The organism is Microbacterium oxydans (genome assembly GCF_006540085.1).
Taxonomy (GTDB): Bacteria; Actinomycetota; Actinomycetes; order Actinomycetales; family Microbacteriaceae; genus Microbacterium; species Microbacterium oxydans.
This window is the reverse complement of record NZ_BJOG01000004.1, coordinates 452,227-641,505: the sequence shown is the minus strand read 5'-3', so window position 1 is coordinate 641,505 and position 189,279 is coordinate 452,227. Positions and strand designations below refer to the sequence as shown.

Annotated in this window: 195 protein-coding genes and 9 tRNA genes (1 of these 204 only partly in view); 99 read left to right on the top strand and 105 right to left on the bottom strand. The window is 67.6% G+C overall.

All coding sequences use genetic code 11. From position 1 onward, the window contains the following. The 12 genes from MOX01_RS19155 to MOX01_RS11070 all read left to right on the top strand — a co-directional run. A partial coding sequence (locus MOX01_RS19155; protein ID WP_176589902.1) for a hypothetical protein occupies positions 1–241 on the top strand: 241 nt, incomplete at its 5' end. Between the two features lie 18 nt (positions 242–259). After that, a complete protein-coding gene (locus MOX01_RS11120) occupies positions 260–679 on the top strand; it encodes a Gp19/Gp15/Gp42 family protein (protein ID WP_141369635.1) in 420 nt (139 codons plus the stop codon). Continuing rightward, positions 676–1,005: a head-tail adaptor protein gene (locus tag MOX01_RS11115; protein ID WP_170224196.1), complete on the top strand. Its 330-nt coding sequence runs from the start codon at positions 676–678 to the stop codon at positions 1,003–1,005. Before MOX01_RS11120 ends, MOX01_RS11115 begins: the two co-directional genes overlap by 4 nt. Beyond that, the gene (locus MOX01_RS11110) at positions 1,005–1,301 is read left to right on the top strand and encodes a hypothetical protein (RefSeq protein WP_141369631.1); all 297 of its coding nucleotides are present in this window, start codon (positions 1,005–1,007) and stop codon (positions 1,299–1,301) included. Before MOX01_RS11115 ends, MOX01_RS11110 begins: the two co-directional genes overlap by 1 nt. Positions 1,302–1,310: 9 nt before the next feature. Beyond that, entirely contained in the window at positions 1,311–1,703 is a 393-nt protein-coding gene (locus tag MOX01_RS11105) for a hypothetical protein (RefSeq protein WP_141369629.1), read from the top strand. Between the two features lie 64 nt (positions 1,704–1,767). After that, the gene (locus MOX01_RS19315; RefSeq protein ID WP_211368741.1) at positions 1,768–2,604 is read left to right on the top strand and encodes an IPT/TIG domain-containing protein; all 837 of its coding nucleotides are present in this window, start codon (positions 1,768–1,770) and stop codon (positions 2,602–2,604) included. Positions 2,605–2,689: 85 nt separating this feature from the next. Further along, positions 2,690–3,010 carry a hypothetical protein gene (locus MOX01_RS11095; RefSeq protein ID WP_141369627.1) on the top strand — a complete coding sequence of 107 codons (321 nt, stop codon included), beginning with the start codon at positions 2,690–2,692 and terminating at the stop codon, positions 3,008–3,010. Continuing rightward, complete coding sequence (locus MOX01_RS11090) at positions 3,007–3,387, top strand: hypothetical protein (protein ID WP_141369625.1); 381 nt, start codon at positions 3,007–3,009, stop codon at positions 3,385–3,387. Before MOX01_RS11095 ends, MOX01_RS11090 begins: the two co-directional genes overlap by 4 nt. Positions 3,388–3,429: 42 nt before the next feature. Beyond that, positions 3,430–5,817: a tape measure protein gene (locus tag MOX01_RS11085; RefSeq protein WP_141369623.1), complete on the top strand. Its 2,388-nt coding sequence runs from the start codon at positions 3,430–3,432 to the stop codon at positions 5,815–5,817. Further along, positions 5,814–6,575, top strand: a complete 762-nt coding sequence (locus MOX01_RS11080) for a hypothetical protein (protein ID WP_141369621.1) — start codon at positions 5,814–5,816, stop codon at positions 6,573–6,575. Before MOX01_RS11085 ends, MOX01_RS11080 begins: the two co-directional genes overlap by 4 nt. 8 nt (positions 6,576–6,583) lie before the next feature. After that, positions 6,584–7,654 carry a hypothetical protein gene (locus tag MOX01_RS11075; RefSeq protein WP_141369619.1) on the top strand — a complete coding sequence of 357 codons (1,071 nt, stop codon included), beginning with the start codon at positions 6,584–6,586 and terminating at the stop codon, positions 7,652–7,654. Between the two features lie 127 nt (positions 7,655–7,781). Continuing rightward, positions 7,782–8,312: a hypothetical protein gene (locus MOX01_RS11070; protein WP_141369617.1), complete on the top strand. Its 531-nt coding sequence runs from the start codon at positions 7,782–7,784 to the stop codon at positions 8,310–8,312. Here the strand turns inward: MOX01_RS11070 and MOX01_RS11065 are convergent. Beyond that, on the bottom strand, positions 8,309–8,734 hold the full coding sequence (locus tag MOX01_RS11065) for a DUF732 domain-containing protein (protein ID WP_141369615.1): 426 nt from the start codon (positions 8,732–8,734) through the stop codon (positions 8,309–8,311). The genes MOX01_RS11070 and MOX01_RS11065 overlap by 4 nt on opposite strands. A gap of 123 nt (positions 8,735–8,857) precedes the next feature. Between MOX01_RS11065 and MOX01_RS11060 the strand changes: the two genes are divergently transcribed. The 10 genes from MOX01_RS11060 (at position 8,858) to MOX01_RS11015 (ending at position 16,946) form a co-directional block, all read left to right on the top strand. Then, positions 8,858–9,313 (top strand): hypothetical protein, encoded by a 456-nt coding sequence (locus MOX01_RS11060; protein ID WP_141369613.1) that lies wholly within the window; start codon positions 8,858–8,860, stop codon positions 9,311–9,313. A 9-nt stretch (positions 9,314–9,322) separates the two neighbouring features. After that, positions 9,323–10,996, top strand: a complete 1,674-nt coding sequence (locus MOX01_RS11055; protein ID WP_141369611.1) for a right-handed parallel beta-helix repeat-containing protein — start codon at positions 9,323–9,325, stop codon at positions 10,994–10,996. Positions 10,997–11,084: 88 nt separating this feature from the next. After that, positions 11,085–12,320 carry an O-antigen ligase family protein gene (locus MOX01_RS11050; protein ID WP_141369610.1) on the top strand — a complete coding sequence of 412 codons (1,236 nt, stop codon included), beginning with the start codon at positions 11,085–11,087 and terminating at the stop codon, positions 12,318–12,320. Positions 12,321–12,396: 76 nt separating this feature from the next. Further along, positions 12,397–13,221, top strand: a complete 825-nt coding sequence (locus tag MOX01_RS11045) for a M15 family metallopeptidase domain-containing protein (RefSeq protein WP_141369608.1) — start codon at positions 12,397–12,399, stop codon at positions 13,219–13,221. Further along, positions 13,218–13,673 carry a hypothetical protein gene (locus MOX01_RS11040; protein WP_141369606.1) on the top strand — a complete coding sequence of 152 codons (456 nt, stop codon included), beginning with the start codon at positions 13,218–13,220 and terminating at the stop codon, positions 13,671–13,673. Before MOX01_RS11045 ends, MOX01_RS11040 begins: the two co-directional genes overlap by 4 nt. Further along, the gene (locus tag MOX01_RS11035; protein WP_141369605.1) at positions 13,673–14,056 is read left to right on the top strand and encodes a hypothetical protein; all 384 of its coding nucleotides are present in this window, start codon (positions 13,673–13,675) and stop codon (positions 14,054–14,056) included. The genes MOX01_RS11040 and MOX01_RS11035 overlap by 1 nt, the downstream gene beginning before the upstream one ends. Next, positions 14,053–14,397 (top strand): hypothetical protein, encoded by a 345-nt coding sequence (locus MOX01_RS11030; protein WP_141369603.1) that lies wholly within the window; start codon positions 14,053–14,055, stop codon positions 14,395–14,397. The genes MOX01_RS11035 and MOX01_RS11030 overlap by 4 nt, the downstream gene beginning before the upstream one ends. A gap of 2 nt (positions 14,398–14,399) precedes the next feature. Then, positions 14,400–14,759 carry a phage tail fiber protein gene (locus tag MOX01_RS11025; protein WP_174799776.1) on the top strand — a complete coding sequence of 120 codons (360 nt, stop codon included), beginning with the start codon at positions 14,400–14,402 and terminating at the stop codon, positions 14,757–14,759. A 28-nt stretch (positions 14,760–14,787) separates the two neighbouring features. Next, complete coding sequence (locus MOX01_RS11020; protein WP_141369601.1) at positions 14,788–16,662, top strand: glycerophosphodiester phosphodiesterase family protein; 1,875 nt, start codon at positions 14,788–14,790, stop codon at positions 16,660–16,662. Then, a complete protein-coding gene (locus MOX01_RS11015; RefSeq protein WP_141369599.1) occupies positions 16,656–16,946 on the top strand; it encodes a hypothetical protein in 291 nt (96 codons plus the stop codon). The genes MOX01_RS11020 and MOX01_RS11015 overlap by 7 nt, the downstream gene beginning before the upstream one ends. Before the next feature lie 304 nt (positions 16,947–17,250). On the opposite strand, the gene MOX01_RS11010 is transcribed toward MOX01_RS11015, so the two are convergent. The 4 genes from MOX01_RS11010 to orn form a co-directional block, all read right to left on the bottom strand. After that, positions 17,251–18,471 (bottom strand): tyrosine-type recombinase/integrase, encoded by a 1,221-nt coding sequence (locus MOX01_RS11010; RefSeq protein WP_141369597.1) that lies wholly within the window; start codon positions 18,469–18,471, stop codon positions 17,251–17,253. 212 nt (positions 18,472–18,683) lie between these two features. Then, positions 18,684–19,106: a hypothetical protein gene (locus tag MOX01_RS11005; protein WP_141369595.1), complete on the bottom strand. Its 423-nt coding sequence runs from the start codon at positions 19,104–19,106 to the stop codon at positions 18,684–18,686. A gap of 91 nt (positions 19,107–19,197) precedes the next feature. After that, positions 19,198–19,273: transfer RNA gene (locus MOX01_RS11000), tRNA-His, on the bottom strand. Between the two features lie 36 nt (positions 19,274–19,309). Further along, a complete protein-coding gene (gene orn, locus MOX01_RS10995) occupies positions 19,310–19,936 on the bottom strand; it encodes an oligoribonuclease (protein WP_046747041.1) in 627 nt (208 codons plus the stop codon). A gap of 87 nt (positions 19,937–20,023) precedes the next feature. Between orn and MOX01_RS10990 the strand changes: the two genes are divergently transcribed. After that, positions 20,024–20,099 (top strand) — tRNA-Arg (locus tag MOX01_RS10990). 55 nt (positions 20,100–20,154) lie between these two features. Here the strand turns inward: MOX01_RS10990 and MOX01_RS10985 are convergent. Beyond that, a complete protein-coding gene (locus MOX01_RS10985) occupies positions 20,155–20,424 on the bottom strand; it encodes a hypothetical protein (protein ID WP_052748636.1) in 270 nt (89 codons plus the stop codon). A 205-nt stretch (positions 20,425–20,629) separates the two neighbouring features. On the opposite strand from MOX01_RS10985, the gene MOX01_RS10980 reads away from it, so the two are divergent. The 4 genes from MOX01_RS10980 to MOX01_RS10965 all read left to right on the top strand — a co-directional run bounded on the left by MOX01_RS10980 (position 20,630) and on the right by MOX01_RS10965 (position 23,963). Further along, positions 20,630–21,136 carry a single-stranded DNA-binding protein gene (locus MOX01_RS10980; protein ID WP_141369593.1) on the top strand — a complete coding sequence of 169 codons (507 nt, stop codon included), beginning with the start codon at positions 20,630–20,632 and terminating at the stop codon, positions 21,134–21,136. 93 nt (positions 21,137–21,229) lie between these two features. Beyond that, positions 21,230–21,727, top strand: coding sequence for a DUF6993 domain-containing protein (locus MOX01_RS10975; protein ID WP_046747039.1), 498 nt, complete (start codon positions 21,230–21,232; stop codon positions 21,725–21,727). Between the two features lie 63 nt (positions 21,728–21,790). Continuing rightward, a complete protein-coding gene (gene ettA / locus MOX01_RS10970) occupies positions 21,791–23,470 on the top strand; it encodes an energy-dependent translational throttle protein EttA (RefSeq protein ID WP_046747038.1) in 1,680 nt (559 codons plus the stop codon). A gap of 7 nt (positions 23,471–23,477) precedes the next feature. Next, positions 23,478–23,963: an acyl-CoA thioesterase gene (locus tag MOX01_RS10965; protein WP_046747037.1), complete on the top strand. Its 486-nt coding sequence runs from the start codon at positions 23,478–23,480 to the stop codon at positions 23,961–23,963. A gap of 113 nt (positions 23,964–24,076) precedes the next feature. Here the strand turns inward: MOX01_RS10965 and MOX01_RS10960 are convergent, their stop codons facing one another. After that, a complete protein-coding gene (locus MOX01_RS10960) occupies positions 24,077–24,967 on the bottom strand; it encodes an acyl-CoA thioesterase (RefSeq protein WP_058631142.1) in 891 nt (296 codons plus the stop codon). A gap of 50 nt (positions 24,968–25,017) precedes the next feature. Between MOX01_RS10960 and MOX01_RS10955 the strand changes: the two genes are divergently transcribed. Continuing rightward, positions 25,018–25,683, top strand: coding sequence for a DUF8185 domain-containing protein (locus MOX01_RS10955; RefSeq protein WP_046747035.1), 666 nt, complete (start codon positions 25,018–25,020; stop codon positions 25,681–25,683). Here the strand turns inward: MOX01_RS10955 and MOX01_RS10950 are convergent. From MOX01_RS10950 to pepN, 5 genes are all read right to left on the bottom strand, one after another. After that, positions 25,614–27,113, bottom strand: coding sequence for a serine hydrolase domain-containing protein (locus MOX01_RS10950; RefSeq protein ID WP_211368743.1), 1,500 nt, complete (start codon positions 27,111–27,113; stop codon positions 25,614–25,616). The two genes, MOX01_RS10955 and MOX01_RS10950, sit on opposite strands and share 70 nt — an antisense overlap. 119 nt (positions 27,114–27,232) lie before the next feature. Then, complete coding sequence (locus MOX01_RS10945; protein WP_141369591.1) at positions 27,233–28,897, bottom strand: FAD-binding dehydrogenase; 1,665 nt, start codon at positions 28,895–28,897, stop codon at positions 27,233–27,235. Next, complete coding sequence (locus MOX01_RS10940; protein ID WP_141369589.1) at positions 28,894–29,343, bottom strand: globin; 450 nt, start codon at positions 29,341–29,343, stop codon at positions 28,894–28,896. Before MOX01_RS10940 ends, MOX01_RS10945 begins: the two co-directional genes overlap by 4 nt. Continuing rightward, positions 29,340–30,413 carry a mechanosensitive ion channel family protein gene (locus MOX01_RS10935; RefSeq protein ID WP_058631146.1) on the bottom strand — a complete coding sequence of 358 codons (1,074 nt, stop codon included), beginning with the start codon at positions 30,411–30,413 and terminating at the stop codon, positions 29,340–29,342. Before MOX01_RS10935 ends, MOX01_RS10940 begins: the two co-directional genes overlap by 4 nt. 147 nt (positions 30,414–30,560) lie before the next feature. Then, positions 30,561–33,113 (bottom strand): aminopeptidase N, encoded by a 2,553-nt coding sequence (gene pepN, locus MOX01_RS10930; protein ID WP_061016724.1) that lies wholly within the window; start codon positions 33,111–33,113, stop codon positions 30,561–30,563. A gap of 179 nt (positions 33,114–33,292) precedes the next feature. On the opposite strand from pepN, the gene MOX01_RS10925 reads away from it, so the two are divergent. The 5 genes from MOX01_RS10925 to MOX01_RS10905 are packed head-to-tail and all read left to right on the top strand — an operon-like array spanning position 33,293 to position 38,180. Next, positions 33,293–34,477 carry a ferrochelatase gene (locus MOX01_RS10925; protein ID WP_061016723.1) on the top strand — a complete coding sequence of 395 codons (1,185 nt, stop codon included), beginning with the start codon at positions 33,293–33,295 and terminating at the stop codon, positions 34,475–34,477. Positions 34,478–34,515: 38 nt separating this feature from the next. Next, positions 34,516–35,001: a ribose-5-phosphate isomerase gene (locus tag MOX01_RS10920; RefSeq protein WP_061016721.1), complete on the top strand. Its 486-nt coding sequence runs from the start codon at positions 34,516–34,518 to the stop codon at positions 34,999–35,001. A gap of 1 nt (position 35,002) precedes the next feature. Next, positions 35,003–36,001, top strand: coding sequence for an Fpg/Nei family DNA glycosylase (locus tag MOX01_RS10915; protein WP_058631149.1), 999 nt, complete (start codon positions 35,003–35,005; stop codon positions 35,999–36,001). Positions 36,002–36,039: 38 nt separating this feature from the next. After that, entirely contained in the window at positions 36,040–36,687 is a 648-nt protein-coding gene (locus tag MOX01_RS10910) for an FMN-binding negative transcriptional regulator (protein ID WP_141369587.1), read from the top strand. Beyond that, positions 36,684–38,180 carry an amidohydrolase gene (locus MOX01_RS10905; protein WP_174799775.1) on the top strand — a complete coding sequence of 499 codons (1,497 nt, stop codon included), beginning with the start codon at positions 36,684–36,686 and terminating at the stop codon, positions 38,178–38,180. Before MOX01_RS10910 ends, MOX01_RS10905 begins: the two co-directional genes overlap by 4 nt. A gap of 75 nt (positions 38,181–38,255) precedes the next feature. On the opposite strand, the gene MOX01_RS10900 is transcribed toward MOX01_RS10905, so the two are convergent. Continuing rightward, positions 38,256–38,741 (bottom strand): Dps family protein, encoded by a 486-nt coding sequence (locus tag MOX01_RS10900; protein ID WP_141369585.1) that lies wholly within the window; start codon positions 38,739–38,741, stop codon positions 38,256–38,258. Positions 38,742–38,871: 130 nt separating this feature from the next. Between MOX01_RS10900 and MOX01_RS10895 the strand changes: the two genes are divergently transcribed. Further along, positions 38,872–39,408, top strand: coding sequence for a gamma carbonic anhydrase family protein (locus tag MOX01_RS10895; protein ID WP_141369583.1), 537 nt, complete (start codon positions 38,872–38,874; stop codon positions 39,406–39,408). A 30-nt stretch (positions 39,409–39,438) separates the two neighbouring features. Next, positions 39,439–39,512 (top strand) — tRNA-Ile (locus MOX01_RS10890). Here MOX01_RS10890 and MOX01_RS10885 read toward each other — a convergent pair. Next, on the bottom strand, positions 39,510–40,139 hold the full coding sequence (locus MOX01_RS10885) for a helix-turn-helix domain-containing protein (RefSeq protein ID WP_170224194.1): 630 nt from the start codon (positions 40,137–40,139) through the stop codon (positions 39,510–39,512). The two genes, MOX01_RS10890 and MOX01_RS10885, sit on opposite strands and share 3 nt — an antisense overlap. A gap of 106 nt (positions 40,140–40,245) precedes the next feature. Between MOX01_RS10885 and MOX01_RS10880 the strand changes: the two genes are divergently transcribed. Then, complete coding sequence (locus tag MOX01_RS10880; RefSeq protein WP_269140009.1) at positions 40,246–41,490, top strand: globin domain-containing protein; 1,245 nt, start codon at positions 40,246–40,248, stop codon at positions 41,488–41,490. A gap of 114 nt (positions 41,491–41,604) precedes the next feature. Then, positions 41,605–41,865, top strand: a complete 261-nt coding sequence (locus tag MOX01_RS10875) for a DUF6458 family protein (RefSeq protein ID WP_046747022.1) — start codon at positions 41,605–41,607, stop codon at positions 41,863–41,865. A 111-nt stretch (positions 41,866–41,976) separates the two neighbouring features. On the opposite strand, the gene MOX01_RS10870 is transcribed toward MOX01_RS10875, so the two are convergent. After that, positions 41,977–42,294 carry a DUF7882 family protein gene (locus MOX01_RS10870; protein ID WP_046747021.1) on the bottom strand — a complete coding sequence of 106 codons (318 nt, stop codon included), beginning with the start codon at positions 42,292–42,294 and terminating at the stop codon, positions 41,977–41,979. Between the two features lie 197 nt (positions 42,295–42,491). Continuing rightward, positions 42,492–43,403 carry a helix-turn-helix transcriptional regulator gene (locus MOX01_RS10865; RefSeq protein WP_046747020.1) on the bottom strand — a complete coding sequence of 304 codons (912 nt, stop codon included), beginning with the start codon at positions 43,401–43,403 and terminating at the stop codon, positions 42,492–42,494. A gap of 138 nt (positions 43,404–43,541) precedes the next feature. Between MOX01_RS10865 and MOX01_RS10860 the strand changes: the two genes are divergently transcribed. Next, entirely contained in the window at positions 43,542–44,441 is a 900-nt protein-coding gene (locus MOX01_RS10860) for an alpha/beta fold hydrolase (protein ID WP_058631156.1), read from the top strand. Here MOX01_RS10860 and MOX01_RS10855 read toward each other — a convergent pair. Beyond that, a complete protein-coding gene (locus MOX01_RS10855) occupies positions 44,413–44,886 on the bottom strand; it encodes an Lrp/AsnC family transcriptional regulator (RefSeq protein WP_045265266.1) in 474 nt (157 codons plus the stop codon). The genes MOX01_RS10860 and MOX01_RS10855 overlap by 29 nt on opposite strands. 171 nt (positions 44,887–45,057) lie before the next feature. Here MOX01_RS10855 and pdhA point away from each other — a divergent pair, with 171 nt between their 5' ends. From pdhA to MOX01_RS10840, 3 genes are read left to right on the top strand one after another with little or no spacing between them, the layout of a single operon-like run. Beyond that, entirely contained in the window at positions 45,058–46,173 is a 1,116-nt protein-coding gene (gene pdhA, locus MOX01_RS10850; RefSeq protein WP_058631157.1) for a pyruvate dehydrogenase (acetyl-transferring) E1 component subunit alpha, read from the top strand. 2 nt (positions 46,174–46,175) lie between these two features. Continuing rightward, positions 46,176–47,186, top strand: a complete 1,011-nt coding sequence (locus tag MOX01_RS10845) for an alpha-ketoacid dehydrogenase subunit beta (protein WP_045265268.1) — start codon at positions 46,176–46,178, stop codon at positions 47,184–47,186. Continuing rightward, on the top strand, positions 47,183–48,547 hold the full coding sequence (locus tag MOX01_RS10840) for a dihydrolipoamide acetyltransferase family protein (RefSeq protein WP_141369577.1): 1,365 nt from the start codon (positions 47,183–47,185) through the stop codon (positions 48,545–48,547). Before MOX01_RS10845 ends, MOX01_RS10840 begins: the two co-directional genes overlap by 4 nt. Here the strand turns inward: MOX01_RS10840 and MOX01_RS10835 are convergent. Beyond that, complete coding sequence (locus MOX01_RS10835) at positions 48,540–49,148, bottom strand: TetR/AcrR family transcriptional regulator (RefSeq protein ID WP_058631159.1); 609 nt, start codon at positions 49,146–49,148, stop codon at positions 48,540–48,542. The two genes, MOX01_RS10840 and MOX01_RS10835, sit on opposite strands and share 8 nt — an antisense overlap. Positions 49,149–49,260: 112 nt before the next feature. Here MOX01_RS10835 and MOX01_RS10830 point away from each other — a divergent pair, with 112 nt between their 5' ends. The 5 genes from MOX01_RS10830 to MOX01_RS10810 are packed head-to-tail and all read left to right on the top strand — an operon-like array spanning position 49,261 to position 55,209. Continuing rightward, the gene (locus MOX01_RS10830; protein ID WP_141369575.1) at positions 49,261–50,814 is read left to right on the top strand and encodes a carboxyl transferase domain-containing protein; all 1,554 of its coding nucleotides are present in this window, start codon (positions 49,261–49,263) and stop codon (positions 50,812–50,814) included. Positions 50,815–50,825: 11 nt separating this feature from the next. Continuing rightward, positions 50,826–52,757: an ATP-binding protein gene (locus MOX01_RS10825; protein ID WP_058631161.1), complete on the top strand. Its 1,932-nt coding sequence runs from the start codon at positions 50,826–50,828 to the stop codon at positions 52,755–52,757. Positions 52,758–52,759: 2 nt separating this feature from the next. Beyond that, entirely contained in the window at positions 52,760–53,908 is a 1,149-nt protein-coding gene (locus tag MOX01_RS10820) for an acyl-CoA dehydrogenase family protein (protein ID WP_058631162.1), read from the top strand. A 9-nt stretch (positions 53,909–53,917) separates the two neighbouring features. Continuing rightward, on the top strand, positions 53,918–54,406 hold the full coding sequence (locus MOX01_RS10815) for a MaoC family dehydratase (protein ID WP_061015221.1): 489 nt from the start codon (positions 53,918–53,920) through the stop codon (positions 54,404–54,406). Continuing rightward, the gene (locus MOX01_RS10810) at positions 54,403–55,209 is read left to right on the top strand and encodes an HpcH/HpaI aldolase/citrate lyase family protein (RefSeq protein ID WP_061015222.1); all 807 of its coding nucleotides are present in this window, start codon (positions 54,403–54,405) and stop codon (positions 55,207–55,209) included. Before MOX01_RS10815 ends, MOX01_RS10810 begins: the two co-directional genes overlap by 4 nt. Here the strand turns inward: MOX01_RS10810 and MOX01_RS10805 are convergent, their stop codons facing one another. After that, positions 55,210–55,797: a histidine phosphatase family protein gene (locus MOX01_RS10805; RefSeq protein ID WP_046747010.1), complete on the bottom strand. Its 588-nt coding sequence runs from the start codon at positions 55,795–55,797 to the stop codon at positions 55,210–55,212. After that, the gene (locus MOX01_RS10800) at positions 55,794–56,627 is read right to left on the bottom strand and encodes a Sir2 family NAD-dependent protein deacetylase (RefSeq protein ID WP_230977930.1); all 834 of its coding nucleotides are present in this window, start codon (positions 56,625–56,627) and stop codon (positions 55,794–55,796) included. The genes MOX01_RS10805 and MOX01_RS10800 overlap by 4 nt, the downstream gene beginning before the upstream one ends. Before the next feature lie 120 nt (positions 56,628–56,747). On the opposite strand from MOX01_RS10800, the gene MOX01_RS10795 reads away from it, so the two are divergent. After that, entirely contained in the window at positions 56,748–57,548 is an 801-nt protein-coding gene (locus MOX01_RS10795) for a TrmH family RNA methyltransferase (RefSeq protein WP_058631213.1), read from the top strand. Positions 57,549–57,551: 3 nt separating this feature from the next. Here the strand turns inward: MOX01_RS10795 and MOX01_RS10790 are convergent, their stop codons facing one another. Then, positions 57,552–58,379: an SGNH/GDSL hydrolase family protein gene (locus tag MOX01_RS10790; RefSeq protein ID WP_058631166.1), complete on the bottom strand. Its 828-nt coding sequence runs from the start codon at positions 58,377–58,379 to the stop codon at positions 57,552–57,554. A 147-nt stretch (positions 58,380–58,526) separates the two neighbouring features. Between MOX01_RS10790 and MOX01_RS10785 the strand changes: the two genes are divergently transcribed. Both MOX01_RS10785 and MOX01_RS10780 read left to right on the top strand, forming a co-directional pair. Beyond that, a complete protein-coding gene (locus tag MOX01_RS10785; RefSeq protein ID WP_058631214.1) occupies positions 58,527–60,269 on the top strand; it encodes a DEAD/DEAH box helicase in 1,743 nt (580 codons plus the stop codon). A gap of 145 nt (positions 60,270–60,414) precedes the next feature. Further along, positions 60,415–61,512 (top strand): VIT1/CCC1 transporter family protein, encoded by a 1,098-nt coding sequence (locus MOX01_RS10780; RefSeq protein WP_058631167.1) that lies wholly within the window; start codon positions 60,415–60,417, stop codon positions 61,510–61,512. Positions 61,513–61,624: 112 nt separating this feature from the next. On the opposite strand, the gene MOX01_RS10775 is transcribed toward MOX01_RS10780, so the two are convergent. After that, a tRNA-Leu gene (locus MOX01_RS10775) sits at positions 61,625–61,707 on the bottom strand. A 111-nt stretch (positions 61,708–61,818) separates the two neighbouring features. Between MOX01_RS10775 and MOX01_RS10770 the strand changes: the two genes are divergently transcribed. Beyond that, positions 61,819–63,114 (top strand): M20/M25/M40 family metallo-hydrolase, encoded by a 1,296-nt coding sequence (locus MOX01_RS10770; protein WP_141369573.1) that lies wholly within the window; start codon positions 61,819–61,821, stop codon positions 63,112–63,114. Positions 63,115–63,155: 41 nt separating this feature from the next. Next, entirely contained in the window at positions 63,156–63,980 is an 825-nt protein-coding gene (locus MOX01_RS10765; RefSeq protein WP_017830635.1) for an undecaprenyl-diphosphate phosphatase, read from the top strand. A 7-nt stretch (positions 63,981–63,987) separates the two neighbouring features. On the opposite strand, the gene MOX01_RS10760 is transcribed toward MOX01_RS10765, so the two are convergent. Continuing rightward, positions 63,988–64,836 (bottom strand): PAC2 family protein, encoded by an 849-nt coding sequence (locus MOX01_RS10760; protein ID WP_046747004.1) that lies wholly within the window; start codon positions 64,834–64,836, stop codon positions 63,988–63,990. An 80-nt stretch (positions 64,837–64,916) separates the two neighbouring features. Here MOX01_RS10760 and MOX01_RS10755 point away from each other — a divergent pair, with 80 nt between their 5' ends. From MOX01_RS10755 to lnt, 9 genes are read left to right on the top strand one after another with little or no spacing between them, the layout of a single operon-like run. Beyond that, positions 64,917–65,609 (top strand): HAD family hydrolase, encoded by a 693-nt coding sequence (locus MOX01_RS10755; RefSeq protein WP_371861856.1) that lies wholly within the window; start codon positions 64,917–64,919, stop codon positions 65,607–65,609. Further along, a complete protein-coding gene (locus MOX01_RS10750; RefSeq protein WP_058631169.1) occupies positions 65,606–66,625 on the top strand; it encodes a tRNA (adenine-N1)-methyltransferase in 1,020 nt (339 codons plus the stop codon). Before MOX01_RS10755 ends, MOX01_RS10750 begins: the two co-directional genes overlap by 4 nt. Positions 66,626–66,635: 10 nt before the next feature. Beyond that, on the top strand, positions 66,636–67,547 hold the full coding sequence (locus MOX01_RS10745) for an FKBP-type peptidyl-prolyl cis-trans isomerase (protein ID WP_058631170.1): 912 nt from the start codon (positions 66,636–66,638) through the stop codon (positions 67,545–67,547). Then, positions 67,547–68,539: a helix-turn-helix transcriptional regulator gene (locus MOX01_RS10740; RefSeq protein ID WP_058631171.1), complete on the top strand. Its 993-nt coding sequence runs from the start codon at positions 67,547–67,549 to the stop codon at positions 68,537–68,539. The genes MOX01_RS10745 and MOX01_RS10740 overlap by 1 nt, the downstream gene beginning before the upstream one ends. Continuing rightward, positions 68,536–69,519, top strand: coding sequence for a helix-turn-helix transcriptional regulator (locus tag MOX01_RS10735; RefSeq protein WP_141369571.1), 984 nt, complete (start codon positions 68,536–68,538; stop codon positions 69,517–69,519). Before MOX01_RS10740 ends, MOX01_RS10735 begins: the two co-directional genes overlap by 4 nt. A 44-nt stretch (positions 69,520–69,563) precedes the next feature. Continuing rightward, positions 69,564–69,800 carry a Sec-independent protein translocase subunit TatA gene (tatA, locus tag MOX01_RS10730; RefSeq protein ID WP_021200561.1) on the top strand — a complete coding sequence of 79 codons (237 nt, stop codon included), beginning with the start codon at positions 69,564–69,566 and terminating at the stop codon, positions 69,798–69,800. A gap of 57 nt (positions 69,801–69,857) precedes the next feature. Then, complete coding sequence (tatC, locus tag MOX01_RS10725; protein ID WP_045265395.1) at positions 69,858–70,616, top strand: twin-arginine translocase subunit TatC; 759 nt, start codon at positions 69,858–69,860, stop codon at positions 70,614–70,616. Further along, on the top strand, positions 70,613–73,087 hold the full coding sequence (locus MOX01_RS10720; RefSeq protein WP_141369569.1) for a DEAD/DEAH box helicase: 2,475 nt from the start codon (positions 70,613–70,615) through the stop codon (positions 73,085–73,087). Before tatC ends, MOX01_RS10720 begins: the two co-directional genes overlap by 4 nt. 1 nt (position 73,088) lies before the next feature. Further along, entirely contained in the window at positions 73,089–74,621 is a 1,533-nt protein-coding gene (lnt, locus tag MOX01_RS10715; RefSeq protein ID WP_141369567.1) for an apolipoprotein N-acyltransferase, read from the top strand. On the opposite strand, the gene MOX01_RS10710 is transcribed toward lnt, so the two are convergent. From MOX01_RS10710 to MOX01_RS10695, 4 genes are all read right to left on the bottom strand, one after another. Beyond that, positions 74,618–75,001: an RNA polymerase-binding protein RbpA gene (locus MOX01_RS10710; protein WP_021200565.1), complete on the bottom strand. Its 384-nt coding sequence runs from the start codon at positions 74,999–75,001 to the stop codon at positions 74,618–74,620. The genes lnt and MOX01_RS10710 overlap by 4 nt on opposite strands. Positions 75,002–75,124: 123 nt before the next feature. Next, positions 75,125–75,901 carry a glycerophosphodiester phosphodiesterase family protein gene (locus MOX01_RS10705; protein ID WP_046746997.1) on the bottom strand — a complete coding sequence of 259 codons (777 nt, stop codon included), beginning with the start codon at positions 75,899–75,901 and terminating at the stop codon, positions 75,125–75,127. After that, positions 75,898–76,827 (bottom strand): SPFH domain-containing protein, encoded by a 930-nt coding sequence (locus MOX01_RS10700; RefSeq protein WP_046746996.1) that lies wholly within the window; start codon positions 76,825–76,827, stop codon positions 75,898–75,900. The genes MOX01_RS10705 and MOX01_RS10700 overlap by 4 nt, the downstream gene beginning before the upstream one ends. Positions 76,828–76,836: 9 nt before the next feature. Next, the gene (locus MOX01_RS10695; protein ID WP_046746995.1) at positions 76,837–77,310 is read right to left on the bottom strand and encodes an NfeD family protein; all 474 of its coding nucleotides are present in this window, start codon (positions 77,308–77,310) and stop codon (positions 76,837–76,839) included. A gap of 123 nt (positions 77,311–77,433) precedes the next feature. Here MOX01_RS10695 and MOX01_RS10690 point away from each other — a divergent pair, with 123 nt between their 5' ends. Further along, positions 77,434–78,198 (top strand): SDR family oxidoreductase, encoded by a 765-nt coding sequence (locus MOX01_RS10690; RefSeq protein ID WP_046746994.1) that lies wholly within the window; start codon positions 77,434–77,436, stop codon positions 78,196–78,198. A 67-nt stretch (positions 78,199–78,265) separates the two neighbouring features. Here MOX01_RS10690 and MOX01_RS10685 read toward each other — a convergent pair whose 3' ends face one another. Continuing rightward, positions 78,266–78,862, bottom strand: coding sequence for an HdeD family acid-resistance protein (locus tag MOX01_RS10685; RefSeq protein WP_046746993.1), 597 nt, complete (start codon positions 78,860–78,862; stop codon positions 78,266–78,268). Positions 78,863–79,057: 195 nt separating this feature from the next. Between MOX01_RS10685 and MOX01_RS10680 the strand changes: the two genes are divergently transcribed. Genes MOX01_RS10680 through MOX01_RS10665 form a run of 4 tightly spaced genes read left to right on the top strand, consistent with a single transcriptional unit; the run spans position 79,058 to position 82,748 of the window. After that, a complete protein-coding gene (locus MOX01_RS10680) occupies positions 79,058–79,456 on the top strand; it encodes a helix-turn-helix transcriptional regulator (protein WP_058631215.1) in 399 nt (132 codons plus the stop codon). A gap of 5 nt (positions 79,457–79,461) precedes the next feature. After that, entirely contained in the window at positions 79,462–79,872 is a 411-nt protein-coding gene (locus MOX01_RS10675) for a VOC family protein (RefSeq protein WP_061015930.1), read from the top strand. Positions 79,873–79,915: 43 nt separating this feature from the next. Next, positions 79,916–82,273: an ATP-binding cassette domain-containing protein gene (locus MOX01_RS10670; RefSeq protein WP_141369565.1), complete on the top strand. Its 2,358-nt coding sequence runs from the start codon at positions 79,916–79,918 to the stop codon at positions 82,271–82,273. 4 nt (positions 82,274–82,277) lie between these two features. Next, on the top strand, positions 82,278–82,748 hold the full coding sequence (locus tag MOX01_RS10665) for an NUDIX domain-containing protein (RefSeq protein ID WP_141369563.1): 471 nt from the start codon (positions 82,278–82,280) through the stop codon (positions 82,746–82,748). Between the two features lie 104 nt (positions 82,749–82,852). On the opposite strand, the gene MOX01_RS10660 is transcribed toward MOX01_RS10665, so the two are convergent. Beyond that, positions 82,853–83,392 (bottom strand): MOSC domain-containing protein, encoded by a 540-nt coding sequence (locus MOX01_RS10660; protein WP_141369561.1) that lies wholly within the window; start codon positions 83,390–83,392, stop codon positions 82,853–82,855. A 64-nt stretch (positions 83,393–83,456) separates the two neighbouring features. Here MOX01_RS10660 and MOX01_RS10655 point away from each other — a divergent pair, with 64 nt between their 5' ends. Together MOX01_RS10655 and MOX01_RS10650 are read left to right on the top strand one after the other, a co-directional pair. Beyond that, complete coding sequence (locus MOX01_RS10655) at positions 83,457–83,927, top strand: HIT family protein (RefSeq protein ID WP_141369696.1); 471 nt, start codon at positions 83,457–83,459, stop codon at positions 83,925–83,927. Positions 83,928–83,964: 37 nt separating this feature from the next. Beyond that, the gene (locus MOX01_RS10650; protein WP_141369559.1) at positions 83,965–84,513 is read left to right on the top strand and encodes an AAA family ATPase; all 549 of its coding nucleotides are present in this window, start codon (positions 83,965–83,967) and stop codon (positions 84,511–84,513) included. Between the two features lie 72 nt (positions 84,514–84,585). On the opposite strand, the gene MOX01_RS10645 is transcribed toward MOX01_RS10650, so the two are convergent. Next, positions 84,586–85,041, bottom strand: a complete 456-nt coding sequence (locus MOX01_RS10645; protein WP_170224192.1) for a GNAT family N-acetyltransferase — start codon at positions 85,039–85,041, stop codon at positions 84,586–84,588. 46 nt (positions 85,042–85,087) lie between these two features. Continuing rightward, entirely contained in the window at positions 85,088–85,456 is a 369-nt protein-coding gene (locus MOX01_RS10640; protein ID WP_046747108.1) for a VOC family protein, read from the bottom strand. A gap of 72 nt (positions 85,457–85,528) precedes the next feature. Here MOX01_RS10640 and MOX01_RS10635 point away from each other — a divergent pair, with 72 nt between their 5' ends. Then, entirely contained in the window at positions 85,529–86,854 is a 1,326-nt protein-coding gene (locus tag MOX01_RS10635; protein ID WP_058631184.1) for an MFS transporter, read from the top strand. 34 nt (positions 86,855–86,888) lie between these two features. On the opposite strand, the gene MOX01_RS10630 is transcribed toward MOX01_RS10635, so the two are convergent. The 7 genes from MOX01_RS10630 to polA form a co-directional block, all read right to left on the bottom strand. Next, on the bottom strand, positions 86,889–87,701 hold the full coding sequence (locus tag MOX01_RS10630) for an arginase family protein (RefSeq protein ID WP_141369555.1): 813 nt from the start codon (positions 87,699–87,701) through the stop codon (positions 86,889–86,891). Between the two features lie 81 nt (positions 87,702–87,782). Further along, positions 87,783–88,529 carry a formylglycine-generating enzyme family protein gene (locus tag MOX01_RS10625; protein WP_058631186.1) on the bottom strand — a complete coding sequence of 249 codons (747 nt, stop codon included), beginning with the start codon at positions 88,527–88,529 and terminating at the stop codon, positions 87,783–87,785. 25 nt (positions 88,530–88,554) lie between these two features. Further along, positions 88,555–89,310 (bottom strand): SGNH/GDSL hydrolase family protein, encoded by a 756-nt coding sequence (locus MOX01_RS10620; RefSeq protein WP_174799774.1) that lies wholly within the window; start codon positions 89,308–89,310, stop codon positions 88,555–88,557. 61 nt (positions 89,311–89,371) lie between these two features. Next, positions 89,372–90,724, bottom strand: coding sequence for an MFS transporter (locus tag MOX01_RS10615; protein ID WP_061015916.1), 1,353 nt, complete (start codon positions 90,722–90,724; stop codon positions 89,372–89,374). 47 nt (positions 90,725–90,771) lie between these two features. Next, on the bottom strand, positions 90,772–91,806 hold the full coding sequence (locus tag MOX01_RS10610; protein ID WP_058631189.1) for an LLM class flavin-dependent oxidoreductase: 1,035 nt from the start codon (positions 91,804–91,806) through the stop codon (positions 90,772–90,774). 54 nt (positions 91,807–91,860) lie between these two features. Further along, entirely contained in the window at positions 91,861–93,537 is a 1,677-nt protein-coding gene (locus MOX01_RS10605) for a DUF885 domain-containing protein (RefSeq protein ID WP_046747115.1), read from the bottom strand. A gap of 41 nt (positions 93,538–93,578) precedes the next feature. Next, entirely contained in the window at positions 93,579–96,212 is a 2,634-nt protein-coding gene (gene polA / locus MOX01_RS10600; protein WP_174799773.1) for a DNA polymerase I, read from the bottom strand. Positions 96,213–96,257: 45 nt separating this feature from the next. Here polA and MOX01_RS10595 point away from each other — a divergent pair, with 45 nt between their 5' ends. Further along, positions 96,258–96,686, top strand: a complete 429-nt coding sequence (locus tag MOX01_RS10595; RefSeq protein ID WP_046747117.1) for a hotdog fold thioesterase — start codon at positions 96,258–96,260, stop codon at positions 96,684–96,686. Here the strand turns inward: MOX01_RS10595 and MOX01_RS10590 are convergent. Both MOX01_RS10590 and MOX01_RS10585 read right to left on the bottom strand, forming a co-directional pair. Next, a complete protein-coding gene (locus tag MOX01_RS10590) occupies positions 96,661–97,236 on the bottom strand; it encodes a GNAT family N-acetyltransferase (protein WP_058631192.1) in 576 nt (191 codons plus the stop codon). The two genes, MOX01_RS10595 and MOX01_RS10590, sit on opposite strands and share 26 nt — an antisense overlap. A gap of 2 nt (positions 97,237–97,238) precedes the next feature. Beyond that, complete coding sequence (locus MOX01_RS10585) at positions 97,239–97,859, bottom strand: ANTAR domain-containing response regulator (RefSeq protein WP_017830602.1); 621 nt, start codon at positions 97,857–97,859, stop codon at positions 97,239–97,241. A gap of 101 nt (positions 97,860–97,960) precedes the next feature. On the opposite strand from MOX01_RS10585, the gene MOX01_RS10580 reads away from it, so the two are divergent. Beyond that, positions 97,961–98,043, top strand: a tRNA-Leu gene (locus MOX01_RS10580). A gap of 51 nt (positions 98,044–98,094) precedes the next feature. On the opposite strand, the gene MOX01_RS10575 is transcribed toward MOX01_RS10580, so the two are convergent. The 44 genes from MOX01_RS10575 to MOX01_RS19310 form a co-directional block, all read right to left on the bottom strand. After that, on the bottom strand, positions 98,095–98,751 hold the full coding sequence (locus MOX01_RS10575) for a lipase family protein (RefSeq protein WP_230977890.1): 657 nt from the start codon (positions 98,749–98,751) through the stop codon (positions 98,095–98,097). Positions 98,752–98,860: 109 nt separating this feature from the next. Then, positions 98,861–100,309 (bottom strand): pyruvate kinase, encoded by a 1,449-nt coding sequence (gene pyk / locus MOX01_RS10570; RefSeq protein ID WP_061015909.1) that lies wholly within the window; start codon positions 100,307–100,309, stop codon positions 98,861–98,863. Between the two features lie 58 nt (positions 100,310–100,367). Then, positions 100,368–101,834, bottom strand: a complete 1,467-nt coding sequence (locus MOX01_RS10565; protein WP_046747120.1) for a glutamate synthase subunit beta — start codon at positions 101,832–101,834, stop codon at positions 100,368–100,370. Continuing rightward, positions 101,827–106,350: a glutamate synthase large subunit gene (gene gltB, locus MOX01_RS10560; RefSeq protein ID WP_141369691.1), complete on the bottom strand. Its 4,524-nt coding sequence runs from the start codon at positions 106,348–106,350 to the stop codon at positions 101,827–101,829. Before gltB ends, MOX01_RS10565 begins: the two co-directional genes overlap by 8 nt. A 143-nt stretch (positions 106,351–106,493) precedes the next feature. Next, positions 106,494–107,519: a prolipoprotein diacylglyceryl transferase gene (lgt, locus tag MOX01_RS10555; RefSeq protein WP_046747122.1), complete on the bottom strand. Its 1,026-nt coding sequence runs from the start codon at positions 107,517–107,519 to the stop codon at positions 106,494–106,496. A gap of 10 nt (positions 107,520–107,529) precedes the next feature. Further along, positions 107,530–108,333, bottom strand: a complete 804-nt coding sequence (gene trpA, locus MOX01_RS10550) for a tryptophan synthase subunit alpha (RefSeq protein ID WP_046747123.1) — start codon at positions 108,331–108,333, stop codon at positions 107,530–107,532. Next, positions 108,330–109,598 carry a tryptophan synthase subunit beta gene (gene trpB / locus MOX01_RS10545; RefSeq protein ID WP_141369690.1) on the bottom strand — a complete coding sequence of 423 codons (1,269 nt, stop codon included), beginning with the start codon at positions 109,596–109,598 and terminating at the stop codon, positions 108,330–108,332. The genes trpA and trpB overlap by 4 nt, the downstream gene beginning before the upstream one ends. After that, positions 109,598–110,368: an indole-3-glycerol phosphate synthase TrpC gene (trpC, locus tag MOX01_RS10540; protein ID WP_171010952.1), complete on the bottom strand. Its 771-nt coding sequence runs from the start codon at positions 110,366–110,368 to the stop codon at positions 109,598–109,600. Before trpC ends, trpB begins: the two co-directional genes overlap by 1 nt. Positions 110,369–110,370: 2 nt before the next feature. Further along, entirely contained in the window at positions 110,371–110,601 is a 231-nt protein-coding gene (locus MOX01_RS10535) for an HGxxPAAW family protein (protein ID WP_046747126.1), read from the bottom strand. Between the two features lie 47 nt (positions 110,602–110,648). Further along, entirely contained in the window at positions 110,649–111,236 is a 588-nt protein-coding gene (locus MOX01_RS10530; RefSeq protein WP_058631196.1) for a Trp biosynthesis-associated membrane protein, read from the bottom strand. After that, positions 111,233–111,613 carry a phosphoribosyl-AMP cyclohydrolase gene (hisI, locus tag MOX01_RS10525; protein WP_046747128.1) on the bottom strand — a complete coding sequence of 127 codons (381 nt, stop codon included), beginning with the start codon at positions 111,611–111,613 and terminating at the stop codon, positions 111,233–111,235. Before hisI ends, MOX01_RS10530 begins: the two co-directional genes overlap by 4 nt. Continuing rightward, positions 111,610–112,371, bottom strand: coding sequence for an imidazole glycerol phosphate synthase subunit HisF (gene hisF, locus MOX01_RS10520; RefSeq protein ID WP_058631197.1), 762 nt, complete (start codon positions 112,369–112,371; stop codon positions 111,610–111,612). Before hisF ends, hisI begins: the two co-directional genes overlap by 4 nt. Then, entirely contained in the window at positions 112,371–113,213 is an 843-nt protein-coding gene (hisG, locus tag MOX01_RS10515; protein ID WP_046747130.1) for an ATP phosphoribosyltransferase, read from the bottom strand. Before hisG ends, hisF begins: the two co-directional genes overlap by 1 nt. A gap of 38 nt (positions 113,214–113,251) precedes the next feature. Beyond that, positions 113,252–113,515 carry a phosphoribosyl-ATP diphosphatase gene (locus MOX01_RS10510; RefSeq protein ID WP_045265324.1) on the bottom strand — a complete coding sequence of 88 codons (264 nt, stop codon included), beginning with the start codon at positions 113,513–113,515 and terminating at the stop codon, positions 113,252–113,254. Further along, complete coding sequence (gene rpe, locus MOX01_RS10505) at positions 113,512–114,192, bottom strand: ribulose-phosphate 3-epimerase (protein ID WP_046747131.1); 681 nt, start codon at positions 114,190–114,192, stop codon at positions 113,512–113,514. Before rpe ends, MOX01_RS10510 begins: the two co-directional genes overlap by 4 nt. Before the next feature lie 4 nt (positions 114,193–114,196). Then, on the bottom strand, positions 114,197–115,696 hold the full coding sequence (locus MOX01_RS10500; protein WP_230977891.1) for an RsmB/NOP family class I SAM-dependent RNA methyltransferase: 1,500 nt from the start codon (positions 115,694–115,696) through the stop codon (positions 114,197–114,199). After that, positions 115,693–116,613 (bottom strand): methionyl-tRNA formyltransferase, encoded by a 921-nt coding sequence (gene fmt, locus MOX01_RS10495; protein ID WP_058631198.1) that lies wholly within the window; start codon positions 116,611–116,613, stop codon positions 115,693–115,695. The genes MOX01_RS10500 and fmt overlap by 4 nt, the downstream gene beginning before the upstream one ends. A gap of 18 nt (positions 116,614–116,631) precedes the next feature. Further along, on the bottom strand, positions 116,632–118,590 hold the full coding sequence (locus tag MOX01_RS10490) for a primosomal protein N' family DNA-binding protein (RefSeq protein WP_141369553.1): 1,959 nt from the start codon (positions 118,588–118,590) through the stop codon (positions 116,632–116,634). Between the two features lie 16 nt (positions 118,591–118,606). Next, positions 118,607–119,800: a methionine adenosyltransferase gene (gene metK / locus MOX01_RS10485; protein ID WP_046747134.1), complete on the bottom strand. Its 1,194-nt coding sequence runs from the start codon at positions 119,798–119,800 to the stop codon at positions 118,607–118,609. An 88-nt stretch (positions 119,801–119,888) separates the two neighbouring features. Then, positions 119,889–120,143: a DNA-directed RNA polymerase subunit omega gene (gene rpoZ, locus MOX01_RS10480; RefSeq protein WP_017204385.1), complete on the bottom strand. Its 255-nt coding sequence runs from the start codon at positions 120,141–120,143 to the stop codon at positions 119,889–119,891. Positions 120,144–120,208: 65 nt separating this feature from the next. Further along, positions 120,209–121,120, bottom strand: a complete 912-nt coding sequence (gene gmk / locus MOX01_RS10475) for a guanylate kinase (RefSeq protein ID WP_058631200.1) — start codon at positions 121,118–121,120, stop codon at positions 120,209–120,211. Beyond that, a complete protein-coding gene (gene pyrF, locus MOX01_RS10470) occupies positions 121,113–121,958 on the bottom strand; it encodes an orotidine-5'-phosphate decarboxylase (protein WP_141369551.1) in 846 nt (281 codons plus the stop codon). Before pyrF ends, gmk begins: the two co-directional genes overlap by 8 nt. After that, positions 121,955–125,242, bottom strand: coding sequence for a carbamoyl-phosphate synthase large subunit (gene carB, locus MOX01_RS10465; RefSeq protein WP_141369549.1), 3,288 nt, complete (start codon positions 125,240–125,242; stop codon positions 121,955–121,957). Before carB ends, pyrF begins: the two co-directional genes overlap by 4 nt. Beyond that, complete coding sequence (gene carA / locus MOX01_RS10460) at positions 125,242–126,420, bottom strand: glutamine-hydrolyzing carbamoyl-phosphate synthase small subunit (protein WP_046747138.1); 1,179 nt, start codon at positions 126,418–126,420, stop codon at positions 125,242–125,244. Before carA ends, carB begins: the two co-directional genes overlap by 1 nt. Then, entirely contained in the window at positions 126,417–126,929 is a 513-nt protein-coding gene (locus MOX01_RS10455; RefSeq protein ID WP_141369547.1) for a PH-like domain-containing protein, read from the bottom strand. The genes carA and MOX01_RS10455 overlap by 4 nt, the downstream gene beginning before the upstream one ends. Then, positions 126,926–128,230 carry a dihydroorotase gene (locus tag MOX01_RS10450; protein WP_058631202.1) on the bottom strand — a complete coding sequence of 435 codons (1,305 nt, stop codon included), beginning with the start codon at positions 128,228–128,230 and terminating at the stop codon, positions 126,926–126,928. The genes MOX01_RS10455 and MOX01_RS10450 overlap by 4 nt, the downstream gene beginning before the upstream one ends. Next, positions 128,227–129,192 (bottom strand): aspartate carbamoyltransferase catalytic subunit, encoded by a 966-nt coding sequence (locus tag MOX01_RS10445; protein WP_046747141.1) that lies wholly within the window; start codon positions 129,190–129,192, stop codon positions 128,227–128,229. The genes MOX01_RS10450 and MOX01_RS10445 overlap by 4 nt, the downstream gene beginning before the upstream one ends. Next, positions 129,189–129,719: a bifunctional pyr operon transcriptional regulator/uracil phosphoribosyltransferase PyrR gene (gene pyrR / locus MOX01_RS10440; protein WP_046747142.1), complete on the bottom strand. Its 531-nt coding sequence runs from the start codon at positions 129,717–129,719 to the stop codon at positions 129,189–129,191. Before pyrR ends, MOX01_RS10445 begins: the two co-directional genes overlap by 4 nt. A gap of 84 nt (positions 129,720–129,803) precedes the next feature. Next, positions 129,804–131,381 (bottom strand): Rieske 2Fe-2S domain-containing protein, encoded by a 1,578-nt coding sequence (locus tag MOX01_RS10435; RefSeq protein ID WP_141369545.1) that lies wholly within the window; start codon positions 131,379–131,381, stop codon positions 129,804–129,806. 81 nt (positions 131,382–131,462) lie between these two features. Beyond that, entirely contained in the window at positions 131,463–134,423 is a 2,961-nt protein-coding gene (locus tag MOX01_RS10430; RefSeq protein WP_141369543.1) for a DEAD/DEAH box helicase, read from the bottom strand. 78 nt (positions 134,424–134,501) lie between these two features. Continuing rightward, positions 134,502–134,912: a transcription antitermination factor NusB gene (nusB, locus tag MOX01_RS10425; RefSeq protein ID WP_045265339.1), complete on the bottom strand. Its 411-nt coding sequence runs from the start codon at positions 134,910–134,912 to the stop codon at positions 134,502–134,504. Between the two features lie 3 nt (positions 134,913–134,915). Beyond that, complete coding sequence (gene efp, locus MOX01_RS10420) at positions 134,916–135,476, bottom strand: elongation factor P (RefSeq protein WP_046747145.1); 561 nt, start codon at positions 135,474–135,476, stop codon at positions 134,916–134,918. A gap of 55 nt (positions 135,477–135,531) precedes the next feature. After that, positions 135,532–135,969, bottom strand: a complete 438-nt coding sequence (locus tag MOX01_RS10415; RefSeq protein ID WP_046747146.1) for a type II 3-dehydroquinate dehydratase — start codon at positions 135,967–135,969, stop codon at positions 135,532–135,534. Next, positions 135,966–137,054 carry a 3-dehydroquinate synthase gene (gene aroB, locus MOX01_RS10410; protein WP_058631205.1) on the bottom strand — a complete coding sequence of 363 codons (1,089 nt, stop codon included), beginning with the start codon at positions 137,052–137,054 and terminating at the stop codon, positions 135,966–135,968. The genes MOX01_RS10415 and aroB overlap by 4 nt, the downstream gene beginning before the upstream one ends. Then, positions 137,051–137,569, bottom strand: coding sequence for a shikimate kinase (locus MOX01_RS10405; RefSeq protein WP_058631206.1), 519 nt, complete (start codon positions 137,567–137,569; stop codon positions 137,051–137,053). Before MOX01_RS10405 ends, aroB begins: the two co-directional genes overlap by 4 nt. Then, positions 137,553–138,782 (bottom strand): chorismate synthase, encoded by a 1,230-nt coding sequence (aroC, locus tag MOX01_RS10400; protein WP_058631207.1) that lies wholly within the window; start codon positions 138,780–138,782, stop codon positions 137,553–137,555. Before aroC ends, MOX01_RS10405 begins: the two co-directional genes overlap by 17 nt. A gap of 63 nt (positions 138,783–138,845) precedes the next feature. After that, entirely contained in the window at positions 138,846–139,658 is an 813-nt protein-coding gene (locus MOX01_RS10395; protein WP_061018707.1) for a shikimate dehydrogenase family protein, read from the bottom strand. A 4-nt stretch (positions 139,659–139,662) separates the two neighbouring features. Further along, positions 139,663–141,174: an endolytic transglycosylase MltG gene (gene mltG, locus MOX01_RS10390; protein WP_046747151.1), complete on the bottom strand. Its 1,512-nt coding sequence runs from the start codon at positions 141,172–141,174 to the stop codon at positions 139,663–139,665. 2 nt (positions 141,175–141,176) lie between these two features. Beyond that, positions 141,177–141,650, bottom strand: a complete 474-nt coding sequence (ruvX, locus tag MOX01_RS10385) for a Holliday junction resolvase RuvX (RefSeq protein WP_046747152.1) — start codon at positions 141,648–141,650, stop codon at positions 141,177–141,179. Then, on the bottom strand, positions 141,647–144,307 hold the full coding sequence (alaS, locus tag MOX01_RS10380; RefSeq protein ID WP_141369541.1) for an alanine--tRNA ligase: 2,661 nt from the start codon (positions 144,305–144,307) through the stop codon (positions 141,647–141,649). The genes ruvX and alaS overlap by 4 nt, the downstream gene beginning before the upstream one ends. Before the next feature lie 75 nt (positions 144,308–144,382). Continuing rightward, the gene (locus MOX01_RS10375) at positions 144,383–144,571 is read right to left on the bottom strand and encodes a hypothetical protein (protein ID WP_046747154.1); all 189 of its coding nucleotides are present in this window, start codon (positions 144,569–144,571) and stop codon (positions 144,383–144,385) included. A 104-nt stretch (positions 144,572–144,675) separates the two neighbouring features. Beyond that, a complete protein-coding gene (rpsD, locus tag MOX01_RS10370; RefSeq protein ID WP_052748643.1) occupies positions 144,676–145,305 on the bottom strand; it encodes a 30S ribosomal protein S4 in 630 nt (209 codons plus the stop codon). Between the two features lie 181 nt (positions 145,306–145,486). Continuing rightward, on the bottom strand, positions 145,487–146,812 hold the full coding sequence (locus MOX01_RS10365) for a replication-associated recombination protein A (protein ID WP_371861857.1): 1,326 nt from the start codon (positions 146,810–146,812) through the stop codon (positions 145,487–145,489). Positions 146,813–146,913: 101 nt separating this feature from the next. Further along, the gene (locus MOX01_RS19310; protein ID WP_052748644.1) at positions 146,914–147,774 is read right to left on the bottom strand and encodes a CAP domain-containing protein; all 861 of its coding nucleotides are present in this window, start codon (positions 147,772–147,774) and stop codon (positions 146,914–146,916) included. Positions 147,775–147,958: 184 nt separating this feature from the next. On the opposite strand from MOX01_RS19310, the gene MOX01_RS10355 reads away from it, so the two are divergent. After that, a complete protein-coding gene (locus tag MOX01_RS10355) occupies positions 147,959–148,267 on the top strand; it encodes a hypothetical protein (RefSeq protein WP_046747155.1) in 309 nt (102 codons plus the stop codon). A 28-nt stretch (positions 148,268–148,295) separates the two neighbouring features. On the opposite strand, the gene MOX01_RS10350 is transcribed toward MOX01_RS10355, so the two are convergent. Then, positions 148,296–149,060, bottom strand: a complete 765-nt coding sequence (locus MOX01_RS10350; RefSeq protein ID WP_141369537.1) for a winged helix-turn-helix domain-containing protein — start codon at positions 149,058–149,060, stop codon at positions 148,296–148,298. Beyond that, positions 149,057–150,943 carry an NAD(P)/FAD-dependent oxidoreductase gene (locus tag MOX01_RS10345; protein ID WP_141369535.1) on the bottom strand — a complete coding sequence of 629 codons (1,887 nt, stop codon included), beginning with the start codon at positions 150,941–150,943 and terminating at the stop codon, positions 149,057–149,059. The genes MOX01_RS10350 and MOX01_RS10345 overlap by 4 nt, the downstream gene beginning before the upstream one ends. A 214-nt stretch (positions 150,944–151,157) precedes the next feature. On the opposite strand from MOX01_RS10345, the gene MOX01_RS10340 reads away from it, so the two are divergent. Together MOX01_RS10340 and MOX01_RS10335 are read left to right on the top strand one after the other, a co-directional pair. Then, the gene (locus MOX01_RS10340; protein WP_174799772.1) at positions 151,158–152,510 is read left to right on the top strand and encodes a DUF349 domain-containing protein; all 1,353 of its coding nucleotides are present in this window, start codon (positions 151,158–151,160) and stop codon (positions 152,508–152,510) included. A 64-nt stretch (positions 152,511–152,574) separates the two neighbouring features. Then, entirely contained in the window at positions 152,575–153,126 is a 552-nt protein-coding gene (locus tag MOX01_RS10335; RefSeq protein WP_058633073.1) for a type IV toxin-antitoxin system AbiEi family antitoxin, read from the top strand. Here MOX01_RS10335 and MOX01_RS10330 read toward each other — a convergent pair. From MOX01_RS10330 to MOX01_RS10295, 8 genes are all read right to left on the bottom strand, one after another. Further along, positions 153,113–155,365 (bottom strand): RelA/SpoT family protein, encoded by a 2,253-nt coding sequence (locus MOX01_RS10330; protein WP_046747156.1) that lies wholly within the window; start codon positions 155,363–155,365, stop codon positions 153,113–153,115. The genes MOX01_RS10335 and MOX01_RS10330 overlap by 14 nt on opposite strands. A gap of 65 nt (positions 155,366–155,430) precedes the next feature. After that, complete coding sequence (gene secF / locus MOX01_RS10325) at positions 155,431–156,420, bottom strand: protein translocase subunit SecF (RefSeq protein ID WP_046747157.1); 990 nt, start codon at positions 156,418–156,420, stop codon at positions 155,431–155,433. Then, positions 156,420–158,168, bottom strand: a complete 1,749-nt coding sequence (gene secD / locus MOX01_RS10320) for a protein translocase subunit SecD (protein ID WP_046747158.1) — start codon at positions 158,166–158,168, stop codon at positions 156,420–156,422. The genes secF and secD overlap by 1 nt, the downstream gene beginning before the upstream one ends. 55 nt (positions 158,169–158,223) lie before the next feature. Continuing rightward, a complete protein-coding gene (locus MOX01_RS10315; protein ID WP_371861855.1) occupies positions 158,224–158,643 on the bottom strand; it encodes a preprotein translocase subunit YajC in 420 nt (139 codons plus the stop codon). Positions 158,644–158,715: 72 nt separating this feature from the next. Next, complete coding sequence (gene ruvB / locus MOX01_RS10310) at positions 158,716–159,741, bottom strand: Holliday junction branch migration DNA helicase RuvB (protein ID WP_141369533.1); 1,026 nt, start codon at positions 159,739–159,741, stop codon at positions 158,716–158,718. Next, a complete protein-coding gene (gene ruvA / locus MOX01_RS10305; protein ID WP_046747161.1) occupies positions 159,734–160,354 on the bottom strand; it encodes a Holliday junction branch migration protein RuvA in 621 nt (206 codons plus the stop codon). The genes ruvB and ruvA overlap by 8 nt, the downstream gene beginning before the upstream one ends. Positions 160,355–160,363: 9 nt before the next feature. Next, complete coding sequence (gene ruvC, locus MOX01_RS10300; RefSeq protein ID WP_141369531.1) at positions 160,364–160,948, bottom strand: crossover junction endodeoxyribonuclease RuvC; 585 nt, start codon at positions 160,946–160,948, stop codon at positions 160,364–160,366. A gap of 45 nt (positions 160,949–160,993) precedes the next feature. Continuing rightward, complete coding sequence (locus MOX01_RS10295; RefSeq protein WP_046747163.1) at positions 160,994–161,755, bottom strand: YebC/PmpR family DNA-binding transcriptional regulator; 762 nt, start codon at positions 161,753–161,755, stop codon at positions 160,994–160,996. Positions 161,756–161,841: 86 nt separating this feature from the next. Here MOX01_RS10295 and MOX01_RS10290 point away from each other — a divergent pair, with 86 nt between their 5' ends. Together MOX01_RS10290 and MOX01_RS10285 are read left to right on the top strand one after the other, a co-directional pair. After that, the gene (locus MOX01_RS10290; protein WP_082682737.1) at positions 161,842–162,564 is read left to right on the top strand and encodes a carboxylesterase family protein; all 723 of its coding nucleotides are present in this window, start codon (positions 161,842–161,844) and stop codon (positions 162,562–162,564) included. Between the two features lie 44 nt (positions 162,565–162,608). Beyond that, positions 162,609–163,484 carry an aminoglycoside phosphotransferase family protein gene (locus tag MOX01_RS10285; RefSeq protein WP_230977892.1) on the top strand — a complete coding sequence of 292 codons (876 nt, stop codon included), beginning with the start codon at positions 162,609–162,611 and terminating at the stop codon, positions 163,482–163,484. A gap of 9 nt (positions 163,485–163,493) precedes the next feature. Here MOX01_RS10285 and pdxT read toward each other — a convergent pair whose 3' ends face one another. Together pdxT and pdxS are read right to left on the bottom strand one after the other, a co-directional pair. Then, positions 163,494–164,105 carry a pyridoxal 5'-phosphate synthase glutaminase subunit PdxT gene (gene pdxT, locus MOX01_RS10280; protein WP_046747165.1) on the bottom strand — a complete coding sequence of 204 codons (612 nt, stop codon included), beginning with the start codon at positions 164,103–164,105 and terminating at the stop codon, positions 163,494–163,496. Next, on the bottom strand, positions 164,095–164,988 hold the full coding sequence (gene pdxS / locus MOX01_RS10275; RefSeq protein WP_046747166.1) for a pyridoxal 5'-phosphate synthase lyase subunit PdxS: 894 nt from the start codon (positions 164,986–164,988) through the stop codon (positions 164,095–164,097). Before pdxS ends, pdxT begins: the two co-directional genes overlap by 11 nt. Positions 164,989–165,077: 89 nt before the next feature. Between pdxS and MOX01_RS10270 the strand changes: the two genes are divergently transcribed. Both MOX01_RS10270 and pdxY read left to right on the top strand, forming a co-directional pair. Continuing rightward, complete coding sequence (locus tag MOX01_RS10270; RefSeq protein ID WP_058633079.1) at positions 165,078–166,385, top strand: aminotransferase class I/II-fold pyridoxal phosphate-dependent enzyme; 1,308 nt, start codon at positions 165,078–165,080, stop codon at positions 166,383–166,385. 46 nt (positions 166,386–166,431) lie between these two features. Beyond that, the gene (gene pdxY / locus MOX01_RS10265) at positions 166,432–167,283 is read left to right on the top strand and encodes a pyridoxal kinase PdxY (RefSeq protein WP_141369527.1); all 852 of its coding nucleotides are present in this window, start codon (positions 166,432–166,434) and stop codon (positions 167,281–167,283) included. 15 nt (positions 167,284–167,298) lie between these two features. Here pdxY and MOX01_RS10260 read toward each other — a convergent pair whose 3' ends face one another. From MOX01_RS10260 to MOX01_RS10240, 5 genes are all read right to left on the bottom strand, one after another. Continuing rightward, complete coding sequence (locus tag MOX01_RS10260; RefSeq protein ID WP_141369525.1) at positions 167,299–167,826, bottom strand: hypothetical protein; 528 nt, start codon at positions 167,824–167,826, stop codon at positions 167,299–167,301. Between the two features lie 20 nt (positions 167,827–167,846). Then, positions 167,847–168,401: an HIT family protein gene (locus MOX01_RS10255; protein WP_046747170.1), complete on the bottom strand. Its 555-nt coding sequence runs from the start codon at positions 168,399–168,401 to the stop codon at positions 167,847–167,849. After that, positions 168,398–170,404 carry a threonine--tRNA ligase gene (gene thrS / locus MOX01_RS10250; RefSeq protein WP_141369523.1) on the bottom strand — a complete coding sequence of 669 codons (2,007 nt, stop codon included), beginning with the start codon at positions 170,402–170,404 and terminating at the stop codon, positions 168,398–168,400. The genes MOX01_RS10255 and thrS overlap by 4 nt, the downstream gene beginning before the upstream one ends. Positions 170,405–170,490: 86 nt before the next feature. Further along, entirely contained in the window at positions 170,491–171,156 is a 666-nt protein-coding gene (locus tag MOX01_RS10245) for a response regulator transcription factor (RefSeq protein WP_141369521.1), read from the bottom strand. Next, positions 171,153–172,310: a histidine kinase gene (locus tag MOX01_RS10240; RefSeq protein WP_058633084.1), complete on the bottom strand. Its 1,158-nt coding sequence runs from the start codon at positions 172,308–172,310 to the stop codon at positions 171,153–171,155. The genes MOX01_RS10245 and MOX01_RS10240 overlap by 4 nt, the downstream gene beginning before the upstream one ends. A gap of 165 nt (positions 172,311–172,475) precedes the next feature. Between MOX01_RS10240 and MOX01_RS10235 the strand changes: the two genes are divergently transcribed. The 8 genes from MOX01_RS10235 to MOX01_RS10200 all read left to right on the top strand — a co-directional run bounded on the left by MOX01_RS10235 (position 172,476) and on the right by MOX01_RS10200 (position 180,071). After that, positions 172,476–173,426 (top strand): alpha/beta fold hydrolase, encoded by a 951-nt coding sequence (locus tag MOX01_RS10235; RefSeq protein ID WP_058633044.1) that lies wholly within the window; start codon positions 172,476–172,478, stop codon positions 173,424–173,426. Between the two features lie 58 nt (positions 173,427–173,484). Continuing rightward, positions 173,485–173,904: a DoxX family protein gene (locus MOX01_RS10230; RefSeq protein WP_058633045.1), complete on the top strand. Its 420-nt coding sequence runs from the start codon at positions 173,485–173,487 to the stop codon at positions 173,902–173,904. A gap of 32 nt (positions 173,905–173,936) precedes the next feature. Next, entirely contained in the window at positions 173,937–175,289 is a 1,353-nt protein-coding gene (locus MOX01_RS10225) for a cryptochrome/photolyase family protein (RefSeq protein ID WP_061018761.1), read from the top strand. Positions 175,290–175,356: 67 nt separating this feature from the next. Continuing rightward, positions 175,357–175,962 carry a hypothetical protein gene (locus MOX01_RS10220; RefSeq protein WP_052748648.1) on the top strand — a complete coding sequence of 202 codons (606 nt, stop codon included), beginning with the start codon at positions 175,357–175,359 and terminating at the stop codon, positions 175,960–175,962. Between the two features lie 116 nt (positions 175,963–176,078). Continuing rightward, positions 176,079–176,696, top strand: coding sequence for a copper resistance CopC family protein (locus tag MOX01_RS10215; protein WP_141369519.1), 618 nt, complete (start codon positions 176,079–176,081; stop codon positions 176,694–176,696). An 11-nt stretch (positions 176,697–176,707) separates the two neighbouring features. Then, positions 176,708–177,241 (top strand): copper chaperone PCu(A)C, encoded by a 534-nt coding sequence (locus MOX01_RS10210; RefSeq protein ID WP_046747239.1) that lies wholly within the window; start codon positions 176,708–176,710, stop codon positions 177,239–177,241. Beyond that, positions 177,241–178,467 (top strand): Dyp-type peroxidase, encoded by a 1,227-nt coding sequence (locus tag MOX01_RS10205; protein WP_141369517.1) that lies wholly within the window; start codon positions 177,241–177,243, stop codon positions 178,465–178,467. The genes MOX01_RS10210 and MOX01_RS10205 overlap by 1 nt, the downstream gene beginning before the upstream one ends. A 416-nt stretch (positions 178,468–178,883) precedes the next feature. Then, positions 178,884–180,071: a tyrosine-type recombinase/integrase gene (locus MOX01_RS10200; RefSeq protein ID WP_141369515.1), complete on the top strand. Its 1,188-nt coding sequence runs from the start codon at positions 178,884–178,886 to the stop codon at positions 180,069–180,071. A 54-nt stretch (positions 180,072–180,125) separates the two neighbouring features. Here the strand turns inward: MOX01_RS10200 and MOX01_RS19395 are convergent, their stop codons facing one another. Then, complete coding sequence (locus tag MOX01_RS19395; RefSeq protein ID WP_141369513.1) at positions 180,126–180,794, bottom strand: SHOCT domain-containing protein; 669 nt, start codon at positions 180,792–180,794, stop codon at positions 180,126–180,128. A gap of 279 nt (positions 180,795–181,073) precedes the next feature. Here MOX01_RS19395 and MOX01_RS10190 point away from each other — a divergent pair, with 279 nt between their 5' ends. The 12 genes from MOX01_RS10190 (at position 181,074) to MOX01_RS19305 (ending at position 187,887) form a co-directional block, all read left to right on the top strand. Beyond that, entirely contained in the window at positions 181,074–181,277 is a 204-nt protein-coding gene (locus tag MOX01_RS10190; protein ID WP_141369511.1) for a helix-turn-helix domain-containing protein, read from the top strand. Positions 181,278–181,286: 9 nt separating this feature from the next. Next, positions 181,287–181,481, top strand: coding sequence for a hypothetical protein (locus MOX01_RS10185; RefSeq protein ID WP_170224190.1), 195 nt, complete (start codon positions 181,287–181,289; stop codon positions 181,479–181,481). Between the two features lie 3 nt (positions 181,482–181,484). Further along, positions 181,485–181,979: a hypothetical protein gene (locus tag MOX01_RS10180; RefSeq protein ID WP_141369507.1), complete on the top strand. Its 495-nt coding sequence runs from the start codon at positions 181,485–181,487 to the stop codon at positions 181,977–181,979. Positions 181,980–182,352: 373 nt separating this feature from the next. Continuing rightward, complete coding sequence (locus tag MOX01_RS10175) at positions 182,353–183,312, top strand: arsenate reductase/protein-tyrosine-phosphatase family protein (protein ID WP_141369505.1); 960 nt, start codon at positions 182,353–182,355, stop codon at positions 183,310–183,312. A gap of 269 nt (positions 183,313–183,581) precedes the next feature. Then, positions 183,582–183,998, top strand: a complete 417-nt coding sequence (locus MOX01_RS10170; protein WP_141369503.1) for a hypothetical protein — start codon at positions 183,582–183,584, stop codon at positions 183,996–183,998. Positions 183,999–184,257: 259 nt separating this feature from the next. Continuing rightward, positions 184,258–184,608 (top strand): hypothetical protein, encoded by a 351-nt coding sequence (locus tag MOX01_RS10165; RefSeq protein WP_141369501.1) that lies wholly within the window; start codon positions 184,258–184,260, stop codon positions 184,606–184,608. Positions 184,609–184,622: 14 nt separating this feature from the next. After that, a complete protein-coding gene (locus MOX01_RS10160; protein WP_141369499.1) occupies positions 184,623–184,865 on the top strand; it encodes a hypothetical protein in 243 nt (80 codons plus the stop codon). Beyond that, a complete protein-coding gene (locus tag MOX01_RS10155; RefSeq protein ID WP_141369497.1) occupies positions 184,862–185,206 on the top strand; it encodes a hypothetical protein in 345 nt (114 codons plus the stop codon). The genes MOX01_RS10160 and MOX01_RS10155 overlap by 4 nt, the downstream gene beginning before the upstream one ends. Next, complete coding sequence (locus tag MOX01_RS10150) at positions 185,203–185,553, top strand: hypothetical protein (protein ID WP_141369495.1); 351 nt, start codon at positions 185,203–185,205, stop codon at positions 185,551–185,553. Before MOX01_RS10155 ends, MOX01_RS10150 begins: the two co-directional genes overlap by 4 nt. 265 nt (positions 185,554–185,818) lie before the next feature. Further along, positions 185,819–186,748 carry a hypothetical protein gene (locus tag MOX01_RS10145; protein ID WP_141369493.1) on the top strand — a complete coding sequence of 310 codons (930 nt, stop codon included), beginning with the start codon at positions 185,819–185,821 and terminating at the stop codon, positions 186,746–186,748. A gap of 4 nt (positions 186,749–186,752) precedes the next feature. Then, positions 186,753–187,001, top strand: a complete 249-nt coding sequence (locus tag MOX01_RS10140; protein ID WP_141369491.1) for a hypothetical protein — start codon at positions 186,753–186,755, stop codon at positions 186,999–187,001. Between the two features lie 10 nt (positions 187,002–187,011). After that, a complete protein-coding gene (locus tag MOX01_RS19305) occupies positions 187,012–187,887 on the top strand; it encodes a translation initiation factor IF-2 N-terminal domain-containing protein (RefSeq protein ID WP_211368747.1) in 876 nt (291 codons plus the stop codon). Between the two features lie 91 nt (positions 187,888–187,978). Here the strand turns inward: MOX01_RS19305 and MOX01_RS10130 are convergent. From MOX01_RS10130 to MOX01_RS10120, 3 genes are all read right to left on the bottom strand, one after another. Next, positions 187,979–188,050 (bottom strand) — tRNA-Val (locus tag MOX01_RS10130). A gap of 27 nt (positions 188,051–188,077) precedes the next feature. Continuing rightward, positions 188,078–188,148, bottom strand: a tRNA-Cys gene (locus MOX01_RS10125). A gap of 54 nt (positions 188,149–188,202) precedes the next feature. Beyond that, positions 188,203–188,275, bottom strand: a tRNA-Gly gene (locus MOX01_RS10120). Between the two features lie 151 nt (positions 188,276–188,426). On the opposite strand from MOX01_RS10120, the gene MOX01_RS10115 reads away from it, so the two are divergent. Together MOX01_RS10115 and MOX01_RS10110 are read left to right on the top strand one after the other, a co-directional pair. After that, a tRNA-Val gene (locus MOX01_RS10115) sits at positions 188,427–188,502 on the top strand. Between the two features lie 463 nt (positions 188,503–188,965). Beyond that, positions 188,966–189,279, top strand: partial view of a sodium:solute symporter family protein gene (locus MOX01_RS10110; RefSeq protein ID WP_141369686.1) — the beginning only. Its footprint extends 1,333 nt past the window's final position; 314 of the gene's 1,647 nt are visible here — the first part of the coding sequence; it begins with the start codon at positions 188,966–188,968; its stop codon lies off the right edge, out of view.

Here is a 189,279-nt window from a genome sequence, read left to right as displayed (position 1 = left end):
CGAAGACGAGTCCGAAGACGAGTCCGAAGACGAGTCCGAAGACGAGTCCGAAGACGAGTCCGAAGACGAGTCCGAAGACGAGTCCGAAGACGAGGTGGGCGTCCCTCCCGTCAAGGGCCCGGGATCGTCCGCCAAGGCGTGGGCCGCGTACGCGCTCACGAAGGGTTTCGAGGTCGAGACGGACGCGAAGGCATCCGAGATCCGCGACGCGCTGGCTGAGGCCGGCATCCCCGTCGAGTAAGCAGAGAGGACCCTCCACATGGCGCTCACACCATTCGCCACCGCTGATGATGTCATCGCCGTGTGGGGGGAACTCACCACCGCAGAAGAAGACCGAGTTGAAGCCTGGCTCGTCATCGCTTCCAACAACCTCCGACTGATCGGACGCAAACGCGGCATCGACATCGACCAGTACATCGCTGGCGACGAGCTGCTGACCGAGGCCGCGAGGAACGCGGTCGTCGCGTCGATCCGCCGCGTGCTGCTGAACCCGAAGGGACTCCGGCAGCGCTCCACCACGACCACCGACGGTCCTTTCTCCGACACAGGGTCTGAGACCGTCGACTCCTCGTTGTCGTCGAGCGAGTTCTACTTCTCTGACAACGACCTCTCATGGCTTCCCGGAGCCCCCATGAACAAGCTCCGTTCGTTCTCCGTCCGGTCAGGGTTCCGGGCATGACGGCCCGATACGAACCCATCGTCATCCGGCGCGCCGTCGAGGTCTTCAACCCCGACGGCGACCCGGTAGGAACGGACTGGGCGGATCACCTCACTCTGTCCGGCAAGTTCGCACCCTCGAACCCTTCGGAGGCGCTGGAGGTCGGCAAGAACACCGTCATCACCGGGGGCACCGTCTACGCCCGGGATCTTCCCGCGCGGCCGGACATCACCTCCAACGACCGGGCCCGCGTGCGCGGCGTCGAGTACCCGATCGACGGTGAAGTCGGCGCGTGGCTCCGGCAGTCAACGTGGGCGGTACAGTTCGCGATCAAGGCGGCGATCTGATGCGCATCAAGGTGCACTTCCCGATGCTTCAGAGCCCCGGCGGGCAGCCAGGCGCCGCGAGGGACAACCACAAAGCGATCCGCGAGAACCTGCTCCTGGACACCACCGGTTCCGGGGTTGAAGACGCCCTCGTATCGGCGGCCGAACGCGCGGCGGGACCGGATCAGAACGTCTACGTCACCCGCGGCTATGGGCCTTCGGGGCGACTGTCTGTCTGGATCGTCGATGAGTCGACCAAGGGCCGGCGCGACCGCAAGAAGGACCTGCGGGCCGCGCTCGCTCGCGTGCAGATCTAGGAGTCGTCCATGGCCGAGTTCGCCAGCAAATGGCCCAACGTCCGACGATGGGCGATCGAACGAGTCCGCGGCGCGGTCACCGCAGACCGGGTGTCCGCTGAGCGCGACGAGAAGCTCAAACGACAGGTGGTGCTGAGCATCGCGCCCTCCCGGCTCGAGACGAGCGTGTCGAGGCAGTACCTCGTCACCGTCGAGTGCTGGGCGCACGACAACGCTGCCACCGCCAAGGACGACGCTTTCGAGCTCTGCACCGACGCTGCGTACTCGATCGAGTCCGCGCCACGAAGCGGTTCCCCCGTCGTGCGGGCTGAGCTCAACGCTGGCCCCGCGGAAGACCGTGACGAGGCCGGGAACTACTTCTACACGGCGACGATCCTCGTCGTCGTCCATCGACTCCCGTAGACGCGGGAACCACCACCAGTTGCCGGGTGGGTCCGAAAACGACACACAGGAAGGTAGCTGGCACATGACCGCTGCACTCATCGAAAATGGCCGGACCATCAACCCGGCCGACGTGCGCCTGGTGCAGGATGGTCGAATCCTGCTCGGCGCTTACGGAACCGCCGCCCCGACCGGCCCCGATTGGGACCCCACGGCGGACCTCGTCGCGAAGGTCCGCGCGGACCTCGGCTACTACGGCGAGGACGGTTTCTCCCTCACCGCAGAGCCCGGCGACAACAAGCGCTTCGTTGCACACAACGAGGACGTGGTCATCGACCAGGACGGCCCCGGCACGTGGGCGGTCGCGTTCTCCGGAATCCAGCGATCGCGCACGCTCACCGAGGCGTACTTCGACACCGTGGTCGACCCGGCCACCGGATCGTTCACCCTCACGAAGGCCTCCGTGAATACCTTCCGGGACCTCGTCACCGTCGGCATCTCCGGCGATGACGTGATCATCACGCACTACCCGCGCGTGAAGGTCGCCGATCGCGAGGCAGTCCAGTTCGGCGCCAACGCGATCAACGCCCTCGGGATGACGCTCCGCGCGTTCCGTGACCCGGTCCTCGGGTACCAGGTGAAGCAGTGGGATACCACGCTGATCGAGATTCCGCCGGCGGTGCCCACGATCACCACGACCGTTCCCGCCACCGAGCAGGCGGCGGCTGGCAACGTCATCCTCACCGGAACCGGGTTCACCGGCGCTACCTCGGTCAAGTTCGGGACTGCGGAGGCATCGTTCCAGATCCTCTCCGACACGTCCATCGTCGCTGTCATGCCCGGCGGTGCCGCGGGTGCAGCGAACATCACCGTCACGACCTCGGGTGGGACCTCCACCGCGAAGAACTTCGCCCGGTCGTGAACAAGCCCCGGGGGTGGTGGAGCGGCAACCCCGCCACCCCCGGACACATCCTCAGGTTGCCGAACCACTGAAAGGTTGCCGAACCATGGTCAATATCAAGCCCGCCTCCACCGACGCTCTCCCGCTGATCGAGTTCAACATCGAGGGTGTGGGCAAGTTCCAGCTCCCTGTTCTCGGCCAGCCTGGAGTTCCGTTCGGCATCACCTCCGCATTCGGCGTGTTCGAGAGCACCCGCGAAGGCGGCACCGACCAGCAGAAGCTTGCCGCATGGTCGCTGATGATCCAGACGCTCACCGACACGTTCCCGACCGCTGTGCGCGTCCTGTCGCGGCTCGACGGCGACGACGTCGCGGCCGTCTTCACTGCATGGGGCAAGGAGTCGAAGGACTACGACCCAAAAGCGTGATCATCCCGGCGCTGCTCCGTCACCACAAGGGGCAGCTCCGGCACGACCTTGCTCGCGTCGGCGTCAACCTCGACGACATCATCAGAGAGAAGACCTGTTGGAACACCGCGTGGGACCACATCCGCGAGATCCTCCATGACCCTTCGAGCCACACCGTTGCAGCCGTTCACGGGCACCGCTACGTACCGTCGCCCGCGGAGATCGCGGCGTGGGACATCCACGAGCGTGAGATGAACGCTCAACGGGGAAAGAACGCGCAGTACAAGCGATTCCCTCGCCCGTGGGCAGGAAAGCCTCCTACCTATGAGGTCCCTTCCGAACTGGAAATGACGCCCGATCGGGAAGCTCGTCGCGCACGACTCAGCGCCATGTTCTAACGACCCTGTTGCCGCGGGGACGATCCGAAAGGAGTAGTCCTCGTGGCAGAAGCAGTCCTGTTTGTCGAGCTCGTCCCCACGACCAGCGGCATGAAGCGCGGTATTGAGAAGGACCTCAACGGCACCTTCGATCAGGCGGAGAAGCGCGGCTCATCGGTCTTCTCGAAGATCGGAGGGCTTGCGAAGGGCGCTGCGCTTGCTGCGGCCGGTGCGGCTGCCGTTCTGACCGGAATTGCGGTCAAGGGCGGTTTCGACCGCATGCTCAAGATCGAGGACGCTCAGGCGAAGCTCGAGGGGCTCGGACACTCGGTCTCGGTCGTCGACCAGATCATGAGCTCGGCTCTCGCTGCGGTCAAGGGTACGGCCTTCGGTCTAGACACTGCGGCGACGGTTGCGGCTTCCGCTGTGGCAGCAGGAATCAAGCCGGGCCAGGAACTCGAAAAGTACCTTCGTCTCACAGCGGACGCCGCGACGATCGCGGGCATCTCGATGGACGAGATGGGTTCCATCATGAACAAGGTCCAGGCCAGCGGCCGGGCCATGACCGAGAACCTGAACCAGCTCCAAGACCGTGGTATCCCGATCCTCCAGTGGCTCGCGGAGGAGTACGGCGTCACGGCCGCCGAGATGTCGAAGATGGTGTCTCAGGGCAAAGTCGATGCGGAGACTTTCAACCGGGTGTTGCAGGAGAACATCGGCGGCGCCGCCCTCAAATCGGGCGAGACGACCCGCGGCGCGTGGGCGAACATGCTCGCTGCGATGTCGCGTGTTGGCGTCGCGCTCCTCGAGAACGTCTTCCCGTACTTCAAGCAGACCTTCAACGGGATTACCGAGTTCCTTGACGATCTGACGTCGAGGATCGGTCCATTCGCGGCCATCGCATCGGAGAAATTCGCCGTCGTCGGCGGCGCCATCAAGGGGCTGTACGACCTTCTCATTCGAGGGGACTTCACCTCTCTTATGAGCGATGTCTTCGGGTGGGAGGAAGACTCCCCGATCGTCGACTTCCTTCTCAGCGCCCGAGAAGCAGTTCTTGCGCTCGGCCCAGAGATCATGAGCCTCGCAGGCTACTTCACGCCACTCGGGGCAGTGCTGAACGTACTCGTTCCCCTGTTACCGCTGCTGCTGCCTCCGATGTTGGAGCTCGCACGGGTCGTTTCGGACTTCGCCTCGGTCATCCTTCCCGTCTTCGTCGAGTTCCTCTCCCAGGCCGCAACCGTCATCGCCGGCGCGCTTGTCGCAGCGCTCCCGGTCCTCGCATCGGCTCTGAGCGCCGTCGCAGGTGTGCTCAGCGGTGTCGTGGGATGGCTCTCGGACGTGTCTGGCATCCTCGGCCCGCTCGCGGTGTCCGTGCTGGCAGGGGCTGCGACATTCAAGGTGTGGCAAGGAGCCATCGTCGCTTGGAGCGCGATCACGAAGGCAGCGGCTGGAGTGCAGCTCGCGTTCAACGCGGTGATGAGCGCCAACCCCATCATGCTCATTGTCACAGCGATCGCCGCGCTGGTCGGTGGGCTCGTGTGGTTCTTTACGCAGACGGAACTCGGGCAGGAGATTTGGGCGAACTTCACCGGCGCCATCGGCGCAGCCGCGACTTGGCTGTGGGAATCAGTGTTGCAGCCTGTCTTCAATGCCATCGGCGAGATCTTCTCGTGGATCTACGAGCAGATAATCATGCCAGTCGTGACGGGGATCATGCTCTACATCGGCCTCTGGGCCGCGATCGCGCAGTGGCTGTGGGAGACCGTGCTCTCTCCCGTCTTCAACGCGATCGGACAGATCTTCACCTGGATCTACGAGAACGTGATCGTCCCGATCATTGACGGCATCATCGTCTACTTCCAAGCATGGGGCGCGATTTTCACATGGCTCTACGAGACGATCATCCAGCCTGTCTTCGCTGCGATCGGTGCCGCCTTCGTCTGGATCTACGAGAACATCATCGCGCCCGTCGGCGCGGCGATAGCCGGCGCGATCCAATTCATCGGCGATACGATCCACGCCGTCTTCTCCGGGATCGCAGATTTCGTAGGGTCTGCCTTCCAAGCGGTGCTGTCCGTGGTGCGAGGCCCGGTGAACGCCCTGATCGGGCTGATCAACGGAATCATCGATGGTCTGAACTCGATCAGCGTCGACATTCCCGACTGGGTGCCGATGGTCGGCGGGCAGACCTTCGGTCTGAACATCCCGAAGATCCCTCAGCTCGAGGACGGCGCACTCGTCAAGGCGCGCACAGGCGGCATCATCGCCAACATCGGTGAGGGCCGATACGACGAGGTCGTTCTCCCGCTGTCGCCGGAGGTGCTCTCGCGGGTCGGTGGCGGACGCGGCGGTGGCGACATCAACGTCTACCCGCAGCCGGGACAGTCCGAGGAAGAGATCGGCCGTGCTGCGGCCCGCTATCAGGCTCAGGCCGCGAGGAGGTTCGGATGACCGATCTCATCGTGCGTATCGGCGGGATCGAGTTTCGCGGATTCGCTGACCGTGACGACTACGGGTTCTGGATCGGCAAGGACGGTTGGCGGGGGTGGGACACCGCCCCCGCCGCCCGTGCTGATGTTCTGGAACGGCCGAACTCGCACGGAACCACGGACAGCCCTCAGTACCTGGGTGCGCGCGAGGTTGTGCAGAGCGGATTCTTCAGAGCTCGCGATGGCGCTGAACTCGCTCATATGGCCCGCCGGCTCTCTGGGATGCTCGCAGATGGCGGGTCGCGGAAGATCATGGTCGAACAAGCGGGGTCGACGAACTGGGCGAATGCGCGGAGGGGGCTCGGGCAGCCAGACATCGTGACCCACAACGACGGGAACCTCTTCGTGGGCGAGTACGAGGTTACGTACCGATGCCCTGACCCGCGCATCTATGGGGTCACGCATCTCGTCCCGCCCGCGGGAACCGCCACGAGCGTCGCGGTCTTCCACCGCGGCAACTTCCCGGCTCACTCCGTGGTGGAGATTCCATCCGCGCCGTCGAGCTATTCAGTGACATCGCCCTTCGGCACCTTCACAGTGACCGGTGCGACGGCGGGTGGCACTCATCAGATCGATATGCGAACGGGGCTCGTGACCAGGAACGGCGTGATCATGTCCGGCGTAGGACGTGGAGCCCTCTGGGCCACACCTCCAGGCAGATCAACCGCGTGGACGATCAGCGTCCCCGGCCGTGTGATCACGACCGACACATACGTTTAGGGGTGGCTGTGGACGAGTGGGAAGCCTGGATTCATGAAGCCATCACCGGCGCCCCCGTCGAACGCGTCTTTCCCGAAGCGTTTCCCTGGTCGACATCGCTTCTAGGTGACGGGAAAGCGACCACGACTTTCAAGGTTGATGACGTCCAGAAGCGGCTGACGCGAGATCGAATCTGGTCGTTGTTCGTCCCGAACGCGCGGATGCTCGTGCTTCGGCGCGGGTCATTTGTCGCGTACGCGGGCAAGATCGACGACTGGGACTATGACCGCGACTCCCAGGTCCTCATGGTCGCTTCGGTCGAGCTTGAGAACGAGTGGAGCTGGCGGCTCACCTATGGGGTGAGCGGATACACCGACGGCACTCTCACGGTGGTGAACCGTACACACTCCGGCGCAGTCCGAGCGATCCTTGCTCGTGCGACCCAACGCTCGGTCGAATGGAACTACCCGATCGACCTGCCATCGGATGCGGCGGGGACGTTCTCTGCGCAGTGGGACTTCTTCAAAAAGTTCAAGATCTCCGACCTCCTCGATCAGATTCGTGCGGAGGGCTATGAGATCTACTTGCGGCCGTACATCGACGCGAACGGGAATGTCAGGTTTCAGGCCAGAGTCGAGCAGAAGATTCTGATCGGGGCATCGACGTTCATCCTCCAAGCCGCAGAGTCGCCGCTCAGCGGCGTCAACTACAAGCTCGACGGTTCTAGGCAGCTCACCGGTCTGCAAGGCGTTGGCAACGGCACGGGGCAGGATCAGGAAGTTGCGTGGGCCGGTAGCGGCCCGTACACGATCCCCATTCGCGACGCGAAGAGAGACTTCCCCGACCTGGCCGGCCCGCGGCTGCAGGCCGCGACGAACCAGACGTTGGCCGATGAGCGGGTGCCGCTCGTGCAGTGGTCGGTTGGGCAGTTCACGATCAGCGAGAAGTGGTCTGCCGAGCAAGCCGCGGTTGGCAGGGCTTGGCAGATCGACTCCACCGGAGACAACGTCATCCCAGACGGAACTCATGCGCTTCGCGTCATCGCCCTAAGCGGGGATCTGTCAGACACCATGAAGGTAGAGGTGCAGAGTGCTTCGTAACCTCGAAGACGCATGGGGCTGGATCAAGAACCTCAACGCGAAGGTCGATCGCATCTTCTCCGGAGCTTTTCTGGAGAACGCCTCTATCACGAACGGGCGTCTTCGGATCATCGGGGGAACGCTCCGGGTGGACTCGGGCGGATCCGTCGTCATCGTCGGCACTCTCTCGATTGACGGCACCACCACTGTCACGGGAAGCTTCAAGGTAACGGGGCCATGGCGGCTCGAGGGCGACGGCACGATCACCGGCAATGTCGTCGGGACCGGAACGCTCACCTGGAACGGACCCTGGAATTTCAATGGCGCCGGAAACATCACCGGAAACGTCGAGATGACCGGAAACCTGAACGTCCAAGGCGCTGGACGCGTGAAGGTCGGCGGCATGACGTTGGACCCGACCATCTCAGGGGGCGCAGTCACCTTTCCTAACGGTGCGCAGGTGTTCACGAACGGATCGACCATTCAGGTATATCTGGGCAACGGCGTCGTCCAGGTGAGTGACGCTGAGGTGAAGATGCAACTCGGGGGCACCGCGCTGCGGCTGACGTCGGGGCACATCTACGGTGCGGGCATGGCGACAAAGGCGGTGGGGACCGTGCCAGGCGGATTCGTCGGCGCGATCGTGTACGACGCCGGCGAATGGAAGCGGCTGATCTAGGCGAAGGCCGGGCAGTACGAGAGGATCGCTCCACTGAGGATCGCGCTGGTGTCGTAGAACGCTCCGGTGGACGGGTGAGCCGTCTCGCCCTTGACAACACGGACGTCCTCGAGCGCAACGCCCGCCTCAAGCTGTCGGCAGGCCTCATGGCCAGCGTCGATCAGTTGCTGATCGGTGGCGTTCGGGATCTGTGTGTCCGGGAGCAGCGCCTTCCGGACGTACGCGAGTAACGCCGAGTCCGCATCGCTGATCTCAGGGGCCGCAGTCTCCGCGCTGAGCGGCACGGCGCTTTCCACCGGCAGGGCAGATTCGGTCGCCGCAGGCGCTGCGCGCTCGTCTCCCACCCCTGGTGCCGTTCCGGCGCATCCTGTCAGGGCTACCGCTACTAGTGCCGCCAGAACGGCGGCTGTTACCTTGGGCATGTCGATCCTCCAATGATCGGCGTCTGGCCCTCATCAGTGTCCGCTGATGGGGGCCTTCTTAATGCCCTGAATCGTACATCGATACTCCCGACCCCACTAGGGGCGATTCGGTTTGGAGGGGCTATGGCTCTCATCACTGGCGTGCTCTCGGACCTCAGCCGCTCCGCATTGGCGAACTCGGCGCGCAACCTTCAGCCGGTGATCGAGTTTCACCCCTCGGGGCCGGGCGTCCGCACTTCAGCATCCGTCATCTACGTGTCACGAGTGATTCCGACGACCCCGGAGGTTTCAACCGGAGCTTGGTCGGTCGACCTGGAACTTACGACGATCATCAACCCCGAGATCTGGTACGAGATCGTCATCCAGTGGCTCGACGAGGCGGGCAACTTCGTCAGCGTGGATCGATTGCCCGGACGGCTCTACGTGGATGGTGCCGGTCTGTTCTCGGATAAGTACCGAGCAGCTCCGAATCCACTTCAAGTCTGGGTCGAACCCAACATCGTCACACCGCCAGCGGGCTCTTCGCTTGGCGATCTCGTTCTCGATTCTGTTTCCGGTGACCTCTCGAGGGTCAGTTAGGGGTCTCCAATGGCTGCTGAGCTTGTTCCGATCGCAAACCTGAAGGGGCCGAAGGGCGACAAGGGCTTGCAGGGAATCCCTGGGGTGAACGGTGTCGAGAATGACGGCGCAATCGCGGGGTACGTCTCGACGGAGGGCTCTTCGGAGACCCAGACCGCTCTCGATCACCGCTTCGGGGCGGTGTTCAATGTCCGGCGCTATGGAGCTGTCGGTGACGGCACTGCGAACGACACGGCCGCGATCCAGGCGGCTATCGATGCCGCCGCGGCGGTGCGAGGAAAGGTCGTCTTCGCGTTCGGAGGCGTCTACTCAATCACGAAGGTGCTGCTAAAGACTGGGGTCACCCTCGATGTCACTGGCGCTACCCTCAAGGCGCGGTCGGCGGCAGGAGTGACGGCCCTCGTTGAGTCTCCCGCTTGGCTCGGTTCTGGTCATATCGAGGACGCGAGCGTCCTAGGTGGAACCTTCGATGTCAACGGTCTCATTTACGGGGCCGTGGTGCTTCGCGACGCTGACCGTATCCGTGTCGAGGGAATTACCGCATTCGGCTTCCCGACGACGAGCGCTACGGCGATCCGACTCGACTGGGACACGAACGACTGCCGCGTGCTCAACAACACGATCACTCATACCATCGACGACCCGTATGGAACGGTCTCGTCCGGGGTGGGGATCTCCTGCGTTTCCAACACGGTCGATGACCAGTCCGGTGGGCAGAACAACACGCTCACGTTCACGAACCCCACGAACCTGTCTCGGGGGCACATTATCTCTGGGAACCGCGTCAAGGGCGGCACCCACGGCATCGCCCTGGTCGGCGGCGCACAGTGTGTCGTGACCGGAAACGTGCTTGAGAACTTCGGTCACCGCGGCATCCTGCTCTCCCCGCGAGCGTGCGACAACGTCATCTCCGACAACGTCGTCCGGGACTTCAACTCCACCGGCATTCACATGGCATGGGGGTGCGAACGGAACACGATCACCGGCAACACGCTTCGCACCACCCGCTCGGGTGGTGAGGGTGACGGCATCAAGGGCTACTTCGGATGCTCGAACAACATCGTCGAGGGGAACTTCATCGACGGGGTGGTCGGCTCAGCGACTGGTGCCTCCATCAGGTTCGCTGTTGGGTGTCTCGGGAACGTGATCGCGAACAACCGCATCACCGGAGCCCTGAATGGGGTTCGAATCCAGTCGAAGCTACCGTCGCCGTACTACCAGCCGAACACGCCGCCGGCGGTGGTGGGGACGACTATCGCAGGGAACATGATGACGGTGTCCGGTACGGGCTCGGCGGGCATTCGTCTTGTCGAGGTCGACGGCATCCAGATCCAACGTGTTTCGCTGCTCGGGAATATCGTTATCGGCGGAACGGTCGGATTCGAGATCGTGGAAGCGACAGCGTTCGCGGTCAACTCGCTGACCGCGATCGGGAACTCGTTCGCTCCCACTACGAAGGCGACGCTCCCGCGCGGGGCTGCACACTTCCTGTCGATGTTCGGCAACGAGGGGCTCTACGAGGTCTCTCGCGGGGCTTACGTGCAGATGGCGAAGGGTTCAACCCCCTCCTCGCCCGCAAGCAGCGACGTTCGGCTGTACGCCGACGACAATGGCGCGGGCAAGACGCGACTGATGGCGCTCTTCCCGACAGGCGCGGCGCAGCAGGTGGCAATTCAGCCGTAGGGTGAGCAGCCATGGCGATATGTTGGTCATCGTGACTTCAACGACGCTGACATCGCCAGGGCTGCTCGCGCCTAGCGGGAAACTCGCTATGGCCGCCCACTGGGGCATCCTCGGTACCTTCGCATACCTGCTGATGATTCCGGTCGGGCACACCCCTGTTCTGTTGGTCGCTCTTCTGGTCATGGCCGCCTCGTCTGTGTTCCTCATCGCATCCGAGCGCCGCCCTCTCGTGCGAGAACTCCGAGTGCCGGCAATCCTGTCCGCTGCCGTGATCGTGCTCGGCGTCGTCGTGGGATTCGGCAATGAGGGATGGGCGCACTCGCTCATTGCCTGGGCTGCCGCTCCAATCCTGTTCTGGACTTGGGCGTCCGCGCTCACTGAGGAGCTCATTCGCAAGTTGCTCTGGGTGTCTGTGTGGGTCACGGTCGCACTGAGCGCGATCACGCTCCTCATCGCATTCACCATCCCGACAGGGTTTCCTGCGTCGGTCCTTCATCCGATCTTCGGAGGCAATTCGCGCGGCTTCGCTTTCGGCGCGACTATTGCCATCTACGGAACCAGCACCCTCATGGCGACCGCGCCCATGTGGGTCGTCGGGGCGATCCTTCCGCGCACGAGCGCTCTCCCCGATCGTCGATGGATGATCGCCGCAGCAGTGGCCTCCCTGGTCGCGACGGTTGTGTCGTCGCGGCGGGCAACGGTCGTGCTCGCGATCCTGATTCCCATCATCATCCTGATCGCCTATTGGCTCACGCGGGATCGATCTAAGCGCGTCACCATGAGCAAGCGGACGCGGTGGTTCATCGCCGGAGGCGCAGTAGTGCTGGTCCTTGCAGCGATCGGAGCCTCATTCACGGTAGTCGTGAGGCGCACCTTCCTCGGTGTCGTCGGCCTCGCCACGGGGCAAGCGCAGACTCTCGACGAGCGGCTACGGTTCGAGCAGCTACCTCGGCTGTGGGACGAGTTCATCGCCTCCCCGATCTGGGGTCAGGGCATCGGCATGACAATCGATGGCTACACCCGCCACCCCACTCGGGCGTGGGTGTTCGAAATGCAGTACCACATGCTCCTCGCGCACATAGGCGTGCTTGGCGCGGCGATGCTCATCGCAACCGTGGTTCTGATCATCATCGCGCTCTGGAAGGCGATGAAGGCTCGCCCGGACATGCGACCCGTCTTCGCGGTCGTTGCTGCTGCGGCGCTCTCCATTCTGGTCGGCAACGCGCTCAACCCGCTGTTGCAGGCTCCCGGGCACTTCTGGTCAGTGTTCCTCCTCATCGCCTGCATCAACGTCGCGCTGCGTCCCAAACGGCAGACCGACTGATCTAGTCCGAGCTCTCTGACGAAACCCTCACCATCCGGTGGGGGTTTCGTCGTTAACGCAGAAGGGCGGTGACCGCATGGGCGGCACGCTGATCAAGACAGACCTTGGCCACGGTCGAGGGTGGGCGTCCCCGAGCGCTGCGGCATCGATCCGACGCATCGATGCGCAGCTGGGTCGTCTGGCCGACATCAACGAGGCGGGCCGCTCCCCGGAGCAGGCGAACAAGAACCGCGCCGCATGGCTCGCCTACGAGCGATACCTCAAAGGCGGGCCGTGGGCGCCGAAGGCGCCCTACGCGCTCGGTGCCGACCAGTCGGTGCACTGCTGGGGTGGCGCCGCCGACTCGGACGACTGGTACGACCCGCGCGCCGCAGCCGTCTGGCGCGACAACGGGTGGAGGCAGACCGCCCGGTACTTCGACAGCAAGGGCCGCCCGACCGCGAAGGACGAGCCGTGGCACGGCGAGCACTTCGATCACCTCGACAACCACCGCAACGACCCGGCTGCCGGCGCGACGACCGCACCGGCCACTACGACCCTGGAGGACTCCCCCATGCGCACTATCCGCTGGAACGAGAAGCACGTCTTCACGCTGGGGGAGGAGAAGGTGTCCCACCAGGACGTCCCCTTGGATGCGATCAACGCCGCGATTATCCACAACCCCGATCAGAAGTACCTCGAGCTCGACGACGCGGGGCTGACGACCGCCTTGAAGACCTTCGGGGTGCCGTGGTCGGCGCTCGACGCGTGCATGCGCGGTCTCGCCTACGACATCTCGGGCTCGGTCGGGGGCCGGTACTGGTCGCGGGCCGTGGAACAGAAGATCGACACATCCCAGCTCGCTCAGACCATCGCTGGCCTACAGAAGACTGCCGCCTCCGTGCCGGCCGTCGAGGGATGATGCGGAGGGTATGGCTCGCGTCGATCTGGCACCCCGACGCGATTCCACCAGATGAGTGGAAGTACCGGTCACTGAAGCGTGTCTGGTTGCCGGTGTACGACCTGATCGCGATCGGTGCGGGGATCTGGGCGGCGCTCTTCGGCTCTCCCGTGTTGCACGAGCTCTTCGATGAACCGGTGATCGACACCATGGGGACGCTGCTAGCGATCGTTGCCACGACCTGCTTGCTTGGTGTCGCTTTTCCGCATTTGTGGAGGTGGGAGATCTGCGGCAAGGCGCTGCTGGTCGCGCTCCTCGCCGCCTACGCCGCCGCCGTGGTGCTGTTCCGAGCCAACCCCGCCGCATCTGCCGGTTTCGTCGCGTTCATCATCGTCCTTGCCCTGCCGCTCCCGATCTTCCGACTCACCCTGCTCGGTGAGGAGATCAAGGAACGGCGAGAGGAGGACGCCTGATGGACCCGCAAACGATCATCACCATCATCGGCGCTGGCGTGGGCGGGATGGGCGTCGTTCTCACCTTTCTCGCCACGCGAGGCAAGACCAAGACTGATGCGAAGACCGCGCTCGATGCGCGAATCGACAAGAGGGTCAGCGAGCAGCTCGAGGGCGCTTGGACAGAGATCACCGCACTCAAGACTGATGTCGCGACGCTCACCGAGAAAGACCGGCTCAAGTCGTCCGCGTTCGCCCGCATCCTGCGCGCGATCGCCCGCCAGTGGCCGACAGACCACGGGCCCGACCTTGATCCGTCCGACATCGCCCTGATCGAAGACACCATCCCTCCCACGTGGCTACGCAAGCATCACCCCCGACCCGAAGGAGATTCAATCTCATGACTGACCCCATCATCCCCGCTGCGACGAAGCTCGCCGCGAAGCGCGGTTTCATCCGCACCGCTACCCAGTCGCTCGCATCGGTGATCCCGATCGCAGCGATCGCGATCCCCACGACTGGTGACGCGCTTCTCGGCATCAGTCTCGCCGCGGCCGGCGCGGTCGCCACAGCGGTTCTCGCTGGTGCCGCGTCCGCGCTCTCGATCGTGTCGAACGGGATCCCGAAGGACTACGCCGACGTGACGCTGGTGCGCCAGGCCGTGCTGGACGCGCCCGAAGCTGAGGCCTCCGTCGAGATGGCCGTCCAGCGGGTCACGCTCCGCCGCGACCGGAAGCGAGGTTGATCATGGCGTTCACGAACGACTCGAAGGAAGCGGCGGCCCTCGCCGTCACTGCGCGCGGCAACTGGATCAGCCTGCACACGGCTGACCCGGGCGTCACGGGCGCATCGGAGGCCATCGGGGGCACTCCCGCGTACGCGCGGAAGCAGACCGCATGGGCTGGCGGTGCGGTCGACGGTGTGGTGTCCGGCTCCAGCGTGGCCGTGGATGTCGCCAGCGGCAACTACTCGCATGGGGGCATTTGGACGGCTGCTACCGGTGGCACGTTCGTTGGCGGCTTCGCGCTCTTGTCCCCGACCGGGCCGCTTCCCGGTCAGACGGTGGTGAACGTGGTTCCCACGGTCAACGTCACCTCGGTCGTCTGATCGATCTTCCTGGGCATCGGAGGTAGTCATGGCTGATGCCGCAGTGCTGGGAACCGCGTACACCCGTGTGAATGACTCTCTGAGTCCCGTGGTGAACATCGCTGACGTGCCGGTGGGGGCATGGGTGATCGTGTCGCTCATGTCCGCATCGTCCACGGCGACGTTCACCGCACCTGCCGGGTGGGAGGTGTTGAAGGCTGTTGAGACGACGGGCACGCGCCGCAACCAGATGTGGGGGCGTGTGAAGCAACTCGGCGACGGCAGCATGGCCACGTTCACCACGTCGGTGTCGAACGCGATGACGTTCGGTGTGGTGTGGGGGACTGGCGACTGGGCGAATCGTGTGGTCGGTGCCTCACGCACCCGATCCACGGTTGGCGCGTCGCCACGCAGCCAGAACATCGCCCCGTCACTTACGGCGCCGGCGAGCTCGGTTGTCGTCGCGGTCACGCAAGAGGCGACGAGCGCGCAGGTCGCCTCTGATGAGATCACCGCAGCCTCCCCTGCAGGGTGGACGCGGGCACGGTGGGTGGAGCAGATCCCCAACTACCTCGAGACCATTGGTATCTACCAGAAGTCGATGTCGGCGGCGGGTGCATCGGGTGACCTGACGGTCACCTACTCGTCGGCTCAGGACTCGAACGGGTGGGCGGTGCAGGTTGCGATCCCGAGCGCGGCACCGGTGGTCACGCCTCCGGGGTTCTCGTCGGTGTCGCAGATGCTCGCCACGCCGGGAGCAACCTGGGCGCACCGCGGCGGGTCGACCAACTGGCCCGAGATGAGCAAGTACGCGTACGAACAGGCCGCGCTGGCTGGTTACGGGGCGTTGGAGTTCTCCGCGAACCGGACCAGTGATGGTGTGTGGGTGGGGTGCCATGACGCATCCTTGAACCGCACCTCGCAGACCACCGGCTTGCCGGATATCTCGGCGATGACGTGGGCTCAGGTGCAGACGTACCAGAACTCGTTGAACGCGGCTGGGACTCCCCGACCGTACTACCGGCTTGACCAGTTCCTGGACGATTTCACCGGCACACACGTCGCGATCGTCGACCCGAAGCACGCGATCGGTACGTACAACACCGAGTTCCTGAACCTGCTCGACGCGCACGGTGGCAACACGAAGATCGTCGTCAAGTTCTACGGTGTCGGCGCAGGTGCTACAGGACTCGCCGATGCAGCCACTGCCCGCGGGTATCAGACGTGGGGCTACTTCTACGACACGGACGTGACGAGCGGTGGGCTCGCGGCGGATCAGTCCCATTGGTCGATCCTCGGCATGAACTACGACGCCGCACAGTCCGCGTGGGATGCGGTCCTCGCCTACGGGAAACCCGTGGTCGGGCACATCGCAGCATCGCAAGCGAACTACAACACGGCGATCAGTCGTGGTGCCCGGATGGTGCAGTGTGCCAACGTGGCAGGGATCGCTGCTGTCGGCGCGTCCACGCTCACCGGCACGGGCACCCTGCAGCTCTCCGGAACGGCTACCCGCACTCTGTCCATCACGCGGACAGGAGTGGGAACCCTCGGTCTCGACGGCGCAGCCGCCCGCACTGTCTCTGTGGCGCGTGCAGGTACTGGCGAGCTCGCAGTCACCGGAACGGCGGTCGTTGGTCTTGAGGTCAACGCGCACGGGGCGGGGGAGTTGGGCCTATCCGGCTCGGCCACGACGGTAGTCGAGGTGCAGCGAACCGGGGCAGGTGTCTTGGAGCTCGACGGCGCTGCGTCGGTGTCGGCAGAGATCACGCGAACGGGCGTCGGGGAACTCACCCTCACCGGGCAGGGCATCATCGACGCCCCGGCCGTTGAGTGGCCTGCTCGCCTGACTTTGGAAGCGTCGATCGACGCGCTCAACCTGACGGCCACCGTGCCGGAACTCACATTGGAGGCCACATGGTGAAGCAGGGCGACAAGTTCCCGGTGACGTTCGCCGTGAACCACGACATCACTGGGGCGACCGTGCGGCTCATCGTCCGCCACCTCTCCCGTGAAGGTGCGTTCGAGGAACTCGACCACACGGTGACCGACGCGACGGCTGGTGAGCTGACGCACACCCTCGACGGGACGTGGGCCGTGGGGAAGCACTACCTCGAGCTCGAGATCACCCAGTCCGGCGAGACGCGCACCGCGCCGACCACAGGTCAGTGTGTGATCCGCATCGACCGCGACCTCGACCAGCACTGACAGAAGCCCCCACTCGGCCACGTGCCGGGTGGGGGCTCTTTGTCGTTGGTTCACCGCACCCAACGGGCGACCTCGCCTGTGACGTCAAACCAGAGAAGCCCCCGCCACGATGGCGGGGGCTTCTTCTGCGTATACGGGAGACCTCGTTGTCTCGGTTCAGCGGGTACTGCGCGTCTTGCCGTTGGCGGGGTCACCGTTGACCCCCAAGGATCTTCTGGCGGTCATCACTACCCGCCGGCCCGAGTCGTTCATCCTGTGCATGACATCATTATGTGTCCGTAATTACAGACTTGTCAAGTCGATTTTACGTTTCGTCGTTCTGGGTGATCGCGAGAGGCGATTGCGCGCCAGACAGGGTGAGCGCGATCGCACTTGCCATCTGGTCGTGCGCGTCCGCGACGAGGTGCCCGTACACGCCTACAGTCGTAGTGATCGACTCGTGCCCCATGCGCGCCTGAATGTAGGGGAGTGGGATGCCCTGAGCGATCAACCACGAGGCGTGCGTGTGTCGCATGTCGTGGACGGTCGGCTCGCGACGCAGCGGCTCGAGGTCCAGAGCTCGGCACGTCTCGGCATCCGACGCCTTGATCACGGCCGTACGCCAGATGCGCGTGTAGAACGCACCGTGCCACATGTGCCCGCCTTGAGGCGCAGGGAACACCCATTCGTCGGATGCGCCCGGTTCGCCCATGATCGCCACGAGGTCGGGGAACAGCGAAACCGAGCGCCTCGACTTCGACGACTTCGGGTAGCTGAGGATCGGCGCGCCCTTCGCCTTCTTCCACGCGCGCGTCACTCGCACTGTCGGGGGATTGCCGTGGAGGTTCACGTCTGCCCATGTCAGAGCGCTCATCTCGCCCCACCTGAGCCCTGTGCCGGCGAGGAACAGCACCATACGTCGGTAGCGCTCGGGGATGAAGTGCAGCAGGGTGGCGAACTCTGCGGGCGTGAGGAACACGTTCTCGCGCTTCACTCCACGCGTCATACGCATCTTGTAGGCGGGATTATCGGTGCGAAACCCTTCGTCGACCGCGGACTTGAGCACGGCCGAGAGTAGGGCGTGGTAGTTCTTGATCGTCTTCGAGGACACGTGCTTCTGCTGAGCTCGCGGCTTGTGTCGATCACGCCAGACGGGTTGCTTTTCCTGCCACGCCAACCACGCGCCCACGTCAGGCTTCGTGATGAGGTCGATGGGAACGTCACCGAGAGTCTGCAGCCAGGATCGTTCAGCCTCAGCCTCGTATCCCTCGCGTGTGCCCTTTTCCACGCCCGTCAGCAGCCCGGATTCGGGGGAGAGGTAACGGTGGGTGTACTCGCGGAGTGTGGGTGTGGCATCGTCTCGTTGTCCACGCGACTGGCGAACCTGATCCGCGGCATCCCACCCGACACGATCCACGAGTGCCGCGAACTGATCGGCGCCCTTCTTCTCCAGGAACGTCGTCTGCTTCATCTGCCCCTTGACGCGCACCTGGACACGCCAACGCACCTCACCGGATGCGAGAGTGCGGGGAGAGACGCTAGCCATGATCGATCACGCTAGTTGCGGCCACAGACATCACTCGCCCCACTTCTTGCCCACTCGCGAGACTGGACTCCGATACTTGGAGGCTTCGACGCCGAGAGGTGAATCAGCGCCAAAAACGCATGTCGTGGGGAGACCTAGTGCGCGGATGTGTCCATACCCAAAGAACACGCGGGGTCGTGCGGACTCCTGCCTGCTTTTCGCTCGTTCGCGCATCACTCGATCACGCGTCCATCAGCGGCGAACGTCCGATCATATCGGAGCGCAGCCGGGTTGGGAAAGATATCCTCGGTATCGACCGAGAGCACCGCGTCGATAACTTCGTCGATCTGGTCGAGGCTCACAATCTGGCGCGCGCGGATCGCTTCGAACAATAGAGAGCGATAGGTGGGGCGATCAGGCTCGCCGTTGTGCCCGCCTCCAAGACCTACGCTGGAAGCCAGAGCGCCCGCGATGCGGTTCTCGAACGACAGGTCGGGGCTGTTCACCTCAATCGATATGTCGCCGTCATTCACTGCGGCGACGATCTCTTTGTTGATAGTCAGCGCGGCCCGCATCAAACGCGTCTGCTCGGATGCATCCCTCGCCCTGTTTCCATAGCGAGCTTCTCGTACCAGTTCTTGGCGACTCTTAGCCATGATCACTTCCTCGATTGAGGCGTGATCCGAAGCGATGTAGGCGGGGATGTAGGCGGCGGGGGTTTTATCCCCCGCCCGCCCTACTCCTTATTGGGGTGAGTAACGGGACTCGAACCCGCGACATCCGGCACCACAAGCCAGCGCTCTACCAGCTGAGCTATACCCACCATGTGCCCACCGGAGCGGGCAACCATACGAGTCTATTACATGTTCGGAGTGAACTCTGACACCGTACGGGAAGCGATCTCGCGAGCCTCGTCGCTGGACGGACCCGGCTCATCGACGAACACGGCCTCCCGGTAGTAGCGGAGCTCCCTGATCGACTCCAGGATGTCAGCAAGGGCGCGGTGACCGCCGTCCTTCGAGGGAGCCTGGAAGAACACCCGCGGATACCAGCGGCGCGACAGCTCTTTGATGCTCGACACGTCGACGTTGCGGTAATGCAGCCACTGATCGACCTGGGGCATGTACTTTGCCAGGAACATCCTGTCCGTGCCGATCGTGTTGCCTGCCAGAGGAGCCTTCCGCTCGAGCGGAACGAAGCGCTTGATATAGGCGAGAGTCTGCGCCTCCGCCTCTTCGAGCGAGAGACCGCCTGCGATCTCGTCGATGAGCCCCGAGGTCTCGTGCATGTTCGTGACGAAGTCATTCATGTGGTCGAGGGCCGCTTCGCTGGCTCTGATCACCACTTGGAACCCCGCATCGACGGGGTTGAGTTCGAAGTCGGTGATCACGACCGCGATCTCCACGAGTTCGTCGACTGCGAGATCGAGGCCCGTCATCTCGCAGTCGATCCATACGAGACGGTCGTTCTCGGACGCAGATACCATGTCGCCATCCTATCGACGGTCCCGACATCCCCGACCGGAACCGGCGTCATGATCGTTCGGCAGGAGCGCGATACTCTAGACGCGTGCGCCTCCGTAGCTCAGGGGATAGAGCAGGAGCCTTCTAATCTCTTGGTCGCAGGTTCGAATCCTGCCGGGGGCACCACGCAGGATCGAATCCCGGTGAGAGACGCGGAACGGGACCGGGCTCCTGGCCGTCGTCAGGAAGCACGCAGAGCCGCGACCGCGTCGTCCACACGCCAGAACTCGCCGACGACGCGGAACACGCCCGTCGCGAGGTGCAGCCGTTCGGCGCGGTACCGAAGCCCCAGCGGATCGGCGACGATCCGGAGATGACCCAGGATGTGCTCCCGGCGATCCTGCACCCTCCAGAGGTGATCGGCAGCGCGGACCAGATGCTCGCGCGCAGAGGAGAGTCGAGGCGTGGCGAACGGGACGTCGGGTAGGGAGGTGGTCAGGTGGTCGGACATCGGTACTCCTTTCATGATTCGAAGATATGACCGACCACCGACATTCGCCGTCGCAGGTTCCGTCGCTGTCATCGGGGCTTTCTCTCCACCGTCCGCGCGATCTGCAATCTGTCCACCGGTAGCGTCTTCACCGCATCCGCGGCCCGATGCTCCCGCGCAAGCTGGAGAAAGCCGGAAGAGACCCGGCGATCGAGAGGATACGAACATGATCGACACCCTGACCATCGTGGGACGAGTCGCCACCGACCCGACGCAGACACAGACAGGCGGAGGGGTCCCTGTCACCAACTTCCGCCTTGCCACCACGCACCGTCGCTTCGATGCCGCGACGCAGACGTGGACGGATTCGGGCACCAACTGGTACTCGGTGGCGGCGTTCCGCCACCTCGGAGAGAACGCCAAGGCGTCGCTGCGCACGGGAGACAGCGTCATCGTGACGGGGCGTCTCAAGATCCGCAACTGGGAGAGCAATGGGAAGCACGGCACCAGTGTCGACATCGAGGCAGACGCGATCGGCCATGATCTGCGGTGGGGAACCACGGCGTATCGCCCGCAGCCGCGTCCGCAGACGAGTATTCCCGACACGTCGACCGAATCACCGGATACGCGTGTCTCCGAGGATGACGTCGATGCGCTGGGCTCGGGGAGCGATTCATCCGCGTTCGCACTCTCCTGGTCGGCACCGGACGTAGAGGTGGCCGGGAGCGCGTGACGGGCGTTGCCTCGGCGACGGCGCACGGCTGCGCGCGTGAACGGGGCACGAGGACAGCGCAGGTGTGATGAGAAGGCGACGTAGACTCGGCACGTGCTTCGTCGATCGGTCCTTCCTCCGCCGCGCACAGCCGGTGCACTAGCCGCCGCCGCTGTCGTCGCCATGCTCCTGTCCGGCTGCACGCCGACCGCCGCACCGTCTCCCTCCGCCACGGCCTCCGCCTCACCGGACGCGGAATCGACGGCACCCGTCGGGCCCGTTCTCGTGCCGGATGGCAGCGCAGACGACAATCTGCCGCTGTTCACCGCTACCGCGGAGGGCGTTTGGGCGACCGAGCAGCGCGGCGAAGGTCGGGCGTACATCGACGCGCTGATCGGCGCAGGATTCGATCGCGATTCGATGCAGGTGACCCAGGACCTGACCACGGTGGGCAACCCGGCGGAGAGTCTGCAGTTCTCGGTCCGCTGGGGCAATGACGAGTGCCTCGTCGGCCAGGTCGGTCCTTCCACCGGTCAGGTCGTCACGGCGGTTCTCCCGCAGCTCGCGGAGGGGCGCTGTCTCGTCGGCACCACACGTCCGATCGACTGGTGAGATGCCAGGGGGCCGGTAGGCTGGAGTGTCGATCTTCGACGCCAACAGAAGGAGCGGTTTTCGGTGGCTGAGTACATCTACTCGATGGTTCGTGCGCGCAAGGCGGTGGGCGAGAAGCTCATCCTCGACGACGTGACCATGGCGTTCCTCCCCGGGGCCAAGATCGGCATGGTCGGTCCGAACGGCGCGGGTAAGTCGACCATCCTCAAGATCATGGCAGGACTCGACACCCCGTCGAACGGCGAGGCGAAGCTCTCCCCGGGCTTCACGGTCGGCATCCTGATGCAGGAACCTGAACTCGACGAGACCAAGACCGTTCTGGAGAACATCCAGGACGGGATCGCGATCAAGGCCAAGCTCGACCGGTTCAACGAGATCTCCGCTCTGATGGCGGATCCCGATGCCGACTTCGACGCTCTCCTCGCCGAGATGGGCTCGCTTCAGGAGGAGATCGACGCGGCAGACGGTTGGGACCTCGACTCGCAGCTCGAGCAGGCCATGGACGCCCTCCGCACCCCTCCGGGAGACGCGGCCATCGCACCGCTGTCGGGTGGAGAGAAGCGTCGCGTGGCGCTGGCGAAGCTGCTCCTCCAGAAGCCCGATCTGCTGCTGCTGGACGAGCCGACCAACCACCTCGACGCCGAGAGCGTGCTCTGGCTCGAGCAGCACCTCCAGGCATACAAGGGCGCCGTCATCGCGATCACCCACGACCGGTACTTCCTCGACCACGTGGCCGAGTGGATCGCCGAGGTCGACCGCGGCCGCCTGATCGGTTACGAGGGCAACTACTCGACGTACCTGGAGAAGAAGGGCGAACGCCTCGAGATCCAGGGCAAGAAGGACGCCAAGCTCGCCAAGCGCCTCAAGGAGGAGCTGGAGTGGGTGCGTTCCAGCGCGAAGGGTCGCCAGACCAAGTCGAAGGCGCGTCTCGCCCGATACGAGGAGATGGCTTCCGAGGCGGAGCGGACCAGGAAGCTCGACTTCGAGGAGATCCAGATTCCGGCGGGCCCGCGTCTCGGAAGCGTGGTCATCGAGGCCAAGAACCTGAAGAAGGGCTTCGACGGGCGCTCGCTCATCGATGGACTCAGCTTCAGCCTCCCGCCGAACGGCATCGTCGGCGTCATCGGGCCGAACGGTGTGGGAAAGACCACCCTGTTCAAGACCATCGTCGGGCTCGAGCCGCTCGACGGCGGAGACCTGAAGATCGGTGAGACGGTCAAGATCAGCTATGTCGACCAGTCCCGCTCCAACATCGACCCGAACAAGACGCTGTGGGAGGTCGTCTCCGACGGCCTCGACTACATCACGGTCGGCAAGACCGAGATCCCGTCGCGCGCCTACGTGTCGAAGTTCGGCTTCAAGGGCCCCGATCAGCAGAAGAAGGCCGGCGTGCTCTCCGGTGGTGAGCGCAACCGCCTCAACCTGGCGCTGACCCTCAAGGAGGGTGGCAACCTGCTTCTTCTCGACGAGCCCACGAACGACCTCGACGTCGAGACCCTGAGCTCGCTGGAGAACGCGCTGCTCGAGTTCCCCGGCTGCGCCGTGGTGATCACCCACGACCGGTGGTTCCTCGACCGCATCGCCACGCACATCCTCGCCTACGAGGGAACCGACGAGAAGCCGGACCAGTGGTATTGGTTCGAGGGCAACTTCGAGGCGTACGAGGAGAACAAGATCGAGCGTCTCGGCGCAGATGCCGCCAAGCCGCACCGCTCGACCCACCGCAAGCTGACGCGCGACTGACTCCGTCATGACCGCGACGCCGGGGCCCCGCCTGCACATCCCGATCCAGCTCCGCTGGGGCGATCTGGATGCGTTCAACCACGTCAACAACACCTCGATGCTGAAACTGCTCGAGGAGGCTCGCGTGCGAGCGTTCTGGCGTGCGGGCCCCGGCGAGGAGGCTCCATCGACGGCGGTGCTCGATTCGGGCATCGAAGAGGGGATCCTCACGCTGATCGCCCGCCAGGAGATCGAATACCTCGCGCCGGTGCCGTATCAGCGGCGACCGCTCGAGGTGCAGATGTGGTTCGGCAAGCTCGGCGGATCCAGCGTCGAGGTCTGCTACGAGGTACACAACGATCCGACGGCGGAACCTCGTCAGATCTACGCGCGCTCGACGGCGATCATCGTCCTGGTCGACGCGCAGACCGGTCGCCCGACCCGCCTGACCCAGGAGATGCGCGACGTCTGGGAGCCGTACGTCGGCGAATCGATCGAGTACACACACCGCTGACACCGGCCGCGGTCCCGGTCGCAGCGCGCCTCGACCGAAGCTGCCAGCTCTTCAAGCCGGTCGGGCCAGTCAAACCCGGCAGACGCTTCAGCGCTGCTGGTCAGTGCTGCTCGTCAGTCCTGATCGTCAGGGACGCGGATCATGATCTCCTGCGCGACGCTCGCCACGAACTCGCCGTCACGGGTGAAGATCCGGCCGGTGGCGAGTCCCCGTCCGCCGCGCGCGTTCGGGGACTCCTGCACGTACAGGAGCCACTCGTCCACCCGCGCGGGCCGGTGCCACCACATCGCGTGATCGAGGCTCGCGACTTTGAGACCGGGAAGCGCCCAGTACACGCCGTGCGCCCGAAGGATGGACTCCTGGATCGTCATGTCGCTGAGGTAGGCGAGGGCTGCGCGATGCAGACGCGGGTCGTCGGGGAGCGGAGCCCGCAGGCGCATCCACACGGCCTGCTGCGGTATGCGCTCGTCGTCACTGGGCAGATACAACGGCGAGTCGACGTGACGGATGTCCGCTGCTCGCTCGCTCAGCATCCGGGCCGTCCCGCCGGGGAGCCCCTGCACGCGGGCCTCGTCCGGAGCCAGGTCTTCCGGTGCGGGAATGCCCTCCGGCATCGATGCCGCATGTTCGACACCGGGGTCCGCGTCCTGGAAGGAAGCGATCATCGAGAAGATCGGCACACCGTTCTGGTACGCCTGGGCACGGCGCGTCGAGAAGGAACGTCCGTCGTGGATGCGGTCCACAGAGATCGTGATGCCCTGGCTCGCGTCGCCGGGGCGCAGGAAGTAGCCGTGCATCGAGTGCGCAGCCCGATCCTCGGGGAGCGTGCGTTCGGCAGCCAGGAGCGCCTGAGCGAGGACCTGGCCACCGTAGATCCGCCCGCTCGGCATCGGGTGCGAAGAACCCGTGAAGATGTCCTCCGTGGTCCGTGCCTGCGTCGAATCGAGATCGAGCACCTCGAGCAGTCGCTCGACGGTCCGGGTGGCGTGCTCGTCCGTGCTCATCTGTTCCTCTCCGCGCCCCGAGGCGCCGCTCCGTTGGTAGTTTAGAACGCGTGCCGCATCACCTCCTCCTCGCCGACCCGGACACAGCGAAGGACGTCCTCACGTTCGTGGGACGCGCGTCACGGATCACGGACGAGGGAGTACGGTTGCAGGCGGGGAACGGTGTGCTCGCCCTCACGACCGCGGCGCTCGCTCCCCATGGACTCTTCGACCAGACACCGACGATCCTCGCGATGCGGATCGTGCACGCCGACCCCGAGCTCGAGTGCGACATCGTGGTCGACCAGCTCTCGCAGACCGATGAGCCGCAGCGGCTCGGTCTCCCGGAGACCGGGATGTCGCCCGCCTGGGCCGGGGTGGCTCCGCCCCGTGGCTCTTGGGAGCCCGTAGGGGAGCTCGACGCATCTGTGATCGCGCAGCGCGCGCAGTGGGGAATCTCCGCCGTCGCCCGCGGCGCAGCCCCGGGATCCGGCGAAGAGGCCGTACGCGCCCTGCGTGCGGCGATCTGGGGCGAACCCGACGAGGACCTCGACGGCCTCCCTCGGGGAATCGCCTTCGCTGCCGACGCGATGGGGTTCATCTCCGGTGAGGAGCAGGTCCGCGTGTCGAAGTCGGGGCGGTGGACACGTCTCGCCTTCCGACGTGGTCACGTGCTCTCGCGCGGTCCCGTCGCATCGGGTCTCACGAGCGTCCGGGACACCGGCTCCGCGGGCTGAGATCCTCCGGGCGCCCGCGAGTCCAGCCGCAGTGCCACGATCCTGCTCACCAGCGCGCTTGTGCCACCCAGTACGAGCACGAGTCCCAGAGCGTCCAAGAGCGGGAACAGCCAGAGGTCGATCACCCAGTACTGCCAGTTCACGGATCCCCCGAGCAGCCCTGGCACCAGGGGGACGAAGAACCCCGCCACGATGACGAGCGCGAACGGAACGAGCCGGACACCGGCACGCGACCTCCCCTCTCCGCGCATCCGCCTCGCCCACCGCGGAGCCCTCAGCGTCGTGACGAGCAGAACGATCGACGCGAACGCTGTGACACCCAGGAGGATCCTGTTCGCGATATCCAGCGGATTCTCGTACGTCGCCGCGGACGCGTCGCCTTCGATCAGGTGACGCACCAGCTCGCCGGGGGAGCCCACCCCGTTCGTCAGCACCACGGCTGCGGTACCGGTGGTGGTGTCGAAGGCCATCGACCCGCCGAACGTCGCGAGAGTACCCGCGTGCGACAGGACGCCGGGCGCTGGTGCTCCGTCCGGACCGAGGTTCTGCCATCCCAGGGCATACGACACGGCGCCCGGTTGCACAGAATGCAGTTCCTCCCGCAGCACCGGATCCAGGATGTCCGCACCGACGTCACCCTGGTTGAAACCCAGCCATTGCACCATGTCGGAAAGCGTCGAGACCACACCACCGTTGCCGCCGCACCGGCCCGGCATCTCCGGCATGACATAGGCGACCCCGAGCACCACGGAGTAGCCGGGTGTGAGCCCGTCGACGCTCTGATCACAGGCGTCGACGCTTCGAGAGTCGAGCATCCCGAGCGGGGCGAAAAGCCGCTGACGGAGGAACTCGTCGAGGCTCTGCCCGGAGACGACCTCGACGATGCGGGCCGCGAGCGAGTAGTTCGTGTTGTGGTATTCGAAACGAGCACCCGGATCCGCGACGAGTCGTCGTCCTGTGAGTTCAGTCACCACCGCCCGCGTGTTGCGCGGCGCCGGCAGCGAGAACTCGTCGTTCGTCTGCAGCGAGAGCCCCGACGTATGAGACAAGAGCTGTCTGATCGTGATGTCCCGATGCCTGGGGTCGGCCATCGTGAATTCAGGGAGCCGCTCGACGACGAGGTCGTCGAGCGCCAGCGCTCCATCCTGCACGAGGAGCATGATCGCGGTCGCCGTGATCGACTTGCTCATCGACGCGATCCGGAACGGCGTCTGCGGAGTGATCGGGTCGCCCGCTCCATCACGGCCGTGCACGATCAGGTCGACGTCACCATTCGAGATGACCGCTGCCGCGACCCCGGGAGTCGCGAACGCCTCGGCGTAGCTCCTGACCGCGCTTTCATGCGCCGTCGACGCCTCGGCGGCGGCAGCGGAGAGCGTACCGCCGAGGATCGATGCCGAGACGAGACCGAGGATGCAGAGGATGCGCACGAGTCCACGGTAGGGAGCAGGACGCGACGACTCGAGACCCGCCGCCGCCGCTTCGGGTTACCCCGAACAAGCAGGATGGATCCCCCGAAGAGGTTCACCCGGAAAGCCCGGGACCGAGATCATCCGGCCAGAGCCGCAGCCCGTCCGGCGATGCGGCCGGAGAACAGACACCCGCCGAGGAACGTCCCCTCGAGCGCACGGTAGCCGTGCACTCCGCCACCGCCGAAACCGCTCGCCTCGCCAGCGGCGTACAACCCGGGGATCGGCTCGCCGACCGCGTTCAGCGCGCGCCCTTGGAGGTCGGTGTTGATGCCGCCGAGCGACTTGCGGGTGAGCACGTGCAGCTTCACCGCGACGAGCGGCCCCGCGGCCGGATCCTGAAGGCGATGCGGAGCCGCCGTTCGGATGAGCTTGTCGCCTCGATAGCTGCGCATGGAACGGAGCATGCCGATCTGCGCGTCCTTCGTGAAGTCGTTCTCCATCTCCCGATCGCGGGCGAGCACCTCGCGCCGCACGTTGTCGATGTCCAGCACCTCGCCGCCGGCGTGCCTCTGCATCTGCTCCAGCAGCGAATCGAGGTCGTTCTCCACGATGAAGTCCTCACCCTCGTCGAGGAACGCCTGCACCGGCCCTGTGGGCCCCTTCGCCAGGCGGGACTTCAACAGGAGGCCCACGTCCTTCCCGGTGAGGTCGGGGTTCTGCTCGCTTCCGGAGAGGGCGAACTCCTTCTCGACGATCTGGCGCGACGTGACGAACCAGGAGTGGTCGTGCCCGGTCGTGCGCAGATGAGCGAGAGTTCCGAGAGTGTCGAATCCGGGGAACAGCGGCACGGGCAGGCGAGTGCCGGTCGCGTCGAACCACAGCGAAGACGGCCCGGGGAGGATGCGGATCCCGTGCGACGGCCACACCGGATCCCAGTTGGCGATGCCTTCGACGTAGTGCCACATGCGATCGCCGTTGATCAGCCGGGCACCGGCGGCCTCGCTCACACCGTGCATCGAGCCGTCGACATACGCGGGCACCCCGGTGAGCATGTGGTCCGGTGCAGTGCCGAGGCGCGCGGGCCAAGCGGCGCGTACAAGGTCGTGGTTTCCACCGATGCCGCCCGACGAGACGATGGTCGCTGTCGCCGTGATCTCGAAATCGTCGACGACGTCGCGCGATGAAGGCTCACCGCGCTTCGACCCGCTCGTCGCGAGGATCTGCCCGCGTGCCCCGGTGACGGTTCCGTCGGTCACCAGCAGCTCGGAGACGCGGTGGCGGGGGAGCACGGTCAGGCGCCCCTCTCGCTCCCCTTGCTCGACAGCTGCGGCGAATGGCGCGACGATTCCCGGGCCGGTGCCCCACGTGATGTGGAAGCGGGGCACGGAGTTGCCAGGTCCGATAGCGCCGTAGCCGCCGCGCTCCGCCCAGCCGACGACGGGGAAGAAGCCGACCCCACGTTCACGGAGCCACGCGCGCTTCTCGCCGGCGGCGAACTGCAGGTACGCCTCGGCCCATCGCCGGGGCCACTCGTCTTCCGGGCGATCGAATCCGGCGTTGCCCAACCAGTCCTGGGTCGCCAGTTCCAACGAGTCCTTGATGCCGAGGCGCCGCTGCTCGGGGGAGTCGATGAAGAACAGCCCTCCGAACGACCACCAGGCCTGCCCACCGAGGTTCGTGCGCGGTTCCTGATCCACCAGGATGACACGCCGCCCGGCATCGAGCGCCTCGGCGGCGGCGACCAGGCCCGCCAACCCCCATCCGATCACCAGGACGTCTGCGGACAGGGGCGTTGTCGTCATGGGGTCTCCGTTGATTCCTGACGTGAGCGGGTCTCGAGCGTGGGCCGGCCGCCGGGTCCGGCGCCGATCCCGGAAGGTTCGCGTGTGTTCACCATGGCATAGGCCGCGCGCTCCAGGTAGTCCCACAGCGTGGTTTCGTGCAGGGGAGACAACTGCGCCTCGTCGAGCGCGGTGCGCATGTGACGAAGCCAACGGTCTCGCGCATCCGCATCGACGTGGAACGGCATGTGCCTCATGCGCAGACGCGGATGCCCGCGGGTCTCACCGTACGTCGTGGGGCCGCCCCAGTACTGCTCGAGGAACATCCGAAGACGGTCTTCGGCAGGGCCGAGGTCTTCCTCCGGGTACATCGGCTTCATGACGGGGTCCAGCGCGACCTCGCGGTAGAACACGGAGACGATCTTCCGGAAGGTCTCGTGCCCGCCGATCTCGTCGTAGAAGGTCACTTCTGGGTGCTCCCGTCGTCGTTCGGCTTCTTCCGCCGCCAGATACCTCGGTCGGGGACCACCGGCACGCCGGTTACCGCGTTCGGGCGCGTTCTCGGCGGGTTCGCACCGCGGACCCGCCGTGCACCGTCGAGCCCCGTCGGCACCACGTCGACCATTCGGGGCACGCCGATCTCCTTCTCGAGGAGGGCAGCGCGCAGGCGGCGACGCAGCTCCTGGGCCACGTCGTCCTTGGCATTGGCCCTGGCCTTGATGACGATACGCACCACGAGCGCGTCCCCGTCGATGGACTCCAAGCCCCACAGCTCGGGCTTCTCGATGATGCGCGTACGCCACTTCGGATCCTTCGACAGTCCCTGCGCGGTCTCGAGCATGATGTGCTCGACCTGTTCGAGGTCGGAGTCGGCCGGCACGCCGATGTCGATGATGGAGCGCGCCCACCCCTGCGACATGTTGCCGATCCGGGTCACCTCACCGTTGCGCACGTACCACAGCGTGCCGTTGACGTCGCGCACCTGGGTGATGCGCACACTCACGTATTCGACCACACCGCTCGCGAGACCGAGATCCACCACATCGCCGATGCCGATCTGGTCCTCGGCCACGAGGAACATGCCGTTGAGCACGTCCTTGACGATGTTCTGGGCGCCGAAACCGAGACCAGCGCCGACCGCAGCGGTCAGGAGGGTCAGCGAGCCGAGCAGACTCGAATCGAGCGCGTTCACGATCAGCACGATCGCGATCACGACCAGCATCACGTTCACGATGTTCTGCAGGATGGTGCCGAGCGTGCGTGTGCGCTGCACCAGGCGCATATCCGCGAGCGGAGAGCGCTCGAGTGCCTGAGTGTCGTCGACCGACGCCTTGTTCTTCGCGCTGTCGACGATGCGGTGCACCACACGTCGGATGACGAGCCGCAGGACGAGCCCGATCACGATGCAGCTGACGATGATGATGGCGACCGTCAGGGCATTCATGCCGACCTGGCCGAGCCAGGCGAGCAGCGCCTTCACCCAGTCGGGGAGGGGGATCTCCGCAGGTGGTTCGGTGACAGTGGAGGGAAGAATCATCACCTCCGATCCTAGCGAGCGGGCCTCTGTGCGGGCTGGGTGGAACCCCGCGTCAAAACGGAGACCATCCGGCCCGACCGCAGCGTGTCATTGGTGGACACACAGGGATCAGAGCGGATGGTCTCCGTTTTCGCTGGTGTTCGGGTATCAGTCCTCGGCGTCGCGGGCCTGCGCGGCCAGGGCGCGCTCGACATCGGCGAGGTTCTCGAGCACGAGGCGTCGCAGAGCAGGGGCGACATCCTGGTGCTCCGAGAGCCAGCCGCGGGTCGCGTCGCGCAGGGCGATGTCCGCCAGTGCGGTCGGGAACAGCCCCACGATCAGGTACTGCGCGATCTGGTAGGTCCGCGACTCCCAGATCGGCAGCAGCATGTCGAAGTACGCCGGGACGAACTCCTCGAGCACCGCAGCCCCCGCCGGGTGGGTGAACCCGAGTGCTGCGGAGCGCACGATCGTGTTCGGAGCATCATCGCGCTCGATCAACGACGCCCACGCGGCCTTCTTGGAGGCGGAGTCCGGCAGGGACGCGCGTGCCTGAGCCGCGAACTCCCCGCCCTTCGCGGTGTTGTCCGCGGCGAGAGCGGCATCGATCGTGGCGGCGTCCGTCGCGCCGATCGTGGCGAGCCCGGCGAGCAGCTGCCAGTTCAGGTCAGCGTCGATCTCCAGCCCGGGGAGCGTGTCCTCACCGGAGCGCAGACGTCCGACGATGCCCGCGTGCTCAGGAGTGACCAGAGCGTTGGCGAAGGCCGTGACGAACTGCAGCTGGCTGTCGCTGCCGGGGTCCGCCGACTCTGCCAGGCTCCACAGACCATCCGCCACCTTGAGGCGCGCGGCCTCGCGGTCGGCCGGTGCGACGTAGAGGTTCGCCGCGGTGCGCAGTTGCGCGAGCGTGGTGCGCACCGTCGTCGACTCGGTCTCACGCCCGATGTTGCCGAGCACGAGGTCGATGTACTCGGAAGCGCCGGTCTCGGCGTCGCGGGTCTGATCCCATGCCGCGCCCCAGACGAGCGAACGGGCGAGCGGGTCGTGGATGTCGGCGAGGTGTGCGATCGCGGTGGCCAGAGACTTCTCGTCGAGGCGGATCTTCGCGTAGGCGAGGTCGTTGTCGTTGAGGAGCACGAGGTCGGGGCGGGTGAGGCCCTGCAGCTCGGGGATTTCGGTGCGGTCGCCGTCGACGTCCACTTCGAGGTAGTGCGTGCGGGTGAGCGAGCCGTCCGTGAGGGTGTAGAAGCCGATGCCGAGACGGTGCGGACGGATGGTCGGGTAGTCGGCCGGAGCGGTCTGCGTGATCGCGAAGCGCGAGATCGTGCCGTCGTGGCCCTCGGCGATGACCGGCTCCAGCGTGTTCACGCCGGCGGTCTCAAGCCACTTCTTGGACCACGTGCCGAGGTCGCGGCCGCTGGTGGCTTCGAGCTCGGTGAGCAGGTCGCTGAGCTCCGTGTTGCCCCAGGAGTGCTTCTGGAAGTACTGCGAGACGCCCGAGAAGAACGCCTCGATACCGACCCAGGCGGCCAGCTGCTTCAGGACGGAGCCGCCCTTGGCATAGGTGATCCCATCGAAGTTCACCTGCACGTCTTCGAGGTCGTTGATCTCGGCGACGATCGGGTGGGTCGAGGGGAGCTGGTCCTGGCGGTAGGCCCAGGTCTTCTCCATGGCGTTGAACGTGGTCCATGCCTCGGTCCACTCGGTGGCCTCCGCCGTGGCGATGGTCGAGGCCCACTCGGCGAACGACTCGTTCAGCCAGAGGTCGTTCCACCACTTCATGGTGACGAGGTCGCCGAACCACATGTGAGCGAGCTCGTGCAGGATCGTGACGACGCGACGTTCCTTGACGGCGTCCGTCACCTTGCTGCGGAAGACGTAGGTCTCGGTGAAGGTGACGGCTCCCGCGTTCTCCATGGCGCCGGCGTTGAACTCCGGCACGAAGAGCTGGTCGTACTTGGCGAACGGGTACGGCACGCCGAACTTCGACTCGAAGTAGGCGAAGCCCTCGCGGGTCTTGTCGAAGATGTAGTCGGCGTCGAGGTGCTGCCACAGGCTCTTGCGGCCGTACACGCCGAGGGGGATGACGCGGCCGGAGGCGCTCGTCAGCTCCGAGAAGGTCGACTCGTAGGGACCGGCGACCAACGCCGTGATGTACGAGGAGATGCGCGGCGTCGGCTCGAAGCCCCACGTGGCGGTGACGTCATCGTCGTGCACGATGGGCTCGGGGGTGGGCGAGTTGGAGACGACCTTCCATGCGGCCGGTGCGGTCACGGTGAACTGGAACGTCGCTTTGAGGTCGGGCTGCTCGAAGACCGCGAACACCCGACGCGAGTCGGGCACCTCGAACTGCGAGTAGAGGTAGACCTCGCCATCGACGGGATCGACGAAACGGTGCAGGCCCTCGCCGGTGTTCGTGTACTCGCAGTCGGCGTCCACGACGAGGACGTTCTCCGCCTGCAGTCCCTCGAGCGTGATGCGCGAGTCGGCGAAGACCTCGTTGGGGTCGAGCTGCTCCCCGTTGAGGGAGATCTCACGGACCTCCCGCGCGATCAGATCGATGAAGGTGAAGCTCTCGGGCGTGGCGGTGAAGCGGACGACGCTCCGAGAGCCGAAGACCTCGGCGCCCTTGGTCAGATCGAGGGCGACTTCGTAGGACTGCGTGTCGACGACGTCGCGGCGCTCCTGCGCTTCGATACGGGTGAGGTTCTCTCCAGGCACAGCTGTACTCCCAGGGGTGAGGGGATGTCACCGGGGCTGGGCGCAGTTGGCGCCGACGGCAACCCTGACAGCCTACGCCAGTGCGGGGAATGCCCGATCTCCATCGCGGTGCAGGGGAATCGGATAGAAACGGTGCTCGCGCGCACTCCGGCACTCCGTAGAAGTGGGAGGATGGAGGGGTGACTGCGATCGAGCCGAATGTCGTCCCCTTTGCCTCGCCTGCTGCCTCCGGTGGTGCACCTTTCGTGACCGCACCGGTCGCCTATGACGCGATCCTGCTCGCCGGATTCGGCGGGCCCGAGGGCCAGGAGGATGTGATCCCGTTCCTCAGGAACGTGACGCGCGGCCGCGGCATCCCCGACGAGCGGCTCGAGGAAGTCGCGCACCACTACCGCCACTTCGGCGGGGTGAGTCCGATCAACGGTCAGAACCGCGTGCTCAAGGAGGCGCTGCAGAACGCTCTCGCCGAGCGGGGCATCACGCTCCCGGTCTACTGGGGCAACCGCAACTGGGCGCCGTACCTGGAAGAGGTCGTGACCGAGGCATCGGGCAACGGGCACAACACCCTGCTCGCCTTCGCCACGAGTGCGTACAGCTCGTTCTCCAGCTGCCGCCAGTACCGGGAGGACTTCGCCCGCATCCTGGAGGAGACCGGCCTGGGCGAGACCGTCACGATCGACAAGATCCGCCCGTTCTACGATCACCCCGGCTTCGTCGAGGCGTTCGAGACCGGTGTCCGTGAGGCCATCGAGAACTTCCTCGCCGAAGGCATCGCAGCCGCGGACATCCAGATCCTCTTCTCGACGCACAGCATCCCCACCGCCGACGCCGAGCGCTCGGGTGCCCGCGACATCGAGTGGGGTGAGGGCGGCGCCTATGCCGCGCAGCACCTCGCCGTCGCCGCATGGGTCATGGATCGCGTCCGCCAGACCGTCCCGGCGGCCGCCGATGTGTCGTGGGAGCTCGTCTACCAGTCCCGCTCCGGTCCCGCCTCGCAGCCGTGGCTCGAGCCCGATGTCTGCGACGTGATCGGCGAGCTGCCCGAGCGCGGACGCAAGGCCGTCGCCGTCGTGCCGGTGGGATTCATGAGCGACCACATGGAGGTCCTGTGGGACCTCGACACCGAGGCGGCGGAGGCCGCGGAGGAAGCGGGACTCTCCTTCACCCGTACTCCGACCCCCGGCGTATCGCCGGCATTCGTCGCGGGCATCGTCGATCTGATCGAGGAGCGCCTCCAGGGGCGTCCCAACGAGGAACGCGCTCACGTCACTTCCCTTCCCGGCGGGTTCGACGTGTGCCGCCCCGGTTGTTGCGAGAACATCCGGGCGGGCTTCAAGCCGGCTGCCGCAGGCGTCGCTCCGTGACCTCTCGGTGACCGGCGCGCGCTTCTAGGATGGGACACATGCGCATCCATATCGCCACCGACCACGCGGGCCTCGACTTCTCCACGCAGCTGCAGGACCATCTGCGCGCCGCCGGGCACGAGGTCGTCGATCACGGCCCCGTCGAGTACGACGCGGTCGACGACTACCCGGCGTTCTGCATCCGCGCGGCGCAGGCCGTCATCGCCGATCGGCGTGCGGGCGTCGAGGCGCTCGGCGTCGTCTTCGGCGGCTCCGGAAACGGCGAGCAGATCGCCGCGAACAAGGTCGAGGGCGTACGTGCGGCGCTCGTCTGGAACCTCTCGACCGCGGAGCTGGCCCGCGAGCACAACGATGCGAACGTGATCTCCATCGGCGCGCGTCAGCACACGTACGACGAGGTCACCTCGTTCATCGACCGCTTCATCACGACCCCGTTCTCGGGCGACGAGCGCCACGTGCGGCGCATCGGACAGATCGCCGACTTCGAACGCGACGGCTCACTGCTCCCGGACCCGCGGGCCTGACATGCCCGAGGGTCATTCCGTCCACCGGATCGCTCGGCAGTTCGACCGCAACTTCGTCGGCAAGACGCTGAGCGCTTCCAGCCCGCAGGGTCGGTTCGCCGAGGGAGCATCCCTGCTCGACGGCCGTGCCGCGGTGAGCGTGCAGGCGGTCGGCAAGCAGATGTTCCTGGAGACGGAAGGCGACCTGTGGCTCCGGGTGCATCTCGGCCTGTATGGAGCGTGGGACTTCGCCGGTGAGATCGTCGTCGACCCGACCATCGCCTCCGCCAACGGACGCATGGGCCAGACCAATCAGCGGGGCACGATCCTCGAGGACCCGATCCTCGATGATGCGGGGGAGAACTCGCTGTCCTCGATCGGTGCGCCCCGACGCACGCGGGTGCACGTGCGCATGTCCGAGCAGACGAAGGGGCTCGCTGATGAGGGCATGGAGTGGCCGCCGCCCGTGGTCGGCCAGGTTCGACTGCGTCTGATGACCGACATCACCGCGGCCGACCTCCGAGGGCCGACCGCGTGCGTCCTGCAGACGCCTGAGGAGATGCTCGCGACCGTCGCAAAACTGGGCCCTGACCCCCTGGTCGGCGATCCGGTCGAGAACGAGGAGCGTTTCGTCCGCGCTGTCAGGAAGAAGCCGACGGTGATCGCACTCCTGCTCATGGACCAGTCGGTCGTGAGCGGCATCGGGAACGTCTACCGCGCCGAGATGCTGTTCCGGCAGAGGCTGAACCCGCACACGCCGGGTCGCGACGTTCCCGAAGACGTCGTGCGCGCGCTCTGGCACGACTGGGTGCGTCTGCTCGCCATCGGTGTGGAGACGGGGCAGATGATGACGATGGACGGTCTGACCGGCGCGGACTACCGCGCCGCCATGGCCAACCGGGACGATCGTCACTGGGTCTATCACCGCGCTGGTCTGCCCTGCCGTATCTGCGGGACCGAGATCGCGCTGGAGGAGATCGGCGCTCGGAAGCTCTACTGGTGCCCGCGTTGCCAGGCGTGATCCGCCCGCGCCGCCACCACCGGATCTAGGCTGATCGAATGCGACAGAATCCCAGCTTCACGCTGGCCGATGTGCCCGAGATCCGCCGCGTGATCGAGGCGAACCCCTGGGCGACGATCATGAGCTCTGGCGGGGAGGGGCTCGTGGCCTCGCACTACGCCGTCCTGCTCGACGACGCCCACGACGACCTCACCGTCGTGGGGCACGTGGGTCGTCCTGACGACCTCATCCACGGGCTGGGGGAGGACCGAGAGATGCTGGGGGCCTTCCAGGGCCCACACGGCTACATCTCGCCCGGATGGTACGGCGATGTGCCCGCGGTACCGACCTGGAACTACACCGCTGTCCATCTGTCCGGCGTTCCCGAGATCCTGAGCGCCGAGGAGAACCTCGTCGTGCTCGACCGCCTCGTCGCGCACTTCGAATCCCTGATGCCGGAACCGCGACGCATGTGGGAGCGCCCCAACGACGCGGCCTACGTGGAGCGGCTGGCCGCGGGAACGGTGGGTTTCCGGTTGACACCGACACGAGTCGTCGCCAAGAGGAAGCTCAGCCAGAACAAGGCGCCGGAGACGGTCGAGACGGTGATCGAGGAGCTCTCCGGCGACGGACCCTATGCGAACCCGGCCCTCGCCGCGGAGATGCGGCGCGCGCAGGACGCACGCCGAGGAGGGGTGCAGCAGTGACCGAACGCGGCGCCGCCATCGACACCATCACAGCTGTGCGGATCGCCGGACCAGGACGCGAGTTCCTGATGGACGACGAACCGGTCGACATCTTCATCGCCGATGGACGCATAGTCGACATCGCCCCGACCGGTGCTCTGTCCGCCCGTGGCCGCGTCCTCGCCGCCGACGGCGCCTGGGCGGTTCCCGGTCTCTGGGACAACCACGTCCACACCGTCCAATGGGCGCTGACATCGGAGCGCGCGCCGCTCGGACACGCGGAATCCGCAGCGGCCGCCGCGGGTGCGATGAGTGGTGTTCCCCCGCTGGCGGACGGTCGACGCGTCGGGACCGGTTTCCGAGATGCGCTGTGGCCGGATCGTCCGTCACTCGAACTCCTGGACACAGCCACCGGCGGCGTTCCCACCTACCTCATCAACGCCGACGTCCACAGCGTCTGGTTGAACAGCGCTGCACTCGCTCGTGAGGGCTTCCGCAGCGAGGACGGCGTGCTGCGCGAGACCGATGCTTTCGAGATCTCGCGGCGCCTCAATGCCGTCGACGCCGCTCATGGTGACCGTGCGATGGTGCGGGCAGGGAAGCAGGCCGCGGCACGAGGTGTCACCGGCCTCGTCGACTTCGACATGGCGTGGAGTGCGGAAGCGTGGCCGCGACGGGTGCAGGCGGGCTTCGCCTCCCATCGCGTCGAGTTCGCGGTGTACCCGTTCGACCTCGAACGCGCCATCGACGCCGGGCTCCGCACGGGTGAACTGCATGAACAGACCGAGACTCCGGCCCGCGGGGCGGGGCTCGTGCGCGTCGGGCCGCTGAAGATCATCACAGACGGTTCCCTGGGCACTCGGACAGCCGCGTGCTCGCACGCCTACCCGGGAGATCCCGGCAACTTCGGCATGCTCACGGTGCCCTCCGACGAGTTGGTCGACCTCCTCACCCGCGCGACCGGCGCAGGACTGGGGGTGGCGGTCCACGCGATCGGCGACAGGGCCATCACCTCGGCGCTGGATGCCTTCACCACCACGGGCGCAGCCGGATCGATAGAGCATGTCCAGCTCGTGCGACACACCGACCTCGCGCGGTTCGCTCGCCTCGGTGTGATCGCCAGCGTTCAGCCGCAGCACGCCGTCGATGATCGCGATCTGGTGGACCGGCACTGGTCGGAGCAGACCTCGATCGGCTATCCCCTCGCATCACTGCGCGCATCAGGGGCACAGTTGCGCTTCGGTTCCGACGCCCCGGTGGCCCCGCTCGATCCGTGGCAGGCCATCTCCGCAGCGGTGTCCCGGACGGCCGACGCGCGAGCAGCATGGCATCCGGAAGAGCGGATCACGGTCGACCAGGCACTGGAAGCGAGCGTGCGTACTTCGCTGCGGCCGGGTGAGCCCGCCGACATCGTCCTGTGTGCGGCGGACCCGCTGACGTCGACGGGGCCGGCTCTGCGCTCGATGAGCGTGCTCTCCACCGTCTTGGGGGGATACGTCACACACGCGCACTGATGGGTTACTCGTGCAGCAAGGGCGGCCCTCGGAGAACCGAGGACCGCCCTTGCCACGTTCAGACGATGTCTGCGATCAGGCCGCGATGTGCGAGACGAGGAACCAACGGTCCTTCTCGAGGCCGCGCTGGATCTCGATCGCGACGTCCTGGCTGGTGAGGTCGACCTCGTCGAGGCCGTCCACAGCGGCCTTGACGTCGACGAGGATGGCGTCGATGTCGGAGATCACCGCGCGGATCAGCTCGTCGGACTGTGCGAAGCCGGCCGCGACCGACGTCGAGCCCGCCTTCTCCGCGACGGCGCTCACGCGTGCATCGATCGGCAGACCGAGGGCGACGATACGCTCAGCGGCGGTGTCGGCGAAGTCGCCGGCGTGGGCGACGATCGTGTCGAGCAGCTCGTGCACGCCGACGAAGTTCGCGCCGCGGACATGCCAGTGGGCCTGCTTGCCGTTGATGGTCAGTGCCTGGAGACCGAGGACGACAGGGGAGAGGAACTGGGCCGCCCCTGCAGCCACGGTCGGGTCGATGGCGGTGGTGGAAACGGTCTGTGCCTTGCTCATCTTGTGCTCCTCCGGAACGGTTTCTCGTATCTGATGAAGACAACGCTACTCAGCGTCAGACATTCCGCAAGCAAGCTGAGGCTCGGCTCACTTCCGCGTGATTCCGCGGAAGTGAGGGTAGTCTCGCCTCATGAGCATCGCGTCCGGAGCCTCCATCCTCGCCCTGCCGAACAGTACGCCGTCGATCGACGCGACGGCATTCGTCGCCGACGGCGCTCGCATCGTCGGCGACGTCAGCCTCGCGGCGGGCTCCAGCGTCTGGTACAACGCCGTCCTTCGCGGGGATTCGGCGCAGATCGTCATCGGCCCCGGCTCCAATCTCCAGGACAACATCTCCGTCCACGTCGATGCAGCGCATCCTGTGGTGATCGGCTCCAAGGTCTCGGTCGGACACAACGCGGTCGTGCACGGCTGCACGATCGGCGACGGAAGCCTGGTGGGAATGGGGGCGGTGATCCTCAGCGGTGCCGTCATCGGCGAAGGATGTCTCATCGCCGGAGGAGCGGTCGTCCTCGGGGGGACAGAGATCCCCGCAGGCTCTCTCGTCGCCGGCGTGCCGGCGAAGGTGCGTCGAGCGCTCAGCGAAGAGGAGCGAGCGGATCTCCTGGCCAACGCCGACATCTATCTCGGACACTCGCAGACGCACTCGGCGGCGACACGGGTGTGAGCGCCCCGGCCGCTAGGCTGGGACCCGTACGGGGCGGTGGCCAAGCTGGTTAAGGCAGTGGGCTCATAACCCAACGATCGTCGGTTCAAGTCCGACCCGCCCTACTCACGATCCTCAGCGGATCCCTGCTCACTCGACGACAGCAGCAGCGTGCAGCGATGCGGCGTCACGAACGGATCGAGTCGCCGCATCTCCAGAGGACCATCGCCCAGTCGGAGCACATCGCGCACGAGTTGCGCATGCACGGCGCATACGAGCGCCTGATCCTCGGCGAGCAGGCCGCGGTAGCGGCAGGGAGCAAGATCGAATCGGAGCGTTTCCTCGTCGACGACGGGGTTCAGACCGGCATCGTCGAAGTGCTCGTACAGGACGTCAACCTGCCGGAGGGCCTGCTCGCCGAGGCGCGGACTCTCCGACGTCACGGCGCGGAGCATGCGGCCCCTCACATCGGCGCCTTCGACCCGTGACCGTGCTCTCTGGCTCGAGGATGTCTCACGCACAGGATGGAAGACGAGGGGTGGACGACCGCGATGGCCGGTGTTGACGGGCTCACTGCGAATCAGGCCTTCGTCTTCGAGCACCCGCAGGTGGTCACGTGCGGTGTTCAACGGGATCCCGCTCTCCTCGGCGAGCGCGCCGGCGTCCCGGCCGGGCGTCTCCTGGATGGCGCGGAGCAGGCGCAGGCGCCGCGGTTGGGTCAGACCTCGGAAGTCATGGGCTCGACGGGGCATGGGGCGAGGATAAGCACGCAGGCAGAGAGGAGGGCGCGTTTCGGCCGGAAATAACCCGGTGAAAGGGCGCGCGCACTCGGTCCGGTCCGGCGATGGTGGAACGACCATGACGCTGAAGAGAAGGGAAGTCATGAAGCTCTCAACGGAGTCCGAGGCGGTCGTACGTGCGACCTCAGGAGTCGTAGCCGCGCACGCGGATGAGATCACCACGCTGTTCTACCGGGAGATGTTCACCGCGCACCCCGAACTGCTGCGAGTGTTCAACCGTGCGAACCAGGCTATCGGCGAGCAGCCGCGAGCTCTGGCCGCGTCGGTCGTCGCCTTCGCCGTGCACCTCATCGACCCGGACGCCCCCGACTTCACGCCGATCATGAGTCGGATCGCCCACAAACACGTCTCGCTGGGTGTCCAGGCACGCCAGTACACGATCGTCGGCCACTACCTCCTCGATGCGGTGCAGACGGTGCTCGGCGATGCGGTGACCACAGAGGTCAGAGCCGCCTGGGACGAGGTCTACTGGCTCTTCGGGTGCTCCCTCATCGCCGAAGAGGCGAAGCTGTACGCGCAGGGCGGCACCGATCCCGCCCATCCGTGGCGCAAGCATCGGGTGGTGGAGCGCGTCGTCGAGTCGGACGACGTCATCTCGCTCCTCCTCGCGCCTGTCGACGGCGTCGTCGCGTCACATCGGACGGGGCAGTATGTCGCCATCGCGGTGGACCTGCCGGACGGGTCCAGACAGCCCCGCCAGTACACGATCTCCTCCGGTCCGCGAGGCGATGCGCTGCGCGTGACCGTCAAGCGCGTCCGCGGCAGTGCAGGCGTCCCCGACGGTCAGGTCTCGACCTGGCTCCACGAGCACGCCCACCCCGGCACCGTGCTCGATGTGTCCCAACCGGCAGGTGACGTCGTGCTCGATGACACCGGGCATCCCCTCGTCCTCGTCTCCGCAGGCATCGGCATCACACCGATCACCGCAATCGTCGAGGATCTGTCCCGTCGCGCCCCGGACCGCACCATCCGACTCTTCCATGCCGACCGGAACCACGACGCCCATGTGCTGTATCCCTCCTTGCGGCGACAGGTGCTCGCGATGAAGGATGCCAAGGCGCAGAACTGGTACGCGGACGGGGCGGACGCGGCCCCGACCCTCCACCCCGCGCTCCCTGGGCGGATGGACCTCTCGAATGTCGAGCTCCCGGACGACGCGGTCGTCTTCATGTGCGGCCCTCTCGAGTTCATGCGCTCTGTCAGGGCGACTCTGATCGGCCGGGGGATACCTGCGGAGCGGATTGCCTACGAGGTCTTCGGCCCCGACCTCTGGCTGCAGCAGCCGACCGTCGACGCCGCCTGACGCGCGGAGCCGCGGAGGAGAAGGGTTCGCGCCGATGTCAAGCCCCTCCTCGGCGCCGCGACCCCACGCCATGCTTCCGGAGTGCGGCACCGCGCCGCAGAGACAGGAGGAACAATGAGCATCGGCAGCGGAATCGCGCTCTTCGTGATCGGGGCGATCCTCGTCTTCGCGATCAACGTCGACGTTCCCTGGGTCGACCTCGACATGGTCGGCTACATCCTGATGGGAGCAGGAGTCATCATCTTCCTCATCGGCATCGTGCTGCTCGCGCGTCGCCGGCGAACGGAGACGGTCTCGCGCACATACGTCGACCCTGCCACGGGGGAGCCGACCACTCGTCGCTCCGTGAGCTCCAGCGGCGACGAGGCCCTGTGAGTTGCGCCGCCCTGTGAGTTGCGCCGCCCTGTGAGCGACACCGGCTTCTGAATACACGCAGTGACGGCGTCGGTCACCACGGTGTCCGACGCCGTCAGTGCGAAGCGGTGATCAGTCCGGCGCGATGGTCTCGAGGTGCTCCTCGACCAGGACGATGCCGCCGCTCGAACTCGCCGAGTGCGCGAGCTCCTCGATCCACCTCCGGCTCAGATCGGGAGACTCCGGTTCCTGGAAGACGAACCTCAGAGGAATCGACGGGTGGAGCCAGAGGGTCGATCGCCCAGGGGCCTCACCCTCGGGGTGACGCCAGGAGAGGGTGAAGCTCTCGTTCCGGCGGAGCTTGGTGGCGATGACCACCTTGAGGTGCGCCAAGGCGCGATCCTCGATGTAGATCGGCGTCGATGTGTCGCCGTAGTACAGGCTGCCCATCAGCAGTGGCGGCGGGACACGACGGTCAGGGGGCGGGCCATGGTTCTCCTCGATGGCATGCTCGACGGACCGGGAAGTGGTCCGGGAATTCGAACTCTAGCCAACAAATCGACGCCCACCCTGCGCCTGACGCCCCACATTGCACTGAGCGAACAATCTGTTCGCTCAGTGTCACGTTCACAAGGCGAGCGTCACGATCACGAGGCGAGGACGGGCGCTGCGCCGTAGGCGTCACGATACGCCGCAGTGAAGCGAGACGAGTTGCTGAAGCCCCAGCGGCGCGCGATCTCGGCGACCGATCGGCCCTCGCCGTTGCGGAGATCCCGGTGCGCCCCGTCGAGGCGCGCCCGCCGCAGAGCGTCGGCGGGCGTCATGTCCAACGCTCGTCGAAAGGCGTACTGCAGTCCTCGTGTGGAGATGTACGACGCGGCGGCGACGTCATCGATGGTGATCGCCAGGTGCGCATTCGCGTCGATGTAGGCGAGCGCACGACGGACCGAGGCCGGCGCTCCGGCTCGCTGTGCCGGCCGCCTGAGGGAGTCGGTAAATGTGGTCGGGAACGCCGAAAGCGTCATCGCCAGGGCGTGCCGTTCGAGTTCGGCGAGGAGCAGATGATCTGTCGGCCCCGCGTTCACGGACTGATCCACGTACTCGAACATCCGCTCCCAGCGCCGAGCGTCGGCAGGGGAGTGCGGCACGAACCCCGTCGTGCGCAACTCCCGTCGGTCATCACCCGTGATCTGCCTCGCGCGCGCCTGGGCGGCGCGATGATCGAACACGAACGCCCGTACGCGCGCTGTCCGGTCCCATCGGGCTTCGACCTCGGTGCCGTCGGACATCCAGGCCGAGCCTGCATCCAGGGACTCGCGTCCCGACCAGACACGCGCATCGGGGGCGTCGACCCGACAGACCAGCAGCTGCTCCTGAGGTTCTGCCCGAGAGTGCACCTTGGCGGTGAGTCGGTAGTCGATCAGGGACGCGGTGCCGAGTTCCTCGGATCGCCAGTCGAAGCGGAAGCTGCGCGGATCCGCATCCTGCAGCGACGACGACGGAACGTACTGCTGCCATGTGGACTCCACCTGGGCCAGATCGGTGGACGTGAACTGCATGGGCTACTCCTCGTGCTACGCGCGTCGATCCCACTCGAAAGCGCACGATCAGGAGCGTATCCCACGATGCCTGAGCCTCCGCCGTGCAGGTATCCGGGATGCACCAGAACCCGCGAGGCCGCTCGTAGACTCGGGAGTATGAGCGTGCCTTCCCCGTATGCGGACCGTCTTCGTCGCCTTCCCGTGCAGCGTCGCGAGGTCGAGGTGCATGGGGGGACCACGGCCTACTGGGCGTACGGCCCCGACGACGCAGACACCACCGTCGTCGCGGTGCACGGTTTCCGAGGGGAGCACCACGGCCTCGAACCGGTGCTCGCGTTCCTGCCCGAGGTGCGGGTGATCGCGCCGGATCTTCCCGGTTTCGGCGAGTCTGCCCCTGTGCCACGACGCACGCATGATCTCGACGAGTATGCGGAGTGGCTCACCGACTTCGTCGCCGAAGTCGCCCCAGGTGCCGTGATCCTCGGCCACTCCTTCGGTTCGATCGTGGCCTCAGCCGCCGTGGCACGCGGACTGCAGACCCCGCGCCTGATCCTGCTGAACCCCATCGGTGCGCCGGCGCTCGAGGGGCCGAAGGGACTGATGACACGACTTGCGGTCCTCTACTACGCTCTCGGCGCCAGGCTCCCCGAGAAGGTCGGGACGGCCCTGCTGCGCAACCGGATCATCGTCCGCGTGATGAGCATCACGATGGCCAAGACGAGGGATCCGGAACTCCGCCGGTTCATCCACGACCAGCACGACACCTATTTCTCCCGATTCTCGGATCGGGATGTACTCCGGGACGCCTTCGTCACGAGCGTTTCGCACGACGTACGCGAGTTCGCCCCCGAGATCGACGTTCCGACACTGCTCGTCGCAGCAGAGCGGGACGACATCACACCCATCGAAGCGGAGCGGAGGCTGGCGACGATGTTCCCGGACGCCCGCCTCGTCGAGATCGCGCACGTCGGACACCTGATCCACTACGAGACCCCGGCCGAAGCTGCGGGAGCCGTTCGCCGCTTCCTCAGGATTCCCGTCGCGCGAGGCCGATGAGGCCGGCCACACGGAACGGGATGACCTCACCCATCGCCAACGACGTCTCCGTGCGTTCGACGCCCTCGATGGACAGGATGCGCGCGTCCGTGTCGAAGAGGTGTCGCGCATCGCGGCAGGCCACGCGCGCGAGCAGATCGATCGATCCGCTGAGGCCGTGCGCCTGCACGACCTCAGGGATCCGGGAAAGCTCGTTGATGATGCGGGGCAGTTCCGTCTGACGGACCCCGATGCTCACGAAGGCCTGCAAGGGGAAACCGAGCACATCGGGCGAGAAGGACCGCTCGTAGGACAGGAAGATCCCGCTCTGCTCCAACCGCGCCATCCGCGCCTGGATCGTGTTGCGCGAGAGCCCCAGGTTCTCCGCGAGCGCGACGATCGTCGTGCGCGGGTCGTCGGCGAGCGCGGCGAGAAGCTCGAGATCTATGCGGTCCAGTCCTGGCATAGTGCCAAACCTTAGCAGCACTCTCTCGAGCGAAATTGAGCAACATGCTCAAGCGCTCTTGGAATGCTTGAGCGAGGTGTTGACCGGACGTACTCTCAGACCATGCCGGTGATGACGCTGGCATCAGTGCGCGGAGCCTCACGAGGGCCGCCGAGGACGAGGAGGACGACGATGTCACCGCAGGCCACGCCCATCGCAGACACGGCACAGGATCTGGAGCTCTCGGAGCGCCTCCTGAACCCCGACGGAAGCCGCATCCCGAACCCCCGGCTGGACCCGTTCGTCGCCGACGTCGATGCCGAGCAGCTGCGTTCTCTGCTCCGGGACATGGTCATCCTCCGCCGCATCGATGCCGAGGGTGTCGCGCTTCAGCGCCAGGGACAGCTCGGACTCTGGGCGCCCTGCCAGGGACAGGAAGCGACGCAGATCGGGACGGCCCGTGCCCTCGCTCCCGAGGACTTCGTGTTCCCCAGCTACCGGGAGACCGGAGTCATCTATGCGCGGGGCGCGGAGCCCGGAGACTACGTGCGCATGTGGCGCGGTGAGGAAGGTGCGGCTCACGATCCCGCCGACCTCGGTGTCGCTCCCTTGCAGATCATCATCGGAGCGCAGACACTGCACGCGGTCGGCTACGCGCTCGGCATCCAGCACGACGGCGCTGACGAGGTGGCGGTGACCTACTTCGGTGACGGAGCCACCAGCCAGGGTGACGTGAACGAGGCGATGATCTTCGCCGCGTCGTACCAGGCGCCGGTCGTCTTCGTATGCCAGAACAACCACTGGGCGATCTCCGAGCCGGTCGCCGTGCAGTCGCAGTATCCGATCGCGGGAAGGGCGCCAGGATTCGGCATCCCCAGCCTGCGGGTGGACGGCAACGACGTGCTCGCCTGCATGGCGGCCATGCGCTGGGCTCTCGACCACGCGCGGTCCGGCAAGGGCCCCGCCTACATCGAAGCCGTCACTTATCGCATGGGTCCGCACACCACGGCCGACGATCCGACCCGCTACCGCGACCAGGAGGAACTGGATTCCTGGCGCCGCCGCGATCCGATCGCGCGGTTGGAGGCACACCTGCGCGCCAGCGGGGAGCTCGCCGAAGAGCACGTCGCCGAGACCCAGTCCGCAGCCGATCTCGTCGCCAAGGAGATGCGTGCCGCGTGCCTCGGCATGGTCACACGGCCGGCACTCGCCGTGTTCGACGGCGTCTACGCGGAGCCGCACACCGGACTCGAGCGACAGCGCGATGAGTACGCCTCGTACCTCGCCACCTTCGAGAGCGAGGTGTGACCATGACCGAGCTGACTCTCGGGAAGGCCCTCGGAGCCGGTCTCCGCCAGGCGATGCGCGATGACGACAAGGTCGTGCTGCTCGGGGAGGACATCGGCAAGCTGGGAGGCGTCTTCCGCATCACCGACGGACTGCTCGACGAGTTCGGCGCTGCGCGCGTGATCGACACGCCGCTCGCCGAGTCCGGAATCGTCGGCACGGCGGTGGGCCTCGCATTCCGCGGCTACCGACCCGTCGTCGAGATCCAGTTCGACGGCTTCGTGTATCCCGCCTTCGATCAGATCGTCGCTCAGGTCGCGAAGCTGCACTACCGCACTCAGGGCCGGGTGAAGATGCCCATCACCATCCGGATCCCGTGGGCGGGCGGCATCGGCGCTGCCGAGCATCACTCGGAGTCTCCGGAGGCCTACTTCGTGCACACGGCAGGACTGCGCGTGATCGCGGTCTCGAACCCGGAGGACGCGTATCGAAGCCTGCGACAGGCCATCGCCTCCGACGACCCCGTGATCTTCTTCGAGCCGAAGCGGCTGTACCACCACAAGGGCGAGGTCGACCTCGAAGCCCCGCTGGCCGACGCGCCGCCGATGGGTCTCGCGCGCGTGGTGCGGACCGGGACGGATGCGACCCTCATCACGTACGGCGCCATGGTGTCCACCGCGCTGCAGGCAGCGGACGCCGCGGCGGATGAGGGAACGTCGCTCGAGGTCATCGATCTCCGTTCCCTCTCGCCCGTCGACTATGACTCCGTCGCGGCTTCGGTGCGGAAGACGGGCCGCGTCGTGGTCGCTCACGAGGCGTCGCGGGAAGCGGGAGTGGCCGCGGAAGTGATCGCGAGCATCACGGAGCGCTGTTTCGAGTACCTTGAGTCGGCTCCACTGCGGGTCACCGGCCACGACATCCCCTACCCGCCCGCGAAGCTCGAGAAGTACCACCTCCCGGACCTGGATCGACTGCTCGACGCCGTCGACCGGGTATTGGACCGGCCGAACAGCCTGACGGGAGCAGAGGCATGATCGCGGAGTTCCGCCTTCCCGACCTCGGGGAAGGACTGACAGAAGCCGAGGTCGTGACCTGGCTCGTCGCTCCCGGCGACAGCGTCACTCTCAACCAGACGCTCGCAGAAGTCGAGACCGCGAAAGCGGTCGTCGAGCTGCCCTCGCCCTACGAGGGCATCGTCTCGACGTTGCACGCGGAAGCAGGACAGACCATCGCCGTCGGTGCTCCTCTGATCGCCTTCGATGTCGTGGGGGAGGAGCCGGCGGCCCCGTCGCCCTCCTCGGAGCCTGGGGAGAAGGCCGAGCCGAACCTGGTGGGGTACGGCGCCGCGCCCACGAGCTCAGGGCGACCAGCGCGGCGGGCACGGAGGATCGGCGCGTCCGCTCCGGCCACCATCGACACGGCCGTTCTCGAGGCGGCACCGCACGACGCTGCTCCGTCAGCCGTCGACGCCGTGATCGAGCGCCCACGCTCGACGCCCCCGGTGCGCGCCCACGCGAAGAGGCTCGGCATCGATCTCGTGCTGGTTGCGGCAGAAGTGGGCGACCGCCTCATCACCCGCAACGATGTCGACGCCTATGCGGAACGCGTCGGCGTGCACGATCGCGCCGGCGGCGGCGTGCATTCCACGTCGTCCGCTGCACTTCCGGCCAGCCCTGCCGCACTCGCCGGCGAGGAGCGCGAGACCCGGATCCCCATCCGCGGAGTGCGCAAGCATACGGCGGCGGCGATGGTCCAGAGCGCCTTCACGGCCCCGCACGTCACCGTCTTCCATACCGTCGACGTGACCGCGACCATGGATCTGCTGTCGAGTCTCCGCGAAGATCGATCGCTGAGCGCACATCGGATCGGGCCGCTCGCCGTGGTGGCGAAGGCGGTCTGCCTCGCTCTCGGGAGGACTCCTGGCCTCAACTCGCGTTGGGATGAGGCCGCCGGCGAGATCGTCCAGCACAACTACGTCGATCTCGGGATCGCGGCGGCGACGGAGCGCGGACTGATCGTCCCCATGATCAGAGATGCCGAGCGGCTGACACTCACCGAACTCGCGGACGCCGTGAAGTCCCTCGCCGAGGTCGCGCGTTCGGGGAAGACCTCGCCGGCAGTGCTCGCGGGCGGCACCTTCTCGATCTCCAACATCGGCGTGTTCGGTGTCGATGCCGGTACGCCGATCCTTCCCCCCGGTCAGTCCGGGATCCTGGCCGTGGGCGCGGTACGCCGTCAGCCCTGGGAACACCGGGGCGAGATCGCGCTGCGGCAGCTGATGACCCTCAGTCTCTCTTTCGACCACCGGATGGTCGACGGCGCGGAGGGCGCCCGGTTCCTGAAGGATGTGGCCGACCTCCTCGAGGAGCCGGGGCGGGCGATGCTCCTCAGCTAGTCGCGCGCACGGCAGCATCCGCCATCGCGATCAACACGGTCGCGGTGGCGGAGTGCCGTCTGGCCGCCGCACGCGTGCTGTGCGGCGTGGAGTTGATGAGTCCGAAGCAGGCCTGCACGCGCAGACGCAGCTCGTCCGGATCGGCGCCGTCCGTGCCGCCTCGATGCAACGGAGCCAGGGCCGCCATCCACAATTCGATGTAGGCGCGTTGCAGGCGGCGTACCTCGGCGCGGTCGGCATCGGACAGGAACGCGACATCGCGGTCCTGCACCTGGATCACCTCGGCGTTACCCAGGGCGAAGTCCACGTGGAACTCGATCAGGGCACGCATCCGCGCGTCGGGCGTCGGGGCTTCGTCAGCGACGCGGCGTCCGCCGTGGATGAGGTCCTGACTGACTTTGACGAGGACCGCTCCCAGCAGAGCCTGCTTACCGGCGAAATGACGATAGACGGCCGGGCCGGACACACCGACGGCAGCGCCGATGTCCTCCAGGCTCACGCCGCTGTACCCGCGCGCGGCGAACAGTCGCGCTGCGGCGTGCAGGATCGCATCGGACCGTTCGGCCTTGGCGCGGTCTCGGGCGGTGACCGGGCTTGTCATCTCAGTTAATCCTCGCTAACCTGAATCAACGGGTTAGTGAACACTAACCGAAAGTGCATGCACCGCGCCAGGGTTCGGCCCAGGGCGGACGTGGGTCGAGGAGGACATCACGATGCCGACATCCCAGGAGTCGCTCGCGCACGAACTGCGAGACCGCCTCGCCGCCGCCGCGCGCGGAGGACCGGACGCTTCTCGCGAGCGTCACCTGGCGCGAGGGAAGCTGCTCCCTCGCGATCGCGTCACCCGTGTGCTCGATGAGGGCAGCCCCTTCCTCGAGGTCGCGCCCCTCGCGGCTGACGGCCTGTACGGGGGAGAGGCGCCGGGCGCGGGCGTGATCGCCGGTATCGGTCTCGTGCACGGGCGGCACGTCATGGTGGTCTGCAACGACGCGACGGTCAAGGGCGGCACGTATTTCCCCCTCACCGTCAAGAAGCATCTTCGCGCGCAGGAGATCGCGCTGGAGAATCGCCTTCCCTGTCTCTACCTCGTCGATTCGGGGGGCGCGTTCCTCCCCAAGCAGGACGAGGTCTTCCCGGACCGCGAGCACTTCGGGCGGATCTTCTTCAATCAGGCGCGCATGTCCGCGGAGGGCATCCCGCAACTCGCCGCCGTTCTCGGCTCGTGCACCGCCGGCGGCGCCTACGTACCGGCGATGAGCGACGAGACCGTCATCGTGCGCGGCCAGGGGACCATCTTCCTCGGTGGCCCCCCGCTCGTGAAGGCCGCCATCGGGGAGATCGTCACGGCGGAGGAACTCGGCGGCGGCGAGCTGCACGCACGACGCAGCGGCGTCGTCGACCATCTCGCCGAAGACGACGAGCACGCCCTCGAGATCCTGCGCGACATCGTGGCCACGCTCCCTCCTCCCGCCGCCCCGGCCTGGGAGGTGCTCGGCAGCCGCGCTCCCTCCGAGCTGTCCAGCCTCTACGACGCCGTCCCTGTCGACGTCAATGCCGCGTACGACGTGCACGAGGTCATCTCGCGGTTGGTCGACGGCGACTCGTTCCTCGAGTTCAAGCCCGAGTACGGCACGACCCTGGTCACCGGCTTCGCCCGTCTCCACGGTCACCCCGTCGGCATCGTCGCGAACAACGGCGTACTCTTCAGCGAGTCGGCGCTCAAGGGCGCCCACTTCATCGAGCTCTGCGACCAGCGGGGGATCCCTCTGCTCTTCCTGCAGAACATCACCGGTTTCATGGTCGGCTCCGACGCGGAGGCCGGCGGCATCGCCAAGGACGGCGCCAAGATGGTCACGGCCGTCGCCAGCACCCGTGTACCGAAGCTCACCGTCATCATCGGGGGATCCTTCGGAGCCGGGAACTATTCGATGTGCGGGCGCGCGTACTCGCCGCGGTTCCTGTGGACCTGGCCCGCCAGCCGCATCTCCGTGATGGGGGGCGCGCAGGCCGCGTCGGTGCTCGCCACTGTCAAGGAGGACCAGCTCTCCGCACGCGGCGGCTCCTGGACGGCGGAGGAGCGAGCAGCCTTCGAGGCCCCGGTCCGGGAACAGTACGAGCACCAGGGCGAGCCGTACTACGCGACCGCGCGGCTCTGGGACGACGGCATCGTCGACCCCGCCCAGACCCGCGACCTCCTCGGCCTCGCCCTCGACGTCGTCTCCCGCAGCCCGCTGCCCGAACCGCGCTTCGGCGTCTTCCGGATGTGAGTGCTTTGTCCATGAATCCGACACCGACGTCGTCCGACGTCCTTTTCCACACCGTCCTCGTCGCCAACCGCGGGGAGATCGCCCGTAGGGTGATCCGCACGCTGCGGGCGCTCGGCATCCGCAGCGTCGCCGTCTACAGCGACGCCGATGCGACGAGCCCTCATGTCCGCGAGGCCGATCTGGCCGTGCGGATCGGGCCAGCGCCCGCTGCCGACTCCTACCTCGACATCGACGCCGTCATCGCCGCGGCGCGCGCCACCGGTGCGCAGGCCATCCACCCCGGCTACGGCTTCCTCTCCGAGAGCGTCGGACTCGCCGAGGCCTGCGAGGAGAGCGGGGTCGTCTTCATCGGTCCCTCCGTCGACGCGCTGCAGATCATGGGAGACAAGGCCCGCGCCCGCGATCATGTGCTGCGGTACGGGGTCCCCGTCGTCCCCGGCTTCGATGCCAAGGGACTGTCCGACGCCGAGATCGCCGAAGAGGCCGAGACCGTCGGATATCCGCTGCTGGTCAAGCCCAGCGCAGGGGGAGGGGGAAAGGGCATGGAGGTCGTCGCCGACGCGGCGGGGCTCCGCGGCGCTCTCGCCTCCGCCCGCCGGGTCGCGTCCGCCGCTTTCGGGGACGACGCGCTCATCCTCGAGCGGCTGATCAGACGACCACGGCACATCGAGGTACAGGTCTTCGGCGACGTGCACGGCACCGTCATCGCCCTCGGCGAACGCGAGTGCACGTTGCAGCGCCGGCATCAGAAGGTCATCGAGGAGGCCCCGTCGGCGGGGATCCCGGCCGACACGCGCGAGCGCCTGCTCTCCGCCGCGGTGCTCGCCGCCGAGAGCGTCTCCTACGTGGGGGCCGGCACGGTCGAGTTCCTCGTGGATGCCGACGCGCCGGACGAGGTCTTCTTCATCGAGATGAACACGCGGCTCCAGGTGGAGCACCCCGTCACCGAGGAGGTCACCGGACTCGACCTCGTCGCGCTTCAGCTCCGCGCGGCAGCGGGTCTTCCCCTGGACGTCACACCTCGCCTGCGCGGCCACGCGGTCGAGGCTCGGGTGTACGCGGAGGCCCCTGAGCGCGGCTTCCTTCCGTCCACGGGGACGGTGCTCCTCTTCGACCCACCGCCGGGTGTCCGCGTGGATGCGGCCATCGAGAGCGGCAGCGAGGTCACCGGATTCTACGACCCGATGATCGCGAAGGTGATCGCCTTCGCCGATGACCGCGCCACGGCACTGGCACGACTGGACCGAGCACTCGCGAGCACCGTCGTGCTGGGCGTCGAGACCAACATCGCGTTCCTGCGGATGCTGTGCCAGGACGCGCGGGTCATCGAAGGCGATCTCGACACCGGTCTCATCGAGTCCCTGCTTCCCCTCGAGACGGTGAAGCCTTCGGCGTCTCAGTTGGCTGCGGCGCGGGACGCCGTTTCGGATCCCCCCGCATCGGTGCGCACCAGCCCGCTGTGGCGTGAGCTGCCCGGGTGGCGCCTGGGGACCCAGGACGCGCCGCATGCTCCGTTCGTCGCGCTCACGGACGACGGCGACGAGGTCGAGCTCGATGAAGCGTCTCCTTCCCCCTCCAGAGCGGGCGTGCTGGCCGCAGTCGATGCCGAGGGAGCGGTCTGGGTCGCGGAGGAAGGTCGCACGATACGCCTGCGCCCTCTCGACAGGCGACAGCGGATGCAGCGCCGGTTGTCCGCACGAGACGCGGGAGCTGCGGCGACCGAGCCGGAGGGCCGTGCCCCCATGCCGGGCAGCGTCGTGGCGGTGCACGTGACCGACGGCGACACGGTGTCCGCGGGAGAAGCCCTCGTCTCGATCGAGGCGATGAAGATGGAGCACCCGGTACTGGCACCGCATGACGGTGTGGTGCATCTGCTGGTCGCGGTCGGCGACCAGGTGCGGCGTGACCAGCCGGTCGCCCGCGTGACGACGGAGGAGAGCTGAACATGGAAGAGCTGACCGACGAGGAGCGCGAGCTCGCCGCCATGGTGCGCGAATTCGCCGACACGGTCGTCGCACCGCAGGCCTACGAGGCCGATCGTACGCACACGCTGTCGATGGACGTCGTTCGCCAGATGGGCGATCTCGGATTGTTCGGTCTACCGTTCCCCGAGGAGTACGGCGGACAGGGCGGCGACTACATGGCACTCGGCATCGCGATCGAGGCGCTCGCGCGCGTCGACCAGTCCATCGCGATCACGCTCGAAGCAGGGGTCAGCCTCGGCGCGATGCCGATCTACCGCTTCGGTTCGGAGGAGCAGCGCCAGGAGCTGCTGCCGGACCTGCTCGCCGGGCGAGCCCTGGCGGGCTTCGGCCTCACGGAGCCGGAGGCCGGCAGCGATGCCGGTGCGACCAGGACCACGGCGCGCCTCGACGGCGACGAGTGGGTGATCGACGGCTCGAAGCAGTTCATCACGAACTCCGGGACCCCCATCACGCGGTTCGTCACGGTCACGGCGGTGACCGGGAACGAGGATGGGCGCAAGGAGATCTCCACCATCATCGTGCCGAACGGGACACCGGGGTTCACGGTCGAAGCGCCGTACGACAAGGTCGGGTGGAACGCGTCGGACACACATCCCCTCACCTTCGACGGCGCACGGGTTCCCGCCTCCAACCTGTTGGGTACGCGGGGGAGCGGCTTCCGCAGCTTCCTCAGCATCCTCGACGAAGGACGCATCGCGATCGCGGCCCTCTCGACCGGCGCCGCCGAAGGATGCCTGGAGGCCGCTGTCGAGTACGCCAAGAGCCGCACGATCTTCGGGGCCGCCCTGAGCACGCGGCAGAACGCGCAGTTCACTCTGGCCCGCATGCGCGCACGGGTGCACACGGCACGCCTCGCCTGGCATCACGCGGCACGACTCCGAGACGCGGGCAAGCCGTTCGCCGAAGCCGCGGCCATCGCCAAGCTGGTCGCGGGCGAGGCGGCGATGGACAACGCGAGAGACGCGACGCAGATCTTCGGCGGCAACGGCTTCATGAACGAGTTCTCCGTGGCACGGCACTACCGCGACTCCAAGATCCTCGAGATCGGCGAGGGCACGACCGAGGTGCAGCTGCTGGTCATCGCCCGCGGTCTCGGACTCGCCGGGTAGCGTGGCGGTATGAGCACGCACGACGTCGTCCAGAGGGGTCTGTACTACGAGGAGTTCGAGACCGACGCCCGCTACCTGCACCGCCCAGGACGAACTGCGACCGAAGCCGACAACGTGCTGTTCACCACCCTCACCATGAACACGCAGGCCCTGCACCTCGATGCGGCTTTCGCCGACGGTCAGGAGCCGTTCCGCGCGCGACTGATGAACTCGATGTGGACTCTGTCCACCATGGTGGGTTCGTCCGTCGCGCAGCTGACGCAGGGGACCCTCGTCGCACAGCTCGGCTTCGGCGATGTCGCGTTCCCGCATCCGCTGTTCGCGGGAGACACCCTCTACACCGAGAGCACGGTCGTCGAGAAGCGGCTCTCCTCCTCCCGGCCGGGGCAGGGGATCGTGAAGATCGCCCACACCGGCCGGAACCAGGACGGTACCGTCGTCGCCACGGCCGTCCGCTCGGTGCTCGTCCACTGCCGTCCGGAAGGATCCCCCGCATGACGTTCGACCTCGGTCCGGCGCTGTTGTTCTGCCCTGCCGACCGGCCGGAGCGCTTCCGGAAAGCCGCGGAGCGGGCTGATGCGATCATCCTCGATCTCGAGGACGCGGTGCTCCCGGAGGCGAAGGACGAAGCGCGCAGGAACGTGATCGCCGCCGATGTCGACCCCTCTCGAGTGGTCGTGCGCGTCAACGCCCCCGACACCGAGGCCTTCGCCGCAGACCTCGCGGCGCTGGCTCAGACCGACTTCCGCACCGTGATGGTGGCGAAGACCGAGCGTGCGGACAGCTTGTCGGCGTTCGATGAGAGGTACTCGCTGATCGCCCTGTGCGAGACCGCCCGCGGCGTCCAAGCAGCCGACCGCATCGCCGCACACCCGCAGGTGTCCGCGTTGATGTGGGGGGCCGAGGATCTCGTCGCCTCCCTGGGAGGCACGTCTTCGCGCAACGCGGACGGCGCGTATCGCGACATCGCCAGGTACGCCAGAGCGCGTGTCCTCCTCGAAGCCGGTGCGCACGGCAAAGCAGCCATCGACGCCGTGCACATCGACATCGATGACCTCACTGGACTCGAGGAGGAGGCGATCGACGCCGCCGCTTCGGGATTCCGTGCGACGGCCTGCATCCATCCGAACCAGGTGGCGACGATCCGTGCGGCGTACCGTCCGGACGACGCGCTGCTCACCTGGGCGCGCGCCGTGCTCACTGCGGCCGAGTCGCAGCGCGGCGTGTTCCGGTTCGATGGACGGATGATCGACGAGCCGGTCCTCCGTCACGCGCGTTCGGTCGTGTCCCGCGCCGTCTGATCAGAGGACGGGCGTCTCCTCCAGCAGACGGAGATAGCCCGGTGCGGCGACGAACCGGTGCGCCGAGCCGTTCTGCAGCACCTCGCCGTCGCGCGGGAGAGTGCCGCCGGAGACGTGGTCGATCACGGCGCGGATCACGCCACCATGAGCGACGACGATGACCGACTCCGCACGCGGGGAGGACCGACGCCGCGCCTCGCGAGCGATCGTGTGCAGTGCTTCGATCGCGCGTTCTCCCACCTCGTGCAGCGACTCCGCACCAGGAACCTCCGCGTGCCAGTCGCCATACGTCGCGATGTAGTCGGGCACGAGCATGCCCTCACCATCGCCGAACTCGCGCTCGCGGATGTCGGGGACGACGCCGGCGACTTCCAGCCCCAGGCGCTCCGCGATGATCTCCGCGGTCTCCTTGGCGCGCAGCAACGGGCTCGTGTACACGGCGTGATGGGTTCCTGCCGCGAGCTTCTCCGCGGCCCATCGCGCGTCTTCGCGTCCCTTCTCGTTCAGGGGGATGTCGGTGGAGCCCTGGATGCGCCGCGCGAGGTTCCAGTCGGTCTGACCGTGGCGGACGAGGGTGAGGTGGGTCACGAGAGGAGTTCCTGGAGGGCGGGGAGCACGTCGCTGGTGCCCGCGGCGATGGTCACATGCGCCCAGGCATCCGCGCGCGTCGGCTCACGGTTGACGATGATCAGGGGGATGTTGCGTCGCCGCGCACGCTCGACGAGGCGGACACCGGAGTTGACCACGAGGGAGGAGCCCGCGACGATCAGGGCGGAGCTCGAACGCAGCAGCGACTCCGCTGCGCGGAAGCGATCCTGTGGCACGTACTCGCCGAAGAACACCACGTCAGGCTTGAGCATGCCCGCGCAGACGGTGCACACGGGGATGACGAAGCCTTCCGTGCTCTCCGGGAGCACGTCGCCGTCGGGGGCGAGAGCGACGTTCTCCGGCACGGTGATCCAGGGGTTGAGCTCCTCGATCTGCACGGCGACGTCGCGGCGATCGAAGACCTGACCGCACTGCAGACACAGCACGCGACGCATGGTCCCGTGGACCTCGATGACGTGCGAGCTCCCGGCCCGCAGATGCAGTCCGTCGACGTTCTGGGTGATCACGCCGGACACGTTCCCCGATGCTTCGAGTTGCGCCAGGGCGATGTGTCCCGCGTTCGGCTCGGCTCTCGCGAAAGCGCGCCAGCCCAGGTGCCCGCCGACCCAATAGCGCCGACGCGCCGCCTCGTCACCCAGATAGGTCTGGATCGTCATCGGATCGCTGCGCGTCCTCGCGCCTTCGCCACGGTAGGCGGGGATGCCGGAATCGGTGGAGATGCCGGCGCCGGTGAGGAGTGCGATGCGCTTCTCGCGCAGCAGCTCGGCGGCGTGGGCGATGGTGGCCGACAGCTCGGCGGGAATGGACACGCTCACAAGACCTCCTCGAGCGAGTCTACGGTGCCGAGGCCGACCAGGGCCTCCACGGGAGCCGCCGACGCCCCAGCGACCGGTGCTGCGCCGTGTCCTGACGGTGGCAGAGTGGACATCGTGGATCTCCTGCCTGTGACCGACGCCGCCGACCGACGTCTCGACGACTACCGCGGCCTCACCGATACCGCCCTACGAGCACTGTCGGAGCCGTCCGGTGGTCTCTACATCGCGGAATCGACGAAGGTGATCGCGCGCGCGGTCGCCTCCGGTCACCGTCCCCGCTCCCTCCTGGTGCAGGAGCGCAGGGTGGACGACATCCGTGCCATCGTCGGTGACCTCGACGTGCCGGTGTACGTCGTTCCGGACGAGGTGGCGGAGGCGGTGACGGGTTTCGCGGTGCACCGCGGCACCATCGCCTCCATGCACCGACCAGAACTGCCCTCCGTCCGCGAGGTGATCGACGGCGCCTCCCTCGTGCTGATCCTGGAGAACATCGGGGATCACACCAACGTCGGAGCAGCCTTCCGTGCTGCAGCAGGTCTCGGCGCCGACGCGGTGCTGGTGTCTCCGGGCGGGGCCGATCCGCTGTACCGGCGCAGCGTCCGAGTCAGCATGGGCACCGTCTTCCAGGTGCCGTGGACGCGCATCACGGACTGGGAGTCCGCGATCGCGGATCTCCACGCCGACGGCTTCGACATCGCCGCGCTGGCGCTGCGCGACGACGCGGTGACGCTCGACGCGTATGCGGCCGCACGTCCGGCGCGGGTCGCGCTGGTCATGGGGTCGGAAGGCGACGGACTCTCCCGCGAGGCCATGGACGGAGCCGACACCGTCGTCACGATCCCGATGTCCGGTGGGGTGGACTCCCTCAACGTGGCATCAGCGGCAGCGGTCGCACTCTGGGCGATGAAGGCCTGACGCTCAGTCCCTCCCGGGAAGGACGACGGGGGAGGGCTCCGGACGCTTCGCAGCGAGGTTGTCGCCAGATGACTGGTGACGGAGCCTTCTGAGCACCCACGGAACCAGGTGCTCCCTGGCCCAGCCCAGGTCTTCCGAGCGTGCCTCTCGCCAGGTGCGCAGCGGGAACGGCTCGGGCTGCATGGCCTCGAGATCGTTCGGCACGTTCAGGGCACGCAACGCCATGCGGGCCACCTCGTGGTGGCCGAGCGCGTTGTAGTGCAGTCGGTCATCGTCGAAGAAGCGCATGTCCTGCACGACCTTGAGCGCCCACTGGTCGGCCACGATGCAGTCGTATCGCTCGGCGATGGTGCGGACGTTCTCGTTGTAGATCGCGACCTTTCCGCGGAAGGCGCGGAAGACCGGCGTGAAGGCGGTGTCGATGCCCGTGAACAACAGCACGGCGGCGCCGGTGGAGGACAGCCGGGCGACGGCGTCGTCGAGCTGGCTCGCGATCGCATCCGGGTCGGTGCCGGGCCGGATCACATCGTTGCCGCCCGCACAGATGGAGACCAGATCGGGGCGCAGCGCGACGGCCGGCTCGATCTGGTCGGCGACGATCTGGGCGATCAGCTTGCCGCGGACGGCGAGGTTCGCATAGGCGAAGTCGTCGACCTGCGCGGCGAGCACCTCGGCGACGCGGTCTGCCCACCCGCGGTGGCTCCCCGGATGCGCCGGATCGGGGTCGCCGATGCCCTCGGTGAACGAGTCGCCGACCGCGACGAATCGGCGCCACGGGTGCGCGGTCTCGTTCGGGATGTAAGGGGTCCGAGTCGAATCCTGGTCGGTCATCCAGCTCTCCTTCACGAACGATCAGCGACGCGGCGATGATCGCGACGCAGTGACCGAGCCTACCCGCAGGGCTCGGTGCGGGGCAGGGCACGCGCGGGAATCGCGGGGAGTGATCCGGTGTCCCCGGCAGCGATTATCGTGGACTCGATGCTCTCTCCGTCCTTTCCTCAGCGTGCCCCATGGGGAACCGCGAACAAGCTGCGTGCCTGGCAGCAGGAGGCCCTCGAACAGTACTTCGCGGCGGATCAGCGCGACTTCCTCGTCGCCGCCACACCCGGCGCAGGCAAGACCACGTTCGCACTCACCCTCGCCGTCGAGCTCATGCGCATGGGCGAGGTCAACCGCATCATCGTGGTCGCACCGACCGAGCATCTCAAGACCCAGTGGGCGGACGCCGCGGCACGCGTGCACATCCGCCTCGACCCGCGCTTCCGCAACAGCGACTGGGCACCGGCTCGGCACTATCACGGCGCTGTCGTGACGTACGCGCAGGTCGCCGCGAAGTCCTCGGTGCACCGGCATCTCACGGAGGACGCCAAGACCCTGGTGATCCTCGACGAGGTTCACCACGGCGGCGATGCGCTGAGCTGGGGCGACGCCATCCGAGACGCGTACGGGCCGGCGAAGAGGCGCCTGCTGCTGTCCGGCACGCCGTTCCGCAGCGACACGGCGCCCATCCCGTTCGTGGAGTACCACCCCGATGAGTCCGGCGCCCGCATCTCGCGCACCGACTACAACTACGGCTACGGCCGGGCACTGGCCGACGGCGTCGTCCGGCCCGTGCTCTTCCACATGTACGCCGGCAAGATGCGCTGGCGCACCACCACCGGCGACGAGCTCGAGACGCACTTGGGCCAGGACAACACCAAGGACGTGACGTCGCAGGCGTGGCGCACGGCGCTCGATCCCGAGGGCGAGTGGATGCCGGCCGTCCTGTCGGCCGCGGACAGACGGCTCACGGAGATCCGCCACCACGTCCCCGATGCCGGCGGTCTCGTACTGGCGACGGACCAGACGGTCGCGCGCGCGTATGCGAAGATCCTGCACAGCATCACGGGCCAGCAGGCCACGGTCGTGCTCTCGGATGATGCGACGGCGTCGGAGCGGATCGAGAAGTTCAGCGCCAACGACTCCCGCTGGATGGTGGCCGTGCGCATGGTGTCGGAGGGCGTCGACGTGCCGCGTCTCGCCGTGGGGGTCTATGCGACGTCGTCCTCGACTCCGCTGTTCTTCGCTCAGGCCATCGGCCGGTTCGTGCGAGCCCGGCGTCGTGGCGAGGCCGCGAGCGTGTTCCTTCCGCAGGTCCCCGTGCTCATGGGGCTTGCGAACGAGATGGACAAACAGCGCGACCATGCGCTCGACCGGCAGTCGAAGGAAGACGACGGCCTGGAGGATTCGCTGCTCGAGAGTGCGAACCGTGAGGAGGAGACCTCGGACGCGCTGACGCAGGAGTTCAGCTACCAGGCGCTCTCGTCCGTCGCCCACTTCGACCGCGTGGTCTTCGAAGGACAGGAGTTCGGTCAGCTGGCCGAACCGGGGACCCCGGAGGAGGAGGAGTTCATCGGCTTCCCCGGTCTCCTCGAGCCGGAGCACGTGCATGAGCTCCTCATGCAGCGTCAGTCCCGCCAGTCACGCCTGCGGGAGGCACGTGAGGCCTCCACACCGCCCGACGAGTCGACGACGCTTCCCCCGCCCCTGCACCGCACCCTCAAGGAGCAGAGGCAGCTGCTGAACAGCCTCGTCGGCCTCTACGCGCGCCAGAAGGGTGAGCCGCACGGCGCTGTGCATGCCGAGCTCCGCCGCATCTGCGGAGGACCGGCAGTCGCGCAGGCCACCGTGACGCAGCTGCAATCCCGCATCGAGGTTCTTCGGAAGCGTGTGCGGTCCTGACATGATCTGCGCCCCGCCGTGCAGGGACGGCGCTTCGGATCCCCGAAATGCTGTCAATCCGCGCCTGGGTGAGGTCGTGCTGAGCATCCGCGGATAGCGTTGAACGGTTGCCCACGCATAGGGCGCCGCCATCTCTGGAGGATCCATGACAGCCCCCGCTGCCGCCACCCCGACCCCCGCCGATCGTCGGCGCTGGGCGCGCTACCTGGTCGAGGAGCGCGCCGAGGGCGCCGTCTATCAGAAGCTCGCTGCACGCCGAGAAGGCGAAGAGCGCGACATCCTGCTGAGCCTCGCCGATGCGGAACGTCGCCATGAGCAGCATTGGCTCGATCTCCTCGGTGAGGAACCGCGGCGTCTGCCCCGCGCCGGGGTCCGCTCGCGCCTACTCGGATGGATGGCCGGTCGTTTCGGATCGATCTTCGTGCTCGCCCTCGCACAGAGCGCTGAGGCACGGTCGCCCTACGATTCGGAGCAGTACGCCACTCCGGCCATGAGGGCAGACGAGAAGGTGCACTACGAGGTCGTGCGCGGACTCGCTGCGCGTGGTCGCAGGCGGTTGTCCGGTTCGTTCCGCGCGGCCGTGTTCGGCGCCAACGACGGCCTGGTGAGCAACCTCGCGCTGGTGCTCGGGATCGGCGCGACGGGCGTGAGCTCCGGCTTCGTGCTTTTCAGCGGGATCGCCGGTCTCCTGGCCGGCGCACTGTCGATGGGAGCAGGCGAGTTCGTCTCGGTACGTTCCCAGCGCGAACTGCTCGCGGCGACGGAGGCCAACGAGGACGCACACGCATCAGCGGGAGATCTCGACATCGACGAGAACGAGCTGGCTCTCGTCTACCGTGCCCGCGGCATGGAGCAGGAGGAATCCCTCGCGCGGGCACGCCGCATCGTGAAGGCGGCGCAGGCCGGCGTGCGTCAGGCTGCGACCGGTCCCGTGGACATCCAGCGCGGCGATGATCACGAGATCGTCGGCAGCGACTGGACGGCGGCCATCTCCAGCTTCCTCCTGTTCGCCTCCGGGGCGATCATCCCCGTGCTGCCGTGGATCTTCGGGCTTCAGGGCACCACGGCGATCATCGTCGCCCTCGTGCTCGTCGGCATCGCCCTCCTGAGCACAGGCGCGATGGTGGGAGTGCTGTCCGGGGGCCCGCCCCTTCGTCGAGCACTCCGCCAGCTCGCCATCGGGTTCGGGGCTGCCGCGATCACCTACGCGCTCGGTGTGCTGTTCGGCGTCGGCGCGGCCTGAACGATCCGCGATCCGGCGGGCGCTGCGTCCCCGCCGGATCGCGGAAGACGAACCGCATCGCGGAACGCGAAGAAGGCCCCGGATCCTGGGATCCGGGGCCTTCTTCTTCCTGTGCGCGGAGGGGGACTTGAACCCCCACGCCCTTACGGGCACTACGACCTCAACGTAGCGCGTCTACCATTCCGCCACCCGCGCAGGTTTTGGATGATCGTTGCCGACCGAAGAATGACATTACCATGTCCTCCGCGGCCTCTCGAACCGAGGCGCACGCCCGGGCGTGGCGCGACGTTTCGATAGCCTGGACCCATGACTGAACCGTCCCTCCCGGAGGTCGTGCGCATCGCGAGCGACCTGATCCGCTTCGACACCTCCAACTTCGGCGGCGGCAACGCGAAGGGCGAGCGGGAAGCCGCGGAGTATGTCGGGGCCTACCTGGAGGGGCTCGGACTCGAGGTCGAGTACTACGAGCCGATCCCGCGCCGCACGAACGTCATGGCACGAGTGGCGGGACGCGACAGGGAGAAGCCCGCACTCGTCGTGCACGGGCACCTCGACGTGGTCCCGGCCATGGCCGAGGATTGGAGCGTCGACCCGTTCGCCGGATTGGTGCAGGACGGGATGCTCTGGGGCCGTGGGGCCGTGGACATGAAGAACATGAACGCGATGATCCTCACCTCGGTCGCCGAGATCCTGCGTGCGGGTGAGCAGCCGGAGCGCGACCTCGTTCTCGCGTTCTTCGCCGACGAGGAGAACGGCGGGGTCGAGGGGTCGGCGCTCGTCGTGCAGAACCGCCCGGAATGGTTCGAGGGTGCCTCGGCCGCGATCAGCGAGGTCGGCGGCTACTCGATCACGGTCGACGACCGCCGCGCCTATCTGCTGCAGGTGGGGGAGAAGGCCCTGATCTGGATCCGTTTGGTGGCGAAGGGACGAGCGGGACACGGCAGCCGCCTGCACGACGACAACGCGGTCACGAAGCTCGCTGAGGCCGTCGCGGCGATCGGACGCACCCGGTGGCCGATCCGCCTGACTCCGACCACCAGAGCGCTGCTCGAGGGGCTGAGCACGCTGTCAGGTCGCAGCGCGGACGACCCTGACGCTCTCGCCGCAGCCGCAGGGCCGGCCGAGGCCTTCCTCCGCTCCTCGTTCCGCACTACCACGAACCCGACGGCGCTGACCGCGGGGTACAAGCACAACGTCATCCCGGAGCGGGCGGAGGCGCTCATCGACGTGCGAGTGATCCCCGGCACCGAGGACGAGGTCCTGGCCGAGCTCCAGCAGATCGTCGGAGACGAGATCGTCATCGAGACGGTCGTCCGTGACATCGGGATGGAGACGCCCTTCGAAGGGGATCTCGTCGAGGCGATGGTCGCCAGCATCGGTCGTCATGACCCCGGGGTTCCGGTGATCCCGTATCTGCTCGGTGCCGGTACCGACAACAAGGCGTTGGCGTACCTCGGGATCACGGGCTACGGCTTCGCGCCTCTCAGGCTCCCGGCCGACCTCGACTTCACAGGCATGTTCCACGGAGTCGACGAGCGAGTACCCGTAGAATCGCTTGTCTTCGGCCAGCGGGTGCTGACCGATCTGCTGCGCACGTACTGAGCGCCGCGCGCTCCGTGCCTCCTCCGACCTGAAAGCCCTCCATGCACCTGCTCGAAGCACTGATCCTCGGCGTCGTCCAGGGACTCACCGAGTTCCTCCCGATCTCCTCCAGCGCACACCTGCGCATCCTCGGGACTTTCCTCCCCTCCGGTGAGGACCCGGGCGCGGCGTTCACCGCGATCACCCAGATCGGCACCGAGGCCGCAGTCGTCGTGTTCTTCTGGCGAGACATCGTACGCATCGTGACCCAGTGGTTCCGCTCCCTCGTGGGGAAGGCGCCTCGCAACGATCCGGACGCGAGGATGGGCTGGTTGATCATCATCGGCAGCATCCCGATCGTGGTGCTCGGGCTGCTCTTCCAGGATCAGATCGAGACCGTGTTGCGCTCGATGTGGATCGTCGCGGTCATGCTGATCGTCTTCGGAATCCTGCTCGGTGTGGCCGATTACGTGGGGGCGAAGCGCCGCAAGCTCGACGACCTGACCTACCCGCACGGCATCGCATTCGGTTTCGCGCAGGCGCTGGCCCTGATTCCCGGCGTCTCCCGTTCGGGCGGAACCATCACCATGGGCCTGTTCCTGGGCTACGAGCGCGCCGCGGCTGCGCGTTATGCGTTCCTGCTGGCGATCCCTGCGGTGTTCGGCAGCGGCTTCTACCAGGTGTTCAAGAGCTGGGACGAGCCCTCGTTCTTCTCCTTCGGCGACACCCTCGCCGCGACCGGCATCGCGTTCGTCGTCGCGCTCGGCGTGATCGCGTTCTTCATGAACTGGATCTCGAAGCGCAGCTTCCTGCCGTTCGTGATCTACCGCATCCTGCTCGGAACCGTGCTGCTCGTGCTGCTCGGCACCGGCGTGATCGCAGCCTGAGCGCGAATCAGCGCTTGCGGTCTCCCGGACCGTCGTCCCGTCGACGGAGGTAGCGCTCGAAGGCCTGCGCGATCGCGTCTCCGGACGCTTCGGGGGAGTCCCACGTGTCGCGCGTGCGCTCGAGCTGGCGGATGTACTCCGCCATGTCCTCATCCTCGGAAGCGGCGGCGTCGATGGACGCCTCCCACGCGGCAGCCTCCGTCCGCAGCGCCTGACGGTCGACATCCACGCCGGTGAGTTCCTCGAGCCGGTCCAGCAGCGCGAGGGTCACCTTCGGCGAGGGAGTCGCCGAAGCGACGTAGTGCGGCACACTCGCCCACAGGCTCGCTGTGGGGATTCCCGCATTCTCGGCGAAGTGCTCGAACACCGTGAGGATTCCCACCGGGCCCTCGTACATCGATCGTTCCAGGGCGTGCGCCTCGCGCACCTGCTCGTTCTGGCTGGAGGCGAAGATCGATATCGGTCGGGTGTGCGGCACGTCGGAGAGCATCGCACCGAGGGTCACCAGCCCGGTGATGTCGTCACGCAACGCGACGTCGATGAACTCGGAGGCGAACGCCTGCCACGTGCGCGCGGGCTCGGCGCCGGTGAGCAGCCAGATCTCGGGACCGGGCCCGGGATCGCGCGGCCGCCACAGTCCTGCTTCCGGCCAGGTCAGCTGGCGTCGTCCCTCGGCGTCCATGCGTGTCGATGGGCGCGTGTACTGGTAGTCGAAGTACAGCTCGGGGTCGACGGAATGCACGAGGTCGTACTCCGAGGATCTACGCAGTGCCTCGATGGCGCCGCTCGCTGCTTCACCCGCATCGTTCCAGCCGTCGAAGGCGGCGATGACGATGCGCGGACCGAGAACATCCATCGAGGCTCCCTTCGAGATGGCGGTCGTGATCCTTCCAGGCTAGTCCGCGGAGGCGGGATGCGGGCGGCACCACGGCTAGCATGGGTTCAGTGAGCAGAAAGCCCAGCGCGGTCCTGTGGGACATGGATGGAACACTCGTCGACACCGAACCGTATTGGATGGCGGCCGAGACGGCGCTCGTCCAGTCGTTCGGAGGCTCCTGGACCCATGAGGATGCACTTCAGCTCGTGGGAAGCGGCCTGATCGACAGCGCGGTCATCCTGCAGAACGCCGGAGTCGCCATGGAAGCCGAGGCGATCGTCTCGCATCTCACCGACGTCGTGCAGGAGTCGCTGCGCACCCAGGGCGTCCCGTTCCGCCCCGGTGCGCGCGAACTGCTCCGCGACCTCCGCGACGCGGGGATCCCGACAGGGCTGGTGACGATGTCGTTGCGCCGCATGGCCCTCAACGTGGTCGACCTGATCGAGTTCGACGCGTTCGACATCGTGGTCGCGGGCGACGACGTGGACAACCCCAAGCCGCATCCCGAGCCTTACCTGCAGGCAGCGGCTCTTCTGGACGTCGACATCGCCGAGGTGATCGTCATCGAGGACTCGCCGACCGGGGTGCGAGCGGGCCTCGCCTCGGGCGCGCTCACCCTCGCGGTCCCGCACATCGTGCCTCTCGACCACCTCGGCGCTCACGAGCTGTGGGACACGCTGGACGGCCGAGGCGCGGTGGACCTGACCGATCTCTACGACAGCCGCGCAACCGCGACAGGAGCCGCCCGATGACCGAAGCCAGCCCGAACCGGCCGAGTGGCCCCTTCCGCGCCGGCGACCGGGTGCAGCTCACCGGCCCCAAGGGGCGCCTGCACACCGTGACGCTCCGCGAGGACGGCGAGCTGCACACGCATCAGGGCGTGCTCCGCCACCGCGACCTCATCGGACTTCCCGACGGCTCCGTCGTGGCGAACAGCTCGGGGCACGACTACCTGGCGCTGCGTCCGTTGCTGCGCGATTTCGCGATGTCGATGCCGCGCGGAGCGGCGATCGTGTACCCGAAGGACGCGGCGCAGATCGTGATGCAGGCCGACATCTTCCCCGGCTCGGTCGTGGTCGAGGCGGGTGTCGGCTCCGGCGCTCTCTCCCTTTCCCTCCTGCGAGCCGTGGGACCGGCGGGAACGCTGATCTCCTTCGAACGCCGCGAGGACTTCGCCGATGTCGCCCGCGGCAATGTGGAGACGTTCTTCGGGGAGCGCCCTGACACCTGGCGCGTCGTGGTCGGCGATCTCGTGGAATCCCTTCCCCGCGAGGTGACGCCGGCCTCCGTCGATCGGGTGGTGCTCGACATGCTCGCTCCGTGGGAGTGCATGGACGCCGTCGCCGATGCGCTGACCCCCGGTGGCGTCGTGCTCTGCTACGTGGCGACAGCCACTCAGCTCTCCCGTGTGGCGGAGTACATCCGCGCCACGGGTCTCTTCACCGAACCCGATGCCTCCGAGACGATGGTTCGCGGCTGGCATGTGGAGGGCCTCGCCGTGCGGCCTGATCACCGCATGGTCGCGCACACCGGCTTCCTGCTCACCGCGCGCAGGCTCGCGCCGGGTGCGGTCGCCCCCTCCGTGAAGCGACGGGCATCCAAGAGCAGCTATGGCGACGAGGACGTGGAGGCGTGGACCCCCGGTGCCGTGGGCGACCGCGAGATCAGCGACAAGAATCTCCGCAAGCGCGCACGGGAGGCGGAGAAGGCTGCGGAAGGGGCGCGCCTTGCCGCCGCATCGCGCGATTCCGGGCACGCGACGGAATAGACTGGAGCGCGTGCGTAAAACGTCCGCCGTTCTGGCCTCCCTCAGCCTCGCCGTCCTCGCCCTGACGGGCTGCACCGCGACCGCATCCGACGGTGTCGCCGCCTGTGATCGCGGTGGTGACGACAAGATCCTGAACGTCGCCGACGTGAGCGGTGACCTCGGTTCGCTGCCCGACGTCGAGGTCTTCGGGCCCGTCAAGTCCGACAAGACGGCCTTCGCCGATGTGACGGTCGGCGATGGCCTCGCGCTGGGCTCGAAGTTCCAGCCCGTGGTGCTCGATATCGCCTTCTACGGCGGCGACAGCGGCGAGAAGCTCTACCAGTCCGAGTTCAACGGCGACCAGAGCCGCGTGCACAGCATCGACTACTGGGCGCAGCGCTCTGCCGGTCTGTCCGATGTGCTGGAGTGCGCGACCGAGGGCAGCCGCGTCCTCGCCGTGCTCACCCCGGAGGACTTCGGCGAGCAGAACGTCCAGGCGTTCGGACTCGAAAAGGGGGAGAACATCGTGGCGGTCATCGACGTGCTCGATGTGATGCCGGCGAAGGCATCCGGCGCGTTGCAGTTCAATGACGCGCGAGGACTCCCCACCGTGGTGCGCGCTCCCGACGGCACGCCGGGAGTCATCATCCCCGACGTTCCCGCCCCCAAGGAGATCACCACGCAGACGCTGATCAAGGGCGACGGTCCGAAGGTGAAGAAGGACGACATCGTCGTCACCAACATCATGGGCGTCGGTTGGGACGACAAGAAGGTCACCACGAGCTCGTGGGGTGCCGATGCCAGCGTCAGCGTGGCTGCCGAACAGCTCGTCGGAGCCACGGTCGGATCCCAGCTCCTCGTCGTCTTCCCCGCCGCCGAGAACGCTCCGGCCACTGCGGTCGTCGTCGACATCCTGGGCGCAGTGACGGCGCCCACGCCGTGATGGCAGCCCGGATCCCCGCGGAGGAGCGTCTGACGAATCTCGTCGTGGCGCTGATGGCCACGGAGATCGGGTTGACCAAGCAGCAGATCCTCGACAACGTCTCCGGGTACCGGCAGCGCGCCGAGGCCGGTACCCGGTCGGATGCGCTCGAGAAGATGTTCGAGCGGGACAAGGACGAGCTGCGCTCACTCGGCGTACCCATCGAGACCATCGGGGACGCAGCGGATCCGAACGATCTCCGCGAGGCGCGCTATCGCATCCCGCAGGCGGAGTACGACCTCCCCAGCGACATCGAGTTCTCGCCGGCCGAGCTCGCGGTGCTGCAGCTCGCCGGAAGCGTCTGGAGCTCCGAATCGGTCTCCGGGGACGCGCAGTCCGGCGTCCGCAAGATTCGCGCCCTCGGCATCGACGGCGACGAGCCGATCATCGGGTTCGCGCCGCGCATCACCGCGCGCGATGCGGCGTTCTCGCCTCTGCAGGATGCGATCGAGCGGTGCAGGGTGGTCACGTTCGAGTACTTGAAGCCCGGAGAGGATGCGCCGCGCCGCCGCCGTATCCGGCCGCTGGCTCTGGTCGATTACGAGGCACGGTGGCATGTCTACGGCATCGATGTCGATGTGGAGGAGGACCGCACCTTCCTGCTCAGCCGGATCGTCGGGGACGTACGCATGACTCCCCAGAGCTTCGATCCGGTGCTGCGCGACGGCGCAGGAGATCGCGCACTCGCCGGGCTGGAGCGCGTCGCCGCCGAGAACTCGGCCCTTCTGGAGGTCACCCCCGGCACGGAGGCGGCGTTGCGGCTGGGACGACGCGCCTCGCCGGCTACGCAGGGCATCAACGTGCCCTTCGTCGACCTGCACATCCTCGCCGACGAGCTCGCCTCGTACGGACCGGAAGTACGAGTGGTCGACCCGGCACCCTTGCGGGAAGCCGTGATCTCGCGGCTGCGTGCCGTCGTGAACGCCCACTCCGGAGCGGAGGAGACGAAGTGAGCGCGATCTCGAAGCCCCTGCTCGCCGCCGATCGCGTGCGCCTGTATCTCACACTGGTTCCCTATCTCCTGGAGCACGGACAGGTCTCTCTCGAGGAGGCGGCCGCGGAGTTCGCCGTCACGCCGCAGGAGATGCGCGGGATGGTGGAGAAGCTCACCGTGATCGGTCTCCCCGGAGAAGCGGGGTACTGGCAGCAGCCGCAAGAGATGTTCGACATCAACTGGGACCTCCTCGATCTGGAAGACGTGATCGAGATCACGAACGATGTGGCTCTACGCCGCGTCCCGCGCTTCACCGCTCGCGAGGCTGCGGCGCTGCTCGCAGGGCTCCAGATGGTCGCGGCGGTCCCGGCCGTCTCGGACTCGGGTCTCGTCGCCGGACTGATCTCCAAGCTGTCCCGTGGCGCGGCGGACGCGCCCGCCGATGTCGTCGTCGCCCCCAGTGCCGTCGACGAGGTGCGCGAGGCGGTGGCCCGCGGACTGCATGAGGGCGTCGCGATCGCGTTCACGTATCAGGCTCCCGACGCCGCGCCGACCACTCGCACCGTGGATCCGATGCAGATCCTCATCACCAACGGTCAGTGGTACCTGCAGGGGTGGTGCCACCTGCGCAAGGCCATGCGCACTTTCCACCTCGACCGGGTCAGCGCGCCGGCGCTCACCGACATCCCGATCACGCATCAGGGAGATCACGTCCCCGAAGCCTTCGCAGGGCTCGAGGAGGAACGGACCGTCACGGTGCGGGTGCCGGAGAGGCTGGCTCCTCTGCTCGGCGGTTTCGTGCCCACCGGAACCACCGACGCGGTGGACGGTGCGGTCACAGCGCAGCTGCACCTCGCGGACCCGCGGGGTATCAAGCGGCTCGCTGCGCGCTTCGGCGGGGCGATGGAGGTTCTGGAGCCCGCGCTGGGCCGTACGGCGACGAGGGAGTGGGCTGCTGCGGGACTCGCGCTCTATCACCAGCCCGAAGCAGAGGTTTGATCTGTAGACTGGATCGAACGCTCACCGACGACGGGAAACCTGACATGTTCGCTGGAATGCAAGGCTGGCACCTGCTGATTGTGCTCGCCGTGATCCTCCTTCTGTTCGGTGCGGCCAAGTTGCCGGCTCTCGCGAAGAGCATGGGCCAGTCGGCTCGCGTGTTCAAGGGCGAGATGAAGGCCATGAAGGACGACGACGCCGCTCGCACCGACTCCGCAGCCGCCGAGCCGACCACGGTGAAGGACTCGGGCATCGACCCTGAGACCCCGCCCCGCGCCTGACCGGCCGTGGCAGCCATCGAACCGACCGTGATGCCGAAGGCGGATCGGGATCGACGGATGTCGCTCGGCGCGCATCTCGTCGAACTGCGCAAGCGCCTCATGTTCGCTGCGCTCGCCCTGCTCGTCGGAATGGTGATCGCCTTCCTCATCGCCGATCCGATCATCAACTTCATCACCGAACCGGTCCGCATCATCGCCGAGAAGCGCGGAGACGATTTCAGCGCGCTCAACTTCGGCACCGTCACGGCCGCGTTCGACATGCGCATGCGCATCGCGTTCTCGATCGGCATCTTCCTGTCCGCACCCGTGTGGCTGTGGCAGATCTGGGCGTTCATCATGCCCGGACTCACGCGCAAAGAGGTCAGGTACACCGTCGGCTTCGTGGTCGCCGCCGTTCCGCTGTTCTTCGCCGGCTGCTACCTCGGCGTCATGATCATGCCGCACATCATCGAGCTGATGTGGAGCTTCACCCCGGCAGGCGCGACGAACCTGTACTCGGCGCAGGAGTATTACGACTTCATCTTCAAGCTGATGATCGTGATCGGCATCTCCTTCGTGCTGCCGGTGTTCCTCGTCGCCCTCAACCTCGCAGGTGTGATGTCCGGACGGGCGATCCTCAAGGGATGGCGCGTCGCGATCATCATCGCGACGGTCTTCGCCGCGCTCGCGACACCCGCGGCAGACGTCGTCAGCATGCTGATGCTGGCAGGCATCCTCATCGTGCTGTTCTTCGCCGCTGCCGGTCTCTCGCTCATCTTCGACCGGCGCAAGCGCAAGCGTGACGAGGCATCAGGGCTTCTGCCGGATCCGGCATGAGTTCGCCTTCGGAGAAATACGCTCGCGCGCGGGAAGCGGGGGAGCATCCGCAGTCAACGGCGTTCGCGGCGCTGCAGAAGTTCGATCTCGACCCGTTCCAGGTCGCCGGCTGTCATGCACTCGAGGGTGGACGAAGCGTGTTGGTCGCTGCTCCGACAGGTGCAGGCAAGACGATCGTCGGCGAGTTCGCGATCCATCTCGCGATGCAGACATCGAGCGACAAGGCCTTCTACACGACGCCGATGAAGGCACTGTCGAACCAGAAGTTCCGCGAGCTGGTCGACGTCTACGGGGCCGATCAGGTGGGCCTGCTCACCGGCGACACCAACATCAACGGCAATGCGCGGATCGTCGTCATGACGACCGAGGTCCTGCGCAACATGATCTACGCCGACTCGGCGGCGCTGAGGGATCTGCGCTACGTGGTCATGGACGAGGTGCACTACCTCGCTGACCGATTCCGTGGAGCGGTCTGGGAAGAGGTCATCATCCACCTCCCCGCCCGCGTCCGCCTGGTGTCGTTGAGCGCGACGGTGTCGAACGCGGAGGAGTTCGGCGACTGGCTGGACACGGTGCGCGGCGATACCGAGGTCATCGTCTCCGAGATCCGTCCCGTGCCGCTCGAACAGCACGTCCTCGTCCGTGACGACCTGCTGCCGCTGTTCGACGATCGGGCGGGTCTGGCCACCGCGCAGGTCAACCAGGAGCTCATGCGGATCCGCTCCGCGACGGGCACGACATACGAGAACAACCGGCAGGCGCAGTCGTACCGCAGCGACCGCCATGCCGGACGTCAGGCGAAGCGTCCGCCGCGCGGGGGACGACGTCCGGTCCGTGCTGCCAACGCGCGCCGCATCGAGCGAATGGATCGGCCCGACGTCGTCCGTCTGCTCGAACGCGCGAATCTGCTCCCTGCCATCTTCTTCATCTTCAGCCGCGTGGGGTGCGATGCCGCGGTACAGCAGGTGCGCCGCTCCGGTATCAGGCTCACGTCCAACGAGGAGCGCGCGGAGATCCGCGCCATCGTCGAGGAGCGCACGCGGACCCTCCAGGACGAAGACCTCGGTGTGCTCGGCTACTGGGAATGGCTCGACAACCTCGAACGCGGAATCGCCTCGCACCACGCGGGCTTGCTGCCCGCTTTCAAGGAGGTCGTCGAGGAGCTCTATCAGCGCAAGCTCGTGAAGGTGGTCTTCGCCACCGAGACGCTCGCCCTCGGCATCAACATGCCGGCGCGCACCGTCGTCCTCGAGAAGATGGAGAAGTTCAACGGCGAAGCCCGCGTCGCCATCACCTCGGGGGAGTACACCCAGCTCACCGGTCGCGCAGGGCGTCGCGGCATCGACGTCGAGGGCCACGCCGTCGTGCAGTGGACCGAGGGCATGGATCCGCAGGCGGTCGCCGCACTCGCGTCCCGGCGCACGTATCCGTTGAACTCCAGCTTCCGCCCGACCTACAACATGGCCGTGAACCTGATCGACATGTTCGGCAAGCCCAGGGCGCGGCAGATCCTGGAATCGTCGTTCGCGCAGTTCCAAGCAGATCGGGCCGTCGTCGGGCTCGCACGCCAGGTGCGCGAGGCCGAGGAGTCGTTGGCCGGCTACCAGAGCGCGATGGCCTGTGAGCACGGGGACTACCCCGAGTACGCGGCCATCCGGCGCGAACTGAGCGACCTCGAGAAGAAGAACCGGCAGGACTCGAACGCCCCTCGCGCTTCACGCGACAAGCGGATGAAGCGAATCCAGTCGTTGCGCACGCAGATGCAGCGGCACCCGTGCCATCGTTGTCTGGATCGCGAAGCTCACGCGCGGTGGGCGGAGCGGTATTGGAAGCTCAAGCGCCAGACCGATCGGATCCGCCGTCAGATCGAGACGCGCACCGGCACGGTCGCACGCGTCTTCGACCGCGTGGTCGAGGTACTGGAGACGCTCGACTACCTCACCGAAGTCGACGGAGAGACGGCGCTGACCGAAGCGGGACGCACCATGCGTCGCATCTACGGCGAGCGGGATCTGCTCGTCGCGGAGTCGCTCCGTCAGGGACTGTGGGCGGGGCTGGATGCTCCTTCACTCGCGGCGATGGCGTGCTGCCTCGTCTATGAGCCTCGCCGTGACGAGGCGAATTCGGGGGAGCGGGGTCTGCCCCGAGGCGCCTTCCGGGCCGCATACGAGAAGACGACGACGCTCTGGGCCGAGCTCGACGATCTGGAGCAGGATCACCACCTGCCCGGGAGTGAGCCGCTGGCGGCGGGGCTGGCCGGGGCGATGCACTCCTGGGCCCGCGGCGGCATGCTCGACCGCGTCCTGATCGACGCCGACATGGCTGCAGGAGACTTCGTGCGCTGGGCCAAGCAAACGATCGATCTGCTCGATCAGCTCTCCATCGTCGCGGAAGATGCCGCACTCGCACGAACGGCACGGGCCGCGCTCGATGGCGTGCGCCGCGGCATCGTCGCCTACTCGTCGATGTGAGATGGACGGAATGACCTCGAAAACCGCGCCACAACGCGCCCTCCTGCCCCTCTGGGCTGCTGTGCTCGCCGCCGGACTGGCCGCCCTGGTGATGAATCTGGCGTATCCGGAGGCCGCGATCTGGATCTTCGCCTTCCCAGCGACAGCTCTTCTGCTGCTCGCGCTGATAGGACGACGGTTCGGGGGTGCGCTGCTCGTCGGGCTGGTCTACGGCATCCTGTTCTTCGGGCTCCTGGTCTCCTGGACATCGCGATACCTCGGCCCCATCCCGTGGGCCGCCCTGAGCGTCGTCGAGGGCGTGCTGACGGCGATCGCCCTCATCCCGATTGCGCTCGCCTATCGCTGGCTCCCGAAAGCCTTCCCCGGGACAGCGGGGCGCCTTCTGGGGCTCCCGACGGTCGTCGCGGCCCTCTGGGTCGGCCGCGAGCTGTTCGTCGGCTCCTGGCCCTACGGCGGCTTTCCTTGGGCACGTATCGGCATGAGTCAGGCCGAGAGTCCCCTCGCGTCCGTCTCCTCCTGGGTCGGCGTGAGCGGGCTCAGCTTCCTCATGGTGCTCGTCGTGGCGATGCTGATCGAAGTCGTGCGGCTGCGCGCATGGCGCCGGCCCTTGCGGCTGATCGCGCCGGCAGCCCTCGTGGTGGTGCTGCTGTTCACCCCGCTCTTCCCGACCGCGACCAGCGGCTCGATGCGGATCGCCGCCGTGCAGGGGAACGGCCCGACGGGGTACTTCGACGATCGCGAGCCGTTCGCGGTGATCCAGGCGCAGACAGAGGCGACCGCCCCTCTTTACGGCGAAGACGTCGACCTGCTGGTCTGGCCGGAAGGGTCATTGGACGCGGACCCTTTTCAGAGCGATGCGCTGGCGCGGCGGATGACCCTCATCGCGAACCGGATCGACGCACCGCTCCTCGCCAACGCGCCAACAGGTCGTGACGACCGCTTCTTCAACACCTCGATGCTCTGGAACCTCGACGGCACCGCGAGGCAGCTGCACGACAAACGGCACCCCGTCCCCTTCGGCGAGTACGTGCCGGATCGCCCGTTCTTCAACGCGCTCGCCCCGGAGCTGATCGGTCTCATCCAACGGGAGTACACGCCGGGTTCGAACCCTCCGATCGTCGACGTCGACGGGGTCCGCGTCGGTCTCGCCATCTGCTTCGATGTGATCTACGACGATGTGATCTGGCAGGGCCTGAACGCGGGGGCAGAGGTGCTGGTGTTCCAGACCAACAATGCCGACTTCCGTGGCACGGACGAGAACCTGCAGCAGCTGGCCTTTGCACGCATGAGGGCCATCGAGACCGGCAGAAGCGTGGTGAACGTCTCGACCGTCGGCACGAGCCAGATCATCCGTGCTGACGGCTCCACGGTCACGAGCCTGGACGCAGATGAGGCCGGAGCCATGCTCGAGGATGTCGAGCTGCGCTCCGGCCTCACGGCTGGTGTGGTGCTGGGCCCCTGGATCCAGGCAGTCGTGCTGTGGGGCGGTCTCGGCGCGCTCCTCCTCGGGTGGTGGCGCGCCAGGAGGCGCTAGGCGCCGATCTTCTCGCGGGTCGGGTCTTCTCCGGCACCGCGGCGGGCCCGGATGAAGGCGAGGCGCTCTTCCAGCAGCTCCTCGAGCTCGGCGCGCGTACGGCGCTCCAGCAGCATGTCCCAGTGGGTGCGGGCGGCCTTCTCGTCGCTCGCCTCGAGCGTGACGGCCTGGCCGTCGACGTTCAGTCGAGCCTCGGCACCGCAGGCGCGGCACTCCCAGGTCTGGGGCGGCTCGGCATCCGCCGCGAACATCAGGTTCGTGACGTGGCCGCATGTGTCACAGGTGTAGGTGGTCTCACGGCGCTCCATGAAAACGACGCCCTCTTCGCTCTGTAGGCTCTGGGCGCCGAGTCGGATGCCGCGCAGGCTGCGATCTGCCATTGTGTGGTCCTCTCGTCGCTGTCAGGTATAACGCTCCAGCCTGTGGGCTTCATCCACGCGGGCGAGTTCTCGGCGGAACTCACAGGTTAATCCCAGCGGAGGAGGTTATGAGGCGGGTCGCCGCTAACGCGGGGCGAGAGTCTTCAGGGCGAGATCAGCGCGGTCCGACACGATGCCGTCGACACCGAGGTCGATGAGACGGCGCATGTCTGCAGCCTCGTTGACGGTCCAGATGTGCACCTCCACTCCGTGCCGGTGCGAGGCCCGCAGAAGAGCAGGAGTCAGCACCGTCAGTGCGCGGTGGCGCTCCGGGATCTGCAGAGCATCGATGCCGCGAAGGATGCGCGCGGGGGAGAGGCGGAGTGCCGAGAGCGCTCGCAGGGAGGCGATCGTCGCGCTGCCTCCGGACGTGGCCGGACGAAGCGCCGCCCCTGCCCGCAACACGGACGCCACCGTTCCCCGTCGATTGGCGTCGGAGAAGCTCGTCACGAGCACCCGGTGCGTGTCGTCGACCAGGATCTTCCCGAGAGGCTCGACAGCGGACGACGTCTTCACGTCGATGTTGAACCGCACGTCCGGGAAGGAATCGAGTGCTTCTGCGACGGTCAGCAGGCCCCCGTGGTCCTCGAACAGGGTGCGCAGCTCACGTGTACTCACCTCACCGACCGGCCGGGGGTCGCCGGTGAGTCGTGCGATGTCGTCATCGTGGAAGAGCACCACGTCGCCGCTCGCTGTGACCTGACAATCGGTCTCGATGTACTCGACGCCGGCGGCATGGGCGGCCGCGAAAGCCCCGGCGGAGTTCTCCCAGACGCCGGAGTCCTCGCCCGCCGCGGTGATCAGACCACGGTGGGCGAGGACTCGGGGATTCCGCGTCTTCGAGAAGTACGGGTGCGTCACGCGCCGGGAAGCGTGTTCGACGGGCCCTGGCCGGGCTTCGGCGTGAACGCGCTGCCGATGCCCTTGAGCGCCTCGGTGAGTTCGCTGGGGATGATCCAGAGCTTGTTGGACTGCCCCTCGCTGATCTTCGGAAGCATCTGCAGGTACTGGTAGGCCAGAAGCTTGTCGTCCGGCTCGCCCTGGTGGATGGCGCTGAAGACGTTCTGGATGGCCTCGGCCTCACCCTGGGCGCGCAGCACTGCGGCTTGCTTGTCACCTTCCGCGCGGAGGATCTCCGCCTGCCGCGCACCCTCGGCTTCGAGGATCGCGGACTGCTTGGTCCCCTCAGCGGTCAGGATCGCGGCGCGGCGGTCACGCTCGGCTCGCATCTGCTTCTCCATCGAGTCCTGGATCGAGATGGGCGGGTCGATGGCCTTGAGCTCGACCCGGCCGACGCGGATGCCCCACTTGCCTGTCGCCTCGTCGAGGACGACTCGCAACTGACCGTTGATGTTGTCACGGCTCGTGAGCGCTTCCTCGAGGTTGAGGCCACCGACCACGTTTCGAAGCGTGGTGGTCGTCAGCTGCTCGACGGCGCCGAGGTAGTTCGCGATCTCGTAGGTCGCCGCACGCGCGTCGGTCACCTGGAAGTAGACGACGGTGTCGATCGAGACCACGAGGTTGTCCTCGGTGATCACCGGCTGCGGCGGGAAGGACACGACCTGCTCGCGCATGTCGATCAGAGGCCGCAGCCTGTCGATGAACGGCACGAGCACGTTGAGGCCCGGCGTCAGTGTCTTGTGATAGCGCCCGAGACGCTCGACCACCCCGGCCGTGGCCTGCGGGATGATGCGGATCGCTCGCGCGACGGTGACCACCACGAAGATGATCACGGCGATCACGAGGATCCACAGGATCGCTGTGGGGATGAACGATGCGTCGTTCACGGGGTTCTCCTAGTCGTTCACGGGACGGACGATGGCCGTGGCGCCGTTGATCGCGGTCACGGCGACCGGGGCACCCTGGGGGATGGGAACGGGGGTGGCGGTGCGCGCGGTCCAGGTGTCGCCGTTCGCGAGCTTGGCCTGGCCGGAGATCTGCGTGATGTCGTTCAGCGCGATCCCGCGAAGGTCTATGAGGGCGTCGACGTTCGACCTGGTCGGATCCTCGCCGCGGTGCAGGCGTCTGAGAAGGGGAGGGCGCAGGAACAGGATGAACAGGGCGGCAGCGGCGGCGGCGATGATCACCTGCAGCCACACGGGGACGCCGACCAGATCCGTGACGAGACCGACGACTCCGCCGAAGCTGAGCATGAGGAACGTGAAGTCCAGCGAGAGCATCTCGATCACCAGGAATACGGCGATGAGAACCAGCCAGCCGATCCACGCCCATTGCTCGATGAACGTGACGAACGTCACGATGTTGTCCATGCGGCCTCCTTTGTGGTCAACGTATCACGCGCAGAGCGCCGGATCAGGGCGCCACTGCGTGCGCTTGGTAGGGTGTGAAGGCCGTGCGATCACGGCTTTTTTCGCGCATCATGAGGAGTCACCGTGACCGACGTTCTTCCCGCAGGATCCCTCGACGGCAAGGTCGCCCTTGTCACCGGTTCATCGCGGGGGATCGGCGCCGACACCGTCCGCTACCTGGCGGAGGCCGGTGCCGACGTCGTCATCAACTTCCGCAACAAGGCCCCCCGGGCCGAGAAGCTCGCCGCCCAGCTGCGGGAACTCGGTCGCCGTGCGCTCGTCGTGGGTGCCGACCTCACCGACCCCGAGTCCGTCGCTGCGATGTTCGAGGCTATCCGCGCCGAGTACGGCCGCCTGGACGTACTCGTGCTCAACGCCTCAGGGGGCATGGAGTCGGGCATGGCTGCGGACTACGCGCTCACCCTGAACCGCGACGCGCAGCTCAACGTGCTCGACGCCGCTACCCCGCTGCTCTCTGACGGAGCACGCGTGGTGTTCGTCACCAGCCACCAGGCGCACTTCATCCGCACCACACCGACCATGCCGGAGTACGAGCCCGTCGCCCTCTCCAAGCGTGCCGGCGAGGACGCCCTCCGGGAGCGCATCCCGGGCCTCGCCGAGAAGGGCATCGGCTTCACGGTCGTGTCGGGCGACATGATCGAGGGCACCATCACGGCGACGCTGTTGGAGCGCGCGAACCCGGGGGCGATCGCCGAGCGCCGGGAGTCGGCGGGCAAGCTCTACAACGTCTCGGAGTTCGCTGCCGAGGTCGCCAGGGCGGCCGTCGACGCGGTGCCCGCTGACAACACGCGCCTCGTCGGTGACGTGAGCGCTTTCGCGGCCGAGTAAGAGCACGAGAAGAGCGGCCCCGTCTTGCATCGCAAGTCGGGGCCGCTCTCGTTTCAGGCGATGAGCGTCAGCTCGTCGCTCCGCCCTGAACGGCGGAGACGTATTCCTTCGCATCCCGACCGAGCGTGATGGCACGGACGATCTGGATGATTCCGAGCACGACCAGCGAGATCCCCAGCAGCAGCCAGAAGGCGAAGCCGGCGATCAGCGGCGAGAACAGCACGATGATTCCCGCGACGATGCTCAGGATCGCGTAGAGGACCGTCCAGACGCGCGATCCGTCGCTGCCCAGCAGGGACAGAGCGACGATGCCGTCGACGATCCAGCTGACACCGATGAAGATCACGACGACGAAGGCGAGCGTGGCCGCAGCGACGTTCAGGTTGAAGAACGCGATCACACCTGCAGCGATGTAGAGCAGTCCGAGGACGATGTGACCGACGCGCGCCCACCCGCCCTTGGCGCTCGAGAAGATGCCGAGGCCGACGTAGACGAGCCCGGCGACGATCAGGTACGAGGCGAAGATCGCCGTCACGATGACCGCGGACTTGACCGGCCAGACGAGGAGGACGATACCCGCGATCAGCGCGAGAACACCGGCGACGGCCAGCGTGACGCGGATCGACTTGAACAACGACTTCGCCTCTGCGAGTGGTTCAGACATGGTGAGGACCCCTTTCTGAGAAAATCCTGTGAGGATGCCCTTCAGGGTAGCGCCCCTGAGGGCGGGAGCGGGGGAGAAGCGCCCGCCCGCGTTTCTCTTCGTCACGCCGGGAAACTCCCCGACACGATTCCCCGACGTGGCAAGATCATCCTCGTGACGGACCTCGACCACGCTCGGCTGCGCGAGCTCGCCGTCATGCGACGGGTCCGCGATCGCATCGATCGGGAGTACGCCCGACCTCTGGATGTCGAAGCGCTGGCGCGCGGAGTGCACATGTCGGCCGGACACCTGAGCCGGCAGTTCCGCGAAGCCTATGGGGAGTCGCCGTACTCGTATCTGATGACGAGGCGGATCGAACGCGCCATGGCTCTGCTGCGGCGCGGCGACCTGACGGTGACGGAGGTGTGCTTCGAAGTCGGATGCTCCTCGCTCGGCACCTTCAGCACGAGGTTCTCGGAGCTCATCGGTGTCTCACCCAGCGTGTACCGTGAACGCGCCACCACCATCGAGGGAATACCGTCCTTCCAGGCGAAGCAGGTCACGAGACCGATCAGGAATAGAGAAGCGCCGCGCCCCGATGCCCACCTAACGTGAGAGCCATGAGAATCAGCATCCACTACGCATTCCTTCCGCACACCGATGCGGAAGCCGCCCTCGCGTTCTACCGCGACGCTCTCGGATTCGAAGTGCGCAACGACGTCGGCTACGACGGATTGCGATGGCTCACCGTCGGCCCCGTCGGTCAGCCTGAGACGTCGATCGTCCTCCACCCGCCGGCAACAGATCCCGGCATCACCGATTCCGAGCGGCAGACGATCCTCGAGCTGATCGCGAAGGGCAGCTACGCTGCTCTCACCCTCGCCAGCGATGACCTCGACACGCTCTTCGAGAGCCTGGTCGAGCACGGCACCGATGTCGTGCAGGAGCCGATGGACCAGCCCTACGGCGTGCGCGATTGCGCGTTCCGCGACCCGGCCGGGAATCTGCTCCGCATCAATCAGACCGCTTAGACCAGACCACCTGATATCTCCACCGCAGAGCCGAAGGACCCCGATGAGCACCGAAGCGCACCCTGCCGACACCCATGACCTCATCCGCGTCCAGGGCGCGCGTGAGAACAACCTCAAAGAGGTCAGCGTCGACATCCCGAAGCGCCGTTTGACCGTCTTCACCGGTGTCTCCGGCTCGGGTAAGAGCTCGCTCGTCTTCGACACGATCGCCGCGGAATCGCGCCGCATGATCGACGAGACCTACAGCGCTTTCGTGCAGGGCTTCATGCCGTCGGTGCCGAGGCCCGACGTCGATGTCCTCGAGGGACTGACAACCGCGATCATCGTGGACCAGGAGCGGCTCGGCGCGAACCCGCGTTCGACGGTCGGCACGGTGACGGATGCCAACGCGATGCTGCGCATCCTGTTCAGCAAACTCGGGCAGCCGTACATCGGCGGACCCACCGCCTTCTCGTTCAACATCCCGACGCAGAGAGCCAGCGGGGTGATGACGGGCCCTGGCGGTGAGAAGAAGATCGTGAAGGACGCGATCTACCTCGGCGGCATGTGCCCGCGATGCGAAGGCAGGGGAGCGGTGTCCGACCTCGATCTCGCCCAGATCGTCGACGAGTCGCGGTCTCTCGACGAAGGGGCCATCATGGTTCCCGGCTACACGGCGGACGGCTGGATGGTGAAGGGCTTCTCTCAGTCGGGGTTCTATCCCGCCGATAAGCCGATCTCGCAGTTCACCGACAAACAGCGTCAGCTCTTCCTCTACGGAGAGGTCACGAAGGTCAAGATCTCCGGGATCAACATGACCTACGAAGGCCTCATCCCGAAGATCACCAAGTCGATGCTGTCGAAGGATCTCGATGCGTTGCAGCCGCACATCCGTGCTTTCGTCGAGCGCGTCGCCACCTTCGCGGTGTGCCCGGAGTGCGACGGCACGCGACTCACCGAGGGTGCACGGTCATCGAAGATCGAGGGCGTGAGCATCGCGGACGCATGCCGCATGCAGGTCACAGACCTCGCGGACTGGGTCCGGGGGCTCGACCTTCCCGGCGCGGGTCCACTACTTCAGGCGCTCAGCGCGAACCTCGATGCCTTCGTGACCCTGGGACTCGGCTATCTCAGTCTCGAACGGCCTTCGGGCACGCTGTCCGGGGGAGAGGCACAGCGCATCAAGATGCTGCGCCACCTCGGTTCCTCGCTCACCGACATCACCTACGTGTTCGACGAGCCGACCATCGGATTGCACCCGCACGATATCCAGCGCATGAACGGGCTCCTGCTGCAGCTGCGCGACAAGGGGAACACGGTGCTCGTGGTCGAGCACAAACCCGAGACGATCATGATCGGCGACCATGTCGTCGACCTGGGTCCCGGTGCGGGCAGCGCCGGCGGAGAGATCTGTTACGAGGGAACGGTCGAGGGTCTCAAGGCCAGCGGCACCAAGACCGGCGATCACCTCGAGGACCGGGCGCAGTTGAAGGAATCGGTGCGCACCGGCACCGGCGCGATCGACGTCAGAGGCGCGACGGCCAACAACCTGCAGGACGTCGACATCGACATCCCGACGGGCGTGCTCACGGTCGTCACGGGCGTCGCAGGCTCGGGCAAGAGTTCCCTCATCCACGGGTCGGTCTCGAAGCGCGACGGCGTCGTGGCGATCGATCAGGCCGCGATCAAGGGCTCGCGACGAAGCAACCCCGCGACGTACACAGGCCTCCTGGAGCCGATCCGCAAGGCGTTCGCCAAGGCCAACGGCGTGAAGCCGGCTCTATTCAGCGCGAACTCAGAGGGCGCCTGCCCGTCGTGCAAGGGCGCCGGCGTGATCATCACGGAACTCGGATTCATGGACACGATCGAGACGCCCTGCGAGGACTGCGGCGGCAAGCGCTTCCAGGCAGCTGTTCTCGAGTACAAACTCGCCGGCAAGGACATCACCGAGGTGCTCGATCTGCCTGTGTCCGAAGCGCGGGTGTTCTTCGATGAGGGCGAGGCGAAGCTCCCGGCGGCTTCCGCCATCCTCGGCCGGATGGAAGACGTGGGTCTCGGCTACCTGTCGCTCGGGCAGCCGTTGTCGACCCTGTCGGGTGGTGAGCGCCAGCGGATCAAGCTCGCGATCCAGATGGGGGAGAAGGGCGACGTCTACGTGCTCGACGAACCCACGACCGGCCTGCACCTCGCTGATGTCGACAAGATCCTCGGGCTGCTCGATCGGCTCGTCGACGCCGGGAAGACGGTGATCGTCATCGAACATCATCAGGCGGTGATGGCCCATGCAGACTGGATCATCGATATCGGGCCCGGCGCCGGTCATGATGGCGGCAAGATCGTGTTCGAAGGGACACCTGCAGATTTGGTATCCCAAAAATCCACACTGACGGGGGAGCACCTCGCCGCCTACGTCGGAGCGTAAGGGCATGCCGGTCGACCGCTCCCACATTCGTGTCAAAGCCATGCTTGTGGCCACCCACAGCGACGGCGCTCGGCACCTCGTCAGCCAGCACGGTGCGACGGCGGAGAACCCGCTCGGCTTTCACCGGCTGATCGGCGGCGGTGTCGAACTCGGCGAGACACACGAGAAGGCGATACTCCGCGAAGTCCAGGAAGAGCTCCAAGCCGATGTGGTCGATCTGGCTTTCCCAGGCGTCGTTGAGAACATCTTCCGATACGACGGCGAGCTCGGTCATGAAATCGTTGCGCTGTACTGCGGCAGGCTGCACCCAGAACCTGCATTGGAGGGCGGCACCCTCACGGAGTCCGACGGATCGATCGTGCCGATCCTATGGCGCCCATTCGACGACGACGATGTGTCGGCACCGCTGTACCCGTCAGCGGCGAACCGCTGGATTCGCGACGTCGTCTCCCATGCAGCAGCCCAGGGAGCATGAGGGGCCCGAGAGCACAGAGTCCCATCTCTTCGCGCCACTCTCCACTCGTGAGCTATATCCGATAATGCACATTATGTCAGCTAGCAGAAAGCAGCCCGTCCCCCTCAGACTCGCGTGAGCGGGAGATGCGGGTGCGGTGGCAACTCGACATCGATCGGATCTCCCGCAGCCACGCGCCCACCCCGCGACACGATGCCCATCACGCCGGCGAGGCGGACGACCTTGCCGTCACCGGCGTTCCGCACCACCTGCTTGAGCAGCCTCGACTGGAATCCGTTGATCTGCTGGCACGGATTGCGAAGCCCCGTGACCGTCACCACAGTCTCTCCGATTCGCAGTCGTGATCCGACAGGCAGCGCGAGCAGATCGATGCCCTGCGTCGTGATGTTCTCGCCGAGGTCCCCTGGAGCCACGAGATGGCCACCCTCCTTCAGGGTCTCGAAGAGCTCGCCGTGGATCAGGTGCACCTGCCGGAGATTCGGTTGGGACGGATCGGCGGCCACCCGCGATCGGTGCTTGACCGTCGCTCCACAGTGCGCATCGCCGTCGACGCCCAGACCCTCTAGCAGCGAGATGGATCCCCGTGTCTCCTTGCTGAACGTGTGAGAAGCACTGGAATGGACCGCGACGACCCGAGCAAGCATGTCTTCATTGTTCCACGAGCCATCCAGCCGCTCACCGTGCGATGATCGGGGCGTGAGTCCCCCTATGCATGCGTCCGCGGGCTACGTCTGCCCGTTCTGCGCTTTCCTCGAGGGCACGCATGACGATCACAACCTGCCCACAGACGTGGTCGCTGTCACTGAACGCGCTTACGCCCGGATCGCTCCGAAGTGGTGGCCTGGGAACCCGGGCGCGGTGCTTGTCATCCCTCGGACGCATGTGGAGAACATCTACGACCTTTCGCCGTCGGACAGCGCGGCGGTGTGGGACCTCACCCAGAGAGTCGCCATCGGCATCCGCTCCTCATACGCGTGTGAGGGCACCTCGATCCGCCAGCACAACGAACCCGCCGGAGGCCAGGACGTCTGGCATCTTCACGTTCACGTGTTCCCCCGCCACCCGGACGACCGTCTGTACCAGCGGCATGATGACGCGGAATGGGTCGATCCGGCTCACCGCCAAGCCTTCGCGACCAGGCTCAGGACAGCCCTCGGCATGCCGTTCCAGCTCACCTGACGCCCGTCAGACTCGAGAGCATTGCGAGAATGGCCCGATGGCTCTCACAGGCAGCGGCTCCACTCGTCTCGTCATCCTTCGCGGCGATGCGGCGTCGGGGAAGACGACCACGGCAACATCGTTGCGCACAGCGCTGGGCGCGCGCGTCGCTCTGATCTCTCAGGATCACTTCCGCCGCGAGCTCCTCCGTGAGCCGGATCGGCGGAAGCTCTCCCGCGACGCCAGTGTCCTCATCATCACCACCGCCCGCCAGGCGCTCGACCTCGGGTATGACGTGATCCTCGACGGCGTGTTCAATCTGCGCGACTACTCGGAGGCGTTCGAACGGTTGTACCGAGACCACCTCGGGTCCACACGCATCTACCAGTTCGACGTCGGCCTCGAGGAGACGATCCGCCGCCACGCGGGCCGGCAACTTGCCCAGGAATTCGGGGAGGACAAGATCCGCGAATGGCACGATGGGTGGCAGCCACTCCCCTGGTTCGATGAACGACGGATCGGCCCCGAGATCGGTACCGATGAGCTGGTATCGATCATCGTGGAGGATCTCAGGGACCCGGCACTCCCCTCCCCTGGGCCGTCATAGGCTCGGCATACTCCATGCCCCTCTGTCAGGCGTGCAGCGCGCTGAACGTACCCCCGGCGGCGTCGGCTCCCCTCAGAGGCCGACACTGAACGTGATCATGGGCTCGCCGCCGAGCGGATGAGTGACCGGACCGGAAACAGGCCGGAATCCCTGCAGCTCATAGAGCCGGATGGCGGGGTTTCCTCGCCGCACAGCGAGCTCGACCGTGGAGTACCCGGCGTCCTTCGACGCCCGTATCGCGTCCTTCAACAGAGCTCTTCCCATCCCCTTGCCGGAGGAAGCAGGGAGCACAGCGATCCGCTCCAGCACTGCCGTGGTCTCGTCACCGGATTTCGGTGCCGTCAGAGCGAACCCAGCGAGAGGCTCCCCTGCCAACGCGAACCGCAGGAGAGGCCTGTCGAACAGCTTGCGCATGCGGGCGGCGACTGCGGCCGCGTCGACCTCTCCATCGCGGTATCGAAGAGCCTGCACCCAGAGATCGACACATCTCGCGATGTCGTCGGTAGTTCCCGCGGTGATGTCCGTCATACGGGCAATCGTCGCGCTCGAAAGGTCCGACGCCGCGAACCGGGCGCTAGTGCGCGGACCACACCCCGAGCTCGGTGCCAGACGGATCCGCGAAGTGCAGCCGACGCCCACCCGGGAACTCATACGGCTCCTGCAGGATCTTGCCCCCGGCCGCCACGATGGCCTCCTTCGTGGCGTCGAGGTCCTCGGAGTAGAGCAGCACCAGAGGGCCGCCGGCGGGACGCACCTCGTCGGCGAGCAGCAGACCACCGGCCTCGTTCCCGTCGGCGCGCGGAGACACGATCCCCGCATAGCCCGGGCCGTAGTCGTTGAAATGCCAGCCGAACGCATCGGCGAAGAAGCGCTTCGAGACATCGAGGTCGGTGACGACGAGCTCGACGTAATCGAGTGAGTGATGCAGAGGTGTGCTGGTCATGGCGTCAGGGTAGCTCCCACCTGCGACATCACAGATCTCATCTGCGACATCGCAGAGGAGTAGCGTTGAGGGGTGCCGCAGGTCTCCCACTCCCCCGTCTCCACACCGGGGTGGCGGGCCTGGCTGATCTGGTCGGTCGGCGTCGCCGCCTATGTGCTCGCGATCACCAACCGCACCTCGCTCGGGGCTGTCGGCGTCGAAGCGGCTGACCGGTTCCAGGCCGATGCTTCCACGCTGGCCCTGTTCGCCGTGGTCCAACTGGCGGTGTACGGCGGGATGCAGATCCCCGTGGGAATCCTGCTCGACCGTTTCGGATCCCGGCCGATCATGACGATCGGGATGCTGCTCATGGCCGCCGGCCAGTTGACCATGGCTCTCTCCCCCAGCATCGGCATCGCGATCGTCGCACGCGTTCTGCTCGGCGCCGGAGATGCCGCCATCTTCCCCGCCGTGCTGCGCCTGGTTGCCACCTGGTTCCCCGCGCAGCGAGGACCCCTCATGGTGCAGTTCACCGGCATCATCGGCCAGGCAGGGCAACTCATCGCGCTCGTCCCCGTCGCCGCGCTGCTACACGCCACCACCTGGACGATCACCTTCGGCAGCATCGCCGGGCTCGGGGTGCTGTTCACGATCCTCGTGGCGCTCGTCATCCGCAACCACCCGGTCGAGCGCGGCGCCGATGTCACGGTGAACACCGACACGGGAGTCGTGCGCGTCGTCACCTCAGCGATAGATACCGGCGTCGGCATACGCGCCGCCTGGGCGCACCCAGGGACCCGCCTCGCCTTCTGGTCGCACTTCACCACGCCGTTCGCGGGAACCGCGTTCGTGCTCCTCTGGGGTATGCCGTTCCTCACAGCGGCGGAGGGCCTGGATGCTGCACACGCCGCAGGCATCATCTCCGTATATGTCGTTGCCGGAATGCTTCTCGGTCCCATCATCGGCGACCTGTCGCGTCGACTGCCGAACCATCGCTCTCTCGCCCTCGTGCTTCCGGCCGTGGGGGTTCAGATGGCAGCGTGGATCTCTGTCATCGCCCTCCCCGACACCGCACCGCTCTGGCTCCTCTACGTCCTGGCGATCGCTCTCGGGACCGGTGGTCCCGCCTCGATGATCGCCTTCGACCACGCCAGAACGCACAACCCGACGCACCGCCTCAGCACCGCCACCGGCGTCACGAACGCCGGAGGTTTCATCGCCGCGCTCATCGCCATCTTCCTCATCGGTCTCGCGCTCGATCTGCAGGGCGCCGGCACGCCGGAGACCTACTCGCTGGAAGCCTTCCGGATCGCATTTCTCATGCCGATCCCGCTCTGGATCATCGGCACCGTCTTCATCCTCGTCGAGCGCAAACGTACGCGTGTCCGCATGGGGCTCGACCCCGAGCGCCGTCGCTGACGCGGCACGCGGCACGCGGACAGAGTCCACAGAATCAGCGCAGGAGGTGCTGCAAAGTCTCGATCACGAGCTCCACGCTGAGATGCTCAGGGACTTCGGCGTCTCCCGCCTCGAACTCCGCGAGCTCCACGCCCTGCACGGCACCTACGGGCAGTGCGGCGAAGATCCCGGCGATCTGATGCGGCAGCAGCCCGCCCCCGATGCGATAGGCCGCAGGGATGTAACCGGGCTCGAGCACGTCCCAGTCGACGTGTATCCATACCGGTCGTCCGGCGATGATGTCGACGATGCGTTCAGGCGTGCTCTCTGCCGGCCGAAGTACGGTAACCCCTGCCTCCGCCAGAAGATCCCCCTCGGCGGGGTCGATGTCCCGGCCACCGACGACGATCACCTGCTTCGGGTTGATGCCGGAACCGTGGCCGCTGTCCCAGAGGCCGCACGCCGCGGCGAGCACCATGCCGCCGAGGTACCCTGACTCCGTCGTCTCCGGGGTGTTGAAGTCGCCGTGCGCGTCGATCCACAGCACCACCGCATCCGGGTGATGCTCCGCGACCGTGGGGAGCGTGCCGAGGCTCACAGCGCAGGTGTTGGTGATCAGCAGGGGTGTCGTCCCCGCGGCAAGGGCATCCTGCAGCGCCGCCCGGATCCCGTGGAGCGTCTGCTCCGCCTCCGGTAACGCCTTCGTCCAGTCATCGACGACACTCGGGGTCGGAGTGCCGATGGTCTGTGCTTCGATCGACATCAGGGACGACACCGCCTCGCCCACTCGGCGCGCGCCGATCAAGGCGCCGTCGGTACGGTCGGCCACCCGGCCCTGAGAGACGATGAGCGAATAGGAGGATGCCATGTCCCTCAGCCTGGCATCAGCACAGCCAGCGGGACAAATGCGCTCCTCTCGCACATGTCGCCGACGAAGAATCGGGGCGCCTCAGCCGCGGCGAGGAGTCCATCCCGATGGAAGCGGGCCATCCTGGAAAGCGCGCTCTCGATCGCTTCGCGCCGACCAGCCCTGTGCCTGATCCGTGGTGTCGAAGGCGCCTCGAGCGAGCCTCAACCCCACGTCGTCGTGATGCATACGCGGCGCTCCCCCGCGACGAACGGATGCCCGAACGCTCCAGGCGTCGTCGGCGAAGCCGCCTCCGCGGAACACCCGGTAGTCGTCGTAGCGGGCGGGGTCGAGCAGGTCCCAGCACCACTCCCAGACGTTGCCGAGCGTGTCGAAGAGCCCGTTGAGATTCGGGAGCTTCCCGCCCACGTCCTGTGGCGAGGCCACCCCGTCCGCCGCCGTCCAAGCCGCATCCGCGAGCGGCGCATAGTGAGGGCCCGTCGCGCCGGCACGACAGGCGAACTCCCACTCCGCCTCTGTGGGCAGCCGGTATCCGTCCGCGGTCGTATCCCACGTGACGACCTCGCCGTCGAACGAGTAGCTCCGTTCCAGCCCCTCCCACTCCGACGCGGCATTGCAGAAATGCACCGCTCGCAACCAGCTGAGATCCGCGGCGGGGCGGCGGGGATGCCGTGCGGGAATGCCGAGCACCTCGGCGAGCTGTTCCTCCGTCACCGGGTACACACCGATCTCGAATGGTTCGAGAGCGACATCGCGCCTCTCCTGCCTGCGAGCATCATGCAGCGACACGGTGCCGGCACTGATGGCCGCGAGCTCGAAGTCACTCACCGGATTCGGCAACTGTCGGACGACGTCATGCGGGAACCCGTTCTACCCACGACGGGTACTTTGCCGCGCGGCCGTCTCCCGACGACGTCCTGGTCACACGCCGCCGCACCCAGGGCCCGACGAACTCGCGGTAATAGGCGAGGCCGGAGGGGCCCGTACCGAGCCGATCGCTCGGCGCCCACCACGTCTCCGGAGGCTCGTAGCCGAGAGCGTGCAGCACGCGGGCGGCCACACGGTGGTGACCCGATGCATTCATGTGCAGCCTGTCCTCCGCCCAGTACGCGCCGCGGGAGAGCTCACGGTCGGGCCAGTTGAGCGCACGGATCACGTCGGGACGATCTTCGACGCGACGCAGCACGGCCTCGGACAGCAGATCACCCCGCCGCTGCACGAGAGAGCCCATCGGGAGCTGACCACTCGGGTTCGCGCCGGAGAGCAGGATCATCGTCACCCCCTCCTCGTCGCATCGGCGCAGCACCCGGCTGAAGGCGTCGGCGATGTGCTCGACGTCGGTACGCGGGCGCAGCATGTCGTTGCCACCGCCGTTGAACGAGAGATGCGTGGGACGCAGGGCGAGCGCGGGTTCGAGCTGCTCTTCCACGATCGGCCAGGCGAGCTTGCCCCTGATCGCGAGATTCGCGTACTGGATGGGGTGCCCGGCGGCGTCCGCCCACCCTTGAGCCGCCAGGTCGGCCCAGCCGCGCTCCCGTCCGTCCGGGAGGACATCACCCACACCCTCGGTAAACGAGTCGCCGATCGCCACGAACCGCACATCTGCCATCATCCCAGCCTATTGCGGGACGACGACGCACGGCGCCGAGACCGGATGGGTCGCCCCCGCCTCAGCGGTCGTCGAGAGCCTGGCCGCCGCGATCGACGAGTCCCCACGCCGCAGCCGCAGCACCGAGGAAACAGACCCCGAAGACCGCGAACAGGAGCGGCGCGCCGCCCCCGACCAGGAGGATCGGGACAGAGAGCGGTGCGACGATCGATGCGATGCGCCCCACTCCAGCGGCCCAGCCCGCGCCCGTGCCCCGCAACGAGGTCGGATAGATCTCCGGGGTCACCGCGTACAGGGCACCCCAGGCGCCGAGGTTGAAGAACGACAGCGCCATGCCGGCGGCGATGATGGTGCCCTCCGTCGTCGCCGTGCCGAAGACCACGGCAGAGACCGCCGAGCCGAGGAGGAAGACGGAGAGCGTCAGTCGACGGCCCCAGACCTCGATGAGCCACGCGGCCACCGCGTAGCCGGGGAGCTGAGCCAACGTGATGATGAGCGTGAACCCGAAAGACCGCACCAGATCGAACCCGGCATCGACGAGGATGCTCGGGATCCAGATGAACGCTCCGTAATAGGCGAAGTTCACACCGAGCCACACCAGCCAGAGACACAGTGTGCGCAGTCGGAACTCCCGATTCCAGAGTGTCGCCAACCGTGCGCGGGCGGTGACGGCGATCGCTCGTGATGCCGGCTCCTTCCTGATGGCCGGAGTCGCCTCCACCCGCGCCTCTGCCTCGAACGCGGAGACGATGCGGTCGGCCTCTGCGATCCGTCCCCGCGACGCGAGCCAGCGAGGCGACTCGGGCATCCGCCACCGCACGAAGAGTGCGTACACCGCCGGGATGGCCCCGAGGGCGAACGCCCAGCGCCAGCCATCCTCCGAAGCGGGTATGACCAGGAACCCGATGAGAGCAGCTGCCGTCCACCCGAGTGCCCAGAACGCCTCCAGTACGACGATCAGGCGACCGCGGATCCGGGCGGGGGCGAACTCGCTCACGTAGGTCGATGCCACAGGAAGCTCGGCGCCGAGCCCGAGGCCGACGAGGAATCGGAGAACCAGAAGCGCCGCAAGCCCGCCCACGAGCGCGCTGGCTCCGGTGGCGAGGCCATACACGAGCAACGTCAGAGCGAACACCTGCCGTCGTCCGTAGCGGTCCGCCAGGAGACCGCCGAGCGTCGCACCGATGGCCATGCCGATGAACCCGACGGAGGCGATCCAGCCCGCCTCGCCCTTGGACAGCCCCCACTGCTGCGTGAGGGCCGCGAGGATGAAGGAGATCAGACCCACGTCCATCGCGTCCAGCGCCCAGCCGAGACCGGAGCCCGTGAGCAAGCGGAGATGCCGGCGCGTGAAAGGCAGGACGTCCAGGCGCTCAGCCAACGATGAGCGGCTCGGCAAGGCGGTGTTGGCCATGCTTCTCATCGTAAAGCCGAGCGCCGGGCGTCCTGCGCTCGATGACGTCAGTCCTGCGAGGCGAGGATCCGCTTCACGCGCGGGATCACCTCGGTGCCATACAGCTCGATGCTGCGCATCATCGACTCGTGCGACAGGGTGCCTGTGGCGTACTTGAGGTCGAAACGCCCGAGGCCGAGCGTCGTGATGGTGTCGGCGATCTTCGCAGCGACCCGGTCCGGCGACCCTGCGTAGATCGCCCCCTCAGGTCCCACGTCGTTCTGGAAACGTGCACGGCTGTACGCCGGCCACCCGCGCTCTCGGCCGATGGTGTTGTTCATCGCCTCGAATCCGGAGTAAGCGGCATCCCAGGCTTCCGCGTCTGTCGCGGCGATGTGGCCAGGCGAGTGCACCGAGACGGGATGCGACGTGGTACCGAACGATGCGACCGAGCGATGGTACAGATCGACGAACGGCTTGAACCGCACCGCCGGCCCCCCGATGATCGCGAGCATGAGGCCGAGACCGTGGCGAGCGACACGGACGACCGACTCCGGGCTTCCGCCCACACCGACCCAGGTACGCAGACCCTTCTCGGTCTTCGGGAACACGTTCGCGTTCTCCAACGACGGACGCATCGTTCCCGACCAGGTCACCGGCTCCTCTTTCAGGAGCTCCACGAACAGTTCGAGCTTCTGCTCGAAGAGCGCGTCGTAGTCTCGCAGGTCATAGCCGAACAGGGGGAAGGACTCGATGAAGGAGCCACGCCCGAGCACCACCTCGGCCCGGCCGTTCGACAGCGCGTCCAGCGTCGAGAAGCGCTCGAACACGCGTACGGGGTCGTCCGAGGACAGCACCGTGACCGCCGTGCCCAGCCGGATGTTCTCCGTGCGCGCGGCGATCGCCGCCAGCACCATCTCCGGGGCGGACACGGCGAACTCGGTGCGGTGATGCTCCCCGACCCCGAAGAAGTCCACGCCCACGGAGTCTGCGAGTTCCGCCTGCTGCACGATGTTGCGGATCGTCTGCGCCCCCGTGAGGAGCTCCCCGTCCGCATCTCGCGTGATGTCGCCGAACGTGTCCAGTCCGAATTCGATGCCCATGTCATCCCTTCCTATTCAGATGAATGAACACGTGACCGTCCGGCCGCATTCCCGTCAGCGCGGGAGCAGAGCGGTGCGCAACGTGTCGAGCCCGACGCCGCCCATATCGAGCGCCCGTTTGTGGAAGTCCTTGAACGAGAAGGCATCGCCTTCCGCCGCGCGAACACCATCGCGGACCTGCTCCCAGATGCGCTGGCCCACCTTGTACGACGGCGCCTGCCCCGGCCAACCCAGGTAGCGGTTCACCTCGAACTGCACGAACTGGTCCGACATGTTCACGTTCGCGCGCATGAAGTCCAGCGCGTACTCCGCGTCCCACACACCTGTGCCGTCGAGACGGGGCTTGCCGAGGTGCACGCCGATGTCGAGCACCACACGGGCCGCCCGCATGCGCTGACCGTCGAGCATGCCGAGTCGATCGGCGGGGTCGTCGAGGTAGCCGAGCTGCTCCATGAGGCGCTCGGCGTAGAGCGCCCAGCCTTCTGCATGGCCGGACGTGCCTGCGAGCAGACGGCGCCAGGAGTTGAGCTCTGCCCGGTTGTAGACGGCCTGCGCGATCTGCAGGTGATGTCCGGGGACGCCCTCGTGGAACACCGTGGTGAGCTCGCGCCAGGTGTCGAACTCGGTGACGCCTTCGGGGACCGACCACCACATGCGACCGGGACGCGAGAAATCGTCCGTGGGCCCCGTGTAGTAGATGCCACCCTCCTGGGTGGGAGCGATCATGCACTCGAGTGTGCGGATCGCCTCGGGAATGTCGAAGTGCGAGGCGCCCAGTTCAGCGACGGCCCTGTCGCTCGTCTCCTGCATCCACTTCTGCAATGCGTCGGTGCCGACGAGCTTGCGTGCGGGATCGGCCTCGAGATGGGCGACGGCCTCCTCGACCGACGCACCAGGGAGGATCTCGTTCGCGATGGCGGTCTGCTCCGCCACCATGCGGGCGAGCTCTTCACGACCCCATTCGTACGTCTCGTCGAGGTCGATCGTCGCGCCGAGGAAACGGCGGGAGTTGAGGGCGTACAGCTCGCGGCCGACGGCGTCGACCTCGCCCGCGACGGGGGCGAGCTCCTCGGCGAGGAAGCGGCGGAGTTCGTCGTAGGCGACGCGTGCAGCTGCCGAGTTGTCCGCGAGCGTGCGTGCGAGGGAGGCCGGGAGCTGGCCCTCCTCCGGGTCGGCCTCGGCGACGAAGGCGGCGAAGAACCCGTCGTCGGCCGTGTAGCGGTCGATCTGTGTCGCGACCTCGACCACCTGACGACGCGCCGGCGTCACTCCCTCAGCGATCCCGGTGCGGAGCGTCTCGACGTATCCGCGGAGCGCATCCGGAACCGCGGCGAGACGGGTCGCGATCACGTCCCAGTCCTCCACGGTCGCAGTGGGCATCAGGTCGAAGGCGGCGCGCACGTCCTGCGCCGCCGAGGCGATGACGTTGAGGTCACGAAGGTGCCACTTGGCATCGTGGAGTTCGAGATCGAGGCGGAGCTCGGCGCTGAGATCGGTCTTCGTCACCTCGTCGATCGCGTCGACGGGCTCGAGTGCCGAGAGACGGTCGAGTGTCGCGCGGGTGGCTGCAGCGATCTCCTCGTGCCCCTGCGGGCTCAGGTCGCCGAAGCGGTCGTTCACCTCGTCGCGGCCGATGTACGTCCCGAGTGTGGGAGCCAGTACCGCGATCGTGTCGACCCATTCATCGGCGACGGCGTCGATGGCAGAGGGGGTGCGAGGAGCTGAAGTCATACCTTTCAGCCTAATCCCCGGCCCCCTCCCACCGCCGGAGGTCAGTGCGCGGCTTCGTTCCAATCGCGACCCCGACCGACCTGCACATCGAGCGGCACGGACAGCTCGGCAGCATCGCCCATCCGCGCGCGGACGATCCGCTCGGTGGCGTCCCACTCCCCCGGCGCGACCTCGACCACGAGTTCGTCGTGGATCTGCAACAGCACCCGCGAGGAGAGGTTCTCGGACCGGAGGTCGTCGTGGATGTGCAGCAGCGCGATCTTCATGATGTCGGCGGCGCTGCCCTGGATCGGAGCGTTGAGGGCGGCCCGCTCGGCGTTCTCGCGGAGCACGCGGTTCGGACTCGCGAGGTCGGGGAACGGTCGACGGCGGCCGAAGATGGTCTCGGTGTAGCCGACCTCCTTCGCCTTCATCACGGATGCACGCAGGTAGTCGCGCACGGCGCCGAACCGCGCGAAGTACTCGATCATGAGCTGCTTGGCCTCGGACTGCTCGATGCGCAGCTGCTTGGAGAGGCCGAACGCGGAGAGCCCGTAGACCAGACCGTACGACATCGCCTTGACCTTGGTGCGCATCGCCGCCGTGACATCGCTCGGCTCGACACCGAACACGCGCGCTCCGACGAAACGGTGCAGGTCTTCCCCGCTGTTGAAGGCCTCGATCAACCCCTCGTCGCCGGAGAGGTGCGCCATGATGCGCATCTCGATCTGGGAGTAGTCAGCGGTGAGCAGAGCCTCGTACCCTTGGCCCACCTCGAAAGCACTGCGGATGCGGCGTGACTCCTCGGTGCGCACCGGGATGTTCTGCAGGTTCGGGTCGGTGCTCGAGAGCCGTCCGGTCTGGCTTCCCGTCTGCACGTACGTGGTGTGCACACGGTGGTCGTCTCCGATCGCCGAATCGAGCGACTCGATGATCTGGCGCAGCTTCGTGGCCTCACGGTGCTGCAGCAGCAGGCTCAGGAACGGATGCGGGTTGCTCTCCTGCAGATCGGCGAGCACCGCAGCGTCGGTCGAGTAGCCGGTCTTGGTCTTGCGGGTCTTCGGCAGCTGCAGGTCTTCGAACAGCACCTCCTGCAGCTGCTTGGGCGAGCCGAGGTTGAACTCGCGGCCGACGACGGAGAACGCCTCCTGTGCGAGGCCCTCCGCTCGGGCCGCGAGCTCACCCGAGAAGGTCGACAGCACGTCGTGCGACACGGCGACACCCGCGACCTCCATGTCGGCGAGGGTGAGCAGCGTGGGCAGCTCGATGTCGTCGAGGACCTTCGCGACCGACTCCGGGATGTCCTCGCGGAGAGCATCGGCAACTCGCAGAGCGAACCACGCCTCCTGAGACGGCGTCGCACCCTCGGTCTCGGGGACGAGCTGGGAAGGATCGGCCTCGGGGAGCTTCTCCCCCAGGTAGCGCTCGACGAGGTCGGAGAGGGTCTTGTCGGGGAAGCTCGGTCGCAGCAGCCAGCCGGCCAGACTCGTGTCGTATGCGAGCCCGCGAAGGCGGATGCCCTGGCGGATCAGCGCCTTCACCTGCGGCTTCGCGTCGTGGAGCAGCTTCGGTGCCTCGGACTCCAACCATCCGCGCAGATCGCCCGCGGCCTCATCCGACCAATCGGCTTCACGGACTTCGGTCAGCGTGGCAACGCCGATGCGTACGGGGACACCGCCCTGGGTCGTGACGCGGAGCGCGACATCGCCTTCCTGCGCCGCAGCCCAACTCGCGAGGTCGGCCGCAGGCACCTCGACGGGCACCGGGAGCACCACGACGGAGGCAGGGTCGTCAGCGACGTCGCCGGCACCGACGGCCTCGAACACCCGCGGCAGCAGGGTGCGGAACTCGAGACGGGCGAAGATGTCGCGCACGGCCTGCGCATCGATCGGTGCGACGGCGAGGTCAGCCGGGCCCACCGGAAGCTCGACGTCGGTGAGCAGACGGTTGAGCTTGCGGTTGCGACGGACGTCTTCGATGTGGTCGCGGAGGTTGCCTCCGACGACGCCCTTGATCTCGTCGGCGCGGGCGATCAGTTCATCGAGCGAGCCGAACTGCGTGAGCCATTTGACCGCCGTCTTCTCGCCGACCTTCGGCACGCCGGGCAGATTGTCGCTGGTCTCGCCCACGAGCGCGGCGATATCCGGGTACTGCTCGGGTCGCACCCCGTAGCGCTCCTGAACGGTCGCCGGGTCGTAGCGCTTGAGTTGGGAGACCCCCTGCACCGACGGATACAGCAGCGTGACGTCTTCGTTGACGAGCTGGATGGTGTCGCGGTCTCCCGAGACGACGAGCACTTCGAAGCCCTGTTCGGCACCTTGGGACGCGAGGGTGGCGAGGATGTCGTCCGCCTCGATCCCCTCCTTCGTCAGGACCGGGATGGACATGGCGGCGAGGCAGTCCTGCAGCAGCGGGATCTGCCCCTTGAACTCCTGCGGCGACTCGGACCGCGTGGCCTTGTACTCGGGGTACTCATCGGTGCGGAAGGAGTGCCGAGAGGTGTCGAAGGCGATCGCGAGATGCGTCGGCTTCTCCGCCTTGATGAGGTTGACCAGCATCGACAGGAACCCGTAGATGCCGTTCGTGTGCTGCTTGTCCTTGGTCGTGAAGTTGTCGACCGGGAGCGCGAAGAAGGCGCGGTAGGCGAGCGAGTGGCCGTCGACGACCATGAGGGTAGGCTTTGCGGAGTCCGTCACCCTGTCAGCCTAACGAGGACGACGGACACCCGCTGAGGAGGATGCATGGGCGATGTCGCGATGAGCGAGGGACTCGACTGGGCGACGGCCCGGGGAATGGGCGCCCTCGCCGAGAAGATGGGCATGGAGTTCGTCGAGTTCAGCGTCGAGCGCTGCGTCGCGACGATGCCGGTCGAGGGCAACACCCAGCCCGTCGGACTCATGCACGGCGGGGCCTACGTCGTGCTCGGAGAGTCACTCGGCTCGATGGCTGCCAATCTGCACGCCGGTGCCGGAAGGCTCGCTGTCGGGGTGGACATCAATGCGACACACACGCGATCGGCGACCTCTGGTCTGGTCACCGGCGTCTGCACGCCCGTGCACCTGGGACGGAGCATCACGGTGCACGAGATCGTGGTGACTGACGATCAGGGTCGTCGTTGCTCGACCATCCGCATCACCAACATGATCAAGGACCTTCCCGCCGGGCGCTGAGCGGTTCCTCCAGCAGGCGCTGGAACAGCAGATGATCCTGCCACTCCCCCGCGATCAGGAGGTACTTCGGCGCCATCCCGATGCGCTCGAACCCGTTTCCGAGCAGCACCCGCTGCGAGCCGAGGTTGTGCAGCAGCGTGGCCGCCTGGAGTCGGTGCAGCCGCAGCTCGGTGCGGGAGTGCTCGATCACCCTCGCGACCGCGCGGCTCGCGAGCCCACGGTGCACGCGCGTCGCATCCACCCAGTAACCGAGGTCTGCGCTCCAGAACGCCCCACGGACGATGTTGTTGAGGTTCATCCGTCCGCGGATCTCACCATCGTCGGACTCGATCACGAAGCGGATGCCACGCCCTGCCGATGCGTCGTCCACACACTGCTGTGCATGCGCCTCCTGCGAGGCGACGGTGAAGAACGCCTCCGAGCGCGTCGGCTCCCACGGCGCGAGATGCCCGCGGTTCGCCAGATAGGCACGCGAAAGCGCGGCACCGTCGCCCAGGCGCACGGGCCTGAGGATGTGCTCGGAATCGAGCCGGAAGGATCCGGCGTTCACCGCTACTTCTTGGGAGCGAGCTGCTCGATGATCGCCTTCGCGACGTCCTGCATAGTGAGACGACGGTCCATGGAGGCCTTCTGGATCCAGCGGAAGGCCTCGGGTTCGCTCAGCCCCATCTTCTCGTTGAGCAGACCCTTGGCCCGGTCGACGAGCTTGCGGGTCTCGAAGCGCTCGACCATGTCGGCGACCTCTGCCTCGAGCGTGATGATCTGCTCGTGGCGGGCCAGCGCGATCTCGATCGCCGGAAGGAGGTCGTTCGGCGTGAACGGCTTCACGACGTAGGCGAGGGCACCGGCCTCGCTGGCACGCTCGACGAGCTCCTTCTGGCTGAACGCCGTCAGGAGCACGACCGGGGCGATATTGCCCTTGTGCAGCTTCTCGGCCGCGCTGATGCCGTCGAGCTGAGGCATCTTGACATCCATGATGACCAGGTCGGGGCGGAGCTCAGTGGCCAGAGCGACCGCGGTCTCCCCGTCACCGGCCTCGCCGACCACATCGAAGCCGTTGTCGCGGAGGATCTCGACGATGTCGAGACGGATCAGCGACTCATCTTCGGCGACGACGACGCGTCGGGGTGCGGATGACGTGGGCTGTTCAGCCTGCTCTTCTTGCTCTGTCACACACCCATCCTAGTGGAGTGCCCCTGTCTGCAGGCCTCAGGCGCTCGGCGCGGACGGTCGCGCCTCCTGCTCTGCGCTAAAGTCGTAGACGCGACACACGAGCCGGCGTGGCGGAATGGCAGACGCGGAGCACTCAAAATGCTTTGTCCGAAAGGGCGTGTGGGTTCGAGTCCCACCGCCGGCACCCAACATCGATCGAACGAACGCGCGAATTCCGGCGCGGGCGACTGATCGACTATTCCGCGAGCACCGCGAGCTCCGCCAGAACGCGTGGATGCGCGAGGATCCGGAAGTGCCCGCCCGTATCGAGGCGCACGTTCTTGGCGCCGGCCAGTTCGCTGCCTTCGGGGATGTGAGGGTCGAACGCCGCGTACACCGAGACGATCCGCTCGTTCACCGTCACCTGCTGCGCCAGATCCACGATCGACGGGTCGAGCGGTGAGAACGCACGAAGCGTTCTGGAGAGCATCAACCGCGCATAGCGCGACCCGCCGAACGGTGCGGCGATCGCGAGCATCGACCGCACGCGCGTGCCCGCCGGACCGGTCATCACGGTCTTCCCCGCAAGGCCGCCCTTGCTGTGCGCGACGAGGATCACGTCTTCGAGCCCGCGCTCCTCGAGGAACGCCGCCACGACCGCGGCCATCTCGGCCACAGGACGCTCATTCCGGTGGAGCGCCTCGACGATGTGCACCGGATGACCACGTTCATGCATCGCGACGACGAGCGGCTGCAGGAACCGCCAGGTCTCGTAGACGCCGGGGAGCACGACGATGTGTGCAGCATCTCCGGAGACGAAGGACGACGGATCGGTGCGGTCGAGTGCCGCACGGACCTGCCAGTACCCCGCGTACGCGTAATCGGCTATCCACCATCGCGCGTTCCTCAGCACGCCGATGACGGCCTCCTTCGACGGCGATGCGTGTCCATGCCTGAAAGCTACCCGAAGCGGACGACAGAGGGGGCAGGACCGAAGTCCCACCCCCTCTGGATGACGTACGTCAGACGCCGGCCTTGTAGATCGGCGCGGCGCCGCGGATCGCATCGCCGACCTTGTGCACGCGAAGGTCGTTCGTGGATCCGACGATTCCGGGAGGGGAACCGGAGATCACGACGACCTTGTCCCCTTCTTCTGCCAGACCGTTGCCGAGCAGGTACTCATCGACCTGGTGGTACATCAGGTCGGTGTGCTGGACCATGTCGACCAGCGTCGAGCGGATACCCCACGTCAGCGCCATGCGGCGACGGATGCCGGGCTCCGGGGTGAAGGCGATCATCGGGATGCGCGAGCGCAGACGCGACAGGCGACGGGCGGAGTCACCGGACTGCGTGAAGACGCAGAGGAACTTCGCGTCGACGAACTCGGCGACCTCGAGCGCGGCGAGGGTGATCGCACCACCCTGCGTGCGGGGCTTGGTCGTGAGCGGCGCGATGCGCTCCAGGCCGTGCTCCTCAGTCGACTCGATGATGCGCGCCATGGTCTCGACCACGACGACCGGGTAGTCTCCCACGCTGGTCTCGCCCGAGAGCATCACAGCGTCGGCGCCGTCGAGCACGGCATTCGCGACGTCAGACGTCTCGGCGCGGGTCGGCACCGGGCTGTTGATCATCGACTCCAGCATCTGCGTCGCGACGATGACCGGCTTCGCCATGCGGCGGGCGATCTCGACGGCGCGCTTCTGCACGATCGGGACTGCCTCGAGCGGCAGCTCGACACCCAGGTCGCCGCGGGCCACCATGATCGAGTCGAACGCGTCGACGATCTCCTCGAGCGCGTCGACCGCCTGCGGCTTCTCGACCTTGGCGATGACGGGGACGCGGACGCCCTCCTCCGCCATGATCTCGTGGACGCGGATGACATCGGCGGCGTTGCGCACGAAGGACAGCGCGATCAGGTCGGCGCCGATGCGCAGACCCCAACGGAGGTCCTCCTCGTCCTTCTCGCTCAGCGCGGGGACGTTCACGGCGACGCCGGGCAGGTTGATGCCCTTGTTGTTCGAGACCGCTCCGGCGACGATGACCTTGGTGGTGACCGTCACACCGTCGGTCTCGACGACCTCGACGCGGACCTTGCCGTCGTCGATGAGGAGGAAGTCACCGGGCTTGACGTCCTGCGGGAGTCCCTTGAACGTCGTTCCGGAGATCTCCTTGTTGCCGATGATGTCCTCGGTGGTGATCTTGAAGATGTCGCCCTTGGCGAGTTCGTAGGGTCCGCCCTCGAACTTGCCGAGACGGATCTTCGGACCCTGCAGGTCGACGAGGATCGCGACGGGGCGACCAGCGTCCTCAGCGGCACGGCGCACGTTGGCGTAGTTGTTCTCGTGCACGGAGTAGTCACCGTGGCTGAGGTTCAGTCGGGCGACGTCCACGCCCGCATCGATCAGTGCGCGCACCGTCTCATAGGTGGAGGTGGCGGGGCCCAGGGTGGCGACGATTTTCGCGCGTCTCAAAGATTGCTCCAGGGTAGAAGTGGGGGATGGTGAATCAGGCGACGGTGCCGGCCTCAGCCTACGCGGGCTGGAGTCCGATCGCGACATCGCTCGGACGCACCGGCTCCGGGAGCACGGTGGTGCCCATCAGGAACCGGTCGACGTTGGCCGCGGCTGCACGCCCCTCGGCGATGGCCCACACGATGAGCGACTGTCCACGGCCGGCGTCGCCGGCGACGAACACGCCCGGCACCGTCGACTCGTAGGAGGAGTCGCGCCGGAACGCACCCCGATCGGTCACCTGGGGAAGCGTCTCCTCGGTGTAGCCGTCCTGCTCCGGTCCGGTGAAGCCCATGGCGATCAGGATGAGATCGGCCGGGATCTCCCGCTCAGTGCCGCTCTTGGGCACACGCCGACCATCGACGAACTCCGTCTCCGCCACGCGCAGTGCACGGACCTCGCCGACGTCGTTGCCGAGGAACTCGACGGTGGAGGCGAGGAACACACGCTCTCCGCCCTCTTCGTGAGCGGAGGAGACCTCGAACAGGGTCGGCATCATCGGCCACGGCTGGTGGTCGGGACGGGTGTCGCCCGGCTGCTTGCCGATCGCGAGGTTGGTGACGCTGAGTGCGCCCTGCCGGTGCGCGGTTCCGATGCAGTCCGCACCCGTGTCGCCACCGCCGATCACGATGACGTGCTTGCCCTCGGCGCTGATCTGATCCGTGACCTTGTCGCCCGCCACCGCGTGGTTCGACTCGACGAGGTACTCCATGGCGAAATGGACGCCGTCCAGGTCGCGGCCGGGGATCGCGAGGTCACGCGGAACCGTGGAGCCTGTGGCGATCACCACCGCGTCGTACCGGGCGCGCAGGTCCGGCCAGGAGATGTCCTTGCCGATCTCGACGCCGGCGCGGAAGCGGGTGCCCTCCTCCTGCATCTGGCGAAGGCGGGACTCGAGCTGCGTCTTCTCCATCTTGAAGTCGGGGATGCCGTAGCGCAGCAGTCCGCCGATGCGGTCGTCACGCTCGAAGACCGCGACGGTGTGCCCGGCACGGGTGAGCTGCTGGGCGGCGGCAAGCCCCGCAGGACCGGAACCGACCACCGCGACCGTCTTGCCCGTCAGCCGCTCCGGCGGCTCCGGCTCGACCCAGCCCTTGGAGAAGGCCTCGTCGATGATCGAGACCTCGATCTGCTTGATCGTCACAGCCGGCTGGTTGATACCGAGCACGCACGAGCTCTCGCACGGCGCAGGGCAGAGCCGCCCCGTGAACTCCGGGAAGTTGTTCGTCGCGTGCAGGCGCTCGATCGCCGCGCGACCCTCGCCTCGCCACGTCAAGTCGTTCCACTCCGGGATCAGGTTGCCGAGCGGGCACCCCTGATGGCAGAACGGCACGCCGCAGTCCATGCAGCGCCCTGCCTGACGGCGCAGGACCTGCTTGTCGCCGGGCTCATAGACCTCTTTCCAGTCCATGATGCGCACGGGAACGGGACGACGCGCGGGAAGCTCCCGCTCGGTCACCTTCAGAAAGCCTTTGGGATCAGCCACCGGTCACCTCCAGGATGCGGTTCCACACGATGTCGCCGTCGGGGTCGATCCCCTCGGCCAGCGCCTCCTCGCGCATGCTCCGCACGGCGGCGAAGTCACGAGGGAGCACCTTCACGAACTCTGCGGCTGCCGCCTCGAAGTTCTCGAGAAGACCCGCGGCCCGCGGCGACGCGGTGCGCTCGACGTGCGCGACCAGCAGGCTCCGCAGCACTTCGAGATCCGCGCGGTCGAGCGACTCGAGGAGCAACTCGCCGCTCCCGAGCGACTGCGCGTTCACCTTGCTGGTGTCGAGGGCGTGCACGTAGGCCACTCCCCCGGACATCCCCGCGCCGAAGTTCCGCCCGGTCGAGCCGAGGATCACCGCGAGCCCACCGGTCATGTACTCCAGAGCGTGGTCGCCCACGCCCTCGACCACGGCGGTCGCACCCGAGTTGCGGACGAGGAAACGCTCGCCGACGACGCCCGAGATGAACATCGTCCCCGAGGTCGCGCCGTAGCCGATCACGTTGCCGGCGATCACGTTCTCGTGCGGCGCGATCTTGGAGCCTCGCGGCGGACGGATCGTGATGTCGCCGCCCGAGAGCCCCTTGCCGACGTAGTCGTTGGCATCGCCCTCGAGCCGCAGGACGATACCCGGCGGCAGGAACGCCCCGAGCGACTGACCGGCGGTGCCGTGCAGAGTCACATCGATGGTGCCCTGCGGCAGACCGGCTGCTCCGTGCCGTGACGTCACCTGATGACCGAGCATCGTCCCCACCGCACGTTCGGTGTTGGCGATGGGCAGCTCGACCACGACGGGCTCGCCGTTGAGCAGCGCGCCCTTCGCGATGTCGATCAGCTTCACGTCGAAGTGCTTCTCGAGCTCGTGGTCCTGGGTGCGTGCGCTGCGACGCGGTTCGCCTGCCGGGAACACCGGGCCTTCCAGCACCGGAGTGAGGTCCAGCCCCTCGGCCTTCCAGTGCTCGACCGCGGCGTTGACCTCGATGAGGTCGGCACGGCCGACGATCTCGTCGATCGAGCGGTAGCCGAGCTCGGCGAGGAGCTCGCGCACCTCTTCGGCGATGAACTCCATGAAGTTCACGACAAACTCGGGCTTGCCCGTGAACCGCTCGCGCAGAACCGGATTCTGCGTGGCGACACCGACGGGGCACGTGTCCAGGTGGCAGACGCGCATCATGATGCAGCCGCTGACGACGAGCGGAGCGGTGGCGAAGCCGAACTCCTCCGCACCGAGCAGCGCACCGATGACGACGTCGCGGCCGGTCTTGAGCTGGCCGTCGACCTGCACCACCACGCGATCCCGCATGCCGTTGAGCATGAGCGTCTGCTGCGTCTCCGCGAGGCCGAGCTCCCACGGCGTGCCCGCGTGCTTGAGCGAGTTCAACGGGCTCGCACCTGTGCCGCCGTCGTGACCCGAGACCAGGATCACGTCGCTCAGCGCCTTCGCGACACCGGCCGACACCGCGCCGATGCCCGACTGGCTCACCAGCTTGGTGTGGATGCGAGCCTCGGGGTTCGCCCGCTTCAGGTCGAAGATCAGCTGCTTCAGGTCTTCGATCGAGTAGATGTCATGGTGCGGCGGCGGGGAGATCAATCCCACACCGGCCGTGGCGTGACGGGTACGCGCGACCCAGGGGTACACCTTGGTCGGAGGCAGCTGGCCTCCCTCGCCGGGCTTGGCACCCTGGGCGAGCTTGATCTGGATGTCGTCCGCCTCGGTGAGGTACAGGCTCGTCACCCCGAACCGTCCCGACGCGACCTGCTTGATCGAGCTGCGACGCTCGGGGTCGACCAGGCGGTCCGGATCCTCGCCACCCTCACCGGTGTTCGACTTCGCGCCGATGCTGTTCATCGCGACGGCGAGCGTCTCGTGCGCCTCCTTGGAGATGGAGCCGTAGCTCATCGCCCCCGTGGAGAAGCGCTTGACGATGGCGGAGACGGGCTCCACCTCGTCCAGCGGCACGGGCTTGCGAGTGCCGGTGCGCAGCGTGAACAGTCCGCGCAGGGTCTTCAGCTCGGCGGCCTGCTCATCGACGAGCTTCGTGTACTCGCGGAAGATGTCGTAACGTCGCGTCCGCGTCGAGTGCTGCAGCTTGAACACCGTCTCCGGATTGAAAAGGTGCGGAGAGCCGTCGCGGCGCCACTGGTACTCGCCGCCCGTCCAGAGCCTCTCGTGCGCACGTGCTGCCGCATCCTCCGGATAGGCGTAGTCGTGGCGCGCCTGGTTCTCGGCGAAGATCTCCTCGATGCCGATACCGCCGAGCTTCGACTCGGTGCGCGTGAAATACGCGTCGATGAACTCCTGGCTGAGGCCGACCGCCTCGAACACCTGAGCACCGGCATAGGACGACACGGTGGAGATGCCCATCTTCGACATGATCTTCAACACGCCCTTGCCGAGCGCGTAGATCAGGTTCTTGACGGCCTTCTCGGTCGTGATGCCCGTGATGTAGCCGGTGCGCACGAGGTGCTCTACCGTCTCCATCGCGAGGTACGGGTTGACGGCGGAGGCACCGTAGCCGATCAGGGTCGCGACATGATGCACTTCGCGGACGTCTCCGGCTTCGACGATGAGACCGACCTTCATGCGGTTCTCGCGCCGGATGAGGTGGTGGTGGATCGCCGAGACCATGAGCAGTGACGGGATCGGTGTCAGATCCTTGTTCGAATCACGGTCCGACAGGATGATGAACTCGGCACCGTTCTCGATGGCCTCGTCCACCTCGGCGCACATCTCGGTGAGCCGGTCGGCGAGCGTCTGAGGGCCGGCGTCGAAGTGGTAGAGGCCGCGGATCGTCGCGCTCGATCGACCGGGCATGGCCTTGTCGATGTGGCGGATCTTCGCGAGCTCGTCGTTGTCGATCACCGGGAAGTCCAGAGACACCGTACGCGTGTGCTCCGGCCCCCAGGTGAGCAGGTTGCTCTCCGGCCCGAGGCCCAGCTTGAGGCTCGTGACGACCTCTTCGCGGATCGAGTCGAGCGGCGGGTTGGTCACCTGGGCGAACTGCTGGGTGAAGTAGTCGAACAGCAACCGCGGACGCTTGCTGAGCACGGCGATCGGCGTGTCAGAGCCCATCGCGCCGAGCGGCTCGACACCGGTCTGACCCATCGGCGTGAGAAGGATGCGGACCTCTTCCTCGGTGTAGCCGAAGGTCCGCTGACGACGGGTGATCGACGCCGGCGGGTGCACGATGTGCTCACGCTCGGGAAGCTCGGCAAGACGCACGGCGCCGGCGTCGAGCCACTCCTGCCACGGGTGCATCGTGGCGAGATCGTGCTTGAGCTCGCTGTCCTCGATGATCCGACGCTGCGACGTGTCGACCAGGAACATCTTGCCCGGCTGCAGGCGGCCGCGACGCTTGATGCGCTCCGGTTCGAACTGGAGAACGCCGGTCTCGGATCCGATGACGACCAGTCCGTCGGTCGTCTCCGTCCAGCGTCCAGGACGCAGACCGTTGCGGTCGAGCGTCGCGCCGACGAGGGTCCCGTCCGTGAAGATGAGAGCGGCCGGTCCGTCCCACGGCTCCATCTGGTTGGAGTGGTACTCGTAGAACGAGCGCAGCTCCGGAGAGATGTCGGCCTGCTTCTCGTAGGCCTCCGGCACCATCATCATGATCGCGTGCGGCAGGCTGCGCCCGGTCAGCGTGAGCAGCTCGAGCACCTCGTCGAACGAGGCGGAGTCGCTGGCGCCGTCGGTGCAGATGGGAAGCAGCGGCGTGATGTCGCCGAGGAGCTCGGATTCCAGCTGCGATTGGCGGGCGCGCATCCAGTTGCGGTTGCCGCCGACGGTGTTGATCTCGCCGTTGTGGGCGAGCATGCGCAGCGGCTGCGCGAGCGGCCACGACGGGAAGGTGTTCGTGGAGTAGCGGGAGTGCACCACGGCGAGCTCCGAGGCGAAGCGCTCGTCCTGCAGGTCGGGATAGAACGGCTCGAGCTGCAGGGTGGTGACCATGCCCTTGTACCCGAGGGTGCGGGCGGAGAGCGAGACGAAGTAGGCACCGAGTTCGTGACCGGCGCGCTTGCGCAGACGGTAGGCGACGCGGTCGAGCGCGATGCCCGTGAGGGGCGCATCGGAGTGCGTCGCTCCGCCCGCGCTGACGAAGAGCTGCTCGAACGCGGGACGCGCCTCATCGGCGAGCTTGCCGAGGTTCTCGTTGGCCGTGGGCACCTCACGCCAGCCGAGGACGCGAAGCCCCTCGGAACGGGCGATCTTCTCGATGCCGGCCTTCTGCTGGCGGCGCTCGCTGGAATCGCGAGGCAGGAACGCCAGTCCTGCGGCGTACTCCCCCACCGGCGGCAGTTCGAACCCGACCACGGCGCGGAGGAACGCATCGGGCATCTGCGTCAGGATGCCGGCGCCGTCCCCGGTGCCCGCATCCGAGCCGATGGCTCCGCGGTGCTCCAGGTTGCGCAGGGCCTCGAGGGCCAACGCGATGATGTCATGCCCGGCTTCGCCGCGCAGGGTCGCGACCATGGCGAGGCCGCAGGCGTCCTTCTCGAACGCCGGGTTGTACATGCCCTGCTTCGGGGGGTATGCGCCGGAGGCGCCGTAAGGGGGCTGGAAGTACACCAGTTACCGTCCTCAGATCTTCGAGTGAAACCCGGGGACGACGTCGGCCCGCTCGTTCAGTGCAATGGTTCTCCCGCTACGAGGCGGCGTTATCGAGAGCCGTCCTCGCTCGTGGGAGCAGTGCTTGTGGCGGTGGCTCCTGCGGTGACTTCTTCGGCCGGAGGCTCGCTCACGTCTACGAAGTCAGAGGTATTGTCCTGCGATTGTACAACAGCGTCCGGGTCGGTCCGTTCGCGACCGGGCTGGTACGGCGACGGCTCCAGTCCGGGGTGACGACGCGTCTGCACGATGAGGATCGCGACACCGATGAGCACGCCGATGATGGCCGCGAGGACGTTGCTGCGCAGGCCCAGGATGATCTCGCTCGGATCGATGCGGATCGACTCCCAGAGGATGCGACCGGCGCTGTACCAGATCAGGTAGATCGCGAAGAGGCGACCCCACTGGAAGAAGAGCTTGCGACCGAGCCACAGCAGGACGATGACGCCGAGACCGTTCCAGATCACCTCGTACAGGAAGGTGGGGTGGAACAGCGTGCCCTCGGGAAGTCCAGGGGGGAAGGCCGAGTTGGTGGACGGGATCTCCAGACCCCAGGGCAGATCGGTGGGAAGCCCGAAGAGTTCGTTGTTGAACCAGTTGCCGAAGCGACCCATGGCCTGTGCCAGCAGCAGACCGGGTGCCAGCGCGTCGGCGAACGTCCAGAAGCGGATGCCTGTCCAGCGGCACCCGAGGTACGCGCCGATGGCACCGCCGATGAGCGCGCCGAAGATCGCGATGCCGCCCTCCCAGATGGCCCAGACGGAGCCTGGCTGGAACGGGTTCCAGGTGTTGATACCCTCGCCGAAGTAGTCGTTCGGGTGGGTGAGCACGTGGAAGATGCGCGCGCCGATGATCGCCAGCGGCACTGCGAGGATCGAGATGTCGATCACGACCCACGGCTCCGCTCCACGCTTGGTGAGGCGGTGGTTGGTCAGGAACGTCGCGGCGATGATGCCGGCGATGATGCACAGCGCGTAGAAGTGGATCCGGATCGGCCCGAGGTCGAAATACGAGACCGTGGGGCTCGGGATGCTGGCGAGCACGTTCGTGAAGGTGCTGTGGAGCGCGAGTGACATGAGTGCGATTCTAGTTCTCGTGATCGGGGCGTGCCGACGAGGTGCCGGAGGCCAGGTTTCGGGTGACTTCTGCGAGGGCCGGTACTCCGCCGTCACGCAGAGCGCGGACGAGCGCCGTGCCGACGATGGCGCCGTCGGCGTACTCGGAGACTCCGGCGATCTGCTCGGCGGTGGAGATGCCGATTCCGACGCAGGCGCGGTGAGCTCCGTGCGCCCGCAGGCGCCCGACGAGGGTGCGGGCAGCGCGGTCGAGTTCGGCGCGCTCCCCCGTGATGCCCATCGTCGAGACCGTGTACACGAACCCCGTGGAGGACTTCACCACCAGGTCGAGTCGTTCATCGGAGGAGGTCGGCGCCGCCAGGAACACCCGGTCGAGGCCGGTCCGCTCGCTGGCTGCGATCCACTCCCCTGCCGCGTCCGGCGTGATGTCCGGCGTGATGAGCCCGGCACCGCCCGCGGCGAGCAGGTCATCCGCGTAGCGATCGATGCCGTACTGCAGAACAGGGTTCCAGTAGGTCATCACGAGCACGGGGACATCGGTGGCCGCCGTGATGGCGCGGATCGCCGTGAAGAGGTCGGCCATCCGGAAACCCGCAGCCAGAGCCTTGGTGGTCGCCTCCTGGATGATCGCGCCGTCCATCACCGGGTCGCTGTACGGCGGTCCCAGCTCGATGATGTCGACGCCGTTCTCGGCCAGGGCGATGGCTGCCTGGATGCTCGTCTCGAGATCGGGGAAGCCGACGGGCAGGTACCCGACGAAGGCGCTGCGGCCGGCGTCCTGCGCACGCTGGATGGCTTGTTCGACGCGGCTCACAGCTGCGGTTCCCCCTTCGCGATGCGTTCTTCCTCTTCGCTCTCCTGCTCGACGTCGTGGGCCAGAGCGGCCTCGTCGTAGAGCTGGAAGTAGCGGGCCGCGGTGTCCATGTCCTTGTCGCCGCGACCGGACAGGCAGACGGCGATCAAGCCGTCGGGACCGAGCTCGCGACCGATGCGCAGTGCCCCGGCGAGGGCGTGTGCCGATTCGATGGCGGGGATGATCCCCTCGGTCCGGCTGAGCAGACGCAACGCCTGCATCGCCTCGTCGTCGGTCGCCGGGATGTACTCGGCGCGACCGATGTCGGCGAGCCAGGAGTGCTCGGGGCCGACACCGGGGTAGTCGAGACCGGCCGAGATGGAGTGGGACTCGATCGTCTGGCCGTCGGCATCCTGGAGGACGTAGGTCTTCGCACCGTGGAGCACGCCAGGGCGGCCGCGCTCGATCGATGCCGCGTGCTTCTCGGTGTCGACGCCGTCGCCGGCGGCCTCGACCCCGTAGAGTCGGACACCCTCGTCGTCGAGGAACGCGTCGAACATGCCGATCGCATTGGAGCCACCGCCGACGCACGCCATGACCGCATCGGGAAGCCGTCCCACTTCGTCGAGCAACTGCGCGCGGGCCTCTTCGCCGATGATCTTCTGGAAGTCGCGGACCATCGCCGGGAACGGGTGCGGACCCGCCGCCGTGCCGAAGATGTAGTTGGTGGTCTCCACCGAAGCGACCCAGTCGCGATAGGCGTCGTTGATCGCGTCCTTGAGCGTGCGCGAGCCGGAGGTCACCGGGACCACCTCGGCGCCGAGGAGGCGCATGCGAGCCACGTTGAGCGCCTGCCGTTCGGTGTCGACCTCGCCCATGTAGATGGTGCAGCCCAGACCGAACAGCGCTGCCGCCGTCGCCGTCGCCACGCCGTGCTGTCCGGCACCGGTCTCCGCGATCACGCGGGTCTTGCCGAGGCGCTTGGTGAGCAGAGCCTGGCCGAGCACGTTGTTGATCTTGTGGGACCCGGTGTGGTTGAGGTCTTCGCGCTTGAGGAAGATGCGCGCACCGCCGGCATGTTCGGCGAATCTCGGGACCTCGGTGATCGCGGAGGGGCGCCCGGCATAGGAGCTGAGCAGATGCGCGAGCTCGTCGCGGAACGACGGGTCGACGATCGCGGCCTCGTAGGCCACCGTGAGCTCATCGATCGCCGCGATGAGCGACTCGGGCATGTACCGCCCGCCGAACTCGCCGAAGAAGGGGCCGTGCTGGTCGCGCAGGCTCATCATGCCTCCAGGAAACTCTTGAGGGTGGCGACGGGGTCGCCGGTCACGAGCGCCTCGCCGATCAGCACGACGTCGGCGCCCGCGGAACGGTAGTGCACGACGTCAGCCGGAGTGAGCACCGCCGACTCCGCGATCTTGACCGCCGTGTCGGGGATGCGCTCGACCAGGCGCCCGAACAGGTCACGATCGAGTTCGAGGGTCTTCAGGTCCCGCGCGTTGACGCCGATCAGGGGGGCGCCGAGGTCGACCGCGGCTTCGAGCTCGTCAGCGGAATGCGTCTCGACGAGCGGCGTCATGCCCAGCTCGCCGATGAAGCCGAAGAGATCACGCAGCACGTCGGGCTCGAGGCCGGCGACGATGAGCAGGACGAGATCGGCGCCGGCTGCACGCGCCTCGAGCACCTGGTAGCGGGACGCGATGAAGTCCTTGCGCAGCACGGGGAGCGAGACCCGCGCCGTGACCGCCTCGAGGTCGGCGAGGCTGCCACCGAAACGACGCTCCTCCGTGAGCACGCTGATCGCGGACGCACCGCCCGTCTCATACAGCGATGCCTGAAGAGCCGGGTCGGGGATGTCGGCGAGTGCGCCTCTCGAGGGACTCGCACGCTTGACCTCGGCGATGATCTTCACGCGATCCGCAGGCGCGAGGAACGAGAGTGCGTCCTTCGCTGCGGGACGGGCGAGAGCGTCTCGCTCGAGGGCGGCCAGCGGTCGCGACAGGGCGCGACGCTCGGCGTCTGCGACAGCGCCGGCCGTCAGGTCGGCGAGCACCATTAGTGCGCCTTCGGAGCGTACTTCGGACCCTTCACGCCGTAACCGGCCTTTGCCAGCGCCCAGCCGACGATCGCGCCGATCGGGACGAGGGCCACCGAGGCGATGACGAGGACGGGCTGCTCGAAGCAGAACGCGACCGTGGCGGCGGCGAAGCCGACCAGCATGATGACCACAGCGGTCCAAGCGGCAGGCGAGTGTCCGTGGCCGGGATCGGCGATCGGGTTGGTCATGTTCTCCTCCGGGGGACGACGTGCGGTTCGGATTCAGTCTATCGGGGTCAGCGTGTCGGATCGGTTCCCCGGGATAGCTCGTCCCAGGAATCGACGGCATCGACGGGCCCGTCGTGCGCGACATCGACGCGGTCGGTGCGGTATCGGCGTCCACCGGCCTTCCACCCGCGCCACGTCGTGAGGACCACGACCGAGGCCGCCAGCAGGATCGCCCAGCCCACGAGCGCGATGTACGGCCAGGCCGAAGGCACGATGCTCGCGACCACCTCATGGACCGCCATGCCTCCCGCCAATCCGGTCACCTCGGTCACGGTGGCCCCGACGGCGTCGAAGGGTTCGGAGAGCAGCAGCTGGAGAGTCGACCAACCGAGGAACACGGCTGTCGCCGCCGCGAGCACGCCGAACACGAGGCGCACCGGCTTGCCCGCGATCGACAGCGCGGCGCCGAGAGCGAGCACAGCCAGGCTGAGCGGGGCGAGAAGCACCAGGGCGGACGCCCCGGGGACCAGGATCGCCTCGCCCGCGTCGGCGCGCTCCACGGTCAGCCAGGTCTGAGTCGACGAGATGATGCCGATCGCCCCGGCGAGAAGGAAGCCGGAGACGGACAGCGCGCGACCGCGTTTCGCGAGGCTCATGAGCGATCCGTTCCGGTGACGGCCTCGAGGTCGTTCGTGTCGAAGCAGGTGCGCGTGCCGGTGTGGCAGGCGGGGCCGGTCTGGGCCACGAGGAGCAGGATCGCATCGCCGTCGCAGTCCAGACGCGCCTCGTGCACGACCTGGATGTGTCCGGACGTGTCGCCCTTGCGCCAGTACTCCCGGCGGGACCGGGACCAGTAGGTCGCCCGTCCGGAGGTCAGGGTGCGTCGCAGCGCCTCGGCGTCGACCCAGGCGAGCATCAGCACCTCGCGCGTGTCCCACTGCTGCACGATGACCGGCGCGAGCCCGTCGGCGTTGAAGGCGACCTGCGCGATGCGCTCGTCGACGGATGTCGTCTGTGCTTCCGCGTCGCTCATCGGACGAGAACCCCCTCCGCGCGAAGCGCGTCCTTGACGTCGCCGACCGTGAGCGCGCCGGTGTGGAACACACTGGCCGCGAGCACGGCGTCGGCACCGGCTTTGATGGCGGGCGCGAAGTCCGATGCCTTTCCGGCACCGCCCGATGCGATGACGGGCACGGACGCCGCCTCCCGCATCAGGCGCACGAGCTCCAGGTCGAAGCCGTCTCTGGTGCCGTCCGCATCGATCGAGTTGACGAGAAGCTCGCCCGCTCCGCGCTCCGCCGCCTCCCGCGCCCAGTCGAGGGCGTCGAGAGTGGTCTGCGTGCGGCCGCCGTGCGTGGTGACGACGAAGCCCGAGTGGGTCGTGGGCGCGCGCTTCACGTCGAGCGAGAGCACGAGCACCTGCGCACCGAAGCGGTCGGCGATCTCGCCGATGAGCTCCGGGCGCGCGATGGCCGCCGAGTTCACGCCGACCTTGTCCGCGCCGACCGACAGCAGGCGCGCCACGTCGTCGACGCTGCGCACTCCCCCGCCGACGGTGAGCGGCACGAACACCTGCTCCGCCGTCCGCTGCACGACGTCATACGTCGTGGCGCGGGCGTCGACCGTCGCGGTGACATCGAGGAAGGTGATCTCGTCCGCACCCTGCGCCGCGTAGTGCCTGGCGAGCTCGACGGGGTCGCCCATGTCCCGCAGGTTCTCGAAGTTCACCCCTTTGACGACGCGCCCATCGGCGACGTCGAGACACGGGATGACACGGCTCGCGAGCGTCATCAGAGCCTCGCGTTGTGGATCGCGGTGACGAGGATGGCCCGTGCACCCAGCGCGTAGAGAGCGTCCATCACGGGGTTGACCCGGGAACGAGCCACCATGACGCGCACGGCCACCCACTCGGGGTCACGCAGCGGCGAGACCGTCGGCGACTCCACGCCCCCGGCGATCTTCACGGCGTCATCGAGGAGGGCGACCGGAAGGTCGTAATCGATCATGACGAAGCGTCGAGCGACCATCACACCGCGCAGGCGGCGAAGCAGCGTGTCCGCGCCCTCGGCGTCGACGGGTCCGGCGATGAGCACCGCCTCCGACTCCAGGATGACGGGGCCGAACACCTCGAGCCCGGCCTGACGCAGCGTCGTGCCGGTCTCGACGACATCGGCGACGGCATCGGCGACACCGAGGCGGACCGCGGACTCCACGGCGCCGTCGAGGGGCACCAGGTCGACGGCGATGTCACGCTCGTCGAGGAACGCGTCGACGAGGCCGGGGTACGACGTCGCGATGCGGAGCCCGTCGAGCTCGCTCACATCGGTGTAGCGTCCGGTCGGCGCGGCGAAGCGGAAAGTCGAGCCGGCGAAGCCGAGAGCTTCGATCTCGCGCGCACCGGGCATGCGTGCATCGAGCAGCAGGTCACGACCGGTGATGCCGACGTCGATCGCGCCGGAGCCGACATAGGTGGCGATGTCCTTGGGACGGAGGAAGAAGAACTCGACGTCGTTGTCGGCGTCGATGACGTGCAGGGTTTTGGGGTCTCGACGGCCGGCGTAGCCCGCCTCGGCGAGCATGTCGGCGGCGGTCTCGGAGAGCGAGCCCTTGTTGGGAACAGCGATGCGCAGCATGGATGGCTTTCAGTTCGAGGGGATCGGAACGGAGCGCATCACAGATGTCGATAGACGTCCTGCAGGCTGAGCCCCTTCGCGAGCATCATCACCTGGACGTGGTACAGCAGCTGGGAGATCTCCTCGGCGGCGGCCTCGTCGGACTCGTACTCCGACGCCATCCACACCTCGGCGGCCTCTTCCACGATCTTCTTGCCGATCGTGTGCACGCCGCCGTCGAGCTCGGCGACGGTGCCCGATCCGGCAGGGCGGGTCTCGGCCTTGACGCTGAGCTCGGCGAACAGCTCGTCGAAAGTCTTCACGCTTCCAGGCTAGCGGCTCGGGCGAGGTCTCTCAGCCGGGTGACGGCCGCCTCAATGTCGTCAGCCCCGTAGACGGCCGAGCCCGCGACGAATGTATCGGCGCCCGCGGAGGAGGCGATCTCGATCGTGCGGTCCGAGATGCCGCCGTCGACCTGGAGCCAGACACGGGAGCCGCGCCGACGGGCTTCTTCCGCGAGAGCGCGCAGCTTCGGCATCGTCTCCGGCATGAAGCTCTGCCCGCCGAAGCCGGGCTCCACGGTCATCACGAGGATCTGGTCGAACTCGTCGAGGACCTCGAAGAGCGATTCAACAGGTGTCGCCGGCTTCACCGCGACCCCGGCTCGAGAACCGATATCACGAAGACGACGGGCGAGAGCGACGGGCTCATCGGCGGCCTCGAGGTGGAAAGTCACGCTCGCGGCGCCGATCTCGGCATACTCGGGCGCCCACCGCTCGGGGTCCGTGATCATCAGGTGCACGTCGAGCGGGATCGGGCTGGTGGCCTGGATGCGCTCCACCATCTGCGGCCCGAACGTCAGGTTGGGCACGAAGTGGTTGTCCATCACGTCGACGTGCGCGAAGTCGGCGGTCGCGATCTTGGCGAGATCCGCCTGCATGTTCACGAAGTCGGCGGCGAGGATACTCGGGTTTATGCGCGGGGCGCGAGGGAGTTCCACAGTCCTAGTCTTCCTTCCCGGATGAGGTGTCGTCGATCGATGAGCGCTGCAGGAGCGCGAGGAACATCGCATCCGTCCCGTGACGGTGCGGCCAGAGCTGTGCGCTGCCGGAACCGACCCTGCCGTCCTCCGCGAGATCGATCGGGGCCATGGCGACATCCGCGATGACGGCCCGCGCATCGAGCTCGCGCACATCTGCACGGTCGCGGAGCACCTCCTTCACCACGCCCGTGGTCTCCGCGAGATGAGGAGAGCACGTGACATACGCGACGATCCCGCCAGGGGCGAGGGCATCGAGCGCGGCAGAGAGCAGCTCGACCTGGAGCGGCACGAGCTCGGCGACGTCGGCCGGGGACTTCCGCCACCTCGCTTCAGGGCGCCGCCGCAGCGCCCCCAGACCCGTGCAGGGGGCATCGACGAGGATGCGGTCGAACTCCCCCGGCCGGGATGCGGCCAGAGTCCGCCCGTCCTGCTCGTGCACCTCGATCTCACCGGGGACGGCCCGCAATGCCTTGCGCACCAATCGGGCCCTCACCGGGACGACCTCGTTCGCCTCCAGAGTGACGTCATGCTCACGGGCGACAGCAGCGAGGAGCGCCGTCTTGCCACCTGGCCCCGCGCACAGGTCGAGCCAGCGCTCACCGGCGGTGATGGGCGCGGCGCCGGCCAAGGCCAGTGCCACGAGCTGGGATCCCTCGTCCTGCACGCGCACGGTCCCACCGGACGCCTCGACGGCATGCCGGGGGTCGCCGCCGGCCGAGGCGAAGGCCGTGGGCGCGTACGGCAGACGAGGCTCCCCCGGCTCGGCGAGCCCGGGGAGCGCGACGAGCGTGACATCGGGTGAGGCGTTGTCGGCCTCGAGAAGTGCCTCCAGCTCCTCGCTACGCCCCTCGGCGATCAGAGCACGACGCAGAGCGCGGATCACCCACACCGGGTGCGCGGAACGCAGGGCGAGTCGTTCGTCGTCGGAGCGTGCGCTGCTCTCGATGTGTTCCTGCCACTCGTCGCCTGATTCCCGGGCGATGCGACGGAGCACGGCGTTCGCGAAGCTCGATGCTCCACGCCCTGACTCCGTCGCGACCAGGTTCACCGACTCGTTCACCGCGGCGTGCGAAGCCACCCGCGTCGCCAGCAGCTGATGCACGGCGAGGCGCAGAGCGTCGAGGACGGCGGGATCGATGCTGTCGGGAGAACGATCCGCCGCCGCGGCGATGATCGCGTCGTAGGTGCCGAGCCGGCGCAGCGTGCCGTACGTCAGCTCGGTCGCGAGAGCAGCGTCCTGGGGGCTGAGTTGCGCTTCGGCGATCGCGGAGGGCAGCACGAGGTTCGCATAGGCATCGGTCTCGGAGACCGCACGCAGCACGCCGTACGCGACTCGTCTCGCGGGCTGCACGGTGCGGGCGGGACCGCGCTGCCCCCCGCGATGCGCGTCTCCCGATCGCTGCGCGCCACGCGGACCGGCGTTCTTCGGTGCCGTCCTACGGTTCCGTCGTTCTTCGCTCATGAACCGGCCACCAGTTCGTCGCCTCCACGCAGACCGCGCCACCAGTCGACAGCGTTCATCGCGCCCTTGCCTGCCGGCTGGACCCTGGTCACCGCGAGTGCACCGGTGCCGGTGCCGATGTGGAGAGCCGTCTTGGTGCCGCGGAGCCGCCCCGGCGCGAGGGGCTCGGCATCCGGGGCCGGGGTGGCTTCGAGCACCTTGAGGGGTTGACCTGCGACCGTGGTGTGCGCACCCGGTTCCGGGGTCACACCGCGGAAATGAGCGAACACGGTGTCGAGCGGCCGACTCCAATCGAGCAATCCGTCCGCGAGCGTGAGCTTGGCCGCGAAGGTGGGCTCGCCCTGTTGCGGCATCGACGACGCCGTACCCTCGGCGATCTCGGAGACCACCTCGGCGAGGAGCTGCGCGCCGTCGGCGGCGAGGAGCTCGAGAGCCTCCCCTGCGGTGGCTGCAGCGGGGACATCGACCTCGCGCATGGCGAAGACATCGCCGGCGTCGAGTTCCGCGACCAGCTGGAAGACGCTCGCACCGAGCACCTGATCCCCCGCGATCAGCGCACGCTGGACAGGAGCGGCTCCGCGCCAGGCCGGCAGCAGCGAGAAGTGCAGATTGATCCACCCCGCGCGGGGCGCCGACAGCAGAGGCTCGCGCACGAGCCCGCCGTACGCCACGATCACCCCGAGGTCCGCCTCGAGCGCAGAGATCTCCGCTGTCGCCGCGTCGTCCAGGCGCGCCGTCTTGATCACGGGAAGACCCAGTCCGACAGCCGATTGCGCCACCGGAGACGGGGTCAGGGTGCGACGACGCCCCAGCGGGGCGTCGGGACGTGTGACGACCGCAGCGATGTCGTGGGACTCCGCGAGTCGCTGGAGGCTGGGGACTGCGGCGGCCGGTGTGCCGGCGAAGACGAGGCGCATGAATGTTCTCCGGAAGGGTCAGAGCTCTGGTTCGAGGATATCGAGGCGGACGGAGAGGGTGCTCTTGGTGGCGCGCCCCTTTCGGCGACGACCGCTCACGGCTTCGGCGACGACCGCCGCGCGCAGGGCCGTCGCCACCCGCGCTCCGGCACCGTAGTCGAAGCGCACGAGCGCACGCACCCGTGGGGGCACGTCGTCGGTCTCGACCGGGACGGGCCCGAGCACCGCGTCCGAGGGCAGGGCGAGATCGCTGAGTGCGGCGAGGGCATCGGCGACGGCGGGGACCGATCCCTGCACGAGCGCCACGCGCGTCGTCGGAGGCATGTGCAGAGGTGCTCTGCTCTCCAGCTCCGATCGGGCATGGCCGGCCTGGTTCCAGGTGGCCAGCGCCTTCGCGGCCGCCCCGTTGACGCCCACGAGATGCACGGGCGCGCCGGGAGCCGCCAGCGCGGCCGCGTTCGACCACCACCGCAGACAGGACTCGGCGACCCGCAGGTCGGGGGCCTGGAGCATCCTCGGCCCGTCGAGCAGCACGACGGCACGGTATCCCCCATCGGCGATCGGCTCGGCACCACGGGTCGCGACGACGAGTGCGGGCTTCGCCGGAACCCGCTCCACCGGATGAGCGCCGTCCGCGACGATCACCCGCACACCGGGGAACGCGCGCCCCAGCTCGTCGGCCGTGCGCTCGCTGCCGGACGAAGCCAGGCGAAGCTTCGTCGACGAGCAGGCAGGACACGTCCAGGCACTGGCACCGCGTCCGCACCATCCGCACACCGGCACGGCACCGCGATGCTTCGCACCGAGTGGACCGCCGCAGTGGGCGCACCGGGCGGGCGCTCGACAGTCCGCGCACACCAGTGAGGGAGAGAATCCGGGGCGCGACACCTGCACGAGCACCGGGCCTTCCGCCGCCGCGGTGCGTGCGGCGAGGAACGCGGACGACGGCATCCGCTGAGCCGTCGGCTGCTCCATCTCCTGGGGCGTGCTGAGGACGACTCGCGGCAGCACTCGACGTGCTGCTCTGACGTCCTGCAGCCAGCCGAGGACGACCAGCCGTTCGACATCCGTCGTGCGCGTGTGGCCGGCGAAGAGCAGCGCCGACCCCTCCAGCTCTTGACGCAGCAGTGCCGCGTCCCGTGCATTCACATACGGGGCCAGCGGTTCCCCGAGAAGCGGGTCGCCGTCGTCCCAGATCGCGACCAGGCCTGCGACGACGGGTGAGTACACGGCCGAGCGGTTGCCCACCACGATGCACGGGGCGTCTTCGAGCGTGCGGAGGAAGCCACGATAACGGTCGGGGTTGGTCTGCCGGGAGTCGTGACGGACCACTGCGGCGGCGGGGACGAGCGCCTCCAGAGCCGCGAGGAGTCGATCGAGATCGCGACTGTCCGGGACGACGATGATCGATGATCGCCCCGCGGCGAGCATCCGCGCTGCCGATGCCGCAAGCAGACGGGCCCAGCCCTGCACGCCGTCGACGAGCTGGGGAATCGCCTCGACCGCGGCGCGACCACCGGAGTCGAGAACGGCGCCGAGCCCCTCGTACAGATCGACCGTGCTCTCCGCCACGGCCAGAGCATCGGCGTCGGGGACCTCGGCGGGCGTATCGGCCGTCCACGCCTTCTCGACACGCACCTGACGTTTGGGGATCACCAGGCGCAACACGTCGGAGGCCGAGCCCGCTGCCCGGTCGGCGACGCGACGAGCGAGGGTGTGCAGACGCGTGGGAAGCACGGGCACCGGAGACACGACGCTCTCGACCTCCGAGAGCGCCCGGTCGGCATCGTCCTCCGCGTCGATGTCGACGACGTAGCCGTCGATCACGCGTCCGGCGGTGCGCAGGGGCACGCGAACGCGAACTCCCAGGGGCACATCCCCCAGCTCAGGGGGAAGGGCGTAGTCGAAGAGCCGATCGAGTTGCGGAAGAGGGGAATCGAGGAGCACGCGCGCGATGCGCCGGCTCTCCGCAGGCATCAGGACCGCGGTCCCATCAGAGACCGGCGGCGCGGCGCAGCTCTTCGACGCGGTCGGTGCGCTCCCAGGTGAAGTCCGGGAGCTCACGGCCGAAGTGCCCGTAGGCCGCGGTCTGCGCGTAGATCGGGCGCAGCAGTTCGAGCTGCTCGATGATCGCCTGCGGGCGGAGATCGAACACCTCGTTGATCGCGCGGGTGATGATCTCGTCCGACACCTTGCCCGTGCCGAACGATTCCACGTACAGACCGACCGGGCGTGCGACGCCGATGGCGTAGGCCACCTGCACCTCGAGGCGGTCGGCCAGCCCCGCGGCGACGGCGTTCTTGGCGACCCACCGCGTTGCGTACGCGCCGGACCGGTCGACCTTCGACGGGTCCTTGCCGCTGAAGGCACCTCCCCCGTGACGCGAGGCTCCGCCGTAGGTGTCGATGATGATCTTGCGCCCGGTCAGACCCGCGTCCCCCTTGGGGCCGCCCGTGACGAAGGGCCCGGCGGGGTTGATGTACAGGGTGACGTCGTCGAGGTCGAGGCCTGTGGTCGCGAGCACGGGATCGATCACGTGTTCCCGGACCTGGGCCTTGACGTCATCCTGCGAGATGTCGGGGTGGTGCTGGGTCGAGACGACGACCGCATCGACGGTCTTCGGCGTGAAGCCGTCGTAGCCGAGCGTGACCTGTGTCTTGCCGTCGGGGCGCAGGAACGGCAGCTGGCCGTTGCGACGCACCTCGGTGAGCCGCTCGGCGAGGCGGTGTGCCGTCCAGGCGGCCATCGGCATCAGCTGCGGCGTCTCGTTCGTGGCGAAGCCGAACATGATGCCCTGGTCGCCGGCACCGAGCCCGTCCAGCGGATCGATCGAAGACCCGTCGCGGTGCTCCTGGGCGCTGTCGACGCCGTGGGCGATGTCGGTCGACTGTTCGCCCACCGAGACGCTGACACCGCAGGAGGAGCCGTCGAAGCCGGTGTCGCTGGAGGTGTAGCCGATGCCGTTCACGACCTGGCGGACGATCGTGGGGATGTCGACGTAGGCCTCGGTGCGGATCTCGCCGGCCACGTGGACGAGACCGGTCGTGACCAGCGTCTCGACAGCGACGCGGGAGCCCTTGTCCTTCGCGATGAGCCCGTCGAGGATGCTGTCGGAGATCTGATCGCAGATCTTGTCCGGATGTCCCTCGGTGACGGACTCGGACGTGAACAGACGCAGGGCGCTCATCGATACTCCAGAACGGGACGGACAGAGAGAGGGTGTTGCACCCATTCTGGACCGCGCCTCCGACAGAACGGAGGCGCGGCCTGGAATATCACTCTGCGTGACGAAGGCGGAGCTTGTCCTCGTTGATCTCGTGCAGCGCGATCGTGAGCGGCTTGTCCTCGACGGACGAGTCCACGAGCGGGCCGACGTTGTCGAAGAGGTTTCCCTCGTGCAGGTCGGAGTAGTAGTCGTTGATCTGACGCGCGCGCTTCGCGGCGTAGATGACGAGCTCGTACTTCGAGTCGACGCGGTCGAGCAGGTTGTCGATGGGGGGATCGATGATGCCGTTGTTGTGTCCGGCCATGGTGAGACCTCCTGATCAGGCGACGGGATCGTCGCGAAGACGGTGCGAAAGGCGCGCGAAGACGCTCAGCGCGCAGAGCTTGTAGACAATTCTACGACCTCGCGGGCCGCAGTGGCGACGTCCTCGTTCACGATGAGGTGGTCGAACTCGTTCTGAGCGGCGAGTTCGACCTTCGCGGTACGCAGCCTCCTGGCCCTTTCCTCGGCGTCTTCCGTGCCCCTGCCGACCAGTCGATGCACCAGTTCGTCCCAGCTCGGAGGCAGCAGGAAGATCAGCGTTGCTGCCGGTTCGGCGGCACGCACCTGACGCGCGCCCTGCAGGTCGATCTCGAGCAGTACCGTCTTGCCTTCGGCGAGAGCGGCGTCGATCGGCGCCCGCGGCGTGCCGTACCGCGAGCGGTTGTGCACCACGGCGTACTCGAGCAGCTCCCCGTCGGCGATCAACCGGTCGAACTCGTCGTCGTCCACGAAGTAGTAGTGCACCCCGTCGATCTCGCCGGGACGCGGGGGCCGGGTCGTGGCCGAGACCGAGAGGTGGATCTCCGGGTTGTGCTCGCGGATGTGCGCGGCGACCGTGCCCTTTCCCACGGCGGTGGGACCGGCGAGAACCAAGAGCCGACTGCGTGCGCCGCGGGGAGCCGCGGGCGGGAACCGGGAGTCCAGCCAGGCCTCCAGCACCCGACGCTGCCGAGCACCGAGCCCTCCGAGACGCTTGACCGGCGAGATGTGCAGCTCTTCCAGCACGCGGTCGCGCTTGCCCGCACCGATCGCGGGGAGCGCCAGCAGGAAGTCGGTGATGCGCATCGATCCCTCAACCGAGTCGGCGTCCGCCGTCGCGCGGTGCAGTACCGTCTGCGGCGTCACCACGCGCATCGTGAGGTCGCGTTTCACCGACGCTCTCGCGCGTCGACGCTCCACGGCACGGCGTGCGGCGGCCGCCCTGTCGACCTCGGGAACCGTACGCTGCGCGTCAGGCACGCGCCACCTCCAAGTACTCGGCCGCGCGAGCGGTGATCGTGGCAACCAGATGATCGGGTCCGGCGCCGAGGATGCTGCGGCTCTCGCTCGCGATCACCGCATCCGACATGGGCCCGAAGCGCACCCGGAGGTCGGCAGGCGTTGCGCCCTGCGCGCCGAAGCCGGGAGCGAGGATGGGAGCCACGGGTCCGAACGGGTGGATTCCCGCGAGGTCCCAATCCACGGTCGCGCCGATCACGAAGCCGAAGCTGCCCCACTCCCCCGCGTCTGCCAGCGCGGCGTTGCGGGCGGAGACCTCGCCGATCACCGATCCGGAGACGGTCTCACCTGTCGAGGTGACTGCGCGCTGCAGCCCCTCGGCCTCGGGGTTGCTGGTCGCGGCGAGGACGAACACTCCCTTGCCGTGCTCCTCGGCGAGGGCGAACGCCCCGTCGAGGGCGCCCACGCCGAGGAAGGGGCTGACGGTGAGCGCGTCGGCTTCCAAGGGCGAGCCGGGTGTGAGCCATGCGCGCGCGTAGTCGCCCATGGTCGATCCGATGTCCCCGCGCTTGGCATCGGCGATCACGAGCAGATCGGCCGCCCGTGCGGCCGCGAGCACGTCTTCCATCGCGGCGACGCCCCGCGAGCCGAAGCGCTCGAAGAACGACACCTGGGGCTTCACGAGAGCCACTCGCCCCGCGGCCGCCTCGACCGTGCGCAGACCGAAGTCCCGCACACCGCGCGCGTCGTCGGGGAGCCCCCACGCGGCGAGCAGGGCCGCGTGGGGGTCGATTCCGACGCAGAGAGGGCCGTGCGCGCGCAGCGCTGCCCGTACGCGTTCGCCGAAGCGTCGGCTCACAGTGCCGCCTTCCGGTCCAGCGCGTACTCCTGGAGGCTCTTCACCTGGAAGCCCTCATGGGCGGCGTCCATTCCGCTCACCGCTGCGCCGAGCACGGCGATCGTGGTGAACAGCGCCTTGTCGGCGGCGACGGCCGCAGCGCGGATCTCGTAGCCGTCGGCGCGAGCGGCGCCACCCGACGGAGTGTTCACGACGATGTCGATCTCCCCGTCGTTGATGAGGTCGACGATGTTCCGGGCGCCCGACTCCTGCGTCTCGCTGTACTTCTCGACGACCGTCACGGCGATGCCGTTGCGCGAGAGGATCTCCGCGGTGCCCTCGGTCGCGACGATCGTGAAGCCGAGCTGCTGCAGGCGGTGCGCGGGAAGGATGACCGCACGCTTGTCCGAGTCGGCCACCGAGATGAACACGGTGCCGGACGTCGGCATGCCCCCGTAGGCGGCAGCCTGGCTCTTGGCGAACGCCGTCGGGAAGTCACGGTCGATGCCCATGACCTCGCCGGTGGAGCGCATCTCCGGTCCGAGCACGGAATCGACCGTCTTGCCGTCGGCGGTGCGGAACCGCTTGAAGGGCAGCACAGCCTCCTTGACCGAGACCGGAGCGTCCAGCGGGACACGCGAGCCGTCCTGCTCCGGCAGCATGCCCTCGGCGCGCAGCTCAGCGACGGTGGAACCGGTCATGATGCGGCTCGCGGCCTTCGCCATCGGGATGCCCAGCGCCTTGGAGACGAACGGCACCGTGCGGCTGGCGCGCGGGTTCGCCTCGATCACGTAGAGCACGCCGGCGCTGATGGCGAACTGCACGTTGAGCAGTCCGCGCACGCCCACGCCCTTCGCGATGGCGAGGGTGGCGTCGCGCACGCGGTCGACGTCCGTGCGCCCCAGCGAGACGGGAGGCAGCGTGCAGCTGGAGTCGCCGGAGTGGATACCGGCCTCCTCCAGGTGCTCCATGACGCCGCCGATGTACAGCTCGGTGCCGTCGTAGAGGGCGTCCACGTCCAGCTCGATCGCATCGTCGAGGAATCGGTCCACCAGCAGCGGCTTGCCCTCCTCGATGACGACCTCGCCTGCGGTGCGCACGAAGTAGTCGCGCAGCGACGCCGTGTCGTAGACGATCTCCATGCCGCGCCCGCCGAGCACGAAGCTCGGACGCACGAGCACCGGGTAACCGATCTCCTCGGCGATGCTCACCGCTCCGTCGACGTCGATCGCCGTGCCGTTGCGCGGTGCGACGAGACCCGCCTCGTCGAGCAGACGGGAGAACAGCTCGCGCTCCTCGGCGAGGTCGATCGCCTCCGGACTCGTGCCGAGGACCGTGTAGCCGGCCGCTTCGATGCCCTTCGCGAGTCCCAGCGGCGTCTGGCCGCCCAGCTGGCACACGACGCCGAGGATGGTGCCGCTCGCCGCCTCCGCGTCGAGCACCTCGAGCACGTCCTCGAGCGTCAGCGGCTCGAAGTACAGGCGGTCGGAGGTGTCGTAGTCGGTCGAGACCGTCTCCGGGTTGCAGTTGACCATGATGGTCTCGAACCCGGCATCGGAGAGCGCGAACGACGCGTGCACGCACGAGTAGTCGAACTCGACGCCCTGACCGATGCGGTTCGGCCCAGAGCCGATGATGACCACCTTGGTGCGCTCGGACGGAGCGACCTCGGTCTCGAAGTCGTAGCTCGAGTAGTGGTAGGGCGTGAGAGCGGGGAACTCGCCGGCGCACGTGTCGACGGTCTTGTACACCGGACGGATGCCGAGGCCATGGCGGACACCGCGGACCTCGGTCTCGGACGTGCCGCGGAGCTCGGCGAGCTGCGCGTCGGAGAAACCGTGCTCCTTGGCGTAACGGAGAGTCGCGGCGTCCAGCTCGGGAGCCGTCCGCACGATCTCCGCGACCTCGTTGATCAGCACGATCTGGTCGAGGAACCACGGGTCCATGGCCGTCGACTCGAAGGCCTGCTCGACCGTCGCGCCCTTGCGCAGCGCCTGCTGCAGCGTGACGATCCGGCCGTCGGTCGGCGTCTTGGCGACCTCCAGGAGCTCTTCCACCGAACGGGTCTCCTCGCCCCAGTGGAAGCTGGAGCCGCGCTTCTCGAGCGAGCGCAGCGCCTTCTGCAGCGCGGTGGCGTAGTTGCGGCCGATGGCCATGGCCTCGCCGACCGACTTCATGGTCGTGGTGAGCGTGGCGTCCGCCGCAGGGAACTTCTCGAACGCGAAGCGAGGCACCTTGACGACGACGTAGTCGAGCGTCGGCTCGAAGCTCGCCGGCGTGACCCCGGTGATGTCGTTCGGGATCTCGTCGAGGCGGTAGCCGAGGGCGAGCTTCGCGGCGAGCTTCGCGATCGGGAAGCCGGTGGCCTTCGAGGCGAGGGCGCTCGAGCGCGAGACGCGCGGGTTCATCTCGATCACGATGATGCGCCCGTTCGCCGGGTCGACCGCGAACTGGATGTTGCAACCGCCGGTGTCGACGCCGACGGCGCGGATGATGTCGATGCCGATGTCGCGCATCTTCTGGTACTCGCGGTCGGTGAGGGTCAGCGCCGGGGCCACCGTGATCGAGTCACCCGTGTGCACGCCGACCGGGTCGACGTTCTCGATCGAGCAGACGACGACCGTGTTGTCGGCCGTGTCGCGCATGAGCTCGAGCTCGTACTCCTTCCAGCCGAGGATCGACTCCTCCAGGAGCACCTCGGTCGTCGGGGAGTCACGCAGACCGGCGCCTCCGATACGACGCAGGTCCTCCTCGTCGTAGGCGAAGCCGGAACCGAGGCCGCCCATCGTGAAGGACGGGCGCACCACGAGCGGGTAGCCGAGCTTCTCGGCACCGGCGAGGAGGTCGTCCATGGTGTGGGCGATGACGCTCTTCGCGACGTCGGCGCCCGCTTCGAGCACGAGCTCCTTGAAGACCTGGCGGTCCTCGCCCTTCTTGATCGCATCGACCTTGGCGCCGATGAGCTCGACGCCGTACTTCGCGAGGATGCCGCGCTCGTCGAGCGCCATGGCCGCGTTCAGAGCGGTCTGCCCACCGAGTGTCGGGAGGATGGCATCCGGCTTCTCCTTGGCGATGATCGTCTCGATGACCTCAGGGGTGATCGGTTCGATGTACGTCGCATCGGCGAAGTCGGGATCGGTCATGATCGTGGCCGGGTTGGAGTTGACCAGGATGACCCTGACACCCTCCTCGCGCAGCACGCGGCACGCCTGGGTGCCGGAGTAGTCGAACTCGCAGGCCTGACCGATGACGATCGGGCCGGAGCCGATGACGAGGACGGAGTTGATGTCGTCGCGCTTGGGCATTACTTGGAGTCCTTCTGGCTGGCGATGACCAGGTCGCGGAACCTGTCGAAGAGGTAGTTGGCATCGTGGGGGCCCGCAGCCGCCTCGGGGTGGTATTGCACCGAGAAGGCCGGGATGTCGAGGGCGCGGAGTCCCTCCACGACGTTGTCGTTGAGGCCGACATGGCTGACCTCCACCTTGCCGTAGCCGTGGGGGCTGTCGAACGTGCCCTCGATCGGCGCCTCGACGGCGAAGCCGTGGTTGTGAGCGGTGATCTCGACCTTGCCCGTCTGCTTGTCGAGCACCGGCTGGTTGATGCCACGGTGTCCGAACGGCAGCTTGTAGGTGCCGAGGCCGAGAGCCCGACCGAGCAGCTGGTTGCCGAAGCAGATGCCGAAGAACGGGAGTCCTTCGTCGAGCACCGAGCGCAGCAGCTCGACGTGGTCACCCGATGCCGCGGGGTCGCCGGGCCCGTTCGAGTAGAAGACGGCGACGGGATCGACGGCGCGGATCTCGTCGATCGTCACGTTCTGCGGAAGCACGTGCACCTCGAACCCGCGAGCGGCCAGGTTGTCGATCGTCGCCTGCTTGACGCCGAGGTCGAGCACGGCGAGGTTGCCGATCCGCTCCCCCAGTGCCGTGGTCACGGTGGCGACGTCGACCGAGACCTCCGCCGACAGGTTGCGGCCGGCCATCTCGGGAGCCTCGCGGACGATGCGCACCTGCTCCTCCGGGTCGAGCGCGGCATCCGGACCGGAGAAGATGCCACCGCGCATGGAACCCGCCGAGCGGATGTGTCGGGTGACCGATCGGGTGTCGATACCGCTGATGCCCACGATGCCGTCCTCCACGAGAACGTCATCGAGCGAGGCGTTCGCACGCCAGTTCGACACCACCCTCGAGGGGTCGCGGACGATGTAGCCGGCGACCCAGATGCGACGCGATTCCGCGTCTTCGTCGTTCATGCCGGTGTTGCCGATGTGCGGTGCCGTCTGCAGCACGATCTGCCCCGCGTAGGACGGGTCGGTGATCGTCTCCTGGTAACCGGACATGCCGGTCGAGAAGACCACCTCGCCCAGAGTGCGCCCACGGGCGCCGTAGGCGCGGCCGATGTGGCGGGTGCCGTCTTCCAGGACGAGGACGGCAGGGTCGGGGAGCCGGGCCGCTGAGGCCTGCTCGGGGGTGGTGGAGAGTGTCATGACGTTGCTCCTGTGTCGGGGGCGGCGGGGACGAGCCGCTGCAGGTCGGAGATGAGGTTCTGAGGTTCGCCGGTGGCGACGCGCAGGTAGCTGTCGACGACAGTGTCGTCGTCGATGTTCCATGCGATGCGCACGAGGCCACCCGGCTCGACGACACGGTCGATCGTGACCGTGGCGCGGTCGACGGCGACGAGACGGTCTTTCGCCAGGAAGACCGTCGGCGTGCCGTCGAGGCAGAGGGCGATGCCGCGATCCGTGACGGCTACCTCACCGCGGGCCCGGTATGCGAGAGGCGACACCGCGAGACGCTCGAGCGGCTGTCCGTGCCGTGTCGTCGACACGTACAGCACCTCGTCACGGCGGGCGACCTCCGCATGCTCGGGCACACCCAGCGGGGCCGAGAACACGGAATCGCGGCGGATTCGTCGTCGCCAGGCGCGCAGCATCACCAGCAGCACCAGGAGGGCGCCCGCGATGGTGATCGCGACGGCGAGATCCCGAGCGCTCATGCGCCGAGCTCCTCGACGACGCTGCCCCCGTCGACCGTGAGGACGCCGCCGTGCACCGTGTACTCCACCCGCCCGGGAAGAGCACGGCCGAGATAGGGCGAGTTCACGCTGCGACCGTGCAGGTCTGCTTCGGTGAAGACGCCGTCCACCGACGCGTCGTAGAGGGTGAGCTGCGCCGGCTGCCCGACCTCGAGCGGTGTGCCGTGGCCGGAGAGGCGTCCGATCCGCGCCGGTGCCGCACTCATCACGCGCGCGATGTCCGCCCACTCGAGCAGCCCGGTCTGCACCATCGACTGGTGCACGACGCGCAGCGCGCTCTCGAGACCCACCATTCCGTTCGCCGCAGCCTGCCACTCGCACGCCTTGTGCTCGCTGGGGTGCGGCGCGTGGTCGGTCGCGACGATGTCGATCGTGCCGTCGGCGAGGCCCTCGCGCACGGCGAGGACATCTTCTTCCCGGCGCAGGGGCGGGTTGACCTTGTAGCGCGCGTCGTATCCCCGCACGAGCTCGTCCGTCAGCAGCAGGTGATGCGGCGTCACCTCAGCGGTGACGCTGATGCCGCGCTTCTTGGCCCACCGGATGATGTCGACGGAGCCCGCCGTCGACAGGTGGCAGACGTGCAGCCGCGAGCCGACGTGCTCTGCCAGCAGCACGTCGCGCGCGATGATCGACTCCTCCGCGACCGCGGGCCAGCCGGCGAGGCCCAGCTCGGCGGACACCGTTCCCTCGTTCATCTGCGCCCCCTCAGTGAGGCGGGGATCCTGGGCGTGCTGCGCGATGACGCCGTCGAAGGACTTCACATACTCCAGAGCCCGACGCATGATGAGCGGGTCGAATACGCAGAAGCCGTCGTCGCTGAAGACGCGCACCTGGGCGCGCGAGGTGGCCATGGCGCCGAGCTCGGCGAGACGCTCGCCCTTCTGTCCCACGGTGACGGCCCCGATGGGCTGCACCGTCGCGTAGCCGGCAGCCTCGCCGAGGGCGAGCTCCTGCTCGACCACCCCCGCCGTGTCGGCGACGGGCGAGGTGTTCGGCATCGCGAACACCGCGGTGAACCCGCCGGCGGCGGCCGCCCTGGTACCGGTGAGAATCGTCTCCGACGCCTCGTAGCCGGGTTCGCGCAGGTGGGTGTGCAGGTCGACGAGCCCCGGCAGCGCGACCAGGCCCGCAGCGTCGATCACGCGCGCACCGGTGCGGGTGAGACCCGTCCCGATCTCGGCGATCCGCCCGCCCTCGATGATGATGTCGGCGCTCTCGGCACCGAGCAGCTGCGCACCGGTGATGACGAGGGTCTCGTTCACAGGTCTCCCCCTCGTTCGTCGTCTCGTTCTCCTGCGAGCAGCAGGTACAGCACCGCCATGCGGACGGATACTCCGTTGGTGACCTGTTCCAGCACCGTCGAACGGGCGGAATCAGCAGCTTCGGAGGAGATCTCCAGTCCCCGGTTCATGGGTCCGGGGTGCATCACAATGCTACCGCCCGGAAGCGCGGCCACACGCCGTGCGTCAAGACCCCAGCGGCGGGAATACTCCCGCTCAGTCGGGAAATACGCGGCATTCATGCGTTCCAGCTGAATGCGGAGCATCATGACGGCATCCGGCTCGTCCGCCAGCGCCTCGTCGAGGTCGTAGACGACCCGGACCGGCCAGAGCGACACGTTCTGCGGAACCAGCGTCGGCGGCGCGACCAGGGTGACGTCCGCGCCGAGCGTAGTGAGCAGCCAGACGTTGGACCGTGCGACCCGCGAGTGCAGGACATCGCCGACGATCACCACCCGCAGTCCGCTGAGATCCCGTCCGCGGCTTTCGGCACCGAAACGGCGCTTGCGGATCGTGAAGGCGTCGAGCAGCGCCTGCGTGGGGTGCTCGTGGGTGCCGTCTCCGGCGTTCACCACACCGGCCGATATCCAGCCGCTGGTGGCGAGGGTCTGCGGGGCGCCGGAACCCGGGTGCCGGACCACGACCGCATCGGCGCCGATGGCCTCGAGCGTCTGGGCGGTGTCCTTGAGGCTCTCGCCCTTGGAGACGCTGGAGCCCTTGGCGGCGAAGTTGATCACGTCGGCGGAAAGGCGCTTGGCAGCGGCCTCGAACGAGATGCGCGTACGGGTGGAGTCCTCGAAGAAGAGGTTCACCACGGTCTTGCCCCGTAGCGTCGGGAGTTTCTTGACCTCGCGCGACTGCGTGTCGGACATGTCCTCGGCGACGTCGAGGATGCGAAGCGCGGTGGTCCTGTCGAGGGTGCGGGTGTCGAGGAGGTGTCTCATTCGCCGATCGTCACCTCCTCCGCCCCGTCGTTCTCGAAGAGGCGCACGTTGACCCGCTCCGTGCGGGCCGAGGGGATGTTCTTGCCGACGAAGTCGGGGCGGATCGGGAGCTCCCGGTGCCCGCGGTCGACGAGGATCGCCAGGCGCACGACCGAGGGGCGTCCGATCGACTGGATCGCGTCCAGCGCGGCGCGGATGCTGCGGCCCGAGAACAGCACGTCGTCCACGAGCACCACGGTCTTACCGTCGATACCCCCGACGGGGATCTCCGTCGGCTGCGGCGAGCGGGTCGGGTGCTTCGCGAGGTCGTCGCGGAACAGCGTCACATCGAGGGAGCCGACCGGGACGGACTGCTGCGCGATCTCGCTGATCAGCAGGCCGAGGCGATGGGCGAGAGTGACGCCGCGGGTAGGTATCCCCAGCAGGACGAGGTTCTCGGCGCCTCGATTGGATTCGAGGATCTCGTGCGCGATCCGGGTCAGCGCTCGTGAGATGTCGGCTTCGTGCAGCACAGTGCGCATGCTCATCGGCCGCTCCCTTCTCCGCCTCACAGGACGGTGTTAAAGGTTGCTTGTGATGTCAGTCTATCGGAGCGCTCAGGCCTCCGCTGATCAGCTCGCCTCCTGCAGCACGGGATCGGTGACCTCGTCGATCTTCGAGGAACGGATCGGGTGCCCGGCCGTGGACAGGCAGCGTCCCGTCTTCAGGTCCCACTTCCAGTCGTGCATACTGCACGTGAGGACGCCGTCCTCGTCGACCTTGCCGGTCTTGGTGAGGTCGGCGCGCAGATGGGGGCAGCGGCGCTGCACGACCCAGTCGCCGATCTCGGCGTCCTCCGTCTGGTCGGTCTGCTCCTGGTACCAGTTCTCGACGTACTCGATCCGGTCGACCGAGAGGCACTTGAGGAACGTGGTGAGGAACTCGTTGAACTTGCCGCTGCGGCCCACCGAGAACTGCATCGAGAGGAAGATCGAGTTCGACCAGTCGATCTCGTGGTCGACGATGTTCGTCGAGACCAGATCGGCGGGGATCGTGTACCAGTAGATGCACTCCTCGCCCGCGTACTCGCGGACCTTGGCGCGGGGGAAGTCGACCACCATGTCCAGCTCGCCGATGCGGAAGCGGACGCATCCGCCGACGCCGAGTCGGATCGTGCGGGACTTCTTCAGCAGCGGCTCCCACCACTCCTTGATCGCAGCCAGCATCTCGGCCGGCGGGATGATCTCGGCGCGGGAGGCCTCCTCGTCGCGGATCTCCTGCTGACGGGATGCGCGCTGCTCTTCGAGATACTCCCACTTCTCGTCGAAGATGTGGGCGATCTCCGCTTCGGTGTACAGGGTCTGCTCGCTCGTCACCTCTCCACCCTCGACCGTGACGACGGTGCCGGGGATGAAGAGCTGTCCGTCGTACTGCGGAGCGAGCTCCTTCATATGCGCGAGGAACTGCTTCTGGTCCGTGAAGATCGACTCGCCGTTCTTTCCGAGTCCGTTGAAGTCGAACAGGTCGTCGCGGAGGAACATGGGCGGCCCTGCCATCGGGAAGACATGCGGGGCATCGACCTTCTCGATGTAGTACATGGCGCGCTTGTTCTGCGCCTCGCGCTTGAGGCGGGCGAAGTTCTGCTTGGCGTCGAGCGGCAGGTCGTAGACCATGGGCCACCAGATCGCGCCGGACACCTGGGTGAAGTATGCGTCGGGCTTGCCGAAGTCGAGGAGCTTCTCGAGGTCGAGCGGGTGCGAGTCGTTCTGGTTCAGCATCGAGCCGGTGCCGTCGTCGACGCTCAGCGAGGAGTCGCCGATCGGCCCGTCGCTGGGTGCTCGGAGCGGCGTGACCATCATCTTCAGCTCGCCCCGCTGGATCACCTGTCCGGCCGGGGCGTAGGTGATGTTCGTGTAGCCGAGCGCGCGGATGTCCTTCTCGAGATCATCCGTCGGGTACTCGGGCAGCAGCACCTCGATGTCCTTGCGGATGTACCGCTCGAGGAGGCGCGGGTCGAAGTGGTCGCGGTGGCGGTGCGAGATCCAGAGGAAGTCGGCGTCGCGGCCGTAGCGCTCCCAGTCCAGGCCGCGGTTGTCGGGGAACGGGAACCATGATCCGTAGAACGACGGTCCGAGGACCGGGTCACAGATGATGTTCCCGCCGACCGTCTCGATGAAAATCCCGGCGTGGCCGAGTCCCGTGATCCGCATTGCATTCCTCCCGAAAGTGAACCGTTCGATTGTACCGAGGGGTCCCTGTGCGACCGGTCGGCACCGCCGTGAGTATTCCGGTCAGCCGTCGAACAGCCCGCGGATATCGTCGGCGGAGAGCGACTGCGCGAACAGCGCCTCGTCGTCCAGTACCGCGGTGAACAGCCGTGCCTTGCGGCGCTGCAGGTCGAGCACCTTCTCCTCGATCGTGCCGGTGGCGATCATCCGATAGACGAACACCTGGCTGTCCTGGCCGATGCGGTGCGTGCGGTCGACCGCCTGCGCTTCGGCGGCCGGATTCCACCACGGGTCGAGCAGGAACACGTAGTCGGCCTCGGTCAGGGTGAGACCGAATCCTCCGGCCTTCAGGCTGATCAGGAACACGGGCTGCTCGCCGGACGTGAACCCGTCGACCACCTGCTGGCGATGCCGCGTCGAACCGTCCAGGTGCGCGTACGGGATGCCTGCGGCGTCGAGGCGGGCCGCGGCCAGGTCGAGAAACGACGTGAACTGGCTGAACACGAGCGCACGGTGGCCTTCCGCCTGCAGCTCGATCACCCGCTCGATCAGCACGTCGAGCTTGCGGGAGCCGATCTTCGCGTCTTCGGGATCGATCAGCGCCGGTGCGAGGCTGAGCATGCGCATCAGGGTGAGCGAGCGGAACACGATGAATCGGTGGCGATCGAGGTCTTCCAGCAGCCCGAGGACCTTCTGGCGTTCGCGCTGCAGGACCACGTCGTAGAGGGCGCGGTGGGAGGCACTGAGTTCGACCTCGAGGATCTGCTCCTGCTTCGCCGGCAGGTCCGGCGCCACGATCTCCTTCGTACGCCGGAGCAGGAGTGGTCGGATGCGCCGACGCAGCTGCTCGAGACGACGCTGGCGATAGGCTCCGCCCTCCTCGTTCTCCGGCACCTTGCCCTGCTCGATCGGCTGGATGTACTGCTCGCGGAACTTCCGTGCAGAAGCGAAGAGTCCGGGAGCGGTGAGCTTCAGCAGAGCCCAGAGCTCACTGAGGCTGTTCTCCATCGGTGTTCCGGTGACGGCGAACGTCACATCCGCTCGGAAGGAGGCGACGGCCCGGTGCAGCTTGGTCTCCGGGTTCTTCACGAACTGTGCTTCGTCGAGGATCAGACCCGCCCAGTCGATGCCCGCGTACTCGACCTCGTCGAGACGGGCGACAGCATAGGTCGTGATGACGACATCGGCCCCACGGATGCCCTCGTCGAGGGACGGGCCCTGTGTGGACCCCCGCAGTAGCACCCGCAAGGTCGGGGCGAACCGCGCCGCCTCGTTGCGCCAGGTGGCGAGCACCGAGGTGGGAACCACCACGAGGAAGGGCCGCCGCTCCCCCGCTTCCCGCGCGTGCACGATGAGTGCCAGCAGTTGGAGCGTCTTGCCGAGACCCATGTCGTCGGCGAGGATGCCACCGAGGCGATGGCTCCACAGGAAGACGAGCCAGTCCAGCCCTTCACGCTGGTACGGACGGAGGTCGGCAGTGATACCCGACGGCACGGCGACGACAGGCACCGAGGCGGCGGTGCGCAGGCCCTCGGCGGTCGCGCGCCAGTTGACGGCGGGCAGAGCTTCATCCGCGAGGTCTTCGAACTCCTCCCAGAGGTCCGTCTGGTAGCGGCTGATCCGCGGGCCGGTCTCCCATTCCTCGAGCTCCCCTGCCTCGTCGATCAGCTCGCGCAGCCGATCGAGGGCACGATGATTCAGCGAGAAGTAGCTGCCGTCGACGAGGAGGAGCTTCTTCCGGCCCTTGCTGAGCGCCGTGAACAGCGGTTCGAACGGGATGGTGCGTCCGTCGATCTTGACCAGGACTCCGAGATCGAACCAGTCCCGGTCGCTGCTCTCCACGGTCGACACCGTGATCTCGGGCTCTCCCGTGAGCTCGTGATAAGTCTTCCGACGCCCCGAGACCACGACCACGACGCCCTCGGCCTCGAGAGCGGGCACGAGGCGTGTGACGAACTCGGCGGCCGCGACATCATGGAACGAGCCTGTCGAGGCGAGCTCTTCTCCGAGGTGATCGGCCCACACCGCACGCAGAGTCTCGCGGAGCACATCTTCGGCGGCGGTGTCGCGCACGGCATCCCCGTCCTGCGCGAACGGAACCCTTCCGAAGCCGCGATACTCCCACTCGAACATGTACTTGACGGTGTCGCCTCTAAGGAATGACAGCGCGAGCACCGGGCGCGGGGCGGGCAGTGCGGGGAGCTCGACACGACCGGTCGGGCGCACCTCGATCCGACGTGCCAGCAGCGGGTAGGCGTCGCGGAAGAACGCGCCCTCGTCTCCCGGGGGAACCTCGAGACCTGTCCTCGCACCGAGCAGGGCGTGCACCGGCTCGCTGAGTGGCACCTCGGCGAGCGTCACCCTGATCGCACTCCCCCGCTGGGAGATCTCGTACACACCGCTGTGTCCGATCGTCTGCACCGAGGAGGGTTCCGCATCGTGCCCGTCGATCACGATGTGAGGGTGCACGGTGAGACCTCCGTCGTCGCCGCGTCCGACGGTCGCGCGGATCTCGGCACGATCGGCGAGCACGACGGTCGTGCTCTTCTGCATGGCGACGAGAGGGATCCCGACCTCCGAGGCGGCGCGAAGATGTCCCCAGAGGAGCCCTGACTCGATCAGATCGGCGACGAGCCAGTCGCCGGCCGTGCCGGACAGGAGCGTGTCACGCGCGATGCTGAGCAGGTCGGCGAACCACCGTGAGCGATCACGTCCGTACTGCGTCGGCGAGCGTCGTACCGCGTCCCAGGTCGCAGTCCCCTGCACCCAGGACCCGGTCGCGAGGCTCTGCTCGAGCGGCCGGATCCCGAGCAGGATCTCGCCTGTGCGTGTCGCGACGTCGCGGGCGGTCGCGGTCCGTTGGGGACGGGATGCCCACGGATTCGCCCCGCGGCCGTCGCGCACCCTGAGCTCGATGCCGAGTGCGAGCGGCGTATCGGCGTCGACGCGCGCCGGACCGAGGATGCTCCTCCAGTTCGCCGACGATGCGTCTTCCGGACGAGTCGGGTCAGAAGCGAGGGACATGCAGCCATCCTCTCCGACACCGCCGACAGTGCAGTCACCGACAGTGCCGCCACCGACAGGGCTGCCGTGTGCGACGGATCAGGCGGCTCGGGCCACCCGCGCGAGGACGCCGTGTACGAAGGCCCCGGAGTCGTCGGTCGAGAACTCCTTCGCGAGCTCCACCGCCTCGTCGATGGCGACGGCAGTGGGAACCTCGTCGTTGTGGAGGATCTCCCACACGGCGATGCGCAGCAGGGCGCGGTCGACAGCGGGCATCCGCTCGAGCTTCCAGTCCCTGCTGTGGGTCGTGATCTGCTCGTCGATCTCGTCGCGCGAGTCGATGATGCCGTCGACGATCTCACGGGCGTACAGCCACGAGGCCTCACGGGCGGGCTCGCTCGCCGCGCGTTTCGCCTCGGCAGCCAGCGTCACCGCGAGGTCGTCTCCGCGCACGTCGGAGGAGAACAGGATGTCGAGAGCGCGCTTGCGCGCCTTCGTCCGGGCGCTCACGCCTTACTTCTCGCGGCCGAGGTAGTCACCCGTGCGAGTGTCGACCTTGACCTTCGTGCCGCTCTCGACGAACAGCGGCACCTGGATCTCGTAACCGGTCTCGAGCGTGGCGGGCTTGGTGCCGGCCGAGGAACGATCGCCCTGCAGGCCAGGCTCGGTGTAGGTGATCTCGAGGACCACCGACGCCGGCAGATCGATGTACAGCGGGTTGCCGTTGTTCAGGGCGATCGTGACGTTCTGGTTCTCGAGGAGGAAGTTCTTCGCGTCGCCGACCGTGGCGGCGCCGACCGTGATCTGGTCGAAGTCGGTCTGATCCATGAAGACGTAGCCGTCGCCGTCCGTGTACAGGTACGTGTAGTCGCGGCGGTCGACGTTCTCGATCTCGATCTTCGCGCCGGCGTTGTAGGTGCGGTCGACGACCTTGCCGGAGACGACGTTCTTGAGCTTGGTGCGCACGAACGCACCGCCCTTGCCGGGCTTAACGTGCTGGAACTCGATGACGCTCCAGAGCTGCCCGTCGATGCTGAGGACGACGCCGTTCTTGATGTCTGCGGTAGATGCCATGCGCTGCGAGTTCCGTTCGTGAGTCTGCGGGGTCGGGCGGAGCCGACAGTCGATTCTAAGGGATGAGTGCTGCGAGCTGCCGCACGGCGTCCGCGTAGCCGTCCACTCCGCGCCCGACGACGCGCACGGCGGCGACGTCGTCGAGGTACGAGTGGTGCCGGAACGCCTCGCGAGCGTAGACGTCGGAGATGTGCACCTCGGCGAAGGGCAGGGACACTCCGGTGAGCGCGTCGCGAAGGACCACGGACGTGTGCGTGAGTCCGCCCGGATTGATCACGATGGCCACGCAGTCTTCACGTGCCGCGTGGATCGCGTCGATCAGCACCCCCTCGTGATTGCTCTGCACTGCGCGCACCTCGAAGCCCACGTCCGCCGCGGCATCGGCGGTGAGGCGCTCGACGTCGGCGAGCGTCGCGGTGCCGTAGATCTCCGGTTCGCGCGAGCCGAGCAGATTCAGGTTCGGCCCGTTGACGAGGAGGATGCGTCGGGTCACGCGCCCACCTCCTGGTAGGCGGCGAACATCAGCGATTCGTCCGGGGCCTGCAGCACCGTCGGCTTCGCGATGTCGTCGAGCAGGATGAACCGCAGCATGCCTCCGCGGCTCTTCTTGTCGCGCTGCATCGTGGCGAGCAGCTGCGGCCAGGCACCGGCACGGTACGACGTCGGAAGTCCCAGCGATTCCAGGATGGTGCGGTGGCGCTCGGCTGCCGTGTCCGACAGCCGTCCCGCGAGACGCGAGAGCTCGGCCGCGTACAGCATGCCGACCGAGATCGCGGCGCCGTGACGCCACCGGTAGCGCTCCGCGTGCTCGATCGCGTGGCCGAGTGTGTGGCCGTAGTTGAGGATCTCCCGCAGTCCGGCCTCGCGGAAGTCGTCCGACACGACCTCGGCCTTCATCCGGATCGCGAGCTCGACGGCACGACGGAACTCCTCGGTCGTCGGGTCCACGGCGCGTGCGGGATCTGCTTCGACGATGTCGAGGATCTCGGGCGCCCAGATGAAGCCGGCCTTCACGACCTCCGCGAAGCCCGCCGTCGCCTCGTTCGGGCTCAGGCTGGCGAGTTCGTCGAGGTCGCCGACCACAGCCGTCGGTGCCCAGAACGCTCCGACGAGGTTCTTGCCCTCGGCCGTGTTGACACCTGTCTTGCCGCCGACAGCCGCGTCCACCAGTCCGAGAACGGTCGTCGGCACCTGGATGAGCTGCACGCCGCGGAGCCAGGTCGCGGCGACGAAGCCGGCGAGGTCGGTGACGGAGCCCCCGCCGTAGCCGATCACGGCATCGGAACGCGTGAAGTCGGCCTGACCCATGACCTGCCAGCAGAAGGCGGCGACCTCGATCCGCTTGCCCTGCTCGGCATCGGGGATCTCGGCGAGGAGCACCTCGCGCGGCCCATCGGCAGCATCGGCGAGGAGGCGGTCGCGCAGTTCGGCAGCGCGGGCCGCGAGGGTCGGCGGGTGCACGACGAGCACCTTGCGCACCCCCGGTGCGAGCGCGGCCGAGACCCGATCGAGGATCCCCCGTCCGACCGTGATGTCGTAGGCGTCGTCTCCGGTGACGCTGATGGTCGTCGTGCTCATCGCTGCTCTCTCCTCCATGCCACGATGTCGTCCGCGATCTTCTGCATCGGACGACGTGAGGTGTCGAAGGTGGCCGAGGAGACCTCGTCGTACCACCCTCGACGCTCCTCGAAGATCTTCTTCCAGCGCTCCAGCGGGTCCTCCCCCGCCAGCAGCGGACGGCTGCTGCCGCGCAGCCGATCGGCGACGGCCTCGGGACTCACGGTCAGGAACACCACCGGATGCTCGGCGAGCAGATCCCGCGTCGCGGCCTTCGTCACCGCGCCTCCGCCGAGCGATATCACTCCCCCTTCGGAGAGCGCCTCGGCCACGGCCGCCCGCTCGAGGTCGCGGAAGTGCTCCTCGCCGTGCTGCTCGAAGATCACCGAGATCGGACCGTGAGCGGCGACGATCCGCTTGTCGGTGTCGATGAAGTCGACTCCGAGCCGACGCGCCACCCGCCGACCGACACTGGTCTTGCCGGCGGCCATCGGACCGACCAGCACCAGCGTCAGCGGATCAGCCGCGCTCGTCATGCGCGATGAGCGCCGCCTCGGACGCGGGGGTCGTGCGCAGCTCTTCGGGGATGCCAGCCAGGTATCCGTCAAGGTTGCGACGGGTCTCGCGGATGCTGTCTCCGCCGAACTTCTCCAGCACGGCGTTCGCGAGCTCGACCGCGACCATGGCCTCGGCGACGACGCCCGCCGCAGGCACGGCACACACGTCGGATCGCTGGTGGTGGGCGGTGGCATCGTCTCCGGTGGAGATGTCGATCGTCCGCAGCGCATGCGGCACGGTGGCGATCGGCTTCATCCCTGCGCGCACGCGGAGCACCGTCCCCGTCGACATGCCGCCCTCGGTGCCACCGGCTCGATCGGAACCGCGGGTGATGCCCTCGGCGGTGGCGAAGAGCTCGTCGTGCGCCGCAGACCCCCGTCGGCGCGTGGTCTCGAAGCCGTCGCCGACCTCGACCCCCTTGATGGCCTGGATGCTCATGAGCGCCTGCGCGAGGCGCGCGTCCAGGCGACGGTCCCAGTGCACGTGGGAGCCCAGTCCGGGCGGCAGCCCGTACGCGAGGACCTCGACGATGCCACCGAGGGTGTCGCCGTCCTTCTTGGCGTCGTCCACCTCAGCGACCATCAGCGCGGAGGTCGTCGGGTCGAAGCACCGGAGCGGATCCGCGTCCAGAGCATCCACGTCGTCCGGTGTGGGCAGCGAAGATCCCTCCGGCACGCGGACCGGACCGATCGACAACGTGTGGCTGACGAGCCGGATACCGAGCTCGCCGAGGAATGACCGGGCGATCGCACCGAGTGCGACGCGTGCGGCGGTCTCCCTGGCGCTCGCCCTCTCGAGGATCGGACGGGCCTCGTCGAAGTCGTACTTCTGCATGCCGACGAGGTCGGCGTGACCAGGACGTGGACGCGTGAGGGGTGCGCTGCGGCCACGGGACTTGTCCGTGAGCTCCACCGGCTCGGGGTTCATGACCTCGATCCACTTCGGCCACTCGGTGTTGCCGATCCGGAGCGCGATCGGACTGCCGAGGCTCTTCCCGTGTCGCACGCCGCCCGAGATCGTCAGCTCGTCCTGCTCGAACTTCATCCGTGAACCGCGACCGTAGCCCAGCTTGCGCCGAGCCAGATCGGCCTGGATGGCCTCGGAGGACACAGGGACGCCGGAGGGCAGTCCCTCCATGACGGCGATGAGTTCTGGGCCGTGCGATTCGCCGGCCGTGAGCACGCGGAGCATTGCTCCAGTCTCCCACGGGTTCGACCTGCCCCGCGCCGCGTTTCGTCGTCCGCGCCGACCGTCTCAGAGAGCGGCGCGCATGGCGGCGATCACAGAGTCCTCGTCCTGCAGCGCGATCGCCGGATCTCCGTTCCGGAAGATGCGGATCTGGCGCACGGCCTGGTGCAGCAGCATGCCGAGTCCGGAGATGGCACGGTCTCCGCCCCACAGCGCGGCGAGGGCAGATGGCCAGGGTGCGTACGCCACATCGAAGAGGACTCCGCCTGACGCGGCCAGTGCTGCGGCGACATCCGCGGAGAGCTCAGCGCCTCCGGGCAGCGTCGCCACGGTGAGGTCCACGTCAGTCAGCGGCGCGTCGAAGGAGTCGACGTCGACGATCACTCCGAGCCGTTCACCGAGTTCCACGAGTGCGGCAGCGGCTTCGGGGCGCCGCGCTCGGACGTCGACACGCACGGCGCCGAGCTCGGAGGCGGCGACGAGTGCGGACGACGCCGTGGCTCCCGCGCCGAGGATGCGCACCTGCCCCGCCTCGGGCACGTCGGCCTCCGTGAGAGCGTCGACGATGCCACCCACATCGGTGTTGAAACCGGCGAGATGCTCCCCCAACAGGAGCGTGTTGACCGCTCCGGTCAGCTCTGCGTGACGATCGACCGTCACCGCCGCACGGAACGCCGCCTCCTTCAGGGGCATGGTCAGCGAGAGGCCGCGCCACGTGTCGTCCAGCCCCGCGAGTGCCGGCTCGAACTCCTCAGCGGCGACTTGACGCCGGCCATAGACCCAGTCGAGTCCGAGCACGCGATATGCAGCGGCATGGAGCGCAGGCGACTTGGAATGCCCGATGGGATCGCCCCAGACCGCCAGACGAGAGCGCGTCACCGGCTCAACAACCGGCGTCGGGGTTCGCCCGGCACCACTCGCGCCATTTCTCGATGCCCTGCTCGTGCTCGGCCATCGTCTCGGAGAACTGCGTCTCCCCCGTCGCCAGGTTGATCGTGACGAAGTACAGCCACGGGCCGTCGGCGGGCGCCATCGCGGCCTTGATGGCGGCATCGCTCGGGCTGGCGATGGGCGTGAGCGGCAGACCGGTGCGCACATAGGTGTTCCAGTCGTTGTCGTCCTCCAGAGCTTCCTTGGAGCTCGAGACGACCCCCTCATGCAGCGAGCCGTACCCGTACTGCGCCGTCGAGTCCATCTGCAGCTTCATGTCGATGTCGAGACGGTTCTGGATGACCCTCGACACCTTCGCGAAGTCGTCGAGCCGGCCTTCGCGCTGGATGATCGACGCGATCGTGAGGATCCGCTCCGCATCGGCGGCGGGCACGCCTGCCGCGTCGAGCGATTCCCGCGTGCGGTCCACCATGCGCTGGATCACCTGCGGCGCCGTGACTCCCGGGTCGAACTCGTACACCGCGGGGAACAGCCAGCCTTCCAGACTCGGTGCGTCCACTCCGTACGCCGAAGGATCCTGAACCGCCGCTTCGAAGTCGGCCAGCGGAAGACCGAGCGTCTCAGCCATACCGGGGAGCGACGAGACGATCGTCCCGCCCTCGGAGACGGAGACGGCGTTGGCCATCTTGTTGCCATCGTCCTTCAGCGCCGCCAGGGCGGCTTCTGCCGTCATCTTCTTCTGTAGGCGGTACACGCCCGGATAGAAGGTCACGGCGAGGTTCTCGTCGACGATGTAGTCGTAGAAGACGTCTTCGGTCTTCGTCACACCGGCTTCATAGAGGGCGGTGGACACAGGCCCCCCGGTGTCCCCCTGCTTGATGGTGACGAGGGCTTCGCCGTTGGCCAGCCCGGGCTCCCAATCCTTCGACTCGCCCCACCCCATCGCATCACTGATCTTGTCGCCGTAGGTGTTCCACACCCACGCGCCGCCGGCGGCGATCCCACCGAAGATCGCGAGAACGATCACGAGCGCGATCAAGCAGCCCTTCCGCCGCTTCTTCTTCTTGGGCTTCGCATCGACGTTCTCATCGTGGGGGACGAAGAGGGCGTCGAGGCCACCGCCGATCGCGGGCCCCGCTGCATCGGCGACGGGAGCCGACGCCGGGACGGCCTCGGCTTGTGCCCGTGTCGTCGCGTCAGCCGCGTCAGCAGAGGCCCGCACCGGAATCGGAGACGGTGCCGACGCGTCCGCGCCGACGGCGTCATCGGCAGAGGCTCGCACCGGCGCGCTCGAAGGCTGCGCCGCCGGGCCGGCGGTGCCGCGGGCCGGTGTGGCCGTCCCCTCCCCCGAGGCCGCTTCCCTCGCGGCACGTCGCGATCCGGGAGCAGGCGCGCTGTCGTCCACGGTCGGAATCTGTCTCGTCGGTTCGGGCAGATTCTCGAACAGGTCCCCCAGCCGGGCATCGGTGTCGGGCTCGGGTGTGGCGCTGTCACGTTCAGACATCGTCAGGCGTGCTCCTCGTCAGGCGAGATGGTGGCACCGGCCGGGTTTCCGGTGCTCTTCTCCATGTCGATCGCCTGCTGCAGAAGCACCACGGCGGCGACCTGATCCACAATGCTACGAGACTTCTTCTGAGATCTCCCGGAACTGCGCAATGCCGCGTGGGCGGTCACGGTGCTCAGCCGTTCGTCCACGAGCCGCACCGGGAGCCCACTGCGCACCTGGAGCGCGGCCGCGAACTCGCGGGCATCCGTCGTCGAGGGGGTGTCCGTTCCCTGCATGTTCACTGGCAATCCGACGACGAACTCCAACAGGTCGTACTCCTGTGCGATCTGGACGATGCGGTCGATCGAGGCGTCATCCCGCGGCACGGTCTCCACCGGCACCGCGAGCATCCCGTCGGGATCGGAGCGCGCGACACCGACCCTCGCTCTTCCCACGTCGATGCCGAGACGCACTCCGCGACGGAACCCGCTCACGCGCTGTGCAGCTCCTGGGAGATGGCGTCGAGCGCCGCGGGGAGTGCGGCGACATCCGCTCCACCGCCCTGTGCGACGTCGTCTCGTCCGCCGCCGCCGCCGCCGAGCACGCCGGCTGCGCGCTTCGCCAGCGCGCCGGCCTTCGCGCCGGCCGACCGCGCCGCCTCGTTGGTGGCGACGACCACGACCGGGCGTCCGTTGACCACGGCGCCCAGTGCCACGACAGCCGCCTCAGAACCGAGCCGATCACGGACACCGTTGACGAGATCGCGCACGTCATCCGCAGAAGCCACGTCACCGAGGTTCTGCGCAGCCAGACGGAACTCTCCGACGCGCGTCGCAGCCTCGACGATCGACGGGACCTGACCCGCCCGCTCCTTCGCCTCGAACTGCGCGATGCGCTTCTCCGCCGCCTTGAGGCTCGCGGTCAGATCGGCGATACGCTCGGGCAGCTGCTCGCGAGGAGTCTTCAACGAACTGGTGAGCTGCGACACGATGGCACGCTCAGCGGCGAGCTCGCGGAAGGCATCGGCGCCGACGAGCGCCTCGATACGGCGGTTCGATGCCCCGACCGACGACTCGCCGACCAGGCTCACCAGTCCGATCTCGGCACTCGTGCTCACGTGCGTACCCGCGCACAGCTCGCGGGACCACGGGCCGCCGATGTCGACCATGCGCACCACGTCGCCGTACTTCTCGCCGAACAGGGCCATGGCCCCGGCTTCCTTGGCCTCGTCGAGCGAGACGATGCGCGTGGTCACTTCGAGCGAGTCCTGCACCGCGCGGTTCGTGATCTCCTCGATCTCGCTTCGGGTGTCTGCCGAGAGCGCCTGCGACCACGCGAAGTCGAAGCGCATGTAGCCGGCGCGGTTCAACGATCCTGCCTGCGTCGCCGTCGGACCGAGCGTGTCGCGGAGCGCGGCGTGCACGAGGTGCGTCGCCGAGTGCGCCTGGCGGGCGGCACGGCGGTTCGCGGCATCGACGACCGTGGTCGCGATGTCGTCGACGGCGACGCTTCCGCGCGTGACCTCGACGGTGTGGCTGATCAGACCGGGAACCGGCTTCTGCACATCCAGCACTTCGAGGACGTAGCCCGGGCCAACGATCGTGCCCTTGTCAGCGACCTGACCGCCGGACTCTGCATACAGCGTCGTCTCGGCCAGCACGACCTCGGCGATCTGACCCTCGGCGGCGCTGCGCACCGGAACGCCGTCGACGAGGAGTCCGAGCACACGCGACTCGACCTCGAGCGCCGTGTACCCGTCGAATCCGGTCTCGCCCAGGGCGCGCAGTTCACGGTAGACCGACACATCGGCGAGCTGCCGCTTGCGATTGCGGGCGTCGTCCTTGGCGCGCTGACGCTGCTCCTGCATGAGATTGTCGAAGGCGGCACGGTCGACGTCCAGCCCCGCCTCCTCGGCGACCTCGAGCGTGAGGTCGATGGGGAAACCGTAGGTGTCGTGCAGAAGGAACGCCTCCGGCCCGCTCAGCGTCTTCCCGCCGCCCTTCCTGGTCTCGTCGAGCGCGAGGTCGAGGATCGTGGAGCCGGCGACGAGGGTGCGACGGAACGTCTCCTCCTCGGCGAACGCCGACGCCGAGAGCACCGGCCAGTCCTTCTCGAGCTCGGGGTAGGTGGTCTTCATCACGTCGCGCGACGCGGCGAAGAGCTCGGGGAAGACCGGCTCGTCGACGCCGAGCAGCCGCATCGAACGGACCGTGCGGCGCATCAGACGGCGGAGGATGTATCCGCGCCCCTCGTTGGAGGGGCGGACTCCGTCGGAGAGGAGCATGAGCGAGGACCGGACGTGGTCGGCGACGACGCGGAACCGCACGTCGTCCTCATGCTGCACGCCATAGGGCCGTCCGGAGAGTTCGACGGCACGATCGAGCACGGGCCGCACCTGGTCGGACTCGTACATGTTGTCGACGCCCTGCTTGAGGAAGGCGACGCGCTCGAGGCCCATCCCGGTGTCGATGTTCTTCATCGGGAGCTCACCGACGATGTCGAACTCGGTCTTGCCGCGGATGTTCTCGATGAAGTCCTGCATGAACACGAGGTTCCAGATCTCCAGGAACCGCGAGTCGTCGACGGCGGGGCCGCCGTCCTTGCCGTAAGCGGGGCCACGATCGAAGAAGATCTCCGAGTCGGGGCCACCCGGGCCCGGCTGACCGGTGTTCCAGTAGTTGTCCGCGCGGCCGAGACGCTGGATGCGCTCGGGCTTGAGCCCGATGATGTCGCGCCAGATCGCTTCGGCCTCGTCGTCGGTCTCGTAGACCGTGACCCAGAGGTCCTTCTCGTCGAAGCCGAGACCGCCGTCGGACTCCGCGCTGGTCAGCAGCTCCCAGGCGTAACGGATCGCGCCTTCCTTGAAGTAGTCGCCGAAGGACCAGTTGCCCAGCATCTGGAAGAACGTGCCGTGACGGGCGGTGCGGCCCACCTCTTCGATGTCGTTGGTGCGGATGCACTTCTGCACGTCCGCGATGCGCGGGTGCGGAGCGGGCACGACCCCGGTGAGGTACGGGATCATCGGCACCATTCCGGCGACCGTGAACAGCAGGGAAGGATCGTCGCTGACCAGAGAGGCGGAGGGGACGATGAGGTGGTCGTTCTCCTCGAAGAAGTCGAGGTAACGCTGCGCGATTTCCGCAGTTTTCATAGGGGTGCCAGGTGTCCTAGGTCGCGTGGAGGGATGGTCGCGTTGAGCGATGCTGCGCGAGGCGCGCAGGAGGTGTCAGTTCTGTTCGGGCTCTGCAAGCCGAGCGTCTTCGGCGCGGTAGGCGTCGCCGATCAGGGAGGTGAAGCCGTTGATGCGGGCATCGACCTCGGCGAGGATGTCACGACCCCGCGGGTCCTTGTTCATGAAATGGGCCGCGACGAAGCCGCCGATCACTCCGATCAGGAACCACTGCAACTTCTTCATGACGCCATCCTTGCCTCTGAGCCGCGAAGGCGCGGTGATCCCATCGTATGCAAAAACGACGAGAGGCGTCGGGTTTCCCCGACGCCTCTCGTGTATGCGGTGTATCAGCGAGCCGCGTAGTACTCGACGACGAGCTGCACTTCGCAGGTCACGGGGACCTCAGCGCGCTTCGGGCGACGGACCAGACGTGCCTGGAGCTTGTCGAGCTCGACCTCGAGGTAGCCGGGAACGGGGGGCAGGACCTCGGCGTGACCGCCGGCTGCTGCCACCTGGAAGGGCTCGGTGCCCTCGCTCTTGGGCTTGACGTGGATAAGCTGACCCGGCTTCACGCGGAACGACGGGCGGTCGACGAGCTGGCCGTCGACCAGGATGTGACGGTGCACGACGAGCTGGCGAGCCTGCGCGGTGGTGCGGGCGAAGCCCGAACGCACGACGAGAGCGTCGAGACGCATCTCGAGAAGCTCGACCAGGTTCTCACCGGTCAGGCCGTCCTGACGACGAGCCTCGTTGAACGTGTTGCGCATCTGCTTCTCGCGGATGCCGTACTGCTCACGCAGACGCTGCTTCTCGCGCAGACGGACGGCGTAGTCGCTGTCTGCCTTGCGCTTGGTGCGGCCGTGCTCACCCGGAGCGTACGGGCGCTTCTCGAGGTAGCGGGCGGCCTTCGGGGTGAGTGCGACGCCGAGGGCGCGGCTGAGACGCACCTTGCGGCGGTCCTGGGACTTCGTGGTCACGAAGCGTTCCTTCCGATGACGCGGTCGCGGCTTTCGCGACTCGCGGACGTATCGTCCGCGTTCTGCCTTGGAGCGCACGCCGGGGCGCCAGCAAGGTGTGGTGTGAACGAGGAGATGCCCGAAAACTCGGTTTCGAGCCGCTCAAGTCTAACAGATCGTGTCTCTCGACCGGATCTGCGGGTCAGCGATCGCCGAGGATGCGACGGATGCGCTCGAGCCGGGAGCCGATGTCACGCTCCGCACCGAGGTTCTTCGGCTGGTAATAGCGTCGGCCGTCCAGCTCATCCGGCAGGTACTGCTGGGGCACGATCCCGAACTCGCTGTCATGGGAGTAGACGTACCCGCGGCCGTGCCCGAGTCGCTTCGCGCCCGGATAGTGAGCGTCGCGCAGATGAAGCGGCACCCTGCCGAAACCTCCCGCACGGATGTCGGCGATCGCGGCGTCGATGCCCACATAGGCGGCGTTCGACTTGGCGGTGGTCGCCAGGTACACGGTCGCCTCCGCGAGCGGGATGCGCCCCTCCGGCATACCGATGAATGCCACGGCATCGGCAGCGGCGACGGCGATGACCATTGCCTGCGGGTCGGCGAGGCCCACGTCCTCCGACGCGGAGATGACGAGGCGCCTGGCGATGAACCGCGGATCCTCCCCCGCCTCGATCATGCGGGCCAAGTAGTGCAGCGCCGCATCGGGGTCGGATCCCCTGATCGACTTGATGAACGCACTGATGACGTCGTAGTGCTCATCACCCTGACGGTCGTACCGCAGCAGCGCCTTGTCGACCGCCTGGGCGATGTCATCGGCAGAGACCTCGGGCGGCCCCGCACTCTCGTCCTCCTCGCCACCAGCGCCGTCACCGGGCTCTCCTGCTGTCGTGGCGTGCGACAGGGCCACGCCCGCACCGGCCTCCAACCCCGTGAGGGCGCGCCGAGCATCCCCCGATGCGAGTCTCAGGAGGGCGGATCGAGCTTCGTCGCTGAGCGTGACGGCTCCGTTGAGTCCCCTGGCATCGGTCACCGCACGGTCGACGAGCACGCCGATGTCCTCGTCGGTCAGTGGCTGCAGGGTCAGCAGCAGAGAGCGCGAGAGCAATGGTGAGATCACCGAGAAGGACGGATTCTCCGTGGTCGCGGCGATGAGGATCACCCACCCGTTCTCGACCCCGGGGAGCAGAGCGTCCTGCTGCGCCTTCGTGAAGCGGTGGATCTCGTCGAGGAAGAGGATGGTGGTCTGACCGTAGAGATCGCGTTGGTTCACCGCCTCCTGCATGACTTCGCGCACGTCCTTGACGCCGGCGGTGATGGCGGACAACTCGACGAAGCGTCGCCCCGACGAACGCGCGATGGCCTGTGCCAGCGTGGTCTTGCCGGTGCCCGGCGGCCCCCACAGGATGATCGATACGGCTCCCGGCGCTGCCGCCTTCGGATCAGCGAGGGCGACGATCGGCGAACCGGCCCGGAGCAGGTGACGCTGCCCGGCGACCTCGGCGAGGGAGGTCGGGCGCATGCGCACGGCGAGGGGCGTCTGCCCGGAGAGCAGCGGCGCGGAAGGGGTCACCCGCCAAGGCTACTCGGGGCGAGCGACATCGCCGTCTCAGGAAGTCGCCGTCACTGGAAGAGGTCGACGAACTCGAGCTGCCTCGCCTGCCCGGTCGTGCCGAGGGAGATCTGGTTGCCCGGCGCCGAGGAGACCACGCGCGGTTGCCACCCGATGCTCGACACGTGTCCTCGTCCGGACACCGTGTTGCCCGGACTCCACACCCGGAGAGCCTCCATTCGAAGCCCTCGACCGGTCGTCCCCGCCGTCACCTCGGTACCGGCACCCTGCGTGCAGACGGGTGTCATCCACCCGATGTTCTGCACATGGGCCTGAAGGCAGATGACCTTGCCGGTCTGCTGCCGCACCGCGACGGCTTCGAGACCCAGCCCCTGCCCCGTGGTGCCGCCTCCGGCGATCCATCCCCGCTGAGCGACGTGGCTGCGCACGGAGGCATCCTGCCGCGAGACCGTCGGAGTGGGCGTCGATACCGGATACTTGGCGAACACCTGCGTGGCGTAGCCGTTGACGAGACCGATGCCGATCGTCGTGTAGTCGCCGAGGATGTTCGCACGGTGCCCCGGCGAGTTCATCCATGCGGCGACGACGGTCGCCGACGAATAGCCGGATGCGACGTTCTCGGCTGCCCTGCTCCAACCCCCGGGAATCTGGCTCGAGTACTGCGGGTTGTGGTACATCCGGCCTTCGCGGGACTGGGTCGCCGACCAGTTCTGCGCGACCGTCGTCACATCCCCGTCCAGCACCAACGGCGCCAGTCCGTTGGCGGCCCGCGCGGCGTTCGTGTCCGCGAGGATCCGTGCGACATCCGCGTTCGGTGGTGGGATCTCCGCCGCGCTCACCGGCGGCACGACGCCGAGCACGGCAGTCGCGCTGACGACGAGGGCCGCGACCAGGTTTCGGGTCCACCGCATGAGCGTGCTCCTTTTCGTACTGAGGCGATCAATAGCCTAAAAGTAGTCGGTCCATCACGGAATGACGAGCGTTCGCCGTTGAACCGTGCCGAACGGCCGAACGCAGCGCATCGGTGCGACGGGCCGACGACGCTAGGCTCTGAGGCGAGGTCGCACAGCGACACAGTGAGGGGAAACAGGACAGATGGCAGCACGCGGGTCCAAGAATGCACAGCAGCGCACGCAAGCGGAACGCGCCCGCATCCATGCGGCCCGCAACGCCGTGCATGAAGGACTGATCCGGCGCCGCACCCGAGACAACGCGATCGGAATCATCGTCGGCGTCGTGATCGTGTCGGCGGCGATCGCGAGCCAGGTCGTGCACGCGCAGGTCACTGCCCCCGAACCCACGCCCACACCCACGGTCGCTCCGACCGGGACACCGGCCCCCAGCGAGACACCGGCTCCCACCGAGGAGCCCGTTCCCAGCGAGGAACCGGCGCCCACCGAGTAGCCTGCACACGCTCTCCTGACGAGCGCCCTCATCGGGGCTCGTCCACCGCCAGGCGATAGCCCCGCTTGACGACCGTCTGGATGAGATCGCCACGCCCCAGGGAGTCGCGCAATCGCCCGACGGCGACTTCGACCGCTCGATCGCTGCGATGGCCGCCGGGAAGCACCTGACCGAGCTCTGTGCGCGAGAGCACGCGGCCGCGGGCGAGGAACAGCGCTTCGATCAGTGCCACCGCTCCACCCGACAGGGGGACGAAGCCGTCGTCGAGAATGACGCCTCCGCTGCGAACCTCGAGGCGTCCAGCCACCGTGAGAGCGGATCCTGCCCCGCTCCGATAGTGCGCGAGGACGCTCTCCGCCAGCCCGGCCTGCGTCGACGGCTCGACGTGTCGAGCACGCAGCCCGATCGCCCGCAGTCGGGTGGCCTCCCGTTCCTCGACGGCGATGAGGAGCAGCCTTTCCGCCTCCGTCCGCCGCCGGTTGGCGTCGAGGGCGCCGGAACTCTCCGCCGCGTCGACCCACGCCGCCGTCGACGCCGTGAACAGCACAGCGTCAGCGCCGCCGGCACCTGCGCGGTGGACGGCGCGACACAGGGCGACCGGAGCCGGTGTCGTCACTCGAGGCGTGACGACACGCAGCAGTTCCGCCCCCGCTCTTTCCAGGACGCGACGCCAGCCGTCATCGTTCGACCCGCCCCTCCCGGCGGAGGGACCTCCGGCGGATCGCGCCTCGTCCGACACGATGATCCTGCATCCTGCGAGCACCGGGCGTGCCCCCGAACGCCCGGTCGTCATGCGGGGTTCTCCGCGCGCAGCGGCGAGGCGCGGTGCCGACCCATCGAGTGACCTCGATCGGCCCAGCCTGCGTCCATCGCTCTGACAGCGTTCCGTGCAGCATCGCTTGACGGCCTCGGATGCGGTGACACAGACTCACCGCTGGGGAGCGACTGCTCCTGGGCATCGCCCGAGCCCGTGCGCAGCGGGGACTCTTCGCACAGGATCCCGACCGCGGCCAGCCGTTCCCGCAACGCCGAACGCTGTCCCCGACGGACTCCCCGCAGCTCGATCCGCGAGTCGACGACCTGCAGCGACAGGCCGAGGTCCAGCGCGATGCAGCCGATGTCGACGAGCTGCTGCGGGCCGAACTCCCCTCCCCCCGCTGCGGAGAGGCTCACGCGACTGCCTGCAGACGCCGACCCGACCACACGACGTGCCCGCTCGCTGGAGGCGTCTTCCCCTTTCTGCGGCAACCGCTCGTCAGCCAGCTCCAAGAGCGCACGAGCCACAGCCAGACTGCAGCGCGCACAGTCGGGCTCCCTTCCAAGACGCACCCCGAACTCGGTGAATGTGGTCAATCCTTCTGTGCGGATCACTTCCCGGAGTTCGCGCGACGACATCCCGATGTGGACGCAAGCCGGGATCGTCCCACCCTCGTCCGGAGCCGTACGCCCCAGTTCCTCGGCGACCTCGCCCCGTAACCGTTCGCCGACAGCCCGCCGAAAGGCGACATGCCCGCTCGTATCGCCCATGAGGATGCCCCCGAGGAGAGTCTGCGCATCGTCGCTGAGGACCAGCTTGCGGTAGGCACCGCCGCGACGGGAGAGCGTGACGACGTCGACCGCACCCGGAGAAGCCGCCCACGGCTCGCCGAAGCTCACGATGTCGACCCCGGCGATGGTGCGGTGGAGACAGGCTTCGTGCCCCGTGAACCGCGTCGCTCCCCCGCACGCCCGCTCCGCTGCGACCTCCGCCGTGGAGTGCGCGCCCGCGGCGGAATCGACGGCACGGTCGTCGAAGCGGGCCGCTTCGCCGATCGCGAGGATGTGTGGATCCGAAGTGACGCACCGATCGTCGATGATGACCCCGCCCTGCGCGTGCACACCGAGCCCCGCGTTGCGGGCGAGTTCGTCACGCGGACGCACGCCGACAGTGAACAGCACGACATCCGCCCGTTGGAAGGTCCCGTCCTGGAACTCGAGAGCGGTGACCGCACCCGAGTCGTCCGCGTCGAGCCGCGTCGTCCTCGTACGCGTGCGCACCGCGATGCCTCGATCTGCGAGAGCGGACTGCAGCACGCCGGCACCCACCTCATCCAACCGGTCGGGCAGCAGGCGATCCGCATACTGCACGATCGTGGTTGCGACCCCCGCCGCGTCCAGAGCGACCGCCGCTTCTAGCCCGCGTCGGCCTCCCCCGATCACGACGCCGCGCAGCGGGCGCCCCAGGACGCCGGATCGCGCCTCGACGAAGGTCCGGATCGCTTCCGCGTCCTCGATCGAGTGCAGCACGAAGCACCCGGGAAGCCGAGCTCCCGATACGGCAACCTGCGAAGCGAACGAACCGGTGGCGAGCACCAGCGTGTCGTAGGAGTATGTGCGCCGGGAGCGCGTTCGCACGGTGCGGGCCGTGCGATCGATGCGCAGCACGCGGTCATCACGCACCAGCCGGACGCGGTCGTCACGGAAGACGGAGCGGTCCAGTTGGAGCTCTGCGGGATCGTCGCCGGAGAGGAGCCCCGCCACCTCGGACCTGTCGTACGGACCGTACCCCTCGTCTCCGATGACGGTGACCCGCGCGGCCGTTCCCGGGTCGCGGAGCAGCCGCTCGACGAATCGATGCGCCGCCATCCCCGCTCCGACGACGACGATCTCGCCCGGTGGGGATGTGGTGTCCTTCATACTGCTCCTGTCGACCGGATGACTGTCGTCCTGGCGACCCTAAGAGGGTCGTGTTTCCCGGAGATGACGAGCTGTGTGTCCTCCGTCGAAAGATCTCATCACAGAACGGTAACGATCCCGCGTGACGCCCTGGCCTCACCCGCGGCGCTTCGGCGTACTAGGCTGAGCCTCGTCCTTTCCGCCTCCCGCGGCCCGACCGCGCAAGGAGAATCACGTGTCTGCCAACGAGCCCACGAAGCCGACTCCCCCCATCCCCGGACCCCCCTCCGTGCCGATGCCCCGCAAGGCACCGACGCCGGCCGCCGTCACGCCTGCCGCACCGGTGCCCGCCGCATCGTCGACGTCGGCGGAATGGGGGCGCGTCACCGAGGACGGAACCGTCGAGGTCAAGGAAGGCGACGCGTGGCGCGTCGTCGGACAGTACCCGGACGGTACGCCCGATGAGGCCCTCGCCTACTTCGTCCGCAAGTTCGACGACATCGCCTTCAAGGTGCATGCACTCGAACAGCGCCATCAGGCCGGCGGCGCATCCGCGAGCGACCTCGCCAAGCAGGCGAAGCACCTGATCGACGAAGCCACCGATGCCGCCGCGGTCGGTGACCTTGCCGGTCTTCGCGATCGACTCAACGCTCTGACCTCGTCTCTCTCGGAGGCGACGGAACAGGAGGCGAAGCAGGCCAAGGAACTCGTCGACAAGGCGATCGCCGAGCGAACCGAACTCGTCGAGCGCGCCGAGGCGATCGCCGCACGTGACCTCAGCAAGGTGCAGTGGAAGCAGGTCACGGCTGAGCTCGGAGAGCTGTTCGACGCCTGGCAGGCGCAGCAGCAGAACGGGCCGCGCCTGTCGAAGGGAATCTCCCAGCAGCTCTGGAAGCGTTTCCGGGACGCGCGGGCCGTCGTGGACAAGCAGCGCCGCGCCTTCTACTCCGAGCTCGACGACGCTCACAAGGTCGCCCGCGACGCGAAGACCCGTCTCGTGGAGCGTGCGGAAGCCCTCGCCCCCCGCGGTACCGACGGCATCCCCGCCTACCGCAACCTCCTCGACGAGTGGAAGGCGTCCGGCCGCGCCGGACGAAAGGCCGATGACGCGCTGTGGGCGCGCTTCAAGGCCGCGGGCGACGCCCTCTATGCCGCCCGTGCCGAGCAGGCTGCCGCTGAAGAAGCGGATTCCGCTCCGAAGATAGAGGCACGCGAAGCACTCCTCGAAGAGGCGAAGGGTGTCGCAGACGAGCCCAACATCAAGCGAGCTCGCGCGCTCCTGACCCGCATCCAGCGGCAGTGGGACGAGATCGGACGCATCTTCCCCCGGGACAAGGAGCGGGCGCTCGACGACAAGCTCCGCGCCATCGAACAGGGTCTCAAGGCCCGGGAAGATGTGGACTGGAAGAAGAACAACCCCGAGACCAAGGCGCGCGCGAACGACATGAGCTCTCAACTGCTGGAAGCCATCGAGAAGCTCGAGGCCGAGGTCGCCGCGGCGGAGAAGGCCGGCGACACGAAGGCTGCCAAGGCCGCAGCGGATGCTCTGGAAGCACGCCGAGCCTGGCTGAGCGCACTCGGAAGCTGACCCGTTCTCCACAGGTCCCGCACGACGACGGACGAGGCGGGGTGCACTGCGTCAGACTGACGTGATGCACCCCGCCCTTCTGTACCTGCCCGGCGTTCGGCTGAGTGAGGCGGAGCTCAGCGCGGCACGGATCGACGGGCATGTGGTCGAGGTCGGGGACGCCTATGTCCCGGCGGACCTGATCGAGGGATCGGATGTCAGGGCGAGCGCTGTCGCATCGCTGGTGCGCGCAGGAACCGCGGCGTCAGGGCCGACGGCTGCGTGGATCCATGGCGCCGGCGATGGTCCACCGGGCGTGCATCATGTGCGACGGTGCGTCGAACGACGGATCCGTGCGACGACGAACTCACGACTCGTCTTCCACGACACCGTCGTCGCCTCTTCCGAACTGGAGTCGATCGGCGGAATCCTCGTCACAACGCCGGTGCGGACCATGCTCGATCTCGCCACGACCGTGCACCGCGATCCGCGCGTGCTGACCTGGATGGACAGACTCGCGCTCGTGTCGCCCGACGTGCCGGAGGAGGCGTCCGCCATGCTGCGCCGCATGTCGCGCGTTCCTGGAAGCCGCGCGGGACGGGCCGTGCTGGACAGGCTCGCGGTCAGGAAGAGGTGACGCGATAGACGTCGTACACGGCGTCGATCCTGCGTACCGCGTTGAGCACGCGATCGAGGTGCACGGCATCACCCATCTCGAAGACGAATCGGCTCAGAGCGAGTCGCTCGTCCGTCGTGGTGACCGTCGCCGACAGGATGTTGACATGGTGCTCGCTCAACACGCGGGTGACATCGGAGAGAAGCCCCGAACGGTCGAGCGCCTCGACCTGGATCTGCACCCTGAAGACGCTCTTGGTGGTAGGAGCCCAGGAGACCTCGACGAATCGGTCCTGTTCAGCACCCAGCGCCTTCACGTTCACGCAGTCCGCACGGTGGACCGAGACGCCGCTGCCACGGGTCACGAACCCGACGATCTGGTCGCCCGGAACCGGGGTGCAGCATTTCGCGAGCTTGACGAGGATGTCGTTGGCGCCGCGCACCAGCACGCCGGAGTCACCCGACCGCGGCTCACGCGTCTGCACGCTGCCGGGAAGGTCGATGGCCCCCGTCGCGGGGTCGTTCGCCGCGACGAGTGCGGTGACCTTCTCCAGCACGGATTGGGTCGAGACGTGCCCCTCGCCGACCGCCGCATAGAGCGCGGAGACGTCCTCGTAGTGCATGCCCCGTGCCACTTCCGTGAAGGAGTCATGGCTCATGAGTCGCTGCAGCGGCAGGTTCTGTCGACGCATCGCCCTCGCGATGGCCTCCTTGCCCTGCTCGATCGCCTCCTCGCGGCGCTCCTTCGTGAACCACCCGCGGATCTTGTTGCGGGCGCGCGTGCTCGCAACGAACCCGAGCCAGTCCTGGCTGGGTCCCGCGTCGGGGTTCTTCGAGGTGAACACCTCGACGACGTCACCGCTCTTAAGCTCGGACTCCAGAGGCACCAGGCGACCGTTGACCTTGGCGCCCATCGTGCGGTGGCCGATCTCGGTGTGCACGGCGTAGGCGAAGTCCACCGGGGTCGCGCCGGAGGGCAGCCCGATCACCCGGCCCTTCGGCGTGAAGACGTAGACCTCCTTCGCGCCGATCTCGAACCGGAGGGATTCCAGGAACTCTCCAGGGTCGGCGGTCTCGGCCTGCCAATCGGAGATGTGCGCGAGCCAGGCCATGTCGGTGTCGGACGCGCGGACCTCGGTCTTGCCGCCGCCGTTCATCCGCTCCTTGTACATCCAGTGCGCAGCGACGCCGTACTCGGCCTGCTGGTGCATCTCATGGGTGCGGATCTGGATCTCGACCGTGCGGCCGGCGGGGCCGATCACCGTGGTGTGCAGTGACTGGTAGAGGTTGAACTTGGGAGTGGCGATGTAGTCCTTGAAACGACCCGGCAGCGGAGTCCAACGTGCGTGGATGGCGCCGAGCACCGCGTAGCAGTCGCGCACGGAGGACACCAGCACCCGGATGCCGATCAGGTCGTAGATGTCGTCGAACTCACGGCCGCGGATGACCATCTTCTGGTACACCGAGTAGAGCTGCTTGGGGCGCCCGACGACCTTGCCACGGATGCGGAGATCCCGCAGGTCTTCGTCGATCTCCTCGACGACCTGGTTCAGGTACTTCTCGCGCTGCGGGGTGCGCTGCGCGATGAGGCTGTGGATCTCGTTGTAGATCTTCGGGTGCAGCACCGCGAAGGAGAGATCCTCAAGCTCCGACTTGATCGCCTGGATTCCGAGGCGATTCGCCAACGGAGCGTAGATCTCCAGGGTCTCCTTGGCCTTCTTCGCCGCCTTCTCCGGCGGAACGAAACCCCAGGTGCGCGCGTTGTGGAGGCGGTCGGCGAGCTTGATCAGCAGCACTCGGATGTCCTTGGACATCGCGACGATCATCTTGCGGACAGTCTCGGCCTGCGCGCTCTCGCCGTACTTCACCTTGTCGAGCTTGGTGACGCCGTCGACGAGCATCGCGACCTCGTCGCCGAACTCGGCGGTGAGATCGGTCAGCGCGTACCCGGTGTCCTCGACGGTGTCGTGCAGCAGCGCTGCGGCGATCGCCCGCGGCCCGAGACCGAGTTCGGCGAGGATCTGGGCGACCGCGAGCGGGTGGGTGATGTACGGCTCACCGCTCTGGCGCTTCTGCCCCTCGTGCTTCTCCTTGGCGACCGCGTAGGCCCTCTCGATCACCGAGAAGTCGCCCTTGGGGTGGTTCGCCCGGACTGTGCGGATCAGATTGTCGAGGTCATTGATCCTCGACGCGCGGGAGAAGATGCGGGGAACCAGCCGTCGCAGACTCGAGCCCTGCGATGACGTCTGCGGTTCCGCCATCTACTCACCTCCTGATCGATCAATCCTACGCGTGCTGTGCGGCACCGGCCCCGCTGAGGAACCGATCAGACCTCGACGGCCGCCCTGCTGCGAGCCTCTCGGATGCGGGCATCCCGTGCCTTCAGCTGCGGCTCGTTCTCGCGGAACAGCGAGTAGAGCGGAGCAGCCACGAAGAGCGTCGAGTAGGTGGCCACGAGAATGCCGACGAAGATCGAGAGCGAGATGTCGGTGAGCGACTCCGCGCCCAGCCAGAACGCGCCGATGAAGAGCACCGCGCCGACCGGCAGAGCAGCGACGACGGACGTGTTGATGGAGCGCACGAGCGTCTGGTTCACCGCGAGGTTGACCGACTCGCCGAACAAGCGGGCGGACTTCTCCCCGTCTTCGGTCGTGTTCTCGCGGATCTTGTCGAACACGACCGTGGTGTCGTACAGCGAGTACGCGAGGATCGTGAGGAAGCCGATCACGGCCGCCGGCGAGATCTCGAAGCCGGCCAGCGCGTAGATGCCCACCGTGATCACGAGCACGTCGAGGAGACCGATGATGGCCGCAGCCGACATCTTCCAGGTGCGGAAGTAGATCGCCAGGATCAGGAAGGTCAGGGCGAGGAAGATCGCGAGACCCCACAGCGACTGCTTGGTGACGTTCTCACCCCACGCGGGTCCGATGAAGGAGGAAGTGACGTCGGACGGATCGACGCCGTATGCCTTCGCCAGTGCCTCGCCGACCTGCTGGGTCTCGGCAGCGCTCATCTGGTCGGTCTGGACGCGGACGTCCTTGCCGCTGACGACGACGACCTTGGTCGCAGCGCCGGGGACGACCGATTGCACGGCTGTGGTCGCCGTCTCCTGATCGAGGCTGTCCGGCGCCTGCACGGTGAACTGCGATCCACCCGTGAACTCGATCGAGAACTGGATAGGACGGATGAGCGGCACCAACGCCGAGCCGACGACCAGGATGATCGCGATGATGAACCACAGACGGCGCTTGCCGACGAACGGGAAGGAGGTCTTCCCGGAGTAGAGGTTGTTGCCGAACTCATTCATGGAAGGCATCAGGCGTCTCCCTCACTTCCGGCTTTGGTGGATCTCTCGCCCGTGAGGGCCTCGGCGCGCTTGCGTTCGGCGATCGTCTGTCTGCGGTCGGCCTCGCCGCGGGACCGCGCGTTCTTCGCGCCCCGCCCGACCGACGCCGTGGTGACCTCTCGGTACTGCGAGCGGCTGCGGTACACGGCCCCGAGAGCTTCGGGATCGAGTCCGGACAGCTTGTGGCCGCCGCCGAAGAAGCGGGTGCGCGCGAGAAGTTGCATCACCGGGTGCGTGAAGATCACGAAGATGAACACGTCGATGAGCGTCGTGAGTCCGAGCGTGAAGGCGAAGCCCTTCACCGTGGCATCGGCCAGGATGTAGAGGACGACCGCCGCGAGGATGTTGATCGACTTGGAGATGTAGATCGTGCGCTTCGCACGACCCCAGCCGTCCTCGACCGCCGCGGTGATCGACTTCCCGTCACGGAGCTCGTCTCGTATTCGTTCGAAGTACACGATGAACGAGTCGGCGGTGAAGCCGATGGACACGATGAGACCGGCGACACCGGCGAGCGAGAGGCGGAACCCGATTCGCCACGCCAGGATGCAGATGATGATGTAGGTGAGCACCGCCATCACCGCGATCGACGCGATGATCACCGACCCGAGCGCTCGATAGACGATCAGCGAGTAGATCGCCACCAGCGCGAGCCCGATGAGGCCCGCGATGAGACCGATCTGCAGCTGCTGCGTACCCAGCGTCGCCGAGATCGTGTCGGAGCTCTGCACCGTGAAGCTCAGCGGAAGGGCACCGAACTTGAGCTGATCGGCGAGAGTGGTCGCGGACTCCTGCGTGAAGCTTCCGGAGATGCTGGGGCGACCATCGAGGATCTGCCCGTTCATCCGCGGAGCGCTGATCACGTTGCCGTCCAGCACGAAGGCGAACTGATCCCGCGGCGTGAGCCCGTCGATGCGGTTCTGGTTCAGGCGGGTGCTGACCTTGCCGAACGCATCGGCCCCGTCGCCGTTCATCGTGAGCTGCACCAGCCAGGCACCCGACTTCGGGTCGCGACCGGCCGAGGCGTCGGTGATGGCCGTGCCGTCGAGCTCTGCCGGTCCAAGGATGTACTTGGCGCTCCCGTCCGCCGAGCAGGCGATGAGCGGCTGGTCCTTCGGCGCCTTGGAGGCGTCGTTCTCCGGGTTCGCGCAGTCGTATGCCTGGAACTCCGCGGCCAGCTTGTCGGTGACCCAGGAGAGGTCGCTCGCGTCGGTCGGCTCGGCCGTCGGCGTCGAGTTCAGACCCGGATCCGGGCTGGGGTACGGCGTCGAGTTGCCGTCCTCGCCCACGAACTCGTTGGTCGCCGCCGTCGTGTAGAGCACGGGACGGAACTCCAGCTGAGCACTGGACTGGATCCGCTCCCGCGTCTGCGCGTCGGCCTCACCGGGGATCTGGACGACGATGTTCTGTCCGCCCTCGGTCGTGATGTCGGCCTCGGCGACGCCGGACGCATCGACACGCTGCCGGATGATCGCCGCGGCCTGGTCGAGCTGCTCGGACGACGGAGCCGCTCCGTCCTCGGTCTCCGCACTCAGCACGATCTGTGTGCCGCCCTGCAGATCGAGGGCGAGCTCAGGTGTCCACGAGCTCGCGGCCTCCCCGTTGCTGTCCTTAAAGACGTACACGCCCAGTGCGTTGATGCCGAAGAGCACGCCCGTCACGAGGAGCAGGCCGAGAAGGACCCGCCAGGCGTGACGGACGGGAGAGGATGAAGCCACGTGTGTTCAGCTTTCTGGAAGGACGGAGATCCGAGGGGCCGCGTCGGCCTCGGCGTTACTTGTCGTCGGCGTCGCGCTCGAGGCGAGCGCGGGTCTCCTCGGGGGTCTCGACAGCCGGGGCGACCGGCTCCTCGACGACACGCTCCTCGACGACACGCTCCTCGACGATGTCGTCCGACGGTGCGTCGACGACGACATCCTTGGGCTCGACCACGCGCAGGATGGCCTGGCTGTGCACGTCGATGATGGTGCCGGGAGCGATCTCGACGAGCGCGGGGGTGTCGAGGTCGTCGGGGTCGTACGCGACGATCGTCCCGTAGATGCCGCCCTGCAGGAGCACCTTGGCGCCCGGGACGGTCTTGGTGGCCTTCTCCTCCTGCTCGGCCTTCATCTGCTTCGTGCGCTTGCGCGTGTTGAAGATCATGAAGACGAGGAGAACGGCGAGGAGGCCGAAGAGCAGGAATTCCATGGGCATGGGGGAAGCGCCTTTCTCAGGTGCACGCTCCAGCCTTTGGGCGCGCGAAGGTATCCGGGAAGTCTTCAGTGATTATAGGTCATCCAACTTAAGCATCCCGTCCGGATGCGCGACACCCAGGTGCGCGTACGCCTCCGGCATCGCCACACGGCCGCGGGGCGTGCGCCCGAGGAACCCGATGCGCACGAGGTACGGCTCGACCACGCTCTCCACGGTCTCGGCTTCCTCACCGACGGCGACAGCGAGCGTGCTGAGGCCGACCGGGCCACCGCGGAACCGTCGGACGAGCGCTTCGAGCACGGCACGGTCCAGGCGATCGAGACCGATCGAATCGACGTCGTACAGATCCAGGGCCGCACGGACCTCGCGGATGGTCGCAACTCCCCCCGTGTGCACCAGCGCATAATCGCGCACCCGGCGAAGGAGGCGGTTCGCGATGCGCGGGGTGCCGCGGGACCGTCGGGCGATCTCGGCGAGCGAGTCGGTCGGGAGGTCGACGCCGAGCACGGCCGCGGATCGTGCGATCACCTGCTCCAGCTCGCCCACCTCGTAGAACTCGAGGTGACCGGTGAACCCGAAGCGGTCGCGGAGCGGGTTGGGCAGCAGCCCGGAGCGAGTCGTCGCGCCGACCAGGGTGAACGGCGAGAGCTCGAGCGGGATGCTCGTCGCTCCCGCGCCCTTTCCCACCATGATGTCGATGCGGTAGTCCTCCATCGCGAGATAGAGCATCTCCTCGGCGGAGCGCGCCATGCGGTGGATCTCGTCGATGAAGAGCACTTCACCGGGGACCAGGCTCGAGAGCAGGGCCGCGAGATCACCGGCGTGCTGGATCGCCGGGCCGCTGGACAGCCGGAGCGGACGTTCGCTCTCGTGTGCGACGATCATCGCGAGCGTCGTCTTCCCCAGGCCGGGAGGTCCCGCCAAGAGGATGTGATCGGCGGGACGACTCTGGATGCGGGCGGCCTCGAGGAGCAGCTGCAGCTGACCGCGCACCTTCTGCTGGCCCACGAACTCTCCGAGGCTCGTCGGCCGCAGGGCGCCTTCGATGGCGAGTTCGGTCTCGTCGGAGGGCTCGCTGGCGTCGAGGGGATCAGACACGCGCCTGGCCTCCCTGCGCCGGGCCGAGCAGGGCGAGCGTACGACGAAGCAGAGAGGCGACGGACGCGCTCTCCGCCTCTGTGGCATCCGCTGCCGTCTGGGCGGCAGCGTCTGCGGCGACCTTCTCCGACCAGCCGAGCCCCACGAGTGCCGCGGCCACCTGCGTGACGACATCGGCGCCGCCGCCCGCGGCGGGCTTCGCCGGAGCCGCGAACGCCTGCACCTTGCCGGCGAGCTGCAGCACGATGAGCTTCGCCGTCTTGGGGCCGATGCCGGAAACGCGTCGGAAGGGGGCGTCATCCTCCGCGGTGACGGCCTCGGCGATCTGATCGCTCGTGAGGTGCGAGAGCACGCCGAGTGCCGACTTCGGACCGACGCCGGTCACGCTGATCAGCAATCCGAAGATCTCGAGCTCACCGCGGTCGGCGAAGCCGAACAGCGACAGCGAGTCCTCACGGACGATGAGGCTGGTGTGCAGCAGCAGCTTCTCTCCCACCGTCGCGGTGTGGGCGACATCGGCGGGCACCGCGACCGCGAATCCGACCCCGCCCACATCGATGACGACCTGATCGGATGCCGCATGCAGGACGACGCCGTGCAGAGAGGAGATCATCCCCTCAGCCTACGGCGTCGCTCGTAGGTATGTTCGACCGACACGCTTCTCGGCCTCGGCCCAGGCACGCTGAGCGGGAGTCAGAGCCCCGGGGGCGGTCGCCGCTGCTCCCCCGCGTCGCCAGGCGTGGCAGAGGGCGATGGCCAGTGCGTCGGCGGCATCGGCCGGTTGCGGCAGTGCGTCGAGGCGCAGGATGCGGGCGATCATCGTCTGCACCTGCCGTTTGTCGGCAGCACCATATCCGGTGACGGCGGCCTTGACCTCACTGGGTGTGTGCGTGGCGGCGGGGAGCCCCGACTCGGAGGCGATCAGCAACGCGACGCCACTGGCCTGTGCGGTGCCCATCACCGAGTGCGTGTTCTGCTGCGCGAAGACCCGCTCGACGGCGACGGCATCAGGTCGATGCTCGGCGATCACGGCGCGGATCCCGGCGGCCACGATCGAGAGACGCTCCCCGATCTCCGCTTCCGGCGAGGAACGGATCACCCCGACGTGCACGAGCTTTCCGCGGCGCGATCCGTCGACATCCACGACCCCCACACCGCAGCGGGTGAGACCGGGGTCGATGCCGAGCACGCGCAGAGAGGAGGTCACTCCCCCAGGCTAGGCCGCCGATCCGACACCGGTCGCCCGGCGCGCCTAGGCGTCGTCGTTCTCCAGCTCCGCCTGGACCTCGGGACTCAGATCGAAGTTTGTGAACACGTTCTGCACGTCTTCACTGTCTTCCAGGGCATCGATCAGGCGGAAGATCTTGCGCGCGGTGTCGGCGTCGATCTCGACCTTGAGGTTCGGGACGAACTCGACGTCGGCGGACTCGTAGTCGATGCCGGCCTCCTGGAGCGCGCTGCGCACAGCCACCAGGTCGGTCGCCTCCGTGATCACCTCGAAGCCCTCGGCGTGCGGTTCGATCTCCTCCGCGCCGGCCTCGAGCGCCGCCATCATCACGTCATCCTCGGTGGTGCCCTCGGAGCCGACGACGATGACGCCCTTGCGGCTGAAGTTGTAGGCCACGCTGCCGGGGTCTGCGAGCGTGCCGCCGTTGCGGCTGAGAGCCGTGCGAACCTCAGCGGCCGCCCGGTTCTTGTTGTCGGTCAGACACTCGATCATGAGCGCGACGCCGTTGGGGCCGTATCCCTCGTACATGATCGAGAGGTACTCGACGGCCTCGCCGCCGATACCGGCACCGCGCTTCACCGCGCGGTCGATGTTGTCCTTGGGGACCGAGGTCTTCTTGGCCTTCTGCACCGCGTCGAAGAGGGTGGGGTTGCCCGCCAGGTCCGGTCCGCCGAGCTTGGCGGCGACCTCGATGTTCTTGATGAGCTTGGCCCAGGACTTCGCGCGCCTGGAGTCGATGATGGCCTTCTTGTGCTTCGTGGTCGCCCACTTGGAATGCCCGGACATAAGTCTCCGCTCGTCGTATCCGCATGAGCTCGCGCTCAGCGCATCGTCCATTCTAACGAACGCCTCGGGTGGCGCAGGATGGGAGCATGCGCAGATCACGACACATCTCTCCCGCCCTCCGCTCGGCAGGGGTTCCTGACGGCGCACCGGCGCCCGCCGACACCCTGCGGTACCTGCTCCACCTCCCTGATGGCTACGACGATGATCCGCACCGGCTCTGGCCGCTCGTGCTCTTCCTGCACGGTGCAGGCGAACGGGGTTCCGACCTCGATCTCGCCGCCGTCCACGGTCCGCCCAGACTGGCGGACGACGGGCAGGAGTTCCCCTTCATCCTCGTCACACCCCAGTGCGCCGCGGCGAGTCAATGGGTCGCCGAGCTCTCGACGCTGGCCGCACTGATCGATGAGGTGAGCTCCACACACAGGGTCGACGAGGAGCGCGTTTCGGTGACAGGACTCAGCATGGGCGGTTTCGGCACCTGGTCGCTCGCGGTGCGCTACCCCGATCGATTCGCGGCCATCGCACCGATCTGCGGTGGCCTGTGGATGCAGAGCGCCGCTCCGATCCGCGCGATCCCCTCCTGGGCGTTCCACGGCGACGCGGACGACGTCGTGCCGATCGCCGCGACAGAGCAGATCGTCGACGAGCTGCAGGCCCTCGACGCTGACGTGCGTTTCACCCGGTACGCGGGCGTCGGTCACGACTCATGGACCGAGACGTACGAGAACCCCGAACTCTATGAGTGGATGCTCTCCCATCGGCGCGGAGTCGAACGCGACGGACCCGGCGTCGAGAAGACAGCACGATGACGACGGGAGCAGATCGGCTCCGGCCCGACTGGCATACGCTCCCGATGCCACTTCGATCTCGGATCATCTCCGCGATCGGGGGTGATCTCGTGCAGGAGGCGCCAGCCCATGGCGGCTTCAGCGCCTCCTACGCGGGCGTCGTCACGACCACGACGGGGCGCGCATTCGTCAAGGCCTGCGGTGCGGATTGGCACGCGGACTCGCTGCACTTCCTCCGCGAGGAGATGCGCACGCTCTCGCATCTGCCGACCGCCATCGCCCCACGACTCCTCGGAGCCATCGACGACCCGACGGGTACGGCGCTCGTGATCGAGGCGATCGACGGCCGCCACCCGGGCCAGCCGTGGACGACGGCGGACCTGCACGCCGTAGCCAAGGCCCTGCGCGTGCTGTCGACCACCCCTGCGCCTTCGGATATGCCTCGAGCAGAGGCTGTCATGATCCCCGGTTTCACCAGGTGGACGGAGATCGCTGCGGATCGGGGGATGCGCGAGGCGCTCCCCCATGGCCTCCCCGCGCGGATGCCGGCGTTGCTGCGCCTCGAGGAGAGCTTCCGCTGCGCGGTACACGGCGACGTCATCGTGCACGACGATGTGCGCGCAGACAACATCCTGATCAGCGCAGGACGGGCACACCTGCTGGACTGGCCGCACGCGCGCAGGGGCGCCGCGTGGATCGACCTCCCCTGTCTGCTCCCCAGCATCGAGGCATCCGGAGGCCCCGCCTGCGAGGAGGCGTGGGCTGTGTTCGAAGAGCACGGCGCACCACCTCAAGCTGAGCTGCTCGCCGTGATCTCCGCCTTCGCATCGTTCCTCTGGTTCCAGCAGGCGCAACCCGATATCCCGCAGCTCCCCGGCCTGCGGGAGTTCCAGCGCGCGCAGGCGATGCCGGCTCTGCGGTGGCTCTCGGGCCTGATCTGAGCCGACGACCTACCGCGCCGCAGCGCGGCGACGTGCGTCTGCGCGAGCGAGAAAGCGCTCGTGGAACCTCGTCTCTCCCGTGATCTCCGGGTGGAAGCTCAGACCGAGCAGGTCGCCCTGCTCCACGGCGACCACGCGTCCATCGGGCAGGGATGCCAGCACGTCGGCCCTCGGACCGACCGACTCGACAACCGGTCCGCGGATGAACGCGGCGGACACCGGATCCGCGCCGAGTGCGGGAACGTCGAGTCGCGCTTCGAAGGATTCGACCTGACGGCCGAAGGCGTTCCGGCGCACGACCACATCCAGCCCTCCGAACGACTCCTGTCCCTCGATGGCGTCGACGATCTCGTCGGCGAGCATGATCAGTCCCGCGCACGTGCCGAGGACCGGCATGCCTGCCGCGATGGCCTCGCGGATGGGCTGCTGCATCCCGAAGACGCGCGACAGCTTGTCGATCACGCTAGACTCGCCGCCCGGGATGACGAGCCCGTCGACCGATGCGAGGTCGTCGGGGCGTCGCACCAACGCCACGTCGGCACCGAGACTCGAGAGCAGGGCGGCGTGCTCGCGCACGTCGCCCTGCAGCGCGAGCACACCGACCCTGGTGTTACCAGCCACGCTCGGCGAGACGGTGCGGCGCGGGAAGGTCGCTGACGTTGATGCCCACCATGGCCTCACCCAATCCACGCGAGACCTCGGCGATGACCTTCGGGTCATCGAAGAAGGTCGTCGCCTTGACGATCGCCTTCGCCCGCTCCGCAGGGTTGCCCGACTTGAAGATCCCCGATCCGACGAACACGCCGTCGGCGCCGAGCTGCATCATCATGGCTGCGTCCGCAGGCGTCGCGACACCACCGGCCACGAACAGCACGACGGGAAGCTTGCCGGTCTCGGCGATCTCGGCGACCAGCTCGTACGGTGCCTGCAGTTCCTTGGCCGCCACGAACAGCTCGTCCTTGGGCAGGGACGTGAGAGCCGCGATCTCGCCGCGGATCTTGCGGATGTGCTTCATCGCCTCGGAGACGTCGCCGGTTCCCGCCTCACCCTTGGACCGGATCATGGCTGCGCCCTCGTTGATGCGGCGGAGCGCCTCACCGAGATTGGTCGCGCCGCAGACGAACGGGACCGTGAAGCCGTACTTGTCGATGTGGTTCACGTAATCGGCAGGCGAGAGGACCTCCGACTCGTCGATGTAGTCCACGCCGAGTTCCTGCAGCACCTGCGCCTCGACGAAGTGACCGATGCGCGCCTTGGCCATCACGGGGATGGACACCGCATCGATGATGCTGTCGATCATGTCGGGGTCGCTCATGCGGGAGACACCACCCTGCGCGCGGATGTCGGCCGGGACGCGCTCGAGCGCCATGACGGCGACGGCTCCGGCGTCTTCGGCGATCTTCGCCTGATCAGCCGTGACGACGTCCATGATGACGCCGCCCTTCAGCATCTCGGCGAGACCGCGCTTGACGCGCGGCGATCCGGTGGTTGTCTGGTCTGCCATGGGAACTCCTGTCGGATGCACCGAAGTCGGGTTTGATCTAGATCAAACATAGCACTGTCCGATTCGACCTAGAATCGCTGAGGAGGACCATGAGCGACCAGATCACAGGCACCACCGCAGCGGACATCGCCGACAGCGTGCGCTCCCTGCGCGACCGCGGAATCCTCCGCCCCGGCAGCGTCCTCCCCCCGGTGCGGGAGCTCGCCGCCACGCTCGGTGTCAACCGGAACACCGCCGTCGCCGCGTATCGACAGCTCGCTCAGGCGGGGCTCGTGCTGTCTCGCGGACGAGCAGGGACCATCGTCGCCGGCTTGGAGGCAGTGGCGCAGGAAGGCTATGCCCCCGACACCGTCCTCCGCGACATCGGCACAGGGAACCCCGACCCCCGCCTGATCCCCGATCCTGCACCGGCCCTGATGACCATCGCCTCCCGCCCTGTGCTCTACGGCGAGCCCGTGATCGATCGTGGACTCGAGGAGTGGTCGACGCGCTGGATCTCGCGCGACCTCGACGGCGTCGACTTCCGTATCACCGTGACCAGTGGAGCGGTCGACGCCGTCGAGCGGCTGCTCGCCCAGGCGCTGATGCGCGATGACGCCGTCGCCCTGGAGGATCCCTGTTTCCTCGCGAGCATCCACACGGTGCGGCTGGGCGGCTATCGCGCGGTTCCCGTCCCCGTCGACGCCGAGGGCATGACCGTCGACGGTCTGCGAACCGCGCTGGAGGCGGGCGTCCGTGCCATCATCTGCACGCCGCGGGCGCAGAATCCGACCGGCGCGAGCCTCACCGCTTCCCGGGCCGCCGAACTCCGTGCCGTGCTCGCCGACCACCCGTATGTGCTGATCATCGAGGACGACCACTTCTCGATGCTCTCGCAGCGACCCTACGAGTCGCTCATCGGCCCCGAGCATCGCCGGTTCGCCCTCGTACGCTCTGTCTCGAAGTTCCTTGGTCCGGACATGTGCCTCGCGATCGCAGCGACGGACGCGGAGACCGCCGAGCGCCTCGCGATGCGGCTGAGCCCCGGAACGACATGGGTGAGCCACCTGCTGCAGCGTCTCGCCCTTACACAGCTGACCGACGAGACGGCGATGTCGGAGGTGGCAGCGGCTGCGGAGCACTACGCGCAGCGCAACGCCGCCTTCGCCGAACGACTCCGAGCGAGCGGTATCGAGGCCACGGTGTCCGACGGCATGAGCCTGTGGGTCGAGTTCTCCCAGCCGGCTCGGACCATCGCCGACCGCCTCATGCGCCGCGGATGGCTCGCCCGCACCGGCGACGACTTCGCGCTCGATGAGAAGGCGGAGCCCTCTCATCATCTGCGTCTCACCGTGCATGACCTGTCCGACGATGAAGCAGAGTCGCTGGTCGCAGACCTCGTCGCCGCCGGGCGATGACCACACCTCGCGGGCACCGGCCCGCCCTGAACGAAAGAGTCGGAGAATGAAGATCCTCTCCATCCAGTCAGCCGTGGCCTACGGGCATGTGGGGAACTCGGCCGCCGTGTTCCCGCTGCAGCGCATCGGTGTCGAGGTACTGCCCGTCTACACCGTGAACTTCTCCAACCACACCGGCTACGGCGCCTGGCGCGGTCCCCTGATCGCCCCGGGTGACGTCCGCGAGGTCATCACCGGCATCGAGGAACGCGGTGTCTTCGGCCAGATCGACGCCGTTCTCAGCGGCTACCAGGGCGGAGAGGGCATCGGAGACGTGATCATCGACGCCGTCGCACGAGTGAAGGCGTCGAACCCGAGCGCGGTGTACGCCTGCGACCCGGTCATGGGCAACGCGAAGTCGGGATGTTTCGTCGCCCCCGCGATCCCGGTGCTGCTGCGTGAGCGCGTGGTTCCCGTCGCCGACATCATCACCCCGAACCAGTTCGAGCTCGGCTTCCTCACCGACACCGAGCCTGACACGCTGGAGTCCACTCTCGCGTCGGTCGATCTCGCGCACGCGATGGGTCCGCGCACCGTGCTCGTCACCAGTGTCGAGCGCCCCGATCGCGAAGAGGGGACGATCGAGATGCTCGCCGCCGATGAGAAGGGTGCCTGGCTCGTGCAGACCCCGCACCTGCCCATGAAGGCGAATGGTTCCGGGGACGTGACCGCCGCGCTCTTCACTGCGCACTACGTCGAGACCGGCAGCGCCAAGGTCGCGCTCGAGCGCACGGCGTCCAGCGTGTACGACCTGCTCAAGGCGACGCTCGAGTCCGGAGAGCGCGAGCTGCAGCTCGTCGAGGCCCAGGAGTTCTACGCGAACCCGCGGCTGCAGTTCACGGCGCGCCAGGTGCGCTGAGCCGGGCGTCCGTCATCAGGTGGGGATGGGCAGCTCGCGATACGCGGCGAGCCAACCGGGGTGGTCATCGGGGCAGAGATACTTCATGCCTGAGATCGCCAGGCCTCCGAGCATGAAAGGCAGACCGGGGTCGCTCTCTTCGAACGCATTCGACCAGGAGCCGATGATCTCGGAGGAATCGATGTGGTCACCGACCTTGCCCGCATCGACCCGGTGCTCGGACTCGATCGCGACGAGGCAGACGTCGATCGTGAGCTCGAGGCTCATCCAGGCGACGTCCTCATCGGGTATGCCTGCCCAGACTCCGCTCTCGATCACGTCGTCGACCAGCGCCTGCTGTGCCGGGGTCTTCGGAGAGAGGCGTCCCTCGTTCTCCGCGAACCCCTGGGCGAGGTAGAAGGCGCGCCCCTCGTCCTCTACGCTCGTCGGTGCCGCCGTCGGTGTCGCCGTCCGCTGGGGATCGGGCTGCGGTGCACAGGCGGCCATGGATGAGGCGACGCCGAGGACGATCGCTGCTGCGGCGAAGCGATGCCGGAGAGCCATCGGGTTCAGCACACCGCGAGTCACGCGTTCGGGCGAGGCCAGGCGTCAGCCACGGCTTCGCGCACCTCGCCCAGCAGCTGCGGGAGCGCCTTGGTCTTCGCGATGATCGGGAAGAAGTTCGCGTCCGACGTCCACCGTGGCACCACGTGCTGGTGCAGGTGGGCGTCGACGCCGGCCCCCGCCACGGCGCCCTGATTCATGCCCAGGTTGAAGCCGTCGCAGCGCGAGACCTCGCGCAGCACGCGCATCGCCGTCTGGGTGAGCGCGCCGATCTCGGCGACCTCCTCCGGCGTCGCCTGGTCGTAGGTGGCGATGTGACGGTAGGGGCAGACCAGCAGATGGCCGGAGTTGTACGGGAAGAGGTTCAGCAACACGTACGCCGTCTCGCCGCGTGCGACGACCAGCCGCTCGGCATCCGGGAACTTCGGCGCCTCGCAGAACGGGCACTCTTCGCGCAGGGGCTCCGGTCCCGCCTGGATGTACGCCATCCGGTGCGGGGTCCACAACCGCTGGAACTCGTCCGGCACCCCGGCGAGGCGTCCGGCATCCTCCAGCGGCTGCTCCCCGTCGGTCACGCCAGGTCCCCTGCTGTCTGCACGAGGGCGTGGGAGTCGATGGCCGTGCGGATGCGCGCTACGGCGTCCGCGATCGGTACACCGTTCTCCTGCGCCCCGTCGCGGTAGCGGAAAGAGACGGTGCCAGCGTCGCGGTCCTTCTCCCCCGCGATCAGCAGCAGCGGCACCTTGCCGGTCGTGTGCGTCCGGATCTTCTTCTGCATGCGATCGTCGGACGTGTCGAGCTCGGCACGCACGCCCTGAGAGCGCAGTGTGTCGATCACGTCGCCCAAGTAGTCGGCGAAGTCGTCCGCCACCGGGATGCCCACGACCTGCACGGGAGACAGCCACACCGGGAAGTCACCCGCGTAGTGCTCGAGCAGGATCGCGAAGAACCGCTCGATCGAGCCGAACAGCGCGCGGTGGATCATGATCGGGCGCTTCTTCTGCCCGTCCTTGTCCATGAACTCGAGGTCGAAGCGCTCCGGCAGGTTCGGGTCGACCTGCACAGTCGAGAGCTGCCAGGTGCGACCGATCGCATCACGCGTCTTGAGGTCGATCTTCGGGCCGTAGAACGCGGCCTCACCGGGGACCTCTGTGAGCTTGAGCCCTGAGGCCACCGCGACACGGCGCAGCGCGTCGGTCGACGACTCCCAGAACTCGTCCGAGCCGATCCACTTGGACTTCTCGTCGTCCTTCATCGACAGCTCGAGTTCGAAGTCGGTCAGACCGAAATCGCGGAGCATCGAGAGGATGAAGTCGAGGACCTTGGCGACCTCGGCCTCGAGCTGGTCGGGCGTGACGAACAGGTGCGAGTCGTCCTGGGTGAAGCCTCGCACGCGCGTGAGACCGTGCAGTGCGCCGGAGAGCTCGTTGCGGTAGACCGTGCCGTTCTCCGCGAAGCGCAGCGGGAGGTCGCGGTAGCTCCGGGCGCGCTCCTTGTAGATGAGGATGTGCATCGGGCAGTTCATGGGCTTCAGGTAGTAGTCCTGGCCCTGCTTGGTGATGTTGCCCTCATCGTCGCGCTCCTCGTCCATCACGATCGGCGGGAACATGCCCTCCTTGTACGTAACGAGGTGGTTCGAGGTGAGGAAGAGGTCTTCCTTCGAGATGTGCGGGGTGTACACGTAGGTGTAGCCGCCCTCGATGTGGCGCTTGCGCGCGTGCTGCTCCATCTCACCGCGGATCACGCCGCCGCGCGGGTGCCACACGGACAGGCCCGACCCGATCTCCTCGGGGAACGAGAACAGATCGAGTTCCTTGCCGAGGCGGCGGTGATCGCGCTTGGCTGCTTCCTCGAGACGGTGCTGATACGCGCGGAGCTCGTCCTTCGTCGGCCAGGCCGTGCCGTAGATGCGCTGCAGCTGCGGGTTCTTCTCGCTGCCGCGCCAGTACGCGGCAGCGATGCGGGTGAGGTCCCATCCGTTGCCGATCATGCGCGTATTGGGCAGGTGCGGTCCGCGGCAGAGGTCCTTCCAGACGACCTCGCCGTCACGGGTGGTGTTGTCGTAGATCGTCAGCTCGCCCTCGCCGACCTCGACAGAGGCGCCTTCGGCGACCTCCTTGCCCGGGCCCTTGAGCCCGATGAGCTCGAGCTTGAACGGCTCGTTCGCGAGCTCGGCGCGGGCCTCCTCGTCGGTCACCACACGGCGGACGAACCGCTGGCCCTCGCGGACGATGCGCTGCATCTCCTTGGTGATGGCCTTGATGTCCTCCGGCGTGAACGGGGTCTCCACGCCGAAGTCGTAGTAGAAGCCGTCGGTGATGGGCGGGCCGATCCCGAGGTTCGCCTGCGGGTTGATGCGCTGCACCGCCTGCGCCAGCACGTGGGCAGCCGAGTGACGGAGGATGTTCAATCCGTCCGTGCTGTCGATCGTGACCGCCTCGACCTCGTCGGTCTCGGTCACGGTCGTGGCGAGGTCCTTGAGCTCGCCGTTGACGCGCATCGCGACGACGTTTCGGTCAGTGAACAGGGCGAAGCCGTCATTCGGCCGGGCGTTTTCAGGCACAGAAACTCTCTCCATCTGGGTCGATACCCAGGTTACTCGCATGATCCCGTCGTCCTGACCGCCACGAGCATGTCCGGCCCCGTCGTCTCACGGGAGGCCGTTCACGCCCCGGGGATCACGACTCCCGACTCGTAGGCACGGATCACCAGTTGGGCCCGATCGCGCGCCTGCAGCTTGGACATGATGCGATTCACATGGGTCTTCGCGGTGTGGGGTGAGATCACGAGTGCTTCGGCGATGTCCTGGTTCGAATCGCCCCGCGCCACGAGGAGCAGCACCTCACGCTCGCGGTCGGTGAGCTGTCGCAACGGCTCATCGTGCCATGCTTCAGCACGCGGGAGCTGCGGCAGCACCGAACGCCCGATCAGTGAACGAGTCGCCGCCGAGGAGAGGAGCGCGTCCCCCCGGTGCACGACCCGCACGGCGTCGACGATCTCCTCCGGCTCCGCTCCCTTGCCCACGAAGCCGCTGGCGCCGGCTCGAAGGGCTGCCACGACATAGTCGTCCTCCTCGAAAGTCGTCAGGATGAGCACGCGGGTCGCCGAGGACGGGGACGAACCCGTGATCTGGGCGGTGGCCGCGATCCCATCGAGCTCAGGCATCCTGATGTCCATCACGACGACATCGGGGCTGGACCGGCGCACCTGCGCGACGGCGTCTCGCCCGTTCGCCGCTTCGCCGATCACCTCGACGCCGCCGTCGATCAGGATGTCGCGAACGGCCTGGCGAACCAGCGGCTGGTCATCGACCACGAGCACACGGATCATCGCTGACCTCCTTCCAGCGGAATCCGCACATCCAGTCGGAACTCCTCGCCGACCCTGCCGGTCTGCACGTCGCCGCGAACGGCGACGACGCGCTCGCGAAGCCCTCGTAGCCCGTGACCCCCTGACGCGGCAGGAGCCCTCGCCTCATCTACCGCGGGATTGACGATGGTGAGTCGGAGCGAGTCCTGCTCAGTGCGGATCCGGACGAGCGCCGCGTCACCTGCCCCGTGCTTGTGGGCGTTCGTCAGACCTTCGAGGATCACGAGGAACGCGACGTGGTCGCTTGCCGGCGACAGCTGCGGTCGATCCGGGGCGTCCTGCAGCTCGACACGGAGCCCGGCCTCGCGGAACTGCGCGACCAGAGCGTCGAGGTCGGCGAGTCCCCGCTGCGGGCGCAGATCACGGACGTCCTCAGGATCGTCGGACCGAAGAAGTGCCATCAGTCCCCCGATGTCGGCGAGAACCGTGCGCGAGGAACGACGGATCGTGCTCAGCGCCTCCCGCGCCCGCTCCGGCCGGAGGTCCAACGCGGATGAGGCGACGCCGGCGTTCAGACTGATGACCGAGATCTGGTGCGCCACCACGTCATGCAGGTCGCGAGCGATGCGCACCCGCTCCTCGGCGACCCGACGTCGCGCTTCCTCCTCGCGTCCCTGCTCCGCACGTTCCGTGCGTTCGGTCATCGCGATGACGAATTCCCTGCGAGACCGGGTGGCGTCTCCCAGCGCGCCGGCGAGAGCGACGATGAACACGAACTGCAGCGCGCGGGCGTCCCAGAGATCGCCGCCGAGCGGAATCGCACTGACGAAGAACACGATCACCGTCGCCGCGCCGACGGCGGTGACCCCCACGAGACGCCCGCGCCGATCCACGGTGGCGAATGCACTGATCGCCACAGCGATGAGCGCACTCGGTGACACCACTCCGGCGAACGCCAGGAACACGGCGCATGCCAGGCTGACGCCGAGCGTGAAGAGCGGGAAACGGCGACGGAGCAGCATCGCGGCCGCCGGCAGGAGCGCGACCACCATCAGCCATCCGTCCGCGCGGAAGCCGTCGTCGGGGAACGGCGACACGGCGAACAGCGTCACGACGAGCACGGCGAGCACGTCGCCGAACAGCGACGCGATTCGTGGAGGACGAGCTGCCGACATCACACCAGTATTCCGCGCACCGTCGCGCCGGGGATCCCCCGGCGGGATGAGACGGGATACCGCGATCGCGGTACACGAATGCCCACGGCACGACGATGCGGTAGCGCACGCGCATCGGAAAGCTGGAAGGGAGGCTGCACACGGAGTGCGCTCGGAGAGGTCTGCATGAACAAGCACGTCAAGAGAACGCTCATCGCGGTCGCCTCCGTCATCGGGGTGGTCGCGCTGGGCCTTGCGACGACCACCGTGGGAAACGTGGTCGCGACCGCGATCGAACAGGATCGCATCGAACCCTACGGGCAGAAGGTCGCTGTGGACGGTCGGGAGATGAACGTGCTGATCGTCGGCGAGGGCGCGGAGGACGTGGTGCTCCTTCCCGGCTTCGGCACCGCATCGCCCGTCCTCGACTTCGAGCCGCTCGTCGCCGAGCTCGCGCAGGACCATCGCGTGATCGTGGTGGAGCCCTTCGGCTATGGGCTGAGCGACGGTACGGATCAGCCGCGCACCACCGAGAACATCGTGAGCGAGACCCACTCCGCCCTGCAGCAGCTCGGGGTCGACGAGTACGTGCTGATGGGGCATTCCATCGCGGGCCTCTACGGCATCCAGTTCGCGAATCGCTATCCCGACGAGGTGCGGGCGTTCGTGGGGATCGACAGCAGCGTCCCCGGCCAGCCGGGCTCCGACACGGAGCTGCCGGTCGGGCTGTTCGGCGCTGCGAAGAACCTCGGACTCGCTCGTCTCATCGCCTCGATTCGCGGCACGGGGTACGACGAGGCCGTCTACTCCGAAGAAGCACGCGCGCAGATCGCCCTGCTCACCGATCGGAACACGCTGAGTCCGACCTACCTGAACGCGATGTCACTGCTCCCCGTGAACTTCCGAGACGCACTCGGAACGACGTTCCCCGAAGACCTTCCCCTGCTGCTGTTCGTCGTCTCCGACAATCCGACCGTGCCCACGTGGCTGCAGGTGCACGAGGAGCAGGCCGCAACCGTCGCGGATGGCACCGTCGTGCCGCTCGACGGCGAGCACTACCTCCATCACACCCACACTCCGCAGATCGTCGATGCGTTCCGCTCCTGGGAGAGCGAGAGGCCGTCCCTCGTGGAGTGAGGCGGAACTCACAGCGGACGTCATCCGCGCACCGGGGAGCATCACGTAACGTGAACGGATGGACAGAGCAGTCGCACGATGGATCCTGGCGGTCGCGCTCGGCGCGATCGGGGTCGGCCACTTCCTCAGCACCCGCGGATTCCGTGTGGTCGTGCCCGATTGGGCCACCCGCCTGACTCGACTCGACAAGGACACGATCGTGATCGCCTCGGGCGCCGCCGAGATCGCGCTCGCCGCAGGACTGCTCGTCCTCCCGAAGGAACGCCGCCGCATCGGCTGGGCGACCGCCGCGTTCTTCGTCGCAGTGATGCCGGGCAACGTCCACCAGTGGCGGACCAAGCGCTCGACGCCGGGACTCGACACGGATGCACGACGTCTCGGCAGGCTCTTCCTGCAGCCGCTCCTGGTCCTGTGGGCGCTGTGGTCCACAGGCGACTCGACCCCACGCGGCCGACGCAGCCACCGGCGTCGCGCGTGACCCGAGATCGCGCACTCCACGAGAATGACATCATGACGTCCCCCTCGCTCGTATGGTTCCGAGATGATCTCCGGCTCGCAGACAACCCGGCGCTTCGGGCTGCCATCGATCGAGGGGAACCGGTGCTCGCGCTCTACGTGCTCGACGAGGAATCCCCCGGTGTCCGACCTCTCGGCGGTGCGGCCCGCTGGTGGCTCCATCATTCGCTCGCGTCGCTCGGGGAGCGCCTGCGCGAGCGTGGCGGTGATCTCGTGCTGCGCCGCGGCGCCGCCGAGCGTGTCGTGCGCGAGCTGGTTTCGGAGATCGACGCGGGAGCCGTGTTCTGGAACCGACGGTACGGCGGCGCCGAGCGCGAGATCGATTCGTCTCTGAAGACCGCCCTGCGGGCGGATGGGATCGAGACCGTCTCGTTCGCGGGCTCCCTGCTGCACGAGCCGTGGACTGTGACGACGGGCAGCGGAACGCACTACTCCGTCTACACGCCGTTCTGGCGCGCGTGCCTCTCTCTTCCCGCCCCCCGCGCTCCCTTTCCGGAGCCCCGCTCGATTCCGGGCGTGGGCGATGCACCCGCATCCGATGACCTCGGCGACTGGGGTCTGCTGCCCACCCGGCCCGACTGGGCAGGCGGACTTCGCGAGGCCTGGGAACCCGGCGAGCCCGCGGCGCGACGACGTCTGCGTCGGTTCCTCGACGAGGACCTCCGGGACTACGACCGGGCGCGGGACGAACCTGCCGCCGGAGCCACGTCGCTGCTGTCTCCGCACCTCCGCTGGGGGGAGATCAGTCCCTTCGCGGTATGGCAAGAGGCTGTCGGCGTCGAGGGGGCGGGCGGGTTCCTCTCCGAGCTGGGGTGGCGCGAGTTCGCCTGGCACACGCTGTACCACTCCCCCGATCTCGCCACCGAGAACCTCCGTCCGGAGTTCGACGCCTTCCCCTGGCCGCCGCTGGACCCCGCGCACCTGGACGCCTGGCAGCACGGCGAGACAGGTGTACCGCTCGTGGATGCCGGGATGCGCGAACTCTGGCACACCGGCTACATGCACAACCGGGTGCGGATGGTCGTCGCCTCTTTCCTGGTGAAGAACCTGCTCATCGACTGGCGCCGCGGAGAGGAGTGGTTCTGGGACACGCTGGTCGACGCCGACGAGGCGAACAACCCGTTCAACTGGCAGTGGGTCGCGGGCTCGGGCGCCGATGCGGCGCCGTACTTCCGCGTGTTCAACCCCGAGCTCCAGGCGAAGAAGTTCGACCCCCAGAACCTCTACATCTCCCGTTGGGCAGCCGACGCTCCCACAGAGCCGATCGTCGACCTCGGCGAGACGCGGAAGGCTGCGCTCTCCGCATACGACGTCGTGAAGAGAGCGCCGAAGTCACCGCGCGAATGAGCTGAGAGCGGACGCGGCGCTGCGGCATGCGATGAGGTGTCCGCGCCGTCCATGCCAGACTGGTGCCGTGACCGAGTCCAGGAAGCCAGCCGTCATCCGCGGCTTCGCTGCTTCCTCCCTGGCGATCTTCGTCGCCCTCGCCGGTCACGTCACCGGCGGAGGGCAGATGCCGGGGCCGCTCGGCATCCTCGTGCCGTGGGTGTTCTCATTCATGATCTGCGTGCTCCTCGCCGGGCGGTCGCTCTCGCTGATCCGCCTCGGGCTGTCCGTGGCGATGAGCCAGTTCCTCTTCCACACGCTCTTCATACTCGGCACGGTCACGCCGTCCGGCGTCTCGACACCACACGTGCACGGCGGCCCTCTGGTGATTCCCCCGACGACGGGCATTCCGGCGGAGGTGAGCGCTGACGCGTCCATGTGGGTCGGACACGCTCTCGCCGCCGTGCTTACGATCGCGGCGCTGTACCGCGGTGAGCGCCTGCTCATCGCCGTGCGGGATCTCGCCGCTCAGCTCATCCGGTGGGTGCGTCGGCGTGTCGATCACGTCCTCGTGCTCCCCGGTATCGACGTCGTCGATGCGTTTCCCGGGCGGTTCGACGTCGATGAGGCCACCAGCCTCATCCTTCTCGCGACTCTCAGAGGTCGTGCACCCCCTCTCGCCGCTGCGATCTGATCCGCGCCCTGGGCCCACCGGCCCCGTGGTGCGTCACCGCCGCGCGCTCGATGCGCGCGGGTTCTGAACGCATGCATGAACGTCGCGCACGCGACGTCTGATGAGAGGCCATTCCCATGTCCCCTGTCCGCAGGATTGCGGCCGGGCTGGCGTTGGCGACGGTCGCGACCCTCGCGATCGCCACACCCGCGTCTGCCCACGACCAGCTGGTATCCAGCACTCCGGCCGCCGATGAGCGGTTGGCATCCGCCCCCGGAAGCATCACGATGACGTTCTCCGGCGAGCTCCTGATCCTCGACGAGTCGCTGACCGGGGCCGTCGTCCTGGTCGTCGACGCCTCGGGAAAGGACTGGGTCGCCGGCGACGTCACGGTCGCCGGGCGCACCGTCACGGCCCCGCTCGCTCCCGAGATGCCTGTCGCGGGCTATCAGGTGCGCTGGCAGGTCGTGTCGGAGGACGGCCACCCGATCGCGGGCGTCATCCCCTTCATCGTCGGCGATGCCGAGCCGATGCGGGCCCCGACGGCCGGCGGCTCGACAGAGAACCCTCCGGCATCCGCAGGACAGTCGGATCAGACCGCAGCAGATTCCGGCGGCATCCCCAGGGTGCTGCTCATCGGCGCAGGCGGGGCGACGATCGCCGTCCTCGTCTTCGTCGCCATTCGATTCCTTCGCCGTCCTCGGACGGCAGCCGCACCGCCGGAAGCCGGCGGTTCCGCGGCAGATGACCTGTGAAAGACACCATCATGAACACCACGAAGAACCTTCCCCGTCTGGCAGCTGTGATCGCTGTCTCCCTCCTCGCACTCACGGGGTGCACTCCGGAGAGCACTCCGACCGAATCGGCGCCGCGCCCGGCCGGCGAGACCGTGACTATCGAGGATGCCTGGGTCAAGTCGGCCGACGAGGGCATGTCGGCAGGATTCGGCACACTCGTCAACAGCGGAGACGACGATGTGACCGTCGTCTCCGTCGCGTCCGAGGCGTCGAACATGCTCGAGCTGCACGAGACTGTCGAGAACGAGGCCGGAGAGATGGTGATGCGCGAGAAGGACGGCGGCTTCATCATTCCCGCCGGCGGGAGCCTCCCTCTGGAGCCCGGCGCCAACCACATCATGATGATGGATCTGACGGGTCCCCTCACCGCAGGCAGTGACGTCACCTTCACCCTGACCTTCTCCGACGACTCGACATTCGAGTTCACCGCACCCGTCAAGGATTACTCCGGTGCGAACGAGAACTACGAGGGCGGCGACATGCAAGACGGCTCGGGGCAGTGATGTCGGCGCCCGCTGAGGGCGCCCGCTCCCGTCGCACCGGGTCGACCCGGCGACAGTTCCTCCTCGGAGGAGCTGTCGCCGGCGTCGGCGCGGTCGCGGCGGTCGGAGTGGATCTCGCCCTGAACGATCAGAAGGACGACGCGAAGCCGGTCGCCGCTCCGATGAACGGCGACCAGACGGTGCCCTTCTTCGGCACGCACCAGGCCGGTGTCGACACCGCAGCGCAAGCTCACGGTGTTTTCGTGGGCCTCGACCTCCATGATGACGTGGACCGCGAAGGGCTCGTCCGCCTGATGCGGATCCTGACGGACGATGCGGCCCGGCTCACACAGGGGGTCCCCGCCCTCGCCGATTCCGAGCCGGAGCTGGCCCTCGCCCCGGCACGGCTGACCATCACCTTCGGCTTCGGCCCCGGCCTGGTCGCCCGCGCAGGCAGAACGAGCCCGACGTGGCTCGCGCCTCTGCCGGCGTTCGGTGTGGATCAGCTGCGGCCGGAGTTCTCGGACGGCGACCTTCTGATCCAGATCGCCGGTGACGACCCGCTGACGGTCGCCCACGCGACGAGGATGCTGGTGAAGGATGCCCGTGGCTTCGCGAGCATCCGATGGACCCAGCAGGGCTTCCGTCGCGCCTACGGTACAGAGCGCCCAGGGACGACGATGCGCAACCTCTTCGGGCAGGTCGACGGCACCACCAACCCCGAACCGGGAACGGCGGACTTCGACGGGGTCGTGTGGAGCGCGGACGGGTGGCTGGCGGGCGGGACGGGCATGGTGCTCCGCCGCATCCGGATGGACCTCGACAAGTGGGACCGGCTGGACCGCGGCGGTCGGGATGCCTCCGTGGGGAGGACCCTCGCCAACGGGGCGCCACTGACCGGGACGGAGGAGTTCGACGAACCGGATTTCGAGGCCAAGACATCGATCGGATTCCCCGTGATCCCGCAGTTCGCGCACATCCGGCGCGCGCGCGGCGATGGCAGCGAGAGGATCTTCCGCCGCGCGTACAACTACGACGAACGTCCGGTCGGCTCCGAGGTCTCCGAGTCCGGGCTGATCTTCGTCTCGTTCCAGGCCGACATCGAGCGGCAGTTCATCCCCATGCAGCGTCGACTGGACGAGCTCGACCTGCTCAACGAATGGACGGTTCCGATCGGGTCCGCGGTGTTCGCCATCCCGCCCGGATGTATGGAGGGCGGGTACATCGGGGAGACGCTTCTCGCATGAACCGGCGGATGTCGGGTCGATGAATGGATGCAGAGCCTGAAGCCTGGTTCGGGCCCGACATCCGTTCACCGGTCCGACATCCCTGCGCTCCGCCGTGCGGAGCGACGTGGAACACGAAAAAACCCCCGGAGAACCGGGGGTTTCTGTCTGTGCGCGATACTGGGATCGAACCAGTAGCGCGCACTCGTGCGCGCGCGCGTAATAGAGGGGACCGAACCCGCGTTAATCCGCCCATTCTGGGCGTTACTGGCACGCTACACTGTCCCTAACGAACCCAAACGGGGACTACCGCTGTTGCACGTTATTGCACGGCGGGAACAGAGCGACGGCCCCGCGGATGCCACCGCGAGGCCGTCAGAGGCCGATAGGAAGGATCGACCCATGCACGACATTACCGACGCCCGAAAGGCCGACCGATGAGCCGTGAGGCGTGGGGCGCTCTCCGCCGCCTGCCGTCGAAGCGCTGGCAAGCATCGTTCATCGTTGACGGCGTGCGGCACACCGGCCCCACGACGTTTGAGACGAAGGGTGCCGCCCGCGCCTATCTCTCGCGCACTCAGGCCGAGATAGCCGCGGGTACCTGGCTGAGCAAGGAGGACGCCGCCGCCGCCCGTCAAGCCGCCGCCGCCGAACGTGCCGCCGCCGAACGTGACGCCGAACGCCGCACCCTGCCGTTCTCCGCGTTCGCAACCGACTGGCTGAGCAAGCGCTACAGCGCGAGCGGAAAGCCGATCCGCGAGACGACGCGAGCCGAGTACCGTCGTCTGCTCGATGGCCCACTCGCTCCCCTGGCTGACACGCCGGTGTCGGCCATCGACCGCGCCGCCGTTGAGGACTGGCACGCCGCCGCGCTCGCGACGGGCAAAGTCACGCAGACGGCCCGCGCCTACGCCCTACTGTCATCCGTGCTCCGCTCCGCCGTGTCGCGCGGCCTGCTAGCCGAGGCCCCCGAGCCGATCCGCGGCGCGGCATCCGCGACGACCGGAAAGCCGGTCAAGCCGCCGACTCCCGAGCAACTGGCCGCGATCATCGACGCGATGCCCGAGCGCCTGCGGTCGTTCGTCATCGTCGCGGCGTGGTCCGGCCTGCGCTCCGGCGAGATGCGGGAACTCCGGCGCGGCGATGTCGTCGTGACGCGCGAGGCGGGCGCGGTCGTCAGCGTCGCTCTCCGCGTCTCCCGAGGCGTGACGCACACGACCGGCGGCGGTGCCATCGTCGGCGCGCCCAAGACGGGCGCGGGCGTGCGCGTCGTCCCGCTCCCCGCCGTCGCCTACCGGCCCCTGCTGTCGCACATGGCCGAGCGCGTGCCGCTGAACCCCGACGCCCTGCTGTGGTCTGCGGCTGACGGCGTTGCGCACCTGCGGCAATCGACGTTCGCCCGGCACTGGAAGAACGCCCGAGAGGCGGCGGGGCGTCCCGATCTGCCGTTGCACGGGCTCCGCCACTACGCCGCGAGCCACTACAGCGCCGCGGGCGCTACGTCGCGTGAGGTGGCCGACCGGCTCGGGCAAGCATCGGAGGGCATTGCACTCCGGTACACGCACGGCACAGGCCGCGAGGCGGCTCTAGTCGAAGCTCTCGACGCCTCGGCCCGGACGGCGTAGCGTCTCCCGCTCAGCCCCGGTCACGGTTCGCCCTCGCCGGGGCTGTCGTGTGCGTCAGAGACGCGACAGAATCTCGGCCTTCTTGGCCGCGAACTCGTCTTCCGTGAGAATTCCGGCGTCGCGCAAGGATGCGAGCTGCTGAAGTTGAGCGCCGAGGTCCGGCGCGGCGGCGGTCGGCGCTGGCGACTGCGGCGCGGCCTGCTGGACGACGACGGGCGCGCTTGCCTTCGCCTCAAGTTCCTGCATCGCGTTCAGGATCAAAGCCCGGAAGTTCGCCGCCTCATCCTTGCTCACGCGGAACGAAACGCTATTGATCGCCCCGCCCGATGCGGTCTGCACATCGACGGCGTAGTACATCAGGCCGTCCTTGCGGCTCGTGACGTTGGTCACGTACTTGAGCAACACCATGTCGTGCTCGTCCTTGCCGCCCTTGACGCCGGTAGCGAGGAGCGAAAGACCGCCGGTCATCACGCCCGCCGTGATCTTGCCGCCGGACACGCCGCGCGGGCGCTCCCACTCAAGGCGGTCAGGCCAGAGACGCACCTTCGCGTTCTTGCCGTCGATGTGGCTCACCAACTCGATGATCGGCTGGGGCTCGCCCGCCGTCACCGTCGGCGCGTCGTTCCTCGACGCCGTGTAATCCTGTTTCGCCTTCTCAAGCCCCGCCTGAGCCTGGCCGACCGCCTGCGATGTGGCGTCTTTCATCTTGTCGAACAGCCCCATGAATCCTCCTCAGAACGGTGCTTATGAGCAGACACTAGCGGAGCGCCCGCACTCTCGACCGGCCCTGACCCAACCGCGCGTCACTAGACAATAGGCTTAACCCCAAGTGTTTATCCCTCTGATCAGGACTTTACATCTGTCCTTGTGTGGCGTAGGTTTGGCTGTGACGGACCGGCCCCGCGGTGTAAGACGCGGGGAACCACTGGGCCGACGCTCAACCGAAAGGCACCCCGACGCGCACCCGCGCCGGGCTGATTCTCGATACCGGAAGCCCTTTCGATGCCTGAGCCGAGTCCCGTCTATCTCTCCCTGACCTCTGCCGCGGTCCGGTTCGATGTGAGCCGCAAGACGATCAAGCGCGCCATCGACCGCGGCGACATACCCGCCGTGAAACTCGGCTCCCGCGGCGATCTGCGCGTGCGCATCGCCGACCTCGACCGCTGGGCGCGCCCCGTGCGCAACGGCGCGGAGAGCGAGGGCTGAGCCGTGAGGATGCGTCTCATCTACCCGGAGGATGGCGAGCCATCTCTCGCTGACGATATTGCGGCGGGCCGGGCCGTCGAATGCCCGTACTGCTCGGACGCGACGGAGAACGTCGACTACTGGGAGCCCGGAGCCGAGTACGACTCGCACGTCGCCGAGTGCGAGGCATCCGCGAACCTTATCGAGCGATGGGCCGAGGGCTGAGCCGTGGCGATCCCCACGCGAGAGGCGATAGACGGCCTGCTCCTCGCCCTCGCAGACGATGACGGCGTGAGCGTCCACACGTCAGCGCTCCGAGTGCTCCGCGCCGTGCTCGACCGGATCGGCCCGGACGGATTCTGCTGGGCGGATGCGTTCGACCTCGCCGACGCCGCCCGGCTCCGTGTGACGAAGGGAGCCCGACGCGGCGCACCGGCCACCGACACGGCAGAGCGAGCGCTGAAAGCATGGGCCGCGCTCGGCGTGCTCGACCGGCTCGAAGCACGCTCCCAGGGCGGCGCGAGGCGGCATGTCCTGTACTACTGCCTGAGGCTCACGGGCATCCCCGCGCCCGTGCTCCCCCGCGGCCTCCGGTACGCCGTCCTGAGGCCGTGCGAGACGCCCGAGTGCGAGCCCGAGGTGACCGTGCCCGAGGGATACACGCTAGGTGGCGCACTTTCCGCGCCACCTGTCGCCGACTGGGAACGCGAGGCAATGCGATGACCCGCGCCGAGAGGGCAAGAACGACCCGCGTCCCTTACTCCCGACTGGTGGCGCACTTTCTGCGCCACCTAGAGGCGACCACCTCGCTACCGCTCGGCGGACGCCTCTCCGAGGCACCTCGCGACCCAGCCGCCGCACCATTCCCGACGACGCGACCCGGCGAGATTGTCGGCGGCTCCCTGCCGCTCGGCTCCCGCATCGGGACTGCCGCCCTCCGGTCGCTCCGCTCCCTGCGGTTGGCCTCTATGACCCCTGCCGAACTCCCAGCATCCACCATCACTACCCGGCCCCGTCAGGCGACCCGGGTACGCGCGCGCGGCGCGGGCGGAGAGGTCCGAACCGCTGTTCGTCATCGCATCGACTGGAGGGCCGCATGAATCCGTACGACTGGATGATGCTCATGCGGGAGGAAGGGCGAAACCCGCACCCGCCCGCCGACCTGCCCGGCCTGTTCGCCGACCGGCACCGCACTGGCATCTCGCTCGACGTGCTCGCCGCCATCCTCAGCGTGTCGTGGGCGAAGGGCGCCGGGCCGGACGGCTGGCCCCTGCGCGAACTCCCCCGCGACGAATGGGTGCGGCTGTTCCGCGAAGTCGGATACCTCTACGGCGGCGCATGTGCCCCCGAGGCGATCCCGACCGAGACGCTGACGCTCTACCGCGGCGCGGTGCCCGAGTACAGCCGCGGGCTGAGTTGGACGACCGCGCCGAACGACGCCCGATTCTTTGGCGCGCGGTACGACCGGGACCGGGCGCGCCTCTACGTGGTCGACGCCGAGCCGGGATGGATGCTCGGGCGCGTCCCTGCTGGGCCGTTCTCGCCCGGCGGTGAGTACATCGTGGATGTGCCCGAGGGCGCGGAGCGCCTGCACACGCCGCCGGTCGTCGGGCGTCCCTGGCGCGTGCTGTTCGTGTGCGTCGGGAACATCTGCCGCTCGCCGCTGGCCGAACTCGTGTTGCGCGACATGGCGGCTGAGCACGGCCTGAACGTCGAAGCGGCTTCCGTGGGCGTCTCAGCGATGCACGGCGACCCGATGGACCCCGGCACGCTCGCCACGGCGGAGCGGCACGGCCTCGACGGCTCCGCGCACTTCGCCCGCCGCCTGACGATGGACGACCGCAACGCCGATTGCGTCGTGCCGCTCGACCCGTTCGCGGCGGGCATCGTGCGTCTCGTGTTCAAGGGCACGGATGCACTCGTGATGCCGCGCCCCGTGCCGAACCCGTGGCGGCGCTCCGACGACGTGCAAGAGGACGCCTACCGGCTCATCGTGGACGTGTGCGGCGAAGTCTGCGCCGAGGCCCGCGCCGCGCTCACCTCCGAGGCGGCATAATGAGCGCGCGCTACTGGCTTGATACCAGCGACGGCGGGCCGATTTTGCCGCGTGATTCCGCATCCGTTGGCAGCGTGGCGCTCGCCGAGGCCGATTCATGCAACGCCCGTGCAACAGTGCGAGCGTCGCGAGCCCTCGCGCCCGCCGAGCCTCGAAGCGCTGTACGGCTCTCTGACGGCCTGAACTCCTCAGACGGCCAACTACCGCACCCCGGCTCCGTTCGCTCGCAGACGGCCCCGCCGCGCCTTAATCCGGCGGCATTCCTCGGCGTGGTCACCCTCGCGACGCGCTACAGCCTCGCTCAGCCCGGATACCTCGCCCTGCACGCCCGCATCCGCCGCCAGCGCGGGCCGGCCTCTGCACGCGCCTGCTGGCGCTGTGGCCGTCGGGCTCGCGTGTGGTCATGCATCGCCCCGCCCGGCGACCGCATCCGCGGCGTCTCCGGCTCCGCCGCTCCCGCGTGGTACTCGCTGAACCCTGACGACTATCGGCCCGCCTGTAGCCGATGCGCCGCCCTCGATGACCGCGAGCACGCCGAAGCCCGCCGAGCCGTCGCACACCTCGCGCTCTCCCCGATCCCGAAGCGCCGCCGCGCACCCGCTCCCCCGCCGACGGCACCCGAACCCCAGCCGCCCGCCCTATTCACCCTCGACCCGACCGACCCGACCCACTGGGAGATGTCATGACCCACACGCCCCACCCCGTGCCGCGCCCTCTCGGCGTCGTCGCCGTGCCCGCACGCACGCCTGCGCGCATTATGCGCGTGCACGCTCGCGTACACACGCCCGCGCGAGGCGGTGCCCGATGAGCGCTACGCCGTGCGGTCACCCCGACAATGCCGTGTACGTCACGAAGCGCGGGCGGCACGGATGCCGCGAGTGTGACTCCGCGGCGCGTCGCTCCCGCCCGAAGCCCGAACCCGAGTCAGCCCCGAGCGATCCGCCGGTGCAATCTGGTGCCGTCGCCACGCTCGCCCGCGACCTCGCACAGCGTGCCGTCGACGCCGCTCCCGAACTCGCGCTAGACCGGTTCGCCGTGGCGCTGACATCCTGGGCAACCGCCGAGGCCGTGGCGCAACTCATCCGCGAACGAATCGACGCCGCGTCGCCGTTCACAGACCGTGGACAGCCGCGCGCGTCCCTGCTCGCGGCGCACACTGCCGCAGAGCGCACCGCAGAACGGCTCCGTGACGGCCTCGGCCTCACACCCCGTTCGGCGGCGGCGATAATTGCCGCGGTTAGGGCGGGCGGCATCGGCCTGCTGAGCACACCCGAGCGCGAACGGCTGGGCGTCTGATGATCCGCCCGAGCATGGACCCCGAACGTATCCGCGCCGCCCTCGGCATCCCGACGCGCCCTCACGGGAGCGTCGAAGAAGCCCTAACCGCGCTCGCCGCCCTGAAAGCAAAGCGCGAGAGGCTGGGCATCGACACGCCATCGCCGTACCCACCCGGTGCCACGCCCGAGGAACGCCGCGCCCTCGCGCAGGCGGCGCTCGAAGAACTCGTGCGCGCTCACCGGCCCGTGTCGTCATGGGGACTGTCATGGCGATGACCCGTCGCACACCGCCGACCCTCGCCGAGCGCGAGGCACGGGCGCGTGTCGTGACCGCGGAGCGCGTCGCCGCCGACCGTGCCGCCGCCCGCGTGGCTCACGTCGCCGACGTTCGCGAACGCCTGGCACTCGCCGAGGCCCGCCGTTCCGCCCGACCGATCACCGGCATGAACGTGTACACCCAACCACCGACAACGCCGACGCTCGGCGCCCAGGCGACCCGTGAGCGCGCCGTGCCCGGCCTCACCGCCGCCGCCGAACTCCTTGCCGCCGAAGCACATGCCGATGCCCTCGCCACGATCCCCGAGAACCACACCGCCTACGACTGGAGCCGACCATGAGCCACCGCACCGCTGACAACGACCGTGAGCGCATCCACCTCGCCCGCCACCCCGGCCACATCTCCGACGACCGCCGCGACCAGACCGAAACGGCGTACCGCGAAATCGTGTCAGGCCGATACCAGGGCAAGAGCCGAAGCCTCGCGGCCCTCGACCTCGGACACGACCGCACGCCGGACGCCGCCGCCGTCGCGAGGCTCGCGAGCGAACTCAGCCGAAGCGCGGTCATGCCCGCCGCCCTCGCCATCTCGTGCCCCGAGCATCACGCCGCCCCCGGCGCGTACTGCTTCCGCGGCGCGCACGCCGTGTGCGGCGACCGCCTCGACCGACGGCCCCGCCATGCCTGAGCGTCGGTACCGCGGCGAATCGTGGTCGCATGCGCTTCTCCGCGCCGAACTCGCCGCCGCCGCGGAGCGCCGCGCCGAGCAAGAGCGCGCGGAGCGTGAGGCCGAAGCGAAGCGAGCCCGCGCCGCCCGCCGCCGCGCCGCCGCACCTACGCCGCCCCCCGCACCGAAACCCGCCGAGACGCCACCCGAGCCCAAAGCGCCCCGCACCCTCGGCTGGCAAGACCTAACCCCCGACGAACTCCGCCGATTCTGAGAGAGCCCCACCATGACCACGACCACCAAGCCCGACACCCGCCCCCTCCCCCTCGGCATCCGCCACCTGCCCGACGCCGAACACATCGCATGCAAGGACTGCGGCACCCCGTGCGGCCCCGACGCGCCCCGGACGACGTTCACCGTCACCGGGAGGATGGACCCCCGCGGGCGGCTGATCGAAGGACTGTCCGAAGTCACGTTCGGACAGTGCCCCGCGTGCGCCGACCTCGATGCACACGCCGCCCGCACTCTGGACACGCACCCCAGCATCCGCCGCATGATCGGCTCACCGAGTATCGGACAGCACCGCATCGCCTCGGCCTTCCGAGCGCTCGCCGCCATCGGCGCGACGCCCGCCGCGACGTACAGCGCCGACGGCCTCCTCTCGCTCCTCAACCGGCTCTCCTCGCGCGGAGCCGCCGCATCCTGGCACCGGCGGTTCGCGCCCGTTCGGGAGGAGGACGCACGCCGCGGGACAGCCGCCGTAGAGCCGTGGCTCCATGTGAGCCCGGACCTCCTCGCGGACATTCGCCACGAGTACGGTGACCACCTCGCCGACCGCATGCCGCCTCGCCCCGTTGCCTGCCCGACCGGCGGCTGTGCGTGGTGCGGGCTCGGCACTGTCCTGGCGAAGCGCACCGCGAAGCCGTGGACGCCGCACGATCTGAGCCCGGTGAGCCTCGGCGGCGTCGGACGCCCGATGCAAGCGCACCTCTGCCCGACATGCGAACGCGCCCGCGAGTTCGGCGACTCGATGTCCTCCGCGGTGCTCGACCTCATCGACGGCGACCGTGCGATGCGCCGCCGCGTGCCGCACGAGCCCGACCTCGACGGCGTGCACGGCTGGGCCGTCTCAGGCCACGAGCACCCGAACACGGAACCGTGGGCGCATCTCGACCTCGACGGCCTGCGGATGCTCCTCGCACGGGCGGACTACTGAGCCCGTGGGCGACCCGAGCGAACCGCGCCTCTCCACGTACCGCGGGAACGACGAAGCCCGGACGCTCGGCATCGCCCTCCTCCGCGCCACCGAACGCGGCGAGCGTGTCCCGTGCGATGGCCTCGACCCCGCGACCGTCCGCCCGAGCACGTGCGCGGCCTGCCCGCTCGCCGTCCGCGAAGCATGCGGCGACTACGGACGCGTATCCGGCCTCGTCGGCACGTTCGGCGGCGTGCGTCTCCGAGCCCGATAGAGTGCGCGGCATGGGCAAACCGCGCGTGCACGAAGTGGCTCACGAACTCGGCATCGACAGCAAAGTGCTGTTGAAGTTCCTCCGCTCCGATGGCGAGTTCGTGAAGTCTCCGTCGTCCACCATTCAGGTGCCCGTGGCGCGGCGCATTCGTCAGCGCTGGGCACGCGAGGGCGAATCGTTCCTAATCACGCTCCACTCGTCGGCTCTCGGCGACCTGTCGCGACTCGAATGGACGCCGCGCGCCATGCCCAGGAACCTCGACGCCGCGACGACTCTCCTTGCGAGCGCCGCACCGTCAGCGCGCATGTTCCGCCTACTGAAAGACGCGACCGCCGGGCGACGATTCTTCTACCTCCGCGCCGACGCACTCGGCGAGTTCGATGAGCCCACGCGACCCGACGCGCTCCCTCCGAGCGATTCCGGCGTTGCGTACCTCGCCGACACCGAGCAACTACTGATGTGGGCGGGCGGAGAATGCGCGGTGCCGACGTGGCGCGCGCTCTCACTCGCCGCCCCGAACGTGCGGGTGCATCCGGTCAGCGCTCTCGACCGCGACGCACCCCGGTTGCTCCATCGGCTGGCGTCGGCCCGCACCCGTGACCTCGGCGCGGCGCGCTCCGCCCGCACTACTCCTAACGAGCGTTCGGGCGCGACCGTGCGGGGCCGACCGGATGTCGTCATGGTCTACCGTCCGACCGGCGAAGGTGAGAGCCGAGGCCCGGCGACCGCGAGGCGCACTCCCGACCATCGATGGACCGTGCGCGGTCACAGCCGACGTCAATGGCACCCGTCCACGAAGACGCACGAAGTCGTCTGGATCGAGCCTCACACCGCGGGGCCGCGGGACGCTCCGCTGATCGACGTGGAGCACGTCGAAGTGTTCTGAATGCCCGCTGGATTGCACGTAGGTTGCACGCGGGTGACACTCGCCAGACCGGGGAATGCAAAAACCCCGGCTGAACCGGGGTTTTTATCTGTGCGCGATACTGGGATCGAACCAGTGACCTCTTCCGTGTCAGGGAAGCGCGCTACCGCTGCGCCAATCGCGCCCGTTGGGGCTATTCAGTTTTCCCGTGAGGTGGCGACGGGATTCGAACCCGTGTAAACGGCTTTGCAGGCCGGTGCCTAGCCGCTCGGCCACGCCACCGTGTGGATTGACCCCACGTGCTGCACGCCTTCCTGAGAAGACCTGCTGCACTCGAGCGGATGACGAGACTCGAACTCGCGACCCCAACCTTGGCAAGGTTGTGCGCTACCAACTGCGCTACATCCGCATTTCGTTCCCGGTTGTCCCGGGCACTCATGAAACATTAGCCGAAGATCCGCACTCCGCCAAACCGGCAGCGAATCTCGCGCGTGTCTCGCTGAGTGGTCTTCACCGCCCCGTAGCGTCCGGTAGTATCGGTTGACGTACCCCAGAGGTATGGGCGATTGGCGCAGTTGGTAGCGCGCTTCCTTCACACGGAAGAGGTCATCGGTTCGAGTCCGGTATCGCCCACCATCCAGCCCCCGGTCTGCCCGGGGGCTTTCTTGTTCTCTCATCACGTGCCCCGCGAGTTTCCTGAGAACTTGCTATGGTCGAAAGACGCTCATCCCCCGGAGCGATGGTCACGCGTTCACGGTGATCTCAGGCGTCAGATGCCCGGAGGCTCACCGACGCGATCCACGAATCCCGTTCGAGGATGCACTGCTGTTCGGTGCGCCCGGAAACGGCCGTCCCGAAAGGAGCCGCACCCCGGGCCACTCGTCTGTGTGCTGCGATGCGCCTCAGTGGTCCAGGTTCGTTCTCGCCATGTCGACCGCTTACCGCAGCCCCCGCAATCCCCAACACCAGACGACGCAGTACTCCCCCACCTAGCGGGACTCGTTCTCCATCGACACGCGGCAACGCCGCATCACGACGAGAAAGCGAGTACCCGGTGGAAGAATTCACCACACTGTCAGGCCCGATCGTGGTCCTGCTCATGCTGCTGTTCTTCGGCGGCAGCCTCTACATGTCCATCCGCATCTCCCGAAGAAAGGAGAACGCCGACGGATACATGACCGGCGGCGGCAAGATCGGCTTCGGTATCTCGGCCGCGTCGATGACGGCCACCTGGATCTGGGCATCCTCGATGTACGCCTCTGCGACATCCGGATACACCTACGGCATCTCCGGGCCCATCCACTACGGCCTCTGGGGCGCGCTGATGATCCTGCTCATCTACCCCTTCGGTCGACGCATCCGCAAGGTCGCGCCCCACGCGCACACGATCGCCGAAGTGATGTTCGCCCGCCA

What these genes read in the sequence shown, in the direction of transcription:
- MOX01_RS19315 (WP_211368741.1), top strand. Translation starts at nt 1,768, where the DNA reads ATGACCGCTGCACTCATCGAAAATGGCCGGACCATCAACCCGGCCGAC.
- MOX01_RS10945 (WP_141369591.1), bottom strand. Translation starts at nt 28,897, where the DNA reads ATGACGACAACGCCCCTGTCCGCAGACGTCCTGGTGATCGGATGGGGG.
- ruvA (WP_046747161.1), bottom strand. Translation starts at nt 160,354, where the DNA reads ATGATCTCCTCTCTGCACGGCGTCGTCCTGCATGCGGCATCCGATCAG.
- MOX01_RS10240 (WP_058633084.1), bottom strand. Translation starts at nt 172,310, where the DNA reads ATGTCGGCAGCTCGTCCTCCACGAATCGCGTCGCTGTTCGGCGACGTG.
- MOX01_RS10880 (WP_269140009.1), top strand. Translation starts at nt 40,246, where the DNA reads ATGACGCTGAAGAGAAGGGAAGTCATGAAGCTCTCAACGGAGTCCGAG.
- MOX01_RS11040 (WP_141369606.1), top strand. Translation starts at nt 13,218, where the DNA reads ATGATGCGGAGGGTATGGCTCGCGTCGATCTGGCACCCCGACGCGATT.
- MOX01_RS11015 (WP_141369599.1), top strand. Translation starts at nt 16,656, where the DNA reads ATGGTGAAGCAGGGCGACAAGTTCCCGGTGACGTTCGCCGTGAACCAC.
- efp (WP_046747145.1), bottom strand. Translation starts at nt 135,476, where the DNA reads ATGGCATCTACCGCAGACATCAAGAACGGCGTCGTCCTCAGCATCGAC.
- MOX01_RS10660 (WP_141369561.1), bottom strand. Translation starts at nt 83,392, where the DNA reads ATGCTTGCTCGGGTCGTCGCGGTCCATTCCAGTGCTTCTCACACGTTC.
- MOX01_RS10225 (WP_061018761.1), top strand. Translation starts at nt 173,937, where the DNA reads ATGACGTCCCCCTCGCTCGTATGGTTCCGAGATGATCTCCGGCTCGCA.
- MOX01_RS10935 (WP_058631146.1), bottom strand. Translation starts at nt 30,413, where the DNA reads ATGATTCTTCCCTCCACTGTCACCGAACCACCTGCGGAGATCCCCCTC.
- MOX01_RS10430 (WP_141369543.1), bottom strand. Translation starts at nt 134,423, where the DNA reads ATGTCCCTCGCTTCTGACCCGACTCGTCCGGAAGACGCATCGTCGGCG.
- MOX01_RS10875 (WP_046747022.1), top strand. Translation starts at nt 41,605, where the DNA reads ATGAGCATCGGCAGCGGAATCGCGCTCTTCGTGATCGGGGCGATCCTC.
- MOX01_RS11065 (WP_141369615.1), bottom strand. Translation starts at nt 8,734, where the DNA reads ATGCCCAAGGTAACAGCCGCCGTTCTGGCGGCACTAGTAGCGGTAGCC.
- MOX01_RS19310 (WP_052748644.1), bottom strand. Translation starts at nt 147,774, where the DNA reads ATGCGGTGGACCCGAAACCTGGTCGCGGCCCTCGTCGTCAGCGCGACT.
- MOX01_RS10150 (WP_141369495.1), top strand. Translation starts at nt 185,203, where the DNA reads ATGAGCCACCGCACCGCTGACAACGACCGTGAGCGCATCCACCTCGCC.
- MOX01_RS10215 (WP_141369519.1), top strand. Translation starts at nt 176,079, where the DNA reads ATGTCCCCTGTCCGCAGGATTGCGGCCGGGCTGGCGTTGGCGACGGTC.
- MOX01_RS10245 (WP_141369521.1), bottom strand. Translation starts at nt 171,156, where the DNA reads ATGATCCGTGTGCTCGTGGTCGATGACCAGCCGCTGGTTCGCCAGGCC.
- MOX01_RS10845 (WP_045265268.1), top strand. Translation starts at nt 46,176, where the DNA reads ATGACCGAGCTGACTCTCGGGAAGGCCCTCGGAGCCGGTCTCCGCCAG.
- MOX01_RS11060 (WP_141369613.1), top strand. Translation starts at nt 8,858, where the DNA reads ATGGCTCTCATCACTGGCGTGCTCTCGGACCTCAGCCGCTCCGCATTG.
- MOX01_RS10200 (WP_141369515.1), top strand. Translation starts at nt 178,884, where the DNA reads ATGAGCCGTGAGGCGTGGGGCGCTCTCCGCCGCCTGCCGTCGAAGCGC.
- MOX01_RS10835 (WP_058631159.1), bottom strand. Translation starts at nt 49,148, where the DNA reads ATGACAAGCCCGGTCACCGCCCGAGACCGCGCCAAGGCCGAACGGTCC.
- MOX01_RS10685 (WP_046746993.1), bottom strand. Translation starts at nt 78,862, where the DNA reads ATGTCTGAACCACTCGCAGAGGCGAAGTCGTTGTTCAAGTCGATCCGC.
- MOX01_RS11095 (WP_141369627.1), top strand. Translation starts at nt 2,690, where the DNA reads ATGGTCAATATCAAGCCCGCCTCCACCGACGCTCTCCCGCTGATCGAG.
- aroC (WP_058631207.1), bottom strand. Translation starts at nt 138,782, where the DNA reads ATGCTCCGCGTGCTCACGGCCGGCGAATCGCACGGCCCAGAACTCATC.
- MOX01_RS10760 (WP_046747004.1), bottom strand. Translation starts at nt 64,836, where the DNA reads ATGGATGTTCTCGGTCCGCGCATCGTCATCGCCGCCTTCGACGGCTGG.
- MOX01_RS10870 (WP_046747021.1), bottom strand. Translation starts at nt 42,294, where the DNA reads ATGGGCAGCCTGTACTACGGCGACACATCGACGCCGATCTACATCGAG.
- MOX01_RS10270 (WP_058633079.1), top strand. Translation starts at nt 165,078, where the DNA reads ATGAGCGACCAGATCACAGGCACCACCGCAGCGGACATCGCCGACAGC.
- MOX01_RS10750 (WP_058631169.1), top strand. Translation starts at nt 65,606, where the DNA reads ATGACCGAAGCCAGCCCGAACCGGCCGAGTGGCCCCTTCCGCGCCGGC.
- MOX01_RS10605 (WP_046747115.1), bottom strand. Translation starts at nt 93,537, where the DNA reads ATGACTTCAGCTCCTCGCACCCCCTCTGCCATCGACGCCGTCGCCGAT.
- aroB (WP_058631205.1), bottom strand. Translation starts at nt 137,054, where the DNA reads ATGAGCACGACGACCATCAGCGTCACCGGAGACGACGCCTACGACATC.
- MOX01_RS10650 (WP_141369559.1), top strand. Translation starts at nt 83,965, where the DNA reads ATGGCTCTCACAGGCAGCGGCTCCACTCGTCTCGTCATCCTTCGCGGC.
- MOX01_RS10330 (WP_046747156.1), bottom strand. Translation starts at nt 155,365, where the DNA reads ATGGCGGAACCGCAGACGTCATCGCAGGGCTCGAGTCTGCGACGGCTG.
- MOX01_RS10535 (WP_046747126.1), bottom strand. Translation starts at nt 110,601, where the DNA reads ATGACCAACCCGATCGCCGATCCCGGCCACGGACACTCGCCTGCCGCT.
- MOX01_RS10345 (WP_141369535.1), bottom strand. Translation starts at nt 150,943, where the DNA reads ATGAAGGACACCACATCCCCACCGGGCGAGATCGTCGTCGTCGGAGCG.
- MOX01_RS10285 (WP_230977892.1), top strand. Translation starts at nt 162,609, where the DNA reads ATGCCACTTCGATCTCGGATCATCTCCGCGATCGGGGGTGATCTCGTG.
- fmt (WP_058631198.1), bottom strand. Translation starts at nt 116,613, where the DNA reads ATGCGCCTCGTCTTCGCCGGCACACCGGCCGCCGCAGTCCCCAGCCTC.
- rpoZ (WP_017204385.1), bottom strand. Translation starts at nt 120,143, where the DNA reads ATGGCCGGACACAACAACGGCATCATCGATCCCCCCATCGACAACCTG.
- tatC (WP_045265395.1), top strand. Translation starts at nt 69,858, where the DNA reads ATGTCGCTCGGCGCGCATCTCGTCGAACTGCGCAAGCGCCTCATGTTC.
- MOX01_RS10985 (WP_052748636.1), bottom strand. Translation starts at nt 20,424, where the DNA reads ATGTCCGACCACCTGACCACCTCCCTACCCGACGTCCCGTTCGCCACG.
- MOX01_RS11010 (WP_141369597.1), bottom strand. Translation starts at nt 18,471, where the DNA reads ATGGCTAGCGTCTCTCCCCGCACTCTCGCATCCGGTGAGGTGCGTTGG.
- MOX01_RS11120 (WP_141369635.1), top strand. Translation starts at nt 260, where the DNA reads ATGGCGCTCACACCATTCGCCACCGCTGATGATGTCATCGCCGTGTGG.
- orn (WP_046747041.1), bottom strand. Translation starts at nt 19,936, where the DNA reads ATGGTATCTGCGTCCGAGAACGACCGTCTCGTATGGATCGACTGCGAG.
- MOX01_RS10655 (WP_141369696.1), top strand. Translation starts at nt 83,457, where the DNA reads ATGCATGCGTCCGCGGGCTACGTCTGCCCGTTCTGCGCTTTCCTCGAG.
- MOX01_RS10500 (WP_230977891.1), bottom strand. Translation starts at nt 115,696, where the DNA reads ATGAGCGAAGAACGACGGAACCGTAGGACGGCACCGAAGAACGCCGGT.
- MOX01_RS10160 (WP_141369499.1), top strand. Translation starts at nt 184,623, where the DNA reads ATGGACCCCGAACGTATCCGCGCCGCCCTCGGCATCCCGACGCGCCCT.
- thrS (WP_141369523.1), bottom strand. Translation starts at nt 170,404, where the DNA reads ATGGAGAGAGTTTCTGTGCCTGAAAACGCCCGGCCGAATGACGGCTTC.
- pdhA (WP_058631157.1), top strand. Translation starts at nt 45,058, where the DNA reads ATGTCACCGCAGGCCACGCCCATCGCAGACACGGCACAGGATCTGGAG.
- MOX01_RS10350 (WP_141369537.1), bottom strand. Translation starts at nt 149,060, where the DNA reads ATGACGACCGGGCGTTCGGGGGCACGCCCGGTGCTCGCAGGATGCAGG.
- MOX01_RS10235 (WP_058633044.1), top strand. Translation starts at nt 172,476, where the DNA reads ATGAACAAGCACGTCAAGAGAACGCTCATCGCGGTCGCCTCCGTCATC.
- MOX01_RS11030 (WP_141369603.1), top strand. Translation starts at nt 14,053, where the DNA reads ATGACTGACCCCATCATCCCCGCTGCGACGAAGCTCGCCGCGAAGCGC.
- MOX01_RS10610 (WP_058631189.1), bottom strand. Translation starts at nt 91,806, where the DNA reads ATGGGCATCGAATTCGGACTGGACACGTTCGGCGACATCACGCGAGAT.
- MOX01_RS10910 (WP_141369587.1), top strand. Translation starts at nt 36,040, where the DNA reads ATGCGACAGAATCCCAGCTTCACGCTGGCCGATGTGCCCGAGATCCGC.
- hisF (WP_058631197.1), bottom strand. Translation starts at nt 112,371, where the DNA reads ATGACGCTCGCGAGCCGTGTCATCCCGTGTCTCGACGTCGCCGATGGG.
- MOX01_RS19305 (WP_211368747.1), top strand. Translation starts at nt 187,012, where the DNA reads ATGGGCAAACCGCGCGTGCACGAAGTGGCTCACGAACTCGGCATCGAC.
- gltB (WP_141369691.1), bottom strand. Translation starts at nt 106,350, where the DNA reads ATGTACAACCCGGCGTTCGAGAAGGACGCCTGCGGCCTCGCCATGGTC.
- MOX01_RS10825 (WP_058631161.1), top strand. Translation starts at nt 50,826, where the DNA reads ATGAATCCGACACCGACGTCGTCCGACGTCCTTTTCCACACCGTCCTC.
- MOX01_RS10205 (WP_141369517.1), top strand. Translation starts at nt 177,241, where the DNA reads ATGTCGGCGCCCGCTGAGGGCGCCCGCTCCCGTCGCACCGGGTCGACC.
- carB (WP_141369549.1), bottom strand. Translation starts at nt 125,242, where the DNA reads ATGCCCAAGCGCGACGACATCAACTCCGTCCTCGTCATCGGCTCCGGC.
- MOX01_RS11115 (WP_170224196.1), top strand. Translation starts at nt 676, where the DNA reads ATGACGGCCCGATACGAACCCATCGTCATCCGGCGCGCCGTCGAGGTC.
- MOX01_RS10740 (WP_058631171.1), top strand. Translation starts at nt 67,547, where the DNA reads ATGGCAGCCCGGATCCCCGCGGAGGAGCGTCTGACGAATCTCGTCGTG.
- MOX01_RS10405 (WP_058631206.1), bottom strand. Translation starts at nt 137,569, where the DNA reads ATGACGAGCGCGGCTGATCCGCTGACGCTGGTGCTGGTCGGTCCGATG.
- MOX01_RS11050 (WP_141369610.1), top strand. Translation starts at nt 11,085, where the DNA reads ATGGCCGCCCACTGGGGCATCCTCGGTACCTTCGCATACCTGCTGATG.
- MOX01_RS10260 (WP_141369525.1), bottom strand. Translation starts at nt 167,826, where the DNA reads ATGGCTCTCCGGCATCGCTTCGCCGCAGCAGCGATCGTCCTCGGCGTC.
- MOX01_RS10365 (WP_371861857.1), bottom strand. Translation starts at nt 146,812, where the DNA reads ATGCGCCCGACCTCCCTCGCCGAGGTCGCCGGGCAGCGTCACCTGCTC.
- MOX01_RS10670 (WP_141369565.1), top strand. Translation starts at nt 79,916, where the DNA reads ATGAGCACCGAAGCGCACCCTGCCGACACCCATGACCTCATCCGCGTC.
- MOX01_RS10855 (WP_045265266.1), bottom strand. Translation starts at nt 44,886, where the DNA reads ATGCCAGGACTGGACCGCATAGATCTCGAGCTTCTCGCCGCGCTCGCC.
- MOX01_RS10960 (WP_058631142.1), bottom strand. Translation starts at nt 24,967, where the DNA reads ATGAGCACGGACGAGCACGCCACCCGGACCGTCGAGCGACTGCTCGAG.
- MOX01_RS10295 (WP_046747163.1), bottom strand. Translation starts at nt 161,755, where the DNA reads ATGTCCGGGCATTCCAAGTGGGCGACCACGAAGCACAAGAAGGCCATC.
- secF (WP_046747157.1), bottom strand. Translation starts at nt 156,420, where the DNA reads ATGCCTTCCATGAATGAGTTCGGCAACAACCTCTACTCCGGGAAGACC.
- MOX01_RS10830 (WP_141369575.1), top strand. Translation starts at nt 49,261, where the DNA reads ATGCCGACATCCCAGGAGTCGCTCGCGCACGAACTGCGAGACCGCCTC.
- MOX01_RS10615 (WP_061015916.1), bottom strand. Translation starts at nt 90,724, where the DNA reads ATGGCCAACACCGCCTTGCCGAGCCGCTCATCGTTGGCTGAGCGCCTG.
- MOX01_RS10445 (WP_046747141.1), bottom strand. Translation starts at nt 129,192, where the DNA reads ATGAGACACCTCCTCGACACCCGCACCCTCGACAGGACCACCGCGCTT.
- MOX01_RS10780 (WP_058631167.1), top strand. Translation starts at nt 60,415, where the DNA reads ATGACAGCCCCCGCTGCCGCCACCCCGACCCCCGCCGATCGTCGGCGC.
- MOX01_RS10785 (WP_058631214.1), top strand. Translation starts at nt 58,527, where the DNA reads ATGCTCTCTCCGTCCTTTCCTCAGCGTGCCCCATGGGGAACCGCGAAC.
- MOX01_RS10885 (WP_170224194.1), bottom strand. Translation starts at nt 40,139, where the DNA reads ATGCCCCGTCGAGCCCATGACTTCCGAGGTCTGACCCAACCGCGGCGC.
- MOX01_RS10530 (WP_058631196.1), bottom strand. Translation starts at nt 111,236, where the DNA reads ATGAGCCTCGCGAAACGCGGTCGCGCGCTGTCCGTCTCCGGCTTCCTT.
- MOX01_RS10860 (WP_058631156.1), top strand. Translation starts at nt 43,542, where the DNA reads ATGAGCGTGCCTTCCCCGTATGCGGACCGTCTTCGTCGCCTTCCCGTG.
- MOX01_RS10490 (WP_141369553.1), bottom strand. Translation starts at nt 118,590, where the DNA reads ATGCCTGCGGAGAGCCGGCGCATCGCGCGCGTGCTCCTCGATTCCCCT.
- MOX01_RS10840 (WP_141369577.1), top strand. Translation starts at nt 47,183, where the DNA reads ATGATCGCGGAGTTCCGCCTTCCCGACCTCGGGGAAGGACTGACAGAA.
- MOX01_RS10790 (WP_058631166.1), bottom strand. Translation starts at nt 58,379, where the DNA reads ATGACCGACCAGGATTCGACTCGGACCCCTTACATCCCGAACGAGACC.
- MOX01_RS10770 (WP_141369573.1), top strand. Translation starts at nt 61,819, where the DNA reads ATGACTGAACCGTCCCTCCCGGAGGTCGTGCGCATCGCGAGCGACCTG.
- MOX01_RS10680 (WP_058631215.1), top strand. Translation starts at nt 79,058, where the DNA reads ATGCGACGGGTCCGCGATCGCATCGATCGGGAGTACGCCCGACCTCTG.
- MOX01_RS10620 (WP_174799774.1), bottom strand. Translation starts at nt 89,310, where the DNA reads ATGGCAGATGTGCGGTTCGTGGCGATCGGCGACTCGTTTACCGAGGGT.
- lgt (WP_046747122.1), bottom strand. Translation starts at nt 107,519, where the DNA reads ATGTCACTCGCGCTCCACAGCACCTTCACGAACGTGCTCGCCAGCATC.
- MOX01_RS10915 (WP_058631149.1), top strand. Translation starts at nt 35,003, where the DNA reads ATGCCCGAGGGTCATTCCGTCCACCGGATCGCTCGGCAGTTCGACCGC.
- MOX01_RS10695 (WP_046746995.1), bottom strand. Translation starts at nt 77,310, where the DNA reads ATGGACAACATCGTGACGTTCGTCACGTTCATCGAGCAATGGGCGTGG.
- MOX01_RS10155 (WP_141369497.1), top strand. Translation starts at nt 184,862, where the DNA reads ATGACCCGTCGCACACCGCCGACCCTCGCCGAGCGCGAGGCACGGGCG.
- MOX01_RS10810 (WP_061015222.1), top strand. Translation starts at nt 54,403, where the DNA reads ATGACGTTCGACCTCGGTCCGGCGCTGTTGTTCTGCCCTGCCGACCGG.
- MOX01_RS11055 (WP_141369611.1), top strand. Translation starts at nt 9,323, where the DNA reads ATGGCTGCTGAGCTTGTTCCGATCGCAAACCTGAAGGGGCCGAAGGGC.
- pdxS (WP_046747166.1), bottom strand. Translation starts at nt 164,988, where the DNA reads ATGGCAGACCAGACAACCACCGGATCGCCGCGCGTCAAGCGCGGTCTC.
- MOX01_RS10315 (WP_371861855.1), bottom strand. Translation starts at nt 158,643, where the DNA reads ATGCCCATGGAATTCCTGCTCTTCGGCCTCCTCGCCGTTCTCCTCGTC.
- MOX01_RS10335 (WP_058633073.1), top strand. Translation starts at nt 152,575, where the DNA reads ATGCACCCCGCCCTTCTGTACCTGCCCGGCGTTCGGCTGAGTGAGGCG.
- lnt (WP_141369567.1), top strand. Translation starts at nt 73,089, where the DNA reads ATGGACGGAATGACCTCGAAAACCGCGCCACAACGCGCCCTCCTGCCC.
- alaS (WP_141369541.1), bottom strand. Translation starts at nt 144,307, where the DNA reads ATGAAAACTGCGGAAATCGCGCAGCGTTACCTCGACTTCTTCGAGGAG.
- MOX01_RS10820 (WP_058631162.1), top strand. Translation starts at nt 52,760, where the DNA reads ATGGAAGAGCTGACCGACGAGGAGCGCGAGCTCGCCGCCATGGTGCGC.
- pyrR (WP_046747142.1), bottom strand. Translation starts at nt 129,719, where the DNA reads ATGAGCATGCGCACTGTGCTGCACGAAGCCGACATCTCACGAGCGCTG.
- MOX01_RS11110 (WP_141369631.1), top strand. Translation starts at nt 1,005, where the DNA reads ATGCGCATCAAGGTGCACTTCCCGATGCTTCAGAGCCCCGGCGGGCAG.
- hisI (WP_046747128.1), bottom strand. Translation starts at nt 111,613, where the DNA reads ATGAGCGACGCGGAAGCACAGACGACATCCGTCGACGAGCGCATCGCG.
- MOX01_RS19395 (WP_141369513.1), bottom strand. Translation starts at nt 180,794, where the DNA reads ATGGGGCTGTTCGACAAGATGAAAGACGCCACATCGCAGGCGGTCGGC.
- MOX01_RS10980 (WP_141369593.1), top strand. Translation starts at nt 20,630, where the DNA reads ATGATCGACACCCTGACCATCGTGGGACGAGTCGCCACCGACCCGACG.
- MOX01_RS10765 (WP_017830635.1), top strand. Translation starts at nt 63,156, where the DNA reads ATGCACCTGCTCGAAGCACTGATCCTCGGCGTCGTCCAGGGACTCACC.
- pdxY (WP_141369527.1), top strand. Translation starts at nt 166,432, where the DNA reads ATGAAGATCCTCTCCATCCAGTCAGCCGTGGCCTACGGGCATGTGGGG.
- MOX01_RS11080 (WP_141369621.1), top strand. Translation starts at nt 5,814, where the DNA reads ATGACCGATCTCATCGTGCGTATCGGCGGGATCGAGTTTCGCGGATTC.
- tatA (WP_021200561.1), top strand. Translation starts at nt 69,564, where the DNA reads ATGTTCGCTGGAATGCAAGGCTGGCACCTGCTGATTGTGCTCGCCGTG.
- MOX01_RS11105 (WP_141369629.1), top strand. Translation starts at nt 1,311, where the DNA reads ATGGCCGAGTTCGCCAGCAAATGGCCCAACGTCCGACGATGGGCGATC.
- MOX01_RS11045 (WP_141369608.1), top strand. Translation starts at nt 12,397, where the DNA reads ATGGGCGGCACGCTGATCAAGACAGACCTTGGCCACGGTCGAGGGTGG.
- MOX01_RS10755 (WP_371861856.1), top strand. Translation starts at nt 64,917, where the DNA reads ATGGGTTCAGTGAGCAGAAAGCCCAGCGCGGTCCTGTGGGACATGGAT.
- MOX01_RS10455 (WP_141369547.1), bottom strand. Translation starts at nt 126,929, where the DNA reads ATGAGCGCTCGGGATCTCGCCGTCGCGATCACCATCGCGGGCGCCCTC.
- MOX01_RS10630 (WP_141369555.1), bottom strand. Translation starts at nt 87,701, where the DNA reads ATGGCATCCTCCTATTCGCTCATCGTCTCTCAGGGCCGGGTGGCCGAC.
- mltG (WP_046747151.1), bottom strand. Translation starts at nt 141,174, where the DNA reads ATGTCTGAACGTGACAGCGCCACACCCGAGCCCGACACCGATGCCCGG.
- MOX01_RS10895 (WP_141369583.1), top strand. Translation starts at nt 38,872, where the DNA reads ATGAGCATCGCGTCCGGAGCCTCCATCCTCGCCCTGCCGAACAGTACG.
- hisG (WP_046747130.1), bottom strand. Translation starts at nt 113,213, where the DNA reads ATGCTGCGCATCGCTGTTCCCAACAAGGGCTCGCTCTCCGAGACCGCC.
- MOX01_RS10645 (WP_170224192.1), bottom strand. Translation starts at nt 85,041, where the DNA reads ATGACGGACATCACCGCGGGAACTACCGACGACATCGCGAGATGTGTC.
- MOX01_RS10210 (WP_046747239.1), top strand. Translation starts at nt 176,708, where the DNA reads ATGAACACCACGAAGAACCTTCCCCGTCTGGCAGCTGTGATCGCTGTC.
- MOX01_RS10185 (WP_170224190.1), top strand. Translation starts at nt 181,287, where the DNA reads ATGCGTCTCATCTACCCGGAGGATGGCGAGCCATCTCTCGCTGACGAT.
- MOX01_RS10640 (WP_046747108.1), bottom strand. Translation starts at nt 85,456, where the DNA reads ATGACCAGCACACCTCTGCATCACTCACTCGATTACGTCGAGCTCGTC.
- MOX01_RS10290 (WP_082682737.1), top strand. Translation starts at nt 161,842, where the DNA reads ATGCGCAGATCACGACACATCTCTCCCGCCCTCCGCTCGGCAGGGGTT.
- MOX01_RS10920 (WP_061016721.1), top strand. Translation starts at nt 34,516, where the DNA reads ATGCGCATCCATATCGCCACCGACCACGCGGGCCTCGACTTCTCCACG.
- MOX01_RS10675 (WP_061015930.1), top strand. Translation starts at nt 79,462, where the DNA reads ATGAGAATCAGCATCCACTACGCATTCCTTCCGCACACCGATGCGGAA.
- MOX01_RS10595 (WP_046747117.1), top strand. Translation starts at nt 96,258, where the DNA reads ATGGGCGATGTCGCGATGAGCGAGGGACTCGACTGGGCGACGGCCCGG.
- MOX01_RS10710 (WP_021200565.1), bottom strand. Translation starts at nt 75,001, where the DNA reads ATGGCAGATCGCAGCCTGCGCGGCATCCGACTCGGCGCCCAGAGCCTA.
- MOX01_RS11005 (WP_141369595.1), bottom strand. Translation starts at nt 19,106, where the DNA reads ATGGCTAAGAGTCGCCAAGAACTGGTACGAGAAGCTCGCTATGGAAAC.
- MOX01_RS10815 (WP_061015221.1), top strand. Translation starts at nt 53,918, where the DNA reads ATGAGCACGCACGACGTCGTCCAGAGGGGTCTGTACTACGAGGAGTTC.
- MOX01_RS10865 (WP_046747020.1), bottom strand. Translation starts at nt 43,403, where the DNA reads ATGCAGTTCACGTCCACCGATCTGGCCCAGGTGGAGTCCACATGGCAG.
- MOX01_RS11025 (WP_174799776.1), top strand. Translation starts at nt 14,400, where the DNA reads ATGGCGTTCACGAACGACTCGAAGGAAGCGGCGGCCCTCGCCGTCACT.
- MOX01_RS10665 (WP_141369563.1), top strand. Translation starts at nt 82,278, where the DNA reads ATGCCGGTCGACCGCTCCCACATTCGTGTCAAAGCCATGCTTGTGGCC.
- carA (WP_046747138.1), bottom strand. Translation starts at nt 126,420, where the DNA reads ATGACACTCTCCACCACCCCCGAGCAGGCCTCAGCGGCCCGGCTCCCC.
- MOX01_RS10900 (WP_141369585.1), bottom strand. Translation starts at nt 38,741, where the DNA reads ATGAGCAAGGCACAGACCGTTTCCACCACCGCCATCGACCCGACCGTG.
- MOX01_RS10175 (WP_141369505.1), top strand. Translation starts at nt 182,353, where the DNA reads ATGAATCCGTACGACTGGATGATGCTCATGCGGGAGGAAGGGCGAAAC.
- MOX01_RS11020 (WP_141369601.1), top strand. Translation starts at nt 14,788, where the DNA reads ATGGCTGATGCCGCAGTGCTGGGAACCGCGTACACCCGTGTGAATGAC.
- MOX01_RS10355 (WP_046747155.1), top strand. Translation starts at nt 147,959, where the DNA reads ATGGCAGCACGCGGGTCCAAGAATGCACAGCAGCGCACGCAAGCGGAA.
- MOX01_RS10375 (WP_046747154.1), bottom strand. Translation starts at nt 144,571, where the DNA reads ATGAAGAAGTTGCAGTGGTTCCTGATCGGAGTGATCGGCGGCTTCGTC.
- metK (WP_046747134.1), bottom strand. Translation starts at nt 119,800, where the DNA reads ATGAGCGCCCTGCGTCTGTTCACGTCCGAGTCCGTCACCGAGGGACAT.
- MOX01_RS10230 (WP_058633045.1), top strand. Translation starts at nt 173,485, where the DNA reads ATGGACAGAGCAGTCGCACGATGGATCCTGGCGGTCGCGCTCGGCGCG.
- MOX01_RS11035 (WP_141369605.1), top strand. Translation starts at nt 13,673, where the DNA reads ATGGACCCGCAAACGATCATCACCATCATCGGCGCTGGCGTGGGCGGG.
- MOX01_RS10145 (WP_141369493.1), top strand. Translation starts at nt 185,819, where the DNA reads ATGACCACGACCACCAAGCCCGACACCCGCCCCCTCCCCCTCGGCATC.
- MOX01_RS10720 (WP_141369569.1), top strand. Translation starts at nt 70,613, where the DNA reads ATGAGTTCGCCTTCGGAGAAATACGCTCGCGCGCGGGAAGCGGGGGAG.
- MOX01_RS10965 (WP_046747037.1), top strand. Translation starts at nt 23,478, where the DNA reads ATGACCGCGACGCCGGGGCCCCGCCTGCACATCCCGATCCAGCTCCGC.
- MOX01_RS10435 (WP_141369545.1), bottom strand. Translation starts at nt 131,381, where the DNA reads ATGCGGATCACGGGACTCGGCCACGCCGGGATTTTCATCGAGACGGTC.
- trpB (WP_141369690.1), bottom strand. Translation starts at nt 109,598, where the DNA reads ATGAGCCTGCGCGACCAGCACGGCCCCTTCTTCGGCGAGTTCGGCGGG.
- MOX01_RS10190 (WP_141369511.1), top strand. Translation starts at nt 181,074, where the DNA reads ATGCCTGAGCCGAGTCCCGTCTATCTCTCCCTGACCTCTGCCGCGGTC.